At 52.8% G+C, this 230686-nt stretch carries 222 protein-coding genes and 2 pseudogenes (1 of these 224 cut by a window edge); 45 read left to right on the top strand and 179 right to left on the bottom strand.

Features of this window, described 5'->3' with window-relative positions; genetic code table 11:
- Positions 1 to 719: the 3' portion of an MFS transporter gene (locus tag QMG93_RS08270; RefSeq protein WP_413789276.1), read on the top strand. It extends 457 nt beyond the left edge of the window; 719 of the gene's 1176 nt are visible here — the last part of the coding sequence; the start codon falls outside the window, past its left edge; it ends in the stop codon at positions 717 to 719.
- 39 nt (positions 720 to 758) lie between these two features.
- Here the strand turns inward: QMG93_RS08270 and QMG93_RS08265 are convergent, their stop codons facing one another.
- The 17 genes from QMG93_RS08265 to QMG93_RS08185 form a co-directional block, all read right to left on the bottom strand.
- A complete protein-coding gene (locus tag QMG93_RS08265) occupies positions 759 to 1064 on the bottom strand; it encodes an RNA-binding protein (protein ID WP_281935294.1) in 306 nt (101 codons plus the stop codon).
- Positions 1065 to 1088: 24 nt separating this feature from the next.
- Positions 1089 to 1874 carry an ATP-binding cassette domain-containing protein gene (locus QMG93_RS08260; protein WP_281935292.1) on the bottom strand — a complete coding sequence of 262 codons (786 nt, stop codon included), beginning with the start codon at positions 1872 to 1874 and terminating at the stop codon, positions 1089 to 1091.
- A gap of 24 nt (positions 1875 to 1898) precedes the next feature.
- Positions 1899 to 2681, bottom strand: coding sequence for an aliphatic sulfonate ABC transporter permease SsuC (gene ssuC, locus QMG93_RS08255; RefSeq protein WP_281935290.1), 783 nt, complete (start codon positions 2679 to 2681; stop codon positions 1899 to 1901).
- Entirely contained in the window at positions 2650 to 3876 is a 1227-nt protein-coding gene (ssuD, locus tag QMG93_RS08250) for an FMNH2-dependent alkanesulfonate monooxygenase (protein ID WP_281935288.1), read from the bottom strand. The genes ssuC and ssuD overlap by 32 nt, the downstream gene beginning before the upstream one ends.
- A gap of 26 nt (positions 3877 to 3902) precedes the next feature.
- Positions 3903 to 4904: a sulfonate ABC transporter substrate-binding protein gene (locus QMG93_RS08245; RefSeq protein ID WP_281935286.1), complete on the bottom strand. Its 1002-nt coding sequence runs from the start codon at positions 4902 to 4904 to the stop codon at positions 3903 to 3905.
- A complete protein-coding gene (gene ssuE / locus QMG93_RS08240; protein WP_281935284.1) occupies positions 4901 to 5470 on the bottom strand; it encodes an NADPH-dependent FMN reductase in 570 nt (189 codons plus the stop codon). The genes QMG93_RS08245 and ssuE overlap by 4 nt, the downstream gene beginning before the upstream one ends.
- Before the next feature lie 124 nt (positions 5471 to 5594).
- Positions 5595 to 5798, bottom strand: a complete 204-nt coding sequence (locus QMG93_RS08235; protein WP_036685727.1) for a YezD family protein — start codon at positions 5796 to 5798, stop codon at positions 5595 to 5597.
- Positions 5799 to 5877: 79 nt separating this feature from the next.
- The gene (locus QMG93_RS08230) at positions 5878 to 6711 is read right to left on the bottom strand and encodes an alpha/beta hydrolase family protein (protein ID WP_063180657.1); all 834 of its coding nucleotides are present in this window, start codon (positions 6709 to 6711) and stop codon (positions 5878 to 5880) included.
- 90 nt (positions 6712 to 6801) lie between these two features.
- Positions 6802 to 7866, bottom strand: coding sequence for a sulfate/molybdate ABC transporter ATP-binding protein (locus QMG93_RS08225; RefSeq protein WP_281935280.1), 1065 nt, complete (start codon positions 7864 to 7866; stop codon positions 6802 to 6804).
- 2 nt (positions 7867 to 7868) lie between these two features.
- Positions 7869 to 8762: a sulfate ABC transporter permease subunit CysW gene (gene cysW / locus QMG93_RS08220; RefSeq protein WP_281935278.1), complete on the bottom strand. Its 894-nt coding sequence runs from the start codon at positions 8760 to 8762 to the stop codon at positions 7869 to 7871.
- Positions 8763 to 8783: 21 nt separating this feature from the next.
- A complete protein-coding gene (cysT, locus tag QMG93_RS08215) occupies positions 8784 to 9620 on the bottom strand; it encodes a sulfate ABC transporter permease subunit CysT (protein ID WP_281935276.1) in 837 nt (278 codons plus the stop codon).
- A 21-nt stretch (positions 9621 to 9641) separates the two neighbouring features.
- Positions 9642 to 10745 (bottom strand): sulfate ABC transporter substrate-binding protein, encoded by a 1104-nt coding sequence (locus QMG93_RS08210; protein ID WP_063180653.1) that lies wholly within the window; start codon positions 10743 to 10745, stop codon positions 9642 to 9644.
- A 297-nt stretch (positions 10746 to 11042) separates the two neighbouring features.
- On the bottom strand, positions 11043 to 11519 hold the full coding sequence (locus QMG93_RS08205; RefSeq protein ID WP_281935273.1) for a hypothetical protein: 477 nt from the start codon (positions 11517 to 11519) through the stop codon (positions 11043 to 11045).
- Positions 11520 to 11543: 24 nt separating this feature from the next.
- On the bottom strand, positions 11544 to 12020 hold the full coding sequence (locus QMG93_RS08200; protein WP_281935468.1) for a GNAT family N-acetyltransferase: 477 nt from the start codon (positions 12018 to 12020) through the stop codon (positions 11544 to 11546).
- Positions 12021 to 12111: 91 nt separating this feature from the next.
- The gene (locus QMG93_RS08195; protein WP_127461041.1) at positions 12112 to 12582 is read right to left on the bottom strand and encodes a Fur family transcriptional regulator; all 471 of its coding nucleotides are present in this window, start codon (positions 12580 to 12582) and stop codon (positions 12112 to 12114) included.
- A gap of 71 nt (positions 12583 to 12653) precedes the next feature.
- On the bottom strand, positions 12654 to 13679 hold the full coding sequence (locus QMG93_RS08190; protein ID WP_281935270.1) for a CobW family GTP-binding protein: 1026 nt from the start codon (positions 13677 to 13679) through the stop codon (positions 12654 to 12656).
- Between the two features lie 129 nt (positions 13680 to 13808).
- Positions 13809 to 14390, bottom strand: a complete 582-nt coding sequence (locus QMG93_RS08185; RefSeq protein ID WP_281935268.1) for a TetR/AcrR family transcriptional regulator — start codon at positions 14388 to 14390, stop codon at positions 13809 to 13811.
- Between the two features lie 350 nt (positions 14391 to 14740).
- On the opposite strand from QMG93_RS08185, the gene QMG93_RS08180 reads away from it, so the two are divergent.
- The 4 genes from QMG93_RS08180 to trhA all read left to right on the top strand — a co-directional run bounded on the left by QMG93_RS08180 (position 14741) and on the right by trhA (position 18519).
- Entirely contained in the window at positions 14741 to 15901 is a 1161-nt protein-coding gene (locus tag QMG93_RS08180) for an MFS transporter (protein WP_281935466.1), read from the top strand.
- 93 nt (positions 15902 to 15994) lie between these two features.
- Positions 15995 to 16183 carry a hypothetical protein gene (locus QMG93_RS08175; protein ID WP_281935266.1) on the top strand — a complete coding sequence of 63 codons (189 nt, stop codon included), beginning with the start codon at positions 15995 to 15997 and terminating at the stop codon, positions 16181 to 16183.
- 289 nt (positions 16184 to 16472) lie between these two features.
- Entirely contained in the window at positions 16473 to 17813 is a 1341-nt protein-coding gene (locus QMG93_RS08170; protein ID WP_281935264.1) for an N-acyl-D-glucosamine 2-epimerase, read from the top strand.
- 31 nt (positions 17814 to 17844) lie between these two features.
- Complete coding sequence (gene trhA, locus QMG93_RS08165; protein ID WP_281935262.1) at positions 17845 to 18519, top strand: PAQR family membrane homeostasis protein TrhA; 675 nt, start codon at positions 17845 to 17847, stop codon at positions 18517 to 18519.
- Between the two features lie 76 nt (positions 18520 to 18595).
- Here the strand turns inward: trhA and QMG93_RS08160 are convergent, their stop codons facing one another.
- The 8 genes and pseudogenes from QMG93_RS08160 to QMG93_RS08125 form a co-directional block, all read right to left on the bottom strand.
- Positions 18596 to 19003 (bottom strand): DUF4395 family protein, encoded by a 408-nt coding sequence (locus QMG93_RS08160; RefSeq protein WP_281935260.1) that lies wholly within the window; start codon positions 19001 to 19003, stop codon positions 18596 to 18598.
- Positions 19004 to 19090: 87 nt separating this feature from the next.
- Positions 19091 to 21484, bottom strand: coding sequence for a type IA DNA topoisomerase (locus QMG93_RS08155; RefSeq protein ID WP_281935258.1), 2394 nt, complete (start codon positions 21482 to 21484; stop codon positions 19091 to 19093).
- A gap of 206 nt (positions 21485 to 21690) precedes the next feature.
- Positions 21691 to 22257, bottom strand: a complete 567-nt coding sequence (locus QMG93_RS08150) for a cytochrome P450 (RefSeq protein WP_281935256.1) — start codon at positions 22255 to 22257, stop codon at positions 21691 to 21693.
- A gap of 21 nt (positions 22258 to 22278) precedes the next feature.
- Positions 22279 to 22443: a hypothetical protein gene (locus QMG93_RS08145; RefSeq protein ID WP_281935254.1), complete on the bottom strand. Its 165-nt coding sequence runs from the start codon at positions 22441 to 22443 to the stop codon at positions 22279 to 22281.
- Between the two features lie 212 nt (positions 22444 to 22655).
- Positions 22656 to 23225, bottom strand: coding sequence for a hypothetical protein (locus QMG93_RS08140; RefSeq protein ID WP_281935252.1), 570 nt, complete (start codon positions 23223 to 23225; stop codon positions 22656 to 22658).
- 19 nt (positions 23226 to 23244) lie between these two features.
- On the bottom strand, positions 23245 to 25860 hold the full coding sequence (locus tag QMG93_RS08135; protein ID WP_281935251.1) for a lipase/acyltransferase domain-containing protein: 2616 nt from the start codon (positions 25858 to 25860) through the stop codon (positions 23245 to 23247).
- 383 nt (positions 25861 to 26243) lie between these two features.
- Positions 26244 to 26570, bottom strand: a pseudogene (locus tag QMG93_RS08130) (toprim domain-containing protein); the annotation flags it as partial.
- Between the two features lie 206 nt (positions 26571 to 26776).
- Positions 26777 to 27976, bottom strand: a complete 1200-nt coding sequence (locus tag QMG93_RS08125; RefSeq protein WP_281935248.1) for a cytochrome P450 — start codon at positions 27974 to 27976, stop codon at positions 26777 to 26779.
- Positions 27977 to 28150: 174 nt separating this feature from the next.
- Here QMG93_RS08125 and QMG93_RS08120 point away from each other — a divergent pair, with 174 nt between their 5' ends.
- Positions 28151 to 28759, top strand: coding sequence for a TetR/AcrR family transcriptional regulator (locus QMG93_RS08120; protein WP_281935246.1), 609 nt, complete (start codon positions 28151 to 28153; stop codon positions 28757 to 28759).
- Positions 28760 to 29045: 286 nt separating this feature from the next.
- On the opposite strand, the gene fumC is transcribed toward QMG93_RS08120, so the two are convergent.
- Positions 29046 to 30434 (bottom strand): class II fumarate hydratase, encoded by a 1389-nt coding sequence (gene fumC, locus QMG93_RS08115; RefSeq protein WP_281935244.1) that lies wholly within the window; start codon positions 30432 to 30434, stop codon positions 29046 to 29048.
- A 214-nt stretch (positions 30435 to 30648) separates the two neighbouring features.
- On the opposite strand from fumC, the gene QMG93_RS08110 reads away from it, so the two are divergent.
- The 3 genes from QMG93_RS08110 to QMG93_RS08100 all read left to right on the top strand — a co-directional run bounded on the left by QMG93_RS08110 (position 30649) and on the right by QMG93_RS08100 (position 34047).
- Positions 30649 to 31773, top strand: coding sequence for an NADH-dependent flavin oxidoreductase (locus tag QMG93_RS08110; RefSeq protein ID WP_281935242.1), 1125 nt, complete (start codon positions 30649 to 30651; stop codon positions 31771 to 31773).
- A 92-nt stretch (positions 31774 to 31865) separates the two neighbouring features.
- Entirely contained in the window at positions 31866 to 33296 is a 1431-nt protein-coding gene (locus QMG93_RS08105; protein WP_281935241.1) for an FMN-binding glutamate synthase family protein, read from the top strand.
- A gap of 25 nt (positions 33297 to 33321) precedes the next feature.
- Positions 33322 to 34047 carry a YqjF family protein gene (locus tag QMG93_RS08100; protein WP_281935239.1) on the top strand — a complete coding sequence of 242 codons (726 nt, stop codon included), beginning with the start codon at positions 33322 to 33324 and terminating at the stop codon, positions 34045 to 34047.
- Between the two features lie 7 nt (positions 34048 to 34054).
- Here the strand turns inward: QMG93_RS08100 and QMG93_RS08095 are convergent, their stop codons facing one another.
- From QMG93_RS08095 to QMG93_RS08070, 6 genes are read right to left on the bottom strand one after another with little or no spacing between them, the layout of a single operon-like run.
- Positions 34055 to 35155: a GerAB/ArcD/ProY family transporter gene (locus tag QMG93_RS08095; RefSeq protein ID WP_281935237.1), complete on the bottom strand. Its 1101-nt coding sequence runs from the start codon at positions 35153 to 35155 to the stop codon at positions 34055 to 34057.
- A gap of 32 nt (positions 35156 to 35187) precedes the next feature.
- Positions 35188 to 36288 carry a GerAB/ArcD/ProY family transporter gene (locus tag QMG93_RS08090; protein WP_281935235.1) on the bottom strand — a complete coding sequence of 367 codons (1101 nt, stop codon included), beginning with the start codon at positions 36286 to 36288 and terminating at the stop codon, positions 35188 to 35190.
- Between the two features lie 36 nt (positions 36289 to 36324).
- Complete coding sequence (locus QMG93_RS08085) at positions 36325 to 37437, bottom strand: GerAB/ArcD/ProY family transporter (protein ID WP_281935233.1); 1113 nt, start codon at positions 37435 to 37437, stop codon at positions 36325 to 36327.
- 14 nt (positions 37438 to 37451) lie between these two features.
- Positions 37452 to 37694, bottom strand: a complete 243-nt coding sequence (locus tag QMG93_RS08080) for a hypothetical protein (RefSeq protein ID WP_281935232.1) — start codon at positions 37692 to 37694, stop codon at positions 37452 to 37454.
- Between the two features lie 3 nt (positions 37695 to 37697).
- Positions 37698 to 38900: a Ger(x)C family spore germination protein gene (locus QMG93_RS08075; protein ID WP_281935464.1), complete on the bottom strand. Its 1203-nt coding sequence runs from the start codon at positions 38898 to 38900 to the stop codon at positions 37698 to 37700.
- A 22-nt stretch (positions 38901 to 38922) separates the two neighbouring features.
- On the bottom strand, positions 38923 to 40554 hold the full coding sequence (locus QMG93_RS08070) for a spore germination protein (protein ID WP_281935230.1): 1632 nt from the start codon (positions 40552 to 40554) through the stop codon (positions 38923 to 38925).
- Between the two features lie 124 nt (positions 40555 to 40678).
- On the opposite strand from QMG93_RS08070, the gene QMG93_RS08065 reads away from it, so the two are divergent.
- The 3 genes from QMG93_RS08065 (at position 40679) to QMG93_RS08055 (ending at position 45468) form a co-directional block, all read left to right on the top strand.
- Positions 40679 to 41776: a GerAB/ArcD/ProY family transporter gene (locus tag QMG93_RS08065; protein WP_281935228.1), complete on the top strand. Its 1098-nt coding sequence runs from the start codon at positions 40679 to 40681 to the stop codon at positions 41774 to 41776.
- Between the two features lie 80 nt (positions 41777 to 41856).
- Positions 41857 to 43206, top strand: coding sequence for an FAD-binding oxidoreductase (locus tag QMG93_RS08060; protein ID WP_281935226.1), 1350 nt, complete (start codon positions 41857 to 41859; stop codon positions 43204 to 43206).
- Between the two features lie 87 nt (positions 43207 to 43293).
- On the top strand, positions 43294 to 45468 hold the full coding sequence (locus QMG93_RS08055) for a HelD family protein (protein ID WP_281935225.1): 2175 nt from the start codon (positions 43294 to 43296) through the stop codon (positions 45466 to 45468).
- 75 nt (positions 45469 to 45543) lie between these two features.
- Here the strand turns inward: QMG93_RS08055 and QMG93_RS08050 are convergent, their stop codons facing one another.
- From QMG93_RS08050 to QMG93_RS08035, 4 genes are all read right to left on the bottom strand, one after another.
- Positions 45544 to 46422: a YheC/YheD family protein gene (locus QMG93_RS08050; RefSeq protein ID WP_281935463.1), complete on the bottom strand. Its 879-nt coding sequence runs from the start codon at positions 46420 to 46422 to the stop codon at positions 45544 to 45546.
- A gap of 859 nt (positions 46423 to 47281) precedes the next feature.
- On the bottom strand, positions 47282 to 48274 hold the full coding sequence (locus tag QMG93_RS08045; protein ID WP_281935223.1) for a 2-hydroxyacid dehydrogenase: 993 nt from the start codon (positions 48272 to 48274) through the stop codon (positions 47282 to 47284).
- A 21-nt stretch (positions 48275 to 48295) separates the two neighbouring features.
- A complete protein-coding gene (gene larE / locus QMG93_RS08040) occupies positions 48296 to 49150 on the bottom strand; it encodes an ATP-dependent sacrificial sulfur transferase LarE (RefSeq protein WP_281935221.1) in 855 nt (284 codons plus the stop codon).
- A gap of 209 nt (positions 49151 to 49359) precedes the next feature.
- The gene (locus QMG93_RS08035) at positions 49360 to 49842 is read right to left on the bottom strand and encodes a glutathione peroxidase (RefSeq protein WP_281935219.1); all 483 of its coding nucleotides are present in this window, start codon (positions 49840 to 49842) and stop codon (positions 49360 to 49362) included.
- 216 nt (positions 49843 to 50058) lie between these two features.
- Here QMG93_RS08035 and QMG93_RS08030 point away from each other — a divergent pair, with 216 nt between their 5' ends.
- Together QMG93_RS08030 and QMG93_RS08025 are read left to right on the top strand one after the other, a co-directional pair.
- The gene (locus QMG93_RS08030) at positions 50059 to 51366 is read left to right on the top strand and encodes an AAA family ATPase (protein WP_413789273.1); all 1308 of its coding nucleotides are present in this window, start codon (positions 50059 to 50061) and stop codon (positions 51364 to 51366) included.
- A 74-nt stretch (positions 51367 to 51440) separates the two neighbouring features.
- Positions 51441 to 53150, top strand: a complete 1710-nt coding sequence (locus tag QMG93_RS08025) for a vWA domain-containing protein (RefSeq protein ID WP_281935216.1) — start codon at positions 51441 to 51443, stop codon at positions 53148 to 53150.
- Positions 53151 to 53177: 27 nt separating this feature from the next.
- Here the strand turns inward: QMG93_RS08025 and QMG93_RS08020 are convergent, their stop codons facing one another.
- The 8 genes from QMG93_RS08020 to QMG93_RS07985 all read right to left on the bottom strand — a co-directional run bounded on the left by QMG93_RS08020 (position 53178) and on the right by QMG93_RS07985 (position 62716).
- A complete protein-coding gene (locus tag QMG93_RS08020; RefSeq protein WP_281935214.1) occupies positions 53178 to 54017 on the bottom strand; it encodes a DUF4179 domain-containing protein in 840 nt (279 codons plus the stop codon).
- Complete coding sequence (locus QMG93_RS08015) at positions 53995 to 54585, bottom strand: sigma-70 family RNA polymerase sigma factor (protein WP_281935212.1); 591 nt, start codon at positions 54583 to 54585, stop codon at positions 53995 to 53997. Before QMG93_RS08015 ends, QMG93_RS08020 begins: the two co-directional genes overlap by 23 nt.
- 290 nt (positions 54586 to 54875) lie before the next feature.
- Positions 54876 to 56327, bottom strand: coding sequence for a dipeptidase PepV (pepV, locus tag QMG93_RS08010; RefSeq protein WP_281935210.1), 1452 nt, complete (start codon positions 56325 to 56327; stop codon positions 54876 to 54878).
- Between the two features lie 16 nt (positions 56328 to 56343).
- Positions 56344 to 57351 (bottom strand): ABC transporter ATP-binding protein, encoded by a 1008-nt coding sequence (locus QMG93_RS08005; RefSeq protein ID WP_281935208.1) that lies wholly within the window; start codon positions 57349 to 57351, stop codon positions 56344 to 56346.
- Between the two features lie 53 nt (positions 57352 to 57404).
- On the bottom strand, positions 57405 to 58334 hold the full coding sequence (locus QMG93_RS08000; RefSeq protein ID WP_281935460.1) for an ABC transporter permease: 930 nt from the start codon (positions 58332 to 58334) through the stop codon (positions 57405 to 57407).
- A gap of 2 nt (positions 58335 to 58336) precedes the next feature.
- Positions 58337 to 59272: an ABC transporter permease gene (locus tag QMG93_RS07995; RefSeq protein ID WP_010494037.1), complete on the bottom strand. Its 936-nt coding sequence runs from the start codon at positions 59270 to 59272 to the stop codon at positions 58337 to 58339.
- Between the two features lie 93 nt (positions 59273 to 59365).
- Positions 59366 to 61018 (bottom strand): peptide ABC transporter substrate-binding protein, encoded by a 1653-nt coding sequence (locus tag QMG93_RS07990; protein WP_281935206.1) that lies wholly within the window; start codon positions 61016 to 61018, stop codon positions 59366 to 59368.
- 438 nt (positions 61019 to 61456) lie between these two features.
- Positions 61457 to 62716, bottom strand: coding sequence for a M24 family metallopeptidase (locus QMG93_RS07985; RefSeq protein ID WP_281935204.1), 1260 nt, complete (start codon positions 62714 to 62716; stop codon positions 61457 to 61459).
- Positions 62717 to 62828: 112 nt separating this feature from the next.
- On the opposite strand from QMG93_RS07985, the gene QMG93_RS07980 reads away from it, so the two are divergent.
- A complete protein-coding gene (locus QMG93_RS07980; RefSeq protein WP_281935202.1) occupies positions 62829 to 63476 on the top strand; it encodes a TetR/AcrR family transcriptional regulator in 648 nt (215 codons plus the stop codon).
- Between the two features lie 156 nt (positions 63477 to 63632).
- Here the strand turns inward: QMG93_RS07980 and QMG93_RS07975 are convergent, their stop codons facing one another.
- On the bottom strand, positions 63633 to 64721 hold the full coding sequence (locus QMG93_RS07975) for a DUF3900 domain-containing protein (protein ID WP_281935200.1): 1089 nt from the start codon (positions 64719 to 64721) through the stop codon (positions 63633 to 63635).
- Between the two features lie 225 nt (positions 64722 to 64946).
- On the opposite strand from QMG93_RS07975, the gene QMG93_RS07970 reads away from it, so the two are divergent.
- Positions 64947 to 65549: a DedA family protein gene (locus QMG93_RS07970; RefSeq protein WP_281935199.1), complete on the top strand. Its 603-nt coding sequence runs from the start codon at positions 64947 to 64949 to the stop codon at positions 65547 to 65549.
- A 59-nt stretch (positions 65550 to 65608) separates the two neighbouring features.
- Here the strand turns inward: QMG93_RS07970 and QMG93_RS07965 are convergent, their stop codons facing one another.
- A complete protein-coding gene (locus QMG93_RS07965) occupies positions 65609 to 66232 on the bottom strand; it encodes a superoxide dismutase family protein (protein ID WP_281935197.1) in 624 nt (207 codons plus the stop codon).
- A 137-nt stretch (positions 66233 to 66369) separates the two neighbouring features.
- Here QMG93_RS07965 and QMG93_RS07960 point away from each other — a divergent pair, with 137 nt between their 5' ends.
- Together QMG93_RS07960 and QMG93_RS07955 are read left to right on the top strand one after the other, a co-directional pair.
- Positions 66370 to 66966 (top strand): TetR/AcrR family transcriptional regulator, encoded by a 597-nt coding sequence (locus QMG93_RS07960; protein ID WP_281935195.1) that lies wholly within the window; start codon positions 66370 to 66372, stop codon positions 66964 to 66966.
- Between the two features lie 79 nt (positions 66967 to 67045).
- Positions 67046 to 68929 carry an alpha/beta fold hydrolase gene (locus QMG93_RS07955; RefSeq protein ID WP_281935193.1) on the top strand — a complete coding sequence of 628 codons (1884 nt, stop codon included), beginning with the start codon at positions 67046 to 67048 and terminating at the stop codon, positions 68927 to 68929.
- Positions 68930 to 68974: 45 nt separating this feature from the next.
- On the opposite strand, the gene QMG93_RS07950 is transcribed toward QMG93_RS07955, so the two are convergent.
- The 9 genes from QMG93_RS07950 to QMG93_RS07910 form a co-directional block, all read right to left on the bottom strand.
- Positions 68975 to 69637, bottom strand: a complete 663-nt coding sequence (locus tag QMG93_RS07950; protein ID WP_281935458.1) for a GNAT family N-acetyltransferase — start codon at positions 69635 to 69637, stop codon at positions 68975 to 68977.
- Between the two features lie 34 nt (positions 69638 to 69671).
- Positions 69672 to 70535 (bottom strand): carbon-nitrogen hydrolase family protein, encoded by an 864-nt coding sequence (locus QMG93_RS07945; protein ID WP_281935191.1) that lies wholly within the window; start codon positions 70533 to 70535, stop codon positions 69672 to 69674.
- 7 nt (positions 70536 to 70542) lie between these two features.
- Positions 70543 to 71250 (bottom strand): class I SAM-dependent methyltransferase, encoded by a 708-nt coding sequence (locus QMG93_RS07940; RefSeq protein WP_281935189.1) that lies wholly within the window; start codon positions 71248 to 71250, stop codon positions 70543 to 70545.
- A 157-nt stretch (positions 71251 to 71407) separates the two neighbouring features.
- Positions 71408 to 74716 carry a fibronectin type III domain-containing protein gene (locus QMG93_RS07935; RefSeq protein WP_281935187.1) on the bottom strand — a complete coding sequence of 1103 codons (3309 nt, stop codon included), beginning with the start codon at positions 74714 to 74716 and terminating at the stop codon, positions 71408 to 71410.
- 44 nt (positions 74717 to 74760) lie between these two features.
- Positions 74761 to 78459, bottom strand: coding sequence for a fibronectin type III domain-containing protein (locus QMG93_RS07930; protein WP_281935185.1), 3699 nt, complete (start codon positions 78457 to 78459; stop codon positions 74761 to 74763).
- A 44-nt stretch (positions 78460 to 78503) separates the two neighbouring features.
- Positions 78504 to 80072: a fibronectin type III domain-containing protein gene (locus tag QMG93_RS07925; RefSeq protein ID WP_281935183.1), complete on the bottom strand. Its 1569-nt coding sequence runs from the start codon at positions 80070 to 80072 to the stop codon at positions 78504 to 78506.
- A gap of 49 nt (positions 80073 to 80121) precedes the next feature.
- Entirely contained in the window at positions 80122 to 82992 is a 2871-nt protein-coding gene (locus tag QMG93_RS07920) for a fibronectin type III domain-containing protein (protein WP_281935181.1), read from the bottom strand.
- Between the two features lie 259 nt (positions 82993 to 83251).
- Positions 83252 to 84178: an aldo/keto reductase gene (locus QMG93_RS07915; protein ID WP_281935179.1), complete on the bottom strand. Its 927-nt coding sequence runs from the start codon at positions 84176 to 84178 to the stop codon at positions 83252 to 83254.
- 19 nt (positions 84179 to 84197) lie between these two features.
- The gene (locus tag QMG93_RS07910; protein ID WP_281935177.1) at positions 84198 to 85205 is read right to left on the bottom strand and encodes a Gfo/Idh/MocA family protein; all 1008 of its coding nucleotides are present in this window, start codon (positions 85203 to 85205) and stop codon (positions 84198 to 84200) included.
- Positions 85206 to 85341: 136 nt separating this feature from the next.
- Between QMG93_RS07910 and QMG93_RS07905 the strand changes: the two genes are divergently transcribed.
- On the top strand, positions 85342 to 86178 hold the full coding sequence (locus QMG93_RS07905) for an AraC family transcriptional regulator (RefSeq protein ID WP_281935175.1): 837 nt from the start codon (positions 85342 to 85344) through the stop codon (positions 86176 to 86178).
- Between the two features lie 16 nt (positions 86179 to 86194).
- On the opposite strand, the gene QMG93_RS07900 is transcribed toward QMG93_RS07905, so the two are convergent.
- Positions 86195 to 87754 carry a diguanylate cyclase domain-containing protein gene (locus QMG93_RS07900; RefSeq protein ID WP_281935172.1) on the bottom strand — a complete coding sequence of 520 codons (1560 nt, stop codon included), beginning with the start codon at positions 87752 to 87754 and terminating at the stop codon, positions 86195 to 86197.
- A 119-nt stretch (positions 87755 to 87873) separates the two neighbouring features.
- Here QMG93_RS07900 and QMG93_RS07895 point away from each other — a divergent pair, with 119 nt between their 5' ends.
- Entirely contained in the window at positions 87874 to 90018 is a 2145-nt protein-coding gene (locus QMG93_RS07895) for a DNA topoisomerase III (RefSeq protein ID WP_281935169.1), read from the top strand.
- A gap of 25 nt (positions 90019 to 90043) precedes the next feature.
- On the opposite strand, the gene QMG93_RS07890 is transcribed toward QMG93_RS07895, so the two are convergent.
- Both QMG93_RS07890 and QMG93_RS07885 read right to left on the bottom strand, forming a co-directional pair.
- A complete protein-coding gene (locus QMG93_RS07890) occupies positions 90044 to 90352 on the bottom strand; it encodes a hypothetical protein (RefSeq protein ID WP_281935167.1) in 309 nt (102 codons plus the stop codon).
- 7 nt (positions 90353 to 90359) lie between these two features.
- On the bottom strand, positions 90360 to 91262 hold the full coding sequence (locus QMG93_RS07885; RefSeq protein ID WP_281935165.1) for a TIGR01777 family oxidoreductase: 903 nt from the start codon (positions 91260 to 91262) through the stop codon (positions 90360 to 90362).
- Positions 91263 to 91486: 224 nt separating this feature from the next.
- On the opposite strand from QMG93_RS07885, the gene QMG93_RS07880 reads away from it, so the two are divergent.
- Entirely contained in the window at positions 91487 to 96592 is a 5106-nt protein-coding gene (locus QMG93_RS07880; RefSeq protein ID WP_281935163.1) for an AAA family ATPase, read from the top strand.
- A 161-nt stretch (positions 96593 to 96753) separates the two neighbouring features.
- Here the strand turns inward: QMG93_RS07880 and QMG93_RS07875 are convergent, their stop codons facing one another.
- A complete protein-coding gene (locus tag QMG93_RS07875; protein WP_281935162.1) occupies positions 96754 to 97203 on the bottom strand; it encodes a MarR family winged helix-turn-helix transcriptional regulator in 450 nt (149 codons plus the stop codon).
- Between the two features lie 141 nt (positions 97204 to 97344).
- Between QMG93_RS07875 and QMG93_RS07870 the strand changes: the two genes are divergently transcribed.
- A complete protein-coding gene (locus QMG93_RS07870; RefSeq protein ID WP_281935160.1) occupies positions 97345 to 98283 on the top strand; it encodes an SDR family NAD(P)-dependent oxidoreductase in 939 nt (312 codons plus the stop codon).
- Between the two features lie 101 nt (positions 98284 to 98384).
- Here QMG93_RS07870 and QMG93_RS07865 read toward each other — a convergent pair whose 3' ends face one another.
- The 6 genes from QMG93_RS07865 to purT form a co-directional block, all read right to left on the bottom strand.
- On the bottom strand, positions 98385 to 99215 hold the full coding sequence (locus QMG93_RS07865) for an alpha/beta hydrolase (protein WP_281935159.1): 831 nt from the start codon (positions 99213 to 99215) through the stop codon (positions 98385 to 98387).
- A gap of 30 nt (positions 99216 to 99245) precedes the next feature.
- Positions 99246 to 99587 carry a bacillithiol system redox-active protein YtxJ gene (gene ytxJ, locus QMG93_RS07860; protein WP_281935156.1) on the bottom strand — a complete coding sequence of 114 codons (342 nt, stop codon included), beginning with the start codon at positions 99585 to 99587 and terminating at the stop codon, positions 99246 to 99248.
- A gap of 22 nt (positions 99588 to 99609) precedes the next feature.
- Positions 99610 to 100116, bottom strand: a complete 507-nt coding sequence (locus QMG93_RS07855; RefSeq protein WP_281935154.1) for a metallophosphoesterase family protein — start codon at positions 100114 to 100116, stop codon at positions 99610 to 99612.
- Positions 100117 to 100263: 147 nt separating this feature from the next.
- The gene (locus QMG93_RS07850) at positions 100264 to 100539 is read right to left on the bottom strand and encodes a hypothetical protein (RefSeq protein WP_216795362.1); all 276 of its coding nucleotides are present in this window, start codon (positions 100537 to 100539) and stop codon (positions 100264 to 100266) included.
- A 67-nt stretch (positions 100540 to 100606) separates the two neighbouring features.
- Positions 100607 to 101395, bottom strand: coding sequence for a TIGR00266 family protein (locus QMG93_RS07845; RefSeq protein ID WP_281935151.1), 789 nt, complete (start codon positions 101393 to 101395; stop codon positions 100607 to 100609).
- A 109-nt stretch (positions 101396 to 101504) separates the two neighbouring features.
- Positions 101505 to 102695 carry a formate-dependent phosphoribosylglycinamide formyltransferase gene (gene purT, locus QMG93_RS07840; protein ID WP_281935150.1) on the bottom strand — a complete coding sequence of 397 codons (1191 nt, stop codon included), beginning with the start codon at positions 102693 to 102695 and terminating at the stop codon, positions 101505 to 101507.
- A gap of 256 nt (positions 102696 to 102951) precedes the next feature.
- Here purT and QMG93_RS07835 point away from each other — a divergent pair, with 256 nt between their 5' ends.
- Positions 102952 to 103269 carry a winged helix-turn-helix transcriptional regulator gene (locus tag QMG93_RS07835; protein ID WP_010494072.1) on the top strand — a complete coding sequence of 106 codons (318 nt, stop codon included), beginning with the start codon at positions 102952 to 102954 and terminating at the stop codon, positions 103267 to 103269.
- A gap of 44 nt (positions 103270 to 103313) precedes the next feature.
- Here QMG93_RS07835 and QMG93_RS07830 read toward each other — a convergent pair whose 3' ends face one another.
- Both QMG93_RS07830 and QMG93_RS07825 read right to left on the bottom strand, forming a co-directional pair.
- Positions 103314 to 103538, bottom strand: a complete 225-nt coding sequence (locus QMG93_RS07830) for a hypothetical protein (RefSeq protein WP_281935147.1) — start codon at positions 103536 to 103538, stop codon at positions 103314 to 103316.
- Positions 103539 to 103601: 63 nt separating this feature from the next.
- Positions 103602 to 103784, bottom strand: coding sequence for an aspartyl-phosphate phosphatase Spo0E family protein (locus tag QMG93_RS07825; protein WP_281935145.1), 183 nt, complete (start codon positions 103782 to 103784; stop codon positions 103602 to 103604).
- Between the two features lie 190 nt (positions 103785 to 103974).
- On the opposite strand from QMG93_RS07825, the gene QMG93_RS07820 reads away from it, so the two are divergent.
- Complete coding sequence (locus QMG93_RS07820; RefSeq protein WP_281935143.1) at positions 103975 to 104685, top strand: response regulator transcription factor; 711 nt, start codon at positions 103975 to 103977, stop codon at positions 104683 to 104685.
- 108 nt (positions 104686 to 104793) lie between these two features.
- On the opposite strand, the gene QMG93_RS07815 is transcribed toward QMG93_RS07820, so the two are convergent.
- The 8 genes from QMG93_RS07815 to QMG93_RS07780 form a co-directional block, all read right to left on the bottom strand.
- Positions 104794 to 105531: a YhcN/YlaJ family sporulation lipoprotein gene (locus QMG93_RS07815; protein WP_281935141.1), complete on the bottom strand. Its 738-nt coding sequence runs from the start codon at positions 105529 to 105531 to the stop codon at positions 104794 to 104796.
- 80 nt (positions 105532 to 105611) lie between these two features.
- A complete protein-coding gene (locus tag QMG93_RS07810) occupies positions 105612 to 106130 on the bottom strand; it encodes a hypothetical protein (RefSeq protein WP_281935139.1) in 519 nt (172 codons plus the stop codon).
- 1 nt (position 106131) lies between these two features.
- Positions 106132 to 106782, bottom strand: coding sequence for a trimeric intracellular cation channel family protein (locus QMG93_RS07805; RefSeq protein WP_036685561.1), 651 nt, complete (start codon positions 106780 to 106782; stop codon positions 106132 to 106134).
- A 5-nt stretch (positions 106783 to 106787) separates the two neighbouring features.
- Entirely contained in the window at positions 106788 to 107867 is a 1080-nt protein-coding gene (locus QMG93_RS07800; RefSeq protein ID WP_281935135.1) for a Gfo/Idh/MocA family protein, read from the bottom strand.
- Positions 107868 to 108001: 134 nt separating this feature from the next.
- The gene (locus QMG93_RS07795; protein WP_216795345.1) at positions 108002 to 108661 is read right to left on the bottom strand and encodes a response regulator transcription factor; all 660 of its coding nucleotides are present in this window, start codon (positions 108659 to 108661) and stop codon (positions 108002 to 108004) included.
- Positions 108662 to 110050: a sensor histidine kinase gene (locus QMG93_RS07790; protein ID WP_281935133.1), complete on the bottom strand. Its 1389-nt coding sequence runs from the start codon at positions 110048 to 110050 to the stop codon at positions 108662 to 108664.
- Between the two features lie 21 nt (positions 110051 to 110071).
- Positions 110072 to 110455 carry a kinase-associated lipoprotein B gene (locus QMG93_RS07785; protein WP_281935131.1) on the bottom strand — a complete coding sequence of 128 codons (384 nt, stop codon included), beginning with the start codon at positions 110453 to 110455 and terminating at the stop codon, positions 110072 to 110074.
- A 46-nt stretch (positions 110456 to 110501) separates the two neighbouring features.
- Entirely contained in the window at positions 110502 to 110882 is a 381-nt protein-coding gene (locus QMG93_RS07780) for a thioredoxin family protein (RefSeq protein WP_281935129.1), read from the bottom strand.
- 96 nt (positions 110883 to 110978) lie between these two features.
- Between QMG93_RS07780 and QMG93_RS07775 the strand changes: the two genes are divergently transcribed.
- Complete coding sequence (locus tag QMG93_RS07775; RefSeq protein WP_281935128.1) at positions 110979 to 111203, top strand: hypothetical protein; 225 nt, start codon at positions 110979 to 110981, stop codon at positions 111201 to 111203.
- Positions 111204 to 111309: 106 nt separating this feature from the next.
- On the opposite strand, the gene QMG93_RS07770 is transcribed toward QMG93_RS07775, so the two are convergent.
- From QMG93_RS07770 to QMG93_RS07760, 3 genes are all read right to left on the bottom strand, one after another.
- Complete coding sequence (locus tag QMG93_RS07770) at positions 111310 to 112923, bottom strand: ABC-F family ATP-binding cassette domain-containing protein (protein WP_281935126.1); 1614 nt, start codon at positions 112921 to 112923, stop codon at positions 111310 to 111312.
- Positions 112924 to 113076: 153 nt separating this feature from the next.
- A complete protein-coding gene (locus QMG93_RS07765) occupies positions 113077 to 114993 on the bottom strand; it encodes an ABC-F family ATP-binding cassette domain-containing protein (RefSeq protein ID WP_281935124.1) in 1917 nt (638 codons plus the stop codon).
- Between the two features lie 35 nt (positions 114994 to 115028).
- Complete coding sequence (locus QMG93_RS07760) at positions 115029 to 116087, bottom strand: M42 family metallopeptidase (protein WP_281935122.1); 1059 nt, start codon at positions 116085 to 116087, stop codon at positions 115029 to 115031.
- A gap of 86 nt (positions 116088 to 116173) precedes the next feature.
- Between QMG93_RS07760 and QMG93_RS07755 the strand changes: the two genes are divergently transcribed.
- Both QMG93_RS07755 and QMG93_RS07750 read left to right on the top strand, forming a co-directional pair.
- Positions 116174 to 116503: an ASCH domain-containing protein gene (locus tag QMG93_RS07755; RefSeq protein ID WP_010494096.1), complete on the top strand. Its 330-nt coding sequence runs from the start codon at positions 116174 to 116176 to the stop codon at positions 116501 to 116503.
- 135 nt (positions 116504 to 116638) lie between these two features.
- A complete protein-coding gene (locus QMG93_RS07750; RefSeq protein WP_281935118.1) occupies positions 116639 to 117070 on the top strand; it encodes a DUF2269 family protein in 432 nt (143 codons plus the stop codon).
- Positions 117071 to 117094: 24 nt separating this feature from the next.
- Here the strand turns inward: QMG93_RS07750 and QMG93_RS07745 are convergent, their stop codons facing one another.
- The 27 genes from QMG93_RS07745 to QMG93_RS07615 all read right to left on the bottom strand — a co-directional run bounded on the left by QMG93_RS07745 (position 117095) and on the right by QMG93_RS07615 (position 144060).
- Positions 117095 to 117385, bottom strand: coding sequence for a Dabb family protein (locus tag QMG93_RS07745; RefSeq protein WP_281935116.1), 291 nt, complete (start codon positions 117383 to 117385; stop codon positions 117095 to 117097).
- A 50-nt stretch (positions 117386 to 117435) separates the two neighbouring features.
- Positions 117436 to 118995, bottom strand: coding sequence for an ABC-F family ATP-binding cassette domain-containing protein (locus tag QMG93_RS07740; RefSeq protein WP_281935114.1), 1560 nt, complete (start codon positions 118993 to 118995; stop codon positions 117436 to 117438).
- A 72-nt stretch (positions 118996 to 119067) separates the two neighbouring features.
- A complete protein-coding gene (locus QMG93_RS07735; protein ID WP_281935112.1) occupies positions 119068 to 119964 on the bottom strand; it encodes a PP2C family protein-serine/threonine phosphatase in 897 nt (298 codons plus the stop codon).
- Between the two features lie 3 nt (positions 119965 to 119967).
- Entirely contained in the window at positions 119968 to 121644 is a 1677-nt protein-coding gene (locus tag QMG93_RS07730) for a DUF6382 domain-containing protein (RefSeq protein ID WP_413789272.1), read from the bottom strand.
- 31 nt (positions 121645 to 121675) lie between these two features.
- Positions 121676 to 122200, bottom strand: a complete 525-nt coding sequence (locus tag QMG93_RS07725; RefSeq protein WP_281935107.1) for a prepilin peptidase — start codon at positions 122198 to 122200, stop codon at positions 121676 to 121678.
- Between the two features lie 2 nt (positions 122201 to 122202).
- Positions 122203 to 122862, bottom strand: a complete 660-nt coding sequence (locus QMG93_RS07720) for a TadE/TadG family type IV pilus assembly protein (protein ID WP_281935105.1) — start codon at positions 122860 to 122862, stop codon at positions 122203 to 122205.
- Positions 122863 to 122871: 9 nt separating this feature from the next.
- Positions 122872 to 125157 (bottom strand): hypothetical protein, encoded by a 2286-nt coding sequence (locus tag QMG93_RS07715; RefSeq protein ID WP_281935103.1) that lies wholly within the window; start codon positions 125155 to 125157, stop codon positions 122872 to 122874.
- 28 nt (positions 125158 to 125185) lie between these two features.
- Complete coding sequence (locus tag QMG93_RS07710) at positions 125186 to 126127, bottom strand: hypothetical protein (protein WP_281935101.1); 942 nt, start codon at positions 126125 to 126127, stop codon at positions 125186 to 125188.
- A 114-nt stretch (positions 126128 to 126241) separates the two neighbouring features.
- Positions 126242 to 126460 carry a Flp1 family type IVb pilin gene (locus QMG93_RS07705; RefSeq protein ID WP_281935100.1) on the bottom strand — a complete coding sequence of 73 codons (219 nt, stop codon included), beginning with the start codon at positions 126458 to 126460 and terminating at the stop codon, positions 126242 to 126244.
- Positions 126461 to 126505: 45 nt separating this feature from the next.
- Positions 126506 to 127369 (bottom strand): type II secretion system F family protein, encoded by an 864-nt coding sequence (locus QMG93_RS07700; protein ID WP_281935099.1) that lies wholly within the window; start codon positions 127367 to 127369, stop codon positions 126506 to 126508.
- A 12-nt stretch (positions 127370 to 127381) separates the two neighbouring features.
- Positions 127382 to 128209: a type II secretion system F family protein gene (locus QMG93_RS07695; protein ID WP_281935097.1), complete on the bottom strand. Its 828-nt coding sequence runs from the start codon at positions 128207 to 128209 to the stop codon at positions 127382 to 127384.
- Positions 128210 to 128244: 35 nt separating this feature from the next.
- Positions 128245 to 129465 carry a CpaF family protein gene (locus tag QMG93_RS07690; RefSeq protein WP_281935095.1) on the bottom strand — a complete coding sequence of 407 codons (1221 nt, stop codon included), beginning with the start codon at positions 129463 to 129465 and terminating at the stop codon, positions 128245 to 128247.
- Positions 129462 to 130574, bottom strand: a complete 1113-nt coding sequence (locus QMG93_RS07685; RefSeq protein ID WP_281935093.1) for an AAA family ATPase — start codon at positions 130572 to 130574, stop codon at positions 129462 to 129464. Before QMG93_RS07685 ends, QMG93_RS07690 begins: the two co-directional genes overlap by 4 nt.
- Before the next feature lie 270 nt (positions 130575 to 130844).
- A complete protein-coding gene (locus QMG93_RS07680; RefSeq protein ID WP_281935091.1) occupies positions 130845 to 131477 on the bottom strand; it encodes a class I SAM-dependent methyltransferase in 633 nt (210 codons plus the stop codon).
- A 40-nt stretch (positions 131478 to 131517) separates the two neighbouring features.
- A complete protein-coding gene (locus QMG93_RS07675) occupies positions 131518 to 132555 on the bottom strand; it encodes an SAM-dependent methyltransferase (protein ID WP_281935089.1) in 1038 nt (345 codons plus the stop codon).
- Entirely contained in the window at positions 132555 to 133322 is a 768-nt protein-coding gene (locus tag QMG93_RS07670; RefSeq protein ID WP_281935456.1) for an ABC transporter ATP-binding protein, read from the bottom strand. Before QMG93_RS07670 ends, QMG93_RS07675 begins: the two co-directional genes overlap by 1 nt.
- Before the next feature lie 19 nt (positions 133323 to 133341).
- Entirely contained in the window at positions 133342 to 133683 is a 342-nt protein-coding gene (locus QMG93_RS07665) for a cyclic-phosphate processing receiver domain-containing protein (RefSeq protein WP_281935087.1), read from the bottom strand.
- Positions 133680 to 134528: a deoxyribonuclease IV gene (locus tag QMG93_RS07660; RefSeq protein WP_281935086.1), complete on the bottom strand. Its 849-nt coding sequence runs from the start codon at positions 134526 to 134528 to the stop codon at positions 133680 to 133682. Before QMG93_RS07660 ends, QMG93_RS07665 begins: the two co-directional genes overlap by 4 nt.
- A gap of 13 nt (positions 134529 to 134541) precedes the next feature.
- A complete protein-coding gene (locus QMG93_RS07655; RefSeq protein WP_281935084.1) occupies positions 134542 to 135351 on the bottom strand; it encodes an Fpg/Nei family DNA glycosylase in 810 nt (269 codons plus the stop codon).
- A 62-nt stretch (positions 135352 to 135413) separates the two neighbouring features.
- The gene (locus tag QMG93_RS07650; protein WP_281935083.1) at positions 135414 to 137057 is read right to left on the bottom strand and encodes a ribonuclease H-like domain-containing protein; all 1644 of its coding nucleotides are present in this window, start codon (positions 137055 to 137057) and stop codon (positions 135414 to 135416) included.
- A complete protein-coding gene (locus QMG93_RS07645) occupies positions 137054 to 139339 on the bottom strand; it encodes a DEAD/DEAH box helicase (protein ID WP_281935081.1) in 2286 nt (761 codons plus the stop codon). Before QMG93_RS07645 ends, QMG93_RS07650 begins: the two co-directional genes overlap by 4 nt.
- A 333-nt stretch (positions 139340 to 139672) precedes the next feature.
- Positions 139673 to 139888 carry a hypothetical protein gene (locus tag QMG93_RS07640; protein WP_253411519.1) on the bottom strand — a complete coding sequence of 72 codons (216 nt, stop codon included), beginning with the start codon at positions 139886 to 139888 and terminating at the stop codon, positions 139673 to 139675.
- A 179-nt stretch (positions 139889 to 140067) separates the two neighbouring features.
- A complete protein-coding gene (locus QMG93_RS07635; protein ID WP_281935077.1) occupies positions 140068 to 141033 on the bottom strand; it encodes a metal-dependent hydrolase in 966 nt (321 codons plus the stop codon).
- A gap of 24 nt (positions 141034 to 141057) precedes the next feature.
- Positions 141058 to 142011 (bottom strand): lysophospholipid acyltransferase family protein, encoded by a 954-nt coding sequence (locus tag QMG93_RS07630; protein ID WP_281935075.1) that lies wholly within the window; start codon positions 142009 to 142011, stop codon positions 141058 to 141060.
- Positions 142012 to 142023: 12 nt separating this feature from the next.
- A complete protein-coding gene (locus QMG93_RS07625) occupies positions 142024 to 142797 on the bottom strand; it encodes a GNAT family N-acetyltransferase (protein ID WP_281935073.1) in 774 nt (257 codons plus the stop codon).
- A 212-nt stretch (positions 142798 to 143009) separates the two neighbouring features.
- Positions 143010 to 143702: an LrgB family protein gene (locus QMG93_RS07620; RefSeq protein ID WP_281935071.1), complete on the bottom strand. Its 693-nt coding sequence runs from the start codon at positions 143700 to 143702 to the stop codon at positions 143010 to 143012.
- On the bottom strand, positions 143689 to 144060 hold the full coding sequence (locus QMG93_RS07615) for a CidA/LrgA family protein (RefSeq protein ID WP_281935069.1): 372 nt from the start codon (positions 144058 to 144060) through the stop codon (positions 143689 to 143691). The genes QMG93_RS07620 and QMG93_RS07615 overlap by 14 nt, the downstream gene beginning before the upstream one ends.
- A 157-nt stretch (positions 144061 to 144217) precedes the next feature.
- Between QMG93_RS07615 and tlp the strand changes: the two genes are divergently transcribed.
- Positions 144218 to 144439, top strand: coding sequence for a small acid-soluble spore protein Tlp (gene tlp, locus QMG93_RS07610; protein ID WP_281935067.1), 222 nt, complete (start codon positions 144218 to 144220; stop codon positions 144437 to 144439).
- A gap of 105 nt (positions 144440 to 144544) precedes the next feature.
- On the opposite strand, the gene rnz is transcribed toward tlp, so the two are convergent.
- Positions 144545 to 145513 (bottom strand): ribonuclease Z, encoded by a 969-nt coding sequence (gene rnz / locus QMG93_RS07605; protein WP_281935066.1) that lies wholly within the window; start codon positions 145511 to 145513, stop codon positions 144545 to 144547.
- A gap of 147 nt (positions 145514 to 145660) precedes the next feature.
- Positions 145661 to 149095: a methionine synthase gene (metH, locus tag QMG93_RS07600; RefSeq protein ID WP_281935065.1), complete on the bottom strand. Its 3435-nt coding sequence runs from the start codon at positions 149093 to 149095 to the stop codon at positions 145661 to 145663.
- 282 nt (positions 149096 to 149377) lie between these two features.
- On the opposite strand from metH, the gene QMG93_RS07595 reads away from it, so the two are divergent.
- Complete coding sequence (locus QMG93_RS07595) at positions 149378 to 149920, top strand: 1,2-dihydroxy-3-keto-5-methylthiopentene dioxygenase (RefSeq protein ID WP_088831938.1); 543 nt, start codon at positions 149378 to 149380, stop codon at positions 149918 to 149920.
- 135 nt (positions 149921 to 150055) lie between these two features.
- On the opposite strand, the gene QMG93_RS07590 is transcribed toward QMG93_RS07595, so the two are convergent.
- The 4 genes from QMG93_RS07590 to QMG93_RS07575 all read right to left on the bottom strand — a co-directional run bounded on the left by QMG93_RS07590 (position 150056) and on the right by QMG93_RS07575 (position 152390).
- The gene (locus QMG93_RS07590; protein ID WP_281935060.1) at positions 150056 to 150853 is read right to left on the bottom strand and encodes an HAD family hydrolase; all 798 of its coding nucleotides are present in this window, start codon (positions 150851 to 150853) and stop codon (positions 150056 to 150058) included.
- Between the two features lie 41 nt (positions 150854 to 150894).
- Positions 150895 to 151410: a hypothetical protein gene (locus tag QMG93_RS07585; RefSeq protein WP_281935058.1), complete on the bottom strand. Its 516-nt coding sequence runs from the start codon at positions 151408 to 151410 to the stop codon at positions 150895 to 150897.
- 260 nt (positions 151411 to 151670) lie between these two features.
- Positions 151671 to 151865 carry a DUF896 domain-containing protein gene (locus QMG93_RS07580; RefSeq protein WP_281935056.1) on the bottom strand — a complete coding sequence of 65 codons (195 nt, stop codon included), beginning with the start codon at positions 151863 to 151865 and terminating at the stop codon, positions 151671 to 151673.
- A gap of 156 nt (positions 151866 to 152021) precedes the next feature.
- Positions 152022 to 152390 (bottom strand): LysM peptidoglycan-binding domain-containing protein, encoded by a 369-nt coding sequence (locus QMG93_RS07575; protein WP_281935054.1) that lies wholly within the window; start codon positions 152388 to 152390, stop codon positions 152022 to 152024.
- A 147-nt stretch (positions 152391 to 152537) separates the two neighbouring features.
- Between QMG93_RS07575 and lexA the strand changes: the two genes are divergently transcribed.
- Positions 152538 to 153158: a transcriptional repressor LexA gene (lexA, locus tag QMG93_RS07570; protein ID WP_281935052.1), complete on the top strand. Its 621-nt coding sequence runs from the start codon at positions 152538 to 152540 to the stop codon at positions 153156 to 153158.
- Between the two features lie 224 nt (positions 153159 to 153382).
- Here lexA and glnA read toward each other — a convergent pair whose 3' ends face one another.
- The 6 genes from glnA to QMG93_RS07540 all read right to left on the bottom strand — a co-directional run bounded on the left by glnA (position 153383) and on the right by QMG93_RS07540 (position 160541).
- Entirely contained in the window at positions 153383 to 154720 is a 1338-nt protein-coding gene (gene glnA, locus QMG93_RS07565; protein ID WP_216795293.1) for a type I glutamate--ammonia ligase, read from the bottom strand.
- A gap of 93 nt (positions 154721 to 154813) precedes the next feature.
- Positions 154814 to 155227: a MerR family transcriptional regulator gene (locus tag QMG93_RS07560; protein WP_010494149.1), complete on the bottom strand. Its 414-nt coding sequence runs from the start codon at positions 155225 to 155227 to the stop codon at positions 154814 to 154816.
- 169 nt (positions 155228 to 155396) lie between these two features.
- Positions 155397 to 156647, bottom strand: coding sequence for an aminotransferase class I/II-fold pyridoxal phosphate-dependent enzyme (locus tag QMG93_RS07555; protein ID WP_281935046.1), 1251 nt, complete (start codon positions 156645 to 156647; stop codon positions 155397 to 155399).
- Between the two features lies 1 nt (position 156648).
- Positions 156649 to 157974: a GTPase HflX gene (gene hflX, locus QMG93_RS07550; RefSeq protein ID WP_281935044.1), complete on the bottom strand. Its 1326-nt coding sequence runs from the start codon at positions 157972 to 157974 to the stop codon at positions 156649 to 156651.
- A gap of 749 nt (positions 157975 to 158723) precedes the next feature.
- Positions 158724 to 159308 (bottom strand): GNAT family N-acetyltransferase, encoded by a 585-nt coding sequence (locus tag QMG93_RS07545; RefSeq protein ID WP_281935042.1) that lies wholly within the window; start codon positions 159306 to 159308, stop codon positions 158724 to 158726.
- 252 nt (positions 159309 to 159560) lie between these two features.
- Positions 159561 to 160541, bottom strand: coding sequence for an AAA family ATPase (locus QMG93_RS07540; RefSeq protein ID WP_413789271.1), 981 nt, complete (start codon positions 160539 to 160541; stop codon positions 159561 to 159563).
- A gap of 339 nt (positions 160542 to 160880) precedes the next feature.
- On the opposite strand from QMG93_RS07540, the gene QMG93_RS07535 reads away from it, so the two are divergent.
- The gene (locus QMG93_RS07535; protein WP_281935040.1) at positions 160881 to 161672 is read left to right on the top strand and encodes a GNAT family N-acetyltransferase; all 792 of its coding nucleotides are present in this window, start codon (positions 160881 to 160883) and stop codon (positions 161670 to 161672) included.
- Between the two features lie 79 nt (positions 161673 to 161751).
- Here the strand turns inward: QMG93_RS07535 and tatA are convergent, their stop codons facing one another.
- From tatA to QMG93_RS07435, 20 genes are all read right to left on the bottom strand, one after another.
- Positions 161752 to 161946, bottom strand: coding sequence for a twin-arginine translocase TatA/TatE family subunit (tatA, locus tag QMG93_RS07530; RefSeq protein WP_010494167.1), 195 nt, complete (start codon positions 161944 to 161946; stop codon positions 161752 to 161754).
- A 96-nt stretch (positions 161947 to 162042) separates the two neighbouring features.
- Positions 162043 to 162699 (bottom strand): YdcF family protein, encoded by a 657-nt coding sequence (locus tag QMG93_RS07525; protein ID WP_281935037.1) that lies wholly within the window; start codon positions 162697 to 162699, stop codon positions 162043 to 162045.
- Positions 162699 to 163088: a Fos family putative thiol transferase gene (locus QMG93_RS07520; RefSeq protein WP_281935035.1), complete on the bottom strand. Its 390-nt coding sequence runs from the start codon at positions 163086 to 163088 to the stop codon at positions 162699 to 162701. The genes QMG93_RS07525 and QMG93_RS07520 overlap by 1 nt, the downstream gene beginning before the upstream one ends.
- Position 163089: 1 nt before the next feature.
- Positions 163090 to 163785 carry an alpha/beta hydrolase gene (locus tag QMG93_RS07515; RefSeq protein WP_281935033.1) on the bottom strand — a complete coding sequence of 232 codons (696 nt, stop codon included), beginning with the start codon at positions 163783 to 163785 and terminating at the stop codon, positions 163090 to 163092.
- Between the two features lie 174 nt (positions 163786 to 163959).
- A complete protein-coding gene (locus tag QMG93_RS07510; RefSeq protein WP_281935031.1) occupies positions 163960 to 164682 on the bottom strand; it encodes a peptidylprolyl isomerase in 723 nt (240 codons plus the stop codon).
- Between the two features lie 121 nt (positions 164683 to 164803).
- Positions 164804 to 167677: a PBP1A family penicillin-binding protein gene (locus QMG93_RS07505; protein WP_281935029.1), complete on the bottom strand. Its 2874-nt coding sequence runs from the start codon at positions 167675 to 167677 to the stop codon at positions 164804 to 164806.
- A 186-nt stretch (positions 167678 to 167863) separates the two neighbouring features.
- Positions 167864 to 168103: an RNA chaperone Hfq gene (gene hfq, locus QMG93_RS07500; RefSeq protein ID WP_010494175.1), complete on the bottom strand. Its 240-nt coding sequence runs from the start codon at positions 168101 to 168103 to the stop codon at positions 167864 to 167866.
- A 12-nt stretch (positions 168104 to 168115) separates the two neighbouring features.
- A complete protein-coding gene (gene miaA / locus QMG93_RS07495) occupies positions 168116 to 169090 on the bottom strand; it encodes a tRNA (adenosine(37)-N6)-dimethylallyltransferase MiaA (RefSeq protein WP_281935025.1) in 975 nt (324 codons plus the stop codon).
- On the bottom strand, positions 169084 to 169857 hold the full coding sequence (locus QMG93_RS07490) for a class I SAM-dependent methyltransferase (protein WP_281935023.1): 774 nt from the start codon (positions 169855 to 169857) through the stop codon (positions 169084 to 169086). The genes miaA and QMG93_RS07490 overlap by 7 nt, the downstream gene beginning before the upstream one ends.
- On the bottom strand, positions 169858 to 171849 hold the full coding sequence (gene mutL, locus QMG93_RS07485; RefSeq protein ID WP_281935021.1) for a DNA mismatch repair endonuclease MutL: 1992 nt from the start codon (positions 171847 to 171849) through the stop codon (positions 169858 to 169860). It lies immediately after the preceding gene.
- 89 nt (positions 171850 to 171938) lie between these two features.
- Entirely contained in the window at positions 171939 to 173387 is a 1449-nt protein-coding gene (locus QMG93_RS07480; protein WP_281935020.1) for a S41 family peptidase, read from the bottom strand.
- Positions 173388 to 173421: 34 nt separating this feature from the next.
- Positions 173422 to 176238 carry a DNA mismatch repair protein MutS gene (gene mutS, locus QMG93_RS07475; RefSeq protein WP_281935018.1) on the bottom strand — a complete coding sequence of 939 codons (2817 nt, stop codon included), beginning with the start codon at positions 176236 to 176238 and terminating at the stop codon, positions 173422 to 173424.
- 190 nt (positions 176239 to 176428) lie between these two features.
- The gene (locus QMG93_RS07470) at positions 176429 to 177904 is read right to left on the bottom strand and encodes a putative amidoligase domain-containing protein (RefSeq protein WP_281935016.1); all 1476 of its coding nucleotides are present in this window, start codon (positions 177902 to 177904) and stop codon (positions 176429 to 176431) included.
- A 148-nt stretch (positions 177905 to 178052) separates the two neighbouring features.
- Entirely contained in the window at positions 178053 to 178619 is a 567-nt protein-coding gene (locus QMG93_RS07465; RefSeq protein WP_281935014.1) for an outer spore coat protein CotE, read from the bottom strand.
- A gap of 107 nt (positions 178620 to 178726) precedes the next feature.
- Positions 178727 to 179692 (bottom strand): aromatic acid exporter family protein, encoded by a 966-nt coding sequence (locus tag QMG93_RS07460; RefSeq protein ID WP_281935012.1) that lies wholly within the window; start codon positions 179690 to 179692, stop codon positions 178727 to 178729.
- A gap of 200 nt (positions 179693 to 179892) precedes the next feature.
- Complete coding sequence (locus QMG93_RS07455) at positions 179893 to 180849, bottom strand: ABC transporter permease (RefSeq protein ID WP_281935010.1); 957 nt, start codon at positions 180847 to 180849, stop codon at positions 179893 to 179895.
- Positions 180830 to 181630 carry an ABC transporter ATP-binding protein gene (locus QMG93_RS07450; protein WP_281935008.1) on the bottom strand — a complete coding sequence of 267 codons (801 nt, stop codon included), beginning with the start codon at positions 181628 to 181630 and terminating at the stop codon, positions 180830 to 180832. The genes QMG93_RS07455 and QMG93_RS07450 overlap by 20 nt, the downstream gene beginning before the upstream one ends.
- 79 nt (positions 181631 to 181709) lie before the next feature.
- On the bottom strand, positions 181710 to 182735 hold the full coding sequence (locus tag QMG93_RS07445; RefSeq protein WP_281935006.1) for an ABC transporter substrate-binding protein: 1026 nt from the start codon (positions 182733 to 182735) through the stop codon (positions 181710 to 181712).
- A 173-nt stretch (positions 182736 to 182908) separates the two neighbouring features.
- Positions 182909 to 184480: an FAD-dependent oxidoreductase gene (locus tag QMG93_RS07440; protein ID WP_281935004.1), complete on the bottom strand. Its 1572-nt coding sequence runs from the start codon at positions 184478 to 184480 to the stop codon at positions 182909 to 182911.
- 134 nt (positions 184481 to 184614) lie between these two features.
- The gene (locus QMG93_RS07435; RefSeq protein WP_281935002.1) at positions 184615 to 186135 is read right to left on the bottom strand and encodes a carboxypeptidase M32; all 1521 of its coding nucleotides are present in this window, start codon (positions 186133 to 186135) and stop codon (positions 184615 to 184617) included.
- A 108-nt stretch (positions 186136 to 186243) separates the two neighbouring features.
- On the opposite strand from QMG93_RS07435, the gene QMG93_RS07430 reads away from it, so the two are divergent.
- Positions 186244 to 186588, top strand: coding sequence for an iron-sulfur cluster biosynthesis family protein (locus QMG93_RS07430; RefSeq protein ID WP_281935000.1), 345 nt, complete (start codon positions 186244 to 186246; stop codon positions 186586 to 186588).
- Positions 186589 to 186630: 42 nt separating this feature from the next.
- On the opposite strand, the gene QMG93_RS07425 is transcribed toward QMG93_RS07430, so the two are convergent.
- The 4 genes from QMG93_RS07425 to QMG93_RS07410 form a co-directional block, all read right to left on the bottom strand.
- A complete protein-coding gene (locus tag QMG93_RS07425; RefSeq protein WP_063180382.1) occupies positions 186631 to 187188 on the bottom strand; it encodes a beta-class carbonic anhydrase in 558 nt (185 codons plus the stop codon).
- A gap of 103 nt (positions 187189 to 187291) precedes the next feature.
- Positions 187292 to 188743: a sensor histidine kinase gene (locus tag QMG93_RS07420; protein ID WP_281934997.1), complete on the bottom strand. Its 1452-nt coding sequence runs from the start codon at positions 188741 to 188743 to the stop codon at positions 187292 to 187294.
- A complete protein-coding gene (locus QMG93_RS07415) occupies positions 188740 to 189483 on the bottom strand; it encodes a response regulator transcription factor (protein WP_281934995.1) in 744 nt (247 codons plus the stop codon). Before QMG93_RS07415 ends, QMG93_RS07420 begins: the two co-directional genes overlap by 4 nt.
- Positions 189480 to 190022: a DUF309 domain-containing protein gene (locus QMG93_RS07410; protein WP_281934993.1), complete on the bottom strand. Its 543-nt coding sequence runs from the start codon at positions 190020 to 190022 to the stop codon at positions 189480 to 189482. The genes QMG93_RS07415 and QMG93_RS07410 overlap by 4 nt, the downstream gene beginning before the upstream one ends.
- Positions 190023 to 190163: 141 nt before the next feature.
- Between QMG93_RS07410 and QMG93_RS07405 the strand changes: the two genes are divergently transcribed.
- From QMG93_RS07405 to QMG93_RS07395, 3 genes are all read left to right on the top strand, one after another.
- Positions 190164 to 190598: a hypothetical protein gene (locus QMG93_RS07405; RefSeq protein WP_281934991.1), complete on the top strand. Its 435-nt coding sequence runs from the start codon at positions 190164 to 190166 to the stop codon at positions 190596 to 190598.
- A 27-nt stretch (positions 190599 to 190625) separates the two neighbouring features.
- On the top strand, positions 190626 to 190901 hold the full coding sequence (locus QMG93_RS07400; protein ID WP_036685355.1) for a YxcD family protein: 276 nt from the start codon (positions 190626 to 190628) through the stop codon (positions 190899 to 190901).
- Positions 190902 to 191048: 147 nt separating this feature from the next.
- The gene (locus tag QMG93_RS07395) at positions 191049 to 192983 is read left to right on the top strand and encodes a glycosyl hydrolase family 18 protein (protein WP_281934985.1); all 1935 of its coding nucleotides are present in this window, start codon (positions 191049 to 191051) and stop codon (positions 192981 to 192983) included.
- Positions 192984 to 193036: 53 nt separating this feature from the next.
- Here the strand turns inward: QMG93_RS07395 and QMG93_RS07390 are convergent, their stop codons facing one another.
- The 4 genes from QMG93_RS07390 to QMG93_RS07375 all read right to left on the bottom strand — a co-directional run bounded on the left by QMG93_RS07390 (position 193037) and on the right by QMG93_RS07375 (position 197627).
- On the bottom strand, positions 193037 to 193996 hold the full coding sequence (locus tag QMG93_RS07390; protein WP_281934983.1) for an ABC transporter substrate-binding protein: 960 nt from the start codon (positions 193994 to 193996) through the stop codon (positions 193037 to 193039).
- A 42-nt stretch (positions 193997 to 194038) separates the two neighbouring features.
- Positions 194039 to 195070 (bottom strand): FecCD family ABC transporter permease, encoded by a 1032-nt coding sequence (locus tag QMG93_RS07385; RefSeq protein ID WP_281934981.1) that lies wholly within the window; start codon positions 195068 to 195070, stop codon positions 194039 to 194041.
- Positions 195071 to 196114: a FecCD family ABC transporter permease gene (locus QMG93_RS07380; RefSeq protein ID WP_281934980.1), complete on the bottom strand. Its 1044-nt coding sequence runs from the start codon at positions 196112 to 196114 to the stop codon at positions 195071 to 195073.
- Between the two features lie 301 nt (positions 196115 to 196415).
- Positions 196416 to 197627 carry a Tm-1-like ATP-binding domain-containing protein gene (locus tag QMG93_RS07375; RefSeq protein ID WP_281934978.1) on the bottom strand — a complete coding sequence of 404 codons (1212 nt, stop codon included), beginning with the start codon at positions 197625 to 197627 and terminating at the stop codon, positions 196416 to 196418.
- 246 nt (positions 197628 to 197873) lie between these two features.
- Between QMG93_RS07375 and QMG93_RS07370 the strand changes: the two genes are divergently transcribed.
- A complete protein-coding gene (locus tag QMG93_RS07370) occupies positions 197874 to 198704 on the top strand; it encodes a phosphoenolpyruvate hydrolase family protein (protein WP_281934976.1) in 831 nt (276 codons plus the stop codon).
- A 21-nt stretch (positions 198705 to 198725) separates the two neighbouring features.
- On the opposite strand, the gene QMG93_RS07365 is transcribed toward QMG93_RS07370, so the two are convergent.
- From QMG93_RS07365 to QMG93_RS07350, 4 genes and pseudogenes are all read right to left on the bottom strand, one after another.
- Positions 198726 to 199949, bottom strand: coding sequence for a phosphoenolpyruvate hydrolase family protein (locus QMG93_RS07365; protein ID WP_281934974.1), 1224 nt, complete (start codon positions 199947 to 199949; stop codon positions 198726 to 198728).
- Between the two features lie 392 nt (positions 199950 to 200341).
- On the bottom strand, positions 200342 to 200764 hold the full coding sequence (locus QMG93_RS07360) for an SRPBCC family protein (RefSeq protein WP_281934972.1): 423 nt from the start codon (positions 200762 to 200764) through the stop codon (positions 200342 to 200344).
- Positions 200765 to 200775: 11 nt separating this feature from the next.
- Positions 200776 to 201783, bottom strand: coding sequence for an aldo/keto reductase (locus QMG93_RS07355; protein WP_281934969.1), 1008 nt, complete (start codon positions 201781 to 201783; stop codon positions 200776 to 200778).
- A gap of 286 nt (positions 201784 to 202069) precedes the next feature.
- A pseudogene (locus QMG93_RS07350) lies at positions 202070 to 202318 on the bottom strand (aldo/keto reductase); the annotation flags it as partial.
- 296 nt (positions 202319 to 202614) lie between these two features.
- Here QMG93_RS07350 and QMG93_RS07345 point away from each other — a divergent pair.
- From QMG93_RS07345 to QMG93_RS07335, 3 genes are all read left to right on the top strand, one after another.
- Positions 202615 to 202953, top strand: a complete 339-nt coding sequence (locus tag QMG93_RS07345) for a hypothetical protein (RefSeq protein ID WP_281934967.1) — start codon at positions 202615 to 202617, stop codon at positions 202951 to 202953.
- A 54-nt stretch (positions 202954 to 203007) separates the two neighbouring features.
- Entirely contained in the window at positions 203008 to 203982 is a 975-nt protein-coding gene (locus QMG93_RS07340; RefSeq protein ID WP_281934965.1) for a TIGR03571 family LLM class oxidoreductase, read from the top strand.
- Between the two features lie 90 nt (positions 203983 to 204072).
- A complete protein-coding gene (locus QMG93_RS07335) occupies positions 204073 to 204459 on the top strand; it encodes a winged helix-turn-helix transcriptional regulator (protein ID WP_281934963.1) in 387 nt (128 codons plus the stop codon).
- 188 nt (positions 204460 to 204647) lie between these two features.
- Here the strand turns inward: QMG93_RS07335 and QMG93_RS07330 are convergent, their stop codons facing one another.
- From QMG93_RS07330 to QMG93_RS07300, 8 genes are all read right to left on the bottom strand, one after another.
- The gene (locus QMG93_RS07330; RefSeq protein WP_281934961.1) at positions 204648 to 205619 is read right to left on the bottom strand and encodes an alpha/beta hydrolase fold domain-containing protein; all 972 of its coding nucleotides are present in this window, start codon (positions 205617 to 205619) and stop codon (positions 204648 to 204650) included.
- Between the two features lie 235 nt (positions 205620 to 205854).
- Positions 205855 to 206139 carry a CD3324 family protein gene (locus tag QMG93_RS07325; RefSeq protein ID WP_063180356.1) on the bottom strand — a complete coding sequence of 95 codons (285 nt, stop codon included), beginning with the start codon at positions 206137 to 206139 and terminating at the stop codon, positions 205855 to 205857.
- Positions 206140 to 206464: 325 nt separating this feature from the next.
- Entirely contained in the window at positions 206465 to 206785 is a 321-nt protein-coding gene (locus tag QMG93_RS07320; RefSeq protein ID WP_063180354.1) for a DUF2653 family protein, read from the bottom strand.
- A gap of 714 nt (positions 206786 to 207499) precedes the next feature.
- Positions 207500 to 208819, bottom strand: coding sequence for a hypothetical protein (locus QMG93_RS07315; protein WP_281934955.1), 1320 nt, complete (start codon positions 208817 to 208819; stop codon positions 207500 to 207502).
- Positions 208820 to 209136: 317 nt separating this feature from the next.
- Positions 209137 to 209508 (bottom strand): phage holin family protein, encoded by a 372-nt coding sequence (locus tag QMG93_RS35355; RefSeq protein ID WP_010499355.1) that lies wholly within the window; start codon positions 209506 to 209508, stop codon positions 209137 to 209139.
- 506 nt (positions 209509 to 210014) lie between these two features.
- Positions 210015 to 210371, bottom strand: a complete 357-nt coding sequence (locus tag QMG93_RS07310) for a hypothetical protein (RefSeq protein ID WP_281934953.1) — start codon at positions 210369 to 210371, stop codon at positions 210015 to 210017.
- A 253-nt stretch (positions 210372 to 210624) separates the two neighbouring features.
- Positions 210625 to 211254, bottom strand: coding sequence for a DUF2185 domain-containing protein (locus QMG93_RS07305; RefSeq protein ID WP_281935452.1), 630 nt, complete (start codon positions 211252 to 211254; stop codon positions 210625 to 210627).
- Between the two features lie 45 nt (positions 211255 to 211299).
- Positions 211300 to 211833: a 3'-5' exonuclease gene (locus tag QMG93_RS07300; protein WP_127460867.1), complete on the bottom strand. Its 534-nt coding sequence runs from the start codon at positions 211831 to 211833 to the stop codon at positions 211300 to 211302.
- Between the two features lie 236 nt (positions 211834 to 212069).
- On the opposite strand from QMG93_RS07300, the gene QMG93_RS07295 reads away from it, so the two are divergent.
- Entirely contained in the window at positions 212070 to 212630 is a 561-nt protein-coding gene (locus tag QMG93_RS07295; RefSeq protein WP_281934948.1) for an NAD(P)H-dependent oxidoreductase, read from the top strand.
- A 61-nt stretch (positions 212631 to 212691) separates the two neighbouring features.
- Here QMG93_RS07295 and QMG93_RS07290 read toward each other — a convergent pair whose 3' ends face one another.
- From QMG93_RS07290 to QMG93_RS07270, 5 genes are all read right to left on the bottom strand, one after another.
- A complete protein-coding gene (locus QMG93_RS07290; RefSeq protein WP_281934946.1) occupies positions 212692 to 213042 on the bottom strand; it encodes a winged helix-turn-helix transcriptional regulator in 351 nt (116 codons plus the stop codon).
- 225 nt (positions 213043 to 213267) lie between these two features.
- Positions 213268 to 213915 carry an ABC-2 transporter permease gene (locus tag QMG93_RS07285; protein ID WP_281934944.1) on the bottom strand — a complete coding sequence of 216 codons (648 nt, stop codon included), beginning with the start codon at positions 213913 to 213915 and terminating at the stop codon, positions 213268 to 213270.
- A 4-nt stretch (positions 213916 to 213919) separates the two neighbouring features.
- A complete protein-coding gene (locus QMG93_RS07280) occupies positions 213920 to 214768 on the bottom strand; it encodes an ABC transporter ATP-binding protein (RefSeq protein ID WP_281934942.1) in 849 nt (282 codons plus the stop codon).
- The gene (locus QMG93_RS07275) at positions 214765 to 215145 is read right to left on the bottom strand and encodes a GntR family transcriptional regulator (protein ID WP_216793713.1); all 381 of its coding nucleotides are present in this window, start codon (positions 215143 to 215145) and stop codon (positions 214765 to 214767) included. Before QMG93_RS07275 ends, QMG93_RS07280 begins: the two co-directional genes overlap by 4 nt.
- 173 nt (positions 215146 to 215318) lie before the next feature.
- On the bottom strand, positions 215319 to 216005 hold the full coding sequence (locus QMG93_RS07270) for an aquaporin (RefSeq protein ID WP_281934937.1): 687 nt from the start codon (positions 216003 to 216005) through the stop codon (positions 215319 to 215321).
- Positions 216006 to 216213: 208 nt separating this feature from the next.
- Here QMG93_RS07270 and QMG93_RS07265 point away from each other — a divergent pair, with 208 nt between their 5' ends.
- Both QMG93_RS07265 and QMG93_RS07260 read left to right on the top strand, forming a co-directional pair.
- A complete protein-coding gene (locus QMG93_RS07265; RefSeq protein ID WP_281934935.1) occupies positions 216214 to 216603 on the top strand; it encodes a hypothetical protein in 390 nt (129 codons plus the stop codon).
- A gap of 210 nt (positions 216604 to 216813) precedes the next feature.
- The gene (locus QMG93_RS07260; protein ID WP_054975508.1) at positions 216814 to 217074 is read left to right on the top strand and encodes a hypothetical protein; all 261 of its coding nucleotides are present in this window, start codon (positions 216814 to 216816) and stop codon (positions 217072 to 217074) included.
- Between the two features lie 64 nt (positions 217075 to 217138).
- Here QMG93_RS07260 and QMG93_RS07255 read toward each other — a convergent pair whose 3' ends face one another.
- Together QMG93_RS07255 and QMG93_RS07250 are read right to left on the bottom strand one after the other, a co-directional pair.
- On the bottom strand, positions 217139 to 217576 hold the full coding sequence (locus tag QMG93_RS07255) for a NucA/NucB deoxyribonuclease domain-containing protein (RefSeq protein WP_281934930.1): 438 nt from the start codon (positions 217574 to 217576) through the stop codon (positions 217139 to 217141).
- A 63-nt stretch (positions 217577 to 217639) separates the two neighbouring features.
- Positions 217640 to 218152: a hypothetical protein gene (locus QMG93_RS07250; RefSeq protein ID WP_281934928.1), complete on the bottom strand. Its 513-nt coding sequence runs from the start codon at positions 218150 to 218152 to the stop codon at positions 217640 to 217642.
- A 783-nt stretch (positions 218153 to 218935) separates the two neighbouring features.
- Here QMG93_RS07250 and QMG93_RS07245 point away from each other — a divergent pair.
- Positions 218936 to 219724, top strand: a complete 789-nt coding sequence (locus QMG93_RS07245) for a class I SAM-dependent methyltransferase (protein ID WP_281934926.1) — start codon at positions 218936 to 218938, stop codon at positions 219722 to 219724.
- 722 nt (positions 219725 to 220446) lie between these two features.
- Here the strand turns inward: QMG93_RS07245 and QMG93_RS07240 are convergent.
- From QMG93_RS07240 to QMG93_RS07205, 8 genes are all read right to left on the bottom strand, one after another.
- Positions 220447 to 221652, bottom strand: a complete 1206-nt coding sequence (locus QMG93_RS07240) for an MFS transporter (protein ID WP_281934924.1) — start codon at positions 221650 to 221652, stop codon at positions 220447 to 220449.
- A gap of 143 nt (positions 221653 to 221795) precedes the next feature.
- Positions 221796 to 222098 carry an ArsR/SmtB family transcription factor gene (locus tag QMG93_RS07235; protein WP_281934922.1) on the bottom strand — a complete coding sequence of 101 codons (303 nt, stop codon included), beginning with the start codon at positions 222096 to 222098 and terminating at the stop codon, positions 221796 to 221798.
- Between the two features lie 86 nt (positions 222099 to 222184).
- Positions 222185 to 222856: a hypothetical protein gene (locus QMG93_RS07230; RefSeq protein WP_281934920.1), complete on the bottom strand. Its 672-nt coding sequence runs from the start codon at positions 222854 to 222856 to the stop codon at positions 222185 to 222187.
- 638 nt (positions 222857 to 223494) lie between these two features.
- Positions 223495 to 223695, bottom strand: coding sequence for a hypothetical protein (locus QMG93_RS07225; RefSeq protein ID WP_281934918.1), 201 nt, complete (start codon positions 223693 to 223695; stop codon positions 223495 to 223497).
- Positions 223692 to 223922 carry a hypothetical protein gene (locus tag QMG93_RS07220; RefSeq protein WP_281934916.1) on the bottom strand — a complete coding sequence of 77 codons (231 nt, stop codon included), beginning with the start codon at positions 223920 to 223922 and terminating at the stop codon, positions 223692 to 223694. The genes QMG93_RS07225 and QMG93_RS07220 overlap by 4 nt, the downstream gene beginning before the upstream one ends.
- A 164-nt stretch (positions 223923 to 224086) precedes the next feature.
- Complete coding sequence (locus QMG93_RS07215; protein ID WP_281934914.1) at positions 224087 to 224491, bottom strand: CBS domain-containing protein; 405 nt, start codon at positions 224489 to 224491, stop codon at positions 224087 to 224089.
- 121 nt (positions 224492 to 224612) lie between these two features.
- Positions 224613 to 225800: an MFS transporter gene (locus tag QMG93_RS07210; RefSeq protein WP_281934912.1), complete on the bottom strand. Its 1188-nt coding sequence runs from the start codon at positions 225798 to 225800 to the stop codon at positions 224613 to 224615.
- 96 nt (positions 225801 to 225896) lie between these two features.
- A complete protein-coding gene (locus QMG93_RS07205; protein WP_281934910.1) occupies positions 225897 to 226208 on the bottom strand; it encodes an ArsR/SmtB family transcription factor in 312 nt (103 codons plus the stop codon).
- 184 nt (positions 226209 to 226392) lie between these two features.
- Between QMG93_RS07205 and QMG93_RS07200 the strand changes: the two genes are divergently transcribed.
- The gene (locus QMG93_RS07200; RefSeq protein WP_281934908.1) at positions 226393 to 226773 is read left to right on the top strand and encodes a PilZ domain-containing protein; all 381 of its coding nucleotides are present in this window, start codon (positions 226393 to 226395) and stop codon (positions 226771 to 226773) included.
- A 4-nt stretch (positions 226774 to 226777) separates the two neighbouring features.
- Here the strand turns inward: QMG93_RS07200 and QMG93_RS07195 are convergent, their stop codons facing one another.
- The 7 genes from QMG93_RS07195 to QMG93_RS07165 all read right to left on the bottom strand — a co-directional run bounded on the left by QMG93_RS07195 (position 226778) and on the right by QMG93_RS07165 (position 230208).
- A complete protein-coding gene (locus QMG93_RS07195; RefSeq protein ID WP_281934906.1) occupies positions 226778 to 227206 on the bottom strand; it encodes a GTP pyrophosphokinase in 429 nt (142 codons plus the stop codon).
- Positions 227207 to 227227: 21 nt separating this feature from the next.
- Positions 227228 to 227662, bottom strand: coding sequence for an AAA family ATPase (locus QMG93_RS07190; protein WP_281934904.1), 435 nt, complete (start codon positions 227660 to 227662; stop codon positions 227228 to 227230).
- 2 nt (positions 227663 to 227664) lie between these two features.
- On the bottom strand, positions 227665 to 228402 hold the full coding sequence (locus QMG93_RS07185; RefSeq protein ID WP_281934902.1) for a tRNA(His) guanylyltransferase Thg1 family protein: 738 nt from the start codon (positions 228400 to 228402) through the stop codon (positions 227665 to 227667).
- 25 nt (positions 228403 to 228427) lie between these two features.
- On the bottom strand, positions 228428 to 228664 hold the full coding sequence (locus tag QMG93_RS07180) for a DUF2116 family Zn-ribbon domain-containing protein (protein WP_281934900.1): 237 nt from the start codon (positions 228662 to 228664) through the stop codon (positions 228428 to 228430).
- A gap of 44 nt (positions 228665 to 228708) precedes the next feature.
- A complete protein-coding gene (locus tag QMG93_RS07175; RefSeq protein WP_281934898.1) occupies positions 228709 to 229344 on the bottom strand; it encodes a DUF2185 domain-containing protein in 636 nt (211 codons plus the stop codon).
- A gap of 94 nt (positions 229345 to 229438) precedes the next feature.
- A complete protein-coding gene (locus QMG93_RS07170; RefSeq protein ID WP_281934896.1) occupies positions 229439 to 229789 on the bottom strand; it encodes a hypothetical protein in 351 nt (116 codons plus the stop codon).
- A gap of 2 nt (positions 229790 to 229791) precedes the next feature.
- A complete protein-coding gene (locus tag QMG93_RS07165) occupies positions 229792 to 230208 on the bottom strand; it encodes an SMI1/KNR4 family protein (RefSeq protein WP_281934894.1) in 417 nt (138 codons plus the stop codon).
- Positions 230209 to 230427: 219 nt separating this feature from the next.
- Between QMG93_RS07165 and QMG93_RS07160 the strand changes: the two genes are divergently transcribed.
- A complete protein-coding gene (locus QMG93_RS07160) occupies positions 230428 to 230658 on the top strand; it encodes a sporulation protein Cse60 (protein WP_309299656.1) in 231 nt (76 codons plus the stop codon).
- The last annotated feature ends 28 nt before the right edge of the window (positions 230659 to 230686 follow it).

Here is a 230686-nt window from a genome sequence, read left to right as displayed (position 1 = left end):
ATGCAATTCCGGCGCTGTGTCTCGTCTCTGTTCTGTTGGTCGCCTTCCTGGTCCAGACCCCTAAGTCCGAGCTCAAACAAGATATGAGCTTCGGCAGCTTTGCCGCGATGCTGAGGACGATCGCCCGCAACGAAGGACGGTGGCTGACGGCCACCTTCGTCATCGGGGTCATTGCGATGTTCGTCTTATTCGGCATCCTGTTCTACTTGTCCGAAACGTTGGAGGAGCGCTTTGGGATTCGAGGGCTGGTCAAAGGCTGCTTGATCGCCGTGCCTTTATCCGCTTTATGTCTGGCGTCCTATCTGGCCGGCAAAGCGATCGGGGAAAACAAACCGCGGATGAAATGGCTGACCGTCGCCGGGCTCGTCTTGCTTGGAGGCTCGCTCGTCGGTATGGCGTGGCCCGGAGTCACCCGGCTGTGGCTGCTGTTCGTCTGGGTCGCGCTCGGGGGCGTAGGAATCGGGACCGCCCTCCCGTGCCTGGACGCTTTGATTACCGAAGGAATCAAGAAGGAGCAGCGGGGGACGGTAAGTGCGGTGTACAGCAGCATGCGCTTTATCGGGGTAGCCGCCGGGCCGCCGTTCATCTCCGTTGGAATCAAATGGCCGTCGGCCGCGCTGTTCGGGCTGCTCGCGGGCATCGTACTGGCAGGAGTCCTCGTCGCGCTGTTCGCCATGAAGCCCGAACAGGAGGCGGCTGTCACGGCAAAAAGCCGTTGAGTCTTTGCTCAACGGCCGGGGTAAGCCAAGGGATGACGGTTATCCGACGAGCTTGGGCTTCGTCATAAAATCGAACAGTTGCTTGGTCAAGCCGCCCTTGCCGAATTTCAAATACGTCCCTTTCGTCCGATCCTGCGGCTGCAGCGAGGCCAGAAAGGCCAGGACGGCCTGACGGCGCTGGACAATATCCTGCACGCCGAACCGGTACAGCCACTCGTCAATCGTATTATAAATGCCCCGATTGAGGCCATAGCGTTCAAAGCAGTGCGTTACGAACCGGTGATCGGGAAGCTGAAGCACGTCAGCCTCATCGAATTGCCCGGAAAGGAAGGTATGGGTAAGCACTCACAATCACTCCTTGTTTTTTCCTTAAATGGTAAACGAATAATCGTGCCTCAGCGCCGGAACGCCGGACGGGGCCTTCTCCGGTTCCGATCCCATCACGCGATCCAGAATCATCTTTTCGTAGTAGGCAAAGCCGCTGTCTCGTTCCCGCGGCCGGGCCAGAGAAATCGGGATATTCAGGGCAATCGCGCCGTCCTCGATGAGCACGACCCGGTCGGCCAGCGCGACGGCTTCGCTGACATCGTGCGTAACGAGAACGGCGGAGAACCCCTGTTCCAGCCACAGTCGTTCGATCAACCGCTGCATCTCGATGCGGGTGAGCGCGTCAAGCGCGCCGAGTGGCTCATCAAGCAGCAGCAGGCGCGGAGCGCCGGCCAGCGCCCGGGCGAGCGCGATTCGCTGCTTCTGTCCGCCGGACAATATCCCGGGCCATTCGTCGTCCCGCTCCTCCAAGCCGACCAAGCGAAGCGCTTCACGCGCCTTCGCCCGATCCCCCGTCTTCACGCCGATCTGCACGTTCGCCAGTACTTTTTTCCACGGAAGCAGCCGGGCTTCCTGGAACAGCAGCCTCGTGTCGGGGTCGATTCCTTCAAGCTCCCTCCCATCCAACAGCATGGTGCCTTCGTCGGCCTTCTCCAACCCGCCCACGAGCCGGAGCAGCGTGCTTTTCCCACAGCCGCTTCGGCCGACGACGGCCACAAACTCGCCCGCATTCAAATCGAGCGTAATCTCTTTCAGCACGGCACGATCTCCGAACCGCTTGGTCACACGACGGATATTCAGTTGGATACCGCCTTGTCTTGCTTTCATACGGAACCCTCCTTCGGTTCAAGGTCAGGCTTTCTTAAAGTTCGGGTGCCACTGCAGCCAGCGCCGCTCAAGCCCTTTGGCCAGCGCATCTGACAGCTTCCCAAGCAACGCGTAGATGATGATGCTGAGCACCACGACGTCCATCTGCATGAATTCCCGCGCATGCATCGCCATATAGCCGATGCCCGAATCGGCGGAGATCGTCTCGGCAACGATCAACGTGATCCACATGATCCCAAGCGCATAACGCACCCCGACCAAAATGCTGGGAAGCGCGCCGGGAAGGATGACCTGCCAGAACAGCGGGAGGCCCTGCAAGCCGTATACTTTGCCCATTTCAATCAATCCCGGATCGACAGTGCGGATACCGTGAAACGTATTCAGGTAAACCGGAAAGGCGCAGCCCAGCGCAACCAGAAACAACTTCGCCTCCTCCCCGATGCCGAACCATAGAATGACGAGCGGAATGAGGGCCAGATGCGGGATCGTGCGGATCATCTGCATGGACGAGTCGGTCAGCTTCTCCAGCAGCGGCGACACTCCGTTCGCGAGTCCGAGCGCCAGACCGATCCCCCCGCCGACGGCAAAGCCGAGCAATGCCCGCTTCGTGCTGATCCCGATATGTTGGAGCAGCGTGCCTTTCTCGGCAAGCGGAATAAATGCCTGAATGACCTGCAAAGGCGTCGGCAGAATGCGGGTCGAGATGAGCCCGATCTGTCCTAGCGCCTGCCATATCAGCACAATAGCGACCGGGACGAGCCAGGGCAGCCAGCCTTTAGCGCGCGAGTCGCGGAATGCGGCCTTCATCGGCTTGCACCTCGTTTTCTTTGATGAATAAGGGGTCTTGCTTCGTCGGCAGGTCGTTGTTGGCGATAATTTCACCGAACGGACTTGCCGAGGAAACGCCGGCGGCTGCAGCTTCCGATTGGCCGAAGCTCCCCGTCGGATTGCGCTTCAACGGCAGGAGCGGGAACACCAGTTCCGCCATCCGGTAAGCCTCTTCCAGATGCGGGTAACCGGATAAAATAAACGTGTCGATGCCCAGCTCCGCATATTGTTTCATCCGGGCCGCCACCGTCTCGGGATCTCCGACGAGCGCCGTTCCCGCGCCGCCGCGCACCAGGCCGATACCGGCCCACAGGTTCGGGCTGATCTCCAACCCTTCTCGTTTCCCACTGTGCAGCTCCGCCATCCGACGCTGCCCGACGGAGTCGAAACGGGCGAACACCTGCTGCGCTTGCGCGATCGTCTCGTCATCCACATAGCGGATCAGCTCGTCGGCAGCGCTCCAAGCCTCCTGCTCCGTCTCCCGGACGATCACGTGGAGCCGGATGCCGAACCTCACCTGCCGCCCCTTCGCTTCCGCCAGCTTGCGCACGCGCTTGATTTTGTCTTCGACCTGAGCTGGCGGCTCGCCCCAAGTCAAGTACACGTCGATATGTTCCGCTGCGATCGACTGGGCGATGTCGGAGGAGCCGCCGAAATAAAGCGGAGGATGCGGCTTTTGCAGCGAAGGATACAGCAGCGTACCGCCTTTGACAGTCAAATAGTCGCCCTCGAAGGTGACTTCCCCGTCCTCGAGCCCCTTCCGCCATATGTGCAAAAATTCGTCCGTCAGCTCATAGCGCGACGCATGATCGAGGAACAAGCCGTCGCCGGCGTTTTCCACCGGATCCCCACCGGTGACCACATTGATCAGCAGCCGCCCGCCGGACAAACGATCCAGCGTGCCAGCCATGCGGGCCGACAGCATCGGCGACATCAGTCCCGGGCGGATAGCAACCAGAAACTTGAGACGCTTGGTCTGCGGAACGAGCGCCGAGGCGACGATCCATGCGTCTTCGCACGATTTCCCCGTCGGCAGCAGCACGCCTCCGTATCCGAGCCGGTCGGCCGCCTGGGCGATTTGACTCATATACGAAAAATCAACGGAGCGGGCTCCCTTCAGCGTGCCCAAGTAGCGTCCGTCTCCGTGTGTCGGGATAAACCAGAACACTTCCATCGTCCGTCATCCTTTCCGGGTTGTTGTTACGAGTCTAACAACGCTTCGCTCACCTTGATCGCTTTGGGGATGAGACCGATTTGCAGAAACGTATCCGCCACGCGCTGCTGCTCGGCGATCACTTGCCCGCTGATCGGCAGCAAGCCGTATTCGCGCCTTCCCATGGCGAGCTCCAGCGACGGAATATCGATGCCAAGCTGCGGCGACAAGACCTGCGCCACCTCCTGCGGATTCGCCTTCGCCCAAGCGCCGGCCTTGTTCAATTCCTCCAACAGGATGGCGGTGATCTCTTTGTTCCGCTCGGCAAACGGGCGGGACGCCAAATAAAACTCATAGTTGGACACCACGTCTTTCCCGTCCGCCAATACTCTGGCATTCGCGGACGTCTGCACGGCGGCGAAATACGGGTCCCAGATGACCCAAGCGTCCACGCTCCCCCGCTCGAAAGCGACTCTGGCGTCGGCTGGAGGCAGAAACACCGTTCGTACGTCGGAATAGCTCAAACCGGCTTGCTCCAACAGCTTTACGAGTAAATAATGAACGTTGGACCCTTTGTTTAAGGCGACCTTTTTGTCCTTCAAATCCTTGACGCTTCGAATCGGCGATGTCTCAGGTACGACAATCGCTTCGCTGGCCGGCCTTGCCTGCTCATACGCCAAATAAACCAAGGGTGCTCCGGCCGCCTGCGCGAAAATCGGGGGCGCTTCGCCCGTATGCCCGAAATCGATGCTGCCTACATTGAGTGCCTCAAGCAACTGCGGACCGCCGGGAAACTCCGTCCACGTCACCGTGTAACCCGCCTCTTGCAGCTTCCGATCAAGCTTTCCTTGCGCCTTGAGAAAGTTTACGGTGCCGTATTTCTGGTACCCGATCCGCACCTGCTTCACTTTTTCATCCTTCCCGTCAGCAGCTCCCGCGGTTCCGCCCAATCCGGACTTGGCCGCTGTCGCGCAGCCGGCTGCAACGGCCACCAGCAAAACCGCCAGCAAAGCCAACGCAAATGGCCTCGTTCCCAGCTTCCGTCTCATACGACGGCTCCCTGGCTCCGGACTGTCCGTTCCGCATACAACCGCGCTTCGCGTGCAAAATCCAGCGCGGACTGGCGAAGCCGTGCCTCCAGCTCCTCGGCCACCTCGAACCCGCCTTCCTCCTTGCGCTTTACCTGCGTATCCAACGCGTACACGCCTTGCAGCTGATTGCGCGCCCCGAGCGCCGACAACACCGGCTTCAACGCATAATCGATCGCCAACAGGTGCGCGGCCGAGCCGCCGATGGCGACCGGCAGAATCACTTTGCCTTCGAGTCCCCGCTGCGGAATCAGATCCAGAAAAGATTTCAATACACCGGTATAGGCTGCTTTGTAGATCGGAGTGGCTACGACGAGGCCGTCTGCCTGCTCGATGAGCCGGTTGGCCGCACTAATGGCGGGGCTGTCGAACCTGGTGTACACCAAATCCTCGGGCGGCAGCTCGTGGACGCGAATCCACTCCGAACCCAGCCCTTCCTGCTGCAGCACCGATTCAATCGATTGCAGCACGCCGTTCAGCCGGGAAGCCGGGGACGGACTGCCGGAAATAATAACAAGTTTAGCCATGGTCATACACTCCTTTTGCTTGTTTTAAAGCGAAAAAAGAAAAGAAAGAGACCTCCGGCGAACCGCATGGCAATGAGCCAAAGCAGTTCGGGAGGTCTCCAACGGTTCGGTGGACCCGCTCGCATCAAAGGGTGCGCTTATGTTGTTTTTGTTCGGGAAGATGGCGCTGGGATGCCGAATCCGATTCAAAACGTTTGCGTTCCGTACGTTCGATTTGCACGATTCGTCCGTCATGCACGACGATCTGTACCGTTCCGTATTCGAGTCCGTTGACACTTTGAAGGATGCGTTTCGTCCAAAGTTCATCCACATCGAGCGGTTTAGCCATCCTAATCCCTCCAGATTTAATGTTTTTTATTCCTATGTGTTAAGTTGGTATTGTATGTTAAAAAAAATGCGCATACCCGTCAAATCGTCCAATCGTTCCACTCGTTTTTGCGTTTGTCGATGTACAGCAGCCAATCCCTTGTTTTGGTCAACAGCTGCTCTTTGGCCAGACTGCCCGTAAACGTATGATCGGCCTGGAAAATAACTTCTTTCTCGCACTGTCCCTGGCTGCGCAGCCAGAACAGCTTCTGGTACAAAAAGCAGTAATCGACGGGAATCACGTCATCTGCCGTACCGTGAACGAGCAGGACGTCGCCATTAAATTTGCGAAGCTGTTCGAACGGCTGGTGCTGCGACAATGATTCGAAGAAGACCGGCTGCAGCGCATAGCCCAGATGATCCGCCGAGCCGCATTGAACGGCGGTCTCGTACGTTTTCTTTCCGGTGATGTTCACGATATCGTTAAACGGATACGCGACAGCCGACCAGAGCACGAGCGATTTCACCCGTTTGTCCCGGGCGGCGGTCAGGATGGCGACGGCTCCGCCGAGGCTGTGTCCTAGCAGCACGACACGCTGCGGGTCAACGCAGTCGATATCGAGCGCGTAATCGAGGACGGTGCGCGTCTGGTCAATCAACGCGTTCAGCCCTCCGGCTCCGTAGTCGCCCGTGCTTTCGCCGCAGCCGCCGTAGTCGAAACGGAGCACCATGTAGCCATGGCGTGCAAACTCCCGCGCCGCCAGGACGAACAAGCGGTCGACGCCGATTCGCGTGCCGACGAACCCGTGGCATATGACGATGATCGGATAACGGCCCGACCCGCACCCTTTTCCGCCCTCCTCTTCCGCCGGCGGATAATGGAGGGTGGCCGCCAGTTCGTATTGTTCGCTTCGTATCGTAATGTGGTGTTCCATCATCGACTACCCCTTTCTGCGGACCTCTTCGGTGTCCGTCGCTTGTGAGACGCTCCGCTGTGCGAACCGATCCCCTCGGCACATAGATTTTTAAATGTGCACCGGCATCGGGTCGGTTTTTAAAGTGTTTTCCAATGTCAGATGTTCGTCTTCGTTGAACAGGTACAAGCGGTGAATCAACACGCCCACCCGGTCTCCCGCATGAAGCTGCGGCAGCTCCAGCGAGCGGTAAGCGAACAGCTTCTCGCTGCCGAGCGCCACTTCGATCTGCCAATTCGTTCCGCGGAAGTAGACGTTCTTGACGACGCCCTGCTCGGCTGCGGACGGGAAAGGCAGCTCGCCGGGCAAGCCGACCTCGATAAACTCGGGACGGATAATCGCTTTCGCGCCCTCGATCGCCCCGGCAGCCGGAAAGCCTTTGAGCGCCGTAGCGTCTCCGAGCTGATTCGATTCGCCGATGAAATTCGCTACAAACGGCGTTTCCGGCTGCTTGTAAATTTCAATCGGCGTGCCCTGCTGCTCCAGCCGGCCTTGGTTGATGATCATGATCTGATCGGCCACCTCGACGGCTTCCTCTTGGTCGTGCGTGACAAAGATGGTCGTAATGCCGACGCGGTCGATCATCTCTTTCAACCAGGTACGCAGTTCTTTGCGTACCTTGGCGTCGATGGCGGCAAACGGCTCATCCAGCAGCAGCAGCTGCGGTTCGGGCGCGATGGCGCGGGCAAAGGCGACACGCTGCCGCTGTCCGCCGGAAAGCTGGTGCGGCAGCCGCTTCTCAAGCCCTCCCAAGCCGGTCAGCTCGATCAGTTCCTGCACGCGCTGCTTGATCTGAGCCTTGCTGCGCTTCTGAACCGTCAGCCCGAAGGCGATGTTGTCGAACACGCTCATGTGGCGGAACAGCGCGTAGCTCTGGAACACGAAGCCGATGCCGCGCGCTTGTGGCGGAAGCGAATTGACCTTCTGCCCGTGAAAGAGGATGTCCCCCGAATCCGGCTCCTCCAGTCCGGCGAGCATGCGAAGGATCGTCGTTTTCCCGCCCCCGCTCGGTCCGAGCAGACCGATCAGCTTCCCTTTTTCAATCTCAAAGCTGACATCTTTGGTCGCCTGAAAGCTGCCGAAGCTTTTCGTCAAATGTTTGGCCACAATATGCATGATCAGGTCTCCCCTTCCCGGCTGAGCTGCTGCTGATGGTGCTTCCACTCGATGACGCTTTTGACGACTAGAGTGACCACCGCAAGCAGGACGAGCAAAGACGCCATGGCGAACGCGCCGGCAAAATTATATTCGTTGTACAAAATCTGGATGTGCAGCGGCATGGTATTCGTCGAGCCGCGAATATGACCAGAGACAACCGACACAGCGCCGAATTCGCCCATGGCGCGGGCGTTGCACAGGATAACCCCATACAGCAGCCCCCACTTGATGTTGGGGAGCGTGATCTTCCAGAAGATGCGCCACCCTTTGGCGCCGAGCGTCACGGCCGCCTCTTCCTCCAGCGTTCCTTGAGCCTGCATCAGCGGCAGCAGCTCCCGGGCGACGAACGGGAAGGTGACGAATACCGTGGCGAGCACGATGCCCGGCAGCGCGAAAATGATCTTGAGATCGTTCTCCTGCAGCCACGGGCCGAACCAGCCTTTCGCGCCGAACAGCAGGACGAAGATCAGACCCGAGATCACCGGGGACACCGCAAACGGCAGGTCGATGAGCGTGATCAGCAGATTTTTTCCTTTGAATTGGAACTTCGTGATTGCCCATGCCGCCGCCAGCCCGAACAGCAGGTTAAGCGGCACTGCGATGACGGCGACGAGCAGCGTCAGGCGAATGGCGGCGGCCGCATCGGACTCGATCAGCGAAGCCGCATACACCTCCCAGCCTTTGTGGAACGCTTCAACGAAGACGCTGACCAAAGGCAGAATGAGCAGAAATCCCAAAAACAACAAAGCGACGGTAATGAGCGCCCATTTCACGATCCGGGGCTCGGTAATGTGACGCGGACGTTCGGCGGCGGCCGAACCCGATTTCACTGCGGTGGCTACGTAACCGGCCATAGTCTTCCTCTCCTCCCCGGCTTATGCCGATGTGACATGGCGGTTCGCCCGCCATTGCAGCAGATTGATGACAAGCAGCGTCACGAAGGAAATGACCAGCATGACCAAGGCGATAGCCGTCGCGCCGGCGTAATCGTACTGCTCCAGCTTCGTCATGATCAGGAGCGGCGCGATCTCGGTCTTCATCGGCATATTGCCGGAGATGAACACGACCGAACCGTACTCTCCCACCGCCCGGGCGAACGCCAGCGTAAAGCCGGTTAGCAGCGCAGGCAGCAGCTCGGGGAACAGGATGCGGACGAACGTCTTCCAGCGGCTCGCGCCGAGGCTCACCGCCGCCTCCTCGACCTCCTTCTCCAGCTCTTCCATTACCGGCTGAAGCGTCCGGACGACGAATGGAATGCCGATGAACGTCAGCGCAAGCATGATGCCGAGCGGCGTAAAGGCGATTTTGATCCCCAGCGGCTCCAGCAGCTTGCCGACCCAGCCGTTCTGCGAATAGATCGTCGTGAGGGCAATCCCGGCGACGGCCGTCGGCAGCGCAAAGGGCAAATCGACAAGCGCGTCGACGATTTTTTTGCCCGGAAACGAGTACCGGACAAGCACCCAAGCGACGATGAAGCCGAAGACCGAATTCATAAGTGCGGCGCCGAACGCCGTGCCGAAGCTGATCTTATAGGAAGCGATGACCCGAGGGTCGGTAATCGTATGCCAGAACGCTTCCCAGCCCATCCCGGAGCTTTTAATGAAAATAGCTGACAAAGGGAACAGAACGATTAAACTCAAGTACAAAACAGTAAAACCCATCGATAAACCGAATCCGGGTAAAATACTGCGCTTTTTCCAAGCTTTGGCCATCGTCTATTCTCTCCCTGTCTGTTACGGTTTGTAGATTTGGTCGAATACGCCGCCGTCGCTAAAATGCGTCTTTTGCGTTTTCGCCCAGCCACCGAACGGCTCGTCATCGATGGTAAACAGGTTTACTTTGGAGAACTGGTTCTCGTACTTCTTCGCAACCGACTCCAGACGCGGACGGTAATAGTTTTTGGCCGCAATCTCTTGCCCTTCCTCCGAGTACAAATAGTCCAGATACGCCTGTGCTACTTCACGGCTGCCTTTCTTGTCGACCACTTTGTCGACGACGGCGACCGGAGGCTCGGCAAGCACGCTGATCGAAGGCGTAACGATCTCGAATTTATCTTTACCGAACTCGTTGATGGACAGATACGCTTCGTTCTCCCAGGCGATCAGAACGTCGCCGATACCGCGTTGCACGAAGGTCGTGGTCGCATCGCGCGCGCCGGAATCGAGCACCGGCACGTTTTTGAACAGCTGCTGCACGAATTCTTTCGCCTTGGCTTCGTCCTTATTGTTCTTCTGGTAGGCGTAGCCCCAAGCGGCCACATAGTTCCAACGGGCGCCGCCGGACGTTTTCGGATTCGGCGTAATGACTTGCACGCCCGGCTTGATCAGATCGTCCCAATCCTTAATGCCCTTCGGGTTGCCTTTCTTCACGAGGAAGACGATGGTCGAAGTGTACGGGGAGCTGTTGTTTTTCAGCTTCTTCTGCCAATCCGCTTGCAGGAGCCCCGCTTGCTGAATGGCGTCGATATCGTAGGCCAGTGCGAGTGTCACCACATCCGCTTCCAGCCCGTCGATGACTGAACGGCCCTGTTTGCCGGAGCCGCCATGCGATTGCTTGAAGGTGACGTCCTGCCCCTTTGTCTTTTTCCAATAGGCGGTAAACGCTTTATTGTAGCTTTGATACAGTTCGCGCGTCGGGTCGTACGAGACGTTAAGAAGCTCGATCGGCTTTGCTGCCGATGCCGCAGGCTTCGTGCCGTCACCAGAAACGGGGGCAGCCCCGCCCGAATCCGGTTTGGCACCGCCGCAAGCCGTTAGCCCGACGAGCGATATCGTAAGTACGCTGAATATTGACCATTTACCGAACAACCGTAGCACGTGATTTGTGTGTGCGCGCATAACCTTTTCTCTCCCCATTTATCAATTCTGCTTATAATTTCCGTTTATCGGATCGGAGGGGCGGGTCAATCGCCCACAGCACATTATATGGCGTTCCGGTTGTCCGGTGACTAACTAATAATTCCGATAAACTTACTTAGTTATGTCAGTATATTAGCATCGCACCTGTGTCCTGTCAATCGCTTTTTTTGGGATTTTTTCACTGTTTAGGCATAAAAAAAGAGGAGCCGATCGCTCCCCGTTCTCCCTAGAATTTTCACATGGTAGATTCGTCCTTTTCCCTCGGCTCTTCCCAGGCTAGTGCCAATAATATTGCTCCACAACGACAGCCCCTATCAAGATCGCACGGCCTGTATCGACCCGGCTTTGATTTATCTTATCAAATATCGCTTTGCAATAGTTTTTCGCCTCGGCAGCTGCCGCCGGGCCTGAAAAGGAAGCCTTGTGGAGATGGTATTCTTGTGTTTCCGGCTTCCAATATTCCTTCGGTACTTCGTTCCGAAGAACATACAATTCTCCCATATGGTTCACGGACCAATCGTGGCACCCGATGGAATCCATTAAAAATGCCCGTTTCAAGATCGTCAGCCCGGTGTACCCCATAGGCATCGCTTTGGACAATTCCCGGTTATGGTAGTCAAAGTCGCTTAGATCGTCTGAAAGATAGGACAGGCATTTTGCCCGATTGGATAAATAAGCAAAATAGGTCCCCGCCGCATTCCGCGAAAATACGTTTTGTCGCGAATGCTTCGGATAATCGCAATAAAATGACAAGTCCGCTTCCCCTTCCGATGGATTTTACGGCCGCAATTCCTTGACAAACAACACGCGGTCATGCCCTTTTCCGTCATAATTGGCCGTCACCTGCACCCCGTCTACTTCGCCGGTTCCCTGATCAATTCGGAAGCCCATGCGGGTATGAAAGGCAATGGACGTTTTATTGACCGGCGAGGTGATGCAGCGCACGAGCTCGCACCCCTTCTCACGAGCCTTGTCGAAGAACATCCCGTACAGCCGCTTAGCGACGCCGTCTTTCCGATGCTTCGGATGCACGCCGATAAAGTGAATATAGGCCTGCTCCGGGTACGTCTGGGAGACAAAGCCGATTAAAAAACCGACGATTTGACCGTCTTGTTCTGCTACAAAGCTCGTATCTTGAAAATGCTGGAAAAACAGCTTTGGCAGCATGTCGGCCATCGGCCGGCCGCCCCACCAATCGTCGATCACGGAGATCACAGGTATGTAATCGGATTCGAGCACATGCCGGAAATGCATAGACAACTCACTCTCCATTTCTTTACTCTTCAAACAAAAGACAGCGCCCCTTCGCGGGTACACTGTCTTCCATGTTGGCAGCCTGGCTGTATTAATGCTTTTCCGTTCCTGTCTCGCGGGATTCCACGGGCGCACAGTCTCCGCAGTAGCCCAAAATTTCAAACCGGTGATTGACGATTTGAAAATCGGACGGCAGATTGTCGATCTGCTTCATCGGGCAAAATTCGAAAGGCACCGTTTTCTCGCAGTTCAAGCAAATAAGATGATGATGATGATGCGACTGGCAGCGGGCGCGGAACTTCAGTCCGTCGTTTAAGTAAATTTGTTCCAGAACACCCATCTCGCTCAGCAGGCGCAGGTTGCGGTACACCGTATCGAAGCTGACACCGGGATAAGGCTGCTTCATATAATCATAAACGTCCTTCGGGGACAAATAGCCGGTCGATTCGGCGAACAAGGCGGCAAGGCTCTTCCGTTGGTCGGTGATGCGCCAGCCTTTGGCCGACATGGCCTTCAAAATATCTTGAACGGTCGACTGAACCTCATGCTCGTGATTTCCCATACCTACCTCTTCCCTATGAATACGCTATCGGATACTACTAATAATGCCTGAATCCGTAGCGGGAGTCAAGGTTACCGGCCTTCCAGAGCCGCCAGCTCGGCCTTCAGAAAGGACCGGTCAAAGTGCTCGCCGATAAACACCGCTACGTTGGGCAGCTCTTCCTTCGGCGCTATTTTCACGAAATCCATCTCGCGGTACGCGTATTGGAACAAAAACGGACTGACCGTATCGGTGAACCGCAAAATGCCTTTAGCCCGGTAAATTTCCTGCGGGAGCCGTCCGATCAGCGCTTCAAACTGCTCGCTGTCCACCGGCCGTGCAAAATAATGCGTGTAGACCATCACATGCTCGTGGCTGTGATGATGCGCATCGCTTCCATGCTCGTGGTCATGATCATGACCTCCGGTTGCGCAGGCTCCGCCCTCCGCATGCTCATGTCCGCAGCCGCAAGCGGAAGCCGCTTGGTGCCGCTCCGCTACGCCGCCTTCGAGGCGTTCGAACAAGGACAGCTCGATCTCGCAGCGCACGGTCGGCAGGATCGGGGCTGCGGGATTCAGCTCCCGGATCAGCGTATCCAGACGAACGAGCTCCGCCGGGGGCACGAGATCCGTCTTGTTGAGCAAAATGCGCGTCGCGCAGCGGATTTGATCCTGCATGAGCCGGTACGTCTTGCCCTTCGGACTGTGCGAACGCTCGCTGAGCTGCGCCGCATCGACGACCGTAATGACCGACTTCAGCTCCACCTTCGTCAGGAGGGAAGCATCCGTTACGCCGTCCAGCATCTCGATCGGGTTGGCCGCTCCCGTGCATTCCACGAACACGACGTCCGGCCGGTGCTCCTCGATCAGCTGCTTCAGCTCCATCCCCAGATCGCCGCGAATCGTACAGCAGATGCAGCCGCCGAGCATTTCGGTCATCGGCACGTCCTCGTCCACAAGCATCCCGTCCAGATTCACGTCGCCCAGCTCGTTCATCAGAACGGCGGGCTTTCTGCCGCTCAGTTTATAATAATCCAGCGCCCGGGTCAGCAGCGTCGTCTTGCCGCTGCCCAAAAATCCGGTCAAAATATGAACCGGAACCGATCGTTCTTCCTTCAAGTCGCTACACCGCTTTCCGTTTATGTTCGCAAGTCAGGCTGTTGCCCTACTTTTTTTCAAATTTTACTCCGTCCGCTCGGCCCTGTCAATTAATCGTAATTTTTATCATTAAAATTTTGACAGGCAAAGTTACTTCAGCAATTCGAGGATCGTCGCGATAAAATGGTCCGCAACCGAACGTTCGGGGCGGGATTTCATCAGCACGGTAAGTCCGACGACCGACACGAGCATGGTGTGGGCCAACGCCTTGGCGCTGCCGACTTGCTTAAGCTCTCCCGACCGTATTCCGCGCTCGATCGTTTCTTGAAACAGGGCAGCCAGATACATCTGATGCTCTCTGGTGAGAACCTCGAACTTGGCGTCATGCGGCGCAAGCTCCACCATGACGTTGATGCAGAAGCATCCCTTGTTGGGCCCTTCCTCGTCCGCTTCTGCCGCAATCCCTTCGAAATAGGACCGGAACGCTTCCTTGACGGAAGAAGCGTTTTGCAGCTTGGACCGGACGTAGGAGGAGTGAGCGCGCGTATATTTGCGCAGCGCAGCTTCGAACAGCTCCTTCTTGTCTCCGAAGGCCGCATAAAGGCTTGGGCGCTGTATACCCATTCCGGACGTGAGATCGCTTAAAGAAGTCGCTTCGAACCCCTTTTCCCAAAATAGCCGCATGGCGGCATCCAAAGCCTTGTCTTCATCGAACGCCCTTGGCCGTACCATAGAATAGCCTCTTTTCATATCGATTAGTATACTAAGATTTTAGGCCTTGAAGCCGCCGCTGTCAAATTCCAGCGACGTTCCTCAGACGCGCCATTATGGAATTTTCGCTCGCTTCCCGGTCAATCGGCCTCTTGACAGCAGCCCTGCATGAGAGTTATATTTACGAAGCACGTTATATACCAATCGGTACATTATACTTTTTGGTACAAAATATTTATACTGCTCAGGAGGATAGAACGATGGATAGGCTTGAACCAAAGACTGGGCTTCTTGCCGGAGACCGCAGCGAGGCAAAACCGGAGGTGCCGCGAGGCCCTTTAGCCGCAGAGGAACCGGCTTCCGCGCCGGCGATGTCTCGCTCCGTCGCGCTGTTGTTTGCTGTCGCCTGCGGGCTTGCTGTCGCCAACATCTACTATGCGCAGCCGCTGCTCGACGCGATGGCAAGCGAGTTTGGCATTGACCGCGCCACCGTAGGCATTGTCATCACGGCTACTCAGATCTTCTATGCGCTAGGACTGCTTATGCTTGTCCCGCTCGGCGATCTGGTGAACCGCCGGAAACTGATCGTAGGCCAAATGCTGTTGTGCGTATTAGCGCTTATCGCGGTCGGCACCGCCTCTACCGCCGCCGTGCTGCTTGCAGGCATGGGTGCGGTCGGCCTGCTTGCCGTCGTGACGCAGGCGCTCGTGGCCTACGCTTCGACGTTGGCTGCGCCCGCCGAGCGAGGTCGGGTCGTCGGCCTGGTAACGAGCGGTGTGGTCATCGGCATTCTGCTTGCCCGAACCGTCGCCGGGACGCTGACCGATCTCGCGGGCTGGCGTTCGGTATATTTCGTCTCAGCCGGATTGATGGTGCTCATGGCCGGGCTTCTGTTCCGGGTGCTGCCGCGTGAAGATCACGGGAAGGAGCCGATGACGTATCCGCAGCTGCTGCGCTCCGTATTCGCTTTATTTGTGCAGGAGCCGGCGCTGCGGATACGAGGTATCATCGCGATGCTTATTTTTGCCTCGTTCAGTGTGCTGTGGACCTCGTTAGTGCTGCCGCTCAGCTCGCCGCCGCTGTCGCTTTCCCATACCGCGATCGGGTCGTTCGGGCTCGTGGGCGTAGCGGGAGCGTTGGCGGCGGCGCGTGCAGGACGGCTCGCAGACCGCGGCTTGGGACAGCGGACCACCGGTATTGGGCTGACGCTGCTGCTGGTTTCGTGGCTGCCGATCAGTCTGACCGAACGCTCCCTTTGGGCCCTGATCGCCGGGGTGGTTCTCCTCGATCTCGCAGTGCAAGCCGTGCACGTCACCAATCAGAGCATGATTTACAACGTGCGCCCGGAGGCCCGCAGCCGTCTCGCCGGCGCGTACATGATCTTCTACTCGATCGGCAGCGCCGTCGGCTCGATTTCCTCGACGCTCATGTACGCGCGGGCCGGTTGGACCGGCGTCTGTCTACTGGGCGCGGCCATAAGCGGTCTTGCTCTACTGTTCTGGGGATTGACCCGGCGCTTGACGTCCGCATGAACTTGGACAATACCCTTTTTCTTCGGTAGTCCACTCCTTTTTTTTGAAGACTCATATGAATATATGGAGTCCATCGAAAAGGAGGTTGGGCCTATGCGTGATAAATGGAAAAAGCCAGCGTTCATTCTAGGAATTCTTGGTGGCGCGAAGCTTGCCTTGGGCAGCTTCGGATACGACATCCCCGATAATCTCATTAACGATATCGCGAATGGAGTCGGCGCCGTTCTCGTTCTCGTCGGCATTATTGTTGACCATGGCAAGCCGAAAGATGGTGCCGTATAACCATCCGATCTCTGCGGACTTAACGCCTCTCGCATGCGAGGGGCGTTTCTTTTTTTGGGTTACACGATGGAACACTTGCATGGCAGCAATAAATAAACCTTTTAGCAAATTTTTCTGCGAACCGGCTCATATAAATAACTCTGAAGGCTTTGAAAACACGTTCCGTAAGCACCTGCGGACTTCAAGTTTGAATCCGCGGAGCATGGAGCGTACTATGGAAGGAAACCTTTCTATAAGAAGAAATCGATTGAGCGATTACCGCTTGCATGAAGGAAAGCGAGGGATACGCATGTCTGTCCGAACCCCGAGTCGGCCTACGATTCAAATCGATCCGACCTTTGCTTATTATCTCGACCGTTCCCCCGAAAGCGTCGCCTCCGAGCTGGAATTGGCCGGATTCCGTACCGTGCGCTATTTTGTAACGGATGAAACCCGGGTGAATGGCAGGCTTGTAGCGGCTCTTCGCGAGCGCGGCATGGACGTCTGGGCGATGGTGATCGGCAACGGGACGTACACGACCGAAAATTTGCCTCCGGATTGGCCGGAGTGGCAAATGACGCTGCTGAAGCCGGTCAACGACGGGTTTACCCGGCTATCTCCTTTCAGCCACCGCTATGTGGCCTGGAAAAAAGCGGCGGCCGCCCATCTCGTCCGCACGCACCCGTTTACGGGCTTTGAGGTCGCCGAGCCGTATTTCCCCGAATGGAACGGACTGGCAAGCGGCGTGTACGGTGATGTCGGCCCGTATGCCAGGGCGGCGTTCAAGCAGTTCAGCGGCAGCGACATGCCGGAATTTCGCTACTCCTCCTCGCCCCTGTATTACAAAAAGGACCGCGGCCGTTACTTGCTGTGGATCGAGTTTCGGGTACAGGCGGTGAACGGGTTTCTGAGCGAGCTGATCAACGGAGCCGGCGGGGTCCGCGAAGCGAGACCCGATATCAAAATCGCGACGTGGTCCCTCGCGGTGGACGCCGGCCAAGATCCTGTCGGAGCGCTTCGCGAGTATCAAGGCGTGGATGCCGTTGAAATGATCCGGACGGTCCGCCCGGACGCCCACATCCTCCAGACCCATTGGCCGGACTGGATGCGCGTACATCTGCCGCCTGACTACATAAGACATTACCGGCCTTTTGCGGAGAGCATCCGTGCCGTTCATCCGGGCATTCCGCTGGGCATCCAGGCGGATATCGGCTCGCAGGCCCGGATGCGGCGCAGCCGAACTTGGATTCGGGAGTTCGCCAAATCGGCGGGCGAGCTCGGCTACCGGTTCTGGACGGCCTACGAGTATTCCATCGGCCTGCCGATGTACCGGGAACCGCCCCGGGTGCTGCGGGTCTACCGTCCGGACCGCCAGCTCATCGTGCTGGAATTCTGCAAGCGTATCGATGCCGAATCCGCCGCAGAGCCATCGCATTACCGCTGTTTCGCCGGCGGACATCCGCTGGAGCTTGCGATCCGCGTCATTCAAGCAGACGGCAACGTCGTTGTCTTGCAAGCGGATTTTCCCCGCGTGTCGTTCGAGCTGTTCGCGGAAGGAATCCGCGATACTCCCGGGCTGCTGCTTATTCCCAACGAGCGGGAGAACGAATCGCCCAGCGGCTTTCCGGTACGGGTTACGGGCTGGTACTAAGAGTTGGTCATTTCTCCGGTCGCGGGTTATAATGGAAGAAATCCACCAATCGACGGGAGATGAATGCAAGTTGACTTTATCGTCTTGGAAAGAAGAGCGGGCCAACGCCATCAGCCACGGCATCGGCGCCGCGCTCAGCGTCGCGGCTCTCGTTCTGCTGCTTCTTCATTCGCTGCAGAACGGCACGGTCTGGCATATCGTCAGCTTCACCGTATTCGGCGTCTCGCTCATTCTGCTGTACGTCTGCTCCACCTTGCTGCACAGCGCCCGCAAGGCGCGCTGGATCGATCTGTTCGAAATTATGGACCACTCGGCCATCTACGTGCTCATCGCAGGCACCTATACCCCGTTCTTGCTCGTGACGATTCGCGGCCCTTTGGGATGGAGCTTATTCGGCGTCGTATGGGGACTTGCGCTGCTGGGCATTGTGTTCAAGCTGTTTTTCGTCAAGCGGTTTAATGTCCTCTCGACGCTGTTCTATATCGCGATGGGCTGGATGGTCATGTTCGCGTTCCGTCCGCTTCAGGAGCAGCTTCCCGCAGCCGGAATCGGCTGGCTGGTCGCCGGAGGCCTGCTGTATACGGTCGGCACGATCTTTTATTTATGGCGCAAGCTCCCCTATGCCCACACCGTATGGCACGTGTTCGTGCTGGGAGGAAGCATCTGCCACTTTTGCTCCGTCTACTTCTATGTGCTGCCCTGGTAGGGTATAAACGAAACGGCAAAAAAGCTTTCACGCAGACACTGCGGTGAAAGCTTTTTGTATGTCTGTAACCTCGACGTTATTTGCGGAGACGCTTGAACCGGTAATACAGGAAACAGCCGAAACAAAAACCGCCTAGAGCGGCGAGCGCGGCAAGCGCAACGATACCGGCAAGGACGTATCCGAGCCAGCCGCCCGGATTCACCCAGAACGCCAGCAGCGACAAGCTCAGCAGCAGAACGGTTACGGCGCTGTTGAACCGCAGCAGCTCCCGCGATTCGGTGCGGGCTCCTGTTACACGGCTGCGAAGCAGCGGGGCGGCCAGCTGTACGATTAGATTGGCGCGAATGCCCTGCCATAAGCCGAGCACTTGAACCGCCCACAAGGCGGCGATCAGCGCCGGCTGGCGCAGCGCTACCGCAAGCGCAACCAGCAGGACAATACCAGCCTGGTTCGCGCGGACGTACGGAATAGGAATTTCTTTCATAGGCGCTCGAATTCACCCCACGATAAAAATAGCTTTACTCGGTCTTGAGCCTACCCGATCGACGAATGCTTGCCGCCAGCAACACTTCTAAGAGGATACTGCCTCCAGCCTAAGCTGTCCCGTATTCGGGTCCTGCAGCACGAGCCGTCCTTCGACCGGCCGTCCCTGCTCGTCGACCAGCCTCATCAGCGCCGTGCGCCCGTGTTTCAATAAATACGTGATGGCAGCGTCCGTCAACGAGGCTCCGAAGCTGTCCTTCCAGATCACGAAGGTGCAGCCCGTTTTGTACGCGCTGCAGCCGTAGCCGCGCTTGCCGCGGATGATGCTGCCGCGGCAGCCCGCGCGCGGGCACGCGCCCAGCGCCGCCACCGGCGCAGCGGCGGCCGGCTGCGGGGCCGGCGCTGCGGCGCCTTCGCCGCCCGGGGCGGACCGTGCGCGCCGCGTGCTCGCGGGGCGCACGGCTTCCGCCGCAGGCGGCTCGTCCGCGGCCGCGGCTGCGCGCGCGCTGCGCTTGCCCCGCGCGGAGCTGGACGCGCGGGCGGGGCCCTCCGGCGCGGCCTTGGCCGCCGCGCCGCTTTTGCGCCGCTGGCGCGGGGCGTTCGAAGGCGTATCGCCTTCGAACGCCTGCTTCGCCGCGGGCTTCTGCCCCCGCACCTTCTCGACGATCAGGGCGGCAAAACGCTCGACGTTCTTCATGAACGTCTCGTCCGACGCCGCGCCGCGCGCGATCTCATTCAGCCGCCTCTCCCACTGCCCGGTCATCTCCGGTGACGTCAACAGCTCGACGCCCGCGCCGCGGATCAGCTCAACCGCCGTGCGGCCCTTCGGCGTGATCGCGATGCGCTTGCCCTGCATGACCACGTAGCCGACCTGCTTCAGCCGCTCGATGACGGACGCGCGTGTCGCCGGCGTTCCGAGCCCGGAATCTTTCATCGCGTCACGCAGTTCCTCGTCCTCGATCTGCTTGCCCGCGCTTTCCATCGCCTTCAGCAGCGTGCCTTCGGTGTACGCCTTCGGCGGCTGGGTCTCCTTCTCCTTCGCCGCACTGTCCTTGCACAGCACCGCCTGTGCCGCATCCAGTGTGAACGGAGCGTCGGTCTCCTCCTCGGCGACGGCATCCTCTTCCTGCTCCCGGTCGGCTTTCCCCTTGCCCCGGGACGGCTTTTCTTTTTCCTTTTTCTGGTCGGCATAGATGACCTTCCAGCCCAGGGACAGCAGCTGCTTCACCGTGCTCTTGAACCGTTCGCCTTCGGATACCGTCACGATGGTGTGGAGCTTGTACATCGCCGCGGGATAAAAATGCGACAAAAACCGCCGTACGATCAAGTCGTACAGCTTTTGTTCGTCGGGCGCGAGCCCGCTTGGCATTTTATGCGTCGGCAAAATCGCATGGTGATCTTCCACCCTGGCCGGATTGCAGACCGCCTTATTGTTTTTGTGCACCAGCTTTTTGTCCGCCTGCTGAACAAGCGGCGCATAGCCGGTCTTGCCGAGCTGGTCGAGCGCCCGGTGCATCTCGGGAATGTTCTGCTCAGTCACATAGTTGGAGTTCGTCCGCGGGTAGCTGATCGCTTTATGCTTCTCATAGAGCGCTTGGGCGAGATCGAGCGTCTTTTTGGCGGAAAACCCGAACTTCGCATTCGCTTCGCGCTGCAGCAAGGTCAGATCGTAGAGCTTGAACGGGTATTCCTTCGTATCCTTTACGTCGTAGCTCTCGACCCGACCGGTCTTCCCTTTGACCTTGGCCGCGAGCGCCGCCGCTTTCTCGCCGTCGGTCAGCTTGTCCCCCTGCCACAGTCCGCGGTACTTCGTATCCCCTTGCGTGAACCATGCTTCGACTTCGTAGTACTTGCTCGATGTAAACGCCTCGATCTCTTTCTGCCGGTCGTACAGTAGCGCCAGCACAGGCGTTTGCACCCGCCCGACGGACAGCAGCTCGCGGTGCTTCGTCGTAAACGCGCGCGAGCCGTTCATCCCGATCAGCCAATCCGCCTCGCTCCGCGCCCGGGCTGCCCTCGTCAGCGGCTCAAATTCCACGCCCTCGCGCAGCTCGGCGAAGCCTTTGCGGATCGTCTCCGGCGTCAGGTCGGAAATCCACAGCCGCTTGACCGGATGAGACAGCTTCAGGTGCCGCTGGATGAGGGAAAAAATATGCTGCCCCTCCCGCCCGGCATCGCAAGCGTTAATAAGCTGGCCGCTCCGTTTGGCCAGCTCGGCGATAACCTTGAGCTGGTCCTTCGTCTTCGGATTGGGTACGAGCTTGAACCGCTCCGGGATGATCGGCAAATCGTTAAAATTCCATTTTTTGTATTTATCATCGTACGCATCCGGTTCGGCAAGGCCGATCAAATGCCCGATGGCCCAGGTGATAATATACTGCTCGCCTTCAATATGCGTGCGTTGATTTTTCGCCTTCGGCTCGATGGCGGCCGCAATATTGCGCCCCATGTCCGGCTTCTCGGCGATAACAAGCGTCTTCATCCGTCAACTTTCCTCTCCTATGCCGATGAAAATTGCAGCGTATGGCACCGGCTTCTGCAAGCCGTATTTCGAAAACGTGCTTCATCATATTATACCATAACCCCTTTCCCGTCGACCCGTTCCTTGGAAAAACGAGCAAAAAAACAGCAGGCCGGTTGACTGACCGACCTGCTGTTGCGTTTAGCCTCGTACTCATTCATGCCGCCCTAAACGGTGAGCAGCAGTTCTTTGATCCCATACGCGAACGTGCTTTCAAGCGGCTTTAAAGTGAAGCTCGCGCTTAACTTGAAGTCGGGATACCGCCGGATCCATTCTCTTAAAGCGATTTCCGCTTCCATGCGGGCCAGCGGCGCCCCGAGACAAAAATGGATGCCCCGACCAAAGGCCATGTGCGGATTCGGCTTGCGCGGCACCACGAACTGCTCCGCATCCTGAAACTGCTTTTCGTCGCGATTGGCCGCCCCCATCCAGGCGATGACGTATTCCCCTGCGCGCAGCTTTTTCCCTCCCAATTCGACGTCTTCGTGCACAATACGGAATGAAGCCTGTACGGGCGAACGGAAACGCAGTACCTCTTCAATCGCGGCAGGCAGCAATTCGTCCGGCTCATTTTTGATTTGCCGGTACACCTCCGGGTACTCCAAGAACGTGTAGATCGCATTCGTAATCAAATTGGTCGTCGTTTCGTTCCCGGCAACGAGCAGCAAGATGCAAAAACCGACGATTTCCTCTTCCGTCAGGCTCTGTCCATCCACGCTGGCCTGAAGCAGCACGGAAATGATGTCGTCCGCAGGCTAAACCGTCTTCACTTCCTCGTAACCGAAAACATCCCACGTACGGCGCTCCTCATCCGGGGTCTCCTCTCTCATTTTGCGATACCATTTGAACGGATTGAAACGCTCTTCCGGAGTGCTAAGCTCGCGAACTTGACCAAAATCGGTAATAGCGGACTTTTCCATAACTAGGCCTCCTTATTTACATTATTGTAAGCAATAAAAAAGCCTATCGAAGATTTTGATAAAAGGAAGTAAACTTGCAGTTACATCCTTTTATCTATTTCCTTCGATAGGCTTTAGGCCTATGCTTTATTGTTAATTTCACCGTTAGTTCATTGTTTTTATATACTCAAAATATCATATTTCAACTTTTTTTACAATAAGCTAAGTTACTATTACACATTAATCTCTGTTAATGTTCTTTTTTTTTGATAAATATACTTATAATCAAATATTAACATTATATCCATGTTAGGCAATTTTTCATTGATTGTTTTAAGCATTTCTTTACGTAAATTGGAGTAATGTACACCCTCCACTTTTTCAAATTTAATAATTATTCTACATGAATTGCTTTTATTTTCAAGAATAATAGAAATGTCTTTGCTTGATATTAGAATATTTTTTTTTTTAAATTGTTCTATAATGTATATCAAAATACTTGAGTGAATTTTTTTAATCATTTTTCTTTTAGATTGTAAATGTAATTTGTAACTCAGTACTCTAAAGCATATAGTTAAAATACAAACAATAACCACTAATAACGGTAAAATTTTGTAAGTACTTTGAATGAAATAAAGAATTATATTTGAAATAATTAGTGAAAAAGGAGTTATCAGATTTTTTAGTCCATACAAAACAGTTGGATCAGCTAGTAAACTTTTACTCATTTGATCTCTTGTATAATAATATGTAAAAATCAAGGAGAGAAGTATGATAACATTCGTAACAAAAAATATTATCATATCTACCCCTCCTAATAATTTAGCGAATTTTTATTGTCTTTGTTTCAATCATATTGCCCTTATCTTGATCAGTAACAATAATGTCAAGATTATGCATATCTTTTTCCCAGAACTCATCCAAAAACTTTTTTAATTCCTCCAAATCGAAATTACATACATACAATCCCTCATTTTCGTCAAATGTCAACTCCACATCTTCTGATCTATAGTGTTCTGTGTTTATTGACACTTTAAAAAATGCATTAAGTTTTTTTGTTGTAATTTCTTTTCTTGTTTTAATTTCAATTATTGACAATTTAACACAGTATTTATTCTCTTCGATAACATTAATATCTTCTTTAAGGAAAAACGACACATAGTACTGAGCGCCGTTGAAAAAATGCAACTCAAATCGTTCATTACTAATACATATATATCTTGCGTTTTGAATATGCTCTGTTTTTAATGACTTAGCTGTAAATCCATTTCGTTTTTTAATTGTTATATCCATTGGGTTCTCAAGCCCCACTTGTGTTAACAGCTCAAATATATTCTCCGGTGTAGCGATACCTTGAAATATATTCTGAATCAAGGTCTCATCAATATAAAATTCTCTTGTGTTTTTATTACCAAATATATCAATTTGTTCGACTTTAATTATTCTCTCTTTATTCCTATAAAGAATTACTTCGCCTGTAACACCCTCTTGATTAGGAATAATAACTTTTTGAGATGAAGGTTTTACTCCCTTTATTGCAAAAACTTTTTGAATTTCATCATATTTTTTCTCAACTTCATAATAATCCAAATAGAAGTTAATAACAATCTTTGGGAGTGCACCATCTGAAACAAACACTTTCTCAGTATGAACTTCTTCTGTATTTCCTAAAATATCCTTTGAAAAAATCTTCAATGTATTAAAATTATTTACTTTCCATTCTAATGGAATAATCCCGAAATTTTCAATTTGATCATATTTATTATTATTCAAACAAATATATGTGGAGTCATAATCATAGGTACCAGGAATTACTTCTTTAACATTCAATTGCACATCAATCGGAACAACCATTGAATCTTCTGAAATAATTTTTTCACTATTAGATTCAATGGTATAAATCGTTTTAGGTAAAATTATATTTTTGTCCTCTTCAGTCTTTACATTCTCAATAATTGAAGGTACCTCTACAATAAGATCTTTATCTTTATTAACCAATAACTTCATTTCCACAAGATCATCTGCGATATTCAGTTTTGCACTTTTACCCTTGTTAATATTGAAAGTACTAAATGCTTTGACTTTTTTTCTTTTGCCTTCCTCATATTCTTCAATGGAAACAGATGTGGGGCCTTGGTCGTAAGCTTCAATAAATATAGTATTAGCAGGGAGTTGATTTACGTCATTATGAGGTTGTTTGACATGTTCTTCTTTATTAATCCCCTGCATAATAATATATGTTGTACTACCTAATGAAGTGACATTGTACTTTTGCCTTTCATCAAGAAGCTCTTTTAAGAAATCTTCATCTAGAATACCAATATTACCGAATAAAACATTTCCTTCTTCATCTGTCAGCGAAACAATTACTGGACAAGCTACCTTAATTATCTTACCTGAAAAACCTAATCCTGCAATCTGATTATATTGCCTATATACACCATCAATTTCCTCATCAGGTACCCCATCAAGAATGTTTCCAATAATTTTGAGAGCAAGTTCTTCACGTACTATTTTTTGATGAGATGACTTTATAAAGTATTTATTTTGGGATGCTGACATGGCACTAATTATCGGTACAGTACCGTCACCTTCACCAAAAATACCTTCAGGTTCATTTAAATTATTTTCTTCAATACTACATAAAGTTTCAGTTCCATATGCGAGAATCTCGTAATGTTCAACTTCCACTTCGTTTTCTGCAGGAGAACTTAGCTTTTCATAAAATTCATCTAAAACATTAGTAAAATCATGATCCCTCGAATTTAACAGTGGATAGTATTTTTCTCGTAATAGGGACCAGTCATATACCTTTTCATTCTTATCTTTTAGGCAAGAAAAACCATGCTTACTCATATATAAGTGATTATAATTAGAACTTGGGAGAAGTTGGTATATACTCGGGAAATAAGGAGCAATTTTTTTACTTGTCTCCACCGTAAGGACTAGTTGATTACTATCAGAAGGAACACCATTACCATATTTAAGAGTTTTATATGCAGTTGGTGAGCCATTCCATGGTGTCGCAAGTGTGATCAATTTGGTTACTTTTGATTTGGCGTCTTTAAATTCTGGATCATCTGAATTTATGAAAAGCCTTGCAACTATTCCACCCATACTATGCGCAACGATTATTACCTCTCCTGCCTTTTCAAGGATCGAACCGGCTAATAAAGAGATATGTTCTAAATTATTTAATCGCCAATCATAAGGAACCGGGGTTACTTTTCCATAGTTAGATAAATTCTTTAAAATCTTTGTATAAACAAGTGGCTCAATAAAACTAGCCTTAATTTCTGAATCATCAATATTAGTTAACTGTTGATAAACACTATCTAGCATTTTGTTACTGTATGGGATATATGACGGCCAAATAGGGAACAAATCTTTTTTTAGTCCACTTCCCATAATTCCAGGCAAAAATATTATTTGTCTCAAGATAATTCAGCTCCAGATCTGTAGTCTCAAGACATAATTCTACATATTATTCCAAAATCCTCCTCTACAATCATGAAGTTAGGAAAAAGTATTATTTGTTATTCCCCTATAGTTTTTAGTACTTACTTTTCTCCTATATTATCCAAAACTTTTCATTCCTTTTCCTCGACTTGTCCTCCCGGTGGGCTACATTCTCTTCCTTGGTGTTGGGAGTATATCTCACGTAAATCATTATGTATATTTATTTAATTCTTTGTATTATTATCGACTTTTATCTGGTTATCATTATTACATAAAACATTTATTATCTAATGTAATAATAATTCCCTAAAGTCAGTTACTGTAAAGGAATGAAGATACAATCATTACCTACATACCATTTGCTGCCCCTCCCGCCCGGCGTCGCAAGCGTTAATAAGCTGGCCGCTCCGTTTGGCCAGCTCGGCGATGACCTTGAGCTGGTCCTTCGTCTTCGGATTGGGCACGAGCTTGAACCGCTCCGGGATGATCGGCAAATCGTTAAAATTCCATTTTTTGTATTTATCATCGTACGCATCCGGTTCGGCAAGGCCGATCAAATGCCCGATGGCCCAGGTGATAATATACTGCTCGCCTTCAATATGCGTGCGTTGATTTTTCGCCTTCGGCTCGATGGCGGCCGCAATATTGCGCCCCATGTCCGGCTTCTCGGCGATAACAAGCGTCTTCATCCGTCAACTTTCCTCTCCTATGCCGATGAAAATTGCAGCGTATGGCACCGGCTTCTGCAAGCCGTATTTCGAAAACGTGCTTCATCATATTATACCATAACCCCTTTCCCGTCGACCCGTTCCTTGGAAAAACGAGCAAAAAAACAGCAGGCCGGTTGACTGACCGACCTGCTGTTGCGTTTAGCCTCGTACTCATTCATGCCGCCCTAAACGGTGAGCAGCAGCTCTTTGATCCCATACGCGAACGTGCTTTCAAGCGGCTTTAAAGTAAAGCCCGCGCTTAACTTGAAGTCGGGATACCGCCGGATCCATTCTTTTAAGACGATCTCCGCTTCCATACGGGCCAGCGGCGCCCCGAGACAAAAATGGATGCCCCGGCCAAAGGCCATGTGCGGATTCGGCTTTCGCGGCACCACAAACTGCTCCGCATCCTGAAACTGCTTTTCGTCGCGATTGGCCGCGCCCATCCAGGCGATGACGTATTCCCCTGCGCGCAGCTTTTCCCCTCCCAATTCGACGTCTTCGTGCACAATACGGAATGAAGCCTGTACGGGCGAACGAAAGCGCAGCACTTCTTCAATTGCAGCAGGCAGCAATTCGTCCGGTTGACTCTTGATTTGACGATACACCTCCGGGTATTCCATGAACGTGTAGATCGCATTGGTAATTAAATTGGTCGTCGTTTCGTTCCCGGCGACGAGCAGCAAGATGCAAAAACCGACGATTTCCTCTTCCGTCAGGCTCTGTCCATCCACGCTGGCCTGAAGCAGCACGGAAATGATGTCGTCCGCAGGCTCCTGTTTTTTCAACTCGATGATTTCCTTGAAATAGGCATAAAGCTCTCCGACCACGTGCTGCTGCTTCTGGAGCTGCTCGTTTTTAGCTTCTTCGCTGTTGTTTGCCGGCCCCGCCACGGCCTGATCGGACCAATCTTTAAATTTGCGCTTGTCTTTCGCAGGAACTCCGAGCATTTCGGCGATCACCCGGACCGGAAGCGGATAAGACAACTGCTCGACGAGATCGATCTCCCGCTCTCCTTCGATGTCATCCAACAATTCGTTCGTAATCGCCTGAATCCGCGGCTCCCAATCCTTCATCGCTTTCGGAGTAAAAGCTTTATTGACAATGTCGCGCATCTGCGTATGCTTCGGCGGATCGAGATTGAGGAGGCCGTTCTCGAAAAGCGACTTCCCGTCGCGAAAAACACGGGACGAAAAAACCTCTTTCCGGTCCAAAACCGTCTTCACTTCCTCGTAACCGAAAACATCCCACGTGCGGCGCTCCTCATCCCAACGGACGGGGGCCTCCTCTCTCATTTTGCGATACCATCGGAACGGATTGAAACGCTCTTCCGGAGTGCTGAGCTCACGAACTTGACCAAAATCGGTAATAGCGGATTTTTCCATTATTACGCCTCCTAAAATAAACTTCGTGTTGATTAATGATCACACTGTCTATTATAGTGTTAACTGGAGACGATACCATGAACAGTCCGGCGGAAAGTGTCTACTAATAACCGAAAAACAACCTATATTTGACAAATTTCACACAATACATTTGGAGCGAAAGGACTGACGGAAGTGTCCGAAAATGCGAACGATCCCAGAATTGTCCGGACGATGCACATGCTGCGTGAGGCGCTGCTTGCGCTGATGGAGGAGCAAGGCTTCGAACGAATCACGGTGAAAGATATCACGTCAAAAGCGGGGTTGAACCGGGGCACCTTTTATTTGCATTATGCCGATAAATTCGATCTTCTGGAGCGAATCACCGAAGAGATGATGCAGGGGCTTCGACAGATCGCGCAAACGTTCGATCCGCTGGACTTGGTCATGCACGAGTCGCGGGACACCCCCTTTCCGTTCACGGTTCGGCTGTTTGAATATTTCGGCGAGCATGCCCGCTTTTTCAGCGTGATGCTGGGGCCGAAGGGGGACCCGGCCTTTTCCGTGAAGTTCAAGGAGTTCATGCAGGTACATTTAATGGACAAGTTCAACGAGTTCCACCACAGCGAAGACTACGTGCCGGTACCGTGGGATTATTTGATGGCCTATTTAATCTCCGCGCATCTGGGCATCGTTCAATATTGGCTTGAACAAGGCCGCGATTATACGCCGTGGGACATGGCCTTGATGTTCACGCGCATGACCCAACTGAGCCCCATTCAATCCGCAGGCTTGAAAAAGTAGTCCGGCGAGAGAGCACAACGAAAAAAGACAGCCCGCTAAGGCCGTCTGAGCTTGTTGAGAAAGCAGTCGATTGAGGCGATAGGTTACGAGGGGCGGGGTATCCACTTCCGGTCGCTCTTGTCTGCAGGAAATTTGATTGAAGCCGCTTAAACAGCGGATATTTCCCGCAGACAAAGGCGAACGCTGACGCTCCTCCAGTGGATACCCCGCCTCCGTATGTTTCTCTATTCTTGTCTAAACCACTTTCTCAACATCTGAGACAGCCCGCAGGCTGTCTCCCCACCGTCTATTCTTTCGGATGAATCATATCCTCCGGACGAACGATCGATACGAATTGCTCCTCCGTCAAATAGCCGCTCCGGATCGCCGCTTCCTTGAGTGTTAATCCTTCCTTGTGCGCCGCCTTGGCGATCGCCGCCGCTTTCTCGTAGCCGATATGCGGGTTCAGCGCCGTAACCAGCATCAGCGATTCGTCCAGGTACCGCTGAATGACCTCGCGGTTCGGCTCGATGCCGACGGCGCAATGCTCGTTAAACGAATCCATCGCGTCCGCGAGCAGACGAACGGACTGCAAATAGTTGTGAATAATGACCGGCTTGAACACGTTCAACTCAAAATTCCCCTGGCTGGCGGCGAACCCGATCACCGCATCGTTGCCCATCACCTGGCACGCGACCATCGTCATCGCTTCGCTCTGGGTCGGGTTCACCTTGCCCGGCATAATCGAGCTGCCCGGCTCGTTCTCCGGGATACGCAGCTCGCCGATGCCGCAGCGCGGGCCGCTTGCCAGCCACCGGACATCGTTGGCGATCTTCATCAGATCGGCGGCGAGCGCTTTGATCGCGCCGTGGCTGTATACGATTTGATCGTGGCTGGTCAGCCCGTGAAATTTGTTCTCGGCCGAGACGAACGTTTCTCCCGTATAGCGGGAAATTTCCTCGGCCACCGTCTCGCCGAATCTCGGATGGGCGTTCAAGCCCGTTCCGACGGCCGTGCCGCCGATCGCCAGCTCGCGCATCGGCTCCAAGCTTTCGCGGATCATCCGCTCCGTCTTCTCCAGCATCGCCCACCAGCCGCTGATTTCCTGCCCGAGCGTCAGCGGCGTCGCATCCTGCAGATGCGTACGCCCGATTTTGACGATATCCTCAAATTCCTTGGCCTTGTTTCCGAGCGTTTCCTTGAGCCGCTGCAGCGCGGGAAGCAATTGCTGCCGCACCGCCAGCACGCCGGCGATATGCATCGCGGTCGGGAACGTATCGTTCGAGCTTTGCGAGCGGTTCACGTCGTCGTTCGGGTGAATCCGCAGCTCGCTTCCTTTCGCTTCGAGCAACTGCGATGCCCTTCTGGCGATGACTTCGTTCGCGTTCATGTTGGACTGCGTACCGCTGCCGGTCTGCCATACGACAAGCGGAAAATGGTCGTCCCATTGTCCACTGCTGACTTCATCGGCCGCTTGTGCGATCGCTTCGGCCTTTTCCGGCTCCAGCTTGCCCAGCTTCAGGTTGGCCGCCGCAGCCCCTTTCTTCAGCAGTGCGAACGCCCGGACGATTTCCAGCGGCATCCGCTCCGTCCCGATCTTGAAGTTTTCCTTGCTCCGCTGGGTTTGAGCACCCCATAATTTGTCCGCAGGCACTTGAATTTCGCCCATCGTGTCTCTTTCGGTTCGGAATTCCATCGTTAGCATCCTCCTTGACATAAGTTCATCTTAGTTAAGATTACCCATCTTGGAAAATTTTAAAAAGCCATGGACGCCGCCGGATCGACCGGACGCTTCCGCCTCTTGACCGCAGGTCGTAGAATAAGGATTGATTTTTGTGCGGCCTTTTGATTAAATCAACTTAATATACATAATAGTATACTATATTTCCAAAGAAAGGTCGAATCGTCTTATGAATCCACTTTATACCCCTTTGTTCGAACCGCTCACCCTGCGGAGCGGCATCACGCTTGACAACCGGATCGTCGTCGCGCCGATGACCCACTATTCGTCCCGTTCGGACGGAACGTTGACCGACGAGGAGCTGCATTTTATAGCCCGGCGCTCCAAAGGCGCCGGCATGGTCATAACGGCCTGCGCCTACATTGCCCTGGGAGGACAAGACGCCGCCGGGGAGCCCGCAGCCGACCGCGACGAAATGATACCGGAGCTGAGCCGCTGGGCCCGGGTTATTCAAGCTCAAGGAACGATAGCTGTCCTCCAGCTTCATCATGGCGGGCGCAATGCAGACCCCGGACTCGTGCCGAACGGCGACGTCGTCGGCCCGAGTGCAATAAAGGATGAAGCCGGAGGATTCGTCCTCCCCAGAGAGCTGGCGCCGCATGAGATCGAGGAGCTGACCCGGCAATTCGGAGAAGCCGCGCGCCGCGCCATCATCGCCGGGTTCGACGGAGTCGAGATCCATGGTGCTTTTGCTTTGCTGCTCCAGCAGTTTTATTCTCCGAACGCCAACCGCCGCCGCGACCGTTGGGGCGGGAGCGTCGAGCGGCGACTGGCCTTTCCTCTTGCAGTTATCGACGAGATCAAGAAAGCCGTCGCCAGCCACGCCGACCGACCGTTTATCGTCGGATACCGCTTTACTCCTGAAGAGGCGACAACACCGGGGCTTACGATGGCTGACGCGCTACATTTGGCCGATGTGCTGGCGAAGCAAGAGCTTGATTACATTCACGTGCTGACGAACGATTACCGCTCCCGGCCGCGCCGTGAAGCCGACGCTACTCGCACCCGCCTTGAGCTGATCAAGGAGGCGGTCGGAAGCCGTACGCCGGTCATCGGCGGCGGTTCGATCTACACGGCCGACGAAGCGCTGGAAGCGTACGAGACAGGCATTGACCTCATTTCGCTCGCACGCGGGCTGGTGATCGATCCCGACTGGATCGAGAAGGTCAAGCAAGGACGCGAGGCAGACATCAAGACGACGCTCCGGGCCGACGCGCAGCAGCGTCTCGTGATCCCTGACCCGCTCTGGCGGATGATTTGGGGCGATCCGGGATGGTTCCCCGGGACATCTTAAACAATTCCTTATTTGGTATATTCCTCCTCTCCAATGCACAAACTAATCCCGCGTTTCTCTTTTAACGATTCGATTCGGGAGAGGTCTTCCTTATGTCAACGAAGTGGGCTTGGTTTATGTTCGGCTCGTTTGTCGGATCGCTGGCGGCCGTCGTGCTTACCGGCATGCTCGCCCTTTTGTGCTCAAGAGGCATCATCAAGTGGATTGTCGGACGCTTTACGAAACGGTTAATGTCCAATCCTTACGAGTCCAACATCTGGGAAATCGTAACGGCGATGACTCGAATTAGTCCCATAACCGTCGTGGAAAACAGCATTCGCGCCGCTTCCGGCGCCGTGATCGAACGTCCGTTCGGAAGCCCGCGCAAATTTCTTCATTTCGAGGGACTTGTGTTCTCCCCCGCGCAATTGTCTACACTTCCTACGGAACAGGATGTCGAGATCGACACGACAACCGTCATCGGCCCCAAAGCGCAAAAGCCGCTGGTGCTTCGCATTCCCATACTCGCTGCCGGGATGGGCTATGGCGTAGGCTTAAGCGAAAAGGTAAAAATCGCCATCGCGAAAGGTACGGCCAAAGCCGGGACAAGCACAAATACAGGCGAAGGAGGTTTTTTGCCGGAGGAACGGCAGAATGCCAAATACTTGATTATTCAATACAATTCGGGCCATTGGTCCAAATCGCCCGAAATTCTAAAGCAAGCCGATGCGATTGAAATCCGTCTCGGTCAAGGGGCGCTGGCGGGAACGGCAAGCGTCCTGCAAGCCGCCGATCTGGAAGGTAGAGCCAGCGAGATTATGCAGGTGCAGAACGAGGAAATCACCGTTATTCCGAGCCGCCATAAAGATATTTCAAGCCCGCAGGATCTCAAGCAAGTGGTTGAGCGGCTTCGTCAGCTGACCGGGGGTGTGCCGATTGGCGTAAAAATATGCGCCAGCGCCGTTCTGGAGCACGATCTGGAAATCTCCATTCAAGCCGGCGTCGACTTTATCAGCCTCGACGGGGGCCAAGCGGGGACGAAAGGCGGCGCGCCGATTTTGGAGGACGATTTCGGGCTGCCGACGATTTACGCCCTGTCGCGCGCAGTTCGCTATCTTCGCCAACGGGGCGTCAAGGACTCGATCAGCCTTCTGACCGGAGGCGCGTATTCGCAGCCTGGCGAATGCCTTAAAGCCATCGCTTTGGGAGCCGACGGAGTGTATATGGGCACGTCTTTGCTATGGGCCATGACGCACGATCAAGTCATGAAAACCATACCTTGGGAGCCTCCGACACAGCTGGCTTACTACACCGGAATCATGAAGGAAAAGTTTAATGAGGATGAGGCAGCTGTATTTTTGGAAAATTTTTTACACTCTTTCACGGATGAAATGAAGCTGGCGATCAGCGCGCTCGGCAAGCGCTCTTTGCGGGAAGTCAATGCCGACGATATGGTGGCACTCGACGCGTGGACCAGTCATGTGACCAAAGTCAAATTGGCCTACGAGCCGTGGGAGAAGCCGGAAACGAATCCGCATCAATGATGAGCTGCAGAAGGGGTGGTGCGAGTTGAATACGCCGATGTCCGCTTTCCGATGGATAATGAAGCAGACTTGGGAGCATTTCCTGTTCGCCCACTGGCCCGTTCCGGTCGAAGCGATCCGTTCCTTCGTGCCTGCGGCGCTGGGTATCGACACTTGGGATGGCCTGGCGTGGATCGGCCTCCTTCCCTTCCGCATCGGCGGAATACGGTTGAAATACATGCCTTCCCTGCCCTGGATGCGCTCGTTTCCCGAGATTAACGTCCGTACGTATATTCGTTCGGGAGGCGAATCCGCCATCTTTTTTTTGTCTATGGACGCTTCCCATCCCCTGCTCGTTCCTATCGCCAAGCAGTGGTACCGGCTTCCGTACCATCAAGCGAAGATGCGCTTCTGCGCAGACAGCCGTAGTATTGCGGTTCAAAGCCGCCGACGGTCCGCCTCCCTGCCGGAAGAAGCCTTTTGCGCCACGTACCGCCCTGTCTCCTCCCCGTTCGCCGCCCGGCGAGGAACGATCGAATATTGGCTTATGGAGCGTTATATTTACTATTGCCGATGCGGCCGCACTGGCGGACTGTACCGGGGAGTGGTGCATCACGCGCCATGGGAGCTGCAAACGGCCGAAGCGGATTTGAGTTGCCATGCATTGACGCGAGGATTCGGATTGGAGCTGGGAACTCCCGCCCTGCTCCACTACTCCCGGGGAACCCGCGCCCTTATCGGGCCACTCGGCAAAGCGTGGAACCAGCCGTAACTAAAGCTTACGGCTTTATTTTTTTGCGGAGCGCCCCGGCCGCAACAAGCAGCAAGGGAAAGAACAGGCCTACGGTTATGGAATAGATCGGCCATACTTTTTCATCCCATTGCATTTGATAAGCGGAGCTCGGATAAATAAACAAGGACAACGGCACCATGAGAAGGCCAAGGGGGATCACGATCACTCGTTCGTTGTCCAATTTCAATAGCTGAGCTAACCCCTTCACAGCTGCATAAACATAAATGACTGTTTTGAAATAGAGTGCGATAATCCAAAACGCAGCGACAATCACTTCGATGCGCGTTATAAAATTGGCGATATTGATACGTTTGGCAAGCGCATAGCTGGGGTAAAATTGACGTGCCGTCTGCTCCGCCCCAAGCACCCCGACGCAAGCGGCAGTCACAATAAGCAGGAACATCCCTCCGAGAAAGCTGCCGAGCAGAAAAGCCCCCGACGCTTTTGATCCCCCTCGAACCGCCGAAGGATAAATCATCAAAAAAAAGACGAGCGGAAATGAGGTGTAGCTCATATAGGCAAACACGGCTTTCACGATCGGTATGGTCCCCGCTTCAAAAACGGGCTGGAAATGCTCAAGCTCGATTTTGGGCGAAACGAACACGATCAGAGCGGCAAACAGAACGACAACGACCGGAAATAACACTTCAGCCGTCAGAGCCAGCGTTTTAAGGCCAAGAAGAAGCCCAATAACTACGATGAGAGTGAACATGATATGGATCATGTATTCGGGCGTCGTGCTCATTACTTGCGTGGTCATGAAATTGCCCATGTAATAGACCAGGGTTATAGCTCCTCCGACATAGCAAGCGCTAATCGAAATGACAGAGACGATTGTGCCTATCCATTTGCCAAGCAGCCGATGGCTGATTTCCACATAAGTCAAATCGGGAAAACGATGGGCTACCCTTATGAGCAATAAAACGATAAGCAACCCGCTCCCTATTCCAACCGCGATAGGAATCCATGCCCCTTGCTTCACATCCCCCGCGGCTGCCGACGGGATGAACAGAATGGAGCTGCCGATAGAAAACAAAATGACCAGAAGCAGGAATTGTCGGTGCGTTATTTTATCGCGGTGGCTCATCGTTTCTCCCCCTCACCTCACCGGTCCGACGGCTACGGAATCTTTTTCTTGCGTATGGCCCCGACGGCAAGCAGCAGCAGCGGAAAGAACAGACCAGACGTCATCACCCAGAACGGCCACGTCCGTTCATCCCACTCCTGCTGATAAGCGGAATTGTGATAAACAACCATTGACAACACCGCAGCCAGAACTCCAAGGGGAAGCGCAAGTGCACGTTCGTCGGACAGTTTCAACAGTTGGGCCAGTCCCTTCATCGAGGCGTAAAAGTAAACGATCGTTTCGAAAAAAAGCGTGATGATCCATATGGCGGCAACAATGACTTCGATGCGCGTAATAAATTCCGCGATGTTGATTCTTTTGGCGAGCGCATAGCTGGGATAAAACAACCTGGCTGTCGTTTCGGCCCCCAATACCCCGATACAGGCGGCAGTAACAAGAAGTAGCAGCATTCCTCCAATGAGGCTTCCCAGCACAAATGTCTTTGAGGCTTTGGTTCCCGTCCGAACGGAAGAGGGATAGATCGTCAAAAAAAAGACAAGCGGAAAGCCCGCGAAACTAGCATAGTCCAGCGCAGATTTCAGTATCGACCTAGCTCCCGCTTCCCAGACCGGTTGAAAATGTTCAAGTTGAATTTTGGGAGCCACAAAACCAATTAGAGCGGCAATCAGAACGGCAACGAGAGGAAACAATATTTCCGCTGCGCGGGCAATTGTCTGAAGGCCGAGAAGAAGACCCATGACCAGCAGGGCGGAAAACATGATATTGATGATGTAGTCGGGGGTCGTAGATATAATTTGCGTTGTAATGAAATGGCCCATGTAGTACACCAGCGTGCAGACGCCCCCAATAAAAGCGGTCAAGATCCACATCAAGGACACGAGCATACCGACCCATTTTCCGAGCAACAGGCTATTGAGTTCAACAAACGTCAGCTTAGGATAGCGATGAACGGTTTTCATGAGGATGAATAAGATAAGGCAACCGCATCCCATCCCGACCGGAATGGGAATCCACGCTCCTTGTTTCGCACTTGCTGCCGCGCTCGAAGGAATGGCCAAGAGCGAGCTCCCGATCGTAAAGAGGATCACCATAAGCAGAAATTGCCTGACCGTTATTTGTTTGTCGCCGTTCACCGCCTCATCCCCCCTCCTCCCCCAAACCGGCCGACGTCACGAATTGTTTTTTCTGCGCATCGTCCCTTTTTTCCGTATGATCCCAACGGCAAGCAGCAGCAAGGGAATAATTAAGCCCGAAGTTCCCACATACAGCGGCCATATTTTTTCATCCCACAATTGCCGGTAAGCGGCGCTGGGATAAAACATGCGCGCAAAGACGATGGACAGAAGTCCCATGGGCAGCAAAAGCGCACGTTTGTCCTGAAGCTTGAGCAATTGAGCCAAGCCCTTCATGCCCGCAAAAAAATAAATCATTAGCTTAAAGTAAAGAGAGAGGAACCAAAGCGTCGCCATAAGCACTTCGATGCGCGTAATAAAATTGGCGATATTGATTTTTTTTGCCAGCGTATAGCTGGGATAAGCCTGTCTGGAGGTGCCCTCCGCCCCAAGCACGGCAACGCATACCGTCGTAATCGTCAGCAAAAACAATCCGCCGACGATATTTCCAACCAACATGGCTTTGGAAGCCTGCTTAGGTTCTTTGATGCAGGACGGATAAATCATTAAGAAGAAAACCGCCGGAAACGTGGAGAAGCCCAAATACGAAATGCAGGACTTGATCAACGGCTTGACTCCGACGGTAAAAGCGGGCTGCAAATGCTCCAGCTTCATGTTGGGCGATACGGCCAAAATCATCACGATGAATAACGCGGTAATCAGCGGAAACAAAACCTCCGCCGCGCGAGCTACCGTTCCGAGCCCAAGATACTGGCCCCAAATGGCTACGACTACAAAAAGAATATTCGCTGCGATGACCGGTGTGGCGGGCATAATCTGCCGCGTCACGAAGGTTCCGGCGAAATCGATTAACGACACGCCTCCTACCGCAAACGTACTCACAATCAAAAAGAGCGAAACGATGGCGCCAAGCCATTTTCCTAGAAGCTTCTCGCTCATTTCCACCAGAGTCAGACCGGGATACAGGCCAGCCACACCATTGTACATGCAAATGAGCAGAAAGCTTAACCCTATTCCAGCAAGGATCGAAATCCAGGCATCCTGTTTGGCAGCCGCTGTGGCTCCTCCGGGCACGAACAGGACGGAGCTGCCGATCGTAAACAAAACGACGAGCAGCATTAACTGCCTGGAGGTGATCTGATTATCCACGTACCATCACCACGCTATTCCGACGGTTTTAATATTCCGAATACATAATCGCTCACTGGTTTGTACAGGTACGCAATCCAATCCAACGGGTTCGGGATATTCAACCGCAGGCTTTTGGCGATGCTTAAACCGAGACCGAGTGCCAGCAAGAGCGAAAAGACCCACAGTTCCTTCTTTCTTTTTGTACGCACAAGCCTCGGCACTTCCAGCCAAACAATCGCCGCGCCCATGGCAAGAATACCGGCAATGGCCACCATAACTTATTGCTCCTCTTTCTTTTTTATATCATTGATGAAGGAATTGGTCTGTGTGCCGGTCCGCCTGATTTTGACATCGATGGAAAGCTCCACAGGCAAATTCACGAACTCCTGCCGCCAGTTTTTCTTAAGCTGCTTCCAGGCTTGCGGATTCGAACGATGAATCGCGTTTCCAAAGCCGAAAATGTCCGATCCGAACGTTTTCTGAGCTTTGTTGATCACATGCCGCAATGAAGCCGTCAGCTTTTTTTTCAGCTCTTTTTCCAAACCGTACAACGTTTCCGGCTTAGTCAGATCGATAACGCACTTGACCTCCGTGACGTCCGCTTCCATAAAAAGCTTCACCTTCGCTTCCGGCTTTCCGTTTGTAACCGTACCCTTCATTTTGCTATTGACGCGGTTCACGACAAGATCCAAGGTGCCTTTTTTCGGACAGGCCAAGCTTTCCACCGTACTCTTTACTTTACCGATGATGTAGTTGTAATCCCGGCTCTCGGTGTCATTCAGCCAGCCCACGAGCTTGTCGTCTTTAAAAACCCCGGTAGACGAAAACTTGAAATGGGTATAATTGTTGCTCTTCAAAGCATTGCTCATTTTCTCTCCCGTTTGCTTGCTTCCGATCGTTTCCACCCCGGTCAGTACTGCCATTTTTCCCGTGCTGATCAAGTCGGACAACAAATCGTCCAAAAATACGTTAGCCGTTTCTCCAGTGACTCTCTTGTTCCAATCCATCGATTTAAAAATTTTGTTCGACTGCGATTTTTCTGTATGCGTGACGATGCTTAGGATTTTTTCGGCTCGCTCTCCCTTTGCGATCAAAATATAAAAATCGGCGCGAAGCTCATTGTCTCTTGAAAAAAAATCGAGGATGTCTCTAATGCCTTCCCTTGCCACTTGCTCGCTGATGACCAAAACCCGCAAATGGGACAAGTAAAAATATCTCGGAGACGACCGGACCATCTTGCGGATGGCCTCCACCATAGAAGGCGCCGTCGCACGAAATATGGCCGTAGGAGTGCCGGTGCTCCCGCCGCGCTTGGAAACCATGGCTTCGGGAACGACGACTTGTGCGGACAGCTTGTATTGGTCGCCGCTTTTATCGATCCCTATGCCGCCGACAATGGATAGGTCGTTCAGCTCTCTGCGACTCCAACAACCGGCAAGCAGTGCTCCTATCATCAGAAAGCATAGAGACAGTAGAACCATCCGCCGCACGGTCGTCCCCCCTTTACCCTTGATTTTGTTCTCCTCCGTCCTGTCGCGCCGGGTCGGATGCATTGCCTTTCGGGACGCGCCACAGGTTGCGGGGATGCAGTGCTTCAGGCCGAGTGTACATCTGCCACCAAGGGACCCGAACAACCGCGTCTTTTTGGTCGGCGAGCTTGAACGGCGCCATAGGCGACAGGTATGGAACCCCGAACGAGCTCAAATGGCACATATGCAGGACAAGGGCTATGAGCCCAACGATGATCCCGAATATCCCGAAAGACGCACCTAGCGCCATGTATACAAAACGAAGCATCCGAATCGAAATCCCCATATCAAAGCTTGGAAAGATGAACCCCGATATCGCCGTAATCGATACGATGATGACCATCGCAGGCGAGACCAATCCCGCATCTACCGCAGCCGATCCCAGTACAAGTGCGCCGACGATCGATATCGACGTTCCGACGGCTCGGGGCATCCGTATCCCTGCCTCCCGCAAAAGCTCAAACGTGACTTCCATCATGAGGGCCTCGATGAAGGCCGGGAACGGAATGCCCTCACGCTGAGCGGCAAGGCTGACCAGCAGAGAGGTCGGAATCATTTCCTGATGAAAGGTTGTAATCGCAATATAAAGCGAGGGAGCAAGCAGCGATATCATCAACGCGACGTACCTGAGCAGGCGAATAAGCCCATAGTCGGCCCGATGATAGTAATCCTCGGCAGATTGCATGAACTGCGCGAATACCGCCGGTACGATCAATACGTACGGCGTGCCGTCGATCAAGATGGCGACACGTCCCTCGAGCAGCGCAGCAGCCACCGAATCCGGACGCTCGGAATTCGTTACGGTCGGAAAAACGGAATATTTGCTGTCCTGAATAAACTCCTCAATATAATTGCTTTCCAATATACCGTCGATATTAATTTGTCCGAGTCGGTCGCGAACTTGACGAAGAATATCGGCGTCGGCGATGCCTTCGATGAACATAATGCTTACGTCTGTTTGCGTCACACGTCCGATTTGTCTCGTTTCCACCCTGATGTCCGGACTTTTGATTTTTCTGCGGATCATGGCGATATTGGTTAGAAGCGCTTCGGTAAAGCCCTCCTGCGGTCCGCGGACAACGGTCTGGGATGTCGGTTCCGTAACGCTCCGTCGCTGGCCTCCGCTTGTGTCGACCGATAGCGCTTGATTGCAGCCTTCGATCAAAAGTACGGTATGGCCTACAAGCAAGGCTGATTTGACGGCCTTGAAACGATTGGTCAGCTTGATATCACCGATGGCAAACGGAAAATGCCTTAAAATCCACTCCATATTCCCCGCGTTTTTACGGGGGTTCCCCCACTCGCTTTTCTCCGAATGCGTATAAAAGGATTCCATCAATCGGAAAACGGATTGTTCATCCGTAAGGCCTGCAATGAAGACGAAGGCGCACGGAATTTCGTTATCCGGTCCTATCATCATCTCCCTTACGATCAAATCGGAGCTGTTCCCGAGCTGCTGCCGCAGCTCTTGAAGATCGACCTGCAGGAGGCCGCTGAGCGGCGTGTTGTCGTTAGAAGCGGCTTTGCCGCCTTCCTGTTGTCCGGTTTGCTTCGAGGCCGGCAAACGATTCATGCCGCTTTTGTTTTTGCGAAAAAAAAATTGCACGGTTCCTCGACCTCAAATCTTAAGTGTTGCCACTATTATTCATCCCCGGCAGTTACTTTATTCCATAAGATGCATATGGTCGGCGAAACGAACAAAATATAGTAACGATTAGGGGGGACCGATCATGCATTTTTCTTCATTGACCGCTCGCCAGTTTATGCTTTTGACGGCGTTGTTCGTTATTGGCGACACGATTCTATACGTTCCCTCGAATGTCGCTTTTGTAGCCGGGAGGGATGCCTGGATTTCCGGCCTGATTGCTGCTTGTGCCGGTCTTTTGTTGGTTTCGCTGTACGGAATATTAGGTAAGCAGTACCCTCGTATGCTGCTGATCGATATTTGCGAAAGCGCGTTCGGACGCTTCCTCGGCAAGGCGGTCGGTCTGTGGGTGATTTTGTTTTTCTTTATCGATTCCGGGGTGCTTCTTTGGCAAATCGGTGATTTTATGTCCACTCACATCTTGATGGCAACACCGATTCAGGCTTGCCTTATCTTGTTTATTGCAATTATTGTTATGGGAGTCCGTTTGGGGGCGGAGGTTCTTGGACGGGCTTCCGAACTTATTTTCGGGTGGAGCGCTGCACTTTTTGTTCTGTTCGTGCTGATGCTGTCTCCAGATCTGGAAGGTCATCGCCTTGTGCCGTTAGCCGAACAAGGACTCCGTCCGATCGTTCGCGGCGCTCTTTTATTGATCGGCTACTATTTGGAGTGCTTCGTCCTTATTTCCCTTTTTCCCTATCTCAACAATACGGAAAACCTATCCGGTGCTTTCCGGAAGGGGATGCTGATCGGGTCGTCCGTGTTAGCCTTAACCATCCTGATATGTATTTTGGTGCTCGGAAAAGACCTCACCGTCATGAATATATTTCCCACCTACATCTTGGCGCAGAAAATCAGTATCGGCCGTATTCTGGAACGAATCGAAGTCATTATGGCTTCCATCTGGGTTTTTACCCTTTACTTCAAATTGTCCCTTTGTTTTCATGCCGCGATCCGGGAAACGGCACAGTTATTCCAAATGAAAGATTACAAAATATTATCGTTCCCCTCGGCCATTCTGGTCGTGACGGCTTCTCTGATCCTTGTACCCAATGTCTCTTATTTCAACTCGCTCATTATCCATACTTGGTGGCCCTATACGCTAACTCAAGGACTGCTCCTGCCGCTGCTGTTGCTCGGCGTCCCTAAAGTCAAGTCACTTATTTCCGCAAGACAGAGATAACCGACGCACGCGCTCATGCGCCTGCCGGAACATGAATATAATGGGGGAAAACGGAAAAAGCGGCAGAGGAGGTCATATAGATGACCACAACGCTTACGGGACACGTCGTCCGTCCGGGAGATCCTGGTTATGAGGAAGCACGGATGAATTTCAATGCCCGATTCTCGAAATATCCGGCGGCCATCGTCTTTTGCGAGCATGTCGAGGATGTCGCGAATGCGGTCCGCTGGGCGCGGGAGAACGGCTATCCGATCCGCGTACGGAGCGGACGGCATTGCTACGAGGATTTCACGCTCGCCGAAGGCGGGATCGTTATCGATGTCAGTCCGATGAACGGCGTGCGGCTCGATCCGGAGAAGCGGACCGCTGTGGTCCAAACCGGCATCCGTCAGCTCCTGCTTTATGAGACGCTGTGGCAAGACGGCGTCACCGTTCCGGGCGGTACATGCCCGACCGTCGGGATCGCCGGGCTGACGCTGGGCGGCGGATACGGGTTTCTCTCGCGGCTGCACGGACTTGCCTGCGATCAACTGCTGGAGGTCGAAACGGTGCTGGCGAGCGGCCAAGTGATCCGTGCAAACGACCGCGAGCATGCGGATTTGCTCTGGGCCTCCCGCGGCGGAGGCGGCGGGAATTTCGGCATCGCCACTTCGTTTACGTTCTGGGTCCACCCGGTATCGAACGTTGCCATCTACCGGATCGCCTGGCCTTGGCAGGATCTGCCGCTGCTGCTTAACACATGGCAGCACTGGGCGCCGTCGGTCGACGAGCGACTGACCCCTTCTCTTGTCCTGTCGGCCAGCTCGAATGACTATTGCTATTCCTCCGGTCAATATGTCGGACCGGAGCGGCGCCTCCGCGAGCTGCTCGCTCCGCTGCTTTCGGTTGGAACGCCCTTGGAAACGGAAATCATGACCGTCCCTTATCTTGAGGCGATGTACCGTTTCGGCGGCTTGAAAAAGGAGCATGAGCAATGGCAGATGACTCCCGAGCGCCGGCACCGGTTCAAAAACAGCGGCGCCTTCGTGTACCGTCCTCTGCCGCCTCGGGCGATATCGGCGATCGCCGCTTTCCTTCATGCGGCCCCGAGTCCGAGCTGCATGATCATCTTCGAGAGCCTGGGAGGCCGTCTGGGGCGGATTCCCCCTCATGCAACCGCATTCGTGCATCGCCGGGCAAGCTTTCATATGCAATATATCACCCAATGGGACGATCCGGCGGCGGACGAAGCCCATCTTCGCTGGGCCGAGAACATTCGGAAGACGTTGCTGCCTTATACGTTCGGCCAATACGTCAATTACTCGAACGTTTTCGACCCCAACTGGGCTCATGCGTATTATGGCTCCAATCTTAACGCGCTGCGCCGGATCAAGCGGAAATACGACCCAGATAACGTGTTCCGTTTCGCGCAAAGCATTCCGCCGTTATAAAACGCTTGCAACACCAAGCTCCGTTGTGCTATAGTATTACTCCTGTCCATTTTTGGGAATTCATAACACGAACGGAGGTACGGACCCATGGAATCCGGTCTGCAAAGCGCTTACTTGGAGGAAAAAGAACGACTGGAGCATACAATTCAAGAAATGGAAAGGCATCTGGAGGCACTTCAGGCTATACCGCCTTATACGGGACACGACATGACGGAGCAGGTGCTGGAGTCGATCCGCGAAAACAAGCGGCGCGGCTTGGCGCACGCGCTGCCCGAGCCTTACTTCGGCAGACTGGATTTTCACGAAACGGGAAAGCCCGGTCCGGCCCCGCTCTATATAGGCAAGTCCGGCGTGGAAAAAGCGGACTCTCCCGAGTTGATGGTGATCGATTGGCGCGCTCCGGTAGCGAGCCTTTTTTATTCATTTACAGGCAGCACCGAAGCGGCCAGCTACGATTCGCCGGACGGCGTCGTGCAAGGGCTCGTCTACTTGAAGCGCAACCTCGTGATCCGCAAGCAAATTTTACAGCGCGTCGTCGATACGTTCGACCGCGAATCGGACGCAATGGCGGTCACGGACGAGTTCCTGCTGTACCGGCTCGGCGAGAACAAGGACAACAAGCTGCGTGACATCGTATCGACAATCCAGGCGGAGCAGGATGCGATCATCCGGGCCGGCAAAAACCATGCGCTCGTCATTCAAGGCGTCGCCGGAAGCGGGAAAACGACCGTAGCCCTGCACCGGCTCGCTTACCTCCTCTATCAGTACCGGGATCAAGTGAAAGCGGAAAAAATGATTATTTTCGCCCCTTCCCGCATGTTTCTCGATTATATTTCGGGCGTTCTGCCGGAGCTCGGTGTCGGGCATATCCAGCAGACTACCTTCGCCGACTGGGCGCTGGAGTTGCTGGACCATGAGGTCAAGCTGGCCGATCCGGCCCATGCGCTGCGGCATTGGTTCGCTGTCGGAGCGGCGCGTCCGGTTATTGACGATGCGGCCCCCGGCCGGTTTAAGGGCTCGCTCCGCTTCATGCAGTGGTTAGACGGGCTCTTGAACGCATACGAGCTGCAGGCGGTGCCGCAGACGGATTTTGTGCCGTGGGACGGCGCCAAGCTCCCGTACCGTACCATCCGCGACTGGTACGCGGTGGAATACAAGCATGAGCCGCTCATGAAGCGCCGCGAGCGGGTGCTGGCCCGGATCAAGCGTTGGCTGGAGATGGAGCTGGATAAAGTATGGGAAGTCCACTTAAAGAAGGACTACAAGAAGCGCGGCTCTACCCGTCTTCGCGATTACGGCAAGCAGTGGACGGCCTATACGCCGTTCGGCTTCTATAAGGAGCTGTTCCGTTCCACGGCGGAGTCCGGCGCCCTGCCTTTCGTGTCAGAGGCGGATGCGCAGTTCATTCCCGAGGAGCTGCGGCAATCCACGCTTGCGGCAGCCAAGAAGAAGCTGGTGCAGCCGGAGGATCTCGCCCCCCTGCTCTATATTCGCCAGCGCTTCGAAGGCATTCACGGCGATCTGCGCTTCGACCATACGGTCATCGACGAAGCGCAGGACTTCTCGCCATTCCAGGTGGCGCTGCTGGCGCTGCACACGAAGAACGGCTCGTTCTCGATTCTCGGCGATTTGTCGCAAGGCATCCACGCCTACCAAGGCGTTAAAGATTGGCAGGAACTGCTGTCGCTGTTTCCAGAAGAGAACCGCGCCTACTATACGCTGAACCGCAGCTACCGGTCAACGATGGAAATCATCTACTTCGCGAACGAAGTGCTGAAGCGCGGGCTTGCCGAGCCGCCGGCGCTGGCCGTGCCGGTATTCCGCAGCGGCGAGCCGGTCGAGCTCGCGCAAGCGGACGGCTCGCCGCTGGCGAAGCGTCTCGCCGAAGCCGTGCAGGAACACCAGCAGCGCGAGGGCGCAGGCACGCTGGCCGTCCTCGCCCGCACGGAGGAGCGGTGCCGCGAGCTGCACGCGCAGCTGCTCGCCGCCGGATGCGACGGCGTGAACCTGATCGTCCCGGGCCAGCAGCAGTACGAGGGCGGCGTCTCCGTCGTTCCGGTGTACATGGCCAAAGGGCTCGAGTTCGATTCCGTCCTGCTCGTGGACGTCGATCCGGTCCATTACGCGCAGACACCGCAGGACGCGAAGCTGCTCTATGTCGGCTGCACCCGAGCTCTGCACGAGCTGAAGCTATTTTATTCGGGCGAGCCCTCCCCGCTCATCGCCGGCGTTCAAGGCGACTTTGTGAAGGCCGGGCTGTAATCGAGGAGCCGGCAATGAAGGCCAGGTGCTCTGCCTGGCCTTCATTGTGCCTTTTTTTGTCGGCGCACTTTCACTCTAGAAATCAATCCATTCGAAGTTCGTCACGAAGTCTGCCGTATCGTTTTGTTCCTTGCTCAATTGTTCATTGGCCAAATACATGGCATATTGAATCGGCCGCCTGATGGATTTTCGGTAAGTGGCAATTTCTTTCGACTTGATGAAGGCCGTGTGGCCCGGTTTAGGATTAGCCTCAATCAGCCATACGCGTCCGTTGACGTCAATTCCCACATCCAATCCAAACTCGACCATAGAACCAAACCGTTCTTCCACAACTTCCATCAACCGATGAGCAAGCTCCTCGCATTCCAGCTCAATTTCTTTTGCCTTATCCAATCCGAAACGGGATTTGATGAAAGTCTGAAATCCCAGCACTTTTCCATCCCCGTAGCTTAAATTCGTGGTAGGGCTATTCTTAGCGCCTACGCGCAAAACTTTGCCGGTCACTTCCCAGTTTCCAATTTCGTTCTTTTGAATTAACAATCGAACATCCGCCTGTCGGCCGGGGATAAGCTGCAAATCCAGCCCTTGCTGGACCATAAATGATCCGGATCGTATTTTTTCAGTTTGCACCCAACGGTTAACCCAACGAATGACCCTCTGTTTCGTCAAAACCGGCGTTACCACGATACGGCCTGACCTTTTTCGTCCTTGAAGCCGGTAGCCGCCGCCAGTTTTCTTGATTTTAAGAACGCTATGCCCGCCGGTCCCATTCCCCGGCTTCACATAGACCAAGTCATAATTCTCAACCATCTGCTCTAACGCTTGTGGCGAGTAAAGAAACGTCTTGGGAATCCAACGTTCTAACTTGTCGGATTCGGCAAACAGCTTCATCGCTTTCCATTTGTAAGTAAATTTATGATTGGCATAAACGAACAAATCTTTGCGACGTCGCATATCGCGAAACGGCTTGTATAGCTTTCGGCAGAAATCGATTACGACATCCGGCCATGGGCAAGTCGCTCCCGCCCATCTCGCTCCGGATGGGGTAAAACCGTGAATCGTCCTGCTTTCTTCGTTTATGTCCATATGGGAAAATACGTATACGTTTGCCCCCAGCTTCCTCCCTTCCGTTACAAGGTCGCTCAAAAACTTGGAGTTCTGAAATATATTGCCTTCTCGATGAGCAAGAATGCCTACAGTCAGCTTTTTCATACAGGCCTCCGTCTAGTTGTTATGCTGCAATATATACTCACACCCAGCATTGCGTAACGGTACGTGCCCATATGCTTTTACACCCAAAAACGGATGGCCTGCTCATTTTCCTCGCACAAGCCCGCCACTTTAAAGCTTAGAGGAACTGACGTTCGTTATCCGCTTCATATTGTCATTTTTTCGTACAATAGAGGAACTCAGGTAATCTATCCATCGTGTTTCTCAACAAAGAAACATGATTCGACACAAATAAAGCCTTTGATTTCCTCTACCGCATAGCCCTCGATTGTCCACATATCATTGCACGCAAAAAAGCCGCGTTCAGCGGCCGAGCTTGTTGAGAAAGTGGTCGATTGAGGCAATAGAGGCAATAGAGGTGCATGAGGGGGTGGGGTATCTACTTCCGGTCGCTCTTGTCTGCAGGAAATTTTTATTGGAAGCCGCTTAGCAGCTGATATTTCCCGCAGACAAAGGCGAACGCTATCGCTCCTCCAGTAGATACCCCACTCCGTATGTTTCTCTATTTCAGTCAAAACCACTTTCTCAACACTCTGAGCCGCATTCAGCGGCTTTTAAGCTTTGCAGCATCATACGAGAGCGTCTATTCGAGCAGCTCCCGAAGCTCCGGCACGACATTCGGCGGCTGCCCGCCGGTCAGTGCGGCGACGAGATTGCGCGCGGCGAGCATCGCCATATCGAGCCGCGTCTTCGCCGTGGCCGAGCCGATATGCGGCAGCGTGACCACGCTCGGCATATGCAGCAGCGGATTGTCCGGGCTCGGCGGCTCCGGATCGAATACGTCAAGTCCCGCTCCCCGGATGAGTCCGGTTTGCAGGGCTTGAATCAGTGCCGGCTCGTCCACCGTCTTCCCGCGGGAAGCGTTGATGAAGAACGCCGTCGGCTTCATCTTTTCGAAGTGTTCCAGGCGGATCATGCGCTCCGTCTCCGGTGTGAGCGGCGTCATCATCACGACGAAGTCCGACTCCCGCAGCAGCTCGTCCAAGCTGCAGTAGCGGGCGCCGAACCGTTCTTCCGTCTCCGGCTTCCGGCTGCGGTTATGATAAAGCAGGCTCATGCCGAAGCCGTCCACCGCGCGCTTGGCAATCGCTTCGCCAATCCGGCCCATCCCGATGATGCCGAGCGTCTGATGGTGCACGTCCATGCCGAAGAAATCTTCGTCGGTCAGCCCTTTGCCCCGCTGCCAACGGCCCTGCTTCACGAACGCATCCAGCTCGGGGATACGCCGTGCCGCGGACAGCATGAGCGACAGCACCAGGTCCGCGACCGTCTCGTCCAGCACGTGCGGCGTGTTCGTTCCGATGACCCGGCGGGCTTTCATCGCTTCCAGATCGAAGTGATTGTACCCGACCGAAATGCTGCTGACCGCCCGCAGCTTGGGGGCATGGTCCAACAGCTCCCGGTTGATCGGACCGCCGGTCGTCAGCAGCCCTTCCACATCGTGAAGCTGTGCGAGAAGCCCTTGTCTGGATGCTGCGCCTTGTCCGTCCCACATCCGGCACTCGCAGTGCTGCTCCAGATAAGCAAGCGCCTCCTCGGGAATCGCTTTGGAAATATAAATTTTCGGTTTGCTCATCGAATCGGCTCCTCTCCGAACTTATGCCTGTGCTGTCGCTTGAACCGACTGCTCCTGCGGCGAAAGCACTTCGTTCAAGCTGCCCGAACGGTACCCTTTCAAGTCCATCGTCACGTAGGCGTAGCCGATCTCCTTCAGCTTCGCGTGAACCGTCTCGGCGACGGCCAGCACGTCGGCCAGCTCCGATGCGGGCACCTCGATCCGCGCCAGCGTATCGTGCTGGCGCACGCGCACTTGGCGGAAACCGAGCTGAATCAGGAAGTCTTCCGCACGATCGATCATGGACAGCTTCTCCGCTGTGATCGCTTCCCCATACGGAATACGCGAAGACAGACAAGCGAACGACGGCTTATCCCATGTGGCGAGCCCGAATTTGCGGGACAGATGGCGAATTTCCGATTTCTTGATGCCCGCTTCCAGCAGCGGCGCGCGAACGCCCCGTTCGTGAGCGGCCTGCAGTCCGGGACGGTGCTCCCCGAGGTCGTCGGCGATGGCGCCGAACACGACATGCTCATAGCCGCGCGCATGGGCGATCGGAATCAAATGATCGAACAGCGAGTTTTTGCAAAAATAGCACCGATTCGTCGGATTTTCCGCATACCCGGGAATATTCAGCTCGCTTGTGTGAATAACCTCATGCGGCGCGCCCAAGCTCCCGGCAAGCGCGATCGCCTCCAGCTTCTCGCGTTCGGGATACGTCTCCGAATCGGCCGTAATGGCAAGCACCCGGTCCTTGCCCATAAATTCAAGCGCCGCCTTGAGCAGAAAAGCGCTGTCCACCCCGCCGGAGAATGCGACGACGACTTTGTCCATCGACTGCAAAATGTCCCCGAGCTTGGCGTATTTTTGATCTATAACTTGCTCTATGGTTGCCATAGGTCCAGCCTCCCTTTTGCGCAAGCCGCGGCGTCAGTCGATCTGGTTGCACACGTTTGCAATCTACGGTTATACCGCTTCATACCTGTTTATTATAGACCGTTTTTCCTTTCGGAAAAAGGTGTATTTTTTCGAAGGCACGACTTCTCCCCCGCCTGAACGGCAAAAACAGCCTGTCCCGGTACGGAACAGACTGCTCGCCTCGCCGCTTATTCGCTTAACAGCTTTTGAATATCTCCTTCAATGGCCGCCGGTTCCGTGCGCGCAGCGTACTGCTTGACGACCTCGCCTTGGCGGTTGACCAGAAACTTCACGAAGTTCCATTCGATGTCCCCGGTCCGGTAAGGCTCGGGCACGTGCGAGACCAAATATTGATACAGCGGATGCGCGTGCTCTCCCATGACATCGATTTTGGCGAAGAGCGGGAACGTCACGTTATAGCGCGTTTCGCAGAACTGTGCGATCTCAGCCTCCGTCCCGGGCTCCTGTCCGGCAAATTGGTTGCACGGGAAGCCGAGCACGACCAGACCTTGATCCTTATAAGTTTCGTACAGCTTCTGAAGTCCTTCGTAATGCGGCGTCAAGCCGCAGGCGCTCGCCGTGTTGACGATCAGCAGCACGCTGCCCCGGTAGTCCGACAGCGGCTTGTCCGCGCCTTGAATCGTTGTCGCCGAAAAATCGTAAACCGACATGTCCCATCGCTCCTTTTTTCCGTAAATGCCCTGAACTCTATTGTAGCATGAAGCGGTTTGGAATGAAAAATCCGCACGATTATTAGAGAAAAGAGCCGTCGTCTGCTACAATATGAAAATGGATGTCACAGGAAAACATAACGATCGAGGGAGGGAGCGTCTCCGTCCTATTCTCCTACCAGCCTGACGGCTGCAACGTTCGGACGGGGTGCGACGATGGATATGAACGAGCTGGAATCGATACGCCATAAACTGGAGCAAGCGATCGGGCATTTGGAAGCCCGCTTTCTCGAACGCGAAGAATTGATCCGGGTGCTGCTGCTCGGTCTGATGGCCGGCGAGAACGCCCTGCTGATCGGCCCGCCCGGCACCGCCAAATCCCAGCTTGCCCGCGCCCTCTCCCAATTGTTCGGAAGCGGCCGCTGGTTCGACTATTTGCTGACGCGCTTCACGACGCCGGACGAGATGTTCGGGCCGGTATCGCTGCAGCGGCTCAAAGCCGATCAATACGTCCGGCAGACGGACGGCTACTTGCCTGCGGCGGACTTTGCTTTTCTTGACGAAATCTTCAAGGCGAACAGTGCCATCTTGAACGCGCTTCTGTCCATCCTGAACGAACGGGTGTTTTTTAACGGACAGGAGAAGCAAAGCGTGCCGCTGCTGTTTCTGATCGCCGCCTCCAACGAACTGCCGGAGGAAAACGAACAGCTCGCCGCGCTGTACGACCGCTTCCTGATCCGCTACGAGGTCGGGTACTTGAAGCAAATGTCGAGCTACGAGAAAATGTTCCAGCTTCCAGACGTGCCGCTCCCTGCCCTGCTCTCGCTGCGGGATATCGAGACCGTACGGCGGGCGAGCGCGGATGTCGTCATCCCCGAAACGATGATCTATATGCTGTACCAGCTCAAAACCGAGCTGGAAGCGAAGGAATTCGCCTTGTCCGACCGCCGCTGGCGCAAGATCGGACAGGTATGGAAAACGTCGGCCGCGCTGAACGGCCGCCGCGAGGTCACCGTGTGGGATACCGTCTATACCCCGCATATGCTGTGGGATTTGCCGGAGGATTACGGTGCGCTGAAGGAGATCTTTCAGAAGGTGTTTCAGGAGGGGCTCAAACAGGAGACGGAAAAGGAGCTGCCTCTCCGCCGTTATGACCGGATCGCCAAGCATTGGCTCGAAGAAGAAGACGCGCTTCATGCGTTTCAGTTCAAAAAAGAAGTCGGCGGCCGGCTGAGCAAGGAAGAACAGGACAAGGCGAGAGCCAACCTGGAGGAATGCCGGCTGGAGCTGGAGGACAAGGCGCGGGAGCTGCAAAGCAAGCTGGTCCAATGGCTGCAACGGGAAAAGGACTTGCCCGGATACATCCGCAACCGCAATTTTATGCTTCTGCAAACGGCGGAATACGCGGTGAAATATACGCACCTGCGGATTCAGGGCGAACGCATTTTGCAATCGATGCAAGGACTGTACCGGACGCTGTTCGACCGCGAAATTCCGGGCGTTCAATACGACTATACACTCTAGAAGCCCGATGAATGAACATGCCGCAGCGCAAGCGGAGCATTCACCGGACTTCCTCGGCAGCGAGGTGATTCGGCATGATCATCCGGTCGGCTAAAATCGACCGCTACGTATTTGACGGGTACGTCCATTCCTCCCGCGCCGCACAGGAGTGGATTCGCGAGGCCAAGGCGCAAACACCATGGTTTTCGGTGGAGCTGTTTGCCGATTTTTTCATGTGCTTCTATTTGGCCCGCCCCGAGCTTGACCGCAGTCAGGAAGCGGCGCCGTTCCATCGCTGGCTAGTGGCGGAGCTGCAGAAGCAGTTTTTTTACCGCGCGATCCATCCGCGGACGACAGGCGAGGTCAACGCCTCGTTCAAAACGGCGCTGAAGGCGCTCATGTGGCTGACGCAAACGTTCGAGGACGAAGTGAAGCGCCGCAAGCAGGAGGAGCAGCAGCTTCGGACGATCGGCCTCAGTGAGAGCCGTCAAGGGCAAGGCGATGACCAACCACAGGTGCAGGAGCGCTTGAACGAGAAGCAGATCGAGCAGCTGCGGCTCGTCGGCTACACGCTGCAGCGCGGCAAGCGCAACGTCGAGGAGAAGCAGGCGGCGCTGGACAGCCGGCCGCTCGTGGAAGCGGAGATCGGCGCGCTGAAGGAGCGCATCCGTTCGCTGCAGGAAGAGATGCGGACCGACTTCGTCCGGCGCGACAAGCTTCGGCAGAAGCTCCAGAAGGCCGAAGCCGAGCTCGGCGAGCGTGAGAAGCGGATCGAGCGGCTGGAGCGCCGCGACCGGGAGACGCTGCGGGAGCTGGAAGCCCAGCTCGGCGGCTGGCTCAACCGGGCGCTGCAGGAATCGCTCAGCCGTGAAGACAGCGAAAGCTTGAACCTGTTCGAGCTGCTGCAAGCGAGCCAGCGGATCGCCAACCGGCGCTGGGGCAGCGATCTCGGACGGCTGCACCGGCAGCAGTTCGCCAATTACCTGCAATGGGTCGAGAAGCTGAAGCGCCACCCCGAGCTCATCGCCTTCCTGCAGGAAATCGGGCGGAACGTGCAGCATTTGAAGGCGCAGCGCCGGAAGGTCCGGTCGCCGCGCATCCCGGAAAGCTACGACGACCTGCGTCAGTCCGGGGATATTACGCATATGCTGCCGAGCGAAGCGAGTCTGCTGGCCGACGAGGACTACGAAGCGTATTTTATGGTCAAGTGGCTGGAGCGCAAGCTGCTCACCTACAACGTCACGGGCTGGACACAAGAGCCCCTGAAAGGGCCGGTCGTCTGCATGCTCGATACGTCCCATTCGATGCGCGGCAGCAAGCTACGGCTCGCCCAGCTGTTCGTCGCCACGTTCGCCGCCTTCAGCCTGCTGGAGAAGCGCGACTTTCGGCTGCTGCTGTTCGGCGCCCGCGGAGAACTGGTCGAGCACCCGCTCTACTGGCGTAAGCCCAACTGGCCGGCGTTCTACGCCCTGTCGCAGCTCGCCTTCGGCGGCGGCACGCACTTCGACGCCCCGCTGCGGCGCGGCATCGAGCTCGTGTCCGCCGAGCCGCGCTACCATGACGCCGATTTCGTCATGGTGACCGACGGCGTCGGCGCGGTGTCCCCGCCCGTGCGCGATGCACTGGCCGAGCTCGGCCGCTCAAAACAGGTGCGCCTGCACTCGCTCATCGTCGGCACGGCGCGCCAGCATCTCGCCCAGCGCTACGAGATTTTGGGCGTGTCGCATCAAGTGCGCTTCGCCGCCACATGGGAAACGCAGCAAAGCGAAGAGCTGTTGCTGGACGTGCTTAGCACAAAGGGGTAGGAGGAAAATTCCCCCTACCCCTATTGCTTAACGAGCCGCTTCCGTGGCCTCCTTGTCCTTGGCCGCTTCGGTGGCCTGCTTGGCCTTGGCCGCTTCGGTAGCCTGCTTGGCCTTGCTTTGATCGATGGCGATATCCCCCTTCCAGCTCCCTTTGGTTTTGCCGATGCGGTCGATATCCACACTAAGCTTAATCGTTTGCGGTAATGAAGCGCCGCCCTTCATCACGAAGCCAATCGTCCCTTCCGGCTTATCCTTGTCCGCAACGCCCGTCTCGATTTCTTTGCCCGCCGCATCGGTCAGACGAAACGTAAGATAGTCTTTGTCTTTCAGTTCCCTACCGATAAAGTTGAGCCGGTTGAAACCTTCCACGCCCGGTTCCTGGTAAGTCGGATTGTCCACCTGTTTGCCGTCTTTTTTCCCGTCGGAGATGATCTGCAGCCCGGTCGTATCGAATTCCCAAGGAACGAGCGTGCCATCCTGCTTCTCGATCCGGTAATGAACCAGAACCTTGGTATCCTCGACATACATTTCTTTAAAATGTATCGTGATGCCTTGATCCGTGATTTTGTGGTCGATCGGCACCGACAGCCCTTCGGACACCGCGCGTTTTACCCCGCTGCTAACCAATCCGTTGATGTCCGCCTGATCCTGGGCAAAATAAGAGCTGCTGAGCGAATAAGCGCCTGTCGGAATCAGTACGGCTGCCGCAATGCTGAGAGTGATGATCGTTTTTTTCATTTTCTTGTTCTCCTTTTTCTCATGAAATTGTACGAAAGATTGCCTTACCCGCCGATCGACGTCTTCCGGAACTTGCGGCTTGTCGAATTGCTTCGTCAGCGATTGTTTAATTTCGTCCGAGATTGACATGTTCGGAACCAGCCTCCTCATTTGCTTGAGTGTCCAACCATTTGCGCAGCTGCTTCAAGGCCAGATGATTTCTGGATTTGACCGTGCCGAGCGGAATTTGCAGCAGCTCCGCCACCTGCTCGTGCGAAAAATCATAGTAAAACCGGTATATAATCACGATGCGCAGCTTGAACGGCAATTGATTGATCAGGCGCTGCATTTCCCTTTGCGATTCGTTCTCCAGCACCGGTTCTTCCGGCCGTTCCACATGCGGCTCCACGCTCAATCGGTTTTTTTTCTCAAGCAAACGAAATCTTCTCCAAAGCTGCCGCCGCCAGCTATGGATTTGCCGAATGACGATCCCGTTTAACCAGAACAGAAAAGGACGCGTACGGTCGTAGCCCGGCAAGGCCCGCCATAGCTGAAAATAAATCTCACTCACAATGTCGTTGACATCGGCGGGATGAGCCACCAATGCGGCCACGGTCGCATACACTTTGTTCTTGGTCATGCCGTAAATCACTTCAAAAGCGTCCGGATCGCCGTCGATCAGCCGGTCAAGCCAAACGTTCAGTTGTTCGTTATTCATTGGAGGCCCCCTGAAATTGTATACACGATGTATTGGCTCCGTTGCTTCATAAGGTTCACTGGAAATGAAAAAAAATATTTCGCGTTAAAAAGTTTATTATACCGCAATAGGCGGTATCGGATGTCGGTGGTTACGTTTGGAAAGGATGGGGTTGTCAGAAGGGCTTTTTCGTTTGAGTGGTTGAGAAGGTTCTTCCAAGAACGCACAATCGCCTGCAAATCCGCAACTTTAGGAGCTACGTACGGATCGCAGGCGAAGGGGTTCTGGTAATATTAGGTAAACCCACTAAATTAATAATCCAAATTGGCTAGCTCGAAAATCGCTCTGGCATAAATGGCGGTCGCTTTGAGCAGATCCTCGATCTCGATATATTCGTCCGTCTGATGGGCGACGTTTTCTTTTCCCGGAAACAACGCGCCGAACGCAACGCCGTTATCCAGGAAGCTGGCATACGTGCCTCCGCCCGTCGTCAGCAATTCGGGCTCCAGCAAAGTCTCTTCTTGGTAAATGGCCTGAAGCGCTGCGATCATCGGATGATCTTTTGCCACATGATGCGGCTTTTTCAGAATCGGCGGTTCCATGGCAAAACGGTACTTCCCGACCTTGTCGCGAATGGTCTCAGCGTGCCGCAGCTCATCCGCCACAAGCGGAAACCTTATGTTGAGGTAAGCAAACGAAGGTTCCGACGAAGCCGCATAGCGCATAATCCCCACATTCACCGTCAAAGGCCCCATAATCTCGTCTTCGCAATCGATCCCGATGCGCCGCCCCGCGGGATCGTCATAAAAATAGTCGTCCAGACAGGCGATAAAATGCTGCGCATCGGGCTGAAACTCGTAATCCCTTAGAAAATGAACGAGCTTGAGCCCGGCGTTTACGCCTAACTGCGGCTCCATGCCATGAGCTGCCTTCCCTTGCAAAGTCAAGACAAGCGTCCCATCTTGAACGGACGCCGTGCCTTTCAGGCGATTTCCACTGCAATAATCGCTAAATTGCCCGGCCAACGCCGCGAGGAGCGAAAGCTCTCCAGTCACCGCAGCTTCCGCCGATTCGGGAACCATATTCGCCGCACTCCCGGAATGAAAGGAAACTAATTCCACAATCCCTCGTCCCTTCCCCTCTTGTTGGCCGGCATCGCCGTTCTTCTGCAGGACGATTCTCGTATTGATTTGCCCCTTTTCCGCATGAATGATCGGAAAATCCGCATCCGGCGCAAACCCGGCCACCGGCATCTTCTCGACGCGGCGGTAATATTCCATGCAGCTCATCGTATGCTCCTCGTCCGTGCCGAAGATGATCCGTACCCGATGCTTCAGCGGAAGGCCCAGCTCCTTGACGATTTTCATCGCATAAAACGCCGCCATCGTCGGCCCTTTGTCGTCGATCGCTCCGCGCGCGTACAATCTTCCGTCGCGGACCTCCGGTTCAAAGGGCGGAGAAGTCCATCGTCCGGGCGCCGGGACCACATCCAAATGACACAGCACGCCGATATAATCGACGCTCTCGGCCGGTCCGTATTCCGCATAGCCTATATAGCCGTCCAAGCTGCACGTCCGCCACTGTTCCCGTTCGGCAAGCCCCAGCATCAACTCCAACGCCCGGGCGATCTCCCGCCCCATCGGCTTGCCTGCTTCGCTGGTGCTAACATCTTTGATGCTCGGGATTTTGAGCAGCTCTGCAAGGTCGCTCAGCAGCGCTTCTTTCCTTGCCCACACTTCCTCGGTCCAGTTGATGGATCTCATCTTACCTATTCCCCTTTCATAGTCTTGCGCCTTGCGGCGGCTGAATACGCGGGGCTCGCTCATCCAACAGCCAGCAAGCGGCCTGATGGGTCCCCGTGATGGCCGACGTTCTCGGCGGCAAAGCCCGGCACACTTCCATGACGTAAGGACATCTGGCGGCAAAAGCGCAGCCGGCCGGCATACGGATCAGATCGGGCGGCGTCCCGGGTATGCTCAGCAGCGCTTCGGTAGGCTCATGAATTTTCGGCATGGAGGAGAGCAGGCCCCAAGTATACGGATGCTTCGGTCCAACAAAGATTTCGTCCGCCGTTCCGGTCTCGACAATTTGTCCGGCATACATCACAGCCACCCGGTGAGCGATGTTGGCGACGACTCCCAAATCATGCGTAATGAGAATGATGGACGTCCCCTTTTCCCGCTGCAGCTCCTTCAATAAGTCCAGAATTTGCGCTTGAATCGTAACGTCCAGCGCTGTGGTAGGCTCATCCGCGATCAGCACCTTCGGGTTGCAGGCGAGCGCAATGGCAATCACCACACGCTGCCGCATGCCTCCGGAAAATTGATGCGGGTATTGCTTCATCCGCACTTGCGGGTTAGGGACGCCGACCTGCCTCAGCAGCTCCAGCGCGATCTCCGCCGCTTCCGATTTGCCGAGCTTCCGGTGCTGCATTAAGCCTTCCATGAGCTGGCTTCCTACTGTCATCGTCGGATTGAGAGATGTCATCGGGTCTTGGAAGATCATCGAAATTTCGGCTCCCCGAACGTCCCGCATTTGCCTATCCGTGCGCTGCATCAAGTCTTCGCCCACTAACAAAAGCTTCCCGTTCTTGATTCTCCCGATCGGATGCGGCAGCAAGCGCATGATGCCTTTGGACGTGACCGACTTCCCCGAGCCCGATTCTCCGACGATGGCCAGGGTCTCCCCTTTTGCCAGTTCGAAGCTGACCCCGCGGACGGCTTGAATTTCCCCCTTGTAGCTTTGGAACGAAATTTCCAGGTCCCTGACTTCCAAAATTTTCTCCATCCTCGTATCGCTCCTTGTTCTCTCGTTCACGGGTCCATGACATGATGCCCAGGCTATTTGCGCATTCGGGGGTCCAGCGCATCCCGCAATCCGTCGGCCAAAATATTGAAGCCTACCATAATCGCAATAATGATCAAAGTGGGAAACAACAGCAAATAGTAGTTCGTGTTCAGCGATTGATACCCCGTATTGATGAGCACGCCGAGCGAAGCCATAGGCTCCTGCAGCCCCAGACCGATAAAGCTGAGGAACGCCTCCGTAAAAATCGCTGAAGGAATCGTAAACATCGTATTGATGACAATGACTCCGACCGTGTTCGGAACGAGATGCGTCAAGATTAGACGCGAGTTGCTTGCCCCCAGCGTACGGGCAGCCAGCACGAATTCCTGCTCTTTCAGCTTCAAAATTTGCGCCCGCACCAATCGGGCCATGTTGACCCAGCCGGTAATGACCATCGCCACAATAATCGTGAAAATGCCCGGTTTCATCGCCATCATCAGCAGAATAACGACAATCAGGCTCGGCACGCTGACCAAAATCTCAATGATCCGCTGCATGATCGTATCCGTTCTGCCGCCAAGCAGCGCCGAGACGGCCCCGTACGCGACGCCGATGCACAGATCCAGCGCCGCCGCCAGCAGGGCGATCAGCAGCGAGATGCGCGTACCCTGCCAAATTCGGACCCACTGGTCGCGTCCGAATTTATCCGTGCCGAGCCAATGATCGGCATTCGGCCCCTGGTAAGCGGCGCTGTAGTTCGTATCGAAGTACGTATGATGGCTCATCCAAGGGCCAACCACGGCCATGAGACCGAGGAAAAGTAGAAGATACAGACTGACGAGCGCTCCGCGGTTTTGGCGCAGCCGACGCCAGCTTTCCTGAAATGCGTTCAAGGGAGGACCGGACACGCTCTCGCTTTCGTGAGGATCGACGGTGGTCGGAACGAACAAACGGTCCAGCTCCCGCGATTCGTAATTCAGCATAGTCACTTCTCCCCTCCCGCCAGACGGATTCTCGGGTCAATGACCCGGTACAGCAGATCGACGATCAGCACAATCAGCACAAAAAACGCGCTGTAAAAAATCGTTACGCCCATAATCGTGGTATAATCGTTCATTTTGATGGCATCGACAAACAAACTGCCGATCCCCGGCACGCTAAATATGCTTTCAATGACCAGCGAGCCGGTCAAAATGTTCACGGTGATGGGACCCAAAATCGTAATGACGGGAATCAGTGCATTGCGGATCGCATGCTTCCATACAATGGCAAACGGGCTGAGCCCTTTGGCTTTCGCCAGCACGATATAGTCCTGCTGCAATACTTCCAGCATTTCGTTGCGGACAAACCGGGCAATCAACGCGATAACGATCAACGATAGCGCGACGGAGGGCATGATGGAGCTGGAATAGCTTTTCCAAAAAGCGACCGGCAGCAGCCCCCATTTCATCCCGACATAATACTGCAGCAATGCGGCAAAGACGAAATTGGGAATCGATACGCCGATTACCGCAATGAACATCGCGACTGCATCCCACAATGTATTATGGCGGAGCGCTGCGACCACTCCAAGGATCAGACCGAGCACAACGCCGAGTACAATCGCCTGGATGCCGATAAGCGCGGATGGAACAAGGCGGTTCAACATAATGTCCAGCACAGGCCGGCCTTTATAGAAAAAGGAAGTGCCCAGGTCGGCTCGCGCCAAATTGCCCATATAATGCACATATTGCTTCCACACCGGCTGATCCAAGCTGTATTTGGCATAAATCTCCGCTTTCGCCGCAGCCGGCAGCAAAGCCAATTTTTCTTCGTCAAACGGCGATCCCGGCAGCTGCTTCATAAGAAAGAACGTCAGCGTCGCAATGATCCACAGCGTGATCAGGATGTAGACAGCCCGAATGGCGATATATTTTTTCATTTCAGCACCTCTTTGTACCGATCTTTACACCTTCGCGCCACGTCGATCTACAGGAAAGGAGAGAAAGAACCCGCTTCCTCTCCTGATTCATCGTTATTTTTTGGCCGCATATTTGAAATCCCACGACGCGCCATAGGGGTGATAAACAAGTCCCTCGATATTTTTTTTCTGGAGGAAGGCGTAGCCCTTATAAAATAACGGCGCAACGACGGCGTCCTCGCCAACTAATAGTTTCTCCGCCTGCAGCAGCATTTCCGCACGCTTTGTTTCGTCGGCTTCCTTCTTTGCTTCCGCAATCAGACGGTCGTACTGCGGATTGTTGTAGTTCCCGCGATAAGGCGTATGATTGATCCAGAGATCCAGATACGTCATGGCGTCGTCATAATCGGCTCCCCATGCGGTGACGGCCATCTGATAGCTGCTGTCGTCCATCAGCTTGTTGCGGGCCTTCTTCGGCATCGACTCGATCTCAATCTCCGCGCCGAGATTTTTCTTGAATTCGCTTTGCAGGAACGTGCCGACATCTTTATTCACCGTATCATCCAAAACCAGCAGCTTGATTTTCGGCGCGTGACCGAGCTCCTTTATCCCTTGAGCCCACAGCTCCTTGGCCTTGACGGCGTCCGGCGCAATTACCTTTCCCTGCATGTCGCGAAACGACTTGCCGCCCGCTCCGTTCATAAGATCGGGGATCAATCCTACGGCTCCCTTCGATCCGTTATTCAAAAGCTGCTCCAGAACCTTGCTGTCATAGGCCAATTGAAGCGCTTTCCGAATGTTTGGGTTGGATACGTCGCCGGCTTTCAAGTTGAATTGCAGGTAGGTCGTCGCAAATTCGATGTCGGAACCGAATTCGGGACTTGTTTTGTTAGCGCTCACATCGGCGGACGACAAATTCACCCGATCCAGTTCCCCGACCTTATACAAGTTCAAAGCGGTGTTCATTTCTTTCACCACTTTAATATTGACTTTATCCAGCTTCACGTAGCCATTGTCCCAGTAGTTCGGGTTTTTCTCCAATACCGCGCCACTGGCCGGATCGAATTGGGTGAGCACGAAAGGCCCGTTATACAGCATATTTTCCGCTTTCAATGCAAAGTCTTTTCCTTTTTCCTTCACGAACTTTTCGTTCAACGGGTAATACGGAATAAAGGAAACCAGGCGGAGGAAAAAAGGCGTCGGATTTTTCAGCTTGACTGCGAGCGTCTTGTCATCCTTCACCACAATGCCAGAAACATCGGCCGCTTTGCCTTCGGCGTACTCCGCCCCGCCTTCAATATAATCCGTTAAAATAAAGGCGTACCCGCTAAGCGACGTTTCCGGCTTCATCGAGCCGAGCCATGCAAATTTGAAATCCGCCGCCGTCACCGGGCTGCCGTTGCTCCATTTCACGCCATCGCGCAGCGTAAAGGTGTACGTTAATCCGTCTTTGGAAATATCGACTCCTTTGGCCATCGCCGGCTGCGGCACGTTTTTGGGGTCCAGACGGTACAGCCCTTCGTTGACGTTATTCAGGATGGCGAAGGCAACATTGTCGGATGCGGAAAACTGGTTCAAATCCGTAATCTCCGTTTCCACGGATAAGGTGATTGCTTTTCCCCCGGACGACTGCTCCCCATCCTTCGAGGTGGCTTGGCCGCTTGACGATTCCGCCCCTTGGGGAGCTTCGCCGGTAAAATTGCAGCCGGACAAAATTAAGCTGAACATTAACAATAAGCTAATGAAAAAAAATGCCGATTTTTTCATGCAAAACGCCTCCGGTTTGATCATTTGAACATTTTTCCTGATTGCACTTTCAATCTTATGTTGGCATTTGCCCACTCCTTTCTCTTTATTTTCTCCACTGTCGTTAATAAAAGAGAGAAATAAAGCCTTTTTTCATCAAGTAAACGATATTAAACATTAGGTAAGCGATTACAATTGGTTGTTTTATTACCACGCTGTTAATATCGAAGATATTACCATTGATTTAGGTTTGAAGTCAATTGTTTTTCTGTTGTTTTTTGGAATATGTGCGGTGGGAGGAAACATTTGTTTCGGACCATGTCGGCATGAGGGGAAACGGAATTGGGGGGTCTGTAAACAGGATGTACGAAACCAGTGCGGAACAGCTCCGTTTGAAGAAGAAGTCGGTGCCGCGACGCGCGCCGGGATTGCGCGCGTCGGCATATGAAACGGCGGTTCTCACCAAAGCTTTCTTCTGGCGGGGGTCAGCGAGCGGGCGCCCGTTTCGGTGATCAGGATCTGGTCCTCAATGACTCCGCATCCGAACCCGTGAATGACAATCATCGGCTCCAGAGCGAAGACATGTCCCGGCTGCAGGACAGTTTCGCTTTTCCAATGCAAATCGGGAAGCTCGGCAATATTCGTGCCGATGCCGTGACCGAAGCCGGTCGGCCAATAGTGCTCTCCGTAACCGTACTCTTCTGCAATGCTTTGGGCAATATGCTGCAGCTCGGTCACGCGCACGCCGGGCTTCGCGGCCTCCAGAGCGGCTTCAAACATATCCAAACCGCATTGCAGAACCTCGCGCTGTCTCTTGCCGATCGTGCCGGCGCAAAACGTGCGGGCGGTATCGGTATTATATCCTTGGTAGTGAGCGCCCAAGTCCAGGAAGACCATGTCTCCGTCTTCAAGCTTCCTCGGGGAGGGATAGAGATGCTTGAGCCCGGAACGCGGCCCGCTTGCGATCATGCAGTGCACGACCCAGTCGGCCATTCCTGCTACCGCCTGATGCGCGGCAGCCGATAGTTCAAGCTCGCTTACCCCTGGCTTGGCCAACTCCATCACCGCTTCGAGTCCGGCTGCCGTAGCCGTGCCCACTTGCTCCATGACCGCGATTTCACGGTGGCTCTTGATCTGTTTAGCGGCCATATAAGCGCGAGTGCCGGATACAATCTCCGCCTTCGGAAGCTTGGCGCGAAGTTCATCAAGGATCGGCGCCGCGAAGAACATCTCACCCACCAAGCCGATGCGCCCGTCTTCCAGCTTGCGCTCCTGGAGGAAACGGCACACATGCTTGCCGATACCTTCAGGGTTTTTGACCGTTCCCGGCAGGTGAGCTGGCCGGACATCCTCGATCCAAGTCTGATGGACGAAGGAGTGCATCGGGGCCGAATGCAGAATCGAATTGGTCGTCAGCATCGGAGCGCCTTCCCGGGGCAGCACAACGACCGTGTTGCCGATAGCGGTGAGAAAATTCGAAATCCAACGCACATCGCCATTGAGCAGCCCCGGCGCCCCATAGATAAGCAGCGCGTCAAGTCCTTCCCTGCTCATCTCCTGCCTGACCTTCGCCATGCGCATGTGATATTCTTCGAGCGGGAACGGCATCTGCAGCCATTCCTTCCGGCTTTCCCAATCGTAAGGAATGCGTTCGAAGGTCATGTCGAGCTCGGTGAACGGTTTCGTCCGGGTTTTGCTATCGATAGGAACATGCTTCATAAAATGAGGCCTCCCGCGGATTAAAATAACCGACTGACTATCACTCAATTTATGTTCTTCGTTTGACTGCTTTTCTAGCAAATGTTTAAATATTACGTGAGGTGATCTCCCCATGCCGAGAATAGCCAAAGACCCTCAGGAACGCCGGAAAGAAATTCTGGATGCCGCAGAGGAGTTATTCCGTCAAAAAGGCTACGAGCATACATCGACCATTGACATCGTGAAAAAAATGAAAGTAGCGCAAGGCACGCTCTATTATTATTTCGAATCCAAAGAAGCTCTTGCCGATGCCTTGGTGGACAGGCAGCTCCGCTACATTTACGGAATGTTTTCCCGGGTTGCATACGCCCCCGGCCTGTCCGCTTACCATAAAATCGCTTGGGTCATGGTGTTCGAACTGGACGATCCGTACGGCCATAACGAGATGTTCAGCTATCTGCATCACGCGAATAACGCCGTACTCCGCCGAAAAGCGGACATTCAAATGATTTGCAGATTCACGTCGCTCATTGCGGACATCATTACGCAGGGAAATGAAGAGCAGCTATTTTCCGTCTCAAATCCTGCGCTGATCGCGGAATTTTTCCTCACCTCTTTTCATCAATGGATCAATCCTTCCCTGTTCGATTGGACGAAAGAGGAAAGAATTGTACGAATTACGGCAATCCAACCGGTTTTGGAAGGGCTATTCGGCGTAGCGCCAGGCACCTTCGAGCTCGCATTGCTCAGAGAAAAAGCCGCAGCCGTTCGTCTGAGCTAACAATTTTAGGCGAGCCTTTAACCGGATGTTGCATTCATTATATTTTTTTGACTGACTATCTGTCAATTTATCCTTAGGCTGCGAAAAATAAAGCGGCCGCAGCTTGCGCCAAATGAGACGCACGCTGCGGCAGAACTTAGTGGCGCTATCGGCCATTTACGCATAAATCCCTTCGCGCTCTTCCTCCGCCGCTTTCCGCTTGAGCCGTTCCATCAGCGATTCCAGCGGCTCCGGAGCCAGCAGCTCCACCGGCGAAATTCCGCGGTCGAACTGCAAATCACCTTCCAACACGACGACGTACCGGTCGCCAAGCTTGGCGATATGCAGCCGGTCGCCGAAATCGGCCAGCAAGGCGCGGACGGACATGTGGCCTAGCTTGAGCTTCATTTCGAGGTCGGGCTTTTGCTCGACCATGACAGACGTCGCTTCCATGACCTGCACCTGATCCCATTTCTCCTGCAGCTCGCGTTGTTCGCTACACGCCCACAGCTCCATCGCCTCAAGTTCCCGCTCCTTGGCCTCCGGCTGGTCTTCGAATACCTCCTCGACATACTGCTGCACGAAGCCGAACACCTGCTCGTTCATCAGCTCGGGTACGGATTTTTCATATTCGACGTATTTCAAAAAATCCTCGAAGTACCGTGCATGCGACGACTGGTGAATTTTCAGCTCCCACAGCTCCGTCATTCCCGGCTCCGGCATATAAGGGTACATGATCGACTTCATATTTTTGGCGTTGATCGCCATCTCGACTTTATTAAGCAGGCTCCGCTCGTCCGTAATGCGCGCGATCTTTTGCTCGAAGTCGCATTTGAACACGAACAAGAACGGCTCGTCGGAATATTGGCTGAGCCTTGCGCGCACGATAAACATGGCCCCGCCGCGAATCGCGCTCGCATCCATGTAAGTTGTGACAAGCTCGTCCGCATGGCCTTTGAAATGCTCTAGCGTCTCGGCGGCACGCAATCTGGCGAACAAGTTGTAATTCGGGTTGCTGTCCAGGTCGTATCCGGGCTCGACCGCGAAACGGCCGATTTTGGTCGGCACCTGATCGGCCTTGGCATGATGCTCGGCCTTGCGCTTCGCCGTCTTGGCGAACTCGCCGTCCAGAAATCCGCTGAGCTCGCACGACGCGTAATCGTCGCCGTCCATGGTGACGTAGTGCTTGCTGCGCTTGCCTGGCGTTCCGTCCTCCCCGTCCACTTGAATGACAAAAAACGAAATATAGTCCACGTCAAATCTCATCTTGAGCGTCCCTTCTGTCGTATCTGAATCAAGCCGTAAAAAGGCCGAATTTTAGTATACTACAAGGCCGCCCCCCGTCATAGAGGCAAAAAGTTCGAATCCGCTCGCCCTAAGCTTAAGATAACCTTCAGATTTATTTAGGACTTCGTTCAGAAATCCTTCGGGTTTTATTTACTCGCAAGATCTACTATGATAAAAGGAATGGAGTGATGAGGAGAGGTAGAGATGAACCTGTTGCAAGTCGTCCAGCAGTTGTTTGAGCAGTACGGATATTTCGTATTATTGATCGGTCTGCCTTTGGATTTTATTGCGCTGCCGATTCCTCCGGGAAACAGCACCTTGGCCTATACCGGTTATTTGTCGTTTAAAGGCGTGCTCTCGTGGCTACCTGCCTTTGCTGCGGCGCTAACAGGGGCGTTCATCGGTGTGACAGTGACTTATTGGATAGGGCACAAGGTGGGCATGCCGCTGATCGAGCGGTATGGCAAATGGCTGTCCTTAAAGCCGTCCCATGTGGAGAAAACGCGCCGGTATTACGACAAGTACGGAGATAGGCTGCTGCTTATCGCCTTTTTCGTTCCCGGCGTCCGGCAGTTCATCGGGTATTTTATAGGGATTATTCGCGTCCCTTATCGCAAGGTTGTCATCTATGCATATGCCGGCACTACGCTGTGGGTCGCTTCGTTTTTTGCGGTAGGGTATGTCTTCGGAGAGCAGTGGGAGCAAATGTTTATGCTGATCGAACGAAATTTGAAGGTGTTCTTTATCGGCTTGGGCTGCATCGCGGTAGGCTTTCTCCTGTTTCGGTGGTTTAAGCGCGCCCGATAAACCAGGAATGAAAAAAACGAATCGACGGTACGATTTATAACCGCCGATTCGCCGCTTAGTTACCAGATCGCGCCGCAGGCGATGCGTCCGCCCGCATTGCCGGCGGGGTCCGTTCTAAAATCGTCCGCCTTCTCGTGAATGACGAACGCCGTGCCGCCGGACTTGCGCAGCGAGTTCGGCTTCCCTGCCTCCAGCGTCAGCTGCTTGGCCACAAAGTCCGCCTTAACCTTGCCTTGCTGATCCGCTTCGAGATTCGGAAGGTCGCCGGTATGAGGCCCTTCCGGATTGTTCAAGCCGTGCTTCCGGGCCTCGGGATTGAAGTGCGCCCCAGCCGAAGTAAATTCCGGCGCCTCGCATTTGCCGGTCTCATGCACGTGAAAGCCGTGTGGCCCCGGCGGCAACGAAGCCGCTTCCAGTTCGATCCGCACGCCGCCTCCAGGGCCGGCCGGTGTCAGCTTGGCCTTTCCAATCGCCGTTCCCTGCTTGCCCAGAATGTCCACATGAACGGCTTCCTTCGCTTCATTCGCCATCACGGCAGCGCTGTCTTCCGTCTGCTTAGGCTCATGCCGGTGCTGCGGTGGCTTCTCTGTTTGTCCGAACCAAGCCCGCAGGTCTTGCTGACAGCCGCTCAGCACAAGCAGCGATACAGCGGAAATTGCCGCAGTTTTCCATCGCGTTCCCAAAGATTGCTCCCTCCTTAACGTTCCGCAAGCTACATTAGACCATTGTTTACCAAAATCGGAGACCATAAACGTCCGGAACAAGGGCAGCTTTAGGAAGCGACTTGACTCCAAATCAATAGTACTGTATAGTTCTAATTATGAATAAGAACAAAACCACTTCCCCGCCGTTCAACCGCCAGCATGTGATTGAAACGGCCGCCGGTCTGTTTCTTATGCGCGGCTACTCGTATACGAGCATGGACGACGTTATGCGGGAGAGCCAAGTATCCAAGTCGAATATTTACTACCATTTTAAAAGCAAGGAGGAATTGCTTCTCGCCGTCGTCAATTATTGGGCCGAGTCCTACGAGCGTTCTTTATTCGCCCTGCTAAGCCGGAGCGAGCTGTCCGTGGAAGAACGGATCATGACGTTCTTGGACGGTTTAACCGAAGGAATTGCCCGGCGGAACGGTCATGGCGGCTGTCCGTTCGTGACGCTCTATCTGCAATGTCCGGAAAACGCGGTGCCGGTGAGAGAGCGGATCGCGCTGTTTTTTACCGAGCTGCGGCCCATGCTCGTCAAGCTGTTCCGTCAAGGCGCCGCCAAAGGGGAATTTCGTCAGCAGCTCGATCCCGAGCAGGCCGCCCTGCTGTTTATCGCTTGTTTGGAAGGCGCACTCGTACTGTCCGAGACGACAAAAGATTTGTCTGTCATGGAAACGACGGTACGCAGCTTTTGCCAAATGCTTCACTAGCCCGCTAGCGGAAGCATCTTTTTTTAACTTCAATTAGAACTAATCAGTACTAGTCATATGATCATAAGGAGGAGCAGCAATGTCGGAATTATTGATTACGGGCAGCACCGGATTTATTGGGAAACAAGTGTTGAAGCAGTTGGCTCAGGGTGAGGAGCGGCTGCTGCTATTGGTCCGTTCTCCGGAAAAAGCGGCGGCCGCTTTGAGCAAGCAAGGATTCGGCGGCGGCGATGCCGCGGAGCGGATTCAGTTCTTGAAAGGCGATTTATCCGAGCCGAACCTCGGGTTGAATCCCGCCGACTACAATCGGGCGATGCAAGCCGATGTCATCATTCATGCGGGAGGCCCGATGAGCATTACACTAGATAACGCCAAGGCACAGCGGACGTTTCTCGAAGGCTCACGGCATCTTGCGGAGCTGGCGGAGCGGGTTCATAAAGCGCGCGGGCTTCGCCATTTCATCCATGTCGTCGGCTACATGAGCCCGATTCACGACGGGAACGTCGACCCGGATGCAGACGTATTCCGCATGGATGATTTTATGAAAGGCGAAGGCCCTTACGAACGGATGAAGTTTTTGGCCGATTTGCTCATTCGACAGCAGGCGCTGCGGCACGGTTATCCGCTGTCGGTCGTCAATCCGAGCACCGTCGTCGGGGCGAGCCCTACAGGCGCAACGGAGCAAACCGGCGGACTCGGCATCCTCGTTCATGCGGTTAGAAAAGGGCTGATGCCGGTCGTACCGGGCGGCGCTTCCCATTGGGTCCCGCTCGTGGCCAACGACGCTCTGGCCGGCGTAATCGTCCACCTGGCCCGCGAAGCCAAGCCTGAGGGCGGCACCTACAACATGCTGGGGCGCAAGGAAGCCGGCCCGAATATGAAGGAGTTGCTCGATCTCATCGCCCGGGAGCTTGCCGTCCCCGCTCCCCGGGGAGCGCTGCCGGTTTCCCTGCTCCGCGGTGTCATGAAGACCGGACTCGGCCGTCTGACCGGCATTCCCGCCGAATCGCTTGCATTTATCACGGAGCGGTCGTTCGATACGAAAACGACGGAGAAGCTTATCGGACGGATGGGAGCGAAACCGCTGGAGGTTATGGAGCTGCTGCCGATGGTCGTGGCCGATCTGGATTACCGGCTTACACATCCAGGCGCGTCGGAGCCTGCGCATTGGTCCCGCGAACGCAAAGGAGACCTTGCCGCGCTTGTGCGGGAAGGTCTCGGTGAGCCTTGGGTTATCGTGCACGGGCTGCTGAGCGGCGCCGACGACTTCGTACCGCTCGCCGAGCATCTTCATGCCAGTACTGGAAACCCGGTGTGGCTGCTCGACTTGCCGGGCTTCGGCCGTTCGCCCTTGCTGCGGGAGGGCCGCCACAGTCTGGAAAGCTACGCGAAAGCGGTAAGCGAAGCGATTGCGGACTCTCCCGTTCCGGTCCGCTTGGTCGGGCACTCCTTCGGCGCGCGAATCGCCCTCGAAACGGCCAACGGGCCCGCGGGAGGGAAGCTCAGCACGCTAGCGCTGCTTCAGCCCGTTCTGCACCGCCCCGATGTTGGAGCATTGCGCCGCGCGCTCAGCGGCACCCGCCGCACGGCTTCCGCCGCCCTTCGCCTCATGTCGGTCCGGGCGATGCGAAACACGATGCTGCGGGAAGGCGTTTTTGCGGCGGAGGAGGAAATCCCGGACGGTTACGTCGAGACCGTCGTCCGCTGCTTGACTTCCCCGCGTATCGCCGCGGCGAACGCGGATATGCTGCATTCGCTTTACCGGAAGCTGCCTGCAAAGCCGACGATGCCTGTTCTTCCGACCTCGCTCCATACGACGGTCATCTGGGGCACGAAGGATCGCACCTATGCTTTACCCGAAGCGTACCCCAATCAAGCGGGGACTCGGTTCGTTTCGTACGGCCACCAGTTCCCGGTTTCGCATCCGGCCGTTACCGCGAAAATACTGGCAGAGCAGGTCTAAACGGAACAGACGGGCGTTTGCGAAGCACGTACCCCGTCCGTACGCCTATCCCCGCTTCGCGCTGAGAAACGGATTGCGCCATTCCATCAGCATCGCGTAATTCAAGGATTCTTCATCTTCCAAATAATTGGAAACCAATTTCACCGGCGTTCGGCCGCACCGCAGCAGAAACGTCATCACCGGATCTTTCCGTTCCCCTTCCAAAACGCTGCGCACGTAGTCTTCGGCAGTCATCTCGTCGGCTACCCGGTGATACCCGGGCAGCCGGCCGCCGCCGAGCAGCCGCTCCAGCTTCAGCTCGACGACCACCTCGTACATGGACAGCATCAGCCATTTGCCAAGGCCGAGCTTCCGGTAAGCCGGACGCGCGCATATGTCCACGATATACAGCGTGCTGCCGGACGGGTTATGGTTTCGGATATACCCTCCGTCGGTAATCTCCTCCCATGTGTGATCGGCATGCGCGGGATCGAAATCGACCCGCAGGCCTGTCACCGATGCGGCCAGTTCGCCGCCGATCTCCACACAGAGCGCGCCTTCGGGAAACCGTTCGACGTGATTCCTGAGCTGCTCCTCATTCCACCACAGCTCCGAAGGAAACGGCGGCGGAAAGCTTTCCTGCTGAATCCGAATCAAGCCGGCGAAGTCCCGTTCGGTGTAAGAGCGGATCGTCGCCTTAACGGGACGGTCTCCGTCGAATACGTACATATCTTTCCGGTACGAGCCCACAGCCGTTCCTCCCTTACTTCCAATCCGGATACAGATCGGTACGCCGGTCTCTCCAGGTCGTAACGGAGCCCTTTTCCCGCACCTCGTACAGCAGCGCAAGATCCAAATCCCCGGTAATGATCATATCGTCGTTGATCTCCCCAGCCGTCATCAAGCCGCCTGGCGGGAAAGGCACATCGTTCGGCGTAATGATCGCAGCCTGCCCGAAATTGCCCCGCATAAAATCGACCGTCGGCAGCGACCCGACCGTACCAGTCGCCACGACATAAATTTGGTTCTCGATCGTCCGGGCATGGCACGTATAGCGTACCCGGTGGAAGGCGTGCCGGTCATCCGTGCACGACGGGCAGAAAATAACGTCCGCCCCGCGCGCCCGGGCCATCCGGACGATCTCCGGAAACTCCATATCATAGCAAACGAGGATCGCGATCCGTCCTTTATCCGTATCGAACACCTGCAGCGAATCACCCGCCGCCATGTTCCATCCTTTGACTTCCCACGGGGTAATGTGCAGCTTGCGCTGTTCAGCGACCCGGCCGTCCGGATAGAACAAAAACGCCGTATTGTACAACTGGCCGTTTTCTTCAATAATATGCGTTCCTCCGATCAGGTGCATGCCCGTTTCGCGGGCCAGGCCCTGGAACAGCTCCTTGTACTGCCGCGTATATTGCGGCAGCTCCCCGATCTTGAGCGCTTCGCCGCTCCCGTCCCCCCGGCCTATGGACATGAGCTGGGTCGTGAACAGCTCCGGGAACAGCACGAAGTCCGATTCGAACTCCTTCGCCGTCCTGACGTAACTCGTCACCTGCGCAGCAAATTGTTCAAAGCTGCCAATCGTATGCAAATGGTATTGTACCGCCGAAACTCTCAGCTTCATCTAAATGTCATCCTCCCGTTTCTGTTTCGTCCGTTTCGCCGATCCCCTCCGGCAATCGTTCTTCCGACCGTTCTTCGATCGGATCGAAAAATAAAATATGCGGCTTTTTCAAGCACCAGGTCGTCATGCACCGCAGGTTCTCCACGTTCACCGTCTTCAGCGGCTCCACCTGCAAAGCATGATGCTTTTCCGCCGTTCGCTCCAGCAGCCCGGAGTCGGCCAGAAACCGCTCGCTGCCGTCCGGCAGCACATACCGGCCGCCGCCAAGCGGACGGATGCGGTTCTCCAGGCCTTCGCCCGAAGCGAGACGCGCGAACAACAGGCCCCCCGGCTTCAGCACCCGCCAAAGCTCCGATACCATCTGCTGAAAATGAGTTTCGCTTTCGGCAAAATGCAGCACCGCACAAGAAATGACGACGTCAAACGTATCGTTGGCGAAGCTCATTTTCTCCACCGGCTCCATACGGAAACGTTCCTCAGGAGGGATGCGCTCTCCGTGCGGCGCAAGCTCGTGAGCCAAAGCACGGACCGCTTCCACCGCTTCGGCCGACCGGTCCACGGCCCACAGGTCATAGCCTTCGCGCAGAAAATGGACCAGATTTCGCCCATTCCCGCAGCCTGCGTCGAGCAACCGCATCCCGGGAGCGATCCTCCCTTTCAGCAGTTGGTCAAACAAATAAATATCGATATTTCCGAACTGCTCCCGCACATTCATGCTTTGCGCTTCACTCACTTCCAAATGGTGGCGTTTGTCCGATCATTATATCACAATCTCACACCGGACGGCATCCGGTCATGAGTGCTGATGAATCTGTTGTGTTGTAGTCCGGTAAAAAAAGAAACCGGAACGTTACCGTTCCGGCGCAGGCGCGTTATAACCTCTCACTGCGGTGCTTCCCTCCGTGCCGAATTCCGGGTGCAGCGAAGCTTGCAGCAGCTTGAATTTGGTAGGATCGTATTGCATCTTTGCCAGAAAAGCGCACACGTCCGCCGCCCGATCCGTACGCACTTCCAAGTCCAGTGCCGGGCAGGGCCTGCAAGCGGACAGCCTCCGTCGTTCCTTGAGCCGCTTCCGTCTTCACCGTTGTCGCCGGATTATTTTGGCTGACGTTGCCTGCCGCGTCCACAGCTTCGACGGTAAACGTATATGTCGTGTCCGGCTGCAATCCCGCAACGTCATAGGAATAGACGCTGCCGTAAACCGAGCCTGCGACGCTGCCGTCTCGGTAAATCCGGTACCCGGTCGCCCCTTGTGGCGACGTCCAGTTCAAAGTCAGCGACGACGACGTCACGTTCGACGCGCTTAGCGTGCTGCCCTCGGGCCATACCGGCCCGCTCGGCGCAGGAGCTACGATAAAGCTAGTGATCGACTCCGCACTATTGTCCACTTTGTCATCAGCAACAATTCGCAATGTATGCCTACCGTTGCTTAACCCATGGACCGTTGCCGTCATGGTGCGGGTCTCCTCATTGTAGATTCTATCAAGCGGAGGAAACTTCCCGTCAACAATCACCGTGATTCTTGCCAGCCCTATCCCGCTGTCGGTAATGACGGCCGATATCACGGGATCAGGTGTATGCACCACCGCCTGATCGACTGGCCGGACATTGCTAATGATAGGAGGCTCCTGGTCGCCATTGCCCTTCGTCACTGTTAATTCGGGACCGCCACTCGTCCATGACCCAAGGTCTATAGACGCTTCCACTTTGAAGGTGTAGGTCGTACCGGGAATCAGATCCTTAACCTCTTTCTTTGTCTGGTTACTAAACATGGAACCAATCGATCTGCCGTTTTGATATAACTGGTATTGCTTTACATTTTTCGCCGGCGTCCAAGATAAGATAACACTGTCTTTTCCCCATTCCTGTGCTTCCACTCGGCTGTCTGGCGGCCAAAGCTCTATTGGAATTTCCGTCCGAACGTTTTTTTTCAGAATCTTCTGGCTAATTCGCCCCGCTCCATCCAAAGCTTCCACGGACAACGTATACCACGTTTGCGGCTGCAGTCCCGTTACGGTATAGGAATAAACTTCACCGTAAACCGATCCTACGACGCTTCCGTCTTGGTAAATCCGATATCCTGTCGCCCCTTGTGCGGGCGGCCAGCTCAAGGTCAGCGCCGAAGATGTCACCTTCGGCGCGCTCAGCGTGCTGCCCTCGGGCCATACCGGCCCGTCTGGCGTAAGGACTACGGTGAAGCTCGTGATCGACTCTGCTTTATTTCCCAAGAGGTCCTGGGCCATAATACGTAGCGTATGCCTGCCGCTGCTCAACCCAAAGACCAGTGTCGACACGGTCCCCGTCTCCGTATTCTGTTTTATATTTAAGAGTTGTTCCTCATCAAGAAACACCGCCGTTCCTGACCGTACTCCCACCCCTCTGTCGGTCACAATAGCAGAGATCACCGGATTAGCAGTATATATCACCGCGTTGTCGGCTGGCTGCACACCGCTGATGTTAGGCGGTTCTTGGTCGCCAATGTCCTTCGTTATGGTTAATTGGGGACCGCTGGTCGTCCATTTTCCGATTTCGTTGCCCGCTTCCACTTTAAAAGTATAGGTCGTACCGGGAGTAAGTTTACCGACATAACACGTATAGCGGTCGCCTAGTTCCGTGCCAAGCAAGTTACCGTCTTTGTATACCCGGTATTCCTTTGCATTTTCCGCTGGTGTCCAAGTTAGATAAACGCTATCTTCTCCCCAATCCTTCGCTTCCAATCGGCTGCCCGCCGGCCAAGCCGCAGCCGGAAATGTATTGTCGCTAAAAGTTGCTGTCAAAGCAGTCTCGCTCACATTACCGGAGCGGCTTACCGCAAATACCTTGTATTCATATTTCTGACCGAGGGATAGCATTGTATCGGTGAAACTCTCGGGATAATTGTAAATGGAATTGTTCGTCCTCACAGGGGTCAGCAATTCTCCATTTCGATACAGTAAATAATATTGGCCGGCCCGAGGCCATTTTAAAGTAATTTTCCTACTTATTCCCTCCCCTTCAAACTTCAGCTCGCTATTCGCAGGCCACACAGGAACATCTACCGGAGCCTCGAAGGGAACCGCCGCCAAAGGAACATAATTCACCCGGACATTGCTGCCCAGTTTAAGCTTCGAAGCGACCTCCTGCTCGTCGGTCGTTCCCCAATAATTGTTTTGAAGCGGTATCGCGTCCGAGCCGTGATAGGTGTTAATTTCGCCGTTCCACACGTTACGCGCAATAGTGCTTTCCGTCACGGGAATCGGTCCGTCAAAGCCGACGGCATTATCGGATAGTTCTCCGCGCTTGAAACGGACCGTATTTTCTAGACCTCCCGTCGTACTGAGCAAACCGATTTGATTGCCGCTGACTTTGGTATCATAAAGATAAATAGAAATCCTTCCGAACATGCCGTTGTAAACGCGGTCGACATAAGCGCCGTACGTACTCCCTGTAATCGTAGAATTGTATATGGCTCCTGCGCCTTTAAGTCCATACGACCGGTTTCCCTCGAGGCGGCTTTTGACGACTAAATTATCCATTTCCTTCCGCACCTCGGAGTCCCCGAGGTCCGTCACCCCTTCTCCGTTGTTGCGGATGAGGCTGTCATGGACAAATACCCGGCTGCCTCGAATCGCCGTCCCGTTATTTTCAAATACCGAAGAAGCTATGTTAAAGACCTTGATATCTCCGTTGAGTGCAGTCTGATTGTTCGCAAACCTGACATGATCGATAATTGCCGGGTTTCGGTTAACGTTAGGGTAGTCTCCGGCGTCAATACCCGAAGTGGCGCCGGTAATTTCGACATGCTTGATTCGGACGGTATTCGTATCGATATATTGAAAGTTCAGTCCTTTCCAGCTTGGAACGGACTGAGGGATTTCCGGGCCGAATAAGACCGGTTCACTTTGCGTACCGTTCACGAGCAAATTGCCACCTACCCGGAGTCCCGTTTCGTTACGGAACTTGACGACAACGCCCGGCTCGATCGATAATGTAGCTATTTCATAGATAAAAACAGTTGTCGTCACGATATAGGGGCTGCCGGCTTTAGTCCATACCGTATCTTGGCTGATATCGCCCGTTATTTGCGTGCCGGTTCCGGATGTAGCTTGAGGCGGCTGAAGTTCTTCTGCCAATCCGGGGGAAGTCCAAGCAATAAGTGCGAGAAGTAACAAGAACAACGCGCTGATCGATTGCTTTTTCACGAAGGTCCTCCTCTTGGTATTGGATTTTCCGCCTGAACCAAATTTCATCCCGCCACTTTGTCCGCAACATATTGCACATCTGTGCTGTCAATGACTCCGTCGTTGTTCAGATCGTACAAGCTGTCATATCCCGGCTGACCTACACGCGCTCCGCTGCGCTGAGAGATGAGTATAAGATCGCTCAGTCCGATTCGGCCGTCCTGATCGAAATCCGCCGATCCGGCGTTAACGGTCAAGGTAACGGGCCCGGGCAGCGTCCGAGTCGCCCCTTGGCTGCTTGCAAGCTGCGAGTCCGGTTGCAGTGTGAACTTACCGCTGCCCTGCTGGAGCACGGTGAACCGTAAGGCCGCCAGACCTACGTCTCCGCTCCGTCCAGGCGTTTGTCCAAGCAAAGAACCGCTCACGTGTACCCGGTCCGGCGCAGGCGCGTTATAACCTCTCACTGCAGTGGTTCCCTCTGTGCCGAATTCCGGGTGCAGCGAAGCCTGCAGCAGCTTGAATTTGGCAGGATCGTATTGCATCTTTGCTAAAAAAGCGTACACTTCCGCCGCCCGATCCGCACGCACTTGCAATTCCAGTGCGGAGCCGACGTTCAAAAAGCCGGGCCGGGCCTGCAAGCGGACAGCCTCCGTCGTTCCTTGCGCCGCTTCCATCTTCACCGTTGTCGCCGGATTATTTTGGCTGACGTTGCCTGCCGCATCCACGGCTTCGACGGAAAATGAATACGTCGTGTCCGGCTGCAATCCCGCAACGTCATAGGAATAGACACTGCCATAAACCGAGCCTGCGACGCTGCCGTCCCGGTAAATGCGATACCCCGTCACCCCTTGCGCCAGCGTCCAATTCAAGGTCAGCGAAGACGACGTCACGTTCGACGCGGTTAACGTGCTGCCCTCAGGCCACACCGGCCCGGTCGGCGCAGGAGCTACGACGAAGCTTGTGATCGATTTCGCCGTATTGTTCACTTCGTCCCATGAAACAATTTCCAATGTATGCCTGCCGATGCTTAACCCGCGGGCGGATGCCGTCATGGTACGAGTCTCGGTATTATAGCTTGTGTATGGCAACGATTGCCCGTCAATAGTAACTCTGGTTGCGTACAGCCCTACCCCGCTGTCGGTAATGACGGCCGTTATCACGGGATCAGGAGTATACACTACCGCTTGATCGGCTGGGCGGACATCGCTAATGACAGGAGGCTCCAAGTCGCCGTCGCCCTTCCTCATTGATAATTCGGGACCGCCGCTGGTCCATGTCCCAATGTCTATAGCCGCTTCCACTTTGAAGGTGTAGGCCGTGCCGGGAACAAGACCGTTAACCTCTTTCTTTGTCTGGTGACTAAACAAGGTGTCAATCGATCTTCCGTTTTGATACAACTGATAATATTTTACATTTTTCGCTGGCGTCCAAGATAAGATAACACTGTCTTTTCCCCATTCCTGCGCTTCCAATCGGCTGTCTGGCGGCCAAAGCTCTATTGGAATTTCCGTCCAAACGGTTTCCGTCAGAGTTTTCTGGCTAATTCGCCCCGCTCCATCGAAAGCTTCGACGGTGAACGTATACCGCGTTTGCGGCTGCAGTCCCGTCACAGTATAGGAATAAACTTCACCGTAAACCGAGCCTACGACGCTTCCGTCTTGGTAAATCCGATATCCTGTCGCTCCTTGTGCGGGCGGCCAGTTCAAGGTCAGCGCCGAAGATGTCACCTTCGACGCGCTCAGCGTGCTGCCCTCGGGCCATACCGGTCCGCCTGGCGTAAAGGCTACAGTGAAACTTGTGATCGACTCCGCTTTATTTCCCACCAGATCATCTGCTCTAATCCGCAATGTATGCTTGCCGATGCTCAACCCAGAAGTGTGTACCTTCACAGTCCCCTTCTCCACATCTTCTTTTATGCCATCGAGGCGTTTCTCATCAAGATACACCGCGATTCCTGACTGTGCTCCTACCCCTCTGTCGGACACAACAGCCGATATCACCGGATTAGGAGTATATACCACCGCATTGTCGGCTGGCTGCACACCGCTAATGTCAGGCGGTTCTTGGTCGCCATTATTCTTCGTTATGGTTAATTGGGGACCGCTGGTCGTCCATTTGCCGTTTTCATTTCCTGCTTCCACTTTAAAAGTATAGGTCGTACCTGGAGTAAGTTGATCAACAAAATACGTATTGCGGTTACCCAACTGCGTACCAAGCAAGTTGCCGTCCTGGTACACCCGATATTCCTTTGCATTTTCCGCTGGTGTCCAAGTTAGAGAAACACTATCTTTTTTCCACTCCTTCGCTTCCAATCGGCTGCCTGCTGGCCAAGCCGCAGGTGGAAATGTATTGTCACCATAAGTTGCTTTCAAAGCATTCGTACTCACGATACCGGAGCGGCTTACCGCGAATACCTCGTATTCATATGTCTGGCCGGGAGACAGCATCGTATCGGTAAAGGTCTCGGTGTAATCGTCCGTCAGCACAGGCGTTAGCAATTCTCCGTTTCGATACAGCAGGTAATAGAGTCCGGCCCGAGGCCAACTTAAAGTAATTTTGCCGACAGTCCCCTTCCCTTCAAGCTTCAGTTCGCTATTCGCAGGCCACACAGGAGCATCCGCCGGAGCCTCGAAGGGCGCCGTTGCCAAAGGAACATAATTCACCTGTATATCGCTGCCCAGTTTAAGCTTCGAAGCGACCTCCTGCTCGTCGGTCGTTCCCCAATAATTGTTTTGAAGCGGTACAGCGTCCGAACCGTTATAGGTGTTAATTACGCCGTTCCATTCGTTGCGAAGTATATTGCTTTCCGTCACATGAATCGGTCCGTCAAAGCCGACGGCGTTGTCGGATAGTTCTCCGCGCTTGAAACGGACCGTATTTTCCGGATCTCCCGTTGTACTGAGCAGACCGATTTGATTGCCACTGACCTTGGTATCATATAGATATATAGAAATCGTTCCGAACATGCCGTTGAAAACGCGGTCGACATAAGCGCCGTACGCATTCCCTGTAATAATGGAATCGTATATGGCGCCCGAGCCCTTGAGTCCATACGAACGGTTTCCTTCGATGCGGCTTTTGACGACGAAATTATCCTTATCCTTTCGTTCCTCGGAGTCCCCGAGGTCTGTCACCCCTTCTCCGTTGTTTCGGATGATGCTGTCATAGACAAATACCCGGCTGCCTCGAATCGCCGTCCCGTTATTTTCAAATACCGAAGAAGCTATGTTGAAGATCTTGATGTCTCCGTAGAGTGCAGTCTGGTTGTTTGCGAACTTGACATGATCGATAATCGCAGGATTCTTGTTCACGATTGGGTAGGTTCCGGCATCAATAGCCGAGGTGGCGCCGGTAAATTCGGCATGCTTGATTCGGACGGTATTCGTATCGATATATTCCAGATCCAGTCCTTTCCAGCTTGGAACGGACTGCGGGGCTTCCGGGCCGAATAAGACCGGTTCACTTTGCGTACCGTTCACGAGCAAGTTTCCACCCACCCGGAGTCCCGTTTCATTACGGAAGTTGACGACAACGCCCGGCTCGATGGATAGTGTAACGTTTTCGTATATTCGAACAGTTGTTGTCACGATGTAGGGGCTGCCGGCTTTAGTCCATACCGTATCTTGCGCAATATCGCCCGATATTTCCGTGCCGCTTCCGGATGAAGCTTGGGGAGGCTGAAGTTCTTCTGCCGATCCGGGGGAAGTCCAAGCAATAAGTGCGAGAAGTAACAAGAACAACGCGCTGATCGATTGCTTTTTCATGTAGATCCTCCTCTTGGTATTGGATGTTCCGCCTGAATCAAGTTTCATCCCGCGGCTTTGTCCGCAACATACTGCACATCTGCGCTGTCGATGACTCCGTCGTTGTTCAAATCGTACAAGCTGTCATATCCCGGCTGACCTACACGCGCTCCGCTGCGCTGCGAGATAAGCACGAGATCGCTGAGCCCGATCCGGCCGTCCTGATCGAAATCCGCCGAGCCGGCATTAACGGTCAAGCTAACGGGCCCGGGCAGCGTCCGAATCGCCCCTTGACTGCTTGCAAGCTGCGAGTCCGGCTGCAGCGTGAACGTACCGCTGCCCTGCTGAAGCACGGTGAACCGCAAAGCCGCAAGGCCCACGTCTCCGCTCCGCCCCGGCGTTTGTCCAAGCAGAGAACCGCTCACATGCACCTTATCCGGCGTCGGCGCGCTATAACCTCTCACTGCGGTAGTTCCCTCCGTGCCGAATTCCGGGTGCAGCGAAGCTTGCAGCAGCTTGAATCTGGCAGGATCGTACTGCATTTTTGCCAGAAAAGCGTACACGTCCTCCGCCCGATCCGCACGCACTTGCAATTCCAGCACAGAGCCGACGTTCAAGAAACCCGGCCGGGCTTGCAAGCGTACAGCCTCCGCCGGTCCCTGCGACGCTTTCGTTTTCACCGTTGTTGCCGGATTATTTTGGCTGACGTTGCCTGCCGCATCCACAGCTTCGACGGAAAACGTATACGTCGTATCAGGCTGCAATCCCGCTACGACATAGGAATAGACGCTGCCGTAAACCGAGCCCGCGACGCTGCCGTCCTGGTAAATGCGATACCCCGTCGCCCCTTGCGCCAGCGTCCAATTCAAGGTCAGCGACGATGACGTCACGTTGGACGCGGTTAGTGTGCTGCCCTCAGGCCACACCGGCCCGCTCGGAGCAGCCGCTACGTTGAAGCTAGTTTTCAAGTTGGTTTGATTTCCAATTTTATCCCAAGCCTGGATATCCAAATCATGATTTCCATTGGACAATCCGTGCGCCGGTGTCGTCACGGTCGTAACCTTCTCTCCTTCGTACGATTTGCTAAATAGTAATTCGCTGCTATCAAGCGTCACGGTGATTCGCTCAAGCCCTCTTCCTTTATCGGTAGCGACGAACGATATCACAGGATTCGGGGTATTTACCACTGCATTTTTTGCCGGTTGCAGGCTGCTAATCACCGGCCCTTCCTTATCTCTAAACTCGGTCCTGAAGGTAAGCTGCGGCCCGTTATCCGTCTCGGGCCCACCCTCGTTATATGCTTCCACTCTGTAGGTATAGAGAGTATTCTCATCAAGACGATCGGCAAAATATGGACGGGTGCTCGGCGACCGTCCCAAACTCCTCCCGTTCCGGTAAATGACATAATATTGGGCGTTTTCAGCCGGCGTCCAAGTCAATGTGTATGCGCCACCGAAGTTTTCCGTGAGCTCCAGCCGACTGCCGGTCGGCCAAACCGGAACAGGGACGGAAGCGTTGCCATCGGTCGCTTTCAATGAATTTGGCGATTCAAATTCTTCTGCCGATACGAGGGGAGCGAAGGCAATAAAAAACATTACTAACAAGAACAGTGCGCTGATCAACAGCCTTTTCATAAGATCCACCTCTCCAATATTGGATTTTCCGCCCGAACCAAGAAGTGCTTCATCCCGCCACTCTGTCCGCAACATACTGCACATCTATACTGTCGATAACTCCGTCATTGTTCAAATCGTACAAGCTGTCATATCCCGGCTGACCTATACGCGCTCCGCTCCGCTTCGAGATGAGCACGAGATCACTGAGCCCGATCCGGCCGTCCTGATCAAAATCTGCCGAACCGACCCGTACGGTCAAGGCGACGGGCCCGGGCAGCGTTCGAATCGCCCCTTGGCTGCTTGCAAGCTGCGAATCCGGCTGCAGCGTGAACGTACCGCTGCCCTGCTGGAGCACACTGAACCGCAAGGCCGCCAGACCTACGTCTCCGCTCCGTCCAGGCGTTTGTCCAAGCAAAGAACCGCTCACGTGTACCCGGTCCGGCGCAGGCGCGTTATAACCTCTCACTGCGGAGGTTCCCTCCGTGCCGAATTCCGGGTGCAGCGAAGCCTGCAGCAGCTTGAATTTGGCGGGATCGTATTGCAGCTTCGCCAGAAAAGCGTACACGTCCTCCGCCCGACCCGCACGCACTTGCAATTCCAGTACGGAGCCGACGTTCAAGAAGCCGGGCCGGGCTTGCAAGCGGACAGCCTCCGCCGGTCCTTGCGACGCTTTCGTTTTCACCGTTGTTGCCGGATTATTTTGGCTGACATGGCCTGCCGCATCCATAGCTTCGACGGTAAACGTATACGTCGTGTCCGGCTGCAACCCCGCTACATCATAGGAATACACATTGCCGTAAACCGAGCCCGCGACGCTGCCGTCCCGGTAAATGCGATACCCCGTCGCCCCTTGCGCCAGCGTCCAATTCAAGGTCAGCGACGACGACGTCACGTTCGACGCAGTTAGCGTGCTGCCCTCAGGCCACACCGGCCCGGTCGGTGCCAAGGCTACCGTAAACTTAGTGATGGATACCTCTCTGTTATCCGCGTCATCCTTCGCAACAATGATCAATTTGTACTTGCCCGGCGTCAACCCGTTTGCTGGCGCGGTCACCCTACCTGTCGCCTTGTCGTAGGTGTGGTTTAGCCAATCTTGAGCTAATTTTTCATTTTCTATAATAACCGTGATGTCCTTCACTTTGCCTTGACTGTCGGTAATCTTAGCTGAAATGACGGGATTAGAGGTGGTTATAACCTCGTTGTCAGCCGGATAATGTTCGCTTACAACCGGCGGAGTTCGATCTTCGATGGGAGTTCTTACGGTAAGCGTAGGACCGTTGTTCGTTTCTTTCATTTCCTTGTTGAGGGCCTCTACTTTAAAGGTATACTCCGTATCGTCCTCCAATTTGTAATGAAAAAACGAGAATGAAGTGTCACTCCCCCTATTTTGAGAGATCCTTTTGTTATTCACATATATCGCGTAATATTCCGCACCGACTGCCGGCGTCCAAGATAATTCGTACCTGTCCCGGTAGAGTCGTTCGAACTCCAGGCGACTGCCTTCGGGCCAATGGGCCAACGGAATTTCCGGAGCCGGACCTTCTTTTAACGAAGTCTCACTTATGATACCGGAGCCGTTTACCGCGAATACCTCATATTTATATTTCTGACCGGGAGACAGCAGCGTATCGGTGAAGCTTTCGGTGTAACTGTATGACCTCACAGGCGTCAGTAATTCTCCGTTACGATACAGCAGGTAATAAACTCCCGCCCGGGGCCACTCCAATTTAACTTTGCCTTCTCCGTCAGGGGTGACTTTCAGAACGCTGTAAGCAGGCCATACAGGTGCATCTGCCGGAGCCTCGAAGGGCGCCGCCGCCAAAGGGACATAATTCACCTGTACATCGCTGCCCAGTTTAAGCTTCGAAGCGACCTCCTGCTCGTCGGTCGTTCCCCAATAATTGTTTTGAAGGGGTAAAGCATCCGAGCCCTGATAGGTGTTAATTACGCCGTTCCATCCGTTGCGAAGTATATTGCTTTCCGTCACGGGAATCGGTCCGTCAAAGCCAACTTCGTTATCGGATAGTTCTCCGCGCTTGAAACGGATCGTATTTTCTGGATCCCCCGTCGTACTGAGCAGACCGATTTGATTGCCGCTGACCTTGGTATCATATAGATATATAGAAATCGTTCCGAACATGCCGTTGAAAACACGGTCGACATAAGCGCCGTACGTACTCCCTGTAATCGTAGAATCGTATATGGCTCCTGCGCCCTTAAGTCCATACGATCGGTTTCCCTCAAGGCGGCTTTTGGCGACTAAATTATCCATATCCTTCCGCGCCTCGGAGTCCCCGAGATCAGTCACCCCTCCTCCGTTATTGCGGATGAGGCTGTCATAGACAAATACCCGGCTGCCTCGAATCGCCGTCCCGTTATTTTCAAATACCGAAGAAGCTATGTTAAAAACCTTGATATCTCCGTAGAGTGCAGTCTGATTGTTTGCGAACTTGACATGATCGATAATGGCCGGGGTCTTGTTAATGATGGGGTAGGTTCCGGCATCAATAGCCGAGGTGGCGCCGGTAAATTCGGCGTGCTTGATTCGGACGGTATTCGTATCGATATATTCCAGATCCAGTCCTTTCCAGCTTGGAACGGACTGCGGGGTTTCCGGGCCGAATAAGACCGGTTCGCTTTGTGTGCCGCTCACGAGTAAGTTTCCACCTACCCGGAGTCCCGTTTCGTTACGGAACTTGACGACAACGCCCGGCCCGATGGATAGTGTAGCTTTTTCACGAATGAAAATGGTTGTCGTCACGATGTAGGGACTGCCGGCTTTGGTCCATACCGTATCTTGGCTGATATCGCCCGATATTTGCGTGCCGCTTCCGGATGAAGCTTGGGGTGGCTGAAGTTCTTCTGCCGATCCGGGGGAAGTCCAAGCAATAAGTGCGAGTAGTAACAAGAACAACGCGCTGATCGATTGCTTTTTCATGAAGATCCTCCTCTTGGTATTGGATGTTCCGCCTGAACCAAGATGTGCGAATCAAGCTAACTCTGCCCACCCCCTTTACTTCACTAACTATTTCCTCAAATAATATCATCCATTTCTTCCAAAAATAAATAGATTTTAGCTAAAGATTTCTAAATATTTCAACAAAAGCGGCCGCAAAAAAGAAGAGCACTCTCGCCCCTGCGAAAATGCTCTTCGTTATGCGATATCTATGTCGCACGCAGCGAGGCAGACCATCGACCTATCCGTGCTCCAGCCAGTCCAGCTCCTCCCGCGTTAAGCGGATGTCCGCTCCTTGCCGGCACGACTCCAGTTCCTCCGGCGTCTGCGCCCCAATCAAAGCGCAAGCGGGGAACGGCTGGTTCAGCACATAGGCAAGCGCGATCTGAATCGGGCTGGCGCCTTTTTGCTTGCCCAGCTCCTCGGCCCGGTGCAGCCGAGCCCAGTTGTCGTCGCTGTAGAACACCCGCACCAGGTCGGCGTTATCCGTCACCTCGGGCGTATAGCGTCCGGTGAAAAAGCCCCGGGCCTGCGACGACCAAGACAACAGCGGGAAGCGGTTCTGTTCGTGCCACGCGCAATCGTCGGCGTAAGCCGATACGCAGCCGGCCCAGAACGGCTCTTTCGCTTTGGCCAGGCTTAGATTCGGGCTGCTGAACGCGAACCCGGTTAAGCCGTGCACAGCCGCATAATCGTTCGCCTCCTGCAGCCGCTGCACGGTCCAGTTTGAGGCGCCGATCGCCCTGATGCGGCCTGCCGCGATATGCCCGTTAAGCGCTTCGATGATCTCGCCGACCGGTACGGACGGATCGTCGCGATGCAGCGCATACAAATCCACGTAATCGGTGCCGAGCCGCTCCAGGCTTTCGTTCAAATCACTGGCGATCGCTTCGGGCGTCACGCGCGGTCCGCTGCTGTCGTGATGAGCTCCTTTGGTCAAAAGTATCACATCGGCCCGGTTCCCCCTGTCCTTCATCCATTGGCCGATCGTGCGCTCGCTGTTCCCGCCGCCATAGACATGAGCCGTATCGATCGTATTGCCTCCGATCTTGAAGAACGCGTCGAGCACGCCGCAGACCTTGTCGTAGATGTCCATGCTGAAATAATCCGAACCTTGAATCAGGCATGATACCGGTTTTTCCAAGCCTTCAATGCGAATCGTTCTCACGTCTCGTTCCTCCCCTCGATTATAAGTTCAACTCCACGCGGCGGCGTTCCCGGGCCGACGTCAGGCAAGCGTCGACGGCGCGCATGTTGTTCACCGCGTCCGACGGTCCGAACGGCATCGGCTCGCCGTGCAGGACGTTCCGGCCGAACGCATCGGCTTGAAGCGTATATTGGTTCAAGTAAGGAACCTCCTCTTCCCGCTTTTCCCCTCCGGCATAGACATAAAAATGATCCTGCGCGTTTTCATGGACAACGTACGCGGACGGGACCTCGATCCGTCCTTCCGTTCCGACGATCTCCAGCGTATTGCGTCCGGCCGCCCACATCCCGCAATCGAAGGTAAGCGCAACGCCGCCGGCAAATTCGAGCAGTCCCGAGGCCATCATGTCGACGTGATCGTGCTCCGGCGAGAAGAAGGCATGCACCGCCGCCGCTTCCGGCTCCCGTTCCAGAATGAACCGCGCCGCGCTGATCGGATACACGCCGACATCGTAGATCGACCCGCCGCCCATCCATTGCTTGTAGCGCACGTTGTCCGCATCCTTCGCATTGTTGAAGGTGAAGGCGCCGTGGATGGCGCGGATCTCGCCGATTTCCCCGCTCCGGATGACAGCTTTTATGGCCGCATAGCGCGGATGATAGCGGTACATGAACGCTTCGGCGAATGTTACGCCCGCCCGGCGGCAAGCTTCCGCCATCGCCTCGGCTTCGGCCGCATCGATCGCGGCCGGCTTCTCGCACAGCACGTGCTTGCCCGCCTCTGCGGCGCGGATCGTCCATTCCTTGTGCAGATGGTTTGGCAGCGGAATGTAAACGGCATCAATCTCGGGATCGGCAAGCAGCTCCTCGTAGCTTCCATACGCTTTCGGGATATTCAGCCGCTCCGCCGTTTCCTTCGCTTTGTCCGGACCTCGGCTGGCAATGGCCGCCACAGTGCCGGTAGCCGATTGTTGAATCCCCGGAATGACCGAGCGTACGGCGATACCCGCGCAGCCGATAACTCCCCAACGAACTTTGTTTTCCCTCATTCCCTCATCGCTCCTTCAGCTTGGTTTGGATGAATATGCTAAGATATTGTCATTATATTGATCCTCGAATAAAATGAAAATAACATCTTTTTGCAGTCGAATAAAACAATATTGTCATTCAAAAGGAGAAGTAAAAATGCGGCGTCAAAGCTTTTTGCCGACGCTTAACGAGCACGAATATTTGCTGCTGCCCGAATCGGTCGGCTGGTACAAGGACCCCGAGCATGAAGTGCTGCGAAAAGCTGGAGCTCTCAACAATTTCAGCATCCATCTGATCGTGGACGGCAAAGGCTATCTGGAAACCGACGGAGAGCAGCATACGCTGCACCGGGGAGACGCCTTTCTCTACTTCCCTTTACAATCGCAAAGGTACTACAGCAGCAAGGAAGACCCCTGGGAAGTGCGGTGGGTGCATTTTTACGGGAAAACGCTGAAGGAGTTTTTGCTGGAACGGGGCATCGGGCCGAAGCCCTTGTGGAAAATACCGCAGTGGAAGCCGCTTGAGCAGGCTTTGGCGGATTTGCTGGAGGAGCTGGAGCAGAACGGGTTTTGGCAGTTGACCCGCATCTCGACGCTGACTTACGCGATCCTGGCGGAGTTCGTCACGCAAGCGGTTCCTTGGTCCGAAGCCAGAAGCCCTGAGGCCGACAACCGGATTTCGGAGCTCTTGCCCGAAATGCAGCGCGATGCTTGCCTGCCGTTCGATTTGCAGCTTTGGGCGGACCGGGCCGGCGTCAGCAGCTATTATTTTTGCCGCCTGTTCAAGAAAGCGACTCATCTGACGCCGATGACCTTTATTACGCTGTGCCGTCTGCAGAATAGCAAGCAATGGCTGCTGGAGCAGCCGCAGCTAACGGTCAAGGAAATTGCCGAACGAGCCGGCTATCCGAGCGTCAGCTACTACAACAAGCGTTTTCTCGAGCAGGAAGGCATGACGCCGACGGAATACCGGCAGCTCTATTTGCGCCGTTAGCCTCGGCGTCTCCCAGTTAACTTCCCGGCTGATAGCTTTCGCTCCGGTTGCGTCCTTCCTGCTTGGCCCGATACAGCGCCTTGTCCGCCATGCCGACCAATTCGAGCGGCGAGAGCCCCGCATATGGAATGGCCGAAGCGGCGCCGACGCTGACCGTGACGTACTCGGACACCGACGATCCGATATGCCGGATACGAAGCGTTTCCACTTCCCGGCGAATGCTCTCTGCCACGGCGGCTGCCTGTACCCTTCCACAGGCCGTCAGGATCACCGCAAACTCCTCGCCGCCATAGCGGGCAGCGAGACCGTCCATGCTGCCGACGACTCGCTGCAGAGCGTCTGCAACCTGTTTCAGACAAGCGTCTCCGCCTTGATGACCGTACGTATCGTTATACGTTTTGAAGCAATCGATGTCGAGCATAATGACGGATAGCGACTGCGAATACATCGCCGCTGTCGCCCAGGCCGCATCGAGAAATTCGTCGAATGCCCGGCGGTTGGCAGCTCCCGTCAGCCCGTCGCGGCGCGATAGCTGCTCCAGCATACGGTTGGCCTGCATCATCGTCTCTTCAGCCCGCTTCGACTCCGTCCTGTCGACGATAATCGCCAAATAGCCAAGCAAGCGGTCCCCACGTTCCCTTACTTCACTGAGCATCAAGTGTACGTGAAATCGCTCTCCACCGCGCCGCACAAAGGTCCATTCCTGCTCGTGGCCCTTCCCTTCGGACAAGCCTGCCACGAATACTTCCAAATCTTCTACCGGTCGTCCAAGCTGACGCCGAAGCTCCTGTTTTCTCAGCGCAAACTCCTCCGGGTCCACGATCGTGCCCGGAACCCGCCGTCCGATCGCTTCCTCGGCGGGAATTCCGAACATTCGTTCCGCCCCCGGATTGAACACCTTGGCGATACCTGCCGGGTCGATGAAAATAATCGCAACGCCCGTCGCCGAGCGGAAAATCGCCTCCTGCAGCGTATACGACCGCCGATATTTGGCTTCGCTTTCTTCCAGTTGATAGACGAGACGGTTGGCGTCGGTCAAATAGCGGATCAAGTATGCGACGAACAGACCGCCGGACAAAATAATGGCGATAAAGTAAAGGTTCACCTTCCAGCTCTGCCATCCGAGCAGGAAGAACAAGCTGGAGGTGATGACGCTAATGCTTGCCGCGATGGAAAGCAGCCATTTTTTCCAATAATCCGTAATGCGCATCGCAATGATGCCGCTGGTCAAGCCGAGAAGCACAGCTGTCGTAGCTGCCGTCAGAGAAGACGTATTCACCCCGAACATCGCAATCCGGCCGATCGCGATGATCAAGCCCGCCACCGCAGAAGCGTAGATCCCTCCGAAATGCGCTGCCGCGATAATGGCGATCTGCCGAAAATCCAGAATGGTCGACCCGTCGACCCTGACACTGAAGAATATCAGTAAAATGCCGAATAAGCCATGCGCCCCTCCAATAACGAGACGCAGTTTAACGGGCAGAGACGGCTTCCGTTCGTGGTTGCGCAGGATGCGGCTTGACAAAAACATAAATGCAGTTAATAATGCCAAATTAGCGATAAATAATTGAAACATAGACCGCACCCCCTCTATTTCTCTGTGCTGTCGATCATAGCAGACACGTATTAAAAAAGTGTTAGGACTATTGTACTATTGTGTTAAGAATAAACGAACCCCGTTGAAAGGAGCCTGTCATGAAATCACTCGTATTGGCGGAAAAACCTAGTGTCGCCAAAGAAATCGCGCGCGTCCTGGGCTGCCATCAAAAGCATAAGCATTATATGGAGGGCCCCGGGTACGTGGTGACTTGGGCATTGGGGCATCTGGTCACGCTGGCCGAGCCTGAGGAATACGATTCAAAGTACAAAAGCTGGAATTTAGACGATTTGCCGTTGCTGCCCTCGCGGATGAAGCTGAAAATCATTCGCGAAACCACGCCGCAATTTAAGGCGATTGCTCAGCTTGCTAAGCGCAGCGATCTGGAGCAGCTCATCATTGCAACCGACGCCGGACGCGAGGGCGAGCTGGTCGCCCGTTGGATTATGGAAATGGTTCACTGGAAAAAACCGTTCAAGCGGCTCTGGATTTCCTCGCAAACGGACAAGGCGATCCGCGACGGCTTCGCCTCGCTGAAACCCGGACAGTCCTACGACCCGCTCTACCGATCCGCCGTTTGCCGGGCGGAGGCGGACTGGCTGATCGGACTCAACATTACGCGCGCCTTGACCTGCAAGCATAACGCCCAGCTGGCGGCCGGACGCGTACAGACGCCGACGCTGGCGGCGATGATGGACCGCGAGCGCGAGATCAAATCGTTTCAGGCGAAAGACTACTGGGTGCTGCGGGCACAGTTCGGCTCGTTTCAGACCGTATGGCGGAGCCAGGCGCATCCGGACGGACGCCTGTTCGATAAAGCCGCGGCCGACGCGCTGCTCGAACGCTTGAATAAGGTGCGCTCGGCCAAAGTTGCGCAGCTTAAAGTCACGGAGAAGAGCGAGCCCCATCCGCTCGCCTATGACTTGACCGAGCTGCAGCGCGATGCCAACAAGCGGCACGGCTTCACCGCGAAGCAGACGTCGAACGTGCTTCAGCGGCTGTATGAGCAGCACAAGCTCGTCACGTATCCGCGTACCGATTCGCGGTACTTGTCTTCGGACATGGTCTCTACGCTTCCCGACCGGCTGAAGGCATTGAATGTCCAGCCTTATGCGGCTTGGATCAAGCCGCTGCTTGCGAAGCCGCTTCCGGTCTCCAAGCGCGTCGTCGACGACAGTAAAGTATCGGACCACCATGCGATCATTCCGACGGATGAACGCCCGCAGTTGCACAATCTGTCGGCCGAGGAGCGTAAGCTTTATGACCTGATCGTGCGCCGGTTCATCGCGTTGTTCACTCCAGCGTTCCGCTATGACGAAACGTCGGTGACGCTGGAGGTCGGTGGGGAGCATTTCCACGCCAAAGGGCGCATCGTCAAAGAAGCGGGCTGGAAGGCGCTGTATGAAGCATCGGCCGGCGCAGACGAGGACGACGATACAGCCGAGGACGAACCGGCCTCCCGGCAGACGCTTCCCCCGCTTCAGCCCGGGATGGAGCTGAAGGAGTTCCGGCTCAGCCAGCACAAGCAGACAACGAAGCCGCCGGGCCGCTATACCGAGGCGGCGCTGCTCGGGGTCATGGAAAAGCACAATCTTGGCACGCCGGCGACCCGCGCCGATATTATCGAGAAGCTGCTGCAGACCGATACGATCGAGCGCCGTATGAACACGCTCCAACCGACCGGCAAAGGCGCCCAGTTGATCGAGCTCGTCGTGCCCGAGCTTCGCACCCCAGAGCTGACGGCCGCTTGGGAGCAGGAACTGGAGCGGATCTCCAAAGGCAAAGGCGACGCCGGCAAGTTTATGGAGAGCATCCGCAAGCAAACCGAGGCCATTGTCCGGGAGGTTAAGGCAAGCGAAGCCGAATACAAGCCGCACAACCTGACCCATTCCCGCTGCCCCGAGTGCGGCAAGCCGCTGCAGGAGATCAAAAGCAAACGCGGCAAACTGCTTGTGTGCAGCGACCGGGAATGCGCGTATAAACGAGCTGCGGAGCCCGCACTTTCGAACAAGCGTTGCCCGCAGTGCCATAAGCGGATGGAGATCCATACGGGCAAGGCCGGTAAATACGCACAGTGCCGTCCGTGCAACGTAGTCGAGATGCTCGGCGAATCCGGAGGCGGCGGACGCGCGGCCAAGCGACAGCAAACCCAGCTCGCCAAACAGTACAGCGATAACGTTTCGCTCGGTTCCAGCCTAGAAGAAGCGCTGAAAGCCGCGATGGCGAAGCACAAAAAAGATTGAAGCCGCAACTGGCTTCAATCTTTTTTTAGCCCATGTTTTCCACCGTCGGCCGGACTTCCCGCTCGTAATAGGTCCGCAGCTGCGCTTTTTCCTGCTCCGTGAACTGGTACTCGCAGTCTCTTCCTTCGTCCTGCGGGACGATCTCGACGATATCGCCCCGGCGCGTACAGACGATGAGCGCCCCCAGTTCAACGATCCCTTCCGGCGCTTCACTGCCCTCTTCCAGCCCCAGACTTACTTCCACATCGATCCACTGCCCGCTGCGCACCTCTGCCCGGGAATGAAATCGCGCGAACCGCAGCTCCCGGATGTCCGGATTACCGTATTCGATCATTTCGCGTTCACCCTTTCTTGCCGGACCCCACCAGATTTTCCAGCGCATGATCGATAACCGAATATTTATAACGAAATCCGAGGTCGGTGACGACTTTCGGAAATACTTGTTGACCCTTCAACAAAAGCTCGGACATTTCGCCGAACAACGCTTTCAGCACGAATGCCGGAACCGGAAACCAGTACGGCCGGCGAAGCGCCTTGGCCAAGCTGCGCCCGAACTGGTCGTACGTCACCGGAATCGGCGCCGTCGCATTGACCGGCCCCTCGATCTCTTCATGCTCAATACAGAACTCAATCATCCGGCACAGGTCTTCGATATGAATCCACGACATGATTTGACGTCCGCTGCCGACCCGTCCGCCGATACCGAGCTTAAACGGCAAGCTCATCTTCGGGAAGGCGCCCCCGTCGTTGCCGAGCACAAGTCCGATCCGCAGCAGAACGACGCGCGTATCGGGGATATGCTCCGCTACCATCTCCCATTGGTCGACGACGCCGGACAAAAAATCCTCCACGCGCAGCTCGCTTTCCTCCGTGAACGACTCGGTCTCCGACGTGCCGTAGATCGACATGCCGGATGCATTGACCAACACAGGCTTTTTCTCCAGCTGTTCGATCAGGGCTTGGACGCGATTAACCGCATCCAGACGCGATTCCAGAATCCGCTTCTTGGCGTCCTCCGTCCAGCGCTGGTTGATTGTTTCCCCCGCCAGATTGACGATCGCGTCGACGCCCTCCAGTGGCTTGATGTTATTTTCCAGTTCATCCCAAGTCATATGGCGAATCAACGGATGATCCGAACGTCGCTTTTTCCGTGAAATGAGGATTACCGTATCTTTTTTTTGTAAAAACAACTGGGTCAAATGCTTGCCGACAAAGCCGGTCCCCCCTGCAATAGCGACCTTCATGAATGTTCCTCCGCTTACACTGATATCTTTTGACATTCATTATATCGGAAATCGCTTCGTGAAGCCATGCCGCGCCGAAAATCTTTACTTTCCATTCCGCCTCCGGTGCTGCAAACGCTGGTGCAGGCTTCTTCTAATGGCGGATAATGGGATTAATGGTTGCTTCCACTCCTGTGAAAAAGTACAATGAAATGAAACATAGCAGTTTATCGGAGGACATTCCATTGGCTTGGAACGTAAATGAAAAGTCGCTTGAGCCGATCGGCGAAAACGGCTTCACGATTCTTTATCGCGGCGAAGAGCTTCCTTCCGGCGAGACAAGGCTCGTAAAAGTATTAAAAGACGAATATTCCCAGCCTTCGCAACCCGACTGGCTGCATCAAGAATATAAAATCGGCAGGACCCTTCCACTAGACGACATCCTCGTTCCTCGCGGGATGATCTCGGTCGGCGGCGCTTCCGCGCTTGTCATGGAGCACACGGACGGGTACCCTCTTTCTTCCCTGTTAACTCCACAGCCTATGGAGCTTGGCCTTTTTTTGCAGTGGGCCATTGCGGCGTCGGAACTGATCCGAAAGCTGCATCAATTGAAATTCACCCATCTGGCTCTATCGGCATCTGCATTTTTTGTCGAATCTGATAGAAAAAAGATGAAACTTACCGATTTATATAGCGTAACGCCGACGACCGCAATACCGGACGCCGTCGAGGAACCGCCTCGTTACGAAGCGGAACGGCTGCTCTACGCAGCGCCGGAGCAGACCGGCCGTATGAACCGCCGAACGGATACCCGGACGGATGTGTATGCGCTGGGCGTTTTGTTCTACCGGATGCTTACTGGAGTGTATCCGTTCGACAGCGAGGATGCCTGTGAGCTGGTGCATCAGCATATGACGAAGCAGCCTGTCCCACCCGGCGAGCGATCGTATGAGGTGCCGCGGCCCGTTTCCGGTATTGTCATGAAGTGTCTGGCCAAGCATCCGGAAGACCGGTATCAGAGCGCATTTGCGCTGCGGCGGGATTTGGAAAGCTGCTTGAAGCAGCTTCAGACGGAAGGCTGCATCGACGAGTCCGCCATAGACGGCGCGGAAATGTCGGACCAATTCCGCATCTCCGATGCGATCTACGGTCGTGAAGCGGAGCTGCAGCAGCTTCAGGGCGCTTACCGGCGCGCACTGCTCGGCAACCTCGAAATCGTGCTTGTCTCCGGCTTGTCCGGGATCGGCAAGTCGTATTTGATCCATGAATTTCAACAATCGGTGCAGAGCGGCGGCGGCTTGTTTGTTACCGGCAAGTTCGACCAATTCAAGCGCGATACGCCGTACCATGCCGTTCAGCAAGCGGGACGGCAGCTGCTGCAGCATTTGCTCGCGCTTCCTGAGGAACGGTTCCAGGGACTGAAACAGCGGATTTTGGATGCCGTCGTACCTAACGGACAGATTCTGGTCGAGATGAATCCCGATGTTGAGCTAATTTTAGGCAAGCAGCCGCCGCTGTCCAAGCTTCCGCCTGTCGAAACGCATAACCGGTTTATTTTAACGTTGCAAAAATTTTTGTCCGCCTTTATGTCCAAAGAGCAGCCTATGGTTATTTTCTTGGACGATCTGCAATGGGCCGACCCGTCATCCGTCCAGATCATCGAAGACCTGGTGTTGGAATCGGGGCTGCAGTACGGACTGTTCGTGGGAGCCTGCCGGGACCGGGAATTTAGCGAGCCTCCCCCGCTGCAGGCGTTCTTGGACAAGATGGAGCGAAGTCAAATGCCGAACAGGACGCGAATCCGGCTCGAACCGCTCCAGAATGAGCATATCGAACGCATGCTGAACGACTCGCTTCGGCCGATCCGCCAGCCGGTGAATGAATTGGCAGGCCTGATCATGGATAAGACGAAAGGCAATCCGTTCTTTACCAAGCAGTTTTTCCGGACGCTGTACGATCATCAGCTGCTGCGCTTCAACTATGACGCCGACTGCTGGGAATGGGACCCCGACAAAATCGGCGAGCTGCATATTACCGATAACGTAGTGGATTTTATGATCAACAAAATCCGCCGTCTCTCCGGATCATTGCAGCAAGTATTGATGCATGCCGCTTGTGTCGGGCACCGTTTTGATACCGATACGCTGGCCCATGTGCTGGAGCGGCCTCCGGACACGATCGTCCCCCTGCTGCATGAAGCGGTTACCGATGGACTTCTGATGCAGGCCGGACTTGCGCGCCAAACTCCGCCGGATAAGCTCTTCTTCAAATTCATGCACGACCGGATATATCAAGCGGTCTACTCGCTTGTCCCGAAGGAGCGAAAAAAAGAGATTCATCTGCATATCGGAAGGCTGCTGCAAAATCAGTATCAAGGGGATGCGCAGGAAGAACGGCTGTTCGAAATGACGAATCAGCTCAATCTCGGCTCGGAGCTGATGACGCTCCCTGAGGAAAAGAATCAATTGGCCCGTTTGAATGCGGCGGCATGCCGGAAAGCGAAGACCAATTCCGCTTATGACATCGCGCTGTGCTATGCGGCCCAAGGAATCGCATTGCTGGAGGCAGATTCCTGGGTGCGCCAGTACGAACTGACCTTCTCCCTGCAACTGGATCAAGCCGAGCTGGAGTACTTGTGTGGTCAGTTTGAAGAAGCGAAGCGTTCGTTTCAGACGGTGCTGAAGCATGCGCGGACGAAGCTGGAAAAAGCGGAAGCCTACAACCTGATGATCGTGCTTTTCACCAATATGGGCGAGCATGAAGAAGCGTTACGGATCGGCTTGGAAGGATTGAAGCTGTTCGGTATTCCGATCCGGCCGAATCCCGGCAAGCTAAGCATTGGACGTGCGCTGGTGAAGGCACATCTGCTCGTAGGAACCCGGCATCCCCAAGAGCTGCTCGATCTGCCGGTCATGACGGACCCGAACCATAAAACGGTCATGCGGCTCATGGTGAATTTGACGCCTCCGGCCTATTTTTTAAATTCGGAATTATACGTTTATCTGATGCTGCAAATGTTTAACTACTCACTGGTTCACGGCCATTCGGAAGGATCGGCCCTCGCCTGCTCGACGTATGGCATCATTCTAAGCTCGCTGCTCGGACGACTTAAGGCCGGCATGGAATACGGTCGGCTTGGAGCGAAGCTCAGCGATACGTTTAACGATTTGTCCATGAAATGCAAAGTCTATTTTGCTTACGGTTCCTTTACGAGCAACGCAAAGGAGCATATCGAAGCCAGTGTCCGATATTTGCGCAAGGCTTATCAATACGGGATAGAATCGGGGGATTTCATATACGCAGGCTATTCGATCGCGTTCAGCTTTTTAATGCGGTTACTTAAAGGCGATCCGTTGGCGGAAGTACTGAAGGAAACGGACCAGTACCATACGTTCATACATAAATCAAAAGACCGGGATACGATTTGGATTTATACCGTGCTTCAGCGCTATATAATGTTTTTGAAGGAAGATGTCCTGCCTGCCCCGGCTGGCGCAAATGGCTGCGACCCCTTCATGAATGCGAACGAAGCGGAGCAAATGAAAGCTTTGACCAATCAAGCTATCGCCCACACGCATTACGCGCTTCAAGCACAGACGTATTTGCTGCTGGACCGCCCGAACGAAGCCAAGGCGATTTGCGAGACCGCGGAAGCCGGCATCAAGTCGGTTTTCGGCCTGCCGCACGTGCACCTGCATCACTTTCATTATGCTTTGGCGCTTGCCGGTTTGTACGCCAAGGCGTCGGCCAAGGAGCAGAAAGCTTACAAAATCCGTATCCGCAAAAGCATCCGGTTTCTGGAAAAATGGTCGACCTTCTCGCCGGATAATTTTCTCGCGATGAAGCTGCTTGTCGAAGCCGAATGGCATCGGATTTCCGGCAACCCGGTGCTGGCTGCGGAAAAATACGACCAGGCCATTCATCATGCCTCGAAAAATGGCTTCCTACCGCTCGAAGCGATGGTCGGGGAATATGCCGCAAAGTTCTATATGCAGGCCGGCAAGCTCAAGGTGGCCCGCTCTTATTTAATAGAAGCCCGAAGCTTATATGCGAAGTGGGGCGCCAACCGGAAGGTATCCGATCTCGATGACCGCTATCCGTCCTTGCTCGGCAGGGCGCAGGCCGGTGAATCGACGATCGACCTCTCCTGCATGATGAAGGCGTCTCAAGCCATCTCGAACGAAGCTGTATTCCAACACATGCTCGAAAGCATCATGTCGATCCTGCTGGAAAATGCGGGTGCGGACAAAGGGCTCCTCGTGCTCGAACGGAACGGCCGGCTGTTCGTCGAAGCGGAAAAGGCGCTCCGTGCCCCGTTCAAGTCGCTGCATTCGGCCCATTTGGACGATTGCCTCAGCACGGCCGTCACGGTGATACAGTTTGCCGCCCGGACCGGCGAAACGGTGCTTTTGCACGATGCGGCAGCCTCGGACATTTTCGCCCGGGACGCTTACATTTTGGCGCAGCGGCCCAAATCGATTCTTTGTGTGCCTATTCTTAAGCAGAGCAAGCTGATCGGCGCGCTTTACCTGGAGAACAGCCTCGCCAGCCATGTATTTCAAGAAGCGCGTCTCGACACGCTTAAGCTGTTGGCCGCTGAGGTCGCGATGCTGATCGAGAATTCCAAGCTGTACGACCATTTGGAATACAAAGACTGCAAGCTGCAGCTCATGGAGGAGCGGGAGAAAAACATCCGGCTGCAGCTGGACGAGAAGGAACGATGGGTGCAATCGGCGGAATCAACCATGCTGAATATACGCAAAGCGCAGCACGAGCTGATCAACAATGTGCAAACCATTCATGCTCTGCTGATGATGAACAAGTTCGATATGGCGAAGGAATATATCTCCGTCTGGTGCAAAGAAATCGTGCAGCATTCGGTCATCGGTTCGGTTGAATTTCCGGTGCTCGGTATCGTTCTGAGCAACCTGTCGCTTATCTGCATCGCCCAGAAAATCGATCTGCAGGTCGCCGGGAAGTTTGACTGCACGTTTGAAGAGCTGACGCTGCCGATCTGTTATTTCTCCAGCATTATGCACAATCTGCTAAAAAATGCCGTGGAGGCCATTCCGACCGACGATTTGCTCCGCACCGTCCGTCTGACGATCGAAGAATCCGAAGACCGGTACACGGTTTCCGTATTTAATACCGGCTCCTATGTCAAGGAAGAGGACCGGTTAAACCTATTCGAAAAAGGCTTCTCCACCAAGTCCGACGTTACGAATTCCGGTCTCGGTCTGCATATCGTGCAGAATTATCTTCAGCATTACGGTGGAGACGTGGAGTGCCATTCCGATCCGGGGGAGGGAACGACGTTTACCGTACATTTGTGTAAAAAAGGTGTCCGCTGAAAATAAAATATAAGACTGACCTGAGTATAAAACCAGCGGCAGCCTAGGACCGAAAAATAAGTCTTAGATTGTCCGCTGGTTTTTTTGAACTAACGTCCGGTTCGCCGTCAGCCAATACTTTTCGGTTAACCATACACATTCACTTTGGTAAGTTTACGTTCTTAAAGACGATTGAATCCATTGAACTGCCGGAGCATTTGGATGAAATCATGAAGCTCTGCGTCTTTCCAGTCCGAGAGACGTTCATAAAAAATGGACTCTTTCTCCTTAAGCGCATCGATTATTTTTTGTTGTCCATACTCGGTAAGAGACAACACGATTCCCCGTCCATCTTTAGGAGACGCTTCTCTGTTCACATATCCCAGAGACTGGAGCTGTTTCACAAGGCGACTAACCGAACTTCGATCCATCGCAGTTGAGTCCGCTAATGTTGCGGCATTAGTGGGGCCATAGGAATACAGCCAACGAACAATATGGAAAGCGGCCGGCTGTAAGGAGGAATCGAATTTCGCTGCGGCTCTGACATTCAAGGCATGTGAAGCGCTAATGAGGGCGTTAAGCTGCTCACCCAACTCAATCTCCAGTTTCTCCCTCGGTTCATTTTCCTTCATCCTCAATCACCTTTCTTCAGATCAAAAAGATAACTCGAATTTGATTGACATATATCAATCAAATTATTATAGTGGACATATGTCAACTATATACTGCCTATTGGTTCCAAAAAAATTATATCACATGAAGGAGAAATGACGATGCCTCATAAAGCAACTGTTGTCATTACTGGTGCCACCAGCGGTCTTGGACAGCTTGTCGCGCTTGAATTGGGAAAACGCGGTTTCGACCTTGTCTTGACTGCCAGAAGTAAAGAACGCGCTGATGCGACGAGAAAACGGATTGAAGAGAATGCACCATCGGCAAAAGTTGATTTTTTTTATGGAGATTTATCGCTCTTGAAGGATGTTCAACGGATGGGGGCTGAAATAGCCGCCGCTTATCCTAAAATTGATGTGTTGTTGAACAATGCGGGAATCCATGCCTTTGAGCCCCGCATCACGCCCGAGGGGTTTCCTGAAATGATTGCTGTCAATTATTTGGCACCGTGGCTATTGACACATATGCTAAAACCGTCCCTGCAGAACGCAAACAAGGCCAGAGTTGTCAATGTCGCCTCTGAAGCTTCACGTCGTCACGGCGTTTTGAAGCTCCCCGAGGATTTAACGGATACAACTCCCTTTACCGCTCGCGGCTCATCCCCCATTTATGGAAAAACCAAATTGTTAAATATTATGTTTACTGCTGAACTGGCACGTCGGTGGGCGGGTACAGGAATCAGCGTAAATGCGCTAAATCCAGGATTTAATGTTACCGGACTCGGACGGGAACTTTGGTTCGCACCCGTATTAGAACGATTGTTGAAGGCCCTTCGTCTTGGCGATCCGCGAAGAGGAGCCGATATAATCACCCGATTGATTGTGGAGCCGGAATATCAAAAAATGACAGGCGGATATTTTAACGTTGGAACCGGAAAATCAATTGAACCCATATCGCCCGGAGGAGACGCTGCAATGCAGCACAAGCTGTGGAAGGCCACAGAAGAATTGCTGGAGCAAAAAGGATTTCTTTCCTGGAACACGAATGAGGAGAGGATAAAACAAACGATGAATGGAGAATTAGCACCGCCCTATGGCTGACAACTGGCACGCGCCGGACACACAAAAGCCCGCCTGTCTCCAGCGATGAAATCATGCGTTTCATCCACTGAAGACGGCGGGCTTTTCGGCCGTGCCGGTTATCAAACTGCCGAGCTGTGCTTTGGCGCCGATCCGGCGAAAGATCGTTCGATAAACCGAAGCGCCTCAGGCAGATGCCCTCCGAAGTACTCCCAATTATGATCCCCTTCGAACTCCATATACTCATGCGGGTAGCCGATCTGCTCCAGCAGCGCCTGATAAGCGGAGCTGAGCGGGAATAACGAATCCGATGTACCGCAGTTGAAATGAAGCGCTGGCCGGACTTCCTCCTTCACCCTTCGTGCGGCCAGCATGTGCAAATCCAGCTCTTGCGCATAAGGCCCGTGTACGGGTCCGATCATCCGGCACACGTCTGTACGAAGGAACGCTTCGTTCATGAGGCCGACCGACATGAGCGCACCTGCGATACTGGCGGCCGCGCCGAAAAGATGCGGATTGCGCAGCGCCAGCACGAACGAGCCGTAGCCGCCCATGGACAGGCCGCAGAGAGCTCTATGGGAAGTATCTGCAATCGTGCGGAACTCGCGGTCGATCGCAGGAATGAGATCGTACAGGAAATAATCCTCGAAACGTCCCGAGCCGTCAAACCAGTTAACATAAAACGTGCCGTGTCCGTAGCCTCCGTCGCTGACCATGACTACGATGCTTTCGCGAAGGTCACCTGAAGCCATCAGCTTTTCGATCGTTTGCTCGGCGTTTCCTTTCACGCTCCAGCTCGTTTCGTTCCCGTATAGCCCGTGAAGCAAATAAATAACCGGGTAGCGGGTGTCCTCGGACTCGTTATAGCTCGGGGGAAGATAGACGTAGCATAGCTTGCGCGCAAACAACGCGCCGGAAAAAAACGCAAACGGCGTCACTCCCATAGCGGTCATTCCCCTTTCCTTAGCCTCGGCTTGCCGGCTTTAGTTCAATACGGCGGTCATATGCTCTTCGGTAATCGCCCAATGCGACGTATTCCAAATCGTTTCTTTGTTTTTGATATATAAAATTTGCGGCGAAGCGTGCTTTACGCCCGTATCCTCGGCAATTTGATTGGACACCGGACGGGATTCGATGACCTTGACCAAAACATACTCGACATCCGTATTCGGCGTTTTTCCGAGATAAGCCTCATATTCCTGCAGCGCATTGAAGCTGACCGGACATGCCGTGCTATGCTTGAGCACAACGATCGGTTGTTCCGTCGTCGCCGCTAAAAGCTGCTCCCATTCTTCATTCGTTGTAATTTCTTTCCACTGTGCCATGTCGCTTCCTCCGTCTCCTGATTCAATTGGTTTTGTCAAAATAATAATGGTCGGCCTCCACTCGGCTTCCGAGCTGAAGGATACCGTAGGAATATCTGGGCTGCCGGCGCTTATCGGTCGGCGATCCGGGATTGAACAGCAGCATGCCTCCGCGTTCTTCCTTGTAAGGGATATGCGAGTGGCCAAACAGCACGATGTCCGCCGTCCCCTTCCCTTCCGCGTCGCGGAAGGATTCGTAAGCCGTATCAACCGTAGAACGGCCGCCGTGGCCGTGCACCATCCCGATGCGGTACCCGCCGAGCTCAAGAAGCTTGCGGCGGCCGAAGCGTCTAACGATGTCCATGCCGTCGTTATTGCCGGCAATCCCCTCAACCGGGGCCAGCGCCTCAAACAGATCGCACACGGCCTCGTCGACCCAATCTCCCGCGTGCAGGATCAGATCAACCCCCTGCAAGCCCTGAACGAGCGGCTCCGGCAGCGTTCTGGCCCGGCTGAACATATGAGTATCGGATACGACTCCGATGCGCATGGCAGCTCCCGCCTTCCAATTCCATTGATTTCTTCATTTTACCATACAACCAAGGGAAAAGAAAAAAGCACCGCGAGGGTGCATGCCCATATCGAACGCAAAAACCCGTGAACAAGAGGTCCACGGGTCGTTCGAACGGTCCGCCGGTTAAGCTTGCGGAGTACCCGCCAAGTCAAGCGCTTGAGACGAAATGTTTTCTTTGAACTTGGACATGCAGTTGCATAAAAAGTCTTTGCGGCAAATCGGGCAAGGCTCTTTCAGCAGCCGGTTAATATGGGTTGGCGTGACGTTGCCTGCCGTATCCTGTTCGTAAATAAGACGGCAAACCGTCCGATCCTTCAATTGTGCTACGATTTCGAACAATCCATTTTTTGGATTGTGACTGACGATTTTGGCATCGATGACTTGTGGTTGGTACGCCATCTACAGCACCTCTTTCAACGATATTGTGAGCGGCAAAAAATAATCGTACTATCAATCATATCGTTTTTTAACGGTCGCCGTCAAGCAGATTTCCGAGGCCGCCCAAAATGCTGCCTTCCTCCTTGCGTCCGCCCGTCCGTGCCGCGCTCATCACTCGATCCGCCAACCGGCTGAACGGCAGCGACTGAATCCATACCCGGCCCGGTCCCCGCAGCGTGGCGAAAAACAGCCCTTCGCCGCCAAAGATCGCCGTCTTGACGCCTTTGACGAACTCGATGTCGTAATCCACATCCTGCGTCATCGCGACCAGACATCCGGTATCCACACGGATCATTTCGCCCGGGCCCAACACTCGCTCATGAATCGCCCCGCCCGCGTGAACGAACGCCAGACCGTCTCCTTCGATCTTCTGCATGATAAAGCCTTCGCCGCCGAAAAATCCGGCGCCCAGCTTGCGCTGAAACTCGATGCCGACCGAAACGCCCTTCGCCGCGCACAGAAACGCATCCTTTTGGCAGATCAGCTTGCCGTTCAGCTCCACCAGATCCATCGGTAAAATGCGGCCTGGATACGGGGAAGCAAAGCTGACGCATTCCTTGCCCGAGCCCCGGTTCGTGAACGCGGTCATGAACAAGCTCTCGCCCGAAAGCAGCCGCTTGCCTGCGCCGAACAGCTTTCCGACGAAGCCTTTGTTCTGCTCGCTCCCGTCGCCGAAAATCGTTTCCATCTGTATGCTCTGGTCCATCATCATCATCGATCCGGCTTCGGCAAAAACGGTTTCTCCCGGGTCAAGCTCGACCTCGACAAACTGCATTTCCGAACCGATAATCCGGTAATCAACTTCATGCGCATTCATGGACACTCTCTCCTTTTAGGGGGGCTTGTACCCGTTGTTAAACTGATGGAAGGACTCTATGAACCGTATGGATGTTATACGCACATTCGGATGCCCCGGTTTCGCGACCTTAAGCCTTGTCCGTCCCGTACTCGATGCGCAGGTGCGAAGCGGCTTCCATGGCCTGCCGGCGGGCGGCTTCCACCGTCTCCGCTGAGCTCAAAGCGACAGCCATACGCCGGCCCGGCTTCGTCTCCGGCTTGCCGAACACGCGAACCTGGGAATTCGGGACCGCCAGCGCCTGTTCGAGACCGCCGATGCGAAAGTCCGACGTTTCCCGGTCCGCCTTCAGCGTGTAGGAAGCCGCCGGTGTCAGCAGCCGCACGTTGGGAATCGGGAACCCGAGGATCGCCCGTACGTGCAAGGCAAACTCGGACAAATCCTGCGAAGCCATCGTCACCATTCCCGTATCGTGCGGGCGGGGACTTACCTCGCTGAAGTACACCTTGTCCGGCGCGAGGAACAATTCCACCCCGTAAATGCCGGCGCCGCCAAGCGCCTCGGTGATCGCCCCCGCCACCCGCTGGGCCTCCGCGATTTGAGCGTCGCTCATCGCATGCGGCTGCCAGGATTCGATATAATCGCCATCCTTTTGAATATGGCCGATGGGCGCGCAATACGTCGTTCCGGAGATAGATCGGACGGTAAGCAGCGTAATTTCCGAATCGAAGGAGATGAATTCTTCCACGATGACGCGGGTCTTTTTGGCCCGGCCGCCTTCCATGGCATAGTTCCAGCTAGCTTCTACGTCTTCCGGTGTGCGGCAGACGCTCTGCCCTTTGCCCGAGGAACTCATAATTGGCTTGATGACGCACGGCGTTCCGATCGTCGCGACAGCCTCCTGCAGCTCCTCCAGGCTGTCGGCGAACGCATACTTTGCTGTAGGCAAGCCAAGCGTCTCCGCGGCCAGTCTCCGGATGCCTTCCCGGTCCATCGTCAGCCTTGCGGCGGTTGCCGTAGGCACGACGCGATAGCCTTCGCTTTCCAGCTCCACCAAGGTCGGCGTCGCAATCGCTTCAATCTCGGGCACGATAAGATCGGGGCGTTCTTTCTCAATGGTTCGGCGCAGCTCCTCGCCGTCCAGCATGTTGATGACATAGGATCGGTGCGCCACCTGCATAGCGGGCGCATTCGCGTAACGATCGACCGCGATCGTTTCCACGCCAAGACGCTGGGCTTCAAGAATGACCTCCTTGCCCAGCTCGCCTGCTCCCAGCAGCATCATTTTTTTCGCGTTCGTCGATAACGGTGCACCGTACATGGAAGGTTCCTCCTGAATGATGGTATGATTTTCATGAAAGTCCTATCGCTGTTATACTTTACTTTATTCGATTTTTCAACTCCAATCTGCGACTAAAAACGACAAATTTCGTTCAGAACCGGGAAAAGCCCCGCCACGCCTGGGGCGAACGGAGCTGCCGGGACTTCAGGATGGTGAACCCGGCAAAAACGAAACAAAAAACTTACTTTTGTCAAGTAACTTATGCTAAAATGAAGGGTAAGAAGAGGTGAAAACGATGGCAGATCATCCGCATCATTTATGTCCCAAATTTGAAGCCGCCTTTGAAATTTTAGGCAAGCGCTGGACCGGTCTGATTATCCGAGCATTATTGGGAGGTCCGTGCCGCTTTAAAGATATCTCCGAGATGATTCCCGGAATGAGCGACCGTATGCTTGCCGAACGCTTCAAAGAGCTGGAAGCCGCCGGATTAATCAGCCGGCATGTCTATCCCGAGACGCCGGTCCGGATCGAGTACGAATTGACAGATAAGGGAAAAGCACTGGAACCGGTCATGAATGCGGTTCAAAAGTGGGGAGAAACGTGGGTCAAATGACCCCGTTTCTTGACATGCCCTCCCATGCTACAATGGAAGAAGCGTTAATCGTGGTGGACAGGCTCGGCCATCCAGGTGACCGGGTAATAGAACATACGGTGCCCGCACTGCGGGCATTTGATTTTCATGTCCAGCTCGTTTAAGCCGTTCATAAATAACGCACGCGAAAAGGACGACTCATGGCTGACCGTCCGGATGATATCTCGTTGGGGGGCATAGTTACAGCTCGAAGCGCTGCAGGAAGCACAAACTTTGTAAGCGCTGCTCACCGGAGAGGCACATCCTTCCAAAAAAGCCGTATTCTTTTTTGGTATGTCCCCCTGTCGGCACTTTTATACGGCGGCTTGTCCGGCTGGCTGCAGCGGACGCATGGCGAGTAAAATGAGCTCGTCGAGCTCCTTGCTTTTATGTAGGACTTTCGGATCGGTCAGCAAACAGCCTTGGCCGGTTACCAAAGCGTTCAACTCGTCGATGCAGCTGCGAATTCGGTGTTCCAACTGTGCCTGAATCAGCATCGGTATACCTCCTTGGCTTTGTTCGCGCAAACGAACGGCTGGCCGCTTCCATGTCGGGTTATTCGCTCTTAAGGCTTTCTACGATTTCGATTATGAAGGACATTCTTTAAAAAAGTAGCAGCCGCATATTTGATTTTTATTAAGTTTCTTAACATTTATCTAATACTTCATTTCGTCGAGGTGGCACGTCATGTCTAAAGTATTGCTGGTTGAGGATGATCAAAGTATTTCGGATATGATATCCATTTACTTGAGCGAAGAAAATTATACCGTGTATTGTGCAGCCAACGGCAAACAGGGTAAAGAATTGTTCAGCCTGCATGAGCCGGATGTCGTCATTCTTGATTTGATGCTTCCGGATACGAACGGCATCGAGATGTGCAAGCACTTTCGCACCGTCTCCAACGTACCGATCATGATCGTTTCCGCCAAAAGCGAGGTATCCGAACGCGTCAACGCGCTGATGATCGGCGCCGACGATTATTTGTGCAAACCGTTCAGCATGCGGGAGCTGGCCGCGCGGACGAGCGCGCTTCTGCGCCGCTCCGCCTTAACCCAAACGGTCAGACCGGCAGCAGAGGACCTAGTGCCTACGGAAACGAAGGACATCGTCCTCGATTTGGAAAAGCGTGGCATCTATTTGCACGGTCAAGCGGTGGAAACGACCTATTCCGAATTTGAAATCATGAAAAATTTCTGGCTACATCCGGGCAAAGTATTCTCAAGAGAAGAGCTGCTGAACAAAATCCGCGGCATCGATTCCTTCGTAACCGAACGCTCGGTCGACGTACATATTACGAATCTCCGCAAAAAAATCGAGGCGGACCCTAAGGAGCCCAAATATATCAAAACCGTATGGGGCGTCGGCTATAAATTCGAAATGCCAATGAAGGCCAATTAACCGGGCTCACCAACTACGCACTTTTATCAACCATAAAAAATCCGGCCGGGTACGCAACCTTGTCAAGCGTTGCGACCGACCGGATTTTTTTTGCATACGGCGGCATCGTTATTTGCGTGTATTGGCATCGTCCGGAAATACATGCAGGATCAACGTATTGAACTCGTTCATATAATTGGTCATGGTGCCGCGCTCTTTCTCTTCCTTCGCATAAAAGCGGATGCGCTGCACGAAATTCGGGTTAGCCGATACGTATACTTGCTGAATGTTGGTAGGCGCCATCGACATGACCAGCTTGCGAATTTCATCGGCCTTTCCGGTCGACAAGCCCCCGTTTTCCGTCCACGAATACCGGTTCGGACCTTTATCGGTGCCTCCGAATATCCCGACTCCGCCTTTCGACGTTACCTGATACCCCAGCATGTCCGGCGACGCCTCGGCTTCCGGACTATGACCGTCCAGAACGACCGCCACATAGCCGTTCACTTCCGTCAGCAGCACCTGGGCCTCACGGACGCCGGAGATGCCCTTCACCCGCTCCGCGATCTGTGGCGAGAATGCCATCGTACTCGCCGAGTGCCGGTTCGTCATATCGAGTTGTTTTCGTCCGCTGTATTCTTTCCCTTGACGGGCCTGCTGCTCGTCTACCCATCGCTGCTTGACCCCAAGCGATCCGTCTTCGTTATTGCGGGAATCGCGGTCATACAAGGCTTGCTGCCGGTAATCCTCCAGCCCGCCGCCGGGCCGGCTGGCCTGCGGCCTATTCCCGCCGCACGCGCTTTGCAGCAGCAAACAGCCGGCTACTGCGAGAAGAAGCAGCCCCTTTCGGTGTATCGCGGTGTTCATCCTGTCGTGTCCCTCCTGTAGACGTGCCCTCGTAAGGCTCACGCTTAGGATGAATCACCCGCCGGAAAATATGCGCAGCGCTACTTCTTTTCGCTATCGTTGGGATTTAGCCGCTCCAGCAGCTCACGGACTTTTTGTTCCGATACGTCTCCCGCTTGCTTAAAGAGCGCAAGCTGCTCCGCAATGTCGCGGCCAATCGCTTCATGCTCGGCTTCTGCCGCCACATAGCCAGGATCGAACCACACATAATCGCCTTCGGGGCCGTTGCGCAGGAATGGCTTGCTCCAATGGGCCGGGTAATCGTAAGGCGCTTCCCCGAATAAAAAACCGAGCACCTCGTCGCTTTCCAGCGGCATCAAGTGATGAAACGATTCTTCCTGTACGGCCTCCGGTCCCGCCGGGATCGCGGCCAAATTCCGGTGCAAGTAGGCGTAATGCAGGTAATGTTCCCCTGTCGCCTTGTCTTTGGCGATTTCATACAGCTCAAGTGCATCTTCTTTCAACACGCGAACGGAGTCGAGCCGATCTCCGATTTCTTCGCCCGGGATACGTTTCCGGCTGCTCCAGGACGCGTTCGGTTCGTTTGTTTCCGACATCATGCTAAGCCCCCTTAGCTTGCTTTGATTCCTCATTAAGCCGCAGCGTGCGCCGCGGCAGCCGCCATTTGTACACCACCGACAGCATCCGCAAAATAACAATAAGCGCGAATAGTCCCAGCAGCGGCCACGATCCTTGGAACCAGCCGATTCCGATCAGAAATCCTGCCAGCATGCCCCAAACCGCATAGATCTCGTCATGCAGTACTAGCGGCTTCCGTCCGGCCAACACGTCGCGAATAATCCCGCCGCCGATCCCGGTCATCATCGCCGCTACGATGACGGCGCTTAGCGGAGCATTCATCTGAACCGCATACAGTGCCCCTTGAATGGAGAAAGCCGCCAAGCCGATAGCGTCGAACAAGGATTCCCACGTTTTCCAGCGGCGAATCCAGCTGACGGGAACGATAAAAACAAGAAACGCCGCGATGAGCGCCGTTTTCAAGTAAAGTCCCTGCGTCCAAAGCGTGTTGACAGGTATGCCGATCAGCAAGTTCCGGACGACCCCGCCGCCGAACGCCGTCACAAAGGCAAGTACGAAAACGCCGAGAATATCATATTCTTCTTCCATGGCAACGACCGCGCCGGAAATAGCAAACGCGATCGTGCCGATAATGCTGAATAATTGCAAATTTACTTGAAGCAATTCATCCATAAGGGTTAATCCAAGCTCCAATCCAGCGTAACGAGTTGACCTGTACGGGACGACTCATAGATCGCTTCCAGCACTAAACTGTTCGTCAGACCTGACATCGCGGATGTGAGCGGCTCGCGGTGCTCCCGGATGCAATCGAGGAAATGGCGGCTCATGCGCTGACGAGGCCCTTCATCGTTCGAATCCACCGTCAACTCTACGTCGGCGGTCCGCTCGAACAGCTCGGTATGCAGCGTCCCTCTTCCTGCACGTAGAGAAGCGCCTCCCTCGGAGCCCATCAGGTAAATATAAGGTCCGTTATCGATAAAATCGGTATTGGCCGCCCAGCTTACATCCAGCGACAGCGTGCTGCCGTTATCCAGCTTGATAAGAGCGGTTGCCAGATCCTCAACGTCATAAAAGCCGTTCCAGTCCGGCTTGCCCCAAGTGCCGATACCGCGTTTCTTCGGTCCGAACTCGGCATACGTCGTCCCGAAGACGGAGACCGGCTTCGGACTGCCCATCAAGTGCAGCGACAAATCCAGCATATGCACGCCGATATCGATCAACGGCCCGCCGCCGGATTTATGCATTTGCGTAAACCAAGTGCCCCAGCCCGGAATCCCTTTGCGGCGGAGCCAGCCGGTTTTTACATTATAGATGCTGCCGAGCGCGCCTTTGTCGATTTGTTCCTTCACCTGCATATTAAGCGATTCCCAACGCATCTGATGCGACATCATCAGCACTTTACCCGACTTCAGGTGTGCCTTGACAATTTCTTTGGCGGAAGCCGCGTTGACGGCCATCGGTTTTTCAAGCAGAACGTGCTTGCCGGCTTGAAGCGCTTCAATGGCAATGGGTGCATGAGCATCGTTCGGGACGGCTACGATTACCGCATCCAAGCTCGGATCCTGCAGCAACTCCTGGTAGGTTGCGTAAACGTTCGGAATATTATATTCCTTCGCCCGTGCGATAGCCATAGGCTGATAGACGTCCGTCACGGCCGTTACGGCGACGTCCGGGATTTGCATAAATTCCTGAATGTGTACATTGCCGATGTTGCCGGCGCCGATGACGCCGATTTGTATTTTGTCGTTTGCGCTCATGCGTTAGGCTCCTTCGCTGACGGTTTTCTATGTTCTCAAACAGTTTCACTATACCATAAACTTCGGGCAAGTGTAACGGAAAAAAGCGGCGTCCTTCCGGCTTTTACGCCTGTGGCAGTCGCTTTTCTGGCAGCTTACAAAATGCCCATATCTTTTGCTTTTTGGGCCGCTTCCTTGCTGCTTTTTCCGCCCAGTTTCTTCAAAATATTCCCAACGTGCACTTTGATCGTCCGTATGGAAACGACGAATTTGTCGGCGATTTGCGTTTGAGTGTGCCCTTTTTCGATCAGATCGAGCACTTGAATTTCGGTTGGCGTCAACAAATTTTTGAGTTCTCTCACCCGCACCTCATGTTCAAGCTGCTTCAGGCGACGGAATTCTTCCCGCATCTGCGCAGCGACGCTCGGATGGATGGAGCTCCGGTTGGCGTATGCACTGCGGATCGTCTGCGGAATTTCCGTGAAGTTGGACTTCACCATATAATCGACGGCGCCGGCCTTGAACGCTTCGAAAATGATTTCCTTCTCCTCCATCGAAGAAAGCATGACGACACGGGCCCCGCTGCACTTGACGATTTCCGCTGCCGCCCACAGTCCCTCCGGGCTGTCGGACATCATGACGTCCATCAGAACGACATCCGCTTCCGTCTTCTCCAACAGCTCGACAGCCGCTTCACCGGACGAAGCCTGACCCACCACTTCGATATCCGGCTCCTTCTGCAAGTAGCTGTGCAGGCCGCGCAGCCAGTCCGGATCGTCCTCGACAATGACGACGCGAATCGCAGGATGCTCCATTTAAATTAACTCCCTTCCCGCCGGAAGACGCTTTTGCTTCGGAAACTGCATGAAGACGCTTGTTCCTTGGCCCGGCTTGCTGTGAATGTTCATGGTGCCTTTGTGCTTCTGAACTATAGTATAACAATAAGAAAGTCCCAAGCCGAAGTTCATTTTTTTACCGCTCTTGGTCGTGTAGAACGGATCGAAGACGCGCTTGAGCTGCGAATTGTCCATTCCGGGGCCCGTGTCCTTCATTTCCACAACGACTTTGCGCTTCGTTTCCGTCAAGCGGACGGTCAGGACGCCTCCGTCCGGCATCGCTTCAATAGCATTCGTCAGCACGTTGGTCCATACCTCGGTCAGTTGCGCCCGGTCGGCGGCGATCCGCTCCTCCGTTAAATACTGCTCGCGAACCTCGACCTTATGCAGCTCCGGAGACAGCGTGCGGATACAGTCCCTCATCAGCTCACGCGGGTCCAACTCCTCGAGTTGAAGCTTGATCTCCTGCGTTTGTCCTTGAATCCGGTAGATCATATCGTAAATATGCTGCGATGCGGACAAAATGACTTCCATATCCTGCACCACTTGAGCGGGGTCCGTTCGTCCGGCTGCCACCTCGGATTTGATTTTGTCGCCGAACAGCCGGATTTTGCCGACATCGTTCTTGATCGCGTGATTCAAAATCGAGGTCCCGGACGTAATCGCGCGCAGCGTATAATCAAGCTTCTGATTACGTATCGAGATTTGCAGACCCATGAATCCGTAGCGGAAGCTCGATCCGACAATGATGGCCAGGGTGAGCGCAATCACCCATATGTTATAGCGCCACCATTCGTACAAACCGAAGAAGGTGGGTAGCAAATAAAGCGTAAACAAAGCGAACACCAGCGTCGGCGCAGCCGCAAGCGTCGTCAGCATCCGGCTGCGGCGGAGAAACGAATTTTTCTCCTTCAGTAGCGCCATGATCAATAAAACGGCGCCTGTCACAATATACGGCGCCGCCCAAGGGGTGACAAAGTAAAAAGGGATCGGATCGCCGGGTTTCGGTTCGAGCACGAAGGAAAAAGCAGGAAAAACCACCAGCGCCCACGGAATCCATCGTTTCCACGGCCACACCGGATAATCCGGGTAATAAACAATGGCGAACATCAAAAACGTATAAGGCAAGCCGAAGTAGCACATCAGCGAACTGGCGAGCTCGGCTTTGGCCAGCAGCACCGCAACGGGCATTGTCAACAGGCCGCGGTCAAACAAATAAGGCACAAGATCGTCCGCAATCACCGCTGACAATCCGCCACAGCCGCCTGTAAAGGCGATGCTGCTGATCCATTGTGTCGTCGCCCGCTTCGGATCGGTGACGATCAGGAGCAGCCCGATCGTCCATAGGCCGATAAACACAAACAGCATGACAACCCGATCCCTTCCGTTTTAAGCGTACTCTCCCTCGAGCCGGTCCAATTCTTCGAGACACCGCTCGGCCCAGCGAACGGTCCGCTGCAGCTGCTCGCGCTCCTGCGCCAAGGCCTGCCGCAGCGATTCGCGGTAATCCGGCACCGTTCCTTGGTACGGCCGGACCGTGTTCGGCGGCATAAGCGCAATCTCCTGATAGGCCAGCGCGCGCCGCTGATGGAAAAACGCCACATCCGGGTCCATCGGATTGTGCAAGTCCCCTTGCGTCGGGTGTTTCACGACCGCGGCAATCTTCACGGCAACTTTACCGGTAGGCGACAGCTCGACCACCTCGCCGATGTACTCGCCTGTTTTGTAGGAAGCCCGGACCATCGTTCCGGGAGTTAACATGGATTCCAGCATCGTATAGATACGACTCCCTTTCTTGTTATAAGTCAGAAAGGCCTCATCAGCCATTCGTAGCAACGTTCATCCAACGGTGCAGCTCCTGCACGTCGTCGAACCGGTATTTCTTATCTGCGACTGTCCCTCGCTGCCACCGCACCAGACATGGTACGCTTTCGATTTGCCAATTCCGCGCCAGGACCGGCGAGAAATTAATGTTGCAGCGGCCCATGGGAGTCCGCGGATTCAACGCCGCGACGACCTCCAGCATCCTCTCGCCTACCTTGCACGTGCCGCACAGCGGAGTGTAGAAGAATACGTAACGGGGCTCCGAATGAGCCAAATGTCCTTCGGCCGCGTTTTCCGGGAATTCCGGTTCTACAGCTTCGGTCGTTGCAGGCGTCCATGCAAGCAGGTCTTGTTCCGACCATTCTGCGAGCGTCATGGTTCCAATCCCTCCCCTATCATATTTGCTTATTGCTTCCAGAGGGACCTATCCGGTAGAATGGTACTATCCAGGGTATAGGGCAGGTGTTAAACAATGTCGGACACAACGAACCAAAATTCGAATGAGCAACCGCAAACCGCAGGCGAGCCTAAAAAAGTCAGCTTGGCGGACGCGATTAAAAACAAGCTCGCGCAAAAGAAGCAAGCCCAGCATGACGCTAAAGCCAACGGCCAAGTGCGTGCCGGAAACGCGTCTGTGATGAAAAGCCAAAACAACAAAAAGCCGAACAACCAACGCCGGCGTACCGGCGGAAGCTGACCGGCCGCGATTGGAAAAGAAGGATGAGCACAGCCTTTTCAGGCCTGCGGCTCATCCTTTTTTTAATTATACGAAACAGCTGGGTCTCGCAAGCTTGGAATGGATATTAAGCATACAGCAGGTCGCGCTGCTTCTTAATCTCGTCATTCTCCAAGTATTCGTCATAGGTGATGACCTTGTCGATCAGGCCGTTCGGCGTAATCTCGATAATCCGGTTGGCCACCGTTTGCACAAATTGATGGTCATGGGAGACGAATAACATCGTTCCGTCGAAATCCATCAGCCCGTTGTTCAGCGCCGTGATCGATTCCAAATCCAAGTGGTTGGTCGGCTCATCCAGAATCAGCACGTTGGCGCCGCTCATCATCATTTTGGACAGCATGCAGCGCACTTTTTCGCCCCCGGACAGCACGCTTGCTTTCTTAAGCGCCTCTTCGCCGGAGAACAGCATACGGCCCAAGAAGCCGCGGATATAGGACTCGTCTTGATCCTTGGAATATTGACGCAGCCAGTCAACCAGGTTAATGTCCGTGTCGAAATAAGCCGAGTTGTCTTTCGGGAAGTACGCCTGCGTCGTCGTTACGCCCCAGCTGTACTCGCCGGCGTCGGCTTCAAGCTCGCCCATCAGCACTTGGAACAACGTCGATTTGGCGATCCCGTTCGGGCCGACGAGGGCGATTTTGTCGCCTTTGTTCACGGTAAAGCTGATATTGTTCAAAATCAACTGGCCGTCGATCGATTTGCTGAGCCGGTCCACTTGAAGCAATTGCTTGCCCGCTTCCCGCTCCGGAGTAAATTTGATGAACGGGTACTTCCGGGTCGACGGCTTGATATCATCGAGCGTCAACTTCTCCAGCAGCTTCTTACGCGAAGTCGCCTGCTTCGATTTGGAGGCGTTCGCGCTAAAACGTTGAATGAACGTTTCGAGCTCTTTGCGCTTCTCCTCGACCTTTTTGTTAGCCTCACGCTGCAGTTTCAGAGCCAGCTGGCTGGATTCGTACCAGAAGTCGTAGTTGCCGACGTACATCTGGATTTTGCTGAAGTCGATATCCGCAATGTGCGTGCACACCTGATTCAGGAAGTGACGGTCATGGGATACGACAATGACGGTTCCTTCATATTTGGCAAGGAAATTTTCAAGCCAGCTGATCGATTCGATGTTCAAATGGTTCGTAGGCTCGTCAAGCAGCAAAATGTTCGGGTTGCCGAACAACGCCTGCGCCAGCAAGACGCGGACTTTTTGGTTGCCGTCGAGTTCTTTCATTTTGACATCGTGCAGTTCCTTGGTAATGCCGAGACCGATCAACAGCTCCGCCGCGTCCGATTCCGCCTGCCAGCCGTCCAGCTCCTGGAATTCCCCTTCCAGCTCAGCCGCACGCATGCCGTCCTCTTCTGAGAAATCCGGTTTTGCGTACAGGGCGTCTTTCTCCTCCATAATTTGGAACAAGCGCGCATGTCCCATCATGACCGTTTTGAGCACATCCACTTCGTCATATTCGAAATGGTTCTGCTTCAGAACCGCCATACGCTCGCCTGGAGTGATGCTGACTTCGCCTTTGTTCGGCTCCATCTCACCGGACAAAATTTTCAGGAATGTCGATTTGCCCGCTCCGTTCGCACCGATCAAACCATAGCAGTTGCCGGGAGTAAACTTAATGTTTACATCCTCGAACAGTGCCCGTTTACCGTATCTTAAGGTGACTCCTGTTACCGTAATCATCTGTTTAAAACCTACTTTCGCGATAGAATAAAGCGATCAGCCCGTGTAAAGCCGCTTCCAAACGTATATTATAGCATAAATTGGCGCGTCTTCCCACTGGATGTTATTTTTTGTTCCGCCCAAAATGGCCTGACGCACCGCTGAAACGCTTCGTTACTTGTTCTGTGCGATACTCTCTACCAGCTCGGACAGCTCAGTCCAGCGGTCCATCGCTTCCTCCAGCCGCTGTGTCAACTCCTGCTCTTCCTTGAACAGCTCTTGCGCTTTCGTATAATCGCTGCCCGCGTTCTCGATATCTTGCTTGACCTGCGCCAAGCGATCCTCGAGCCCGGCAATTTTATCCTCGATTTCATCCCATTCTTTTTGCTCCTTGTAGGAAAGCTTGCGGGGACGGTTCGATTCGCGCTGCTGCGCTGGCGCCGTTTCGGCAGCCGCCTTGGTTTCCCGCCGCTCCTCCGCTGCCGCCTGCTTTTCGCTTCGGGACGCTTCCAGATATTCCGTATAATTGCCGAAAAATCTTCGGATGCGGCCCTCCCCTTCGAACACGAACAGATGATCCGACGTCCGGTCCAGAAAATAACGGTCATGGGATACGGTAATGACTACGCCCGGAAAATCTTCAAGGTACTCTTCCAAGATCGTCAACGTTTGGATATCCAGATCGTTCGTCGGCTCGTCCAGCAAAAGCACGTTCGGCTCGCCCATCAGCGTGCGCAGCAGATACAACCGGCGCCGCTCGCCTCCGGACAGCTTGCCGATCGGCGTCCATTGCTGGGCAGGCGTGAACAAGAAGCGTTCGAACATTTGCGCCGCCGTAACCGATTCGCCGCTCGAGGTTCGCACCACCTCGGCCGCTTCTTTAATATAGTCGATCGCCCGCTGCTTCTCGTCCATCTCAACGCTTTCCTGCGTGTAGTAAGCCAACTTCACGGTCGGTCCGGTTACGATGGAACCCGCATCCGGCTCCAGTCGGCCGGCCAACATGTTCAAAAACGTCGATTTTCCCGTCCCGTTCGGGCCGATAATGCCGATGCGATCTTCAGGTAAAACGATATAGCTAAAGTTGTCGACGATTTTACGCTGCTCGAACGATTTGCCGACCTCTTCCAGCTCCATGATCTTTTTGCCGAGCCGGCTCGCACCGAGCGAAATGTCCATCTGTGCAGCGGGTCCGTCCACCTTGCGGTCGCGCAGCTCAACGACACGCTCCACACGCGCTTTCTGTTTCGTCGTACGGGCTTTGGCACCCCGCCGAAGCCATGCCAACTCTCTGCGCAGCAGATTTTGCCGCTTGTCTTCCTCGGCGGCCTCGCGCTCCAGCCGCTCGGCTTTCTTCTCCAGAAAAGCCGCATAATTGCCCTCGTAGCTGTACAGCTTGCCGCGGTCCAGCTCGAAGATCCGGTTCGTTACTCGGTCGAGAAAATACCGGTCATGCGTCACAAGCAGCAGCGCGCCTCGCCACTTCGCAAGAAACTCTTCCAGCCACTGCACCGTTTCGTGGTCAATATGATTGGTCGGCTCGTCCAAGATGAGCAGATCCGCCGGTTGAATGAGCGCCCGAGCCATCGCGACGCGCTTGCGCTGCCCGCCGGAAAGCGTACCGACCTTTTGGCCGAAATCGCGGATGCCGAGCCGGGTCAGCACGGTCTTTGCCGTTGTAGAGGCGTCCCATGCGCCTGTCGCATCCATACGCTGCTGCGCGGCGAACAGCTTCGCCTGCCGTTTTTCATCCTCGGGGGCAAGCTGCAGCTCGGCAAGCGCCCATTCGTATTCCCGCAATGCCTGCATCATCGGCGTATCGCCGTAAAACACCTGCTCAAGCACGGTCGAGTCGGAATCGAACGACGGATTTTGCGGCAAATACTCGACATGGAAGTGGTTCGCATGGATAAGCTTTCCTCGTTCCGTCGATTCGAGTCCGGCCATAATTTTCAGCAGGGTCGATTTGCCCGTGCCATTCACGCCAACGAGCCCGATCCGTTCTTTCTCGTTGATCTGAAAGTGAATGCCGTCAAATAAAACTTTCTCGCCGTAGCTTTTATATAAATCTTCTACCGTCATGATGTTCAAGCAGATTCAAGCCTCCTCGCCGTTGCTTGCGTTTATTAATTGCCGTAAGGTTCGGCGGGCTCCGTCACGTAAGCGGCAAGCAGCGAAGCCGTATGCCGCACAGCGTCTTTATGCGTCCGCTCCATCGCGTGGGAAGCGTGAACACCCGGGCCGATCAAAGCGGCGCGAATGTTGCTCCCACCGCGAAGCGCAGCGGAAGCATCCGAACTGTACTGCGGGTAAATATCGACCGCGTAGCTCAGTCCGTCGCGCTTCGCCAGCTCGATCAGTTTCGACGTCATCGCGTAATCGTAAGGCCCGGACGAATCTTTGGCGCAGATCGAGACGTCGAACTCCGTACAATTCAAATCTTCTCCCATTGCACCCATATCGACCGCTAGCACCTCGCTGATATCCCCCGGTATCCAAGATGAGCCGTGACCGACCTCTTCATATACGCTGATCATAATCTTCAGCGTGCAGGAGGGTACGATAGCCTCGCGCTTAAGCAGTTCAAGCAGCCCGAACAAAGCGGCAACGCCCGCTTTATCGTCCAGGTGACGGGATTTGATAAAGCCGTTCGTTTTAAACTCGGTGCGCGGGTCAAAGGAAATGATATCCCCCGTACCAATGCCAAGCGCTTTGACATCGTCCGCTGACTTGACCGGTTCGTCCAGTCGTACCTCCATGATCGCTTCTTCCCGCTTCAAATCTCGCGCATCCGGAAAAACATGCACCGAAGGCTTGGTCGTCAGGATCGTGCCGTCGTAGGTTCGTCCGTCACGGGTATGCACACGGCAGTATTCATTTTCGACGGAACCCATCATATAGCCGCCGATCAGCGTAAACCGAAGCGTGCCATTGCTCTTAATCGAACGCACCATCGCTCCCAGCGTATCGACATGACCGAACAAGCCGATTACCCGGTCCTTTTGCCGGCCTTCGACCGTTATAATCCCGCAGCCCTTAGGCGTGAAGCTGATCGGGTACCCCAGCTTTTCCGCTTCGGCGGCCAGCTTGCCCATGATATTGCTGCAAAAACCGCTTGGGCTCGGCGTCGAGAGCAGCATGTCCAGCACCTGCATCATATACGTTTCGTTTATATCCCATTTCATATAATCTGCCTCCGTTCGTTTGCTTCTCAAACCATTTTAAGGTAAGCTACGGGATGGATCTAATAACCAAGGAGGTACATATCCACATGTCTCAACCATTGCCGCCAAAAACCTGTAGTATCGACCGTTTGGTCACCGTTCAAGAAGATATCGATAAAGTGCTCCGCGGAGAAAAAACGGCCACCCGCCGCAACGGACGTTACGCCGATCCGGGCGAAATCATGGAGTTGAACGGCCACCGCTTTGAAGTGACGAACGTTTATCAGCAATCGCTCGGAGAGCTGACCGACGAGCACGCAAAGACGGAAGGATATGAGTCGGTCGAGGCCTACAAAAATTATATTTTATCTATGCATGCGGGCATGCCGTGGCTTCCGCACATGAAAGTGTGGGTCCACGAATTCCGCGCCGTGTAATACGGCAAAAACAGTGTAGCCTCGGTACTTGCCGCGGCCTCCCCGGCCAAGCCGGGTCCGCTTGCTGCAGGTGCCTTTGCTACACTGTTTCTTTTTCTTTACGATTTTCAGCTACCGTTGTGGAGGTTGTTGACCATGTATTCCTGGCTCGTATTCATTCATGCCATCAGTGCCATGGTATCGATCGGACCGTTCTTCGTGCTGATACCGATGCTTCGCAGGTTAAAAACCGCCGATGGCGATCTGCTGCACTCCTACCTCGATTCCTTCCGCTTCGTCGTTCGTTTGTCCAAGCATGCCGGACACGTGCTCGTCGCATCTGGACTGCTTCTCATGTGGCTTGGCAGTTGGCCATGGACGACCCCGTGGATTTTCGGCACGTTCGTCGTCCTGTTCGCGTCGCTGTTGTTCATGGCCCGAGCATTCTCTCCGACGATCCGTAAGCTGCACGAACCGGAACACGACCGTCAGGCACTTCTCCGCAAGCTTAGCCGTTCACTTTATTTATATTTGTTCGTATTGTTCGTCATGCTGTGGCTCATGATCATGAAGCCAATGATATGGTAACACCTTGTTGAAGCTAGTCCGGAATCAGCTTTGGAAATCGACGCAAATGCTGGTTCCGTCAAGCACCTGCTTCATATGCGCCTTCACTTCTTCATGCACCGGGTGTGTATCGTACATTTTCAGATCTTCGAAGGAATCGAATTTCGTAATAAGCGCGATATCATAGGAACGTTCCAAGTGAAGCACGTCCATGCCGACTTCGAGATGGCGAAGCACCGGGATTTTCCCTTCGATGTTCGCCAGAACGTCATACGTGCGCTTGACCGCTTCCGGGCTGCGGTCTTTTAATTTGAACAATACGATATGAGTAATCATCGATTCATGTCCCCTTTTTTCAAAATCGAATTCGTCGGCTGCTTCTGTCCTTACCTGTCGGCTTTGGCGGCGGACCATTCCTCGACATCCCACACCTTCGTTACCCAATCCTCGTAAAAATCGGGCTCGTGGCATACAAGCACGATCGTGCCTTTATACTCCTTCAGCGCTCGCTTCAGCTCGTCTTTGGCCGCCACGTCCAAGTGGTTCGTCGGCTCGTCAAACGCAATCCAGTTGCTCTCGTGCATCAGCAGCTTGCATAGGCGAACCTTTGCCTGCTCGCCCCCGCTCAAGCTGCTAAGCGGCCGGGTGATGTGGTCGTTTTTAAGCCCGCACCGGGCTAACGCAGCCCGAACTTCATGCTGATTCATATGCGAGAATTCATTCCATACATCATCGATCGGCGTCAAATTCGGCGCTTTCACTTCCTGCTCGAAGTAAGAAGGGTACAGAAAGTCGCCCAAAAACGTCGATCCGCCAAACGGCTGGATTTTTCCCAAAATCGTCTTCAACAGCGTCGACTTCCCGACCCCGTTACATCCCACGACAGCGATTTTATCGCCGCGTTCAATCGTGACGTTCATTTTAGGCAGAAGGGCATGGGAATAGCCGATTTCCAGGTCTTTACCCTCGAACACAATGCGTCCGCTTGCCCGTGATTCCTTGAACACGAAGGTCGGTTTTACCGCCTCCTCGGGACGGTCGATCCGATCGATGCGGTCTAGCTGCTTTTGACGGCTTTTTGCCCGGCCCGACGTCGAATAACGGGCTTTGTTACGCTGAATGAAATCTTCCTGCTTCTTGATAAACTCCTGCTGCTTCTCATACGCATCGATATGCTGCTGTTTATTGATATCTGCCATTTGCAGAAACTTTTCGTAGTTAGCGGTGTAACGCGTCAGCTTGGCAAATTCCAAATGGTAAATGACGTTTACAACCTTGTTCATAAACTCGGTATCATGGGATATCAGCATGAAGGCGTACGGATAGTTTTGCAAGTAATCCGTCAGCCAGTCGATATGCTCAACGTCCAGATAGTTGGTCGGCTCGTCGAGGAGAAGAACCGTCGGCTGTTCCAGCAGCAGCTTGGCCAGCAGTACCTTCGTCCGCTGTCCCCCGCTAAGCTGAGCCACGTCGCGGTCCAATCCGATCGCATCAAGTCCCAAACCGTTCGCCATCTCCTCGACTTTTACGTCAAGCAGATAAAAGCCGCTATTTTCCAACCGGTCTTGAATCTCGCCCATTTGCTCGAGCAGCAGCTCCAACTTGTCCGGATCGGCGTCTGCCATCTGTTCGGTGATCCCATTGAGCTCCTGTTCCAGTTCAAATAAAGGCAGAAAAGCGTCCTTAAGCACTTCGCGGACCGTTTTCCCCGGTGTCAGCTTCGTATGTTGGTCCAAATAGCCATAATTTACTTTGGGGGTCCATTCGACCTTCCCCGAATCCTTCAATAAACTGCCGGTCAAAATATTCATCAGCGTCGATTTGCCGACGCCATTCGCACCTACCAATCCAACATGCTCTCCTGGAAGCAGGCGAAACGAAACGTTTTTAAACAATACTCTGCCACCAAAGCTGTGGCTTAGTTCTTCCACCGTCAACAAGCTCATGTAATTTCGGAATCTCCTGTCTATGAAAATAATTCGCGCTCGACAATTCATTATAACATCAGTAGGCGCAAGTTATCCAGATGATAGACTTGACAGAAGCTTGCGGCCGCAGCGATAAAGTCGGCGGAGCCATAGTCCGCAATGTAATCGCAGCCGTTCTTTCGCGTTCTTTCTCCCCGTCACGGGCTTGAGCAACACAACACTGATATTGTCGTCGGATTTTCGCTGCAATGCTTTTGTTAACAGCAAGTCGCACATTTCCTGCAGGTCACTGCCCTTGCTGTTGGCAGTACGCAGCAGCGCGGCAATGGATCTGGGCAAAAACCGGTCGTAAAAACCGTCGCTGCTCAACAAAAATAAAGTGCCCGGGGCGTAGTAGCCCGAGCGGATGTAGACATCAGGCCGTTCTCCCATGCCCAGTGAATGCAGCAGCACATTGCGCTTGGGATGACTTCGTGCGCGCCGTGCGGACATTCTCCCGCGGCGGACTTGGGCGGATACCCACGTGTGATCGCGGGTCAACCGCTTACATCGTCTTGTCGGCGATAGCCTGTAAATACGGCAATCCCCGACATGTGCTATGAAGTAGACGGCATCCGTCAACAGCAAGAGCGTCAATGTCGTGCCAAGACGGCCACCACTGCCCTGCCCCATTGCGACCAGTTCCCGGTGGACGCCAAAAAACCATCCCTCTGCCTCGCGTTCCAATCTCTTCAGACTGTCTCCTGCGGAAAGCAAAGCAGGAACCTTGGCATCAAGCCATTCCTTCAACCGACGAATGGCCAATTCGCTGGCTTGCGCGCCGTCCTCCGAGCCGCCCATCCCGTCGGCGAGCGCGGCAGCGGCATACGGAATGCCTTTCACTGTCTGTCCCACTCGCAGCAGCGAGCGGTCTTCATTAATTGTACGGAACCATCCCGTATGCGTGGCGGATCCATATTGAAAATGGACGGCAATCGTCGGTTTCACGCGTCAGAACCCCATTTTAAACTTAAATTCGGTCGATACGATCTTAACTATATCACCTTCCTTCAACCGATGCACCCGGTAAGGCACCAAAGATTCACCATTGACAGTTGTTCCGTTCCGCGATCCTAAATCTTTGACGGCGTAGCCTTCGTCATCCTTTACAAATTCGGCATGCAAGCGGGACACGCCCGCTTCCTCGTGCACCCAATCCGCACCCGCTCCGGCACGTCCGATGACGAAGCTATTTTTATGAAGCTGTATTTGCTCCCTGATGCCATTGCGATAAACTTCCAAGCATGTGCATGAACCATCCGAAGGCCGCGGCGCTTTGCCTAGAAAGACCGTTGCGTCCTGCGGCGCAAGCAGCGTTGTTCGCATCGCAAGATCCGAGGATTGGGGCTGTACCTCATGAGGCTGCATCTCTCCTTGCGACAATTGGCTGTATCCGGTTGCCGGAGAAAAAATCGGGTCCGGCTCCTCGGAACGTCCCGCGTCAGGCATAACCGGATCTCCCGGAGCAGCAAAACTAATCGGCGATGGCGACGCTAAACCGACGCGACTCATAAAGCTTGCCTGATCCCCGCGATCCGGCTCAGGCAATTTTTCGTTGGTGGCCTCGAAGGACAACCCCGGCGCACCCTGCTTCGGTGCCTCGGTTGAAGTCTTTGCCATTCTGAGAAACAGTACCAATGCTCCCGCCGTGAAGATCAGCGTCAAACCGATACACATCCATAGCATTGTGTCGCTCGGATCGTCAAAATAAATTTTCCAGACGAAGCACCATGCGAGAACGGTAAGTAAAATAACGAACAATTGCCTTTTACGGGATTCAGGCCTCGCTTTGGCTGCTGCTTCGGTCTTGGGCATTCCGGGCTCCAACGAATGATGTGGCGGGGACGAAACAGGTATCTGTCCGCCAATTGGCTCATACACCGAATACTCGTTGCGTACCGCTCTGGGGGGATCATTAAACGGCTGCTCCGGACTATGAAAGAACGCAGAGTCCGGATGAACGGAAGCTCTGAAAGCATGCTGTGTCGGAGCCGTCATCCCCGCCCCCGCCAGTTCCGGTCCTGCCGGTGAAACATTCTGCAAAAGACCGATTTGCTTCAAGAGCAGTTGTTTAAGCTCGGGCAAATTGAAAGCTTCCTCCTGCAAATAACGCATTAGCTCTTGAAATCCGCTTCCATGGAGCTCGGTTACCCGGTGAATCAAACGCGACGCCAAATGATGGAGATCTGAAGAAACCGATCCCTTCCCATCCAAATATTCTTTAGGAATATAAGTTAAATACAAATCATGAAAACCGGATCCGCAATAAATGTATTCCTCCTTTAGAACGTATCTGCCGGGCTGGAGCATGTATACCTTGCTGTCGTCAAGCACTTCGACAATATGCAGCAGCAGCGCATAATATTGGGCGAGCGAAAGCATCTCCATTCGCAGCCAGTGGCTGAGCATTCGTTTGCCTGTAATGGCATAATACAAGCATACATCTCCGTTCCTCGCCTCTACCTGAACCTCGAGCAGCCGCGGAATCCGGTTAGCCGACAGCATATTGACTTGAAAGCTCGAGAGGTCTTGCTGCTTCATCCCGGTCGGTGAGGTAAGTACCATAAAATGACCGTTCCGGTTGTCGAAATCGACTTTCAGGCCGTATAGCTGCTGGTCCAACGTCATTCTCCTTTCCTTTTATTTTCTATTTGTCACACTAAATACCAAAGGATTCCCATTGAATGATCGTAATCATGACGCCCGGCAGCACTGCCCACATGAATGGAAAACGGAGCCGACCGTCGGATGCAGGATCGGACTTTAATACAGACAGCTTGCGGAACGCGGCGAGCTGAATAAGCAAAAATCCCGCATGAGTCAGCCGTTGAACACCGTCGCTGCGCCATAACAACACAAGCAGCGCGATCAGACCGGCGCATATGAGCGAGGCTGCCATAGCGTAGAGGGAGAACACCGCCCCGGTAAAGGCTCCCAGCGCAGCAAACAGCTTGACGTCTCCAGCCCCCACTGCACGAAGTACATATAACGCGAGCATCGGAGCAAAGCCGCAGGCCAGTCCTGCAGCGGAAAACGCCAGCCCGTTCCAACCGGTCGTAGCCAAATGGAAAATCAATCCGAAGATTGCTCCCGTCACGGTAAGCCAATTCGGAATTTTTTGTTTCGTAATATCCGTAACGAACGCAACGGCTAACATGACCGCAGCGATCCAAATACCGAGCATGCTTATCCCCCTACCCATGCGCGCTCCTGCGCTTTTTTTCGAAGTATGACGGTTTTCTTAAAAAAAGGGACTGCGAACGTATACTCATACTGAGCTTCGATAGAAACATAAGCCTTCTCCCGGTCATCAAAGTTTGGAAAATGAAGAGAGGTGACTTTGAATTTACTTCGATCAAGCTTTCCCATATCGGCAAACGATGCAATAATTGGCGTCGCCGCTTCCGCAACCTTCTGCTCCACCTTTTTCTTCGCTTCGTCCTTTGCCGAACCTCCAAGCGCTTCCAGCTGTTCTCTTCGCTCTTTTTCCCAAGCGACCAAACGAACCAAAGGCTCAGGAATCCATTTGCCATAGTCCTCCACGAATTGTTCGGAATCGATGACTTTTTGTCTGGCCGTCTCCAGTTGGGTCACCACGGTACCCAGCCAAGCACTGGCTCGGCTGTTCTGCCATCGCGCTTGCCCCTGTCGGTATAATAGCTCGACCGGGTACATGTTGGCGGCAATGACTTTGGCCGATTCCGAGACGGCAGACTGCAGTGCCATCTCTGCCAAAGATACGCGAATAAACGCAATCAGCAGCAGAAGAAATGCCAGAAAAAAGGGCATCACGAGCGCCGCTTCAAGAGTGATGCTTCCTCTCTGCTCTTTCGTCCATCGCAACATACTGGCCTCCTAATATGTAAAGTCTACCGTTTTGGTCATTCGGCAGCGGTTACCGCTTACCTCGCAACCGGAGAACCCGCTTTTCCCTACCAGTTTCATGATAGCCGGTAAAAACCAGAGCCGATATGATGTTGAAACACCTCCGGAAACATATGTAGTCATTTGATAAAGCTTCTGTTTTGTGTTTAATTCAATCAGCGCCTGCATCCGGGACAACAGAACCGACTCACGGCTATGAAGCAGCAGAAATAATCTCAGATAGTCTTTATACCCTAGTGTGATTACACCACTCAGCTTCTGGGATAGTGGCACCTGCTCGCCTTGAACAAGCTTCATCATGTCCGCTTGTGCCCGAATTGCGCCTTCCGTCACTGCAGCCAGCAAGACGAGAAGTGGTGAACCGGCGGCGAGTACTTCGTTGCGCGGCTCAAGCAGCGCTTCGGTCGTTCCGATCGCCAGCCGGACGGCGAACATCTCCGCGTACGCCGAAGAATAGTTGCCGCTGCACGTAGTTGAACCGTAAATTAAATATTCAACTTCCTGATTGGTTAATTCATGGCCTGCGGGATTGGATAGCTCTTTGGAGGTTCTGGACATGCCGGAAGCATCCTTTTCCAAACCAAGTGTTCGGTAGCTGAATTTGCTGACTGCGAATTCATCGATATAAAACTCGTCACGCACATCCGTCAGCACCCCTTCCAGTGCTGAAACCAGCTTCAAAGAGCTGGCCCCGGCCTGATCCGGTGTTTTCAAATTAACAGTCGATACAGGAGAAATTGCTCCGGCAGCTTGGTTCATTTCCAAATACGTCTGATAGAAGCCTTTACTGCCAGCCGTCTTCGGATCTCCCTGAAGCTTGCGGTAGCTCTCTTCATACGGATCGACATTCGATACAAGAGAGCAGCTGCCGATCGTTCGCCGAAACTCGTCCAGAATCGGCTGCGCCTTGGCCCTTTGCTCCCGTTTAGCCGCTGCCGTCGCTTTATTTTTGCTCTGACGTTCGGTTTGTACCTTATTCTGTTTGGCGTACCATTCATCCACTTTCGTTTTGAAGCCATTCAACGCTGCTGTGGTCGTAGAGTATTTTTGTTTTGTAAACATAAGGTTATCTTCAAGCTGAACCCGTACGCTGGAAAACTGCGCTACCGCCGTTCCTACTCCCGCTTCCCACTGTTCCAGTTCCTGGCGGTCGATTAAATGCACAAAGTTGAAGACATCCTCGGCCTTTAGCTGCTGACCCGAACCATTTGGCTGCCGAACTTTGCTGATTTCGGCATTTAAGTCATCGTTAGCTTTTTTAGCCAGCTTCATCGCTTCCAAGAACGCATCCTTATGTTTGGAGAGTGCTGCATCATCGATCGCTGCCTCGCCTTTCAACAATCCGAGCAGAGCGGCGTATTTGGTGAAATCATCCAACAGCTGTTGGAACTCTGCTACCTTCTGCGCCGCTTCCGACGCTTGACGCTGCAATTCGTTTTTCGTCTGATTCAGCTGCCTGATCGAATCGGCGGCACCTATGCCGCCTTGGATCAAAGACATGATCGAACTGTCGATTTGCTTGATTTGGTCGTTTAACGCCTTCAGCGTAGCTTGTGCAGATTGTAGAGAGGCCCGTATATTTTCCAGCGTATGGATGCCGATTTTCTCACTTAGCGTGTTCAAATCGCGAAGCTGCGTATCGTAATGCGTATGCAGCACTTCAGATTTTTGACGTATCGCTTGAAAGGCATCCCAAGCTTCATCCAGTCTACGATCGCGCTCTTCCAGCAGCTCTTCTACTTTAACCGCATTTTCGGCGAATTTCGAAGCTTGATTCAATTGGGCATCGAGGCCTGTTTTTTTGAACTTGTCGGTCAGTTCAAGCGCGTAAATCATCGGAGCCCGGTACTTCATCTCCTCCAATATTTGCTGCTTGAAGATCGTATGACTGGACAGAGCGAAGATCGGTGTTACCTTTGCCGAATCCTCTTCCAATCGTTGATCAATAAAACGGAATTGACCAGGCTCCGCAGCGCCGGACAAATTGCCGGCTACCGTTTGCTTGAAAATCCCGTCCCCCTTGCTCCCGGTCAGATCCGTACCAAACAACCCGTAGGCTGCCAGCTCCGGAGAAAAAGCGGAAAGTGTCGAGCGAACCCCGGATTTTACGGCATTCTCGGCTTCCTTATCCGCGGTCTTCCACCTCGCGACATCAATCAACAGCCCGCACAGCAGAAACAAAGGAACAAGAATGATGATCAAATAGATCGATACGGCACCGCTTTGCTCCTTCCATAGCTTTAGCAACCTCCTCAAAAATTCACCTCCGGATTCCCCATTTCCGTCATTCATGAAGCACAACAACAATTCCTTTTTGTTCCAGATCACGTTTCAGACCTTGAGTCAGCTTCATTTTATCGTTCTTCGACACCTTGAAAAAATGCCATACCACGCCTTTAATTTGAGTGCCCTGCTTCAGCAGCTCCACGTCTTTTGCCATCTGCTCTCGCAAATTTTTTTCATTAAAGGTGTAATATGCCTGGTGGGCCACGCCGGAAGCGTCCAAGGCATCAACAACCCGGACGGTTTCAGGGGTCAAATTAAATTTCTTGCTTATCCCGCCAACCAAGCCACGTAAATGCTCCGCAGCTTCGATTTCCGAGGTGATTTTTACCGGTTCTTTGACCGAGGTTTTCGGGTCGACCATCGTTTTCAGCGCATCCTTCGGCTTGATTCGCCCTTGGATTTCACCAATGAAAGTTCGGGTCAGATCCGTCAGCCGGATCGTTTCGAGCGGGTCAATGACGTAAGATTTGGACGAAGTCTCCACATCAGCCTCTTTGCCCCAAAGTTTCTGTGCAAAGGAAGGAAAGTGAAACTTTTTTTCCAAGGCGACGCGAACATAGCGCAAAAATCCATGATTCGTATAATCGATCTCTCCACGAAGCTGCTCAGGCAGGTTTCCTGCCGCTCGGGAAAGTTTACCTGCCGGACCGTTTTGCCCAGCTGCTTGGCCGGATACCGGAAGCTGAACGGAAGCCGGAGCGATAGGAAGCATAAAGCTGAATAAATTCAGCAGATGGTCGGTCGTCAGCCGCCAGTATAAACCATCCGTTTGCCCTAACCCAACCGATCCGGTGACCGGATCTTTTCTGCTGTTGTCCCAAATATAAGCTGTTCGATCCGCCGTCAATGCCGCCGTGTAATGAACGGAAGCTTGCTGATAAGCAAATAGCAATAAGAAAATAAGCAGCAAAGTCGCGATTAAAATGATAGGAAGCGTCAAAGACGCCTCAATCGTAAATTGACCGGAATCACCGACAAAGAGTCGGCGGGACGTTATAACGAACATCCGTTTATGGATAAATCTCATGAACACTGTCATGTCATCATGCCAAGGTCAGGGCGTGCCTAACTTGCTATCGTCGATATTTACATTTTTGGAATCCTTTATTTCTTTACTGGCATCGTTAAATAAGCTTTCCATCCACTTCGTGATCCACTTTCGGAAAGCAATCGCAATAATGAGCAACACCGCAATGATTAACAAAATCTCAAGCGTACCAAGTCCGTCTTCTTCTTTCAAAAACCGCTGCCACGCCGTTTTCAAAGCTTCCATTCCTTTTTCCTCCTCTATTGTCGCAAGACTATATCTGTTGCTTAATTAGTTCATCATCATTAAAGCAGGGGCCGCTACCATAACCATGACGACGAAAAATATCATGACCATCGGAAACACCAGCTTGGACGCCGCCTCTTCACCGAGCGTTTTGGCAAGCGCCTTGCGCTTCTCCCACAGGTTTACGGACAGTTCCCTCAAAGCCATTACCAGTTCATCGCCACCCCGCTTATAATTCAACAGCAGCGTTGTCGTAAACAGCGAAACCTCCTGCATTGCGCACCGCTTGCTGAAGTCCTCCATCGCTTTGGAAAAGGATACGTTCACCTTAAGGACGTGAACAGTTTCCTTCAATTCGGCCATTAACGGACTGCCACCAGCCTCTTTTCCATTCGCAATCCGTACCAGGGCCTGCGGCACCGTTTCGCCTGCGCCAACCAGCAGCATCAACTGGTTCAAAATTTCCGGAAGCTCAATTAAAATGGACTGTTTCTTCCGTTTAAGCTCCCCAGCTGCTTGTTTGTACATCAGAAACGGAGCAAAAATCGTCAACGGCAGGCCATAAATCAACATCTCGGCTTCTCCGGCAGCCAAGCCGGCCATGGTGCTCAAAATAATCAGGCCATAAGCAATAGTAAGCGTCTTGGCTGCAAACCATTTCGTTTCCGAGATCGCCGGTTTCGCTCCGTGCAGTCCTATCATGATGCGATGCACCTTGCCGAGCGGCTCGGATAGTCGATCGGCTAGCTTCGTCCGGTCCATAAACCATAAGCCTGCTGGGGTGAGCCAATAGAACGCATCTGATCGAGAAAGACCTCGCTCGTCGCGGACCCATGGAGCATACTTGGGAAATCCTGCCCAAGCCGCACCGGCAACGGCGAGCAGCTCCAACAGCAATAGCGCGAGCATCCACAAATCGCTTCACACCTTTATATTCATAATTTTTTGTGCCAAGGCAAAGCAGCCGAACAATACCCAAAGCGCACCGGTCATGATAAGCAAGCCTCCACCTTCATACAGTGGTTCCATATAATCCGGCGTCATCCAAGCGAGCGCTGCAATGAGAATGACAGGTGCAACCGTGAGTACTTTGGATTCGAATTTCTTTTGGGCCAATGCCACTTGGATGTCCTGTTCGATATCCAATTTTTCTTGGATAATGACGGCCGTTCGCCGAACCACCTGAACTAGACTGCCGCCCGTCCGCTTGCATATAACGAAAACGTCCGCAAACTGGCCGATCTCTTCGATGTGAGCCCGACGGCTGAAGTCGAGCAAGCATGCCTCGACGGTTTCTCCGTTTTGCAGCCGCCAGATGATGAGCTCAAGCTCTCGCACAATCATCGCTCCCGTATCAGGATACAGCAGCCGTAAATCGTCAAGCGCCTCGTTAAAAGACGATTCGATCGAGCGGCCCGCCCCCATGGAAGAGGCCAACGAAGCAAGCATTTGCTTAAACTGCTGTTTAAGCTGTGCTTTCCTTTTAGCTATGATCGCCTTGCGCCGCATGACAGGATAATAAAACCCGGTTAAGGCAAATAGCCCGGCAATCAACGGATTTTTATAAAACACCATAGCTATCCCCGACATAACGGCTGCACCGTAAAAGGTAGCAGTGGCCTTTTGTCCCCACGTCAGTTGGTATTCGTTATAATCCGGAAGCTTAGCTTTAGAGACCGCAGGCGCCGGCTTCGTGCCGAAAGACAACCCCGCAAAGGCGCGCAAACGGCCGAAAGCCGATTTGTTCATGTTTGATATCCTCCCCCTTTCCTGCCTTCATCCTGCTAGATCAAGCCTGCCATCTCCAGCTTCCATGTCCCTTCCAGTTCATTGCCGGTAGGTTCAAGCTGCCCGATTACTTTGCCTTCCGCCGATTCGCCCGTTTCCACGAACCGGAAAAGCGGATTAAGCTTCACCTCCCCTTCGTCGACCCCAATAACTTCGGTAATTTCCGTTACCCGTCTGGAACGGTCGCGAAGACGGGTCAAGTGGATCATTATATCGATCGCCGACGCGATTTGTTTGCGCACGACTTCAACCGGCAGGTTGGCCCCACTCAATACCATCGTCTCCAAACGACTCAGCATATCCTGAACCGAATTGGCATGACCCGTGGATAACGATCCGTCATGCCCAGTATTAAGAGCTGCAAGCATATCCAATGCTTCAGCCCCCCGAACCTCTCCGACAATGATGCGATTCGGCCGCATCCGCAGCGATGAGCGGATCAAGTCTCGAATCGTAATCCCGCCCTTTCCTTCCGTATTGGCATTGCGGGTCTCAAGGCTGACGAGGTTCGGCACGCCGCGAATTTGCAACTCGGCCGAATCTTCGATCGTGATGACGCGTTCGTCCGGCGGAATATATTGTCCCAGCGCATTGAGAAATGTCGTTTTCCCCGAGCCTGTTCCCCCTCCGATAAATATATTGTATTTTGCTTTGACGAAGCGGATAAGCTGCTCTGCTGCTTCGCGCGTAAGAGCCTGACGTGCAATCAGATCGTCCAGCGTCATCGGGTGTTCCGGAAATTTTCGGATCGTCATCGCCGGGCCTTTCAACGCAATCGGCGGCAGTACGACGTTGACACGAGAACCGTCCGCAAGCCGGGCGTCGACGATCGGAGTCGACTCATTCACAATCCGGTTGACCCGGCCGACAATCGCTTGAATCGTATCTTCCAGCTTATCCCTGCTTTCGAAACGGATATCCGTCTCCAGCACACGGCCTTCTTTTTCAACGAAGATCTGGTCATGGGAATTGATCATAATTTCAGTAATCGTCCGATCGTCGACGAGCGGTTGGAGCACGTCCAAACCGCGGAACGAGTGAAACACCTCTTGCACCAACGTCTGCTTTTGCCCCGCGGTCAAAAATGATTCTCTAGAGTAAGCAAACACGATTTGCTCAATCTGCTCCATCAGTTGCTCGTCCGACAACGCGTTTCCATAATCCAAGCTATCCTGTACGCGCTGTTTGATCAGTTGCTTTACCGCGACGTCCTTCATCCGTACCGCGATCCTTCCCCACCAGCTCGAACCAAACCGGCAGCGGCCAAGGCAAAGGCTGACGACATCATGTCCTCCACTCGCCCAACGCCTTTCCATTCGGGGACGTAAGGCAGTTCACTGCGATGTGCAAATCCGTATGCTTCGAACCGGTTCACCGTCTGTCCAGCATTTTTGTTATGTACGAACCGCACCCGATGCAGCCAATCTGTCGTTCGCTCCCCGGCAGTCCAGCTTCGGAGCAGTTCGGCGTTTTTGCTCAAATGTACGCAGTCGTCCAGCAGCAGCCATAAAACGAGGTCGGCCCCTTGAATCGCCTCCCTTGTCACAGCATGCGGCGCCGAGTCCAAATCGATTACGATACGGTCGTACATCCCTGTGGCTTCGATCCCTTGCAAAATGTGCTTCAGATCGGACGCTTCCATCTCCGCCAGTTCTTTCAGGTGCATCGACGGAGGAATGAAGTCGAACTTGCAGTCGGGATGTTTCCTTTTGAGCACTTCCAGCTTGGAAGAAATAAGTGCTCGGGCCGTCTTGGCATAATATAAAAGCTGGGAAAACGACTCCATTTCCTCCGTTCCTGCCTGGACATACCAAGCCCGGGACGGGAGCAGCTCTAGTCCCAAACAGAAGACACGTTCCCCCTGCTGGGCAAGCTGGTACGCCAAATGAACCGCCGTTACTGTTTTGCCCGCTCCGCCGACGCCCGAATAAACGGCAACCGTCTTCGCTCCCCGGTTTCCCCGCAGCGGCTCACCTGCACAAAATTCGTTGTAATGCGCCGTAATGCCCGATAACAGCCTGTCCAGAGGCTGGTATTTGAACATAACCGGGTATTCGAGCAGTCCGCCCTCTCTTGCCGAATCGCTGATCACAACCGTACACCCCGGTTTAAGCCCGAATACGGCGTCAGGCAGCGGCGTAAGCGATTCATGAACCATAATAATCAGCGGTTCTTTGTTTTGTTCTACAAACCGGACTCCTTCGTCCATCGACGTAAACACGCGTATACTGAACCGCTCCGCATATTCGGACGAGCGGACGTAGGCGGATAGCATCTCACCAAAATAGGCATCTTCGTCCAACAGCACCAGCATAATTTTAGCCACCGGCGGCACCACCTCCTTCGTATTTGTGCACCTAGCTTATTCCCGTATCTCCTTTTGCCTCGATACTTCTTCCCTGCGGTTCATAGATCACATACTCTCCAGTTCCCCCCTTAGAAACACAAAAAAAGCACACACTGACAGGAATTTCATTCCTTGGTCAGCGGTGCTTCCGCTTTTGTAAATATGCAATTAACCGTATTATAGCATAAAAAATGGGAAGCGCAAGAGCCCGGGGCAAAAATTACATTTCCGCTTTGCCTGCCACCCAGATTAACGAAGCTCGGGCCTAGTTGCAGCTAGTACCCAGACAACCTTCGGTTTATCATAGCGGTCCATGGTCTGCTCCTGTAAAAACGAGACTTGCCATTCCTGAAACAGCCGTTCCAGCTGCGGACGATCGAAGAAACGTTTGCGCTGCCCATTCAATTCGTAATAATTCGGCTCGATAAGCCTACCTTGTCCGGCGCCGTATTCGAAGTCCCTCGTCGAATTGACCCGGCACCAAAGCTGCCCGCCTGGCTGAAGCACCCGGGAAATGTCTGCGACGATTCTCCCGGTATCGCTCCATGAGAAGTAATGGAGACTTAAATCCGTCACCACAGCCCGCGCCAAACCGTCCGGAAACGGCAGCGGCTGCAGCAAATCAAGCCGCTCCGTTTTAACTTGCGGCACAAGCTCTTGCACCCGCATTAGCGCTTCGGCCGAACGGTCGCAAGCGATGACGGAGTAACCTTTTTCCGTTAAATACAGCGTATCGTTCCCGGCGCCGCAACCAAGATCCAGTATGGGACCGGTCCCGGCAGGATCAAGCCCTCCGATGAACGGCTCCAGCCATAAATCGTACTTGACCTGCTCCGGTCTCAGCTTGGAGAACAAGTCGTTCCAAAAAAACGCATCCGACATCCGCAAAGCTCCTTTCGGCTCGCATTGCCAGAACAGCCAGTTACACTTGCTTCATCAAAAACAGCGTCAGCTCCTCGCGGTTGTGAAAAAGCTGCTTCGCTTGCTGAAGCTCCAGCTCCGGAGCCAGATCGCTCACCACTTCGCGAATCGTTTGAAACGCCTTCTTGTGCATCAGCTTCACCGTGATAACAGCCGTTCCACCCGGCTGCAGCGCATCCAGCAGCCCCCGGACTAGCTTGGCCATTTGACGGTGGCTCCAGCTCATGTCGCAAACGAGCAGATCGAATGCATTTGCAGTAAACGAAACCTCGTCCGCCTTTTTCTGAAAATACGTAAGCTGCGGATGACGCAGCAACGTCGCGTCCAGCTTGGCCGGGTCGATCGCAGTTACCCGAAGTCCGCGCTCCAGCAGCAGCGATGTCCATCCGCCCGGCGCCGCGCCGATATCGAGCGCGGACCGGTACTGGGACAAATCCAGGCCGAAGGCCTGCTCCGCCTCCAACAGCTTGAACTTGGCTCGCGACACTTGTCCCTCTTCCTTACGGAAGCGGATGGCTCCGCCGGACCAATCGGACAAATTGTCCTGCGGCCGGGACAAGCCGAAATACAGCTTAGCTTCCGTAAAATACAGGGAAAGGATCAGGTCCGCATCGCGCGATACCGGATTCGCCTCGAACACCGCTGTCAGCATCTCTTCAACGGAAGAGCGAACCGACGGCAGGGACAGACCCGCTAAAGCTTCCCCTTCCGCTTTTCTAGCTTGTATCGCTACGTTCATCTGCTTCAGCGACGCTCCCGCAGCGACAAGCATCTCATGAATAGGGTGAAGCGCATGATCGAAAGTACCGTCCCACGGTTGCGCCACATCGACCGGCTGCATATGCCGCAGAAATACGGGCTCCTGTGCCAGGATGCGGCCAATCGTATCGCTGCGCTCAAATTCGGATGTGAATACAAACACTTCGCCCGGAACCAGCCATTCAAATTTAACAGACTGATCAAGCAGACGCCGAAGCTCTTCTTGCGCCTGCTGGGCAAATCCCCGGTTGGACGTGCCGATAAATGTCGAGTCGTTCATCACAGCACCTTAATCCAAGGCCGGTCTCCGGACCATTCGATCCGAATCGGCACTTGATACGCCTTTGCGAGATTTTCCTCGGTCAACACGTCCCGCTTCGCACCGGAAGCAATAATTCGCCCCTGCTCAATCAGCACAACGTGCGTGAAAAGCGGTACGATCTCTTCGATGTGATGCGTGACATAAATGACCGTCATTTGCTGGCCGCCGAGTACGTTGATATTTTCAAGCAGCCGCTCACGCTCGTACAAGTCGAGACCTGAACAAGGCTCGTCCATAATGAGAATGGACGGATTTGTCATCAAAGCGCGCGCCAGCATCACTTTCTTCCGCTCGCCTTGCGACAGCGTACCAAGTGGCTGGTTGGCCAAATGGGCAAGCTTCACCTTGTCCAGCATGGCGATCGCCTTCTCGCGGGCGGACTGCGGAATTTCTTCATAAAAACGCAAGTAACCGAATTCGCCGGTGGCAATCACTTCCCACACCGGGTCCCCGGCATTTAATTTCTCATAAAGCGATTGGCTGATATAGCCGATCTGCTTGCGGACTTCGCGGACGTCGCATTGTCCGTATGTATTGCCGAGCACTTGTACTTTGCCCCGGGTCGGGAACTCGTAGCCGTTCATCAGCTCCAGAACCGTCGTTTTGCCCGAACCGTTCCGGCCAAGCACGACCCAGTGCTCCCCTTGACGAATATCGATATTGACCCCGGACAAAATATGCCGGTCTTCGCGGATAAAATGAATATCTTGCAAGGATAAGACCATCGTCACGTTGAACCACAACCTATTCTTTTACAATTTCGGAAATTTCCATAAGCAGCCCGGTAGGCATCGGACCGTTCGTCAGCCGGACGTGCTCCGGCTTGCTCGCATACAGCAGTTGAAACATTTGCTGACGGCCCGCGTCGCTCGACGTATGCAAATAAATGCGCTGCGGAAATAAGCCCGCGCTTGCCATCGCCCGAACCAATTCCAGTCCGTTAGGCTGTCCCCAGCCCAAGTCGTAGTCTAGCGAAAGCACGTCCACTTCGCACTCCTGCAGCAGCAGCAAGCATTCGTCCACGGTACGGGCAGGTACGAAGCCTTTGGGACAAGCGCGATAATCGTCCAAATAAACGTGAATCACCCTTCGCTCAGCTCCTTGACGTATCGAATTTCTGAAGCGTGCGTGCTCCCTCGCAGGACAGGCGTTTCCAGCACCGCCGGAAGGTTGGGCATTGACTTGAGCACAGTCGAGCGCAAGAGCGAAGCGAACCTGGCTTCCCCGATTTCGCCCCGGCCGATCATGGCATGCCGATCTTTATGCGCGCCTCGCGGATACACGGAATCGTTCAGATGAATCGCCCGGAGGTGCTGCAAATAACCGGTCGCTGCCGCATGCCGCTCCAGCTCCGGCCATCCGTCCTTGGAGGAGGGCCACAAGCCCGAGGCAAAAGCATGACATGTATCGAGGCAAAAGCCGACAAGCCCCGGAAAAGCGCAAAGATTCCGCACTTGCACGAGCTCCTCAAGCGTCGTCCCCATGGAGGTCCCTTCGCCCGCCTGATTCTCGATCAGCAGCAGCGAACGGCCCGTATAGCCGGCAAGCGCTTCATTCATACATTGTATAATATTTTTATAGCCTTGTAACGGGTCTTCCCCTTTATATTTGCCAAAATGGACCACAACGCCGACCGAACCGCACGCGTCAGCAATCTCAAGATCGTTGCGAAGCGAAGCGATCGTCGCCTGGCGCAGCTCGCCCGGACTTACGGCAAGATTCGTCGGATAAGGAGTGTGAGCGATACTGAGCAGGCCGTGCTCGCGGCAAAACCGGTCGCACTGCTCGGCGTCCTGGCGGTTGAACGACTTTACGGTCAGGCTTCGTGGATTTTTGGGAAAATATTGGAATGACTGGGCTCCAAGCTTTACCGCCGTCTTTGCCGCTTCCGCATAACCGCCCCGAATACTGATATGACAGCCGAAACGCATGGTCAACGCCCCCTCACCCCTGACAGACAAGACAGCAAAACGATTTCTTGGACGAAACGTCTCGTCTGGCAATCGGGCTACCGCAGCGCAAGCACGGTTCTCCTTCGCGGTCGTAAACCCGGCAGCGGCTGTCGAAGCCGCCCGTAAGCGCATCGCCGACGAATAGCGGCATTTCCATGTACCCGCCGCCCTGCGTCGCTTCCGTCAGCACTTCCCGCATAGAGTGGAATAACCGGTCAACCTCTTCATCAGACAACGCGTTCGGACGCCGGGACGGCAGGAGACCCGCATGATAGCAGATTTCATCGCTATAACAGTTGCCAATACCCGCAAAGACGCTTTGATCGACAAGGTTGCTTTTAAGCGTACCCGCTTTGGCGCGCAGACGTTCGGCGAACCGGTCAGGCGTAAGCCCCGGGTCGAACGGTTCGGGACCGAGCTTGTTCATCAGCTCATCAACTTCCCCCGGATCATGGAGATGCAAATAACCGAGCCGCAGCCCGATAAAAAACAAATGACGATCTCCGAAGCCGAGCCGCACTTGAACGGACCGGTCCGGCTTTTCCTCTGTCTTGCCGTAAAACATCATACCTCCGAGCATTAAATGAAGCACCAGTACGTTGCCTGTCGTTAAGCGAAACAGCAGATGCTTCGCTCTCCTGTCAATGCGGGAAACGGCCTGACCGATCAGCTCCTGCGTCCATCGCTCGGGCGTCACGTTAATCGATTTTTCTCTTGTTACTTCCGTATCCGTCACAATCCGGCCTATGATTCGCTCGCTTAGCAGCTTTCGGTAATTTTCCATTTCGGGCAGCTCAGGCATCGTCATTGCTCCTTTCGGATCATGATCTTACCATGTATTTCCACCCCGAAGCGAAATTATACTTACAGTGGCATAGAAAGCTGTTCCGCCGCAGACAGGTCGGATTTTCTTTTTGATTGAGGAACGCGGGATACGGCAGACGCTGCTCCCTGCACCGGAGCTGATGCCGGGACTTGGCCGACTGACCGGCTGGATAGCTTTGTCCTTGTCCGGGCGCTTGACTCCGTCGGCAATAGCGAATCGGACACTTCTTGCTCAATAGCACCAGTAACACGCGTTGCACTAGCGGAAGAGGACGCTTTCCGCCGCAGGCGTTCGATTCGCTTGCGCAGGCTGACGACTTCTGCATCCTCCTCCCGCTCCTCTTTTCCCTTCGCACGGCTGCCGCTAAGTGCGGACGATTTGCGCTCTCCGCTCCGCTTCAAGGCATCTCGCCGCCAGAGATGGTCAAGCGCTTCCTGAGCATAGGCGAGAGCGCGCTCCCACTGTTTTTCCTTATGCTCATAGTACATGGACAGCTCGATATACGGCTCCAGCGAAGCTGTCGCACGGCGGCCCTTCAGGGCGATATACCGGCTCCAGAGCGAGCAGGCTTGCATGTAACGTCCCCGGCGCTTGCAAAATTGCGCAAGCGGCAGCAGGCACGGTTCTTCGGCAGCAAGCTCGTCCGCAACAAGAAGCTCTTCGGTCAGCGCGTTCATTACCGTGTCAGCCATGCCGCTTCGACCGATTTTATCGAGCCACAGGCCGAGCCGAAAGCATTCCTCTAAACCGAACAACCTCGCGTGAGACCAATCACAGGAACCGTTCAGCAAGCAGGCAAAATGAACGGCCAGGCCCGCCAGCGACAGCACGTCCAGCTCATTATGGACGAACACACCTTCCAAAACGGAAGGGTCGCGCTGCGCCAAATATTGAAAATAGAGCGTCGGCGCAAGCGAGCCTGGCACGTCTTCTTCGCGCCGGACGCCAAGCCGTTCCTCCTCTACTTTGCCTAGTCGGCAGGAGGGCAGCGTGTGCTTCCATAAGCTGCGAGACGGATGCAAAAAATCGATGTGCCCCACGGGCTCGGCGGCCAGCTCCATCCGGTTCATAATATAGCGGTTTTTGACAATCGGCCAATCGAACGATTTGCCGTTATAAGAGATTAACACCGGATGCGCAGCAAGCTTTTGCTCCAAATAGGCCAGCATCGCCGACTCTTCGCCCGGGTGCCGGATCAGCATCTGCTCGATATGATATCGATGGCCTTGGTAAAATCCGATTCCGATCATGAACGGCACGTTGCCTGCCCCATGCCCCAGCCCTGTCGTTTCGGTATCCAGAAAGAGCAGCCGCTCGTGAAATGGAGTGGCCGAACGGTTCGACACAGCACTGCCTGCCGCCGGCTCAAGCAGCGCAAACAGCTCCTCCGCGCAGGACGATAAACGCCCCAGCTCATATTGCCCATGACGAAACCCCGCTTCATACGTGCGGCGGCGGATGATGAAATCCCCCCACTCCGTATGCTCCATGGCCGCACCGACAATCGACCATTCGTCAAACTCCGGCGCGGACTCCGGTTTATTCTCACCGTGAGCCGCCTGGCCCTCTTCAGCCACCCCCGGCGGCTGCTCTCCTACGAGAATTTTGTCTTCTTCCTCGCGTTCCTGCGTACCCGCTATCGACTTTTTGTGCCGCAGCAGCCTTTCCTTAAGCGAGCTCATCGCGAGGCCTCCAGCTGCTTCAGCAGCCCGAGCGACAGCTGCTTCCCGGTCAGCCCGACCTCTTCAATCGGCCCGACACAGGCCGGGCAGCCGCTTAAGCAGCCGCACGACGAAATCAGGCGCTGCGCTTCGGCCAGCAGATCCCCATGCACTTCGTACAGCCGCTCGCTAAGCCCTACGCCGCCCGGGTAACGGTCGTAGAAAAAGATCGTAGGCTGCTTGTTATGCACCGCCTTCACCTGCGGAACGACGCGGATGTCATGCGGGTCGCACATCAAATAAAGCGGTGCGATGTGCACAAGCACGTTCGCCAGCCCCAGCAGCGCAAATTGCATATCGTTCACCGTCATGCCCGCGGCAATCTCGTCGTCGAACGTGAACCAGTAAGAGCTCGTATGCAGCTCCTCCTCTGGCAGATGAATCGGTCCTGATCCGATATTCTCATGTGTCCGCAGCTTGATTTTTTTGAAAATCGTCGCCTTGGCGTTAACAGTCACTTCGCCGAACTGCCGCTTGAGCCCCCGGTCAATCGCCTCCCGGTGCACATGCAGCACCTTCAACTGGACGGCCAAACTGGCGTCCGTGAAATAATCGACGTCGACCTCGCGTATGTAAGCCTTCTTCTCCTCGTAATCGAGTTTCTCCACCTGATACTGCACGCCCTCGTGGATATAGATCGCTTCCTCGTGAATCATCGTCGGGGCGCTGAACCGGTCTACCTCGCCGATGACCCGGGCGCCATTCGTCATATCGATGATGATGAAATTTTCCTGCGCGGCCGACCGCAAGCTGATATCGTGCGCCGGAAACGACTGCTCCATCCAGTGCCACCTGTTTTTGACCCGGTGCAATATTCGTTCCTCCGTCAAAAACTCCAATATATCATGCAGCGACTCGCCGCCAAATTGTTCGTTCTCTTCGAACGGCAGCTCGTAGGCGGCGCATTTGACATGGTCGACCAGGATGATGAGGTTGTCCGGTTCGATCAGCGCCCGCTCCGGCGGACGCTCGAAAAAAAATCTGGGGTTCTGGATCATGTATTGATCCAGCGGATTGCTGCTCGCCACGAGGAACGTGACGGAGCTTTCCTGCCGTCTCCCGGCGCGGCCCGACTGCTGCCACGTGCTCGCGATCGTGCCGGGATAGCCGTTCAGCACGCACGCCTGAAGCTGCCCGATATCGATCCCGAGCTCCAGCGCGTTTGTGCTGACGACGCCGCGGATGTCTCCACTACGCAGCCCCCGCTCGATTTCGCGCCGCAGCTTGGGCAGATACCCTCCGCGGTAACCGCGGATCGATTTCGTGCCCAGCTCGTGGGCGACCAGCTCCTGCAAATATGTAAGCAAAATTTCGACCCGTACGCGGCTCCGCGCGAAAACGATCGTTTGTATCCCCTGGCGCAGCAGCATCGCAGCGATTTTCCTCGTCTCCAGCACACTGCTCTTGCGGATGCCAAGCTGCTGGTTAACGACGGGAGGATTATAGAAGACAAAATGCTTCTCGCCTGCGGGCGCGCCGTTGTCATTGACAAGGGATACACTCTCCCCGATCAGCCGCTCCGCGTGCTCCTTCGGATTGTCAATCGTCGCCGAAGCACAAATAAACTGCGGATTCGAGCCGTAAAAGCGGCAAATCCGCTTAAGCCGCCGGATTACGTTGGCCACATGGCTGCCGAATACGCCGCGGTAAGAATGAACCTCGTCAATGACAATGAACTTTATATTCTCAAACAGCTTCACCCACTTTGTGTGATGCGGCAAAATCGCGGAGTGCAGCATATCCGGGTTCGTCACAACGATGTGCCCGGCATTGCGAATGGCTTGGCGTACGGTCGGCGGCGTATCCCCGTCGTACGTATGGGTTTTGATATCGGCGCCCATAATATTCGCCAGCTCTTGAAGCTCGGCCACCTGGTCCTGAGCGAGCGCTTTGGTCGGAAACAAATAGAGCGCACGCGCGCTCTCGTCTTTCAATATGCCCTCCAACACCGGCAGGTTGTAGCACAGCGTTTTGCCCGAGGCGGTCGGGGTCACGGTCACGACGTGCCGCCCCGCGCTTACTTCGCGGAACGATTGGGCTTGATGCGTATATAATTGTCCGATGCCCCGGGCGAGCAATGCTTCCCGTAGCCCGGAGTGCAAGCCTTCCGGGAATGACTCGTACCGCCCTTCCCGCGGCGGAATCGTATGCCAGTAAGTCACCTGAGACATTAGCTCGGACGACGAACGGATCAGATCGATCATTTCTTCGATGGAAGAAACCTTGCCAGTCAAACGGTTCATAAATGCAGCTCCTTTTGACGGTAACGTTCCTTTCATTATATCGAATGCATGTTCGTGTGACAATCTCTTTTCTTAGCGGAGCCGGTCGAACGGAATCGGAATGACGCGCCTAAATGTTGTTGAAACTTGAAGAAAGCATGTCGTATCGTGCGCTTTCCCGGGAAAGTTTTTTCGTTGTAGCGTCGTCAGTTAAAGGGGCAGTTCCATTTTTGAAGAAAAAGGGGTGAGGGAATAGACACATGAGAAACCGGCAAGCGGCAGTCGAGCAGAATAGCTTTGGCCTGCCGCCCATCAGACCGGCTGGTCCCGATCACTCTTAAAGCATGGATCAACTTAGAGCACATCGGAGGAATCATCGTAGTCGAACCTTATGCCGTCATGCATAGACACCTTATGAATCGAAGCTGAGTTCATGGCCGCGTTCGCGCTCACCTGAAGCTTACCCAGCACTTCCTGAAACGGCTGGGCCTTGGCGCCGCTTGATTGCGACCGAATGGCAAGCTGCAGCGCCTGCTCGATCACGGCGATATCCTGGCTTGTAAAATCCATTCCGTCAACCTCCCCATGCTTGGTTGTATACTGGAACTATTCTAACCCGATCGTTTTTTATTCATACCTCGGGACAAAACCGCATTTGCCAATTATGGCACGGGCATACAGCGCTTCGCACCTTTGAAGACCTTCGGCCTGAGCAATTTTCGACAAATTCCGACAAACTCCCGGCAGGTTTACACATACGGCGGGTCCCACGCTTTTTTCCTCCAGCCTAGCGTTTGACTGACGACCTTAAGATCCCGATCGAGCGTTACGTCCACCCCGAAGGGCAGCTCGTGATTGTGCCAAAACCGCATATCCCGCCATCGGACCTCATAGCCGTCCTGCCTCTCGATACAAGTGACATGCACGCGTTGCGCAAAATGCAAAAACGCACGCACACCATCAACCGCACGCGTGACCTCTACGACCATGCCGCCTTCGGTATGTTTGGCATAAATATCTTTGACCGTCAGTTCCTTGCCATAAACGTTCCCTGTATAAAAAGCGTCGCCGCTTTCAAACACAAACTGCCAGCGAAACCAGTGCAGACTCGGGACAACGTGGCACATCCCTTTCAGCCCAAACCGCATTCTCACCAAACGGACTACACTACGGTGATGTAGCAGCCGTCCTCCGATATATATTAACGTAAACGAATAAATCCACAAAAACATCAATCCCGGATTAAGTCCCGTAGACAGCCATGCAATCAAACCTGCCGCATGCGTCACAAACAGCACCGGTTCGAACAATGGGAGCGCATCCAGGTGATGCCAGCGCTGGGAGAACGGACGAAAGCATTGAACGCCGTATGCATTGAGCCAATCCAGAACTACGTGGAAAACGACCGCCGCCATCGTCCAGGCGAAAACAAGCGGCTCATGCTCCCATACCCCGAATCCCCAAGCGATCGGAACGGACAGCGCCAGCGGCCATAAAAGCATGGCCGGAAGCGAATGCGTGATTCCCCGATGCACCCGGATATAAACGGCATAGCCCCGAACCCGGGCAACCGTATCGAAATCCGGCGCATGCGAACCGATCAACGTGGCCGCCAGCACCGCGTGCAGCAGCGCCGGATTTTGAGCCACTTCAGGTTGAAGCATAGCCAAACCGGCCAATGTAGCGCCAAACAACAGATGACTTCCGGTATCCATGCAGCTATACGCCTCCTTCGCTTGTCACGCCGTATGCGTCTTTCGCCGCTCTTGCTCTGTATGAGCCCCAGCCCCGTCACCTTGCTCTGTTTCCCAACGCTCCTCTGCATTAAACCAATAGAACCACTGTTCTGGCCGTTCCCGAATGACCCGTTCCATGAAGCGGTTCAACACATTCGTCGCTTCTGTCCGCGTCGCCTTCGTGAACGAAGATGACATATATAGCGGAGCTTCAAACCGCATCCGGTGCACCCATCCGTGCTCGCGCCATCCACTGAATGGAATAATGGGCACCCGCTGCTCGATCGACAGCGTCGAAGCGCCCTCGGGCGTTCGCGTCATCCGGCCAAAGAAACGGGCGAGGGGAAACGTCGGGCGCCAGAAATCCCCCAGCAAAAAGACGACGCCTCCCGCCTGTAAATGCTTCCTCAGCTTACGAAGCAGTTCCAGCGGCGGCATGTTATCATAATCGAGACCCGGACAGCCCATATCCCGAAACTTCAAATACAGCGGCCGCAGCTCCGGACTCCCGCCGGTGGCAACGGTTAGACACGAATACTTCTGGCACAAATACCAATAGTAGTAAAAAAAGTTGCCCGCATGCGGCGTATATACAATCGCACCGCGGCCTAGACGCAGCGCTTCTTCCAGGTGGGCTTCTCCTTCCGTCCGGAAACGCCATTTCTCACTGCCCGGCAGTCGGTGCGATTCCAGCAAAATTTCATATAGCGCAAAGACGACATTTTCGGTATAGCGAAACCCAGTCTTCCTGATCTGCTGAGCTGTCCGTTCCGGCAGCAGCTCCTTCATGTTCCGCTGCACCTTGCTTCTCAAACCTGAACCGGCGCAGCTATACAACAGTAAAGCCGCCATTCGGCACAACGCGGCCATCACGCTTCTCGGCAGCAGACCGCACCGCCGCGCCCAACGCTCGCACGCTTGCCGGTCCGCGGTCACTTTGGCAATCCATTCGTACAAGCTCCCAGCCCCCTACCCGTTTAAAAAATGCTTCTTGTATCTGCGGGTGATCCGGTCCTTTTCCAGCACGATGAAGAAGTCTACCGTATCGAACAGTCTATCGTACGCCGGATCGCCGCCAATCTCTGCCCCAAGCCATTGATATCCCTTCATCAGCGGGGGCAGCCTGCGGAAAATTTCTTTCTCGGCCAGCTCCGATTCGATCGTGCTCAGCCCCCGAATCCGGTGCGTTTCCAACGGACGAATGCCGTACCGTTCCGTAATGACCTGTTTACTGCGAAGCATCGTATAGATCAGATTCAGCTCCTGCAAATTCGGGAGACGCAAACTGGCGCAGCCGATCAAATAGCGGTAATTCAGCTCGGTCATATACGCGGCAATGCCCTCCCACAGCATTTGAATCGCCCTGCTTCCGCGGTAGGCCGGCGCAATACAGCTTCTCCCGAGCTCCAGTGTATGGCGCTTCAGCGAATCGAACGCGTGCAGATTGAATTCGGTTTCCGAGTAAAATCCGATGCCCGAGGTCGCCCGCTCTCCCGGCAGTAGCCGGTATGTTCCGACAACCTCTCCCGTGATTACATCTTTGACGATCAGATGGTCGCAATAAGCATCGTAAATATCCCGCTCCAATCCGTTCTCGGTTCGCATCTTCATGTTCTTCTCTTCTTCTACAAAAACCTGATACCTCAGACGCAGTGCCTGCTCCACTTCAAAGTCGGTTTCTGCCAGCTTTACGGTCAAGATGGACGGCTCGCTTGCGATTTGACTTGCTGCTTGTCGGATCATCGTCAACACGCCTTTCTCCAAGTAAAGGTTGATGGGATGAAAGTTACAGCTTTAGGGTATCAGACGATTATTAGGATAGCGTTTTCGCGGTGTAAAGCTTTTGTAAGGCTTCGCCCGGTTTGTCCGGCTGTGCGGCATAAAAAAGAACCGTTCGGCAGAACGGCTCCATCATGGAAAGAAACTATATTTTTTTCAATAATGCGACTTGGAACTCACCGCAACCACCAATACAGCGGAATAAAAAGCAATGATGTCAAAATCGCCGCAGCGCCCATCGCAAAGCCGCTGACACTGCCCGCCAGCTCCGAATCGCGGATGATCCGCGCCGTGCCGATGCCATGCGAAGAGGTACCGATGGCGGTGCCGATCGAGATGTCGTCGCGCACGCCCGCCAGCCGCAGCAGCCCCGGCCCGAACATACTTCCGATCAGACCGGTCAGAACGGTCAGTACGGCGGTCAGCTCGGGAATTCCTCCCGCTTGCCGGGAAATCTCAAGCGCAATCGGCGAAGTGACCGATTTGGGCATCATGGTCACAAGCAGATCTCGACTGCCTCCGAGCCCCCAGACGAGGCCGGCAGACAGCAGTAATGCGCTGATTGAACCTACTGTAATGCCCGCAGCGATCGGTAAGAAGGCATTGCGAATGCGCTGCGCGTTTTTGTACAGCGGGATGCCGAGCGCTACCGTCGCGGGACCGAGCAGAAACACAATATAATCTCCACCTTTTCGGTACGCTTCGTATGGCACATTCGTCGCGAGCAGGAAGGCGATCACAAGCGCCGAGCACGTCAGCAGCGGATGAAGCGCTTTCCAGCGCTGCTGCAGCGCGAGTGCAAACACATAAGCCAGCACCGTCAAAGCGATGCCGAACAGCGGCTGCTCCGTCCATTCACGGAATGTCATGACGACGATTCCCCTCCTTCCGCGCGCGTCCGCCGCCAAGGAGCTTAGCAGTCCATCCTGTTACAAGCAGCACCCCAAACGTGCTGGCAAACAAGCTGACCAGGATGGTCACTGCCTGTTCCCCGATCCAAGAAAAAAACACCATCGTCCCAACGACAATCGGCGCAAAGAGCAGCAGCATATGCTTGATCAGGAAGCTGCCAGCTTCCTCTACCCATTCCACCTTGACCCATTTTAGAAACAGACTAGCCGTAAACAAAATCAAACCGATGACGTTAGCCGGAAGCGGAAGCTTCAAGCCGAGCTGCAGAATCGTTCCCAACAAGTAAAAACCGAGCAAGATGGCAAAACCGCGCATCAGGAGCCGCCTCCCTTCTCCCCAAAAATATCAGCCTGTTTCCGCTAGTATGCGAAAGATGATGCTCTCATGCATATTCCGGCAGGGACAGTGGCACCGTAAAGATGGTGCGCTATCCAAGCGCCATACTTTTACAATAAAGGAGTTTGATGGGATTATGGCAAAACCGGACAACCGTGCCGACAACGTGGAGCATTTGCAAAACAGCATCGACCACACGATTGAAAACATGAATGAAGCCGAAGACTATTTAAGCGAGCACGCCGATGAAATCAGCCCGCAAGAACGGGAGCAAATCGAGTCCAAAAACGAACGCCGCCGCGAAAGCTTGAATGCCTTCCGTTCGGAAATTAAGGACGAAGCCGAACATCAACAATAATTGCAGCTCGTCAACGGGACAAGATACAAAAACCTCCGGTTCCTTGCAGACATCTCGTAAGGAACGGAGGTTTTTGTCATAGCGGCGATGCGATACGGACCACATTTACAGCGGAGCCGCTTCACCGGCAGCCGGCGACGGTTTTCGTGCCGGAATGTCCAAACGAAAATGATCGTGCGCAAGATAAGTTTCATCATGGACCGTACGCGCTTCTTCCCGCAGCCGCTCGACCTCCGCGTCCTGATACCGGGAGCTGATATGGGTCAAAACCAACATTTTGGCCCCTGCTTCTTGAGCGGCACGAGCCGCATCTATCGCTGTGGAATGATCGTATTGCATCGCAAGCTCCTTGCGGTCCTCCGCAAAGGTCGCTTCATGCACCAGCACATCCGCCTGGCGGGCAAGCGTGACGGCATGTTCGCAAGGCTGGGTATCGCCAAGGATCGTCACGATCCGCCCGGGAACCGGAGGGCCGATAAACCGGCTGGCTTCAAGCACCGTGCCGTCCTCCAGCGTAACGGCTTCGCCGTTCTTGATTTTGCCGTACAGCGGTCCCGAAGCGATGCCGAGCTCCTTTAGCTTCGTCGCATCAAGCTTCCCCTTCTGCGGCTTTTCTTCGATCCGGTAGCCGTAGCTGTCGACCCGGTGAACCAGTGGAGCAGCCTTCACGACGAACTGCTCATCCTCGTACAGCACGAACTCCGCCTTCTCTTCGAACTCCACGATTTTCGTCTGGTAGCCGAGATGGGAATCGCTGACCCGAAGCGCCGTTTCTACAAACTCCCGGATGCCTACCGGCCCATAAATCGTAAACGGTGCATCCCCCCCCTGATAAGAACGGCTTGACATGAGTCCCGGAAGGCCATAAATGTGATCGCCGTGCAGATGGGTAATAAACAGCTTTTCCAGTTTGCTGATTTTGACCGGCGCCCGTAATATTTGATGCTGCGTTCCTTCCCCGCAGTCGAACATCCAATAGACGTTTCGTTCCGCAAGCAAATTTAGCATGACGGAGGTGACATTCCGTTCTTTGGAAGGCATACCGGCACCTGTCCCCAGAAAATACAGTTCCAAGCTCCATCGACCCCATTTCTATCGTTCCATTGGTAAGAAAGCTTACACACCTTCGCACTTCGGTGAATACAAGCTTTTTCTTTCTTCTTAAACAAAAGAGTGGAGCGACCAAGGCCCCACTCTTTTTATAGCATACCCAAAAAACGGTTATGCGTTGAAATAACGAGCCTGCGGATGCGCAAACACGATAGCCGACACGGATGCCTCCGGCTCCATCATGCTGCCTTCCGTCAAATGAACACCGATATCCTCCGGCTTCAGCAAAGCAAACAGCTGCTGCTGATCGTCGAGGTTCGGACACGCCGGATAGCCGAACGAGAACCGCTGGCCGCGGTATTTGGCTCCGAAGCGCTCCTGCATCGTCATTTCTGCCGGGTCCGGGAAGCCCCAGACGTCGCGCATCATTTGGTGAATACGCTCGGCAAACCCTTCGGCAGCTTCGAGTGCCGCAGCTTGCAGTGCATGCGAACGCAAGTAGTCGCCTTTATCCCGCCATTGGGTTGCAAGATCGCTGACGCCATGTCCCGCCGTCACGACGAGGAAGCCAACGTAATCCATAATTCCGCTGTCTACCGGCTTGAGGTAATCCGCCAGACACAAGTACGGCTCCTTCTCCTGTCGCGGGAAGGTAAACTTCTGAAGCACTTTCGTATGATCCTCAGGATCGTAGACGAGCACGTCGTTGCCGTCCGATTGCGCAGGGAAGAAACGGTACATGCCGTGTGCTTGAAGAATACCATTCTTCTGTGCCTCCGCCAACAGCTCGTCAACGGTCTCTTTAAGCTGCAGCGCTTTCGGATCTTTGTCGGCCAGCAATTGGTCGATTTTCCCCTTCAAGCCAAGATGATGCCCAAGCAGCATCTGCATGTTGATATACGGGATCAGATGGCTTATAGGGTAGTCGCGCAGCACACGGCGCTCCAAGCTCGGCGGCACCTGCACCGGAACGTTCCGGTCTATCGACGACGTTCTGACACGGGTCAGGGCCGGCATTTGCTCTTCTTTGCGGCCGGATTCCTTTACATCGGATTCCATGCTGTCCCGAAGTTCCCGGACCAGTTGCTTCCGCTGCTCGGGGTCGCTCAGCTTGTTCGCAATATCTAGCCCATCCATCGCGTCTTTGGCATATAATACCAAACCGTCATACTCCGGCGCAATACGCGTCTTGGTGAACTTCCGGGTCAAAGCCGCGCCACCCACCATAATCGGCACGTCGATGCCGGCCGTCTTCAAATCCTGCGCCGTAACGATCATTTGCTGCGCCGATTTGACAAGCAGCCCGGACAGACCGATTGCATCCGGCCGCTCCTTACGGTAAGCGTCGATCAACTGCTCCGGCGGAACTTTAATGCCCAGGTTGATGATCTGATAGCCGTTGTTGGACAAAATAATCTCAACCAGGTTTTTGCCGATATCGTGCACATCGCCCTTGACCGTGGCCAAAATGATTTTTCCTTTCACGGCGCTTTCCGATTTTTCCATGAACGGCTCCAAATGAGCAACGGACGCCTTCATGACCTCGGCGCTTTGCAGCACCTCCGCCACGATCAGCTCGTTATTGTTGAACAGCCGGCCGACTTCCTCCATCCCTTTCATCAGCGGACCGTTAATAATATCGAGCGGCTTGTATTTTTGCAGCGCTATGTCCAAATCCGCGATCAGTCCGTCCTTCGTGCCTTCGACAACGTAAGAGGCCAGCCGTTCTTCCAGCGTTAAGTTCGAAATCTTTTCCTTCTTCTCGACCTTCTTCGTACGGAAGTGCGCTACGAATTCGGCCAGCGTTTCGTCGTTCGTATCGTAGATCAGGCTTTCGGCAAGACGGCGTTCTTCTTCCGGTATGGACGCATAGCGCTCCAGCTTTTCCGTATTGACGATCGCATAGTCCAGACCGGCTTTCGTACAATGGTACAAAAAGACGGCGTTCAACACCTCGCGGCCCGCTTCCGGCAGACCGAACGACACGTTGCTGAGACCAAGGATCGTCTCGGTGTCAGGCATCGCTTCTTTAATTAACCGAATTCCTTCGATCGTCTCTTTAGCAGAGCCGATATATTGCTGATCCCCCGTTCCGACAGGAAAAACAAGCGGGTCAAAAATAATATCGTTCGGATGCATGCCGTACTTGTTCACAAGCAAATCATAGGAACGCTTGGCTACTTCAAGCTTGTCGGCGGCCGTAATGGCCTGCCCCCGCTCGTCAATCGTGCCGACGACAGAGGCCGCGCCGTATTTATGGATAAGCGGTACGACCGTCTCGAACTTCTCTTCCCCGTCCTCCAGGTTGATCGAGTTGATGATCGCTTTCCCCTGCGAATATTTAAGCCCCAGCTCAATGACCCGATAATCCGTGGAATCGAGCATAAGCGGCACTTTCACTTTTTTAACGACAAGCTCCAGAAACTGCTGCATATCGCTTATTTCGTCGCGGTCCGGGTCCTGCAGACAGACGTCGATGACATGCGCGCCGCCTTTCACCTGCGCCCGGGCAATCTCAGATGCTTCCTCATACTTGCCTTCGGCAATCAGCCGCTTGAACTTCCGCGATCCGAGAACGTTCGTCCGCTCCCCGACCATGTAAGGGCGGTTCGCATCTTCAATGTAGACCGTCTCGATCCCGGATACTGCGGGCGGGTGTTCTCCCCGATGACTGCGCGGCTGGTATTGGCCCAGTGTTTCGGCCATCGCGCGGATATGATCCGGTGTCGTTCCGCAGCAGCCGCCGGCAATGTTCAGCCAGCCCTGATCGGCAAAGCCTGCCAGCTTCATGGCAAGCGATTCCGGCGATTCGTGGTACTGTCCATTCTCGTCCGGCAGACCGGCGTTCGGATAGCAGCTTACCGCCGTCCCTGCAATATCGGCCAACGTCCGGATATGGTCGCGCATGAACTCCGGTCCGGTAGCGCAGTTCAATCCGACCGAGATCGGTTCGAGATGCTCAAGCGAAATGTAGAACGACTCGATATTTTGACCGGCCAGTGTCGTGCCCATCGGCTCGATCGTACCGGAAATCATGAGCGGCAGCTTGCGGCCTTCGGTCTCAAACGCTTTACGGATGCCGATGCTGCCGGCTTTAACGTTCAACGTATCCTGCGACGTTTCGAGCAGCAGCGCGTCTACTCCCGCCTCCATCAGCGCGAGCGCCTGTTCATAGTAGCTGTCCACGAGATCGTCGAAGGTAACTCCGCCGGTGACGGAAAGCGTCTTCGTCGTTGGACCCATCGCACCGATAACGTATCTCGGCCATTCCGGCGTACTGTATTTTTCAGCTGCTTCGACGGCCAGCTTGGCCGCAGCCAGGTTAAGCTCCCGCGCGCGGTCCTGCAGATCGTATTCAGCCAACACGACGCTTGTTGCGCCGAACGTATTCGTCTCTACCATATCGGCACCGGCCGCAAAATACGCTTCGTGGATTTTGCGGATAACGTCAGGCCGGGTCACAACCAAAATTTCGTTGCAGCCATCCAACTCGTCGCCGCCGAAGTCGGCAGCGGTTAAATTCTCCTGTTGGATCATCGTTCCCATGGCGCCGTCTAAAATCATAATTTTTTTCTGTAATTGTTCCTGCAATAAAGGCTTGCTCATCCGTGATCCCCTTTCACCCTGCCGCCCCTCTCCATTCTGTCATGGGGTCGGATACTCCTGCAGCCGATCTATGATTCTTGCACCGTACTGCGCATAATACTCACAAATTATGTAACCTTAAGTGTATCAGAAACGATACATGTTGAAAAGCAATTGTGACAAAATTCAGCACTTATCTAACGAATCCTATCGGATTTATCTGTATTATACATCGACAGATGCGTCCCCTTCCACTATAATAAGAAGCAGAAGTCACGAATTCAAGAAGGAAGAGGGAGAACTATGGCAGAAATTCGCATTCGCAACACCAACGAGCGCATCTCGGGCGAAGCCAACGTGAAAGCATTTTTGGATAAGCAAGAGGTGCTTTATGAGCATTGGAACGCCGATAAATTGCCCGCAGAGCTTCAAGGGAAGTTTTCGTTGACGGACGAGGAAAAATCGCAGATTTTGGTTACCTTCGATGAAGAAATCCGCGATCTGGCTAGCCGCCGCGGTTACCAGACTTGGGACATCGTCGCGCTGTCCGACGCTACCCCGAATTTGGATGAACTGCTCAAAAAATTCGAACAAGTGCATACGCATACGGAAGACGAAGTTCGCGCCATTACGGCCGGCAAAGGAATTTTCATCATTAAGGGGACCGACGATGTCGGCTATTTCGACGTTGAACTGGAAGCTGGCGACGTGATCTCGGTTCCGGAGCATAAGCCACACTTCTTCACCTTGATGGAAAACCGTCAAATCGTAGCCGTCCGTCTGTTCATCGAAACCGAGGGCTGGATCGCACATCCGTTCGAAGACCCGACTTTCCAAAAAGCGTAAGCGGAACTTATAAATAAATGAACCTTCAAGCAGCAAGCCCCTTGTCCAAGGCGGCTTGTTTTATTATTTAAAACGCAATGAAAAACCCGCCATATAAATGACGGGTTTTTCGGCTAGGTGAAATAAGTGCTGATCCTAAGCTTCCAGAGAATCAATGATCTTCTGAATATCCCGGAGGCTCGTAATTTCGTGCGCTGGGGTAATCTCGTCCGATAACGAGAGCCCATGGCGGTTAATCCACATATTCCGCATCCCGATCGAGTTGGAGCCCAAAATATCCGTTGTCAGCTTGTCCCCGATCATGACGCCTTCCTCAGCCGAAATGCCAAGCAACTGCATCGCATGCTCGAAAATCGATACCGCAGGTTTTCCTTCGCCAAACTCGCCGGAAATAATAATATGATCGAAATAAGGAGCAAGCTGCGGAACGCCCGCCAATTTCTCTTTTTGCAGATCAGGCGAACCGTTCGTAAGCAGAAGCAGCTTATACTTCTCTTTCAGTTGATCCAACACCTCGAACGTTTCTTCGTAAACGATTGGACGACTTCTTCGCTCGGCGGGAAACATTTCCGCCAGCTTCAGTCCCAGCGCGGCATCCTCTATCCCCAGAGCCTTTAAGCCGCGAGTCCACGAATCCCGCTGATAGGCCGGGGCCAACGATTGAAGCTTGCGGAACTCTTCCTGCTCTCCTTCGACAAACCGGGCCCACAGCCCTTCAAATGGGTTAATTCCGATTTTTTTGGTGAACGGGAACGTCTCAAACGATTCGTATAATGCTCGGGCTTCGCGTCTTACCGCTTCCTCAAGCTGGGCAGGATCGATCTCGTAATGCTTGGCGGCCTCGCTGCAAGTCGCCTGAAACGCTTCTTTCACGCTGCGCTCGTCCCAGAGCAGCGTATCGTCCAAATCAAAAAGCACCGCTTTGATTGCCATAAGCCGGATTCCTCTTTCTCCACTGTGATGTCGGTTCTGTCTTAAGATTCTTGCTTAAATGCCACTTGATTTTTTTGGGCAAATTCTTGAAGCTTCTCCCCTGCCGCATCTACGGGGAATTGATGATAAAATTTCGTGTATCCCCAGCGGGCGCCTTTCGGCTTTAAGGTGATAAAGATCGAATCCTTCGTCACGGAAATTTCGTTGATCATATCCGCACTCATGGTCCGGTCTCCGCCGAAACGACGGGAAGTAAGCGAATCCGGGCCTATTTTCAACAGTGGCCGACGGACCCAATAAATCAACAGCGCAAGGAAAATGTAGCTCGCGCCCGTGAACCAGTACATCTGATCCTGTCCCGCTTGACCGCGGAATATAATGAAGCAGAAGATCCCGGTGGCGACCAGGATCATCGGCAGAAACCAGCTGCGTCCTTTAAAGGTAACTGAATTGTCGGAAGCGCTTGATTCTGCAATCGTTTCCTTGCCGCTCTTCTTGCGCTGAACATTGGTTACTTTCGTATTTTTGCGAACCATGCGTTGCCATTTCCGTGACATAGCTGAGCCCCTTTGTCCATTCTTTCTATTACTTACCGTTAATTTGACGTTCCCGATCGATTTCGTCAACCGATACGTCCAAATACGCCAAAAAGTTGGAGCATCCAATATAACCGCACTTTTCCAGCGGCCACCAGATCATCCAACGTATAGTGCGTAACTCAATTGGATTTAACCCCAATCCCGGACTTGAACTCTGAAACAGACGATGTCGTTCCGGCGCCTGAAACGCTGTATCAGTGAAGCAAATCCCCTCCTCCTTATTTCTGCTCGTCCTCATCCACAAATTTAATGTTGTCCAGTTGAGAACGCAAGGAGGATTTAAAAGAATCAATATACTTTTTCCTAAGCGCGTTGCGCTCATCCATTTCTTCTTCCGTCAATCCTTCGGCTTTCGCCTTGCGGGCCAACTCGTTGATCCGCTTAACGGTTACGTCGTGCTCCGATTCAATCATGCTTGTCCTCCCGGTAATGTTAGGTCTCCGCTCGCTAATCCACGAACGAGAAGGCTTCATATCAAATTATACTTTGACATTACCGGATTTGAAAGTCAAGAGATTGGGCCGATGCCTTGCGGAAGAAATTCAGGGAAAAGTTAAAAAGGCCATGTATTATGGAAGCAGCAGCTTCTGCCCTTCGTGAATCGTTACGTTCTTCAGGTTGTTCAACTTCCTTATCTGAAAGACGTACTCTCTCAGATCTTGTTCTTTAGCCGCATGCGAAGAAGCAATACTCCACAGCGTATCGCCTTGAGTAACAACTACGTAAGCTTGAGCGGATACGGTGCTTTTGGCATAAGCGTCATCGTTTCCTACCCAAGCGGATACGGTACCTCCGACAAAGAGCAGCGTCAGTACCGATATAACAAAAATCATAACTCGCACATATGTTCGGTTTTTTTTCGTTTTGTAAGCGGGATCTATGGAGACAGCAGCCGAATTACGGTTGTATTGAGCTAACATTTGATTGTTCTGATACATGAATATCATCCCCCGAACATTTGTTCTGTTCTGAATTTAACACGAACAAACGTTTGTGTCAATTCATTTTTTCGAACTTATGTTTGTACGAACTCCGGTTCTGTGTTATACTCCTAAGTAATGATTACCAAAAATGGAGTGATTCATATGGGCAAGATATCCACTCGCCAGCAAGCAATTCTGGAGTTCATCAAGAACGAGGTCAAAGATAAAGGGTATCCTCCGTCCGTTCGGGAAATCGGCGAAGCGGTCGGTCTTGCTTCCAGCTCGACGGTACACGGTCATTTAGAGCGGCTGGAAAAGAAAGGGCTGATCCGGCGCGATCCTACGAAGCCCAGAGCCATTGAGATTTTGGACGGTACGACCGGCGACGGTGCATTCGCAGTATCGGTTTCCCGCGTCCCGCTGATCGGACGGGTTACGGCCGGCGTACCGATTACCGCGACAGAGAACATCGAAGACTACTTCCCGCTTCCGAGCAACTTCGTCGGGGACCACAACGTCTTCATGTTGAGCGTCATCGGCGAAAGTATGATCGAAGCAGGCATTCGCAACGGGGACTACGTTATCGTTCGCCAGCAGCAAACGGCCAACAACGGCGAGATCGTGGTCGCTATGACCGAGGACGACGAAGCGACGGTCAAAACGTTCTATAAAGAAAAGGACCACATCCGCCTTCAACCGGAAAACCCGACAATGGAGCCGCTCCGTCTGAAGAACGTATCGATTCTCGGCAAAGTCATCGGCGTATTCCGCAATGTTCATTAATCCTATTTTCATGTAATCAAAAAAAAAGACTCCTAAGCAGGGAGTCTTTTTTTTGCGTCTGCCCGGCGTCCGAGCCTTCAAATGAATACGTACGCAAGCAGCAGAAATACGCCGCCGGAGGTATGCGGAGTTGTTCAGGAGATTAAAATTTCCTTGTAAATGCACAAAAGCCTCTCATCATGGCTTCACCATCATGAGAGGCTGCTGCTAATGCCTGCTAAGTATTAATAAAGGGTCAAATACTGATCGCGTTCCCAAGCGTGAACTTGAGTCCGGTAGATGTCCCACTCGATCTCTTTGAGCTCAACGAAGTGCGCAAGAGCATGGTCGCCGAGTGCATCGCAGATCACATCGTTGCGAAGCAGCTCATCGATCGCTTGCTTCAGGTCGACTGGCAAGCTTGGGATGCCCTGCTCTTCCCGCTCCTCTTCGGACATCACATAGATGTTCCGGTCGGTCGGAGGCGGCAGCTGCATTTTGTTCTTGATGCCGTCGAGCCCTGCTTTAAGCATAACGGCGAGTGCAAGATACGGGTTGGCCGCCGGGTCCGGGTTACGCACTTCCACGCGCGTGCTGAGACCGCGCGAAGCCGGAATGCGGATCATCGGGCTGCGGTTGCTGGCCGACCATGCTACATAGCATGGCGCCTCGTAGCCTGGCACCAGACGTTTGTAGGAGTTGACTGTCGGGTTCGTAATGGCCGCAAAAGCGCGGGCATGACGCAAAATACCCGCCATGTATTGTCTGGCCAACGTACTCAGACCCAACTTGTCGCTCTCGTCGTAGAACGCGTTCTCTTTGCCGCGGAACAGCGATTGGTGGCAGTGCATTCCGGAGCCGTTCACGCCAAACAGCGGTTTCGGCATAAAGGTGGCATGCAGGCCATGCTGTCTTGCGATCGTTTTGACAACGAGCTTGAACGTTTGAATCTGGTCGGCCGCTTTGATGGCGTCCGCATATTTAAAGTCGATTTCGTGCTGGCCTGGAGCGACCTCGTGGTGAGAAGCCTCGATTTCGAAGCCCATCTCCTCCAGTGTCAGTACGATTTCGCGGCGGCAGTTTTCTCCCAGATCCGTCGGAGCGAGATCGAAATAACCGCCTTGGTCGTTCAATTCCATCGTCGGGTTGCCTTTTTCATCGGTTTTGAACAGGAAAAACTCCGGCTCCGGACCGACATTCATCGAACTGAAGCCCATCTCCTCGGCTTCCTTCAGCACCGATTTCAGAATTCCGCGCGGATCGCCCGGGAACGGCCGGCCGTCCGGCAGGTACACATCGCAAATCATGCGGGCAACACGGTCTTCCGTCACCCACGGAAAGACGACCCAAGTATTCAAATCCGGGTATAAGTACATATCGGATTCTTCGATACGAACGTAGCCTTCGATGGAAGAACCGTCGAACATCATTTTGTTGTCGAGCGCTTTCTCCAACTGACTCACAGGAATTTCTACATTTTTAATCGTACCGAGCAGGTCGGTAAATTGCAGGCGGATGAATCTTACATTTTCTTCCTTGGCGATGCGCAGAATGTCTTCCTTGGTGTATTGTTTATCCGTCACTGTACGATCTCCTCCTTAAACTATGAGACAAATTAACGGAGCGACGTCCGGTAAAGTCGCGAAAGCGCTACCGGAACAGGCCCCGGCACACCCTTACTTGCGGAAAAAGCGGGATAATTCGCCCTGAATCAGCGATACCTGATTCGGACGCTTGCCGCCGCCCAACAACTGCTGCTTAAGCATGCGGTGCAACTGCGTATCGGTCAGCTCCCGACGCTTGACCTCGGTTTGCTCGTTCAAGACGGTCGCTTCCTCGGAGTTTTTGTCGACCGGCAGCAGCACCTGCTTGATCCCGGCGATGTTGACTCCCTTTTCAATTAAATCTTTAATCTCGAGCAGTCTCTCGACGTCGTTGAACGAATACAACCGCTGATTGCCTCCCGTTCGGGCCGGGATCACAAGCTCGTGCTGTTCGTAGTACCGGATTTGCCGCGCGGTTAAATCGGTCAGCTTCATTACGATGCCGATGGGAAAAAGCGCCATATTCCTGCGGATATCATCACTCATGAACATCACTCCTAAGCACTTAGAACCTTACCGTTATTGTAACCTTGTTCAAAAAACGTGTCAAGTTATGTAAGGTTTTCGCCTTATGTCAACCCACATTATAGTATATTTTCTCACAAAAAATACGCGGATGACCTGCATCCGCGCATCGAATTACGGACAAACGATGTTATGACAGCAGTCCGCGGTCCATCATATTTTGGATCGCGGTCAGTACGCCCATTTTGCAATGCGAATACGTTAACCCGCCTTGCATATAGGCGATGTACGGCTCCCGGATCGGCGCATCCGCGGAAAGCTCCAGACTTCCTCCCTGGATGAACGTGCCTGCAGCCATAATGACCGGATGCTCGTACCCCGGCATGTCCCAAGGCTCCGGAACGACATGGGCATCGACCGCTGCCGCCTGTTGAATCCCCTGTACGAAAGCGATCAAATGCTCCGGCCCCGTAAATTGAACCGCCTGGATCAGATCTGTTCGCGGATCGTTCCAGCGCGGATGCGTCGTGAACCCAAGCTGCTCGAACACCGAAGCGGCAAAAACCGATCCCTTGACGGCCTGCCCAACCAGATGAGGTGCCAGAAACAGCCCTTGGAAAATAGCCCGGGTCGTCCCCAGCATGGCGCCCACCTCGCCGCCGATACCGGGCGCGGTTAAGCGATAAGAAGCCAGCTCCACGTAGCGGCTCTTGCCCGCAATGTAGCCACCCGTAGCCGCAAGGCCGCCGCCGGGATTTTTGATCAGCGACCCGGCCATCAAATCGACGCCGACCTCCGTCGGCTCGGTCAACTCCGTAAATTCCCCGTAGCAGTTGTCGACAAATACAATGACGTCCGGCTTGATTTCTTTAACGAATCGCACCATCTCTCCGATTTGCGCTACGGTGAATGACGGACGCCAAGCGTACCCACGGGAACGCTGAATGCCGATCACCTTCGTCCGAGGTGTAATACGCTCCGCAACCGCGGCAAAATCCGGAGACCCGTCCTCCAGCAACGCGACCTCCTGGTAAGCAATGCCCCAATCCTGAAGCGAGCCTTGCCCGTCTCCCGGCTTGCCGATCACTTTATGCAGCGTATCGTAGGGCCGCCCGGTCATCATGAGCAGTTCGTCCCCCGGACGAAGCACCCCGAAGAGTGCCGTGCCGATCGTATGCGTTCCCGAAACGAAATGCGGCCGGACAAGCGCGGCCTCGGCGCCAAACACGTCGGCGTACACCAGATCCAGCACTTCCCGTCCCCGATCGTTATAGCCGTAGCCTGTCGAGCCCGCAAAATGATAATCGCTCACTTTATGCTTCTGAAAAGCGCGAATGACCTTCCATTGATTCCGGTCGATCACGCGGTCGATCTCTTTCAACTTCCCCTCAATCTGCAGCTCGGCCTGCTCCATCAAGCCAAGCACTTTCTCCTTAAACATCCTACCATGTCTCTCCCTTGGGTTCCTCTTGCGTTGGGCGCGCTTCATCGTAAGCGGCGAGCAGGTAACCGATTTTGTCGTATTCTTTGTTGTTCACCCGGACCTTGAAGCGCATGTCTTCCCCATCCACTTCATTTTCCAGCACCTCGCCCACGCGATAAACGAGCGAAATCAGATCGCCTTTGTCTGCCGGTATGCGGAAGGTCCGGCTTGCGCCCATGAAACGGGATTCGATCAGCTCAACGAGAAGGTTTAAATCTTCTTCCCGGTAAGCCGAGATGCGGACAAACGGCCCGTCGGTCGTCAGCAGCTCTTTCTGCTCGGGGGAGCAGAGATCGATTTTGTTAAACACCGTCACGCGTTCTTTTCCATGTGCCCCCAGTTCTTCCAACACTTGATCGACGACCTTCATTTGCGTGGCCATCATCTCGGACGAACTGTCGACGACATGAAGAATCAGATCCGCCTCGCAAGCTTCCTCCAGCGTCGCCCGGAAGGCCGCAATCAGGTCGTGAGGCAGATTTTGAATAAATCCGACCGTATCGGTGACGACGATCTCCATGCCGCCTGGCAGCTCAAACGAGCGCGACGTCGGGTCGAGGGTCGCAAACAGCTGGTTCTCGACATAAACGTCGGCGTGGGTCAATTGCCGCAGCAAAGTGGATTTTCCGGCGTTCGTATAACCGACAAGCGCCACTTGAAACACGCCGGTCTTTTTACGGCGCTCCCGGTGCAGGCTGCGGTGTCTGACTACCTCTTGCAGCTGCCGCTTCAGCTCTGCGATTCGCTCGCGGATATGACGGCGGTCCGTCTCCAGCTTCGTTTCACCGGGCCCCCGCGTTCCGATGCCGCCTCCCAGACGGGACAAGTTTTTACCTTGTCCGTACAGCCTCGGCAGCAGATAGCTGAGCTGGGCAAGCTCGACCTGAATGATCCCTTCCCGCGTCTTCGCCCGCTGTGCGAAAATGTCCAGGATAAGCTGCGTCCGGTCGATAATTTTGACATCCAAAAACTGTTCGAGATTGCGCACCTGCGCGCCGGACAGCTCCTGATCGAAGATGGCGGTATTGCCGCCTGTCTGCTCCAGCATCGCTTTCAGCTCTTCGGCTTTGCCTTTGCCGATGAACCATTTGGAGTCGGTATACTCCTTATTTTGCGTCAGCGTGCCGAGCACCTCGACCTGGGCCGTCTCGGCCAAGCTGATCAGCTCTGCTAGCGAATGGTCAGGATCGTACATCTCCTGCTTTTTGAGCTGCGGCGTGACCAGACTGACCAGCACCGCGCGGTCTTGAATTTCTCCAGTAACTTCGTGAATCGTTTTTTTCATATAAGTTAAGTTATCTCCTTTGGGTTTTGCGCTTCCAGCCTCAAGGGCTGGGGTTGGACTGTCCGAGAAGACGCGCCGCATGCTTGCGCATCTCCTATTCGGCCCGACCACCAAATTTTAAACCAATTTCAATTTCATCTTCAAGGAATAAAACTTTTTCTATAAATACTTCAACAACGCGTTTTGTTTTTTGAACAGATTACGCGCTAGTTTCTTTCATTATCATTCTAATGATCTTCTTTTGGTTTTATACCGACAAGCCTGTCATGTCAACAAAAATCCGGCGAGTTTAATCTGCTACATTTTTTTAGACAGCTAGAATGAAAATTTCCAAAGCCTTTTGCAACCGTCTGGCAGCCATTAAAAAACGGGACCACATTAAATACCGGCGAAATTACGCTTTTGCAATCGGAAGTACAGCTTATCGATGCAGCCTGAAGACGCAATTTTAAAGTAACCGCAATACACAACCTATATTTGCAAGAAAGCTAAGATCGGCTTTAAACGTTTTGAAAAAATAGTTGGTAATAAGGAACAAGGGTGTTCAGCGGCGACCTAGTTCTTGACATGATACTTACCGGCAGGAGCATCCAGCACCCATTCCAAAATTTCAATTTTTGCTTTAATTTCGTTTATTTCATTTTCGTTGTGCGCTTTATCCAATCATTGTACCATTTGTTCCAATTGAATCATCATACGTTTAATTTGATCTTCAGATCTCATGAACCAAACCTCCAAAGCTGAATAAATTAAACTCCGTCGTTGAACCGATCCGGCATATGCAGCTTCCGAAATTCATGCTCCAATATGCTCATTATTATCGCATCGTGATACTGATGATTCCAATATAAGTAGTCCCTTTGAACTCCCTCTCTTTTGAAGCCCAGCTTTTCGTAAACATGAATCGCTCTGTCGTTAAAAGCATAAACACTCAGTTCGACCCTATGCAAATTCAATGTCCCGAAAGCATGATGAAGCATGAGAAGCATCGCTTCCGTGCCGTAGCCCTTCCCTTGATTCGCTTGGCCTGCTATGGCAATCCGGATGTTCGCACTCCGGTTTACCGGATCAATATCATTCAACACCACTTCACCCACAAGACGATCGGTCGCTTGGGAAACAATCATAAGGTCTACGCGGCTTGAATCGGGTTTCGAAATATTTTCAATCCAATTAGCTGCCGTTTGTCTAGAAAACACTTTCTGCGTCCCCGTGAACCTACTCGTTGTTGGATCGGACAAGTAAGCATAATAATCATCCAAGTCATCCATTTCGATAGGTCGCAAGTAAATATGTTTTCCTTCCAAGATTTTGATTACTCCTTGTTCTTCCACACCTGCGCCTTCCTCCTTAACAATTTCGCTTTACAAAAAACAGTATCCAAAATGTAAACTTTCTCATTTAAATCAAAATAAATGTGCACTTATTTCAAAAGAATCAACCCGATTTTACCATAGAAACAAATATAACACACAATTCCCCAGACAAACATGTTCAGCCTCTGACTCAATGGAGTGCTTGTCCCTTTTTAGCACAAAAAAAGAGGCATGGAGCCTCACCTTTGTTTTAAAAACGCAGCAATTCCGCTACGATGGTTTCAGGTTAAAATAGGAATCTTCCTCTGTTTTGCCGTTAATATAAAAATCCTCATGCGTCAGATTCAGCAGATCCTGCTTTGTCAGTTTTCTTGCCCTTCGAACCAGCCTTACCGCCTGAAACCGGATTGCTTTTTCGATCAGATTCCGAATGTGACGGGCATTGCTGAAATTCAGATTCAATAACTTTTCTTGCATCAAATGGTTCTTAATCTTATGTATGGCCTCGGGAAGAATAACGTACTCCCGTTCCGCCGCCATTTGCTTCGCGATCTCGATCAATTGGTCTATCGTATAGTCGGGAAAATTAACCTGGATCGGAAAACGGGAAGGCAGCCCGGGATTCGTCTTTAAAAAATCCTCAATCTCTTTAGGGTAACCCGCCAAAATAAGAATAAAATCGTTCTTGTGATCCTCCATGGATTTTACTAGACAATCGATGCTTTCTTTGCCAAAGTCTTTATCTCCGCCTCGAGCCAGGCTGTATGCCTCATCAATGAACAAAATGCCGCCGAGCGCTTTCTTGACCATTTCTCTCGTCTTCAGGGCGGTATGGCCGATGTATTCACCGACCAAATCCGCTCTTTCCACTTCAATCAGATGTCCTTTGGAGAGCAGCCCCATGGATCTGAACAGCTTCCCGATAATTCTGGCTACACTTGTCTTTCCCGTACCGGGGTTGCCTTTGAAAATCATGTGATATACGTTGGAGCTAACCTGAAGCCCCTCTTGGGAGCGAAATTGCTTGATTTGCAAGATCGCATAAATTTGAAAAACAAGCTCTTTGATCTCGTCTAAGCCGATCATCTTGTCCAGTTCTTTGTAGATATCCGAAAATGCTTCCATGGCTTGCATGACGTCTTTCGAATCAACTTTTTCCTGCACGGAAAGCGGCTCAGGAGAAGTTGACTTGAAAACAACATTGATTTGTCGGTCTCTCGTAGTAATGAGCCTGTTTGTCTCTGGAGTCATTTCATCACCTTCCCCTACCCTAATTAATAGTCGGTCGGAGGAAAATTTATAACTCCCTGAAGCAAACTAATGTCGTGCTAAAACCGGCCGGCTGCTGCGCTTGCTTCAAGTAAGTCCGAACTCCGGGGCGAACATCGGCGCCTTGCATGTTCAGCTCATAGAACGCTTTATGCCCGGCTCTGGCCGCTTCCCGATCATACGCCGCTCCGAGGCGCTTTTCCAGATCATCGTCCTGCTCCTTTCTTTCCCTGTTGCAAAAGAAATAAAAGAGTTGAATTTTTATTCACTCATATGTATATTCATAATAAAATTCCTTTCAATAAGGAGGCCTTAGGACAAATGAAGGCACTACAAGATCGATCGATGTTCCGCCTCCTTGAACGACTGGCTCTGCGGACATGGCCCGCACAATTGGAGCAACCTTGCGAAGGGTGGATTTTTCGGGCATCCGATGGGTTGACGAAGCGCGCGAATAGCGTATGGACCATTGACGGCAGCGAGCAGTGGGCCGAAAATGAGAAGGCAATCGCCGATGCGGAAGCGTTCTACAGGAGCCATCGCTTGACTCCGCGCTTTCATATCAGCGAAGCTTCGCCCTCCGGGTTGGACGAATACCTCGAAAGCCGGGGATATGTAAAAGAAGTACCGTGTCTCATGATGACGACGGACGTTGGTCAAGCGATACGGCGGACGGAGCCCGTGTACGGAAATTCACTGCGCGCGGTTGTCCAACCGTCGCACGACGCCTCTTGGCTGGATCATTTTTTGGCGCTGGAAGGCTTCACCCCCGAGCTCTTGGGGTTTTACGCAAGCCTCTTCTCCCGAATCGAGGCGCCGACCGCCTATGTTAGCATTATGGACCGTGACCAATGCGTCGGGATGGGAACGGCCGTCGCTGAAGACGGATGGTCCGGCTTCGTCAATATCGTCGTGCATCCGCACCTTCGCAGTCAAGGCATCGGCAAGCGCATCGTTCATGAGTTGGCGCGCTGGAGCCGGGATCAAGGAGCGGACCGCTTATATTTACAGGTGATCGCGGACAATGCCCCGGCCAACCAGCTTTATTCGGGAGCGGGCTACGAGAAGCTTTTCGCCTATCATTATCGTACGAAGCCTATGGACAACCTTTAGCCGCAAAATGGACTACGAAAAAACTCCCTCTATTCTAAGCTCAGAACGAGCATGTAGTAGAGGGAGTTTGCGCCGGCACTCAGGCTTTCTTATCGTCCTGCGGCTTGTTATCGTCTTTATCCCCGGACATGAGTCCGCGGGTCGATTCCTTGAATTCACTGAGCGTCCGACCGAAGGCTCTTCCGAGCTCAGGCAGCTTGGACGGACCGAAAAGCAGCAGCAGCACGATGACAATCAGAAGAAGTCCTCCGATACCGATGTTTCCGAAAGGCAATGCAATCAACTCCTTCTCGCCTGGAGATCGTAAATTACATTATACCAGCTTGTCCCCGGAAAATAAATCGCTTCCTCCTTACATTACCCGCCAGACTCAGGTGACCGGCCGGTACCCGAAGACGGCCCGCATTTTGTCCCACTGCCATTTCGTCAACGCGAGCGTTTCCCTGCTCTTATGCCAGGCCATCGTAAGCACACTGGATTCCATCGGCGATACGGAAGGGGAAGCATAGCCCAGGAACTGCGCCATATCGAGCGCACGCACCGCATGATAGCGATGAGTGACGATAACCGCCGAAGTCCAGCCGTGTTCCCTCATGATCGTTTGGCTGAACAGCATATTTTGCAGCGTGCTGCGCGCTTCGTTTTCCAAATAAATGGACGCGCTCGGCACTCCTTTCTCCACCAAGTAGTTGCGCATCCCCTCCGCCTCCGTCAGCAGCGAATCCGCACGGTCGTAGCCGCCGGATACGATGATGCGGGGGATAACACCGGCTTGGTACAGCTCGACTGCACGGTCCAGCCGTTCCTTTAACGCAGGACTCGGCGTCGTTTGCCATAAGGCCGCTCCCAGCACGATTCCAACGTCGTGCGGCGGCAGTTCCTCATCCGGCAGCGTGGCCATCCGCCATTGAATGAAGCCGCCCCATAAAAGCGCCACAGCGCCCATGGCGAGCATGAATCGGAACAGCTTGCTGACAGTACGGCGAAGCCCTGGTGCAATCGGCTTAACGCGGTTCACCCCGGCCATCAGGACCACCCCTTCATACGTTCCGCTAAACTGCCTGTAAACAGCTCCAGCTCGGTGCCGTCCGGATCGAGAAAGTTGATGCTGTACCCGCCTCCCCGCTCCAGCGGTCCCCTGACGATGGGAACGCCCGCCTGCTGCAGCTTACACGCTGCGTCATGGAAATCTTCTTCCGCTATGGAAAATGCAATATGGTCAACGCCATAACCAGGCTTATCCGAAGACTCGCAGCTTCGTTCGATCAAACATACCCAGGCGCTCCCCCATTCCAAATAAACGTCGAGACGGCCGCGATGAACGAGCCTCATTCCCAGCAAAGATTGGTAAAACAACAACGATCTGGACAAATCGGATACGCGAATCGTCACATGATTGAACCCCGTAGCTTTCAACTCAAACTCCCCTATGCTGTTCATTCGATGAGTCCAAAAAGCGCGCAACGGCCGCGAATAGCTGAGGAGCCTCGGGCTCCAAGCAAATCATATGGCGGGATTGCGGCATATAGAGCAGCTCTTTCTCGCCCCGGAGCCGGTCATAAATATACCGGGCGCTATAGGGGTGAATGACCTGGTCTTGTTTCCCTTGGACGACGAGTGTCGGCACGGAAATTCGCGACAGCTCCTGCTGCTTCACATAGCGGACCAGTTTCATGAACTGCAAGGGCGCCGAAAGCGGTACGCTTTTCGGACGCTCCCACGGCTCTCGCATTCCGATACGGACACGCTGCGCCAAATTGCGGATAAACTTTCCCGGACTCACATAAATGACCGCCGCGTTAAGCAGCACGAGACGGCGGACCGGAAAACGGTTAGCCACATAAGTGGATAGCAGACCGCCCATCGAAAAACCGACCACATCGATCGGGCCGTTCTGCCGGCTTAGTCGGCCCGCTTCCTCAGCAACGGCATTCAGCCAATCTTGCCATTGAACGCCGCGCATCATCCGCGGTCCTGCGTCATGCCCCGGAAGTGTAGGCAGCACGCAAACATAGCCCTGCTGCCGCAAGTAATCCGCAAGCGGCTGCAGCTCAAACGGTCCGCCGGTAAATCCATGCAGCAGTAAGCAAACACGCGGTTCATGATTCGGCATGATCGACATTTCTCCTTAGGCGAGCGATTCAAGCGCTGCTTGATCATTTGGACTCTCTGCTTAGTAGACGTAAGACAGGGGAGTTTCGTTTCAAATGCATTCCGGTTTTTCGCCGGTCACCGGATCAATGCCGATGAATGCAAAAGCAGCGTGGCACTGCCACGCTGCTTTCAATTATTTCTCGGTGATCGCAACCGATTGGATCGTCACTTTCTCGGTCGGAACGCTCGGAGACGCTTCGCTGCCCTGCTTAACGGGGGTCTCAGCGATCTTCTGGATGACATCCATGCCTTCGACCACCTTACCAAAGATGGTGTAATTCGGACGCTGGTTCAATGACTTGCTGTCATCGCCGGTGCAGATGAAGAATTGGCTGCCATTCGTATTTTTGCCCGAATTGGCCATCGCGACGATTCCCGGCTCGTACTTGTGCGACGTCTTTAGTTCGTCCTCAAATTTATAACCGGGGCCCCCCGTCCCGTTGCCGAGCGGGTCGCCCGTCTGGATCATGAATGTCTTGATGATCCGGTGGAACGTGATGTTGTCGTAGAAGCCTTCCTTCGCCAAAAATACAAAGTTGTTTACGGTTTTCGGCGCTTCCTTGGCGTACAGCTCCATCGTAAATGCGCCTTTGGACGTCGTAACCGTCGCCTTGTAAGTTTTGTTAGTATCAATAGACATCGGAGGCGGAGACGACCAAGATTTTTTGGATGTCTGCTCAGTGCCCGTTTTCCCTCCGGCCTGACCGTTCGTCTGCCCGGCAGTCTGGCTGTCGTTCTTCACAGGTTCCTTCTGGGCTTCCGGAGCGGGCTTCGTGCCGCAGCCGGTCGTAATCATAGCGAGCAGCGCGGCAGCGCATGCCCACTTTGCCGTTTTTCTTACCATTTCTGCATTCATCGGATCAAATTCAACTCCAATTATGTCAAAGTTTGTATAAAGCAACCTTCACATGCTTTATTATACTACGAGCTTTCCGAAAAACAAAAATCCTCTCGTACAACGGGACGACGCGATCGCACTATCGTCCCGTCTGTGTCGTTGATCCTGCCGAAGCGGAATCGGTTCCCGCTCCATCGGTCGTTCCTGTCGAAGCGCCGGAACCGGTCGTTCCTGCTGCTGCTCCGCTACCGCCTCTGAAAGAGCCCCCGGCCCCCGCGTCCGTACTGCTTCCCGTTCCCGAGCCGTTTTTGCCGCCGCTCGTCCCGGAGGTTCCATGGCCTTTACCGCTGTTCGTCTGCGTGCCGGAATTCGTGCCGCTGGCAGGGTTCGTGCCATTCGTTCCGGTTCTTGTATCGGTGCCGGCTCCGCTATCCGTTCCTGGGCGTCCCGTCCCCGCTCCGGTTCCGTTACTGCCTCCCGGCTGCGAAGTCTCGCCACCGGGCCGTGTGCTTCCGCTCTGTCCTGTTCCGGGCTTGGTGCCCTGTTCTGTATCGGGGCGGCCGTCCGTTCCGTTTCCGCCTTCCTGGTCAGGACGCTGTCCTTGGTCCGGCAGACCGGTTCCCGGATCGCCGTTCCCCGGTTGTCCGGTGCCCGGCGGATTCGTTCCCGGTTTTCCGCCCGGCGAATTCGGGTCAAGCTTACCGTTCGGATCAGTTCCCGGGTGCAGCGGGTCGAGCGGATTTCCGCCGAGCGCATCAACCTTGACCGTCGCCACATTCGAGCGCGCGCCGGTCGTATTGTTCTCGGGGTTGTAAGGCACAACGACATATTCGTACGTATCCGGCTGAGTAATCAGCCTGTCGGAAAACTCCGTCATCGTCGTACTCTCTAATGGCTCTGCCGGGAAGTCTGCCATCTTGCTGTCTTTGCGGAAGATCTGGTACGTCATATTGTCGCCAACGCCGCTCCAATTGAGCTCTACCTTCGAATTGCCGCCCATCACAATGTGCTCGGCCTTCAAATCGGTGATTCCTTTCGGAGGCGCAGTCAGATCCTTGACGCCGTCCGGTCGCTTGAAGGAGGTCATCGGGCGTTTGGCCAGCGCCTTTTGCATGACCTCCTTGAAAATAATGCCAGGGCTGCCGCTGCCCATTGTGACGTAATGCTTCGAATCCGTTTTGTCGAAGCCCAACCACACGGCTGCGGTCCATTCCGGCGTATAGCCGACGAACCACAGGTCACGGTTGTATTTCTCCAACCCTTTCAAATCAAGCTGCGTGGTACCTGTCTTTGCCGCCAGCGGACGATCGAATTTCGCCGCCGCTCCAGTACCTCCCGGCTCCACGACACCCTGCATGAGCTGGGTCATATACCAAGCCGTCTTGGCGCTCATGACGGACTTGGTTTCCCCTTTGAACGGAGTGATCTTGCCGTCATCGCCAACAATTTTGGTAATGGCGTGCGCGGTTGGCAAATTCCCGTTGTTCGGGAAGGCGCTGTAGGCCCGCGCCATTTGCAGCGTCGTTACGCCCTTGTTCAATCCGCCAAGCGCAATCGCCAAGTTGCGATCGTTTTTCTCATCGAGGTCGATGCCGAGCTTTTTGACAAAGTCGATACCCGTCTTTACGCCAATTTGGCTCAAAAGATCGACGGCCGGAAGGTTCATCGACTTCTTGACCGCATCGAACATGCTTACTTCGCCGCGGTACACTCCGTCGTAGTTGCGAGGCGAATAGCCGTTATACGATTTCTGCACATCAGGCAGCCTGCTGTACGGGTTGTACTTGCCGGATTCGATGGCCGGCGCGTAAGCGACAAGCGTTTTGAACGCCGAGCCCGGCTGCCGCGGCTGGGCGACTGCTCGATTCAAGCCGCGCGCTACGTAGTCCCGGCCCCCGATCATCGCAACAATACCGCCGTCCTCGTTGTTCAGGATGACCATGCTGCTCTGCATTTTCTGCTCCGGTCCATCCTTTTGGAACAGTTTGTCATTCGCGTACGTCTGCTCCATAATTTGCTGGGCGTTCGGGTCAAGCGAAGTATAGATTTTGTACCCGCCCCGTAGCAAATCGTCTTCGTCGAACTTATACATGTCCTGCGCTTCCTTGAGGACGTAATCGATGTATGTCTGGTACTGCGATTTGCCCGTGTTCACCGGCGGCGCGTACTCTGCAGCGACGGCTTCCGCTCGCTGGGCTTCCGTAATGTAGCCCTGCTCCTGCATTAGCTTCAGCACAACCGCCCGTCGGTCTTTTGATTTATCCGGATTCGAGATCGGATTGTACGTGTTCGGCGCTTTCGGCATCGCCGCGAGCGTAGCGACCTGCCACAGCTTCAAGTCCTTCAAATTGGAGACGCCGAAATATACTTTGGAGGCCGCCTTCACGCCATATGCCCGGTTGCCGAAATAAATCCGGTTCAAATAATAAGTTATGATTTCGTCTTTCGTTTTCTTCTTCTCAAGCGCAAGCGCAATGGACATCTCCGTCGCCTTGCGGAAAAACGTTTTGTCCGAGCTTAAAAATACGTTTTTGGCGAGCTGCTGCGTGATCGTACTACCGCCTTCGACCATGCTTCGCGCGACAACATCCTTCACAAGAGCGCGTCCGACGGAAAACAAATCGACGCCTTGGTGTTGTTCAAATCGCTGGTCTTCCGTAGCAATGAACGCCTGTTTCAAAATTTCGGGAACCTCGGCCGGATCGACATTTTCCCGGTTCTCCACCTTCAAAACGCCGGCTTCATTCCCGGCTGCGTCGTAAATGATGGACGCTTCGCTAAAGTTCAGCTTATCGATGTTTTCCTCGACGATCTTGTCGCCGTTCACCAGGACGAAAATGTATACCCCCATCCCGCAAATGGCGGCGAGCGCGCCGGTGACAAATGTCCATGCCAGAACTTTGCCTATGGTGATTTTCTTCTTTTTCTTCGGTTTTACGGATGATTTTGCGGATGATGTCGGTTTCTTCTCCTTCGGTGCTTGGCCCGGTGTTCTGCTGTTTCTTCCCGTCATGCCCCGACTCCCTTTCTGTGTCTGTGTGCAATGCACAGCCTTTTTAACCTGCATCAAGGCTTACTAAACAAAGAACAACCCTAACGAGCCGGGTTGCTCTTATGCTTCGTATCCATTTAGACGTATGGAAACCTGAAAAAGTTGCTTCTCCGGTTTCCAAGTTCTGGCCGCTAACCAAAAAATCCGCTATTCGGCGCTATTTTCCTGCTGCATGAGCGACACCGAACGCTGCGGCGTAAAGGTCGAAATCGCATGCTTATACACCATCTGCTGGCGTCCTTCGCTGTCGATAATGATCGTAAAGTTATCGAACGCGCGAATGACGCCGCGAATTTGAAATCCATTGGTCAAATAAACGGTGACCGGAATGTTCTCCTTGCGCAATTGGTTCAAAAACGTGTCCTGAATGTTAATTGACTTGTTCATCAATGGGCCCCCTCAAAAATGGTTAACGCCAAATGTTAGCTTGTCTGCTATTATAGCACGAATCTGGTCCAGTTGGGTAGAAAATTCTTCCATTTCACTCATATCCACCCAAACGATGTCCTTCATATGCCGAAACCAAGAAAGCTGACGTTTCGCAAAATGACGCGTGTTCTTCTTCAGCAAATCGACGGCTCCTTCTAAGGAATACTCTCCCTGCAAGTATGCCGCGATTTCTTTATAGCCGAGCCCCTGCATCGAAACGAGCGACGGTCCGTAACCTTTCGCCAGAAGCCCCCGAACCTCCTCGACCAGCCCTTGCTCAAGCATGAGATCGATTCGCTCTTCAATACGTTTATATAGTAAAGCTCTATCCATTGTCAACCCGACGATACACAATTCGTACGGGCTCTGTTTTTTTTGCGTCTTAAGCTGGTCGGAAAGCCGTTCTCCGGTCATATGAAAAATCTCAAGCGCCCGGATAATGCGCCGCCTGTCGTTCGGATGCAGTCGCTGCGCCGACTCCGGATCAATCTGGCGCAGCCGCTCGTGCAGCGCTTCCGCACCGTGGGCTTCGGCATAAGCCTCCTGCTCCGCGCGAAAAGCCTCGTCCGAGCCCCCTTCGCTGAAACGGAAGTCGTAGCAGACCGATTCGACATAAAGGCCCGTTCCTCCGACAATAAACGGCAGCTTTCCTCGGGAATCGATATCCTGGATCAGTGATACGCACCGTTCTTGAAATTCCGCCACCGAAAACGGATGGTCCGGGTCGTGGATGTCGATCATATGATGCTTGACCCGGGCAAGCTCTTCCGGCGACGCTTTGGCCGTACCGATATCCATCCCCCGGTACACCTGCATCGAATCTCCGGAAATAATTTCAGCGTTGTGTTCTTCGGCCAGCGTTAAGCTAAGCCTGGTTTTTCCGACGGCGGTCGGGCCGACGAGCACTAGCAGCTTCGGCCGATGCCGGTCCGTCTCTGTCAGCATCTTATCACTCCATAAGCTATTTTGGTGGAAGACCGGTGCACTTCCGCAAAGCCCAGCCGGTCGAATTCCTGACTGTCCCGGTGCTCCTTCATCACGACCGCCCGGCGGGCGACCCGCCGCGCTTCCGCCACCGCTTCTTCCGTCAGCGCCCGGTCGTCGGCTATGCCGCGGATCGCCTTGATCGAGGTCGATTCCGTGATCGGCTTGCGAAACATCGGATCGAAGTACACCAGATCGGCGCTGTCCGGCGGCAGTGCACGCAAATAACCGTTATGATCTTGACCGATCACCTCAATGCGGCGCATCGCTTCGTTCAGTCCGGGTACATCCGAATGGTAGGTCTTAAGACCTTGTGCCAACAAAAAGCACGGAATCCGCGCCGTTTCCAGCGCCGTCACCGCTCCTTCGGGTCCCGCCGCAAACGAGAAAACGATGGCGTCCGAGCCAAGCCCCGCCGTGCAATCGATAATCCGGTCCCCGGAGCGAACACCGGCGAGCGCCAGCAGCGGATCCGTCTCGCCGTTCAGCAGCCTTTTGATCCGGACCGCCGCCGTGCTGGGATGAAAAAACAGCGGCAGCCGCTGTTCGTGATGGTATTCGATCCGCTCTTTCGAGATCAGCAAAATATCCTCATCCCCGTACCGATCCCGCAGTTGGGCGAGCGTCATTCGCCGCCGCCGGATACAGCGTCCGCCAAGCGCGCGCGCCAGCGTCTCCGCCTCGCTTAGCTGCGCGGGATTCGGGTCATAGGAGGTGGTAACGAACAACTACATCACCCTTTTAAACATTTTTTCCAGCTCATAGGTCGAAAAGCTCACGACAATAGGTCTTCCGTGCGGACATGTATACGGATTGCGGCAGGCCGCCAGCCGGTCGAGCAGCGTCTCGATTTCCAGCAGACCGATGCTTTGGTTCGCCTTGATCGAAGCTTTGCAGGAGCACATGATCGCCGCTTTTTCGCGCAGCTTGCCGATATCCACCTGCTTCTTCTCGCCAAGCAGCCATTCGATCATTTCTTCGATGAGCGCCTGCTCCTCGCCCGCCGGCAGCCAATGCGGATACGCGCGGACGAGGAACGAAGCCCCGCCGAACGGCTCCAGATAGACGCCCGCCTGCTCAAGCTGCGGCAAGCGGTCGGCCAGCTTCGCCGCTTCGATCGCGGTGAACTCCAGTGTCAGGGGCACAAGCAGCTCCTGGCTCGCTTCCGCGGGATTGCCGAATTTGTCGTAATAATGCTCATAATTGATCCGTTCATGCGCCGCATGCTGGTCGATCAGGAATAGCCCTTCCTCGTTCTGAGCGACAATGTACGTGCCGTGAAGCTGCCCGATCGGGTGCAGCTTCGGAAAGGCCGGCAGCGCCGGAGGCTCCTCCGCCTGCGGCGTCATCGCGCGCAGCAGCGCCTCCGAGGCCGCCGCCGTCTCGCGCGGCGAAAGCCGCTCGCGCTCCGCGCCCGGCTGCGCCGCGGGGCCCGCGGATGCAGCGCGCAGCTGCGGCTCGCCCGCGCCTGCGGCACCGCCGCTGCGCTGCGGCGCTCCGCCGGGCGGCTGCGCCCACGGCGAGGCGCTGGCGGCGCCTGTGCCCGCGCCCGGCGCCGGCGCGCTCCAGCGCTCGGCAGGAGCGGCTGCGCCCGGCATCGGCGCCCCGGTGGGCTGCCTCGCAGCCGACGCTTGCGCTTGCGGCGCCTGCGGCCGGTAAAGCTCCAGCTGCTCCTGCACGACCGCCTCCTGCAGCCGCTTGGCCGCCGGCATGCTAGCGGCCGGGATCAGCCGCTGCTTCCCGAGCGTCTCGCGCACCTCGCGCTCGACGAGCTGCATCAGCTCCGGCTCCTTGCTGAAGCGCACCTCCAGCTTCGCCGGATGGACGTTGACGTCGATCAACGTCGGGTCCATCTGCACATGCAGCACCGCAACCGGGAACCGGTTGATCGGCAGCAGCGTGTGGTAACCCTGCAGCAGCGCCTGCACCATCGGATAGTTCCGGATGTAACGACCGTTGATCACCGTCGAGATGCCGCCGCGATTGGCCCGGGTCAGCTCCGGCTTGGCGATATAGCCATCCAGCCGGTAGTCAAGCGTTTCCCCGCGTATGGGCAGCATGTTCTTCGCAACGCTCGTGCCGTATATTGCCGCAATCGCCTGCAGCAAATCGCCGTTGCCGAGCGTTTGCACCAACGTATGTCCGTTGTGTTTCAGCGTAAAGGCGATCCCGGGATGCGCGAGCGCGAGCCGATATATATAATCGGTGACGTGTCCGAGCTCCGTCTGGATCGTCTTCATATATTTTAGACGCGCAGGCGTATTGTAAAACAGCTCCCGCACCGCAATATCCGTTCCCCGGGGAGCCGTTGCTTCCATCTTCGCGCGGACGGTACCGCCCTCGATGACAAAACGACAGCCGAGTCCGCTCGTATCCGGCGCGGTCAGGCACTCCACCTTCGAGACGGCGGCGATACTCGGCAACGCCTCCCCCCGGAAGCCGAGCGTGCGGATCGCGAACAAATCCTGCGTACTCGCAATTTTGCTCGTCGCATGACGGAAGAAAGCCGTCTCGCAATCGTCCGGGTCCATACCGGAGCCGTTATCGGTGACGCGGATCAGCTCCAGTCCGCCTTCCTCGATCGCCACGTCGATTCTCGTGCTTCCGGCGTCAATCGCGTTCTCCACCAATTCCTTCACGACGGAGGACGGGCGTTCAACCACCTCGCCCGCTGCGATCTGGTTCGCAATATGTTCGTCTAAAATGTTTATTTTACCCATAAACAGGTCTCCTTAAAAGTCCGGCCAATCGAAGCCGATACGTGCGCGGATCATAATTCCGGACACAGCCTGTCCCGCATGCTGAAGTATCAGTTGGCGCCCAGCGTCAACGTTTTGCCGTCGTCCTTCCAGCTCAAACCGTTAAAGGCTGCGGCCGTCTGCGTTACGTTGAGATAGCCCGTACCGTTCTTGAGCACGAAATCGGCCGCAGCCGGCGTATACGTAGTTTTGGCATCCCCCGCTACAAGCTGAACCGATCTTGCAGCTTCGTTCCACTCGACGCTCGCGCCCAGAAGAGCCGCCATGACGCGGGCCGGAACATATGTTTGCCCATTCTCGCGGATAACATCGAACGAGTCCTGAACTTCCGTGCCGTTCACTGTCGCGCTGTGCCGATCCAGCGTCAAGTCAATCCGGCTGGCGCCTGCGGCGCGAATCGCCGTCAGCAGCTGCGCCATCGCGCCTTCGACTTTTTTGTCCGGCTCAAGGCCGACTTGGTTCACCTTGCGCAGCTTGGGCGTCAAGTATTCCTCGATCGTCACTTTGATCGCGCCGCCCGATTTCAGCGGAATGACGTTCTGTACGCTTCCTTTGCCGAACGTTTTCGTGCCGATCGCCGTAATCGCGCCGTAGTCCTGCAGCGCTCCCGTCAGCACCTCCGAGGCGCTCGCACTGTTCCCATTCACCAGGAAAAAGACCGGAAACGGCTGCGTCGTCCCGTTTGCGAATTCGACCGGTTGGTCAACTCCGTTGCGGTCCCGCGTATGAATGAGCGTCCCCTGCTTGACGAACAAGCGGGCAAGCTGCTGCGCGGTTTCGAGCAAACCGCCCGGATTGTCGCGAAGGTCGACGATCAGACTTTGGATACCTTGCGCTTTAAGCTCGCTCAGCTCCTTGCTGACCAGTTCGTCGGCATCGCTGGAGAAGCTGGCGATTTCGATATATCCGACGTTTTGAAACCGTTTGGCGACAACCGTCGGAATCTGCACCTTTTTCCGTTTGACGGTCAGCTCTTTCGTTTGCCCGTCGCGCAATACCTGCAAGCGAACCTCCGTATCGACCGGTCCCAAAATTTTGGATGTCACTTCGTCGATCTTTTTGCCTGCCGCCGTTTCGTCACCGACCTTCACAATGATATCGCCCCGAAGCATCCCGGCTTCCTTCGCCGGAGAACCGGCGAATACGTCTGCAACGTATACGCCTTCCTCCTCCATGCCTACCCGCACGCCAATGCCGACATATTGATTTTGGACCGCATCCTCGAACGATTGCAGCTGCTCCGCAGTGAAATATTGTGTATAAGGGTCTCCCAGCGACTCTACCATTGCCCGGATGCCCGTTTCGGAGAGCTTGTCCGCCTTCGGCCCGCTTACATGGTTTTTCTCCAGCGCGTCCAGCACTTCGGCGATCCGATCGGCCGCAACCGACTTCGCGTCTGCGGCGAGCACCGGCGAAGCAGCAGGAATCAGCAGGGTTAACGCCAGCATCGCCGAGACGGTTTGTCGGCGCCACTTTGGAAGTTTTTTGGAAGTATTCATCAATGGTTCCTCTTCTCGAAGTAATGGATAAGACTTAATTAGGCAGCTGTTTCTTTAGCTCATACAAAAAATTCATCGCCGTCATCGGCGTCATGTTCATTAAATCGGCCGAGCGCAGCTGCTCCAGCACTTTGTCCGTTTTGGCGTCGCGCTTGGACGGCTTCTCCGGCTTCGCTTCATGGACGGCGAATAAACTGAGCTGCACGATGTCCCCTACCTCAGGCTCCTTCGTTGCCGCGTCCAGCCGCTCCGCTTGAAGCTGCACGGCCGGGACAGCGGCTTCCACGGCGTAACGGACGGCTGCCTGCGCATCCGGCGCAGCAGCCTCTGCGATCGTCTCCGCTCCGTTCGGAGCCGCCGTCTCAGGATGTCCGGCAACTTGCTCGTTCGCGTTCCGTACCGCCGGTTTATTCTCGCTGCCGGCCGCCGGTTGTACCTGTCCTTGCAGCAGCTCCGTCCGCGCTTCGAACGAATTCAGCAGCTCGTAAGAGCGCTCGATGATGCTGGCGGGCAGGCCGGCGATTTGCGCGCAATAGATGCCGTAGCTCGTGCTTGCGGCCCCACGGATCAGGCGGCGCAGGAACGTGACCTGCTTGCCGCTCTCCTTGACCGCCATGCAGTAATTGCGCAGGCCGCCGAGGCTTTCCTCCAGATGCGCCAGCTCGTGAAAATGCGTCGAAACGAGCGTTTTGCAGCCGATTTTGTCGTGCAGAAATTCGATGACCGCCTGCGCAATCGACATCCCTTCTCCGGTCGAGGTGCCCCGGCCCAGTTCGTCGATAATAACCAAGCTTCGCTCCGTCGCTTTTTCGGTCATGACTTGAATGTCCATCATCTCGACCATAAATGTACTCTGACCGCCGATCAGATCGTCCGCCGCCCCAATACGCGTGAAAATCCGGTCGATCACCGGCACTTTCGCCCGCTTCGCCGGAACGAAGCAGCCGATCTGCGCCATCAGGCATATCATCGCCACCTGACGCATGTACGTGCTTTTCCCGGCCATGTTCGGTCCGGTGATCAGCAGCATGTTGCCGTCTTCACGGGTCAGCCTAGTCTCGTTGGCGATAAATACGCCGTCCTCCAGCACGGCTTCCACAACCGGGTGACGTCCTTCTTCGATTTCCAGCTCGTAAAAGTCGCCGATTTCCGGGCGGGTAAACCGGTTCGAGGCGCTCACGTGTGCGAGCGACTGGTACACGTCCACCGTCGCGATCAGCTCGGCCAGCTGTTGCAGCCGTGGAATATACGAAGCAAGCTGGTCCCGCAGTCCCACGAATAACTCGTACTCGAGGTCAACCATGCTTTCCTGCGCTTCGAGGATCAACGCTTCTTTCTCTTTCAGCTCCGGCGTCACGAACCGCTCGGCGTTGGCCAGCGTCTGCTTCCGCTCGTACCGGCCTTCTTCGAGCTGGGATAAATTGGACTTGGTCACTTCGATAAAATAGCCGAACACTTTGTTGAAGCCGATCTTCAGCGATTTGATGCCCGTCCGCTCCCGCTCCTGCTTCTCCAGCTCGGCAAGCCACTGCTTGCCGTTCGCGCTCGCTTCGCGCAATTGGTCAAGGCGGGCGCTGAGCCCGGCCCGGATCATCCCTCCGTCGCGGACAGAGACGGGCGGCTCGTCCACGATCGCTTCCGCAATCCAGGTCATCAAATCCTGGCACGGGTCGATCCGCGCCGCCAAAGCCGCTAGCGTACGAGAGCCGCTCGCTTCGCATTGCTCACGGAGCGCAGGGACCTGCTGCAGCGACACCTTGAGCGCGACCAAGTCGCGTGCGTTGGCGCTGCCGTACGCGATACGCGCCGTAAGACGCTCCAGGTCGTACACTTCCTTGAGCGCCTGCTTCAACTCGTCGCGCACGATCAACTGGTTGTACAGCCGATCCACCGCTTCCAGACGGTCGTTGATGTGCGCCGCATTCATCAGCGGCTTCTCGATCCAGCGGCGGAGCAGCCGCCCGCCCATCGCCGTGACGGTATTGTCCAGCAGCCAGAGCAGCGTCCCTTTCTTGGAGCGGTCGCGGACTGTCTCCACCAGCTCCAGATTGCGGCGTGTGAACGGGTCCATCACCATATACTGATTCGGCTCGTATACCCGAATATGCTTGATATGCGATAACGAACGCTTTTGCGTCTCCTGCAAGTAGCCCATCAAAAGCGCGAGCGTTTCCCGGCCGCTTTCCGGCAAGGACGTCAACTGCTTCTCCGAGAACAGCCCTTCCGGCGCCAAGCCGCCTCCGGATACGGGCTCGCGCGGCGTCATGACCGCGGTTTTCAGCCAAGTGGACGCGCTGCCCCGGATCTGTTCCAGCACCGCCTCACTGCCGAGCAGCTCCGAAGGACTGTAAGTGTTCAGCTCGTCAAGCAGCAGCTCGAACGAACCCGAAAGCCGCGTCACATACAGCTCGCCGGTGGAAATGTCGCAAGCGGCAAAGCCGTACCCGCCGCCAGAGAAGACGACCGCGACGATATAGTTGTTCACCGTCTCGCTGAGCGAACGGGCATCCATCACCGTCCCTGGCGTCACGATCCGGACAATTTCCCGGCGCACGACGCCTTTGGCTTCCGCAGGGTCCTCGACCTGCTCGCAAATGGCGACTTTGTACCCTTTTTCAATCAAGCGCGCAATATAATTTTCCGCCGAATGATAAGGCACCCCGCACATCGGTATGCGCTCTTCCCCGCCGCCTTCGCGGCCCGTCAGCGTAATTTCGAGTTCCCTCGCAGCCAGAAGCGCGTCATCGAAAAACATTTCATAGAAATCGCCCAACCGGAAAAACAAAAAGGCGTCCGGCACTTCCGCCTTTACAGAAAGATATTGTTCGATCATTGGCGTATATTTGGCCATGCTTCATCCTCCAACTGCCTGCTTGCGTCTTCACGTCCGCCTCGTCGAATCCGGCCCCTGGACGGGCCGACAGGAAAGCGGAAGTTACGACATGCCGGCCCCAATCGGCCGACACGTTTCGCTGCCATATGTATCATGCTAATCTATCATTTCATCATTATAGCACGAATTGCTAGAGAACTCCCAACCTCTATCGGAAGGGAGAGATTTTCCATTTGGGACGGATATCCTCGCGTTCGTTCCACGATTTCATGCGCAGCATCATGCGCCGGAGCGGCAACAAATAGCTCTCGTGCCGCCCATACTCCGGTATTCTCTCCAAATCTCTCCAGAGCGCAGGCAGGAGCAGCCGGATGCGTTCCTTGTCGCCGCGGTAATACGCCTTCACCACTTCAGGGTCGGACAAAGGCCGCTGCTTCAGCGCATGATCGTTCCCGGCCACCAGCTTTGCCAGCGCCAACACGCCCTTCGTCACGGCAGGCGATACCATCCAACTCGGCAGCACGCGGTATTCGAACCCGCCGTATTTTTTACGTCGGAAGTCGCCGAGAAATCCGTACCGCGGCTTGCGCGCCCCCGTCGTCTCTCCCTCCAGCAGCGTCAGCGGCAGCGCCATATAGTTGTCCAGCGCGCGCAGCAGCCTGCTGCTCAGCTCTACGCCGCTGAAATGAATATGGCCGCCCAGCGGAAAACCGCGGACCGGCATGCCGCCCGCCACCCAGATCAATTCGGCATCGGAGATGCGTTTGGCCGCAAGCTGCATCGTCCGGTGCAAATGAATGACCAGCTCGCGCACATCCGTGCTTGGCTGCGGACGCAGCTCGGCGAGCGCGAATATTTTTCTTCGGCCGGGCAGGACGATCGAATCACAGCCGAACGGCCCGTCCTTCTCCGCGAACCGGGAGGCAAGCGTCACCTTTCCCTGCCGGTTAAGCAGCAGAAACTCCGGGTCCGCGCCCAGCATGACGTCCCCGCTTTTCGCGGCCGTCTGTTCTTCCGGCGGCTCGCCGTATCGGTTTATCGCTTCCGCGAACAATTCGGCGAAGCGCGGAGTTAAGAGCGGCACCGCCTCTACGCCGCGCACCGCGAGGCTGCCGTCCGGCCTAACCCCGATCCGTACGACGCCGTAATCAAGCCCGAGCGCATAGATCGCTTTTACCGCTTCGCGCATCGCTTTGGCGCCGTAATAGCTCGGCTGCTCCCGCCCGATTTCCGTATAATCAGCTTCATCCCCTTCGCGCGCTGCAAGGCTCTCTCCGGCCCTGCCCCCGTAAAACACGGTCTGCGGCTTATGGAACAAGGAGAGCGCCTGCAGATGGAACACCGGTACGACGAACCGATGCGACCAACGGGTGTCTTGACAGCGTACTCCGCCGCCCGCGCGTTCCGTTTGTCTCATGTCGCCAGCCTCATGTACCTCGAAAGCGCAATCGATCCCGTGCAGCTCCAGCAGCTCCGCCGTACGGCGCGCGTTCGCCGCCAGCAGCATGCTTTTCACCGGCTGCAGCACTCCTCTGTCACCGCGGTCCGGATGATAAGTACCCCAATGGATCGTAACGCCTGGCTCTTCGCTTCCTTTCGGTGCCTTCGTTCCGTGCGGAATGTGAAGCCGCTCCAGCAGCAGATCGAGCGTCGGCTCGCCGGAATGGAGCAAAAATACGCGCATGCAGAGGTCCTCCCTTCAAAATTCAAACGCTAACCGTGCCTTAAACACGGCCCGTTCTTGGGGTAAAAAATAATTTGGGTTCAGCCAACAAAAAAGAGGGCAACCGCCCTCTCCAATCTGCAACCGTTCGGCATATATTAACAACAAATCAGTTCAATTCCTCATCAAGCAGATCGGGATCGAGATCTTCAAAATCGCCATCTTCCACACCGCCGAAGTCCACGTGCTTGTCGTCGTATTCGTCGCAGCCGTTCGGGCAGACAACGACGCACACTTTCGTTTCGGCGAACATTTCAACCTTGAATTCCCGCTCGACGCGGATCAGCACGTTATCTCCGTGCGAGGAGATGCTGGCTTCCACGCAGTTCGGTTCTTGCGTTGCGACCGCCGCCACTTCGGCCGTCGACGGTTTATGCTTCTTATCGAGGTAGTGGAGCGGCACCACTTCCACATAAGAAACGGTTTCTTTCGCAACATCCGTTTTGGTATTCCGGTCGTACGAATACCAAATGTTGATGTCGTAAGTACCTACCACTTCCACATTTTCCCCCGACTTTACCGCATCGTATTGGTTGTTGATAACCCAAGCACCCAGAATACTGGTCGGAGCATGAGGCGGAGTGACCGTGTTAGTTACTTGCGAAAATTTGCGTCCTTTGCCACAGACAGCCTTCGTATAGATCTCTCTGCACTGCAAATCTTTATCTAATGACATCCTTCTAACCTCCTCCATACAATCATTCATTACATTTGTATGCAGGACATTCGTCTAGTGTGATAACTTTTTTATCATATTTTACTTTTGTCGGAAGGTTAACAGAATCAGGCCCTCCCCAGCGGTTCCTCCACGGGCCGCTTTTCTTTTTTGGCGACGGACAAGTATACTTTCAGCTCTTCTACCAGCTGCAGCAGTGCGGCGCGAACCTCGAATTCCTCCCGCGTGGCCGGCAGCGGCATGTACCGGAATTGCTGCTCCAGCTCGTTCAGCTTTTTCTCGCTCCGCCCCGTATAATGATCTACCTTGACATCTTCCGTCAGCCCGTCGAACACCAGGGCCAACAGCTCGCCGTGCGGCAGCGTTTGGTAGATGCGGGCGACAAGCTGCACCATTCGCTGGATCGCGTCCAGCTGCCTTTCCCTCATGTAAAAGTAAACCGACCAATTGGGTCCGCCGGCGAACAAATTGTTCTCGTTCGCACGCTGGGCGACCTGTATCGCCTTGCGGATCGCATCGTCCGCCTCCAGCAGCTCCGCGCCGCTCCATATGTATTCGTTGTCTCGCAGATGGTGCGAGAGTTCCAAGAATATTTGCGAGAAAAGCTGCTCCACCCGCTGCTTGTATTCCTGCAGCAGCTTGTCCTCTCTGGGCATATAGCCTATGTTGATCAGCGTCGCCGTGCCTAGCCCGACAAGGAGCAGGGCGATCTCGTTCAGCAGAAGCTCCGCGCTGACCCGGCCGGAGGCGAACACATGGAACATGACGACCGAGCCGGTAACAATGCCTTCCTTTAGCTTTAACCGGCTCAATATCGGGTACAGCACCAAAATAAACACGCCGATCACCCACACATGAAAGCCCAGCGCCCAAAACAGCCCTGCCCCGAAAAACAGACCGACAAGAGAGGCCGCAATGCGCTGAAACGACGTCTGAAGTCCTCTCTTTTTCGTTACGTCGACGCCTAACACCGCGAGCAGCCCCGCCGAGAGGGGTGACTGCAATCCGAGCGTCTGCGCCAAAAAAATGGATACGATAACCGCCAGCGCGGTCTTGATGACTCGAAATCCCATAGGCTGAGTTCCTCGCTTCGACAACTGGTCATTGAATTCGTCTATACAATAATGTACCCACATCTTACCGTTTTTCGACAAAATCCTCAACGAGTGAAGTGGGATTGTCGATAATCTTTTGTTTTTTAGAGTGTAACAAGGGATGGAACCCGCTAACAGATCCCTGCTTCCCGAAACAAGGATCTGCCCTCCGCCTTCATTTAATCCCGACCGCCTCGATTTCTCCCCGTCAGTTTCCCTTCCATATAGACAACGGCTTGATACATGAAGGTCGCGACCACGGCAATAAGAAGAACGCTGCCGATCACAAGCGTAAAGTTGAACACCTGAAAGCCATAGATGATCAAATAGCCGAGCCCTTCCTTGGAAACGAGAAACTCGCCGACGATAACGCCGACCCAGGAAAGCCCCACGTTCACTTTAAGCGTGGATACGATGGTCGGATACGAGGCGGGCAGAATCACTTTACGGAAAATCGTGCTCCGGTTCCCTCCGAAAATCCGCACCACCTTGAGCAGATTCGGGTCCACCTCTCGGAAGCTGTTATACACGACCAGAATCGTAATGATGACGGTAATCGACAGCGTTGTCGCGATGATCGACAGCATGCCCGGGCCGAGTGCGACGATAAACAAAGGGCCGAGCGCCACCTTGGGCAGGCTGTTCAGAACGACGATATACGGATCAAGCACGCGGGAGAGAAACGGCGAATACCAGATGAGTGCGGCGATCGCGGTGCCGAGAAGCGTGCCGAGCACGAAGCCGACGATCGTCTCCCACACGGTCGTCCCTGTGTGTACGAGCAGCGTACCGTCCGCCGTTTTCTCAATCAGCAGCCCCCACACGCGCGTCGGAGAGCTGAAGAGAAGCCCGTCAATCCACTGCAATCGGCTTGCCGCTTCCCAGCCCGCGAAAAACAAGATCAGCAGCACTAGTTGAGTCAGGCGCACGGATGTCGTCAGCTTGCGCTCGCTCCGGCGAAACTGTGCGTACACTTGCCCGGCCAAGCTTTCGGATCGTGCTTCCCCTGACTTTAAGCTATAGACCTTTGCAGCCGCTTTCTCCTCCGGCCGTTCGAAAGGTACGCCTGTTCCTTCAACAGCCGTATACGCTAGACTCCCGTCTTCCTTCGCCTCCTCAAGTTTCCGCCGGTCCATGACCTCCGCCTCCTTTCCCGTCCATCTGCTCGAACCTCCCCCACAGCTCGCGGAACAACTCGTGAAAGCCCCCAATCTCGCGGGCATGCAGCGGCTGGGCTTCCCGAATAGCCCCCGGCACTATGACCTCGGTCAACACGCGCCCGGGATTCGGCTGGAGCACCACAATGCGGTCGCTCATTGCGATCGCTTCGGTGATGTCGTGGGTGACAAGCACGGCGGTCTTGCCGCGAGCCTTCAAGGTTGCGGAGATCAAATCCTCCAGTTGGAGCTTGGTCTGGTAATCCAGAGCCGAGAACGGTTCATCCAGCAGCAGGATGTCCGGTTCCGCCGCAAGCGTCCGCACCAGCGCGACCCGTTGGCGCATGCCGCCGGACAACTGGTGCGGATAACGGTCGGCATATCCGCCAAGCCCCATTTCGTCCAGCAAATCCAGCACATATTGGCGGGAAGCGGCATTCAAGCGTCCGAGCAATTCGAGACCGATCGAGGCGTTCTCGAAGATCGTCCGCCAAGGAAATAAATAATCCTGCTGGAGCATATATCCGACTTTTGGAGTCGGTTTTTGAATCGGTTCGCCCAGCACTCGCACCGTTCCCGAAGTCGGCGTCAGCAAACCGCTGATTAGCGACAGCACGGTCGTCTTCCCGCATCCGCTCGGGCCGATGAGACTGACGAATTCACCCGGCGCGATCGCGAGCTGCACATCCTGCAGCGCGACGTACGCGCCTTTGCGGTTGACATATACTTGTGAAACGCCGTCCAGCTCCACGGCATACATACGGCCATCCCTCCTTGTGCGCTTAGCCTAAATCCCCGAAGCGACGACGCGCCCTAGGTGACCCTATCGGCTGCCGACACTACTTCACATTTTGCTTCGCTTTTTCGGCAAATTGAATGTTGACCAGCGTGTTGAAATCGGCGCGCTTCTTGAGCTCCCCCGCCGCTTCCATCACATCCTGCAGATTGTTCCACTCGTGTTCGTCGACGATGCCGTCGGCGGCAAACGACCCTTGATCCTTGTAGCGCTTGATTACGCTGCGGACGATATCTTTTTCCGTATCCTGGAAGTAAGGGGAAATGGCCGCCGCAATGTCGTCCACGCTGCTTTGCTGCACCCAGTTTTGCGCTTTTTGCACGGCATTGGCGAATTTCTGGACCGTATCCACGTTCTTGTCGATGTAGCTCTTTTTTGCCATGAACACCGTGTATGGCAGCTTGCCGCTCTCTACCCCGAAGGAAGCGACGACGTAGCCTTTGCCCTGCTTCTCGAACATCGATGCCTGCGGCTCGAACAGCTGCACGTAGTCCCCCGTGCCCGATGCGTAAGCGGTCGGGATGTTGGCGAACTCCACATTCTGGAGCAGGTTCAAATCGTTCTGCGGATGGATGCCGTGCTTCTTCAGCGTAAATTCGCCGGCCATCTGCGGCATCCCGCCTTTTCGTTGCCCGAGGAAGGTCGAGCCCTTCAGCTTGTTCCAGTCGAACGGGCCTTCGGGAGGCTTGCGCGCCACGAGAAATGTTCCGTCGGTTTGCGTCAATTGCGAGAAGTTGACGACAGGGTCGCCCGTGCCTTGCTGGTGCACGTATATCGAAGTCTCGGAGCCGACCAGCGCGACATCGATTCCGCCCGACAGCAGCGTCGTCATCGTTTTATCGCCGCCGAATGTCGTCGTCAGCTCGATATCGAGCCCCTGTTCTTTGAAAAATCCTTTCTCCACCGCCACATATTCCGGCGCATAGAAAATCGACCGGGTCACCTCGCCGAGCCGGACCTTTACCCGCTCCCCGCCTTTCTTCGGACCGCAGCCTGCGAGCGTCGCGCTCGCCGCAAGCACCAGCACAAGCATAAGCGCCGCCGCTCTCCCCAGACGCCTTGTATTCATAGGCCAGTCCCTCCCTGTCAGCGTCTTAACGCATGACGAACTTTAGATACGACAGCATATGAACGCGCCTAGAAAATGGTGAGAACGGATGTCTGTCGAAACCGAAAAAGGCCGCTTCCGCGGAAAATCCACGGAAACAGCCTCGAAGGAGCATTTTATTCGTATGAAGTTCGTTAAACGGCGGTTATTTTAGGCCACGCCAATTCAAAGCCTTGATTGACGAGCGCGTTCTGGAACGCTTCGAGCTTGGCCGGTGTATTTCGCACTTCGCGGGGCTGGTAGCCGTTTTGCAGGCAGAAGGCGGCCAGCGCCCCTGCGGCTTCCCCAATGTTCCACTCCACGGGATGCAGACGGAAGCAGCCGTTCGTAATATGCGTCGTGCCGAGATTTTTGCAAGCCGGAAGCAGATTTTCGAGCCGGACCGGGATCAGACTGCCAAGCGGGATCTGAAACGGCAGCGACGAGATGTCGAGATAATTGCGGCCCGTCATGCTGGGATGCAGGTCGATCCGGTAGCAGCCGACTCCGACGGAATCCGGGAAGGGAACCGCCCCCTGCTCGCCGCGCACCGCTGCGCTTACATGCTGCTCCAGCACGGTGAACTCCGCGCGGATACGTCTGGACTCCCGGATGTACGGATATTTTGCCAATCCGTCCTCCGTACCGACCACATCCGGCCGCAACCGCAGACCCGGATAGCCTGCCCCTCCGTCCGGGCGGGGAGCTTCCGTCTGCAGCCAGTACAGAAGCGACAAGCTGAGCTGCTTTGCCTGCCGCGCATGCTTCTGCGCTTCCTCCGGTTTCACGTCATACACATTGCCAAGCCAATAATCGTTCTGCGACCAATTCACCAGCGTGATATCGCTTGGAAACGTGCCGGGCGCAAAATTCGCTTTGTCGACGATGCGCCGGTAGTAAAATAACGGATACTTATCCGTACCCCAAAACAACGTTTCTTCCACAGGCTCCAAAGTGACCGGATTGGGCGACACCCAACTAAGCTGCTTGTCCGGCCAAAAATCCGCCTTGTAGTTTCGCCAGAAGCTGTAATCCTTCGGTTTATCGATGACATGATTCTCGCCTTCCTTGTAATCCATGGCGAAGCATTGGGTAAACGCCTGAATGTCCCGCGGATCAGGTGCGCCGTCCAGCGCATGGGGCTCTTCCGTCTGCCGCTTGGATTCAGCGCCCGTTACATATTCCGCGCAGGTCAGAGGAAGCAGTTCGCCCGTCTCGGTCGCATCCAAAATATACGCGGCGCGAATCGTATGCCGGTGGCCCGTCTCCCCGATCACGGTAACCGACCGGACGCGGTCGCCGTCCATCTCGGCCGCAACGGGCCGGTGCCGGGTCATGATGACGAGCTTGCCGCTGTGCACATAAGGGGCCAGCATGTCTTGCAGAACGGCCAAATAGGCTCTCGGCTCCGCACAAAGCCGGCTCACGCCGCCGTTGCCAGGATTTAAATAATAGACCGCGCGCGCCTCCGCGGTCGCCGGAAACCTTGTCTTATAATAGGCGCGCACCCCGTCGCGAAATTCGCGATAGCTGCGGGTGCAGCCGAATTGTTCGATCCAGCGGTGCTCGTCGGGCGGGACGGCCTGACTGGTCAACTGTCCACCAATCCAATCCGTCTCCTCGGTCAGAATGACCTGTCTGCCCATTCGGGCTGCCGCCAGTGCGGCCGCGCAGCCTCCGACACCTCCGCCGATAATGGCAATGTCCGCTTGAAGTTCTTTGTGCATACACTGTCGCCTCCTTGTCGTCTGTTCCCTTCGGATGAACCAAAAATCGTCTTACATAAGAATAGACTGGAAAAACACCCAAAAGGTTACATACGAGGCAATAAAAAAACGGGGACCGTGTCCCCGCAGCCGGATTAAAGCTTATAAATATCGGAATATTTCACGCGCAAATAATCGACCAAGTAGGACGGATTCAGCTCCTCGCCCGTCACCCGGGTTATGATTTCCGTCGGCGTCTGGCTTTTGCCGTATTGATAAATTTTGTCCGCCAGCCAAGCCTTGATCGGAATCAGATTGCCTTCGCGAACCAGTTCGTCCACATTGCCGAGCTCCTGCTCCAGCGTGCGTTTAATTTGCGCGGCGTACATATTGCCGAGCGCGTACGACGGGAAGTAGCCGAACATGCCGCCCGACCAATGCACGTCCTGCAGCACGCCTTCGCCGTTATCGGAAGGCACGATGCCGAGATACTCCCGGTATTTCTCGTTCCACACCTCAGGCAGGTCGGCGACTTTCACGGCCCCGCTGAACAGCGCCTTCTCGATTTCATAGCGCACCATAATGTGCAGGTTGTACGTCAGTTCGTCGGCCTCGATACGGATGAGAGACGGCTTCACTTCGTTCGTGGCGCGGTAAAAATCTTCGACGCTCACCTTGTCGAACTGGCCGGCATAATTTTTCTGCAGCTCGGGGAAATAACGGTTCCAGAACGGACGGCTGCGTCCGATCATATTTTCCCAGAAGCGCGACTGCGATTCGTGAATGCCCATCGACGTTCCCGTGCACAGCGGCGTGCCGAGCAAGTCCATCGAAATGTTCTGCTCGTAGAGCGCGTGCCCGCCCTCATGGATCGTACCGAACAACGCGCTGTTCACGTCGTTCAGCAGGTAGCGCGTCGTAATCCGCACGTCGCCCGGGTTCAGGCCGGTCGCAAACGGATGGACCGTTTCGTCCAAGCGTCCCGCTTCGAAATCGTAGCCCATCTGTTCCAATATGTATAAGCTGAACTTCTTTTGCTTGTCCTTGTCAAACGTTTGCTTCAAAAAGGCTGTTTCCGGCTTATGAGCCGACTCCTGAATCGCCGACAGCAACGGAACGACCTGCTCACGCAGCGCGCCGAACACTTGATCGAGCTTCTCTACGGTCATGCCCGGCTCGTAAGCGTCAAGCAGCGTGTTGTACTTGTGTCCTTCGTAGCCCCACAGATCGATGAACTGCAGGTTCATATCGACGATTTTTTCCAGATACGGCTGGAAGCCCGGAAAATCGGCCTGATGCTTCGCATCTTCCCAAGCCGACTCCGCCTGCGAGGTAAGCACCACATATTCCTGATAGAGCTTCGGCGGAATTTTTTTGCTGCGGTCGTACTCCTTCTTGCATTCGCTTACAATTCGGCGGTCGATATTCGACAGCTCCTGCTGTACTCCGGACGAAGTGAAATGGTCCAGAAACGCGCCCATCTCGTCCGACACCGACATTTTGAACAGCTCGCCGGACAGCTCGCCGACGACTTCGGACCTTGCCGCAATGCCTTTCTTCGGCGCACCTGTGCGCATGTCCCAATAAATGAGTCCGATGGCTTCCTTATAGCTTTTCATCTTTTTCAGATATTGCTTGAATTCCGTCAATTTGGCTTCCAAATTTCCTGTCGACAACGGGCATTCCCCTTTCCAAAGATATACATTGATCATACTTCGTTCGCGGAGCAGAAGCAAATATCGCCGAAATGAGGTATGATATACAAGAAAGGAGTGTGACGTGAGATGCGAATCATCTTTACGGAAAGTGCGGTAGCGGAAATCCGGCGCATCCTGGACCGGCAAGCGGGCGGACGGCTGAAGCTTGTGTACGATGCGGAGGGCTGCGGTTGCGCGGTCAGCGGCGTGCCGACGCTGTGGATTACGGACGAGCCGGACCGGAACGATTTTATCGTGGCGGGGGACCCGTTCGAAGTGCTGTTGGACCGGAAGCACGAGGTGTTTTTCGAGGAAAATATGACGGTTGATTATCAAGCGAGCGGCTACTGCTTTATCTTGAAAAGCAGCGGACAAATCTACAATGCGAACATGCGGCTGATTGATAAGCGGAACGCCGTCGCGAACCGGTGAGAAGGCGGAAGGCCTTCTCACCTTTTTCGTTCCGGGAACGGCTTAGTAGCCGTTGACGATAACATCCAGCTTACCGGTCGAAGGGTCGATGACCAGTCCGTGAACCGGGATGTCCGGTACGAGCGGATGGTTCTTGATAATATTCACGCTGCTTTTGACGCTTTCCTTCACATCTTCGAAGCCTCGCAGCCACCGTTCGAGGTTCAGGCCCGAATATTCCAGCGTCTTGAGCGTCTCTTCTTTAATCCCCCGCGCCACAAACTTCTCCTTCACGCGCTCCGGGTTCAAGTGGCTCATCCCGCAATCGTGATGGCCTACGACCAGCACTTCATCCGCGCCCAGTTCGTAAATCGCCACGATAATACTGCGCATGATGCCGCCGAACGGAGTCGAGACGACGCCCCCGGCAGCTTTGATCATCTTCACGTCACCGTTTTTGATATTCATGCTGGCCGGAAGCAGCTCAATAAGACGCGTATCCATGCAAGTAAGAATGACGAATTTCCGATCCGGAAATTTTGACGTTAAATAAGGCTCGTACTTTTGCTCCTCGACAAACGAGCGGTTGTACTCCATGATCTGGGATAGTAGATTCGGCATTCGCACTTCATCCTTCCTGTTCTAAAAAATAGGCTGATGTTTTTTTAAAAAATCTTATCTTTTTTTTCGCTATTTCACAAGAGACTGATTTCCAGAGGTCCCATCAACTGCCATAGCGCTCCGAAGTGAGGAGCGGGAACGCGATCCGGAATTCCGTGCCCTTCCCGAGCTCGCTTGCTGCCGCAATCGACCCTTTCATCCCGGTGACGAGATGTTTGACAATGGTCAGACCGAGCCCTGTGCCGTCCGAATCGCCGGAGCGCGACGGCTCCGCCTTGTAGAAGCGGTCCCAGATCCGGAGCAGCTCGTTTTCGCTCATGCCGATCCCCGTATCGCGCACGAGGATAACAGCCTCCTCTCCCTCGGCCGCAAGCTCGACGGTAATCGTTCCCCCGGACGGCGTGAACCGGATCGCGTTATACAGCAGGTTGAGCAAAATTTGCGCAAACCGGTCCGGATCAAGCTCGCACCGCATCGGCTGCGTTCCCGGCATGGGGCCGGTCAAGCGCACGTGCAGCCCTTTGTCGGAAGCGGCACTCTGCACCAGCTCCAGCACCTCGCTCACCTTGGCCGGCAGCGCAACGGGGCGCGTCCGGAAGACGTCCGTTCCGTTCTGAATGCGGGCGAGGTCGAGCAGGTCGTCTACGAGCCGCTGCAGCCGCTGCACCTCATGATCGCATATTTTCAAATAATGCGAGAATTTCTCGGGCGGAATGACCCGGTCGTTCATCGCAACGATCAGCCCGCGCAGCGATGTCAGCGGCGACCGCAGCTCATGCGATACGTTGGCCAGGAACTCCTGGCGGTTGTCGTCCCACTGCTCCAGTTGACCGACCATGAAGTTAAAGCTGCGCGCCAGTTCGCCGATCTCGTCGTCTGACGAGACCGGTACTCTCGTTGAAAAGTCGCCATTCGCCACTTCAAGCGCCGCGTGATTCATCTGCTGAAGAGGACCGGCCAGCTTGCGCGACAGAATGAAAAGAATAACCCCCACGGCGACCAAAGAGAACAGCAGCGGAACGAAAATATTCCAGCGAATGGCCTTTAGTGCTTCGCTGCTTTCCAGCGCAGGGACGAGCATCATGATGACGATCGGCTGGCCGTTCAACTCCGCGGGCGTGTAATAGGACAGCAGCCCTTCCCCGCCGTACGGATCGACCTTGTACTGCCCCGCCGAATACCCGCTTCCGCCTCTAAGCCCTTCGGCGAGCAGGGGTTCCAGCGGCTTCGGAATCGTCGTCCCTTCCCGGTCCGACGAACCGTTCAAAACCATGCCCTTCGCATCAACCAGCCATACGGAGCCGTTGATGCTGCGGCCGATAATCCGGCTGCCGAGCCGCAGTTCTCTTGTGGAAAGCGCCCCTTCTTGATACGTAGGCAACAGCTTGATGACTTCGGCGGAACGCGAACGCAGCAGCTCTTTTTTGTCCTTATAGAAAAAATCCGTAAAGTAAGAATTCCAAAATACGGCCAAGCCTACGAACACGAGCACGCAGGTGGCAAGAAAGGAAAGAAAGATTTGAATATACAGGCTGCGCAGCCACCGCTTGATCATATGCCGCGCACCTCGAACGAGTACCCGATGCCCCACAGCGTTTGAATCGTCCAGGCCTCATGGGAGCCGAGCTTCTTGCGCAAATTTTTCACGTGGGCGTCCACGGTTCGGGTACCGCCGCTGAAATCGAAGTTCCACACGTACCCGAGCAGATCCTCGCGGGTGTACACCCTGCCGGGGCTGGCCGCCAAAAAATGCAGCAGCTCGATCTCCTTGGGCGTCAGGTCGACTCTGCTCCCGTCTAAACTTACTTTATACTGATCCAGGTCGATGCTCAAATTACCGACTTCCAGCGGCTTCGAGGCATGCTCGGCAGGTACGGGCGCAGCGGTTCCCTGGTGCCCGGCGCGCCGCAGGACGGCCTTGATCCGCGCCACCATTTCGTTCGGATCGAACGGCTTGACGATATAGTCGTCCACCCCAAGGTTAAAGCCACGCAGCTTATCGATTGACTCGCCCTTGGCGGTCAGGAAAATAATCGGCGTCATGCCTTCCACTCCCGACAGCTTACGAATCTGGCTGCACAGCTCAAAGCCCGATATGTCGGGCAGCATGACGTCCAGCAGCACAAGATCGGGCGCTTCGGTCTTGACCCGCTCCAATACCTCACCACCCCGAAAGTGAAGAATAGGAACATAGCCCGCATGCTCCAGATAAAGCCGAATGACTTCGACGATATGCGGCTCGTCGTCCACAACCATAATTTTTTGCGGCTCGCCGCTTACATGCATCCGGCTCATACGCCGTCTCCCGTCGATCTGCGCTCCATCCTGCGCTGCTTTTGCAGCTCACGCTCCGCCACGACGCCGCTGCGGTCGCGAAGCGTATGCTTATGGATAAGATACGTATCGTTCAAGTTGCTCGGCTGTCCCCACTCGGCTTGCGCTTGAGCGGCGGCATCCCGGCACACGGCGTTCAGCACCGCGTCCTGCAGCGGAATATCCAGATCGGTATAGACAAAATCGGCGTTATCCAGTTCACGCAGACGCGCCTGCAGACGCAGCCGGAATTCGGCGGCGTCGATGCCGAGAAGCTTCAACTGCTCGTCTTTGAACCGTTGGAGCGAGCTCGCAAGCATTTTGACCGCCCCAGCCCGATTGCCCCGCCGCTGATGGTAGAGCGATACGGCCACTTGAATCAGCCCGACGCAAGCCTCGCTGCAAGGATCTTCCGGATGCTCCTTCCAATATTCTTCCATCACTTCGTGGCATTCGAAATAATCGCGTTCCGCATGGAAGTGCACCAAATATTGAATATACGCTTCGCTATAGTTAGGCATCGCAATGTCCCTCTGTTCATAAAAATGATCTTTTCATCTTCTATTGTAACAAGTTCGTTTAAATTCTGAAACCATCGCCCACATTATACGTAGTAAGCTAAGACAGGAAGTTTATTCTATTTCAATGGAGGATGCAGAAAGATGTTGAAAAAGTTGTCTCTCATTTTGATGGCTTGTATGCTGGTGTTTTCGTTCACCGCACCCGGTATGGTCGACGCCAAAGGATACAAGTCCTCGAAAAAAAGCTACACGCCCAGCAGTTCCAACACCACGCAAACGCCGAATAACGGCATCAATAAAACCGAGCCCGCCGCTTCCAAATCGCCGGCCGGCACGGCGTCAACGCCGGCAAAGAAACCGGGCTTTTTCAGCGGCGGTCTGATGAAAGGCCTGATGATCGGCGGTCTGGCGGGCCTGCTCTTCGGAAGCCTGTTCGGCGGCATGGGCTTCCTCGGCGACTTGCTGGGCCTGATGGTGAACGTGCTTGCGCTCGTTGTTCTATTCGTCGTCATCCGCAAAATTTTCGTCTACTTCCGCGACCGCAAGAAGTTCAAGGAAGAACCGAAGCGTTTCTAAATTTGAGGATAAAGAGGTTACCACGATATGCGACTATCGGAGCAAGATATTATCAATGCAATATGCCTGAATATCGCCGAACGAAAGCAGATTCATCCGACGCAGGTTGAAGTGGAGCTCATGTGGGACGAGGACCATGGCTTCTCCGCCGAAGTACACGCCGAAGGCCGCAGCCAGATCCTGATCGCCGCCAACATGCTGGAAGCGATCGAGCGCTACCTGCTCAAGGAGCAAAATATCCGCGTGTTCCGGGATCAAATCCAGCTCGTGCTGGAAGACGAAATCGTCGCCGATATCGGCTGACCTACCGAACGACCCTTCAAGCGATGGCTTGGAGGGTTATTTTTTGTCTCCAATGGCCGCCCCATTCAGGATCCTATTATTTTCCTCGCAACTTCGAGGCCTCTTCTAACGTTTAATAGAGTAGACTGACCAGAAAGAGGCTGATGCATGTTGAAGCGCAACACCCTGCTGACGTTGTCCGTAATGACGCTCTTCCTCTCCTCCGCGGGCTCCGTTATGGCAGCCGACAAGACATCCAAGTACCGCGTCTATCAGGATACCACCATGCTGCTGGAGACGTCCGATTACAAGTCCGCCGAAAATTATGCCAGACAGTTCGCGGACAGCCACGTCGAAGAGATCGGCACCCGTAAATGGGTATGGCATAACTACCCCCGCTACAAGGTATACCAGAACGGCTACAGCTCGTCTAAATGGGAATATGCCAGCTTGGATCAAGCGATACGCGAAGCGTCCAATTGGGGACATGCCAGCGTACGCGACCTGCAATCAGGCGGCTGGGTATGGAGCAATTACCCGAAGTACCGCGTCTACCAAGGCGACGATATTACGATGGATTCCTGGAACTTCGAAACGTTGAACCAAGCGATCGCCGAGGCGAAAAAATGGGGCAACGCCCATATCGTCGAGCTCAGCACGCACCGCTGGGTGTGGGACAACATTCCGGCCAACCGCAAGACGGAGCTGCGCAGCGGCAGCAAAATTTATCAAATCTATCAAGGTACATACTCCGCTGAGAATTGGAAGTTTGCATACTTAGAGGATGCCGTAAACGAATCGCTCAATTGGAGCAATACGAAGATTGTGAACACCGAAACGGGTAAGGTCGTATACTCCAATGTCAAACCGTATAAAGTGTACCAGTTCGAAACACTGCTGAATTCGTTCCTTAGTATTGACGAAGCGATAGCGTACGCCAAGCAGTTCGATCATACCCGGGTCACCGATGACGAAGCGGCGGGACTTGACGGTACCGCGCGCGTTATATGGAATAATTATCCTTATTATCAAGTGTTTCAAAAAGACAAATGGATTGCGGACTTCTCTACGATTGGCGGCGCCTTATCGTATGCCATGGGCTATTCCAACACCTCCATTCGGCTGTACGATGACGGGTCCAGCATCTGGAACAACCTTCGTGGTCTTCAGTTCTGGGGCTGGAACGGAAGCTCCAGCGACAACACGATCCGCAGTCAGGTGAGCAACACCTCGGGGCTGGATGTCGTCTCCCCCACCTACTTTCAGCTCGCCGATAGCTCAGGCAATGTGACCGACAGCTCGAACAAAGAAACCGTCGCTTGGCTGAAAAAGCAGGGGTACTCCGTCCATCCGCTTGTCAACAACCAGTTCGACACGGCGATGACGACACAATTTCTGGCTTCGGCGCAGGCCCGCAGCAAGTTCATTTCCGCGCTGGTCGATAAAGCCGTCGCCATCGGGGCGGACGGGCTGAACATCGACTTCGAGAGCGTCGCAGGCACGGATCGTTCCGCCTTCACGACGTTCATGAAGGAAATTACGGATGCGGCTCATCAAAAAGGACTTGTCATCTCGGTCGACCTGCCTAGAGGCAGCGCCGCATGGAATGCCAAAACCGCGTTCGAGCACGAGAAGCTCGGGCAGATCGTCGACTACGTTATCACGATGACTTACGACCAATATTGGAAAGGCAGCACCGAACCGGGTTCCGTAGCCGGTCTGCCTTGGGTTGAACAAGGCGTGCAGGAATTTCTGTCCTACGGTATTCCGCGCGACAAGCTGATCATGGGAATTCCGTTCTATGTGCGGGAGTGGAAGGTCGACAAATCCGGCAAGCTGGACAGCAACCGCGCGCTGCTGATGAAGGACCTGACCGGCCTCATCTCCTCCAAGCAAGCGAATCTCAGCTGGGACAGCCGCTTCAATCAGTACAAGGTCGAGTACGAGCAGGACGGCTTCAAGAACGTCTTCTGGCTGGAAAACGAAGAAACCGTCAAAGCGCGGATTGATATCGCCAAAAAGTACGAATTGGCAGGTGTGGCCGCTTGGCGCCTCGGCTACGATACGAAGGAATTATGGAATACAATGATCCAGCAGAAATAAATACGAAAAAGACCGCCGGGCTCGTTCGGCGGTCTTTCCTATGATAGTAAGACTTAAGACTTTTTGAGCATCGTCACAATCTCCTGCAGCTGCTTCTCGATATCATGCGGTGTGTAGCCGAACCATGTATCGAGATTCAGCATGTATACCCGATTGTTTTTGACGGCAGGCAGGTTCGCCCATAGCGCGGTTTTCGAAATTTCATCCAGCCGCTTCTTGGAATCGTCATCGCCGAATACCGACACGAACAAATAATCGGAGGCGTACTCCGGCAGCAGCTCCAGAGACACCGGAACCGCCCAGAAATTCGGGTCCTTCTCGATTTCCTTCTTCACCAGTGGCGGAGGCGTCAGCTCCAGTGCTTTGTAGATGGTAAAGCCGAAATTCCGTACGCCGTACACATAGATTTCTTTCGGGCGAATGTTATAGATGGCCGCCGTTTTTCCCGGTTCGATGACGCTCTGAATCTGCTCCCGCACCGCTTGGAATTTGGCCCGAAACGCCGTGCTCCAAGCTTCGGCTTCGCTCTGGCGGTTCATGATGTCGCCCATGACTTTGACATGACCGAACACGTCATATTTGTCCCAAGGAACGACGACCGTCGGAGCAATTTTGGACAATTTATCATATGTCTCTTGGTCGACATCCCCGGCGATGATCAGCTCCGGCTGGAGCTCCAATATTTTTTCGTAATTGTATCTCCCGGCTTCGCCGATATTTTCAATCCCTCCCGATTTCTCTCCGAGATCCTTAAGAAGATTAGACGGGCCTCCGAGAGGCTTGACGCCAATGGACAGAAGCTGGCTGACATATTGGAGCGTGACGACCTTTTCCGGCTTAGCAGGGATTTTCGCCTCGCCCATCGCGTGCTTGTAGACGCGCTCTGACGCCGTCTTCGTGCCGGAGCTGTCGGCAGAAGCGCCCTGCTTGGAATCGGTTGAATTGGCCCCGCAGCCTGCGATTACCAGGATCAGTAAAAATACGGAAATGAAGGCAAACTTTGATTTTCTCACTTTAAAAACTCCCCTCCGAACCACTAATCGAGTACTCTTGATTTATCTCGCTCTTGCAAGCAAATAAAGAAAATACGGCGCGCCGATGATCGCAACAACAATTCCGGTAGGAATTTCCGCAGGCTGGATAACGACTCGTGCAATCGTATCGGCGACGATCATCAGCAGGCCGCCGACCAAGGCCGAGGCCGGGAGCAGCATTTCGTGCTTCGGACCGATCAGACGCCGGGCCAGATGCGGACCGATCAAACCTACAAAGCCGATGCCTCCCCCTACCGCGACACAAGCGCCGGCAATCCCGACGGAAGCGGCAAGCAGACCGAGCCGTTCCTTCTCAACGGGCGCGCCCAAGCCGGTCGCCATCTGTTCCCCGAGATTGATTACATTCAGCACTCTGGCTTTGTAAAACACATAAGGCAGCAGCACGATCAGCCACGGCAGCAGAGAGACGACAAACTTCCAGTTCGAACCCCAGATGCTTCCCGCTAGCCAGACGGCGACGAACTGGTAATTTTGCGGGTTCAACCGCAGCGTCAACACCACCATTAAGGCACTAATACCAGCTGCGACGGCAATCCCGGTAAGAACCATACTAGTTGGCGACAAGCCTTCGTGCTTCTTGTAAGCCAGCCCGTAGATGATGGCCGCTGTGACCCCCGCCCCGACGAAAGCGAGAATCGGCAGTAATAAAACCGGCGCCGCCGTCTTCGACGGGAAAAACGAGATAAAGAGCACGACCATCAAGCCTGCGCCGGCATTGATCCCCAGAATGCCCGGATCGGCCAGCGCATTGCGGGAAAGCCCCTGCAAAATGCACCCCGATACGGCCAGGCCCGCACCGATCAGCACCGAGATAACGATGCGGGGCAGCCGGAAATCGAACAAAATGAGCTCCTGCTTCGCCGTACCCCCACCGAACAGCGTTCGGATAACATCGAGCGGTGACAGTCGGGTGTATCCGGTGTTCATGCTGACGAGAAAAGCAAGCACAATCAACACGCCCAAAATGGATAAAACCGTGACGGCCTGAATTTTCTTGCGGCGTTCCGTCGCTCCCATCTTCACTGCTTCCATCTACAGCTCCCTCCTCTGCTTGCGTGCCAAGTAAAGGAAGAACGGAACCCCGATCAAGGCGATCAATGTGCCGATCGGCGTCTCATACGGCGGATTGATCATTCTCGCCCCGATGTCGGCAATGACCATAAGCAAGCTGCCGAGCACCGCCGAGCATGGAATAATCCAGCGGTAATCGACGCCGACCAGCGACCGGGCAATATGCGGAATGACGAGCCCGACGAAGCCGACCGCGCCGACCGCAGAAACGGCCGTGCCTGCAAGCACCAGCACGACAATAGCGCAAGCGAGCTTCACCCAGCCCGTACGCTGGCCCAACCCCGTCGCCACTTCGTCGCCAAGACTCAGCAGCGTTATGGACCGGGAAAGTAACAACGCGGCGATCAAGGCGGCAATGACCCATGGAGTCATGATTTTGAGCTGGACCCACTTCGTCCCGGCTACCCCGCCCGCATACCAGAAAGCGAGATCTTGTCCGATGTTGAAATAAATCGCCACGCCCTCGCTGACCGCAACAAGAAGGGCGTTGACGGCAGCGCCAGCCAGAGCAAGCCGGACCGGCGTCAGACCGTTTTTGGACATGGAGCCGACCCCGTACACCATAAACGCCCCGACCGCAGCGCCGAGGAACGAGTACAGAATCAACTTCATGAACGGCAGCCCCGGCAAAAAGGCGAAGCAGAGAGCAAGCACGAACCCTGCCCCCGCATTCAGGCCGAGCAGCCCCGAGTCGGCAAGCGGATTGCGGGTCATCCCCTGCATAATCGCTCCAGCCACGGCGAAGCAGGCGCCGACCAGCGCCCCGGCAAGCGCCCGCGGAAGGCGCAGCTCCTGAATGATCTGATGCTGGGTAATGTCGGGATTAAACCGAAACACGGCTTCCCATACGGTGGAAAGCTGAATATCCGCCGCACCGACGGAAACCGACAAGGCCAGCCCCACTAACAAAACAGCAAGTCCCGCAAACAAAACAATCGTTGCCGTTACCGGCCGGGACCGCAGCTTCGGCGTGGATTGGGGCGCAGCCTCCGTATGTACGCTCATGAGAACCATCCTTATCTTTGCTGGAATGAAGAGGTTTTTGCCTCGTGCACCATGATACTGATAATCATTATCAGTAAATGATTATACATGCAATATCCATTTCCGTCCATACTTTCAAGGAATTTTTGGATAACGATGCCAGCGAAGTAAGAATTCATACCATGCCCATGCGCCATGTCCTAAGAAACTATGTCTTGCAACCCGAACGTAAGTCTAGGGTCGACCGCAATATAAAAAGCGGCCTTTCCCGGGCCGAGAGCCTCTGGAAAACGCCGCTTCTGATCATTTTCGCTTATCCGATTTATTTTTTCATCAATTCGATTAGTTTCTTCGCCATGGCCAGAGCAAAGGCTTCGTCATTGACGTTATGCTCCAGCTCAACCAATTCGACACGTTCTTGGTCAAGATTCGTTCTGAGGGCGTCAAACAACGCTGCGTCCTCTTCCGGTCCATAAAAGGGCTGACCCTCGTTATCGATCAGTGAAACTCCTTTTAGAGGCAGGAATAACGAGCAAGGGCCGGTCGAGCGGTTCAGCTTGGAGGCGATGATTTGGCCCAATTGCCGGTTTTCTTCCACATTTGTTCTCATTAACGTAATGGTCGCATTATGCTTGTATAGATTTCGGCCTGCATACTTCTCCGGAACCGTATCCATCGCTCCGAAATTCACCATATCCAAGGCGCCGGTCGATACGACCTGCGGAATGCCTGCCTTCGCCGCCGCCTCCAAACGACTCGGTCCCGCCGAAAGCACGCCTCCCGCCAGCTCGTCGCACCATTCCGTTGTGGTGACATCCAGCACCCCTTCGATAAAGCCGCTTTCAATCAACGCCTCCATCGCCATGCCGCCGCTGCCCGTTGCATGGAAAACCAGCACTTCATACCCTTGCTGCTCCAGGTATTCTCTTGCTTTATTTACGCAAGGCGTGGTCACCCCGAACATGGTCGCCGCGATCAATGGTTTATTTTCCAATTGCGGCGGAACACCCTTCGCCATTCCGGCAATGGCATAAGCGGCGTTGGCAAGAATGTTGGCGGACAACCGGTTAATGCCCGAAATATCGACGACCGAATACATCATCGTAATATCTTTTTCCCCAACATAGGGTCTCGTATTACCGGACGCAACGGTGGATACCATGAGCTTCGGTACGCCAACCGGGAGCGCTTGCATCGCATATGTGCCGATCGTCGTGCCCGCCGATCCTCCCAAACTGATCACACCGGCAACTTCCTTGTTCCGGTACAGCTCTGCCACAAGAGCCGCGGCGCCTTTCATCATCACATCCATCGCATAGCCCCGGTCATCCTTCGCAACCAGCTCCTGAAGCGACGCCCCTCCTGCACGAGCGACCGTCTCGTTCGAAATGTCGGCGTCCCAGCTTGTGCTGCCGATGACTCCCGTGTTCATGACAATCGTGGATACACCTGTGCCTTCGATGATATTTTTAATAAATATAATTTCTTTTCCCTTCGTATCAAGGGTACCGATAATGACAATTTTCCCCTTCATCGATGTGCCTCCTCTATCATATTATTTGTGTGATTGGCGGCGCTTACATATCTCTACTCTACTATCGCAGAATCGGATGGACAAAAGAATAGATTTAGGTAACATCAAGTAGGATTATGATAAGCTTTTCGGTTAGACCCTACCATAATACTAATTGAAATTACAATAATCTATGGTTTCGCGCTGTGCTTTCGGCCATACTGTCAGTACGGACTCATACTTATCTTGAGAAATGGAGACGATATTATGCTTTCGACAAGACAACGTATACTGGCAGCTTTGCAGGAAAAGGTCAAGCAAGGCGGCTACATTATCGGCGGCGGCGCAGGTACCGGAATTAGCGCCAAGTTCGAAGAAGACGGCGGTATCGATCTGATCGTCATTTATAACTCGGGAAGGTTCCGGATGGCCGGACACGGTTCTTTAGCCGGACTTATGCCGTATGGGGACGCCAACTCGATCGTAATGGAAATGGCAAGCGAAGTGCTGCCGGTTGTGAAGAAAAAACCTGTTATTGCGGGGGTATGTGGTACAGACCCGATGCGGCTCATGAGCCGGTTCTTGAAACAGATCAAAGACGAAGGCTTCGTGGGCGTCCAAAACTTCCCTACGGTCGGGCTGATCGACGGGAACTTCCGCATGAATCTGGAAGAAACGAATATGGGCTACGATAAAGAAGTCGAGATGATTCGTCTTGCGCATGAAGAGAATTTGCTGACGACGCCTTATGTGTTTTCCGAGCAGGATGCGGTCAAAATGACGAATGCCGGCGCGGACATTCTTGTCATTCATTTGGGCTTGACGACCTCGGGAACGATCGGGGCTCAAACTGCGAAGACATTGGACCAATGTGTCGAAGAGATTCGCTCCATTGCGGCTGCGGCTATCCAAGTAAGACCGGACATTCTCATCCTGTGTCATGGCGGTCCGATTGCCGAGCCGGAGGATGCCGCCTACGTATTGGAAAAATGTCCGGAAATTCACGGATTTTACGGGGCAAGCTCCATGGAACGTTTGCCTACCGAACGTGCGATTCGCGAGCAAACGCAGCGTTTTGTCAGCTTGCGCAGAAATTAAGAAACGGCCATACCCCAAGGATCAATTCCTCGGGGTATTGTTATTTTTATGGGAGATTTCTTTCCACTCGCTTGGCGTCATGCCGGTTTCCTTTTTGAACAGCCTGCTAAAATAAGACGCATCCTCATAGCCGACCTGCCGGGCAATGTCTTGAATGCTGCTGTGTTCTTTTTTCAACAAATCTTTGGCAGTGCTGACTCGCGTCTGAATCAGCCATTCGGAGAAGCTGACCCCCATTTTCTTTCTGAAGAGCTGGCTCAAATAGTTGCGGTTCAGATGAAGCTCTTTGGACAAATGATCGAACGTGATCGGCTCATGCAGGTGCATGGTCACATACGAGGTGATGTATCGGACATAGTCGGCTTGCTTGATCGCCGTGTGCAGATCCAGCTGCTGTCTGAGCTGTTTGTTTTCCGACTTGACCTCCTGGTATTTCTTGAACAGCTCCGTCACCCGGATGATGCTGGCTTCCGTCGGAATTCTTTCGAAGCTGGACCCGCCGATATAGCCCATCGCTTCCGTATGGTTGTAGATGTACTCCGCATTTTCCGGGGAATTGACAGGCCCGCCGTACACCAGCTTGAAAATATCCGGATTGAACGTCTCCGCGGCTTTAAAGATTTTGTCGGATAAAGCTACGCTCTCTTCCAAGCTTATAGCGAGCTTGACTCCCGAACTTCCGCCTTTGGTAAATCCAAGATGTGCGCAAATGATATGTGCCCCGGCAGCGGCCATCTGAGCAGCCTGTTCTTCATTAAAAACGAACGCAATGGTAAACAGGCCCTTCTCGCTGGCTTTATGTATCGCGGCGACTTCCCTATCGAAGGATATCCCCGCTTCCTGAAGCGCTTCGCCAAACGCCCCGTCGATCAGTCCGACCGTCGGATAATTGGTAATTCCTGAAAATCCTGCATCACGAATCTCGTCCAAATAATCGTCCAGCACAATCCCCGGATCAGTGGCGCATAAGCCAAAAATACACGGAATGGAGCTTACATTCCGAAGCACCTCTTGGATGCCCGTCTCCATGACCATCTCGTTACTGTTGCCGAAAGGAAGCAGGCTGGCCGTCGAGCTATACCCCATTAAGCGAAACCGCCCCGCATTCAGGACCAGGATAAGGTCCGCGCCGCCCGTTTCGGCATATTTGGCAAAAAGGCCGCAACCAACGGCTGCGCCTATAATATGTTTGTTTTGCTCTACCGCTTGGTTGAGCTTATGTACCATCCTTTTCAGATCTTGCATGAGAGTCAGTCCTTTTTGTCAGTTACCTCTATTTTACCACCTCTCTGCTTTATTAAAAATCACTCTCGTCGATGACGGGCGATTGTTGGGCATATTCCGGCTTATGCAGCGCCTTGGTCGCCTTTGCCATGATCATCAGCCCGCTCCATGAGGTCAAAATCTTGTCCATACTTACAGCATCCGATAGAAAAATGCATCTTTTCTTATTAGAGAAGAGATGCTTTTTCTTGATTGCGCTCCCGTTCAGACAATCTCCAAACCTGAACAGCGTAATGGCTATTAGATTTGAAGATCCAAAAAAAGAGAAAGCCCAAGGTTTGGACTTTCTCTCTTTTATGGTTAAAGTATTTTTCTCAATCATTAATTATGAAAATGCTTCACTTCATAAATCTTCAATCTAGAAATGCTTGTTGTAATGCCTCTAAACCATCTTTATAGATGCCATGGAACAGATCCATAGCCTCTTTGTCACTAACACCTACAGGCGTGAAACTGCCGGACCACTCAACCAACGATGATTTACCGTCGGTATCTTCTTTAACGTGGATTGTAGATAAATAATCAGTAACCGGAAATGGTGCTTTCATAATTGAATACGTGTAGTAGCGCTCCTTATCATTGAATACTTCCAAACGCTCTACAATCGCATCACCATCAGGGTTAGCCAGATGACGTACGCGTCCGCCTTCACTTACTTTACTGCTAGGTATATAAGGCAGCCAGTCTGGAAGCGAGTCAAAGCCTCCGATTAATTGCCATACTTGTTCGGGTGAAGCAGAAATTTTAATAGATGTCGTTGTATGTGCCATATTCATTCATCTCCTTCTTATTTAGTGATTGGTAGTGGTGCATTAGGTGCTACCAATTTTTGTTCGCGCATTTCTTCCCAGAATGCTGCCGGGATCACTATGTTCAATGCAGCTTTGTCTTCTGCAATTCGCTCAGGTCGACTAGCACCGGGAATGACAGCAGCAACGGCCGGATTAGCCAGTGAAAATTGTAAAGCAGCAGCCTTGATGCTGATTTGATGACGATCTGCAATATTTTTGATTTTCTCAACTTTTGCAATAATTTCCGGTGACGCTTTTTGATATTCGAAGTGGGTACCTCCAGCAAGAACACCTGAGCTATATGGACCACCAACGATAATGTCCATGTTATGTTTTACTGCTGCAGGCATTACTCGTTGTAGCGCACGCTCATGATCTAATAATGTGTAACGACCAGCTAGCAAGGATACATCGGGCTTCGCTTCTTCTAAGTCCAGCATGAGTTCAATTGGTTCTACCCGGTTTACTCCGAGTCCCCAACCTTTAATGACTCCTTCTTCACGTAAACGTGTGAGCACACGGAATGCCCCAGTTCGGGCAGTTTCAAATCGGGAAAGCCACTCATCGCCATAAAAGTCCTGTGCTATATCATGAATATAAACAAAGTCCAGACGATCTGTTTTTAAACGTTTCAAACTCTGCTCGATAGAGCGAAGGGCGGCATCCGCGCTATAGTCAGGGATGATTTTATTTTTACGGCCGAATTCGAAAAGTCCCCCTTTTTCTCCTAAATCACGTGCAGATGGGTCTTCCAATTCATCCGAAATGATTCGACCTACTTTCGTGCTTAAAACGTAATCATTGCGATTTCTTTTCGACAGTGCTTCACCAAGGCGAATCTCGGCTAAGCCAGCTCCATAGAATGGGGCTGTGTCAAAGTAGCGAATACCACTCTCCCAAGCAGCATCTACAGTTGCTATGGCTTCCTCTTCTGGGATATTACGGAACATGTTACCTAGCGGCGCAGTACCAAAACCTAGTTTTCCTTGCAGTATATTTCTCATCTATATAACCCTCCTGAAATTTTTTTAATCTGTATGTCAGAAATCAATGACTGACCAATCACCAATGCCATTTCATCGTCTGACAAAATTGATTATGAAGCATCTCAACCGAAAAAAAAGTACGCACTTTAAAGTAATATGGGAACTAAAAAGTGCCTATAGGAAAACAACTCAATTACAAAAAGCCGCAATGACGCGGCTTTACGAGTGTATGTTCTTGTCGCTTTTCAAAAATCAAAATTGTCAGGATCTGGACCTACACGGTGATTTTGATTCAATTCATCAATACTTTTGATGTGTCAAATACCTCTTCTCTTGAGATACCTGCTTCTTGTAGTCCTTCACGGATGCCTTGACCTACTCCTTCTTCATTCCCATAAATCGCTGCTGTATCGATACTACGGTAACCATGCTTGATGGCTACTTTAACGGCTTTTACCAACTCTGGACCCTCTTCTACTTTAAATACTCCGAGACCAAATCCCGGCATTTTTATACCATTGTGTAGAGTCACCGTATCCTGCAAATTCTTTATCATTGAAAATTCCTCCTTAACTAATTTAACTGCCTGAACCTCGCTGGCAAATATATTATGTTATAGGACAATTCGAAATAAAAGTACGTACTTTTTTGTACTATGGGTACTTAAAAAGTGCCTTTTGCCTTGAGTTCTAATGTGGACATTTATGCGTATTAGGCACTTTTTAGTACCTATATACCTTAAAAGTACGTACTTATCAAATCAATTCAACGGTTTTATACTAACATTCATGAAGTAAAGGAGATTTAACCTTACTTCAATTCAGAATAAAATGAACTTCAGGAGGAATCATGAATCAAAACATTGCAAAATCAGCGCCAAAGTCAGGTACCTACGGGCTTCTTGCCCTTGCTATAAGCGCATTCGGCATTGGAACAACTGAGTTTGTTCCTGTGGGTCTTGTAGGAGTCGTTGGTGTTATCTTAATGGGTCTGCTTGTCTTCATAAACGTACCGGGCCTGCAGTTATATATTGTCCAACTTGGCGAAAAATACGTACCTTCAGCTATAGACGTTGCTTCAGCGCTTAATATTGCAGCATTCAACATCGGTATTGCAGTGGGTTCGGTAATCGGCGGGGCTGTCATTGGCCCATGGGGCTGGAGCATACTCCTTGAATTAGAGCGTTAATGGTTATCCTGGCAATCCTACTCACAGGCATTTCTGCCAACCTGGAAAAAAATAATGGGGGGAGTTCACATGTTTGAGCATCATCAAACTTACCAAAGAACCTTCAGAGAAGGCGAATTAACACTTGGTCTTCATATACCACTAGAAAACTATAAAATGGAAAAGCCGACGATGGCTCGCCAAATTGAGTTAGCGCAAGCTGCTGAGACATACGGATTTACAACGCTGTGGCTCAGAGATGTGATATTGGAGGACCCCAATTTCGGGGATCCTGCTGTCGGTCAAATTTATGATATCTTGATTTACGGGACACATTTGCTTAGCCAGACGAAACAAATTGCTCTTGGAACATCTGCGTTGGTACTCCCCCTTCGCCATCCACTAAGGCTGTCGAAAGAAGTTGCCACCATCGAAGCACTTTTTCCCGAAAGGCTGATCATGGGTGTTTCTTCAGGTGACCGGCGGGCTGATTTCAAAGGACTTGGAATCGACCATCCGAGTCGAGGCGATCAGTTCCGAGAAGCGTTATCCTATCTCGAAAAGGTACTTTATGAGTCATTTCCTTCCATCGATTCACGTTATGGGCATATCGAACAAGCGACACTCGTACCGAAACTAATGCAAAAAATCCCTACAATGATAACCGGATTTGCCCAGCAAGATTTGGATTGGATTGGAATGAACGGTGACGGATGGATTTATTATCCACAGGCACCACGAAGACAGTTAGATGCTATCAATGCATGGCGAGAATCAGCTTCTCGCCAAAATCAATCAGCATTTCGACCTTTCAGCATGCCCATGCATCTTGATTTGGCGGAGGACCCTGATGAACATGCAACCCCCATTCGGCTAGGTTTTCGAATCGGACGCAATAAATTGGTTGAGCTTCTTAAATTATATAAAACGATTGGTGTTAATCATCTCTTTTTTGCTTTATTTGACAGCCTTCGACCAGCTGATCAGGTCATTCATGAACTAGGAGAATACGTATTGCCGCATTTCCCACCACATGAAATCAATGCTTGAAAGAATGAGGGAATCCTCAAGAGCTAGCAAGGTATTATGCTCACACCAGGGAATTTGATACCACCTATTAAACTTAGGGAGGAATTCAATATGATGAAATATAATATTCCTGTAGAAGCTGCCTTAGAGGTAATTGGTGGAAAATGGAAGGTCGTTATTTTATGTTATTTGACTAAGGGAACAAGACGAACTGGGCAACTCAAGCGCTTGATGCCTGGAATCACTCAAAAAATGCTCACACAACAACTGAGGGAACTCGAAAACGATGGTGTCATTCGTAGAGTAATTTACAATCATATTCCACCTAGAGTTGAATACTCCCTAACAGAGTATGGGCTGACCCTTTCAGATATTTTAGACTCATTGTGCAAATGGGGAGAAAGACACATCGATAATAAATATCCACATCGAGAAGATGTATTATTAAATACAGAAGAACTAAAAAGAAAATTCGCTGAAGAGAAAATTTCATCCTAATACACCTTATCGTTTTGCAAATCCAAAATGTGGCAAGCCGCGAAAATTGAGATCATGTTGCTCTGCTGAGCGTTTGCTGGGAAGGCTTCTTCCCTATATGAACGCTCAGCTGCTGGGCATATTTAAAAGGATTACCGTTTACCAACTAATGTCTTGGCTCCGACGGCACTTCTAAATCAATAGTAAAATCAAAATAACTCCAGAGCTTTCAGTAAGGCGTATTCACTTGATTTGGCGCCTTCTTGAGAAAAATGCGCATTCGGAAACATTGGAGCCAAATGGTGATATCCAGGGTATACGTGTAATTCAACTAAAACACCGTCAAAGGCTAGTTGTTTTGCAAACAATAAGGCTTCATCTATGAACAAATCAATGCTGCCAATGCTAACATAAGTGGGTGGTAAACCGACCAGCGATTTTGCACGCGCAGGCACGTAATACTCGCTTGTCTCCTCTTGACCGGGTTCATGCCCTAATACCGATTTCCAGCCGAAATAATTGCTTCTTTTTGTCCAAACATACTCGCCAGCATATGGATGCTCTGGTGAAATACTTGTACGGTCATCAAGCATTGGGCTGCGCAGTCTTAGATGATGGATGTCGAATTCCTTCCGATCGCGAACGTATATGGCTAGACCCGCCGCTAATCCGGCGCCGGCGCTGCTGCCCGCAACAGCGACTTTCTGAGTATCTATCGCTAATTCATCGGCATGTTCAATGCACCATTTCAAGCCCGAATAACAATCCTGCAACTGACTTGGCTGAACATGTTCCGGCGCTAGGCGATAGTACACAGATACGCAGCAAAAACCATGTTGTGCAGCCAGTGCCGCATTCCCTTGGCGATCAACAACCGGACTGCCCAAAACCATTCCCCCACCGTGAATCGAATAATATAAGGGCATCTTATTGTACTTTGGTAGGCGGGGTTTAATAATTTCTATGCGAAGTTCAGGACCGCCAAAATAACTTGGCACCGCCCTTTCTTCGAATGTAACTGGAAACAGCTGCGTTACATCGATTTGCGGCAACATTTTTGCTTGATTCTCCCGTGATTCCATGAGCGTATTATCGGAAAGATCGCTTGTCGGTATTAAATCAATTGCACTAATAATCTCCTGATCGATCAGATGTCTGCTTCTACCTTTTTGTTCTTTCATAGTTACCGTTTCCTCGCTTTATTGATCATTTCCATGCAGTTGCTTCTCTCTCCGAAATCGAATAATGATGAGACCAGTATTCCCCTTTTCGACCGAATTCAAAAGGTACACTTTACTCCTACGGCATCGGTTTTTACGTCTACTCATATTCTAAAGAGCGCAATAGGCAATTAAAATGTAAACCATAACTTAGAATTGTTTTTGACATAAAAAAACACTGATGAAGAAACCTTCATCAGTGCCGTTCGCTACTTTTATTTCTCGAATAAACAATTTTCTTAATGGTTTCAATGGAGAGAAAATAGTCCTTAGCAAGCTGTTCAATACTGCTATTATTCTTAAAAGCGTGTCTAATAGCCGCATTTCGGTGATCTAACCACTGTCTTCCACCACTTAAGCTTCCCCAATGTTTATGTTCCTTCTCCTGCCTAGGAATGTAAATACTCTCTCCCTGGACATACTTTTGAATCTCTATAATTAGCATTTCGGGTAATATTTTTTTGGCATTCGTATATTTCAATTCGCTTCACTCCTTATTTGGGAAATAAGGTGCAAAGCCACTATTGAAGAAAAATTATTCAGCGTTAGAAATCATTTCGCCCCATGCAGAGTAACGCTTCTCCAATATTGGCTTTGCATGAGTGAAAGTAGTCACAGACAATCTCAAGAGATTCTCCATCAGTAAAGCACCCCCTTAACTTTGTCAGTATACCATATTTCAAATGAACCATGTCAACATGATGAGCGTAGTGAAAAAGCTCAGAATTGACAAAACGCGTGCTTTTGCCGTTCTCAAAAGATAAGCCGCTACGCGTTTTCACGCATAGCGGCTTACTCCTTCCATTTTATCGTTCTACCGTAATCTCTCCGCTAAACTTTTTCGTGACTTCGTCCCATGATAAATTAATGAGCAGCCTTCCTGCATTGAACGAATAATAAGCAGACAAATAAAGTGCGACCGCATCTATAAGTTCTTGCTGGTTCAAAAAGTATTCTTGATAATGCAATCTTCCGCGAGCTGAGAAGCCTTTTGTTTCTTCAAAAAATAAACTAATATCATTTACATGTTGTGGCTCACTACCTTCAACTTGCCCTCTATTGACTCTGGCTGCAATGGCTACACAAACGGAATCGATGATGTCTTGTTCGTCAAATTGAATTTTCATGCTCTTCTTCCTCTCAGAGATCTAAAAATAACTACCACAAGCCAAATAACCAAAGCTGCAATGGCCAAGTCCAAGATTAGACCCATGAATGAGAACGGCTGATGAACATATCCCCCTCCGGCGGTAGGATAGTATCCCCCCGATGGATGAAGCATCGATCCTAAAAATGTTCCCGCTGCAAAAGCTCCTACCATTGGCCAAATGCTGCTGCTTTGTTTTTGGCCTGCCGGCAAAGAATTGTAATAGGTTCCTCCGCCATAATACGTTCTTCCTGTGTCTGGATTTGTTTTGGAGCCGTTAATTGGCGGTGTCTGCGAGGCTCCAAAAACACTGGACGACGGTTTTTGATTCCCTGTACTGTAGGTCGTGCCATCTTTGGTAACCGTGCTATTAGACGTACTTGGGGTGCTCGGCACATTGGTTTTGTTTGAAGCGCCTCCGCTAAACCCGGAACCCGATGTACTGCTTTGTGCCGGCGTTGAAGAATTGGTCTGAGAACTTGTACCGGCCGGACTCTGTTTACTGCTTGATCCTCCGCTAAAACCATGGGGACTCACAATATTTGCCCTACCAAAAAAGCATTGGCCCATGACCTGCAGCTCCAACATGGAACATACAGATTCACAGGCCAAATACATTTTCATTCATGGTGGTGGCCGTCAGGCCTTGTTAGTTTGGGACAGCCCCTTTATTCCAAAACTTACTCGCGGATGCTTAATCGCTCGTAAATTTCGCCAAAAGGACGTCATAATTGCCGTTGGAGCTGTCCTTTTGGAACGAACCCGTAACCACATAACCGCCGTCATTGGTCGTTGCTACACGCTTGCCTATTTCGCCAGTGTTCCCAAAATCGTACATATTCGACCATAATGCATTTCCTGCGTTGTTGATTTTCATCAGCACCAAATCTTCTTTACCCACTTGCGGACTCGTCAGCCCGGTCACGATATAATTGCCGTCCTTAGCCGCTTTGACATCATTGGCAAAATCGCCATTCGTGGAATGAAACTGGTTCGCCCACAACTTGCCACCCGAAGTGCTGACCTTGGTTACAAAGATGTTATACCCTTGAGAACTGTTCGGTTGACCAAAGTTGTTGATGGACCCTGCAGCCACATAGCCGCTGCTCGTTGCGGCAACACCTTTTAGCATGGAGTACTTGTCCAGGGTGGATTCGAATTCCGTCCCTCCAGAACCGGATACTTTTACCATCAGCCCGTACATCGCTTGTTCCGTCCCCCCTGGAACGGTTTGCTTGATGGTTTTATATCCGGCGCCTACATAGCCGCCGTCCGGTGTTACGCTTACGCCGTAAAAGCGGTCTTCCAGATTCTCCTGACCGTATGTCCGGCTCCATTGAACATTACCGTTGGCATCCACTTTAAGCATGAAAGCATCCGTCGTAAACTGGCTGTCTCCCTTGGCACCGACAATGACGTAGCCGCCGTCATGCCCGATTTCCATCGCTGCAGCCTCTTCTTGACCCGGCCCTCCATATGTTTTTGCCCATTGTACCGCTCCGTTAGCATCTGTTTTCGCCAAGTAGATATCTTTAGAACCGCTTGCATTGCTTGTCCCGGTGATGATATACCCACCGTCGCTCGTTTGCCTAACCTCGGCACCCGTTTCTTCTGCGGCCCCGCCCAGGGCATATGCCCATTGAAGCGCCAGGGATGCGTCCGTCTTGGCAAACAGGATATCCTCGTTTCCATTCACCGTGGTAGAGCCTACGAATACATAGCCGCCGTCGCTCGTCTGCACGACGGATTCGCCGAAATCGCGCTGCGAGAAGTTGAATGTAGTACCCTTCTGGAGCGCTGGGGGAGCAAGGCTTGCTAAAGACTGAAGTGTAGAAATTGAATTTTTCTCATCTGCGTTTTTGTTTTGGCTCAGCAGATTGGTGACCTTGACCTCTGCATTTTTGACAGGCACCTGACTTGAGGCTTCGGGAAGTGATTCATGGGCCAAAGCAACTTGAGCGGAAAGCAGTAGCACAGCAGTCAAAGAAGACAGTACAGGAATCGTTTTTTTCATAATTTCCCTCCTTTTTTCATTTAAATATTATTTTTGAATATATTTAACATATTATCATATTTTTTGATATAAAATCAGCAAATATATTTCGAACTTGTTAACATTTTTCTCTTTTTTTGGTAACGTGACTGACCATGATGAAGCGAAACGGTATATGGACTGACTTAACCGCCCCCTGCCCTCTCCAGACCATGCTAACGATCTAGGTTCTTGATACAGCGTTTTGACAAAAATTTGTTCCGACAAAATAAAAAAACCGCGATTTACGCGGCGTTTGATCGACCTATATCTTTATTATTTTTTTAAATCTATCGAGGCTACACCTTTCGATCCCTTTTTTTGTCGTTTACTTTTACCGTAAACACGCTTAATACGATAGTTAGAATCACATATGTCCAAAAACCATGAATTTCAAATCCAGTGAGATATCGATCGAGTAACCATAACTTAATCGGTGTTAACACAAGTGAAGCCACGATTAATAACGGCGTTGTTAAACACCCAATCCCAACGACAATTGAAATAAAAGAAATCGTCAATAGAAAGCCATAAATGAAACTGATGACAAACATAAGCACTGTTGCGATGATTAACGTTTTGGTATCTGATATGGATATATACTGGTTAAAGTAATGATTCCCACACCAGAAAACAAGAAATGTAACAAGCAGGTTGAGTAGGTTTCTCAATTACATCCCTCCTTATTTTTCCTTTGATAAAATTTTTATCCATAGTATATTGTATCTCCTCCCCCCACTAGATGGAACAGTAATTCACCGTTTTTTTTGATAAATTACAAATTCCCTTCAATCGCAATTTCATCTACCTGTTCCAATGTTGCAATCATCAGCACGATGATGAAATTGCCGTACCTCGGTGAGCTTTTCTTTTTGGGTGATATAAAGTGTCGAAGTGGGATGCTGCATATGCTCTTTCATTTGCAAGACGATTTTCTCGAATTGCTTCTGTCTGCTGTTATCTTCCAAACGATTTAAAAAGCTGCAATTCAATAAAAAATGCTCCCTCCGTCTCTCTTGCTCCGTCCATTTAAAAAGTAACAATTCTTAAGTCGTTCGGTCTGATTCATAATTATTAAACAAAATCAAAAAAAGCCACTATTTCATAGCGGCTTGTTGGAATAAATTGCTTAAAATATACATTTAAGAAGGGACAGACTTTTGTCTGCCCCAAATGCTTAATCAACAATCCTAAATTCATAAATTACATTATTGTCCGTATCACGAATTAATGCCTTCCCTCCTGATTTTACTGCTGTGACTTTAGTATAACCACTGTCGTGATTAGATGTTACTTTGATATATCTGCTACCATCTGATACAGATACAAATGCATTATAGATTTTATAAGTACTTGGACCATTATCTCCACTCACACTTAATTTTACATACTCCCTATGGACGCTAGCTTTAAGAGTTTGAGACTGCGGAGTACTGATACTTTCTTGAGGAGCTGCTTGTGCATTATGTGCAGACAAAGGTGCAATCAGGGAAGCTAACAGACCAGCCGACAACAACAGTTTACCAATTTTCATTAATGTTCACTCTCCAAATTTAATTTGTATTTACTTTATAGGTGATTATAAGCCAAAATGGTTTTACACCACCTTAGCCCTGATTATACGTGAACTTAGAAAAAAAGGATTAAAATAGAATATCTAGCATATAACAGCCATCATCCTGTAAAAAAATTGTCGAAAGCTGGCTGCCATTTGTTTAATCACAACAAAAAGCAAAAAGACGCTTAGATCTGGAAAATCTAAACGTCATATCATTACATAGTTTTCATTACTCATGAATACTCCAATCATAATTCTCGATTCTAACAAATTTTGCAGTTTCACGATCTCTCTCATATGCACAAGGCACAGTGTCATTTATAAACGCTAAGATTGAATCATCGATGTTCAGCATCTTCCCTACAGAAATGAATTGAAAATTATCCGAATCAGCATTGAAACCATCTTCTTTGTGACTACTGAAGAAGACCCATCCTAAATCACTATCGTCGTAGGGTTCAAATCTCAGCATCAAGTTAAATTCATTTCTTGACAGCACGTCATTACTTACCGTAACCTTTTTATCTAAATAGTAATCCATATCCATTGCATACGGGTCATCCAGCTGAGTATCGCATATATGTACTAGACTGAAATGAATCAAATCTCCATAATGAAGGGATTCAAGATAGTGTGGTTTGTTCATCAACTTGCCGCAGAAATCGGAAACTTTTCTTTCGAGTATTTCAACCCACATTCTTTCTCCTTCATACCCATTATCCAACGTTTCTTCAGCCATAAAAATTAACTTCACGAGATCGCCTGCTTTTAGTTGGTTCAAAACATAGTCACTCGGAAGATAAAATGTATATGGCGATTCTTTATGAAGGTCATCTGCACGATCTAATTTCCATTTCATCAAGTCTCCACGCTCCTATAAGCTTTACTTTAGGAAACAAACAAGTCAGAATTCCAGCTTATCAAAAATCCTTACAAAGATCTTAGCAATATTCCGGGCATCGTCAATTCCCCGATGGTGTGTGCCTTCCAGCGGCAGCTTAAGCATGTCAAGCGCCCTTGCCATACCTACTCCCCGCTCTTTGCCAATCAATTTGCCGTGTTGATGTTTTATGCTGATATGATTAGCAAGCCATTCCGTACCTAATCGATTTAGTTCACAATCCTTTGTTAGTTGACTTTTATCGTAAAAGCCCCAAGAACATAAGAAATAATCTTCTTTGCCAATCCAATCTTGAAATTGTTGAATGGCTTGCGGGAAATAGTCTGCTTGATTAACATCCTCTTGCGTAATGGAAGTTAATTTCTTGCAAAAATCAGATAACCAGGGATTTAATATCGGCTTAACAAACGTTTGAAATTCATCGACAATTTCAAGTTGTTCATTGATTTTAACGGCACCAATTTCAATAATTTCGTTTTGTTTCGTTCGGTCATTTTCCCAACAAGTAGCCTCTAAATCAATCACGATGTAGTTCACTTTATATCAGTCCATTTCATTATAAGTTAGTTAAGTTCCATTATATAGTACTAGCCGGCAAGATCCGTAGAATTATTGGATATAAACAAATTTTCTTTTCACTGGTTCACCTGCAAAATCTGCTATCGTCTGACACTCTCCTTTTGGTAAGTACCTGTACTAAAAGTGCATACTTACATATTTGCAGCGAGCACTTTATACTCAAGAAGTAAATCATACTCAAGGAGGACAAAGCTGTGAAAACTCTAGTTATCGTAACACACCCGAGCCTGGAAACGTCCGTCATCAATAAGCGGTGGGTCGAAGAACTCAACAAATATCCCGAAAAGTATACGGTCCACGAATTGCATAAGGTATACCCTGACGGAAACATCGATGCGGAAAAAGAACAGCAGCTCATCGAATCGCATGGCAATCTTGTTTTACAGTTTCCCATTTATTGGTTCAATTGTCCGCCTCTCCTGAAAAAGTGGCTTGACGATGTGTTCGCTTATGGCTGGGCTTATGGTTCGAAAGGCGACAAATTAAAAAATCGCAAAGCGGCTTTAGCCGTATCGGCCGGAATTAGAAAAGAAGATTATAGTGAAGCCGGTAGATATCGCTATACGCTTGACCATTTATTATCTCCTTTTGAAACGTCTTTCCGGTACTGTAAAGCAGATTATCGTTCGTTCTTTGCATTTTACGGTAAGGAAAGCGAGTCTGGCGAAAATGTGCCCGGTGAAGAAATCGAGTCCTCTGCGAGCGAATTGGAAAAGAGCGCGCAAGATTATGTGAAATTTATAGACAACCTGTAAGTGGTAGCTTGATTAAGCAAAAAAAGAAGTATTTCCTTATTACGGAGATACTTCTTGTGCTTTAACCCTCCTGAGCCGACAAAATGTTTTTCTCTCCCCACTCGCACATCATATTTAACAAGGGAACGAGAGAAAGCCCGCGTTCAGATAAGGAATATTCAACTTTTGGAGGTACTTGGGGAAACTCTTTGCGGATGATCAGACCATCGGCCTCCAGCTCTTTTAACATGATGCTTAACGTTTTAAAGGAAATGGTACCGATACTTCGCTTCAGCTCGTTATGCCGCATCACCTTATTTTCAGCCAGCCAATACATAATAATGATTTTATATTTTCCGTCGATTAAGGACAACGTATATCCAAAGCCGGTGTCTTTGAGTTTCACGCCAGACGGAACGCAGGTATCGCGCACAAGCTGCACTCTCCTTTCAGGTAAGTATATATATGATTAGTATAAATTACTTATTATTCGCTCGCCAAGCATTCACAAAAAAAGCAACGGAACCGAAGATCGGAAATATGGCAAGGTAACTCTTATTTATAACTTGGCTCAAAGCGCTCGCGGCAAGAATTATCCCTAATAAACAGTAAAAGATCGTTTTCCGGTTGAAGTTCATCGCTATGCTCCCCTAGAATATCACAGATTTTTGTTAGAAAAAATCCGAATGGACAGGACCATCGAGATTCCCCCGATCACAAACGCCAGTAAAACAAAGAGCAAGTCCAGCACGAATGGCGAAAAAGGCAGCGAGACCGGGAATACGGCTCCATTTTGTTGTATTACTTTCATGATGTTCGGCAATACGAAAGGCGTCAGGAAGATCAGAAAAAAGAATATATATCTCGATTTTTCGTAACCAAAACGATATTGAACCGGGATCATGACTCCGAAAATGATGCTTAGCACGAAGAACGTTCGGCCTATCTCAGATAGAGCGAGCAACCCGACTTTCACCGGACTGATCAGAGCCGCAACGGTGTACAAACCGCAGCAACCGATAAAAATGGCAGCGACAAAAAAATACTTTGACATCACGATCGTCTTTCTTGTATACGGGGTCGCACATAGAAGCGATGAGCCTTTATATTTATATTCCATCATGGAAACCGTACTGTATAGCAAAAAAATAATGTACAGCGTACTCAGAAAAAAAGGCAGAAACTCCCCTGCAATGAAGTCGAGCTTCGTATGCATGAAGACCGGGAGCACCATTGCTGCAAGCAGCATAATGATCCAATATTTTTTTGCGAGCAGGAAATCTTTTTTCACAAGATGTAAAAGCATCGGGTCACCTCCTAATGTAGCCTAACATAATATCTTCAATGGTCGGCCTTTCAATGAGCGCATGTTTCATGTGCTGGCGCACGGCCGCTTTATCGTTCGTCACGCCGGAAAAACCATACTCGGTTTCGTGCAAGGTTAAAAACATTTTTCTTGTAGCCTCATTCAGCTCGTTAGGATCTCCTTTCACGAATCCATGTCTGTCTAGCAAGATATCCTTCTCTTCACTGAAAACGATTCGACCGTTATCAATTAAAATTAGCGCGTCCGCAACTTTATCCAAATCCGAAGTGATATGCGAAGATAAAAAGACGCTTTTCCCGTCCTTCACATAGTCGAGCAAGATGTCCATTAATTCCAATCTCACCTGCGGGTCGAGTCCACTCGTCGGTTCATCCATTATTAGTAAGTCCGCCTGATGGGAAATCGCCAATGCGATGGCATATTTCATTCGCATGCCTTTGGAAAGGGTCCCTATTTTTTGATTCAGCGGTAACCCGAATCGTTCCATATGCCGGTTAAACAAGGCGTTATCCCAATTGGAATAGGCCGGGGCGACAATGTTTTTCATCTCCAGCGTGGTTAACTCGTCATAGAAATAACCTTCATCCAGGACAATCCCAATACGGTTTTTGAATTCCCGTTCGTTCTTTTGAACATCTTTTCCGAAAAATTGTATCGCTCCCGCGTCCTTCAGCATTAATCCGAGAATCAGTTTGATGGTTGTCGTTTTTCCGGCGCCGTTCACCCCGATGAATCCGGTAATACAGCCCTCGATCAAAGAAAAACCGACATCGTCCAGCCTGAAATTCCCCAAGTTTTTTTTCAGTCCTGCTACCTCTAAAATGGGCTTCATTCTTCCCCCTCCTCAAACAGCAAATCCATCATGGCATATAATTCGCTTTTGCTGATGCCCAACGAACGGGCGGTTTTCCACGCTTCCGTGAGCTTGACTTCAACCATATGCCGTTTTGATTCCAATAGCAGCTCAAAGTTTTCCTTGGCGACAAATGACCCTTTGCCTGCTTTAGTCGTAATAAATCCTTCCGATTCAAGTTCGTCATATACTCTTCGGGTCGTAAGGACGCTTACGCGCAGATCGTTGGCCAAGGCACGTATCGAAGGAAGCATTTCTCCTTCTTTTAATTCACCGCGAATAATGGCGTCCTTGATTTGATCTTTGATTTGCTGATAGATCGGCGGGTCGGACGTATTCGAAATAATAATTTTCATGGGGCCTCCACAAATTTTAACTGTGTATCTTTCACATACACAGAATATACAATAAGCACAATAATGTCAATGGGCTAAGGGAACGCCAAAAACCCCCGCCTTCTATCGGAGGGGTGATGTTAGAAAATCAATAAAATAAACCGAGGCGCCGATTTTGCTCAGCGCCTCTTGAATCACGATTCTATTTTGACATTCAACCGCCGGTACGCAATGGCAGCCAATACCCCTCCGATCAGAGGAGCCACAATAAATACCCATAGTTCCGCTAAGGCTTCCCCGCCCAACAGGACTGCCGGTCCGAAGCTTCTGGCCGGATTAACGGAAGTACCGGTAAGGCCGATGCCCAGAATGTGAACCAGCACTAGCGACAAGCCGATAACAAGACCTGCAACATGACTGTTAGCAGCATCGGACGTAACTCCCAGAATGGTGTAAATGAAAATGAACGTCAGAACGATTTCCACGATGAATGCCATCGTACCGGTTATTCCAATGCCGTACCCTTCGCCGAATCCGTTTTGCCCCAGGCTGGCTACGGGCTTGCCTGTTGATTGGATAATCGCGGATAGCAGCGCCGATCCCATAACGGCTCCGGCAGTTTGAGCAATCACATAACCCAGAAATTCCTTTCGGGGCATCCTCCCGCGTATGAGCATTGCCAGTGAAACGGCAGGATTAATGTGGCATCCTGAGATCAGACCGATCACATAAGCCATCGCAACGATGGACAGACCAAAAGCGAAGGCAATTCCAAGATACCCCAACTCGCCCCCTGCCGTAGCTGCACTTCCGCAGCCGATCAGCACGAGTACCAAAGTCCCGATAAATTCGGCCGCATATTTCTTCCACGACGGATACATCTTTTTTCATCCTCTCCTGTATATTTAAGACCTAAATTAATATATAAGGTCGAACTAAACAAAAAATGAACATTTTTTGTTTTCAACGGAACCAAGGATTGCCGATTATAATGATAGGGAAATGGAACTGAAGTTTGAGTCGAGGCAAGGTACAGTACGATAGCTTCGTCGATGGTATAAATAGAATTTTGTAAGGAGAGATGAATCCATGCCAACCTATCAAGAAATGGAACAGATTCAACGAAGGATCGAAGACGGGGATACTACTATAGCTGATGCCGATCTTGTTGGAAAATTTGTTTCTTGGATTCCCAGCTACAATTGTGAATCAGCAGCAGAAGGGTATTTCTCGTTTCTTTCATCGATCGCCACATACAAACCAACATTAATCGAACCGTTATTAAAGAAAGCAATCGAGCCGGTTTACTACTTAGGGTACGAGAATTCGGAGGAGATCCTGAGTTGGGCGGCTTCTTTTGCCAAAGCTCGGAATGCCATGTACGTGCCGCCGGAATTAGGAAAAGTATGGCTGTGCGAAGAATTGCCCAACTATAAGGAATTCATTGCAAAATGTCTGATTGAATATATGACCGAATAAAATATTAATTGATTAAAATACTGCGGCTTGTTTGTTACTATGCCCCAAAAAAATCGTAGTTTTTTTCGTAAAATGATGAATTTATTACGTACTATTGTAATAATCATCAAAATGTCTAATGACCAATTCCAAAAATTGTGATATACTTTTTGTGCTTTCATTCTTACCGCAAAAAATAAATTGCTTATTGATTGGAGCGAGTGAGTAAAAATGCATAAGATTATTGAGCAAAGCGTGAATTATTTACTGCATCATCCTGATCGCGGCTACTTATTTGTTGACCCGGTTCATGCCATATTTGAGCTAATGCGTAATCTTAAACATACCGACAATCCTTTGGAAGCCTATAAGTTTACATTTGAAGAAGGCTCCGAAGTAAAATTTAACGACAGTATTGTTCAATTTATGTTGAATGGTTACTCGATTCATAAGTTAACAAACACCATAGCGATTAGCAAAATAAATGAATAGCAAGAGCTGCTATTCATTCGTTTCTTTTATGCGGTGCCAATGGACTAGAGCCATTGGCCGTACTTCATTTCACAACAATCCTCACTCGCGTCCCATCGGGATACTTTTCCAATTGATTGCTTACCCAAGATCCGGCTCCTCGATTGTCGGAAGGGCTTATGTACATGATATCGGCTCCTTTGCCGCCTTCTGCGCACATGGCCATAGGGAACTCGTCTCGATCCAAACTAGGCTTTACAGGCACGCCTTTTAGAGATTCTTTTCGATTGGCTTCAGCGCCTTTTCTGTCGATTGTACAGATGGAGGATTTCCCACGCTCGATCGCCGCTTTTATGTGGGCGCCAGTTTCCGGAAAACGATCCAATGGAAAATTCAGTACAATTGCGCTTTCAGCTTCGTTGTTTGCCGGTGTTGAAAGATTCGTTACAATCCAGCCTTTGTTAAAATATAAAATGAATAGTACAAATAGAATCGTAGCTATAGAAATTGTTTTATTTTTCATTTTGAATACACCCTCTAAGTAGATTTTTATTGTTCGATTTATCACTATCAATATTTCGGATGTTCATATCGAATCATAATCAGATTTATCTGCACGCACTCGATTCCGTTTGGCATTTTCCGGAATTACTTTTTGGACGTCCTCTTCAAAAATCCCCCTCCAGCCAGTTGGAACAAACTGTTCATAAGATCCAGGTTCTTTAAAAAAGGAGTAGAAAATTTTATTATCAAAATCCAAATAAAAAGAAGTTTCAACAGCTGAACTCACTCCATCCAAGTAAACCTCGGAATATAAATTAAAATAGTCAATCAATTCTGTATAGCTTACTTTATACTCTTTCATAGCTTCCTGAAATTGTGCTATATTTTTTTCGGATAGTATTTCGCATCCTTCCCGCTCTTCATAATCAGCCTTTGTTTCAGTTACTTCAGGTTGATTGAACTTTCTGCGGAAGGCATTATCTAACTCTAATAAATCCATAATCCATAATTCTTTTTCACTCACATACCACGTATATTTTCCTACATGTTTCACTAACACGACGACCGTATCCGGAAAATTTGGCTCAACTTTCAAAAAGAAACCTCCTTACTCCAATGTTTTAACTTTTCGTTTGACGCCAAATCATACCACTAGATCAGGAACCGGGCAAGAAAAACCACTAAGAAAACGAAAATCAGATCCGCAGCAATCATAAGTACGCATGAAAACTTGTTCTGAACTAGTTGACGCTTTATTCTCGCCGCCTCTGCTTCTAATTAAACAAAGCACCGTATTTTTTTGTCTTTTCTCTGGCCTCCTCCCCAAACACTACGATCGGGTTAACCCCTAAGTCCCGTTTAATGTTTTCGGAACGTGCCTCAAAAATCATTTTTTTATCCAATCCGAATCACCTCTACATCTCTTTAATATTCGCTTTGCTTTTGCGAGTATCCTCTATCTACAAGACGCCAAAAACATGGGTGTCCCAGAAAAATAAAGTGTTTTCTTAGTGCTTAGACTAAGATAAAGCTCTTTTTAGAGCATTACATGTTACCCGCGTATGTTCTTTAATTAATAATTGGAAAAAGGCATGCAATGAGGAGGACGTGGCCCAAGTGAAGACGCGGGAACGTCCTTTCTATTGAACCGAGGGACGGGCAGTTTAGCTCAATGTACTAACAGAGGAAAGATGGGGAAATCCAAGGTTTTTAGAGATAAACAGAGTTATTATTTTCTGAAAATCCTAAATTTAGGCATTGTAATGCGAATGTGTAAATCTATGCAAAATAGCGAACATGCGTTTTTGAGGTTTGTAAAAAAAGATATTATATTTTACGATAGGTAACATTCGGAACCAAGAATTAAGGAGATGTTTAAATGAGCAATATTTTATTAAGTTCAAGAAAAAACACTCTTGATAATAATGGGGTTTTAGAACAAAATAAAAAGTTTTGGGATAATACTGCTGACAAATGGTTCGGTGTAACTGCACTGCCAGAACTCGGATGCTTGATACCATCCGAAGAAGATTTACATTTGTTTGGTGATGTGTCTGGTAAAAAAGTTCTTGAAATTGGTTGTGGAAGTGGGCACTCTCTTAAATATCATGGTGACCATAATGCATCGGAACTTTGGGGACTTGATATGTCAACACAGCAAATTGAAAATGCAACCCATTTTTTAAAAGATTGCGGATATGAAGCACATTTATTCAATAGTCCCATGGAAGTGAATCCAGGTTTACCGATGGGGTATTTTGATATTGTTTATTCAATATATGCAATCGGCTGGACTACCGATTTACAAAAAACATTTAATTTAATTGCATCCTATTTAAAAAAAGGTAGTACTTTTATATTTAGCTGGGATCACCCTGTTATGAGATGTATGGAAATTGAAGAAGATAATCTTGTAGTTAAAAGCTCTTATTACGATGAAAATCTTTTTACGTTTGAAAAATACGGCTTTGATGTTTCACTCAGCAAAAGGAAAATTTCAACGTATATTAACGCTTTATCTAAAGCAGGTTTTTTTATTGAGCAAATGATAGAAGAAACTGATAAACAAACCCTTGAAAGTGAGAGTAAAGTTGAACAGCAATATCATTCTGCTTTCAATGCGAAAATGTTTCCCTTATCCTTCGTTTTTAAAGCAAGAAAACTTTAATCGGTAATTAGTATGGATGAACAGATAAAATTCATTACTTTATGGTGATCAATCAAAAGGATATAGTCCTCATCCTTATACAAAAATACTAAGCTGTGTACATTTATCGGTGCAATTGGCGACATAGAGCGTTTCTCAACATACTTAGAATTCAAACTATAAGCGATTAGTTGAAAGAGGAATGGCAAAGAGAAAAGCATTAGCTCATGTTTGTGGTAAAATCGCCCATGTATTCTACTCTTGCATAAAAACAATGAACCGTATGATCCTTTCAAACATGCCGGTAAAATGGGGTTACTTTAGAAGGCGATAAAGTAAGATTAAAGATCCCGGCTAATTTAGAAGCTTTCGAACTCCAGGCCGATGAATTAGCAGATGATGATGTTTTATAAGTTACGGGAGCCTACACTGCCTATTTAGAATCAAAGAGAGCCCATATCCTTATAAATTGGAAAATTAATTTGCTTCCAAAATACGGTTATGGGCTTATTTGTTTTCCTAAGCACTACACTACATTAGACTACTCGGTCGACCGCAAAGCCGGCTTCGCCGGAAGAACCAGGGCCCAACTGCAGCCATGCTTCCCGGCCACCGTTGCCGGCGCGACAGTCTATAACTTGCTATCTCAGTCTAATCCCACATGGCCTCGCGGCCACCACCATAGATGAAAACCTCCCGCTGGTTTGCCGATTGATCATTCAGGGAGCACCTGAATAACCGAATCAGTCCGACAGAACAGGTTTCTGCGGCTTGCTTGCTTTTCTTGACTCCCCTCTTATCCATGAAAATAATACAAACGAGGCCATGACTGCAATCGCTACACCGATCGTCCCGAACCACGGAATGGATGATAACGATACCCGATCGACGACGAGGCCGCCAATCCCCGCTCCTGCTGCCATCGATAATTGCATCGTGGATTGGTTGAGTCCGAGCATGACTCCCGAATAATTCGGCTCGATTCGGATCAAATTATATTGCTGCGTAGGACCGGATGACCACGCTGCAAATGACCATAATACAAGTACGGCGACAGCGAACAACCAAGAATTCGTTAGAGCAATGGTAACAGAGAGTAAAATGAGAGCCGCGATGTGTAGGAGCATGCCCCCGGTCAACGTGGAAGAAACTCCCCATTTATCCGTACTGTAGCCGCCGAATTTGGAGCCGATTAAGCTGGCCACGCCGAACGCCAATAAGACTCCGCTCAGCACTTCTTCATTCAAGCCGGCAACCTTGAGAAGATAAGGAGAAATGTAAGTATACGCTATAGAGTAACCGCCAAGCCAGAAGAAAGTGATCGAGAGTCCAAGCGCCACTTTTTTGTTTTTTAGAAGAGCAAGCTGCTTGGATAAAGGTACGGGGGCATCCCCTTTCACTCGCGGGATCGTTTTATATAGAACAAAGATGGCCACAAGCCCCGTTATGGCGATGAAACCGAACACCGATTTCCAGCCGTATGCCGCAGCGATCATGCGTCCGAGAGGAACACCGATAATTAATGACGTCGTGAACCCCATTACCACGGTTGCAATAGAACTGGCCTGTTTACCTTCGGGTGCTATTTTCGCTGCTATATCCAGGGCGGTGACAACAACCATTCCTGCGCCTAAAGCCATGATCACGCGCGCAAGGACAAAAAGTCCGAATCCCGGCAAAACAAAAGACAAAATATTGGCGAATACGAAGATTCCTAGCGCACCAACGAGCAGCTTCTGCCTCTCCATTTTTGCTGTCAGCGCCATCAGGATGGGAGTGCAAATCGCGTACACAAATGAAAAAACAGTAACAAGCTGCCCAGCCGAAGTAATCGAGATCCCCATCGTATCCGAGATCTTATCCAGAATACCCGAAATGACATACTCGGATGTCCCTACCAAAAAACTAACAATGGCCAAAAAATAAACTTTCCAAGTGCTCGCTTTCAATTTCACCACTCCTTATTTATTCACATCTATATATTATAAATTATCGATGTGTTATGATTAAAAAATATCGATATATTATAATATATCGATATATAATCCGGACATAAACCGAATCCTCAGGAGAGCATTCAGTTTTGTTGTCGTTAGATATCATTGTTAAAAAATGCACCGATTTCGCGTATCGTATCCTCATTGCGTTTGTAGTACGTGAACTTGCCGATACGTTCGGTCGTGATCAGACCTGCCCGCTCGAGTATCGCTAAATATTGGGAAGCTGTGGACTGTGTCATCTTCAGCTTTTCCGTGACTTGACTCACACATACCCCGATTTTCCTCATATCAATCCCTTCGTGGGGCGTAAAATGTTTTTCGGGATCCTTCAACCAATGCAAAATTTGCAACCTGGACTCGTTGGACAATGCTTTAAAAATTTCAATCGGCTCCATACACATTATAATATCGCAAATTATCGATATGTCAAGTTTTTTAATACAATAAAAAAGAGCCGAATAAATTCGACTCTCGAATGGAATTAGTGCCCGTTAGGAGAAAAATGGTTTTTATCGTCATTTACAGGCGTGTAATGGACCAAGCCATACGTTTTGGCTACGGAAATCAACGTTGCGTTTGTACTATTTTTGGCGCCGGAATCGATCGTTACTTTTTTGCCATTCGCATCCTTGATCACAACGCTGGACTTCGACCAAGACGTACCAAGATCTATCGCGTTTCTTGCGGTATGGTTGGAATTCAGCGCCGGTGCGACGTTCAAGTTAGAAATCCCGTAGCCGTTGACCATTGCTTTTGCTCCGGCGATCGATTTGCTGTAATTGGCATCATCATTATCGTGTACCCATTTGATATTGACGCCGGCCTTGGCAGGCACATCCTTTGGGCTCACCTTCTTATTCACAATCTTCCACGACCAGTGCATCAAATAAGCCCGTTCTTCCGGTCTATAAGTAGATTCGATACTTGTCGAAATGCCTGCCTCTTGAAGTGCGGCTATGAATCTTTTAACGTTGCTTTTAAACGGGTCATTCAGATCATCGACGCTTTTGGAACCGGGGAATCTCGCAACCCAAGCAGAGCCGCTATTTTCAGCCGCTGCAATGGAAGCAACAGAATCGGGCGAAGCTGCAAAAATGTTTGTAGGGGCCATCAAGGTGAGTGTAACCATAGCGGAAATCAAAAGCTTTTTCATAAAGTCACTCCTTAATGATAGTTTAGTATAATGTGCACAATATACTAAACTCAAAATAGCATAATATTACCAATATATCAACATTATTATACTAATTTACAATTTTTTAACTATAAATCTACTATACTTATATGTAGTAGTTGTAAGATGTCGCTTTTTTGCCATAAAAAAATCCCCTCCAAGCTCACTCTTTCAAGAGTGTCGACTTCGAGGGGACTTCTCCGGATTTCAAATATGTAATACTCTTTATGAGTGCGTTCTTAGGCCAATCATCGTTCAGATCTCAGGTAGCCCTTTTCCTTCCAGTACTTGACGGCAAAGGATTCTGCCAAATGAGGGATGTGTCCGGCGACAATTTTTGATTGAGAGAAAAAAGCTTTTTCTCTGCAATACGAAATAGCCGGCAGGCGATTTTCAGCTTTTCCTCATCCCACACGGCAGCGCCCTGTACTCATACCCGTTGCTGGCCTGATTAAGGATTTCGACGGTTTCGGACCCGTTTGCACATTTTTCCACTGATAAATGATAAATTTCCATGTCCTCTCCGTCCCGCACCACGCCAGGTTGCCTGAATCCGGCATATACGCTGCCGCACCAGAATCCGCTCTGTTCCTCGTCATAGAAATCGTCATACGGTTCTACCAGAGGCAGGGAGAGGACCTCGCTAATTTGCTCAGGCTTAACATGCTGCGGTAATATTCGAACCGGGATACGGCAGTCAGCAGTGCAGGCCAGCCGCGCTGCAGCAAAAGACGAAACGGCTCGGGAGAAGTATCGTCGAGCGAGTACCACTCCGTATCCTCCCCTTCGATATAACACCCTCTGTAATGCAGGCTCACGTTCGGGATTCCGTATCGTTCCTCCTCAGGTTCCCGGTGCTGATTTCGGAGTTGTCGAACGGAAAAGGAATGTCCGGTTCTTCCGCCGGTTTGATCTTGTCCGGGATGAGCACAGAACGGCCGGCTTTAAAATATTCCAGCATCTTCTCCCGGTCCAGCGTCAGCTCCTCGTCCAATTCCATAAGGCAGTCTTGCACAAATCCCCCTTTGAGCAAGTCTTCGTCCAACTCATTCCAGTCCCCCAACTCGTCCCAGCTGATTCGCAGGGAGAACTACTGCTCGACTCTCACCGAGACCCAGCTACCCACTGGAAGCAAATGCTTGATTCCCAAAACGGCAAAATGGTATAATCCATCGTTCCCTCACCTGGACGCCGGCTTGCCCTAACGGGTTAATCCGTAATATTGTTCGTATAGTACTCGATGATATCTTTGCGCCGGATGATCCCGATAAAGATCCGGTTGTCGTCTACGACGGGAACGAAGTTCTGATCGGCAGCCAGATGAAGCATATCGTCCAGGTGCGCCTTAATCGAAACGCTCTCATTATGAATACGACGTTTAATTTCATGAACTTTAATTATTTCCAAGTTTTGAAAGCTCAATCCGGGGGTCTTCTTCATTTTCCAGAATAGATCCCCTTCCGAGAGGGTGCCAATGTATTTCCCCTCCCCATCAATCACGGGAATGGCCGTGTATTGGCTTTGCTCCAGCTTGTCCAAGGCCTCCTGCATCGTAGCGGACGAGATGATATAGGCCACTTTGTCCTTGGGAAACAGAAAATCGGAAATTTGCATCGGTAGAGCTCCTTTCTTCCGAGTTTGGTCCTAGAGGTCACATTCCTTACGTTATTAAGTTTAGCATACTGGGAAGAAAGAAAAAACTTGCTACGAAATCCTGCGGCTAAAGCGTGACCAGCTACGGCGTCGCAGTTCCCTGCTCCTTGACCACAGCTTTCGTGCTGTATCGTTTTATTTTTACGGTGATGAGCAGGAAAGCCAGCAGAGCAAACCCGATCCCGCTCCACATCAATTGATGGATTCCCAACTGCCCGATAAACCAGCCGCCGACCGACGCTCCGATCGTTATGCCGAGATTCGTGAAGGAGACAAACAGGCTGTTGCCAAACTCGGGAGCCGCCTGCGCCTCGGTCATGAGCCAGCTTTGGCTGACAATAAGCCCGCCGGAATGCACGATCCCCCACAGCAGGATCATCACGATCATGGGAATGAAATAACCTCCCGCATAATAAATCAGCAGGTAAGCAGCAGCATAAACTACAGGAAAGAGGACCGTCGTACGAAGAACGCTCTTTTGCAAAAAGCTTCCGAATAAGAAATTGCCCAAAATCATGATCACTCCAAAGACCATCAGCATCATACTGATCCAGGAGCCGTTCATATGGGTGACTTGCCCGAGATATTCGGCGAAGTAGCTGTACACCGAGAACATCGCGGCGAATATACTCGTCACTGCGGCGATATTTAGCCACAACGCCGGCTTGCGTAAAATACCGAGTTGTGCGCCATAAGACAGCTTAGTTTGAACCGGCATCGAGGGAAGCCAGGCCCAAATCCCGATAAAGGCCACGAGGCTGACGACGGCCCCGAACAGGAAAGCGGCTTCCAGTGAGACCTTCTCCGCCAGATAGGAAGTCAACGGCACGCCGAAGGCAAACCCGACCGTAATGCCGGCAAAAACCTTGGTGACCGCCCGGCCGCTATTCTCCGGAGAAACGAGCGATGCTGCCGTGACAAGCGCAACGGAAAAGAAAGCGGGATGAACAATAGCCGGAATAATGCGGAAAGCAAGCATGACGTCAAATCTCGTCGTAAATGCATAAACGATATTGGAAATCGCAAACAACAGCACTGCGGTTAGTAGAATAAACTTGCGGTTCATGCCAGAGGCGAGCAGCGTCAGGAACGGGCCTGAGATTGCGACGACCAAAGCAAATATGCTGACCAGCCATCCGGCCTGCGAGGCGGAGATGTTGAATTTCTGTGTAACCTGGGGCAGCACCCCGACAATTCCCATTTCCGTCGTGATAATTCCGAATACGCCTAATGCAAGAACTAGGATAAGCAAAGGATTGATCTTGTTCATTTCTCACAAATCTCCATTCCCCGTGTAATCTTTAAATACATATATATAGATATGAATATGCAAAAAAATAAAAAAAAGAGCGCCCCTCCTTTCTTTCTAAAGTTCGGTCCGAATATACTCGGCAAATTGCTGAATGGTCTTTTCGTTCCGACGATAAAACGTCCACTTCCCATACCGCTCCGCTTCCAACAAGCCGGCTTTTTGCATCGTTAACAAATAGTTGGATACGACCGATTGGGCAAGCTCCGCTTTCGCTTGAATATCCGATACGCACACGCCGATGCGGAAATCGATCCCGTGTTCGATATAGGGGGTTTTATCGAAATATTGCTCCGGGTCTTTTAACCACACCATAATTTGACGACGAGTTTCGTTAGACAATGCTTTATATATCAATAAAGGATCCATACGCATCATTATATCTATTTTTGTAGATTTGTAAAGCTGACATATGAGGGAACATAATTGACTTCAGTCAGGCAATTTTTATAGTTATCATTAAAACATTAAATAAATGATCAAAATTACCGATATATGTATAAACCATACCAATTGTGGGGCAGCAATCCAATACTATTGAAGGCGGTGCATCATGAATCATAACAAGCGAAGCGATGCTTTTAGATATAGTTTAAATTCTCCGATCGTCTGCTATTTCGAAGTCACGAATATTAACGGCAATTCAACGTCGAGCACGCCGGTCAAAGCAACCTTGATGGATATCAGCAACTCGGGGTGCAAAATCGTGACTCCCTTGAATTTGAACGCGGCCAGCAACAAGCTGCAGATCATTCTGCATGTGCAGCTGCAAGAAGAGCTTTTGAAGCTCAACGGTTCGATTCGCTGGCAGTTGCAATCTACGAACGCGCTCTATCATTATGGCGTGAAATTCATGATGAACGAGTCCGAACGAAGACATCTGCTCGCCGGACTGCGTACGTTAACGGCGCTAAGAAAAATTACGGTAACTTAAGGAGTTACGGGTTTCTGGAAAGTAAGTAATTTACGGCTTTCTCATACCTTTGCAGGCGCTCGAAATCTTTTTCCGAAAGGTTCTTTATTCTTCGGACATCCCGGTTGTCTTCCAGATCCAAGAGCTTCACATATCTGGCTAAAGCATTGGGCTTGATTCGCTGAAGGAATTCCTCATAGGTCTCATTGTCTCGACGCGTGAGACAATCGAGAGCCTCCAGAAGACGCTCTGCAAAGCCTTCTTGCCTGAGGGATTCAATCGTCACGTCCGTATCCTCGATAACGTCATGCAGAACGGCAACGATTCTTGAGTCGTTATCCGGCGCTTTTAGCATCAAACGCAACGGATGAAGAATGTAAGGCTGATTGCCTTTATCCAACTGACCTTGATGAGCGGCTGTAGCGATGAGGATCGCTTTGGCTAAATCCGACATACACACTCTCCTTTTATAAAGTTATAGCTCTGATACGATAAATTTGCCGTTCTGCGAAATCACTTTGTATAATTCATCGAATCCCTCATCGACGTTGGGCGGGGTCAATTTCTTAAGGACGCTTTTTATGCCGATTTCCGGGATTTTTTCGGTCCCTGCCCTCAGTTCATTGCGCTTCATGGATTCCGCAAAATCCGGCTCGAAATAATAGCCGGTTACCTTGAACCTTCCCTGCTTCGCGGCCTCAATATACTTTTTTCGGTCCTCGGCTGTAGGATTCGTGTTATCAACAACGAAAGGCTGCTTCGCTTCGATGGAGGCAGCCACGTAGATGTCTTCCCTGTGTCTTGTTTTCAGCATATCCAAGTTAATTCGGATGTGCGTATTAAAAAATTTTTCTTTGTAGAAGGTCGATTTGCCGGAAGCCTGAATGCCAATGAACAGGACGCACTCCAAGCCTACTCCCCCTTATCCAAATAAACATACTGATTCACGTACTCCCTGTGCTGTGAAAAGATCGGCGTCTCGTGGTCCACATCCCATTTGCTTCTTAAAGCTTCGCCTTTATAATACTGCTGCTTGGTGATACATGCTCCGCGCTTCTGCCATACGGGCAGATCGTTCCAATTGATGCCTCTCTCCAGGAAAAGCTTGTCTTGAAGCTGCTTTCCATCGAGTCCTTGCAGTTCCTTATGCGGAAAGTTGGCCTGGGCCACCATCGATATGCTGTTTTTCGTGGCGTCCTGCTGTCTCCACACAAAATAATTGGTCACTTCATCGTGCGGGAGCACCCATGCCCTGCTGTCAAAGGTCGCCAAAGGCTTATCCGGATCGATCTTTCGCATCTCTTCGTTAAACTTTGCCGTCGCCATGGAGGCAGATACGGAAACGATCTTTTGGATATTGTTTTCGAACCATGGCTGGGTCGTTAACTTATCAGTATTGGTGAGCAATAAGGAAATCTCGTCACTTTGATGATAAACAATTTTACATCCCATAATATTTTGCGCAAGGTACTTGCACGTTTCCCACAAAGCGTGGGTCAATGTCTCGTCAAATGGCTTCTTCATGCCACGGGTGAAAGAATGAAAATGACAGCCGTCGATTCTGACGATAATCGGAAGACGGCGCGGCAAGCTGTGCCGAAACGCATGCTCATACTCCTTCATCCGGTTCCCAAACTCATCTTTTTTCATGGCTTGCCCCCCCCCTTCTCATGTTTTACGATCCGACGCTTTTTACTCCAACATAAACGGCCAGCAAAATGACGACTGCGGCAATAAGCAGTTTGATCCGCCTCTTCTTTTTTCGCTTTTGGCGTTCTTTCTTGAGTGCCTTCTCGACAGCTTCGCTAAGCAGCTCGAACTTCTCTTCGACCGTATGCTGTATAATTGTTCCGCAATGGGAACAGTGCCTTTGAAATGCCGTAGGCTTTGCGCAGTTTGGACATTCTACCATTTTATATGACCCCTTTTGGCAAGCTTTATTCCTAAACTTCGAAGCTAACTATCATAGTACGCGTCCCAATCATAATCTTCGACGAATACAAACTTGCCGGATTCCAAATCTCTTTCGTAGGCGCTCGGAGGCGCGGCATCCAGATAGGGAATGATCGAATCGTCCATATTTAATACGACCCCCAAGGAAACGACTTGAAAATTTGTGCTGTCCGCATTATAGTCGTCATCCTCGTACCCGCTGAAAAACACCCATCCCGTGTCATGTTCATTGTTCGGGTCATCTTTCATCATAAAATTAAATTGTTCTCTCTCCAGAACGTCATTACTCACGATCACCTTGTAGTCAAAATAATAATCCATTTCCTTCGAGCTCGGGTCCTCTAGTTGCGTACTGCAAATATGTACCGAGTTGAAGCAAATCATATCTCCATATTGCGGAGATTGTAAGTATACCGGATGATTGACCAGTTCCCCACGGAAATCGGAAGCATGCCGCTCGACGATTTTCACCCACATTCTTTCGGCTCCGCAGCCGTTATCCAGCGTTTCCTCCGCCATAAAGATGAGCTTAACCAAGTCGCCCGCCTGCAGCCGGTCCAAGACTTCATCACTCGGAATATAGAAAGTATATGGCGCTTCTTTATGACGGTCAACGGCATTATCCAGTATCCAGGCCATGAAGTCCCCACGCTCCCGTTAAAATTACCTTTTTTCGCCAATACGAAAAATACATTCGTCATGATCCTCATCATGAAAAATGTATTTTCACCCGCTACAGGGATTTAAATAAATAATAAGTCAGCCGGTCGTCAATCAGGCTCATATTTTCTTGCCCGATATAATCCGGAAGTTCACTATAGTGAACGGAGATATTCTCCAGCTCCCTGACCACGGTCATTTCAAAGGTATCATAATTATAAGTGGCCTTCGTAATCAAAAAATAGGTGTCCGGTTTAATAAAGACCTCGATTCCCGTATGATCGCTTTTATTTACGACGGTAAGATAGCAGCACTTCACTTGCAGCTTCGGGTCGTTGGCATTTTTTTGAATCGTGGTTCCTTCCGCCAGCGGGTAGGAAAAAGGGACGTTCATTACAATTTTTTTAAGCAATTTCTCATCCATTACTATTCTCCTTTGGGTGCAAACAAATGTTTGATATATTCCTCAAAAGTCGCTTCCTCTACGGGATGAAGGGTTAGATCATCGTCGTGCCATACCTCGACAATAGACCAATCCTCCGTTGTCCAAAAACCTACCGCATCGCCGGTACATTTACGTCCAAATAACAAGACGTCTTTGAGCTCTTCATGGTCTTCTTCACGATACAGTTCATCGTAAAACTCATCAGCCTGCACTAAACAGCCGAAAAATTGGAAAAATTCATCAGCCAAAGTCCCCTGACCGATTTCTTTCAAAAAATCAACAAAATCTTGCGGAATCCCGTCGATGATTTCTTTTTCCAGCTCCGCTTCCGATATTTTTTCAAATTGATGCCTCGAAGGCTCTCTACCGATGATCTCACGAATGCCGTTATATCTCATTTGGATGAACGCCCTCTCCTCGGTCCGGTTCTTGCATGTATGGCTTCCCTCTATCATAACCAATTCAAAATTTCATTTCCACAATAGGATAGGATTCATCGTTAGAATCTAGCAGGTTTGACTCCATAGTTGTTATATGTTATGGTCAATTTGGTAAGGCATTCCACTCTATCGGGCGGGATGCCTTACTGCATGAAAGCGGTTTTTTACATTTAATGTATGACGGGTCAAAATCATAAGCCAAGAAAGGTGAAAAGCATGATTCAAGTGAAAGAGTTTCTTGATTCCGACGTCAGGCTTGCCGAAAAAAGCTGCAATGAATTTCTGGCCACATTGTCGGAAGATCAAATTGTAAGTATAAGCTACGGGTCCATTATCAAGAGCAAACCCGACAAAGGGGAATATCAAAGAAGCACGATCCTGGTTGTGTACCGGACACGGGATAAGTAGGCCGCCATGCTTGGCGGGTTTGTTAAGA

This window comes from Paenibacillus tyrphae (genome assembly GCF_027925525.1).
GTDB lineage: Bacteria > Bacillota > Bacilli > Paenibacillales > NBRC-103111 > Paenibacillus_G > Paenibacillus_G tyrfis_B.
This window is presented reverse-complemented; position numbering and strand designations above follow the sequence as displayed.

Bases quoted from the DNA above. Each gene is read 5' to 3' on its own strand.
- QMG93_RS07505 (WP_281935029.1), bottom strand. From the start codon at position 167,677: ATGACGGGAAGAAACAGCAGAACACCGGGCCAAGCACCGAAGGAGAAG.
- QMG93_RS07380 (WP_281934980.1), bottom strand. From the start codon at position 196,114: ATGAGCGTACATACGGAGGCTGCGCCCCAATCCACGCCGAAGCTGCGG.
- QMG93_RS07555 (WP_281935046.1), bottom strand. From the start codon at position 156,647: ATGTTTAAGGAGAAAGTGCTTGGCTTGATGGAGCAGGCCGAGCTGCAG.
- QMG93_RS07660 (WP_281935086.1), bottom strand. From the start codon at position 134,528: ATGCGTTTCGGCTGTCATATCAGTATTCGGGGCGGTTATGCGGAAGCG.
- QMG93_RS07750 (WP_281935118.1), top strand. From the start codon at position 116,639: ATGTATTCCTGGCTCGTATTCATTCATGCCATCAGTGCCATGGTATCG.
- QMG93_RS07855 (WP_281935154.1), bottom strand. From the start codon at position 100,116: ATGCGCATCGGAGTCGTATCCGATACTCATATGTTCAGCCGGGCCAGA.
- QMG93_RS08075 (WP_281935464.1), bottom strand. From the start codon at position 38,900: ATGGTTCTACTGTCTCTATGCTTTCTGATGATAGGAGCACTGCTTGCC.
- QMG93_RS07585 (WP_281935058.1), bottom strand. From the start codon at position 151,410: ATGTCACGGAAATGGCAACGCATGGTTCGCAAAAATACGAAAGTAACC.
- QMG93_RS07465 (WP_281935014.1), bottom strand. From the start codon at position 178,619: ATGTCATTAGATAAAGATTTGCAGTGCAGAGAGATCTATACGAAGGCT.
- QMG93_RS07575 (WP_281935054.1), bottom strand. From the start codon at position 152,390: ATGTATCAGAACAATCAAATGTTAGCTCAATACAACCGTAATTCGGCT.
- QMG93_RS07200 (WP_281934908.1), top strand. From the start codon at position 226,393: ATGAATCATAACAAGCGAAGCGATGCTTTTAGATATAGTTTAAATTCT.
- QMG93_RS07180 (WP_281934900.1), bottom strand. From the start codon at position 228,664: ATGGTAGAATGTCCAAACTGCGCAAAGCCTACGGCATTTCAAAGGCAC.
- QMG93_RS08030 (WP_413789273.1), top strand. From the start codon at position 50,059: ATGGATATGAACGAGCTGGAATCGATACGCCATAAACTGGAGCAAGCG.
- QMG93_RS07420 (WP_281934997.1), bottom strand. From the start codon at position 188,743: ATGATCAAGCGGTGGCTGCGCAGCCTGTATATTCAAATCTTTCTTTCC.
- QMG93_RS07320 (WP_063180354.1), bottom strand. From the start codon at position 206,785: ATGAAAATTCAATTTGACGAACAAGACATCATCGATTCCGTTTGTGTA.
- QMG93_RS07725 (WP_281935107.1), bottom strand. From the start codon at position 122,200: ATGCTCGGTATTTGGATCGCTGCGGTCATGTTAGCCGTTGCGTTCGTT.
- lexA (WP_281935052.1), top strand. From the start codon at position 152,538: ATGGGCAAGATATCCACTCGCCAGCAAGCAATTCTGGAGTTCATCAAG.
- QMG93_RS07525 (WP_281935037.1), bottom strand. From the start codon at position 162,699: ATGGCCGGGGTGAACCGCGTTAAGCCGATTGCACCAGGGCTTCGCCGT.
- ssuC (WP_281935290.1), bottom strand. From the start codon at position 2,681: ATGAAGGCCGCATTCCGCGACTCGCGCGCTAAAGGCTGGCTGCCCTGG.
- QMG93_RS08015 (WP_281935212.1), bottom strand. From the start codon at position 54,585: ATGAATAACGAACAACTGAACGTTTGGCTTGACCGGCTGATCGACGGC.
- ssuD (WP_281935288.1), bottom strand. From the start codon at position 3,876: ATGGAAGTGTTCTGGTTTATCCCGACACACGGAGACGGACGCTACTTG.
- QMG93_RS07510 (WP_281935031.1), bottom strand. From the start codon at position 164,682: ATGAATGCAGAAATGGTAAGAAAAACGGCAAAGTGGGCATGCGCTGCC.
- QMG93_RS07165 (WP_281934894.1), bottom strand. From the start codon at position 230,208: ATGAGATATAACGGCATTCGTGAGATCATCGGTAGAGAGCCTTCGAGG.
- QMG93_RS07430 (WP_281935000.1), top strand. From the start codon at position 186,244: ATGCGAATCATCTTTACGGAAAGTGCGGTAGCGGAAATCCGGCGCATC.
- QMG93_RS07960 (WP_281935195.1), top strand. From the start codon at position 66,370: ATGAATAAGAACAAAACCACTTCCCCGCCGTTCAACCGCCAGCATGTG.
- QMG93_RS07805 (WP_036685561.1), bottom strand. From the start codon at position 106,782: ATGGATGAATTGCTTCAAGTAAATTTGCAATTATTCAGCATTATCGGC.
- QMG93_RS07845 (WP_281935151.1), bottom strand. From the start codon at position 101,395: ATGAATGCGCATGAAGTTGATTACCGGATTATCGGTTCGGAAATGCAG.
- QMG93_RS07690 (WP_281935095.1), bottom strand. From the start codon at position 129,465: ATGAAGGACGTCGCGGTAAAGCAACTGATCAAACAGCGCGTACAGGAT.
- larE (WP_281935221.1), bottom strand. From the start codon at position 49,150: ATGGCAACCATAGAGCAAGTTATAGATCAAAAATACGCCAAGCTCGGG.
- QMG93_RS07185 (WP_281934902.1), bottom strand. From the start codon at position 228,402: ATGAAAAAAGATGAGTTTGGGAACCGGATGAAGGAGTATGAGCATGCG.
- QMG93_RS07335 (WP_281934963.1), top strand. From the start codon at position 204,073: ATGATGAAATATAATATTCCTGTAGAAGCTGCCTTAGAGGTAATTGGT.
- QMG93_RS07245 (WP_281934926.1), top strand. From the start codon at position 218,936: ATGAGCAATATTTTATTAAGTTCAAGAAAAAACACTCTTGATAATAAT.
- QMG93_RS07625 (WP_281935073.1), bottom strand. From the start codon at position 142,797: ATGATCCGACAAGCAGCAAGTCAAATCGCAAGCGAGCCGTCCATCTTG.
- QMG93_RS07795 (WP_216795345.1), bottom strand. From the start codon at position 108,661: ATGGAGCATCCTGCGATTCGCGTCGTCATTGTCGAGGACGATCCGGAC.
- QMG93_RS07905 (WP_281935175.1), top strand. From the start codon at position 85,342: ATGCGGCGTCAAAGCTTTTTGCCGACGCTTAACGAGCACGAATATTTG.
- QMG93_RS08180 (WP_281935466.1), top strand. From the start codon at position 14,741: ATGTCTCGCTCCGTCGCGCTGTTGTTTGCTGTCGCCTGCGGGCTTGCT.
- QMG93_RS07745 (WP_281935116.1), bottom strand. From the start codon at position 117,385: ATGATTACTCATATCGTATTGTTCAAATTAAAAGACCGCAGCCCGGAA.
- QMG93_RS07590 (WP_281935060.1), bottom strand. From the start codon at position 150,853: ATGGCAATCAAAGCGGTGCTTTTTGATTTGGACGATACGCTGCTCTGG.
- QMG93_RS07345 (WP_281934967.1), top strand. From the start codon at position 202,615: ATGAATCAAAACATTGCAAAATCAGCGCCAAAGTCAGGTACCTACGGG.
- QMG93_RS08175 (WP_281935266.1), top strand. From the start codon at position 15,995: ATGCGTGATAAATGGAAAAAGCCAGCGTTCATTCTAGGAATTCTTGGT.
- QMG93_RS08005 (WP_281935208.1), bottom strand. From the start codon at position 57,351: ATGGAGAAAATTTTGGAAGTCAGGGACCTGGAAATTTCGTTCCAAAGC.
- QMG93_RS07790 (WP_281935133.1), bottom strand. From the start codon at position 110,050: ATGCTGTTTGTGTTTATCGGCCTATGGACGATCGGGCTGCTCCTGATC.
- QMG93_RS08000 (WP_281935460.1), bottom strand. From the start codon at position 58,334: ATGCTGAATTACGAATCGCGGGAGCTGGACCGTTTGTTCGTTCCGACC.
- QMG93_RS07825 (WP_281935145.1), bottom strand. From the start codon at position 103,784: ATGCTGATTCAGGCACAGTTGGAACACCGAATTCGCAGCTGCATCGAC.
- QMG93_RS07400 (WP_036685355.1), top strand. From the start codon at position 190,626: ATGCGACTATCGGAGCAAGATATTATCAATGCAATATGCCTGAATATC.
- QMG93_RS07410 (WP_281934993.1), bottom strand. From the start codon at position 190,022: ATGCCTAACTATAGCGAAGCGTATATTCAATATTTGGTGCACTTCCAT.
- QMG93_RS07415 (WP_281934995.1), bottom strand. From the start codon at position 189,483: ATGAGCCGGATGCATGTAAGCGGCGAGCCGCAAAAAATTATGGTTGTG.
- QMG93_RS08060 (WP_281935226.1), top strand. From the start codon at position 41,857: ATGACCACAACGCTTACGGGACACGTCGTCCGTCCGGGAGATCCTGGT.
- QMG93_RS08185 (WP_281935268.1), bottom strand. From the start codon at position 14,390: ATGGTACGGCCAAGGGCGTTCGATGAAGACAAGGCTTTGGATGCCGCC.
- QMG93_RS07535 (WP_281935040.1), top strand. From the start codon at position 160,881: ATGAAGGCACTACAAGATCGATCGATGTTCCGCCTCCTTGAACGACTG.
- QMG93_RS08065 (WP_281935228.1), top strand. From the start codon at position 40,679: ATGCATTTTTCTTCATTGACCGCTCGCCAGTTTATGCTTTTGACGGCG.
- QMG93_RS07730 (WP_413789272.1), bottom strand. From the start codon at position 121,644: ATGACGTTGGACCAGCAGCTATACGGCCTGAAAGTCGATTTCGACAAC.
- QMG93_RS07835 (WP_010494072.1), top strand. From the start codon at position 102,952: ATGGCAGATCATCCGCATCATTTATGTCCCAAATTTGAAGCCGCCTTT.
- QMG93_RS07675 (WP_281935089.1), bottom strand. From the start codon at position 132,555: ATGAACGACTCGACATTTATCGGCACGTCCAACCGGGGATTTGCCCAG.
- QMG93_RS08230 (WP_063180657.1), bottom strand. From the start codon at position 6,711: ATGGAACACCACATTACGATACGAAGCGAACAATACGAACTGGCGGCC.
- hfq (WP_010494175.1), bottom strand. From the start codon at position 168,103: ATGAACAAGTCAATTAACATTCAGGACACGTTTTTGAACCAATTGCGC.
- QMG93_RS07305 (WP_281935452.1), bottom strand. From the start codon at position 211,254: ATGAAATGGAAATTAGATCGTGCAGATGACCTTCATAAAGAATCGCCA.
- QMG93_RS07455 (WP_281935010.1), bottom strand. From the start codon at position 180,849: ATGGACCGGCGGAAACTTGAGGAGGCGAAGGAAGACGGGAGTCTAGCG.
- QMG93_RS08260 (WP_281935292.1), bottom strand. From the start codon at position 1,874: ATGAAAGCAAGACAAGGCGGTATCCAACTGAATATCCGTCGTGTGACC.
- QMG93_RS08235 (WP_036685727.1), bottom strand. From the start codon at position 5,798: ATGGCTAAACCGCTCGATGTGGATGAACTTTGGACGAAACGCATCCTT.
- ssuE (WP_281935284.1), bottom strand. From the start codon at position 5,470: ATGGCTAAACTTGTTATTATTTCCGGCAGTCCGTCCCCGGCTTCCCGG.
- purT (WP_281935150.1), bottom strand. From the start codon at position 102,695: ATGTACGGTGCACCGTTATCGACGAACGCGAAAAAAATGATGCTGCTG.
- QMG93_RS07990 (WP_281935206.1), bottom strand. From the start codon at position 61,018: ATGAAAAAATCGGCATTTTTTTTCATTAGCTTATTGTTAATGTTCAGC.
- QMG93_RS07800 (WP_281935135.1), bottom strand. From the start codon at position 107,867: ATGAGCGCAAACGACAAAATACAAATCGGCGTCATCGGCGCCGGCAAC.
- QMG93_RS08055 (WP_281935225.1), top strand. From the start codon at position 43,294: ATGGAATCCGGTCTGCAAAGCGCTTACTTGGAGGAAAAAGAACGACTG.
- QMG93_RS07175 (WP_281934898.1), bottom strand. From the start codon at position 229,344: ATGGCCTGGATACTGGATAATGCCGTTGACCGTCATAAAGAAGCGCCA.
- QMG93_RS07280 (WP_281934942.1), bottom strand. From the start codon at position 214,768: ATGAAGCCCATTTTAGAGGTAGCAGGACTGAAAAAAAACTTGGGGAAT.
- QMG93_RS07315 (WP_281934955.1), bottom strand. From the start codon at position 208,819: ATGAAAAAAACGATTCCTGTACTGTCTTCTTTGACTGCTGTGCTACTG.
- trhA (WP_281935262.1), top strand. From the start codon at position 17,845: ATGGAAGAAATCCACCAATCGACGGGAGATGAATGCAAGTTGACTTTA.
- QMG93_RS07930 (WP_281935185.1), bottom strand. From the start codon at position 78,459: ATGAAAAAGCAATCGATCAGCGCGTTGTTCTTGTTACTTCTCGCACTT.
- QMG93_RS07680 (WP_281935091.1), bottom strand. From the start codon at position 131,477: ATGTCGGATGCGTTTTTTTGGAACGACTTGTTCTCCAAGCTGAGACCG.
- QMG93_RS07450 (WP_281935008.1), bottom strand. From the start codon at position 181,630: ATGTATGCCGTGGAGCTGGACGGCGTTTCACAAGTATATGTCAACCGC.
- QMG93_RS07785 (WP_281935131.1), bottom strand. From the start codon at position 110,455: ATGCTGGAATCCATGTTAACTCCCGGAACGATGGTCCGGGCTTCCTAC.
- QMG93_RS07970 (WP_281935199.1), top strand. From the start codon at position 64,947: ATGAACCTGTTGCAAGTCGTCCAGCAGTTGTTTGAGCAGTACGGATAT.
- QMG93_RS07275 (WP_216793713.1), bottom strand. From the start codon at position 215,145: ATGAAAATTATTATTTCGAATACGTCCGACCCGCCGATCTATCAGCAA.
- QMG93_RS07360 (WP_281934972.1), bottom strand. From the start codon at position 200,764: ATGAATATGGCACATACAACGACATCTATTAAAATTTCTGCTTCACCC.
- hflX (WP_281935044.1), bottom strand. From the start codon at position 157,974: ATGAAAAAAACGATTCACGAAGTTACTGGAGAAATTCAAGACCGCGCG.
- QMG93_RS07755 (WP_010494096.1), top strand. From the start codon at position 116,174: ATGTCTCAACCATTGCCGCCAAAAACCTGTAGTATCGACCGTTTGGTC.
- QMG93_RS08125 (WP_281935248.1), bottom strand. From the start codon at position 27,976: ATGGAAAAATCCGCTATTACCGATTTTGGTCAAGTTCGTGAGCTCAGC.
- QMG93_RS07235 (WP_281934922.1), bottom strand. From the start codon at position 222,098: ATGGAGCCGATTGAAATTTTTAAAGCATTGTCCAACGAGTCCAGGTTG.
- QMG93_RS07865 (WP_281935159.1), bottom strand. From the start codon at position 99,215: ATGACCGCTATGGGAGTGACGCCGTTTGCGTTTTTTTCCGGCGCGTTG.
- QMG93_RS08170 (WP_281935264.1), top strand. From the start codon at position 16,473: ATGTCTGTCCGAACCCCGAGTCGGCCTACGATTCAAATCGATCCGACC.
- QMG93_RS07920 (WP_281935181.1), bottom strand. From the start codon at position 82,992: ATGAAAAAGCAATCGATCAGCGCGTTGTTCTTGTTACTACTCGCACTT.
- QMG93_RS07635 (WP_281935077.1), bottom strand. From the start codon at position 141,033: ATGGATACCGGAAGTCATCTGTTGTTTGGCGCTACATTGGCCGGTTTG.
- QMG93_RS07650 (WP_281935083.1), bottom strand. From the start codon at position 137,057: ATGAGCTCGCTTAAGGAAAGGCTGCTGCGGCACAAAAAGTCGATAGCG.
- QMG93_RS07405 (WP_281934991.1), top strand. From the start codon at position 190,164: ATGTTGAAAAAGTTGTCTCTCATTTTGATGGCTTGTATGCTGGTGTTT.
- QMG93_RS07875 (WP_281935162.1), bottom strand. From the start codon at position 97,203: ATGAAGGAAAATGAACCGAGGGAGAAACTGGAGATTGAGTTGGGTGAG.
- QMG93_RS07480 (WP_281935020.1), bottom strand. From the start codon at position 173,387: ATGAATACTTCCAAAAAACTTCCAAAGTGGCGCCGACAAACCGTCTCG.
- QMG93_RS08145 (WP_281935254.1), bottom strand. From the start codon at position 22,443: ATGGAAAAGTCCGCTATTACCGATTTTGGTCAAGTTCGCGAGCTTAGC.
- QMG93_RS07425 (WP_063180382.1), bottom strand. From the start codon at position 187,188: ATGCCGAATCTACTATCCCAGATCATGGAGTACAACCGCTCGTTTGTC.
- QMG93_RS07330 (WP_281934961.1), bottom strand. From the start codon at position 205,619: ATGAAAGAACAAAAAGGTAGAAGCAGACATCTGATCGATCAGGAGATT.
- miaA (WP_281935025.1), bottom strand. From the start codon at position 169,090: ATGCTGACAGAGACGGACCGGCATCGGCCGAAGCTGCTAGTGCTCGTC.
- QMG93_RS07720 (WP_281935105.1), bottom strand. From the start codon at position 122,862: ATGTTGCGATGGACGAAAGAGCAGAGAGGAAGCATCACTCTTGAAGCG.
- QMG93_RS07910 (WP_281935177.1), bottom strand. From the start codon at position 85,205: ATGAGGGAAAACAAAGTTCGTTGGGGAGTTATCGGCTGCGCGGGTATC.
- QMG93_RS08155 (WP_281935258.1), bottom strand. From the start codon at position 21,484: ATGAAGACGCTTGTTATCGCCGAGAAGCCGGACATGGGGCGCAATATT.
- QMG93_RS07395 (WP_281934985.1), top strand. From the start codon at position 191,049: ATGTTGAAGCGCAACACCCTGCTGACGTTGTCCGTAATGACGCTCTTC.
- QMG93_RS07645 (WP_281935081.1), bottom strand. From the start codon at position 139,339: ATGAACCGTTTGACTGGCAAGGTTTCTTCCATCGAAGAAATGATCGAT.
- QMG93_RS08200 (WP_281935468.1), bottom strand. From the start codon at position 12,020: ATGCATTTCCGGCATGTGCTCGAATCCGATTACATACCTGTGATCTCC.
- QMG93_RS07850 (WP_216795362.1), bottom strand. From the start codon at position 100,539: ATGGCGTACCAACCACAAGTCATCGATGCCAAAATCGTCAGTCACAAT.
- QMG93_RS07695 (WP_281935097.1), bottom strand. From the start codon at position 128,209: ATGAACAAATCGGCTTTCGGCCGTTTGCGCGCCTTTGCGGGGTTGTCT.
- cysW (WP_281935278.1), bottom strand. From the start codon at position 8,762: ATGGCCGGTTACGTAGCCACCGCAGTGAAATCGGGTTCGGCCGCCGCC.
- QMG93_RS08020 (WP_281935214.1), bottom strand. From the start codon at position 54,017: ATGTCAATCTCGGACGAAATTAAACAATCGCTGACGAAGCAATTCGAC.
- QMG93_RS07170 (WP_281934896.1), bottom strand. From the start codon at position 229,789: ATGGATGAGAAATTGCTTAAAAAAATTGTAATGAACGTCCCTTTTTCC.
- QMG93_RS07560 (WP_010494149.1), bottom strand. From the start codon at position 155,227: ATGAGTGATGATATCCGCAGGAATATGGCGCTTTTTCCCATCGGCATC.
- pepV (WP_281935210.1), bottom strand. From the start codon at position 56,327: ATGAGATCCATCAACTGGACCGAGGAAGTGTGGGCAAGGAAAGAAGCG.
- QMG93_RS07205 (WP_281934910.1), bottom strand. From the start codon at position 226,208: ATGGATCCTTTATTGATATATAAAGCATTGTCTAACGAAACTCGTCGT.
- fumC (WP_281935244.1), bottom strand. From the start codon at position 30,434: ATGGAATTCCGAACCGAAAGAGACACGATGGGCGAAATTCAAGTGCCT.
- QMG93_RS07355 (WP_281934969.1), bottom strand. From the start codon at position 201,783: ATGAGAAATATACTGCAAGGAAAACTAGGTTTTGGTACTGCGCCGCTA.
- QMG93_RS07980 (WP_281935202.1), top strand. From the start codon at position 62,829: ATGCCGAGAATAGCCAAAGACCCTCAGGAACGCCGGAAAGAAATTCTG.
- QMG93_RS07540 (WP_413789271.1), bottom strand. From the start codon at position 160,541: ATGACTCCAGAGACAAACAGGCTCATTACTACGAGAGACCGACAAATC.
- QMG93_RS07640 (WP_253411519.1), bottom strand. From the start codon at position 139,888: ATGGATTTTACAAGCCAGGATATCGCCGTGATCGAGCAGGCGCTGCAG.
- QMG93_RS08080 (WP_281935232.1), bottom strand. From the start codon at position 37,694: ATGGTGGCCATTGCCGGTATTCTTGCCATGGGCGCGGCGATTGTTTGG.
- QMG93_RS07470 (WP_281935016.1), bottom strand. From the start codon at position 177,904: ATGCGCGTATTTTTGCTCCATTCCGGCGAGCCGACGCTCGATCTGCTG.
- QMG93_RS07705 (WP_281935100.1), bottom strand. From the start codon at position 126,460: ATGGAAGCTTTGAAAACGGCGTGGCAGCGGTTTTTGAAAGAAGAAGAC.
- QMG93_RS08045 (WP_281935223.1), bottom strand. From the start codon at position 48,274: ATGAGCAAACCGAAAATTTATATTTCCAAAGCGATTCCCGAGGAGGCG.
- mutL (WP_281935021.1), bottom strand. From the start codon at position 171,849: ATGGGTAAAATAAACATTTTAGACGAACATATTGCGAACCAGATCGCA.
- QMG93_RS07760 (WP_281935122.1), bottom strand. From the start codon at position 116,087: ATGAAATGGGATATAAACGAAACGTATATGATGCAGGTGCTGGACATG.
- ytxJ (WP_281935156.1), bottom strand. From the start codon at position 99,587: ATGGCACAGTGGAAAGAAATTACAACGAATGAAGAATGGGAGCAGCTT.
- QMG93_RS07890 (WP_281935167.1), bottom strand. From the start codon at position 90,352: ATGATCGAATACGGTAATCCGGACATCCGGGAGCTGCGGTTCGCGCGA.
- QMG93_RS07810 (WP_281935139.1), bottom strand. From the start codon at position 106,130: ATGATGTCGGAAACAAACGAACCGAACGCGTCCTGGAGCAGCCGGAAA.
- QMG93_RS07270 (WP_281934937.1), bottom strand. From the start codon at position 216,005: ATGTATCCGTCGTGGAAGAAATATGCGGCCGAATTTATCGGGACTTTG.
- QMG93_RS08025 (WP_281935216.1), top strand. From the start codon at position 51,441: ATGATCATCCGGTCGGCTAAAATCGACCGCTACGTATTTGACGGGTAC.
- QMG93_RS08160 (WP_281935260.1), bottom strand. From the start codon at position 19,003: ATGAAAGAAATTCCTATTCCGTACGTCCGCGCGAACCAGGCTGGTATT.
- QMG93_RS07995 (WP_010494037.1), bottom strand. From the start codon at position 59,272: ATGAAAAAATATATCGCCATTCGGGCTGTCTACATCCTGATCACGCTG.
- QMG93_RS08105 (WP_281935241.1), top strand. From the start codon at position 31,866: ATGTCAACGAAGTGGGCTTGGTTTATGTTCGGCTCGTTTGTCGGATCG.
- QMG93_RS07655 (WP_281935084.1), bottom strand. From the start codon at position 135,351: ATGCCTGAGCTGCCCGAAATGGAAAATTACCGAAAGCTGCTAAGCGAG.
- QMG93_RS07215 (WP_281934914.1), bottom strand. From the start codon at position 224,491: ATGCAAATTTCCGATTTTCTGTTTCCCAAGGACAAAGTGGCCTATATC.
- QMG93_RS08225 (WP_281935280.1), bottom strand. From the start codon at position 7,866: ATGCATATTGTGGCCAAACATTTGACGAAAAGCTTCGGCAGCTTTCAG.
- QMG93_RS07195 (WP_281934906.1), bottom strand. From the start codon at position 227,206: ATGTCGGATTTAGCCAAAGCGATCCTCATCGCTACAGCCGCTCATCAA.
- QMG93_RS07925 (WP_281935183.1), bottom strand. From the start codon at position 80,072: ATGAAAAGGCTGTTGATCAGCGCACTGTTCTTGTTAGTAATGTTTTTT.
- QMG93_RS07460 (WP_281935012.1), bottom strand. From the start codon at position 179,692: ATGGGATTTCGAGTCATCAAGACCGCGCTGGCGGTTATCGTATCCATT.
- tlp (WP_281935067.1), top strand. From the start codon at position 144,218: ATGGCAAAACCGGACAACCGTGCCGACAACGTGGAGCATTTGCAAAAC.
- QMG93_RS08245 (WP_281935286.1), bottom strand. From the start codon at position 4,904: ATGAGACGGAAGCTGGGAACGAGGCCATTTGCGTTGGCTTTGCTGGCG.
- QMG93_RS07700 (WP_281935099.1), bottom strand. From the start codon at position 127,369: ATGCTCGCGCTATTGCTGTTGGAGCTGCTCGCCGTTGCCGGTGCGGCT.
- QMG93_RS08140 (WP_281935252.1), bottom strand. From the start codon at position 23,225: ATGATAATATTTTTTGTTACGAATGTTATCATACTTCTCTCCTTGATT.
- QMG93_RS07310 (WP_281934953.1), bottom strand. From the start codon at position 210,371: ATGAAAATTGGTAAACTGTTGTTGTCGGCTGGTCTGTTAGCTTCCCTG.
- QMG93_RS07820 (WP_281935143.1), top strand. From the start codon at position 103,975: ATGTCTAAAGTATTGCTGGTTGAGGATGATCAAAGTATTTCGGATATG.
- QMG93_RS07775 (WP_281935128.1), top strand. From the start codon at position 110,979: ATGTCGGACACAACGAACCAAAATTCGAATGAGCAACCGCAAACCGCA.
- QMG93_RS07985 (WP_281935204.1), bottom strand. From the start codon at position 62,716: ATGAAGCATGTTCCTATCGATAGCAAAACCCGGACGAAACCGTTCACC.
- QMG93_RS07440 (WP_281935004.1), bottom strand. From the start codon at position 184,480: ATGCACAAAGAACTTCAAGCGGACATTGCCATTATCGGCGGAGGTGTC.
- QMG93_RS07615 (WP_281935069.1), bottom strand. From the start codon at position 144,060: ATGCGCGGTTTTGCCATCTTGCTCGGTTTTTACTTGTTGGGAACGATT.
- QMG93_RS08210 (WP_063180653.1), bottom strand. From the start codon at position 10,745: ATGCGCGCACACACAAATCACGTGCTACGGTTGTTCGGTAAATGGTCA.
- QMG93_RS07895 (WP_281935169.1), top strand. From the start codon at position 87,874: ATGAAATCACTCGTATTGGCGGAAAAACCTAGTGTCGCCAAAGAAATC.
- QMG93_RS07285 (WP_281934944.1), bottom strand. From the start codon at position 213,915: ATGCTTTTACATCTTGTGAAAAAAGATTTCCTGCTCGCAAAAAAATAT.
- QMG93_RS07740 (WP_281935114.1), bottom strand. From the start codon at position 118,995: ATGAGCTTGTTGACGGTGGAAGAACTAAGCCACAGCTTTGGTGGCAGA.
- QMG93_RS08050 (WP_281935463.1), bottom strand. From the start codon at position 46,422: ATGCGACGTCGCAAAGATTTGTTCGTTTATGCCAATCATAAATTTACT.
- QMG93_RS07770 (WP_281935126.1), bottom strand. From the start codon at position 112,923: ATGATTACGGTAACAGGAGTCACCTTAAGATACGGTAAACGGGCACTG.
- QMG93_RS07955 (WP_281935193.1), top strand. From the start codon at position 67,046: ATGTCGGAATTATTGATTACGGGCAGCACCGGATTTATTGGGAAACAA.
- QMG93_RS07375 (WP_281934978.1), bottom strand. From the start codon at position 197,627: ATGAAGGGGAAAATTGTCATTATCGGTACCCTTGATACGAAGGGAAAA.
- QMG93_RS08095 (WP_281935237.1), bottom strand. From the start codon at position 35,155: ATGAGCCACCGCGATAAAATAACGCACCGACAATTCCTGCTTCTGGTC.
- QMG93_RS07945 (WP_281935191.1), bottom strand. From the start codon at position 70,535: ATGAAGCTGAGAGTTTCGGCGGTACAATACCATTTGCATACGATTGGC.
- QMG93_RS07950 (WP_281935458.1), bottom strand. From the start codon at position 69,637: ATGTACGTATTCGACGGAGACCGTCCCGTTAAGGCGACGATCCGCTCT.
- QMG93_RS07780 (WP_281935129.1), bottom strand. From the start codon at position 110,882: ATGACGCTCGCAGAATGGTCGGAACAAGACCTGCTTGCATGGACGCCT.
- QMG93_RS07370 (WP_281934976.1), top strand. From the start codon at position 197,874: ATGCTTTCGACAAGACAACGTATACTGGCAGCTTTGCAGGAAAAGGTC.
- QMG93_RS07940 (WP_281935189.1), bottom strand. From the start codon at position 71,250: ATGAATGTGCGGGAGCAGTTCGGAAATATCGATATTTATTTGTTTGAC.
- QMG93_RS08110 (WP_281935242.1), top strand. From the start codon at position 30,649: ATGAATCCACTTTATACCCCTTTGTTCGAACCGCTCACCCTGCGGAGC.
- QMG93_RS07515 (WP_281935033.1), bottom strand. From the start codon at position 163,785: ATGCCGAATCATGAACCGCGTGTTTGCTTACTGCTGCATGGATTTACC.
- QMG93_RS07255 (WP_281934930.1), bottom strand. From the start codon at position 217,576: ATGAAAAATAAAACAATTTCTATAGCTACGATTCTATTTGTACTATTC.
- QMG93_RS07365 (WP_281934974.1), bottom strand. From the start codon at position 199,949: ATGCAAGATCTGAAAAGGATGGTACATAAGCTCAACCAAGCGGTAGAG.
- QMG93_RS07160 (WP_309299656.1), top strand. From the start codon at position 230,428: ATGACGGGTCAAAATCATAAGCCAAGAAAGGTGAAAAGCATGATTCAA.
- QMG93_RS07230 (WP_281934920.1), bottom strand. From the start codon at position 222,856: ATGAAAAAGCTTTTGATTTCCGCTATGGTTACACTCACCTTGATGGCC.
- QMG93_RS08035 (WP_281935219.1), bottom strand. From the start codon at position 49,842: ATGTCGGTTTACGATTTTTCGGCGACAACGATTCAAGGCGCGGACAAG.
- QMG93_RS07580 (WP_281935056.1), bottom strand. From the start codon at position 151,865: ATGATTGAATCGGAGCACGACGTAACCGTTAAGCGGATCAACGAGTTG.
- QMG93_RS07670 (WP_281935456.1), bottom strand. From the start codon at position 133,322: ATGGTCTTATCCTTGCAAGATATTCATTTTATCCGCGAAGACCGGCAT.
- QMG93_RS07385 (WP_281934981.1), bottom strand. From the start codon at position 195,070: ATGGAAGCAGTGAAGATGGGAGCGACGGAACGCCGCAAGAAAATTCAG.
- QMG93_RS07210 (WP_281934912.1), bottom strand. From the start codon at position 225,800: ATGAACAAGATCAATCCTTTGCTTATCCTAGTTCTTGCATTAGGCGTA.
- QMG93_RS07975 (WP_281935200.1), bottom strand. From the start codon at position 64,721: ATGAGATTTGACGTGGACTATATTTCGTTTTTTGTCATTCAAGTGGAC.
- QMG93_RS07595 (WP_088831938.1), top strand. From the start codon at position 149,378: ATGGCAGAAATTCGCATTCGCAACACCAACGAGCGCATCTCGGGCGAA.
- QMG93_RS07900 (WP_281935172.1), bottom strand. From the start codon at position 87,754: ATGTTTCAATTATTTATCGCTAATTTGGCATTATTAACTGCATTTATG.
- QMG93_RS07620 (WP_281935071.1), bottom strand. From the start codon at position 143,702: ATGACATTCCGTGAATGGACGGAGCAGCCGCTGTTCGGCATCGCTTTG.
- QMG93_RS07340 (WP_281934965.1), top strand. From the start codon at position 203,008: ATGGGGGGAGTTCACATGTTTGAGCATCATCAAACTTACCAAAGAACC.
- cysT (WP_281935276.1), bottom strand. From the start codon at position 9,620: ATGGCCAAAGCTTGGAAAAAGCGCAGTATTTTACCCGGATTCGGTTTA.
- QMG93_RS07815 (WP_281935141.1), bottom strand. From the start codon at position 105,531: ATGAACACCGCGATACACCGAAAGGGGCTGCTTCTTCTCGCAGTAGCC.
- mutS (WP_281935018.1), bottom strand. From the start codon at position 176,238: ATGGCCAAATATACGCCAATGATCGAACAATATCTTTCTGTAAAGGCG.
- QMG93_RS07885 (WP_281935165.1), bottom strand. From the start codon at position 91,262: ATGAAGGTCGCTATTGCAGGGGGGACCGGCTTTGTCGGCAAGCATTTG.
- QMG93_RS07445 (WP_281935006.1), bottom strand. From the start codon at position 182,735: ATGAATACAAGGCGTCTGGGGAGAGCGGCGGCGCTTATGCTTGTGCTG.
- QMG93_RS07260 (WP_054975508.1), top strand. From the start codon at position 216,814: ATGCATAAGATTATTGAGCAAAGCGTGAATTATTTACTGCATCATCCT.
- QMG93_RS07870 (WP_281935160.1), top strand. From the start codon at position 97,345: ATGCCTCATAAAGCAACTGTTGTCATTACTGGTGCCACCAGCGGTCTT.
- metH (WP_281935065.1), bottom strand. From the start codon at position 149,095: ATGAGCAAGCCTTTATTGCAGGAACAATTACAGAAAAAAATTATGATT.
- QMG93_RS08195 (WP_127461041.1), bottom strand. From the start codon at position 12,582: ATGGGAAATCACGAGCATGAGGTTCAGTCGACCGTTCAAGATATTTTG.
- QMG93_RS07265 (WP_281934935.1), top strand. From the start codon at position 216,214: ATGCCAACCTATCAAGAAATGGAACAGATTCAACGAAGGATCGAAGAC.